This window comes from Gymnodinialimonas sp. (assembly GCF_059726805.1).
On record NZ_AP041059.1, the window covers coordinates 2,863,259 to 3,084,958 of the forward strand.

Here is a 221,700-nt window from a genome sequence, read left to right on the forward strand (position 1 = left end):
CCCTCAACCGCCTGGCGCACGCGGTCGGTGTCGCTGGTGTCGATGGCCCCGCGCAGCTCTTTCATCATGGCGGCCACTTCGATCTGGCTGAGGCGGTCTTCCTCGGCCCGCAGGATCTTTTCGTGCGGGGTGCCGACCATAGAGGCGCTGTCGATCAACAGCTCTTCATAGAGCTTTTCGCCCGGACGAAGCCCGGTGATCTCGATCGCGATGCCTGGCCCGTCGGGGGTTTCCTGCACCGTGGCGCCTGACATCAGGATCATCCGCTTGGCGATATCGACGATGCGCATCGGTTTGCCCATATCCAGCACGAAGACATCGCCGCCGGTCGAATAGGCACCCGCCAGCAGCACAAGGCGCGCGGATTCGGGGATGGTCATGAAGTAGCGCGTCACCTCGCCGTGGGTGACGGTCACGGGGCCACCGGCCTTGATCTGATCCTGGAACAGCGGCAGCACAGAGCCCGAGGACCCCAGCACATTGCCGAAGCGCACCATGGAAAAGCGGGTGTCCGTGGCGCGCGAGGCCATGTCCTGGATCACCAGTTCCGCCATGCGCTTGCTGGCGCCCATGATGTTCGTGGGCCGCACGGCCTTGTCGGTGGAGACCAGAATGAACCGCTCACACCCCGCCGCTTCCGCGGCCGCCGCGACGACCTGGGTGCCGAGCGTATTGTTGCGCGCGCCCTCCAGCTCGTTCTCTTCGACCAGGGGGACGTGCTTGTAGGCGGCCGCGTGCAGCACGATTTCCACCGAGGCCTCGGCCATGACATCCTTGACCCGGCGCGGATCCGTGACAGAGCCCAGGCGCGTGACGACGTCGATGCCCCGCTCAATGGCTTTGGCGCGCAATTCGCGATCAATCTGGTAGAGCGCCAGCTCGGACCGCTCAAAAAACACGATGCGCGCGGGGTTACATTCCAGCAACTGGCGGCAAAGCTCGGACCCGATGGAGCCGCCCGCCCCCGTCACCATGACCGACCGGCCCGCATAGGCCTTGGCGATGTCCGGCACATCGAGGTCGACTTTGTCGCGGCCCAAAAGCGCGTCGGGCGAGACGGTCTTCATCTCGGTGCTTTTGCCCGAGATCAGATCAACGAAGGAGGGCAGCACCTGCACCTCACACGGCAATTCCGTGAGTTCCGCCAGAAGCACGTCCAGCTTCGGTTTCGGCAGCGACGGCATCGCCACAAGGATGCGCGCGACCTGCCCCTGGTCGATCATCTGGCGCAGGCGTCCCGGCCCCACGACCGACAGGCCGGAAATGATCAGACCGTGAAGCGAGGGGTTATCATCCACGAAGGTGACGGGATGCACCTCTTCGCTTTGGCGCAGCGCCGTGGCCAGCTGAATGCCCGCAGCCCCCGCGCCATAGACCGCCACGGGCACGCCGGTGTCCTGGCGCCAAGGGTGTTGCAGCAACAGGTAAACAACGGTGCGGCCCACGACCGAAAGGCCGAAGAACATCGCCGCGAAGATCATTGGCACGGAGCGGGGCGCGCCCAGGCTGAGCAGATAGCTGGTCGCCATCGCGGCGACACCCAGAACCGCCGCCGCCGCCGCGATACGCGACAGCGAGGTGATGTCGAGCGCGGTCAGCTTGATCCAGGGAAGACGGAACGCGAGAATCAGGACCGGTGCGAAGAGTGTCATCACCGCAAAGAGAGGCAGGGACTCCAGCGCCTGGGAAAGCGGTAGCCCGGTCCCGAACCGCAGCGCAAACGCCAAGTAAAGCGCGATCGGCACCAGCCCGCAATCAAAAGCGAGAAACATGAACCGTTTATGGCGGCGGGAGAGGGAGTTAAGGGTCATCAAGACCTCCGAATGGTGTGCGCTTACCGAAAAGGGTCGCGCGCTTGCGTCAAAATGGATCTTTAATATGGCTGTTAACGAACAATTAGCTGGTCCTGACCTAGCGTATTCCGCGTGTCAAATGTGTGAAAAATTGTGCCCTCGCGGGGCTTCGCCCGCCTATTGAGCGGCTTTCTGCCGAAAAACTAGGCGCCGTGCAAGATTGGCGCGCACCATGACGGCGGCCCCTCAAAATGATTGGCCGACCAGTGCACCAATCGCCGTTGTCGCGGCCATCGCCAGCGCCCCCCAGATCATCACGCGCAGCGCCGCCCGTCCGCGCGGGGCGCCTCCGGCTTTTGCGCCCATCGCGCCCAAAGTCCCCAGCCCCGCCAGGGTCGCCACCCCCACCCAGAGCACCACGATGCTGAGCGGCGCGACCCAGGCAACCGCCAGGGGCACGGAGGCGCCGGCCGCAAATGTCAGGGCCGAGACGCCCGCCGCCTGCACCGGGCGCGGCGGCGACAGATCGGTCAGCCCGATCTCGTCGCGCAGATGCGCGGTTAGCGCGTCGGCCTCGGTCAGATCTTCGGCCACCCGCGCCGCAAGGTCCGGTGTCAGGCCACGCTCTTCATAGATCGCCGTCAGCTCGGCCAGTTCAGCCTCGGGGTTGGTGGCCAGTTCGGTGCGCTCCCGCTCCACATCGGCCTTTTCCGCGTCCGCCTGGCTGGAGACCGAGACATATTCGCCCGCCGCCATGCTCAACGCGCCCGCAACAACCCCCGCGATGCCCGCCAGAATAATCGTCGCCCGGTCCCCCGAGCCCGCCGCGACCCCCACGATCAGCGAGGCGGTGGACAGGATCCCGTCGTTGGCCCCCATGACTGCGGCACGCAGCCAGCCCGACCGCCCCGAAAGATGCGGTTCCGCGTGGGCGGAGGGGACACCGGACGCGGTCGGGCGCACCATCAGAGGGTCGTCTCGCCCCGGAAGGGCGGCAGGGCCATTTTGCCGGGGTTAAAGATGTTATCCGGATCGATCCCGCGTTTGATCGCGGCCATCACCGCCATCGCACCGGGGCCCAACTCGCGCTCCAGGTACTTGGCCTTGCCCTGCCCGATGCCATGTTCGCCGGTACAGGTGCCCTCCATCGAGATTGCCACATCGTTGAGCCAACCAACATAGCCCTCGGCCTTGGCGACCTCTTCGGGATTGTCCATATCCACCAGCAAGAGCGTGTGGAAATTGCCATCGCCCACGTGGCCCACGATGGGGGCGGTGAAGCCCAAGTCCTCCAGCTTTGCCTGGGCCGCCGTAACGCAATCGGCAAGGCGGCTGATCGGCACACAGACATCCGTTGAAATGCCGCGCGCGCCGGGGCGCAGTTGCAGCGCCGCCCAATAGGCGTCGTGGCGGGCCTGCCAAAGCGCGCTGCGCTCTTCCTCATGGGTGGTGAACGTATAGCCGCTGCCGCCGTGATCGGCGGCGAGCTCTCCAAAGACGTCCGCCTGTTCGGTGACGCCGGTGTCCGAGCCGTGGAACTCCAGCAACAAAAGCGGCGCCTCGGGCAGGCTCAGCTTGGAGTAGGCGTTGCAGGCTTTGACCTGGAGCGCGTCGAGCAATTCGATCCGCGCCACGGGCAGCCCATAATGGAAAGCGGCGATGACGGCGGTGCAAGCCGCCTCCACCGTCGGGAAGCTGCAGGTGGCCGCCGAGGTCGCCTCGGGAATGCCCTGCAACTTCAGGGTCAGTTCGGTGATCAGACCGAGGGTCCCTTCGCTGCCCACCATGAGGCGCGTCAGGTCGAACCCGGCGCTGGTCTTGCGCGCCCGCGCCGCCGTTTGCACGATCTCGCCCGAGGGCAGCACGGCCTTGAGGGCCAGAACATTGTCCTTCATCGTCCCGTAGCGCACCGCGCAGGTGCCCGAGGCGCTGGTCGCGGCCATACCGCCGAGCGAGGCATCGGCGCCGGGATCGATGGGGAAGAACAACCCCGTGTCGCGCAGATGGGTGTTGAGCGCCTTGCGGGTGACGCCGGGCTGGATCACCACGTCCATATCCTCTGCATGGACCGCGAGGATCTTATCCATCTGACTGAAATCAAGGGAAATGCCACCGGCGGGGGCATTGACATGCCCCTCCAGCGAGGTGCCGGTGCCGAACGGAATGATCGGCACCCTATGGGTGGCGCAGATGCGGGTGATGTCCTGCACTTCTTCCGTACTTTGCGGAAAGATCACCGCATCGGGCGGCTGGTTGCGCAGCCATGTGGTGGTGTGACCGTGCTGTTCGCGCAGCGCCTGGCCCCGCTCCACCCGTGGCCCGTAGGCTTGGGTCAGGATCCCCAATGCTGCCGCGATCCCGTCTTCATTGCGCGGCAGATCAGCCAAAAGCGCCATGTCGCCCCCCTCACACTCACGTCCGCGCAAGCTTATCTGGCGCAGGGGATGGCCTCAACGTGCCTCTTTCATCTTGCCAAAAAAACTCAAACGCCACGGCTTGCCCAGCGCGCTGAGGTCGAAAGTTGGGGCGGCCCCTCCTCGGCTGCCTATTCGGCAGCCTCCTCGCAGGCGCGCGCAGCATCCAGTTCGGCGGCCTTCTTTTCGACCTGCTCCACGATGTGATCGACCATCTGGTCGTTGGACATCTTGTGGCTTTGCTTGCCCGCCAGGTAGACCATGCCAGAGCCCGCACCGCCGCCGGTGAAGCCCACGTCGGTCATCAGCGCCTCGCCCGGCCCGTTGACCACACAGCCGATGATCGAGAGGCTCATGGGCGTCTTGATGTGTTCGAGCCGTTGCTCCAGCGTCTCGACCGTTTTGATCACGTCAAACCCCTGCCGCGCGCAGGACGGGCAGGAGATGATGTTGACGCCCCGGTGGCGCAGGCCCAGGGATTTGAGGATCTCGAACCCGATTTTCACTTCTTCTACCGGATCGGCGCTGAGCGAGACGCGCATCGTGTCGCCGATCCCGGCCCAAAGCAGGTTGCCCAGACCGATGGCGGATTTCACCGTGCCGCCGACAAAGCCGCCGGCCTCGGTGATGCCCATGTGAAACGGCGCATTGGTCTGGTCGGCCAGTTGGTTGTAGGCGGCGGCAGTCATGAAGATGTCGGAAGCCTTCATCGAGATTTTGAACTCATGAAAGTCGTTATCTTCCAAAAGCTTGATATGGTGCATGCCGCTCTCGACCATGGCGTCGGGGCACGGCTCGCCGTATTTTTCCAACAGGTGTTTTTCGAGGCTTCCTGCGTTGACGCCAATGCGGATCGAGCAATTGTTGTCCCGCGCGGCCCGGACGACTTCTTTGACGCGCTCCGCATCGCCGATGTTGCCGGGGTTGATGCGCAGGCAGGCAGCACCCGCCTCGGCCGCCTCGATCCCGCGTTTGTAGTGGAAGTGGATATCCGCCACGATCGGCACCGGGCTTTCGCGGCAGATCTCGTGCATCGCCCGCGCCGAATCCGCGTCGGGGACCGAGACCCGGACGATGTCCGCGCCGGCCTCAGCCGCGGCGATCACCTGTTTGATCGTTGCGCTGGCGTCCGTCGTCAGCGTGTTGGTCATCGTCTGCACAGAAATCGGCGCACCGCCCCCGACGGGCACGTTGCCGACCATGATCTGGCGGGATTTCCGACGCTCGATATTGCGCCAGGGACGGATCGGGTTGTGGGACATCTCAGACCTTTTTGCGCTGCTTGGCCGTAAGATAGACATGTCAGGCGGGCTGGACAACGCGGGCGAGGGCAGATGGGGCAAAAAGACCCTGACGCGGCGCTTTGGGCCTCGGTCGGATTGAGTTGTATTGGGCAAGATGAAGGGGGGAGCGGCGTGCCCAGGTCGGCGGGCGGCGGGCTTTGATCTAGGGGCGCGGGATCGGGCGCAGATCGTCGTCTGTCGGGGTCTGGACCGTGACCGGCAGCGCGTTGCTGGCGATGATCGCGGCGGCGACATCGGCGGGGATCTCGGGGAAGAGCGTCAGGGGTTGGGGCGCGGGATCGGTGGGGTTGTAGGCGGTGACAGGCGCCTGCGGCACGACGGGGGCGATGTCGGGCACGGAGGCGGCGTCAAACATCAGCGAGGCGACCTGGGTGAGGTCGGGGTCGGCCTCCGTATCGGCGATCTCGTAGGTGGCGGTGACGGCATCTGCGGTGAGTTCCACATCGCGCACGATGGTGGCGCCGGGGCCAGCGGGGCCGAGGGCCACGCCGTTGACGGCAAAGTAGAGCGATCCGGCGTTGCCCGAGCGCAAGCGCGGGGCGCTGTCGGTGGCGGGCACCACGTAGCTGTCGCCCGCGTTCAGTGTCGCCTCATAGATCGTGGCGCCATCGGCGGAGGTCACGCGCACCCAGGTGGGGCGCGTGGCGAAAATCATCACCTCATCGGCGCGGCCTGCGGTGACCTGAACGGCGGTGTTGGATGCGGGCGCCGCGGGGGCATTGGCGGCAGGGGCGGCGCTGGCGGTCACGGCGGTGCTTGACCCGGCAAAGGTGCCGACTTCATCGGGGTTCAGGCTGGCCAGGGCACCGTCACGGGGCGTGAGGACCGGTGCCTCCAGCGCTTGCGGCCGGAAGAGCGTGTTGCCTGCCTCGGGGCCGGGCATGGCGATATCGAAGGTCTGGTCTGCGCCAAAGGTGCCGGATCCCGGACCTGCGCCCGTCTCTACGCCAACCAGCGGGTCAAGCTGTGCCAGGGGCACGGCGGGTGCCTCGTCAATCGGGGCGATTTGCAGGCGTTGGATGTCATTCAGGATCGCCCAGGCGCCGTAGCCGATGCCCACGGCCAGCACGAGCAGGACCGCGACGGACCCCAGGGCACCGGGTTCGATCCGCGAAAACAGGCTGTTGGAGGTGGGCGCGTAGGAAATGCGCGAGGAGGCCATGACTTCATTGGGGTCCAACCGGCGGGGCGCGCTGGAGACGGTGCGCTTGACGTCCGAGGCCTGATTGGTGGCGCCGCCGTGGATGCCGCGAAAGCCCGTCTCGTCGCAGAAGCGGCGGAAGGTCCATTCGGGGTCAATGCCGAGATAGCGCGCGTAGGAGCGGACGTAGCCCGCGATGAAGCCCTGGGATTGGAAGGCACCGACATCGCCATTTTCAATGGCAGCGATGTACGTGGCACGGATACGCAGCTCCCGCTCCACATCCAGAAGCGACTTGCCGAGCGTCGCGCGTTCCCCGCGCATCAGATCGCCGAGGGGGACATCAAGAAGGTCGTAGCCGTCGAAAGCGGGAACGGGGGCTTGCGCGGCGGCGGTCGGCAGGACTTGAGAACGGGTTTCAGACGCCTGCGCCTGAGCCCCTGCCTCGTGGTCCCAATACTGACCGTTGTCCTGGCCCATGCGGCCTGCCCCGATTCTATGGTTAGCCCACCATGCCTAGTGGTTGAGCGCCCAAGTGTCCCCAGATGTTACCCCATATGGCATGATTCCCAAAGGATCCTTGCCACATTTCATCTCTGCTATCATGGGACGTTGCACGAATGCACCCCGCAACGGCATGCCAGCGCGCGTTTCGGCGGGTTTGCGCCCATCATTTTCATTTTATTTTAAGGGCCTAGGGGGTCGTCGTGCCAATTTGGCGCAACTGACTGAGCGCGCGGGCAAAGCCCGTCAGCCCGCCAGTTCCTGCCTGTTTAATGCGCAATGCGACCAAAGACCGTCCATCGCGCGCACGAGCCCGTCGATCATACCCATGTCGTGGACCGGCGAGGGCGTGAAGCGCAACCGCTCGGTCCCGCGCGGCACGGTGGGGTAGTTGATGGGCTGCACATAGATCCCGAAATCCGCCAAAAGGGCGTCGGAAATGGCCTTGGTATGCACCGGATTGCCGACCATCACGGGCACGATGTGCGAGCCGTGATCGATGATCGGAAGCCCCAGGCCCTTCAGGCGCAGTTTCAGCGCGGCGGCGCGTTCCTGGTGCAGATCACGCAGAGCCTGATCGGACTTCAGGTGCCGGACCGAGGCCGCAGCCCCCGCCGCCACGGTGGGCGGGATCGAGGTGGTGAAGATGAACCCGGGCGCGTAGCTGCGCACCGCGTCACACATCTTGGCGCTTGCTGCGATGTAGCCACCGTGGACGCCGTAGGCCTTGCCCAGTGTGCCGTTGATGATGTCGACCCGGTCCATCAGCCCGTCGCGCTCGGCCACGCCCGCGCCGCGGGGGCCGTAGAGGCCCACGGCGTGAACCTCATCAAGGTAGGTCAGCGCGCCGAATTCGTCGGCCAGGTCACAGAGCTCCCGGATCGGGCCGAAATCACCGTCCATGGAATAGATCGACTCAAACGCGATCAGCTTGGGGGCGGCGGGGTCGTCGGCTTCTAGCAACTCGCGCAGATGCGCGACGTCGTTGTGGCGGAAGATGCGCTTGGCGCCGCCATTGCGGCGGACGCCTTCGATCATGCTGGCGTGGTTCAGGGCGTCGGAATAGATGATCAGGCCGGGGAACAGCTTGGGCAGCGTCGACAGCGTTGCGTCGTTGGCGATATAGGCCGAGGTGAAGACCAGCGCGGCCTCTTTCTGGTGCAGATCACAGAGCTCCGCCTCCAGCGCCTTGTGATAGACCGTGGTGCCCGAGATGTTGCGCGTCCCGCCCGAGCCTGCGCCGGTGGCTTCCAGGGCCTCGTGCATCGCGTCGAGCACCACCGGATGCTGGCCCATGCCCAGGTAGTCGTTGCCACACCACACCGTGATGTCGGCTTGCGAGCCATCGGGCTTTTTCCAGACCGCGTGGGGGAACTGGCCGCGCTTGCGCTCGATATCGATAAACGTGCGGTAGCGGCCTTCCTCGTGCAGCTTATTCAGGGCTGCGTCGAGCGCGGTATCGTAGTTCACTGGCGGTCTCCCTCACGGGGCGTGGTGCCCCCTCAGATCGATGGCTTTGGCAGGTCGATTCCTGCGTTGGCCACACATATGGCCCAAAAGCCACTCACGCCAAGCTACATTTTGCCGCGAGCAGGGCTTTGATCTGGGTCAATTTTTGCGGTCTAGGCGCGAAAAGAGCCTTGGCGCGCGGCGGACAAGGCCATCGCGCATTCGCGTTGCACCCCCCTGCCCGGCCCGCCAAGATGCGCGCAACCCGTCATCCGAAAAGGAGCTTCCATGCCCTCCGACCCTATTCTTGCCTCTGTCCTCAACCACGTTGACGCCGATCTTGACGCAGCACTTGAGCGTCTGAAGGCGCTGCTGCGCGTGCCCTCGATCTCGACCGACCCGGCCTATGACGCCGATGTGGGCCGCGCCGCGCAGATGTTGGCCGAGGACCTGTCGGCCCTGGGCTTCGACGCGTCGGTTCGCGAGACGACGGGCCATCCAATGGTCGTGGCCCATGGCTCAGATGAGGGCGCCCACGTTCTGTTCTACGGCCACTACGACGTGCAACCCGTTGATCCGTTGGAGCTTTGGCACCGCGACCCGTTTGATCCGGCCATTGAAGAGCAGAACGGCAAGAAGGTGATCCGCGCGCGCGGCGCGGCTGACGACAAGGGCCAGTTGATGACCTTCATCGAGGCCTGCCGCGCCTGGAAAGCGGTGACCGGCAAGCTGCCCGCCCGCGTGACGGTGTTTTTGGAGGGGGAGGAGGAAAGCGGCTCCCCCTCGCTGGTGCCGTTTCTGGAGGCCCATGCCGAGGAGTTGAAAGCCGAGGTGGCCTTCATCTGCGACACGGGGCTGTTTGCCGAGGGCGTGCCCGCCATCGTCACCCAATTGCGCGGCATGTTGCAGGAAGAGATCACGGTGAAGGGCCCGGACATCGACCTGCATTCCGGCATGTTCGGCGGCATCGCAATGAACCCGATCCGGGTGCTGACGCAGGTGCTGGCGAGGCTGCACGGTGACGATGGTGCCGTAACCGTGCCCGGCTTTTACGACGGCGTGCCCGAGATCAGCGATACCCTGCGCGCCAGTTGGGATGCGCTCGGGTTCAACGCCGAGGGCTTCCTGGGCCCCGTCGGGCTAAGCCACCCGGCGGGTGAGACGGGGCGCTCGGGGCTGGAAATGGTCTGGTCGCGCCCCACGGCAGAAGTCAACGGGATCTGGGGCGGCTACACCGGCGCGGGCTTCAAGACCGTGCTGCCGTCCGAGGCCCACGCCAAGATCAGCTTCCGGCTGGTGGCAGGCCAAGACCCCCACCGCCTGCGCGAGAACTTCCGCGATTGGGTCCAGGCGCAGATGCCGCCCGATTGCACCGTCCGCTTCACCGGCCACGGCGCCTCTCCCGCCGGTCAGATGAACACCGACCATCCGATTTTCGAGATGACCCGGGCCGCGTTGAGCGATGAGTGGCCGAGCGAGGCCGCCTACATCGGCTGCGGCGGCTCGATCCCCGTGGCGGGGTATTTCAAGACGATCCTGGGCATGGATTCGGTGCTGGCTGGGTTCGGCAACGATGACGATGCGATCCATTCGCCGAACGAGAAATACGACGTCGAAAGCTTCCACCGCGGCATCCGGTCCTGGGTCCGGGTTCTCGGCGGATTGGCGGAGGGGTGAGAGGACTTGAGACGTAGAAATGGGGGCTCTGCCCCCGACTGCGCCCCAAGGGGCACAGCCTCCCCCGGGATATTTGAAGAACGGGGAAGGAGGCACGTAACGCTATGTTAACCAACGTTGCGTATTGAGAAGCTACGGTACAGGCGGGGACGCCGATGACCGTGAACGGGGAAGGCCCTCGGTGATCCCGGGGGCTGACCTCCGCCATTTCCCCGTTCTTAAAATATCCCCGCCGGAGGCTTCCGTCGTTGGCATACGCGGTGTTGGGGGATGTAGGGCCTTCACGGGCCTCACGCGCCCTGCAAGCGCGCCGCGATGCGCCAGAAGCGGATGACCAGCACGATGCCCGCCACCGCAAGGCCGATGGCGAGGCCCGCCCAGATCCCCTCTCCTTCCCAACCCATCGGAAACCCGAGGATGTAGGCCAAGGGCATGCCGACGAGCCAATAGCTGATACAGGCGTAGACCATCGGAATGCTGGTGTCCTGGACCCCGCGCAGGAGCCCGAGGGCCATGACTTGCGCTGCATCGACCAGTTGGAAGAAGCAGGCCACCACCAGAAGGCTCGCGCCAATGGCGATGATTTGCGGGCGGAGCGGGTCGGAGGGGTCGACGAAGAGGCCCACGAGCGGCTCGGCCAGGGCGAGCAGCAGGATGATCGTGGCCGCAACCATCAGGCCTGACAGAAGCAGCGCCGCGAGGGCGGATTGGCGGAGACCGGGCGCGTCATTCTGGCTCCACCGGCGGCCCACGCGCACGGTCGCCGCCGAACTGAGGCCGATGTGGACCATGAATGTGACCGAGATGATTTGAAGGGCGATGCCGTGGGCGGCGAGTTCCAGCGTGCCGATCCAGCCCATCATGATCATCGTGGCCATGAAGAGGCCTGCCTCCGACAGCAGCGTGATGGCGATGGGCCAGCCGAGGCGGAAAACCTGGACCAGCGCCTCCCAATCCGGGCGCCAGAAGCGGGTGAACAGCGCGAAGTGGCGCAGCCCCTCGGCGCGCGCGGCGTAGAGCGCGAGGATCGCGAAGATCAGCAGGTGGGTGAAGACGGAGGCGGCGGCGGCGCCTGCGATGCCCAGCTCAGGCGCGCCGAGGTTGCCGAAGATCAGCACCCAGTTGACGAAGGCGTTCAGCACGACGCCCCCAAGCCAGGCCCAGAGCACGATATTGGGCCGCTCCAACGCGCTCAGGTGGGAGCGCAGGACCACAAGGAGGACGCCGGGCCAGATCGCCCAGCCGGCGATGCGCAGGTAGGTTTGGGCGTCGGCCGAGACCTGGGGCGTTTGGCCCGCCAGCAGCAAAAGCGCCTCGGAGAACCAGAAGAGCGGCATGACGGCGGCTGCGAAGGCCAGCGAGATCCACAGGCCCATGCGGGTCACCCGGCGCACCTGCGCCTCGTCCTCGCGCGCGGCGGCAGAGGCCACCATGGGCATTACGGCGAGGCCGAAGCCCATGCCGAGGATCAGGATCAGGTGGAAATAATTGGAGCCTAGCGCGACGGCGGCGAGCTCTTCGACCCCGTACCAGCCGGTCATCACCGTGTCGGTCACCCCGATGAAGGTCTGCGCCAACTGCCCGCCGATCAGGGGCAGGCCCAGCTTGAGCGTGGCGCGGATATGATCGGCGAAGGTCATGGATCCGCCTTACGGGCGGCGCGGCGCCGGGGCAAGCGCGGGGCGGGGGATGAGAGGGATTGCGCCGGGTCCCAGACGCCGTTCGGGCGCCTGCGCCCCGTCGCCCAGTTTTTTTTGGGGGGGGGCGGGCGCTCAGATCGCTGCGCGACCTGAGCGCCCGCCTGCTCAGCCTTTACCCTATAGGCCAAACCGCCGCCGCCAGCGCGTACTACTCCGTCGACCCAAAATTCAAACGTCACCGCTAAGGCGCCCGCGCCGTGACGCGGGGCTGCCGCAGGCAGCGCCGCCCACGGCGCGTGGTCCGGCGAGGCAAAGCTGCCGTCAGGCAGCGTCCAAGGCGGAGCCCCTCCCCCCCAGCCCGCGGCACGCGCTAGAGCGCTGCGAGGGCCAATTGCGTCGCGAGCGTGGCGACGAGCGCGCCGACGGCAAGCTCCAGGATCGGCTGCGCGCGCGCCAAGGCCGCGCTCTCCGCCCAACCCGCCAGTGCCGTCCGGCGCAGGCCGACGGCCGCGACCGCCACAACAATCGTCACACTTGCGGTGCCCAGGGCCATCGCAAAGGTGCCCAGGACGCCTGCCCAGAACACGCCCATTTGCGCTGTCAGGATCAGCACGAACAAGGCCCCGGTGCAGGGCCGGATCGCCACGGCGGCAATCAGGGCTGCGATCTCTCGCACGCCGGTTGCGCGGGCGACTTCTTCGGGCGACGGACCATGGGAGTGGCCGCAGGTGCTGCACGCGGCACCGTCGCCTGTATGATCGTGGTCATGATCGTGCGTATGCCCGTGATCGTGGGTCAGCCCCTGCCCCGCCGCGCGGCTGACCCGCCACAGCCCGCGCGCGCCGCGCCAGACGAGCCAGAGACCCACCAGGGCAATCGCCGCGAAGCTGAGCGGCGCGAAGACCTCATCGGCCATCGTCGTCATCCGCTCCCGGCTCCAGCCGATCAGCCAGACGCCCGCGCCCACCAGCGCCACTGCCGTCGCCCCTTGCGCCAGGCTGGAGGCCAGCGCCACCGCCGAGAGCCGCCAGGCGCCCACCTCTCGTGCCGCGCCGTAGCCGCCGATCAACAGCTTGCCGTGGCCCGGACCGGCGGCGTGGAAGAACCCGTAGCCCAGACATACCGCCATTAACGACAGGACCGCCGCCGCCTCCCCGGCCCGCAGGCGGCGCAGGGCGCCGGCCATGGCCCCTTGCGCCTCGCGCTGTCCGTCCAGGGCCCAGGCCGTCACCACGCGGTCCGCGCCTGACAGCCACAAGCCGAGCCCGGCGGCCACCAGCACCACCACAAGGCCCAGCATCACCCAGCGCATTCGAACACCACCCTGTCTGCGAAAAGCGCGCCGACCGCCGGGAAGTTATCCTCGGCCGCGACCGCCCCGCCGATGGCCTCCAACGCTGCCTCCAGCGCATCGTAGGCGGCGTCGAGATCGGCGCGGATCAGCTCGGGCGTGCAGGATGCGCCTTGAACCACCATCTCTCCGATCATCTCAAATGCGATGTAGAATTCCGGGTCGTAGACCTGCGCCACCAAGGCCTCGCCCCCGTTGGGGTCGATGACGGCGCGTCGATGGGTCGTGCGCAGCTGGCCGGGGTCCACCAGCTCCAGGGACACCGCCTCCGGCGCGCCCAGCGTCAGCTCGGTCTGGCCCCGGTGCATCTCCAGCCCGCCTTCAAACCCGTAGGACCAGTTGAGATCGAACCCCAGAGTCTGCGCGACCTCGGCGTCGGTCAGCACCATGTCGAGATCGGGGTCCAGGTCGTAATCCTCAAGCAAGATCAACGTGTAAAGCTCATCGTAAAGCCAGGTGACCTCGACCGCCGTGACCACGCCATCCTCGACCACCAGGGTCAGGCCTGCGTCGACGAAGATGTGCGGATGGGCCGAAGGGGCCGAGGGCCACAGGCCCAAACCCAGGGCCGCAACGGCAGATATTGCGAAACGAGAGGGGGTCCGGGGCACCTTCATGGAGCCCTATATCGTCCCCCGCGCCCGGGCTCGCAAGCGCCCGCGCGCGCCGCCTCGCGGATTGTTGCTCAATTCGAATTGCATTGTTCAGATATCGTTTCGAATTCGCCACAATGTCGCCCCGTTCTGCGCGCAAAACGGACAGACCAAGTTTGAAGGCGTAGTCCAGTGTCCGTTTTTACCCATGTGACCAGATATTTCGCGGAAGACCGCGGCGCGGTGACTGTCGATTGGACAGTCATCTCGTCTGCTGCCGTCGGTCTGGCCGTGGCGACGACTGCGATCATGACCGATGGCCTCGACGTGCTGTCGCTGCGCATGGACGACGAACTTCGCACCCGCCAGCTCAGCGATGACTGGATCCAGTTCTACGCCAGCCATTTCGAGCCGATCCTGGCCACCGGCGCGATCTCGGAAGAACAGGCCGAAACCATCTACGGCATGGCCAACGAGTTGATGAACTACGACATCATCAGCAACCTGACCAACGGCATCGTGGCGCTGGAAGAAGGCACCATCACCTCGGAAGAGATCATTGCGTTGGTCGCCCTGGCCTCGGTCGCCTACCAGCGCAATTTGGTCGATGACGCCATGTTGAACCATTACTTTGGCTTCGACGGCTCGGACCCGTACTATATGACCGTGGCCGCCGCCCCGTCCGAATCCGGTTCGGGCTAACGTCCCTCCCCGGTCGCCTTCCCTAACCCCCTGCGTCGATATCGGTTGATCTGCATCGATCAAGCGGGCTACGCTTCTCCCATGACCTACGCCATTTCCTTTGTAGCGCGCTCTATGCGCAGGCTCCGGTAACGGACCCCCCAGACCCCTGTTCCCCCGCGCCCTCCAACATCTGTTCGGAGGGTTTTTTGTTGCTCAAACTCAACCCTGGCACCCCATGAACACCGCCCCCCGCCCCACGCCGCCGCATCTGGCCACGCTGATCCTTCTGGCGGCGCTGTCGACGCTGACGCTGAACATGATCCTGCCGTCGCTGGCCGCGATTGCCCGCACGTTTGAGGCCGACTACGCGCTGGCGAGCCTGGCCATCGGCGGCTATCTGGCGGTCACGGCATTTGTGCAGCTGATCGTCGGGCCTTTGTCAGACCGGGTCGGGCGGCGGCCCGTGCTTCTCGGCGGGCTCGTGGTGTTCGTCGTGGCCTCCCTCACCTGCATGCTGGCGCAGAATATCTGGGTTTTTCTTGCCGCCCGCATGGCGCAGAGCGCGATGACGATTGGTTACGCGATCTCTCTGGCGGTGGTGCGCGACACGACGGATCCGCGCCGGGCCGCCGCCGTGATCGGGACCATCGGGACGGTCATGGCCCTAGCGCCGATCCTGGGGCCGGGCTTCGGCGGCGTGCTGGACACCTACCTGGGCTGGCGCGCCAGCTTTGCGGTCTATTCCGTGGCCGGGATTGCGATGCTGGCCTGGTGCTGGATCGACCTGGGCGAGACACGGCCCGAGGGCGGCGAGGCGCGCCCCTCCACCCTGTCTGCGGCGCGCATTTTGCTGGCCGCGCCCGCCTTTCGCGCCTACCTCGCCTGTGCAGCACTCTCCACCGGGGGTTTCTACGCCTTCCTCGCCGGGGTGCCCTTCGTGGCCGAGGAAACCTTTGGCATCACCACCGCGCGCCTTGGCCTCTTCATCGGCTCCATCACCGTGGGCTATATGGCGGGCAGCTTCATCTCGTCGCGCGTTGCCTCCCGTGTGGCGCTGTCGACGATGATGCTGGCAGGCCGGATCGTGGCGTGTACCGGCCTGTCGTTGGGGCTTTTTGCCCTTGCCTTAGGCATCGTCACCCCGCTCACCTTCTTCGCCGCCACGATCTGCGTGGGCCTCGGCAATGGCTTGACCCTGCCCTCCAGCAACGCGGGCGCCATGTCCGTCCGCCCGGACCTCGCAGGCAGCGCCGCCGGGTTCTCGGGCGCCGCAACAGTCGCCTGCGGCGCGGTGCTGACGACGCTGGCGGGCATCATCGTGCCGGGCCAGCAAGCGCCCGCCGTTTTGCTTGGCCTGATGCTCGCCGCCTCCGTGGCAGCCCTACTGGCCGCCCTTTCCGCGCGCCGATTTGAGGCCTGAGCCGCCCCTGCCCCCGGCGCAGGGATTTGCAAAAAACGAATACCCGGCGTTAAGCTGCATTTGAATTCTATTTGATAAGGACATTTCCAGATGGCGGAACGTGCAATTCTAATGGTTCCGGGGTTTGACCGCGTTCAACGCGAGCAAATTCGCGACGCGCTGGCGAATTTCATTTTATGCGATGCCCAGGCCTACAAGGTGTCCGAAACCCAGGACCGCCCGAGCGCTGGCAAAAGCTATGTCGGGCTGAACGCGATTTCGCGGGACGACCCGTCAAAAGCGCTCGACCTGCGGGTCTACGAGGTGTTCTGGAGCGATATCATCCCCGATTACTCGGCAGAATCGACCTGGGAGAAGTTCAAACGCGCCACGATGCTGGTCGCCTATTGGGGCCTTTACGCCTTGCGATCAAGCAGGCCGGCCATCCCGTCGTGGTCCCGCGTTTGGCTGATCGGGGCAGGCCTTTTGCTACTGTTGTGGTATCTTCTGGTCACGGTGGCGTTCCTGAACCTAATTGCATCAAACCCCAGCCTCATCCCGGAACCGATCGCTGACGCGCTCTCTAGGCTTCGGATCAATGTCGAAAATATCAGCGACTTTTGGAGCGACGTGCTCGCCTTCTGGCCCGTCGCGTTCATTCTGCTGCTTGTGGGAAATGGGCGGTTGGAAACGGTGGCCAATATCGCGCAATTCGCGAAAGTCTATCTGGGCGACGAAAGATCCGCGCCGATGGAGACAAGCCTGCGCTCCAAACTGCGCAAACGCGCGACGGATCAATTGGATATTATTCTGGGGGACCCTGATGTCGAAGAAGTGTTTGTCGTCGCCCATTCTTTCGGCGGCGCTATTGCGGTTGATGCGCTGGCAGAGTTCGGCAGTGACCTGCCGCGCGTCCATCTGTTCACTTGGGGCACTGTCCTGGGGGTCTTTGCCCACCAGCAGGACTGGATTCGCCGCGACCTGGAACATCTGCAGGACGCAAAGCCGAGCCTGGCCAGTTGGACCGATTACCGCATTCGCCGCGACAGCCTCGCCGTGCCGGTGCCCAAAATTTCGGAAAAGGCCCAAATCACGCACGTGGATCTGCCCGCCATCACCACCCTGCCGCTGCCCTCTCAGCAGGCCCACAACGCCTACTATAGTTCCCAGAAGGCCATCGAAGCCCTTCTGGTCGCGGTTCCGCCCGTCAGTGCGGCGCAGGTGGCAGGCGACTGAAACGGCCCCCTGCCGCCGCGTCACGGGTCCCGCGCGGCCCAGGCGCCCTCCGGCGGCGGCGCGAAACTTCCGCGCGCCCGCTTCCCCCTGCCCCCCAAACCTGCCATTATTGGGAAAACCGCCCACAATATAGAGCAGACCAATGGCTGATGACCTCCTCTCCGGCACGCCCGACGCTCAGGCCTATGACGCCGCCTCCATCGAGGTGCTGGAGGGGCTAGAGCCCGTCCGCAAGCGCCCCGGCATGTACATCGGCGGCACCGATGAGCGTGCGCTGCATCACCTCGTGGCCGAGGTGCTCGACAACTCCATGGACGAGGCCGTCGCGGGCCATGCCACAAGGATCGAGGTGGCGCTGAACGCCGATTACTCCATCACCATCACCGACAACGGGCGCGGCATCCCCGTCGATCCGCATCCGAAATTCCCCGACAAATCCGCCCTTGAAGTGATCCTCTGCACGCTCCACGCGGGCGGCAAATTCTCGGGCAAGGCCTACCAGACCTCGGGCGGTCTGCACGGCGTCGGCATCTCGGTCGTCAACGCGCTGTCCGATCACGTCCGCGTCGAAGTCGCCCGCAACCGCGAGCTCTTCGCCCAGGAATTCTCGCGCGGCATCCCCCAGGGCCCGGTCCAATCCGTGGGTGCCACCGCCAACCGCCGCGGCACCTCCGTCACCTTCCACGCCGACGAGCAGATCTTCGGCTCCCACCGCTTCAAACCGGCGCGCCTGATCAAAACCGTCCGCTCCAAGGCCTACCTGTTCTCGGGCGTCGAGATCCGCTGGAAGACCGCTATCGATGACGGCGAAACGCCCACTGAGGCCACCTTCCACTTCCCCGGCGGCCTCTCCGATTACCTCATGGAAACCCTCGGGAAATCCGTCACTTACACGGAAAAACCCTTCGCTGGCAAAGTCGACTTCGGCCCCCGGTTCAACGTGCCGGGCTCCGTCGAATGGGCAATCTCCTGGACGCCCGCGCGCGACGGTTTCATCCAGTCCTATTGCAACACCGTCCCCACACCCGAGGGCGGCACCCACGAGGCCGGGTTCTGGGCCGCGATCCTCAAGGGCATCCGCGCCTACGGCGACCTTGCGGGCAACAAGAAGGCCGCCAACATCACCCGCGATGACCTGCAAACCGGCGCGGGCGCGCTGGTGTCGTGCTTCATTTCCGAGCCCGAGTTCGTCGGCCAGACCAAGGACCGCCTCGCCACCACCGAGGCCCAGCGCCTGGTCGAACAGGCCGTGCGCGACCACTTCGACAACTGGCTGGGGCAGAACACCAAGGAAGCGGGCGCGATCCTCGATTTCCTGGTGCTGCGCGCCGAGGAACGCCTGCGCCGCAAGCAAGAGAAAGAGACACAGCGCAAGTCCGCCACCAAGAAGCTGCGCCTTCCCGGCAAGCTGGTCGACTGCTCTCAGACCGCGCGCGACGGCACGGAATTGTTCATCGTGGAGGGCGACAGCGCGGGCGGCTCCGCCAAGATGGCGCGCAACCGCAAGAACCAGGCGCTACTGCCGCTCCGCGGGAAAATCCTGAATGTTCTGGGCGCGGCCTCCTCCAAACTGGGTCAAAACGCCGAAATCTCGGACCTCTGCCAGGCCCTCGGCGTGGGCATGGGCACGAAATTCAATCTGGAGGATCTTCGTTACGATAAGATTATCATCATGACGGATGCCGACGTCGACGGCGCCCACATCGCGGCGCTTTTGATGACGTTCTTCTTCTCCCAAATGCGCCCGATGATCGACGGCGGGCACCTGTACCTCGCCTGCCCGCCCCTCTTCCGCCTCACACAAGGCGCGCGCCGCGTCTATTGCCTGGACGAGTTGGAACGGGACGAGATGCTGGAGAAGGGCTTGGGCGGAAAGGGGAAAATCGACGTCTCCCGGTTCAAGGGCCTGGGCGAGATGGACGCCAAGGACCTCAAGGAAACCACGATGGACCCCACTTCGCGCAAACTGATCCGCGTGTCGGTGGATGACGACGTGCCAGGTGAAACGGGCGATCTGGTGGAGCGGCTGATGGGCAAAAAGCCCGAACTGCGGTTCCAATACATCCAGGAAAACGCGCGCTTCGTGGAGGAGCTGGATGTATAAGTTAACGGCGTTAACGATTGTCGCGGCGCTGGTCCTATCAGCCTGCGGCACCACCCCCGAAACCCTGATCATGTCCCGCCGCACGGGCCTGACCGGTTCCGGCGACATCACCTCTGGCGTCCTGCGCAACTCCGGCGAGCTGACGATCGGGACCCGTTTCGAGACCTTCACCGGCCGCTGGGTCGCCGTCCGCGAGGGCGCCAACCAGGGGTTGGAGCTGCTGCAAGCCTACGCAGGCGGCTCCCTCCTACGCGGCACCGCCAACCTGATATCCGAGAGCGAAGCAGGCTACGGCACCGCGATTTTGACCTCCGACGGAGGCCGGTCGATGCGCTGCGAGTTCCGGTACACGGGGGTTCAGATCACGGCGATTGGGGTGTGCGAGACGACGGATGGGGAAGTATTTGATTTTCAGATTGGGTGAGGGGCGCGCCAAATAACTTTTGAAATATTATTGCGGGTGAAGCGAAATGCGAGTCTACAAGTTTTATGGTTCCGGGCGCGCTCTGGAAAACTTGAGGCAAGCCCGACTGAAGATTTCTACGCTCGATGATATGAACGATCCCTTCGAGCTATTGAGTTATCGTTTACCGATGCCTGAACCGCGAAATAGTTGGCTTGCAGCGAGAAAAACCTTTGGTAGTCAGTACGGGGTCATCTGTTTCTGCAAAAGCTGGGGCAACCCTGTCATGTGGAGCCACTATGCCGAGTATCACAGCGGTCTTGCGTTAGGTTTCGACATTGATGACAGATTTTTGAACCGAGTAAAATATATTAAGAATCGTCGGAACTTGCCTATAAGCTCAGACCTATCGGCAAACACACGAGTCATAAGCAATGCGCTGAAGACCAAATTCAAACACTGGGAATACGAGCAAGAATACAGAAGGATTACGGAGCTTGGAGAACCCGACGAGGTGAATGGATTGTACTTCTTACCATTCAAAGGTCATATGATACTTCGTGAAGTGATAATTGGGCCTAAGTCGAAAGTGACATCAGACCAAATCATGGATGCGTATTCAAGTGAGCCAATCTCGGTCATTACTTCTCGAATCGGCTTTAGGGACTTCAAGGTCGTCCAACAAAAGAAGCAGTCACTTTGGAAGTAATGGATCGCACAATCCATTCCAAAAGAATGCTCAGGGCGCAGTACCCCCTGAGTTGCGCACTTTTCATACGCATAAATCTTCCTCAGCGACCTCGCACTCAGTCCAACCGCCGCCTCACTATCACCCCATCAACCACCCCACCCTTGCCGCAAGCCCCTTCCCGCGCGTAGCCTGATCCCCATTCGTTAACCGCCTTAAGGATTTCCCATGCGCGCCCTCCTCCTCGCCCTCACCCTCCTCCTGCCCCTCGCAGCCCAAGCCCAAACCAACGACACCTCCAACCCGATCATCGCCCGCATGGCCGCCCTCGTGGAGGCCTATAACGCCCAGGATCTCGCCGCCATCGGCGCGATCTACAGCGAGGACGCGGCGCTTTTTGCGCCCGGCGAACGCTCGATCCTGGGGCGTGAGGCCATTGTCCAGCACTACGCCGACGCCATCGCGGCGGGCTCTCGCGACGTGCAGTTCATGACCTTCGACATCCGCTCCACCGACACCACCGCCGTGGAGGTCGGCGAGGTCGTCCTGCAGGCCGGAGAGAACCGCATCGTCACCCGCTACATGCATCTGTGGGAGGTCATCGACGGCCAGATCCTGCTGACCCGCGACATGTATCACGTGCTTGCCGTGCAATGACGCCCGCCGACGCCCAGACTGCGCTCGCCGATCACTTCGCGCCCTGGGTTCTCGACCTTGGGTTGGAGGTGCCCGAGATCACCGCGACCCACGCCATCACCCGCATGCCCCTGACCCCGCAATTGGCGCGGGTCGGCGCCATCGTCTGCGGGCAGGCGCTGACGGCGCAGGCCGATACGACGATCATCCTCGCGCTGGCGGGCTACGTCGGGGATTTCGTGCCCGCAGGCACCGTGACGCTTGATACGCAGTTTTTGCGTCCCGGGTCCGGCACGGCGATTTTGTGCCGGGCCCAGATCGTCCGCGCGGGCCGGTCGTTGGCGTTTGCGCGGGCGGATCTGAGCGCCGAGGATACCGGCAAACCGGTGGCCACCGCGACGGCCACCCTCGCCCTGCCCTAGGCGTTTGGGTGTACGGGGTGTGTACGGCCCGGTGTACGGGTTGTGCCTGCTGCGATTTCCCGGCACGATTTGGCCCATGCGGACCGTTATCCTGATCCTGTTAACCCTTTGCCTCGCCGCTTGCGGGCGTCCGTTAACCGATGCAGAGGCCGCTTACATGGCCGAGTTGCAGGGAGATACATTTGACCCTCGGCCCGTGCGGATCGCGCAGAACCCGCTGGTGGGCCTGATCACCCAAACCTATCCGACGCGCCCTCCAACGACCTGTCGCGAAAGGATTTTCCCCCCTCCGACGACGCCAACCGTCTCTGCCCAAACCGGCGGCATTGTGTTCTTCAACACCATGCATCTGCGCGAGGATCTGGTGCTGGACGATTACACCCGGTTTCCCGACGGCACGCGCGGCCTGGTGGCGGCGATGTTCTTCGCCCACGAGATGACCCACGTCTGGCAATGGCAGAACCGGGAGCTGACCGGCTACCACCCGTTCCGCGCCTTCGCCGAGCACGCGACGATCGAGGATCCGTATCTGTTTTCCAACGACGATCCGCGCCCGTTCCTCGACTACGGGTTTGAGCAGCAGGCCTCGCTGGTGGAAGAATATGTCTGTTGCCGCGCCCTGGATCCGCAGGGCCCGCGCACGGCGCGGCTGGAGGCGCTGATCGGCCAGGTCATGCCCGTGACGCCCCTGCGTGAGCGTATGGATAACACGCCGATTTTCCTGCCGTGGGAAGACGCGCCCGTTCGTGGTATTTGTTCCTGATCAAAGGATTAGCCCATGCCGACCCAAGCCCTCATCATGTTTGCCGCAGGCATTGGCATTCCGGTTCTGGCGGCCTTGAACGCACGGTTGGGGGCCAATATCGGCTCTCCTGCGGCGGCCGCAACGGTGCTGTTCATCGTTGCGTTTCTGACCGCGGCGGCGACGATGATCCTGACGGGCGCAGAGGCGTTGCGCGCCATTCCGGCGCAGCCCAGGCACCTGTTTCTGGCGGGCGTTTTGGTGGCGTTCTATGTGCTCAGCATTACCTATGTGGCGCCCACATTCGGGGTTGGGAATGCGGTGTTTTTCGTGATCCTAGGGCAACTCGTCAGTTCCGCCGCAATCGACCATTTCGGCCTCTTCGGCGCGCAGGTTAACGCCGTTAACGGGTTGCGCCTGGCGGGCATCGCGGTGATGGCCCTCGGCGTCGCGATCACGCAACTCAGCCTGTCGCGTTAACCCGCTTTCTCTTCCAGCGTTAACCACTCCATCTCGGCCTCTTCCAGCTTGGCCTGACGCTCGGCCAAGGCGTCCGAGGCCTTCTGCGCCTTCACCGCTTGGGTCGTGTAAATCTCAGGATCCGACAAGAGCTCCGACAGTTTCGCGATCTCGGCCTCCAGCCGCGCGATCACGCCGGGCAATTCCTCCAACCGATGCTTCTCGGTAAACGACAGCGCGGATTTTACCGGCTTTTCAACCACCGCCGCGGCCTTTGCCGCCTTCGTCCGCGCCTTCTCGGAATCCGGGCGCGGCTTGTCGCCGCGCTGCGCCAGCATATCCGTCCAGCCGCCCGCATAGGCCACGGCCCGGCCGCCGCCTTCCAGCGCCACCGTGGCCGTCGCCACCCGGTCCAGAAAATCCCGGTCGTGGGAGACTAGAAGAACCGTGCCCGGATAATCCCCCAGAAGATCTTGCAGAAGATCGAGCGTCTCGACATCCAGGTCGTTCGTGGGCTCGTCGAGGACCAGCAGGTTGCTTTCCTTAGCCATGATCCGCGCCAGCAAGAGACGCGCCTTTTCACCGCCGGACAAGGACCGCACCGGTGCCCGCGCCTGGGCCTCGTCGAAGAGGAAATCCTTCAGGTAGCCGACCACATGACGCGGCGCGCCGCGCACCAGAACCTGGTCCGACCGGCCCGAAACGCCGAGCGTCGGATCATTCGTCAGACTGTCCCACAGCGTCGCGTCGCCATCCAGCGCCGACCGCGTCTGATCAAAGACCGCCATCTCGATGCCCGTGCCAAGCGTCACATCGCCCGTATCGGGCGCGAGCTCTCCGGTCAGCATCTTCAGAAGCGTCGTCTTGCCCGCGCCGTTAGGGCCGACAAAGGCGATCCGGTCGCCGCGGAGGACCCGAATATCAAACGGACGCAGGATGACGCTGTCGCCGTAAGTCTTTGAAATTCCCCGCGCTTCAATGACCCGCTTGCCAGAGGCGCTGCCCGCCTCCAACTGCATCGCCGCCGTCCCCTGACGCCGGATCATGGCCGAGCGTTCAGCCCGCAATTCCCCCAACGCCCGCACCCGGCCCTGGTTGCGCTTGCGCCGGGCGCTGATGCCTTCCACGGCCCAACGCGCCTCGGCCTTGATCTTGCGATCAAGCTTGTGGCGCTGCAAATCTTCCTCGGCCCAGACCGTGTCGCGCCACTCCTCGAACCCGTCAAAGGCGCCGTCGCGCCGCCGCACGACGCCGCGGTCCAGCCACAGCGTGCCGCGCGCCAGCGCCTTCAGAAACGCCCGGTCGTGGCTGATCAGGATGAAGCCCGCGCGGGTCTGCTTCAACTCTGCTTCCAGCCATTCGATGGCGTCGATATCGAGGTGGTTGGTCGGCTCATCCAGAAGCATCAGGTCCGGCGCTTCGGCCAGCAGGCGCGCCAGCGCCGCGCGCCGCCGCTCGCCGCCCGACGCCGCGTCCACGCGGGCATCCAGCCGCAGTTTCAGCCCTTCCGCCGCCGCCTCTACCCGCCAGGCCTCGGACGGCCCAAGGGTCGCGAGGGCGAAATCACCCAGCGTCTCAAACCCGTCAAAATCAGGGTCTTGTTCCAGATACCCCACGCTGGTGCCATCGGGCAGCACGCGCGAGCCCGCATCCGCCTCCACCAGCCCCGCCATCACCTTCATCAGGGTCGATTTGCCCGATCCGTTGCGCCCCACCAGCGCCATCCGGTCGCCCGCCTGCACCACCAGATCGAGCGAGGAAAACACCGGGTCGCCGCCAAAGGTCAGCGCGATATCCGAGAGCTGTAAAAGGGGAGGTCTGGCCATATCCGCGAGCTACGGCACGGCATCTGGAAGATCAACCCCGGAAGGCTGCGAGGACAGCCGAAGGCTGGAGGAGGGGCCGGTTGCACGCCCGAGCAACGTCACACGAAAAACGGGCACACCTTGCGGCGCGCCCGTTCCCAAACTCAGCAGGCCCCAGCCCAGGCCCTATTCGGACGCCTCTTCTTCCGCCTCAGGCTCGGGTGCTACCGGATCGAAATCTAGCACCCGCACCGCCGTCATGCGGTCCGGCTCTCCGGTCACGGCGCCGTTGCGGCCCCGGCCCCGGCGGATCATGTCGACCACATCCATGCCGTCGACGACCTGACCAAAGACCGTGTACTGCCCGTTCAGATGCGGCGCAGGCTCGAACACGATGAAGAACTGGCTATTGGCCGAATTCGGGCTTTGCGAGCGTGCCATGCCAAGGGTCCCGCGATCAAACGGCAGGTCCGAGAATTCGGCCGGCAGATCGTCGTAGGTCGACCCGCCCCGCCCCGCATAGCGCATGTCCTGGCCGAGGTTGCCGAACTCGACATCCCCGGTCTGGGCCATGAACCGGTCAATCACGCGGTGAAAGACGACATCCTCGTATGCGCCCTCTTCGGCCAGCGTCGTGATCCGCTCCACGTGCAGCGGCGCGACATCCTCGAACAGGTCGATGACAATCGTGCCCTCGGCCTCGCCCGTCACATCAATCTCGATCCCCGTCGCTCCAACCGGCGCCCCAATCGGAGCCGCTGCGAGGAGCGTAGCGAGGAGGGGCGCCCAGACCCGAGCAACGCGAGGGGCCTTAGGCATCCGCCGCCACCTTGACCGAAATCATCATATCAGGGTCCGCGGGCGGCTCGCCCTTGGTGATCGCATCGACATGCTCCATGCCCGAGAGCACGCGGCCATAGACGGTGTATTGCCCGTTCAGGAAATCGTTGTCCTTGAAGTTGATGAAGAACTGGCTGTTGGCCGAGTTCGGGTTGGACGACCGCGCCGCGCCCAGTGTCCCGCGCGAGTGGGGCAGTTTGGAGAATTCCGCCGGCAGATCCGGCTTGTCGGACCCGCCCGTGCCCGCGCGGCGCAGATCACCGCCGTCTTTCTTTCCGTGCTGCACGTCGCCGGTCTGCGCCATGAAACCGTCGATCACGCGGTGAAACACCACGCCGTCATAGGCACCGGCGCGCGCCAGCTCTTTCATCCGCGCGGTATGCTGGGGGGCCACGTCAGCCAGCAGCTCGATGGTCACGGTGCCGTCCTTCAGCTCGATCAGAACAGTGTTTTCGGGGTCTTTGATGTCGGCCATGTCGGCACTCCTAGGGATTATCGGGATAAGTTCGGGCGCTAGATGGACCTAGCGCGGGTATTTCTCAAGTAGGGCCGTGTTGACCCGGGGCGTCACGAAGGACGACACGTCGCCGCCCAATCGCGCGATTTCCTTGACCAGTTTGGACGCAATCGCCTGATGCTCGGCTTCGGCCATCAGGAACACGGTAGTGATGCTGTCGTCGAGCTTACGGTTCATGCCAACCATCTGAAACTCATACTCAAAATCGGCCACGGCGCGCAGGCCGCGAATGATCATCTCGGCGCCCACATCGCGGGCACAATCGATCAGCAGGTTCTCGAAGGGGTGGGCCACGATCTCGGTGCCGAACTGCTCGGTCATCTTGGCGCATTCCGCCTCAACCATCGCCACGCGCTCTTCGAGGGTGAAAAGCGGCCCCTTGTCGCGGTTGATCGCCACGCCGATCACCAGCCGGTCGACCAACCGGCAGGCCCGCTTGATGATATCCACATGACCCAGCGTAATCGGGTCGAAGGTTCCCGGATACAATCCCGTGCGCATGCGCACCTCCCTCTCCATTCGGGCCTCTCCATTCGGGGGGACGAAACACGAATGCCCGGGGGGTTGCAACCAAGTCGGCGGGCGGATCGTTTGGGCGTTGCGGCTCAGAAGCCCTTGATCATGCCCTCAAGCGCCTCTTTCTCCATCGCCAGTTCCGCCAGCTGCGCCTTGACCACATCGCCAATGGAGATCAGGCCAACCATCGCCGCTCCCTCCATCACCGGCATGTGGCGAAACCGCCCCTCGGTCATTTTCCCCAGCACGGAATCGATGGTCTCATCGCGGGTGGCCGAGATGATCTCGGAGGTCATCAGGCTTTCCACCGGGTCCGCCAGGCACCCCGGCCCGCCGCTGCCGATGGCGCGCACGATGTCGCGCTCGGACAGGATCCCCGCCATGTCGGTCCCTTTTGAGGACACGACCAGCGCGCCGATGCGCTTGGAAGACAAGACCTTGGCCGCGTCGCCCACGCTAGAGCCGGGCGCGATCGTGACGACCTCCGCCTCCGCTTTGTCCTTCAGGATCTGTTGCACGAGCATGGCGGGCCTCCTTCACATTCACGTTATGCCCGCCAACGTCGTCCCTTGGCGGGCGACCTGTCAAGCGCGACGCACGGCGGCGAGGCCTTCCAGCCGCGCAATCTCGCCGCGCAACCCGTCGCGCAGTAGCCCCGTGATCCGCCCCAACCGCGCATCCCGGGGGCCTGCGTGGGTGGTCAGCCAAAAGGTCCGCGTCAGCGAGACCTCGCCCGGCAGAACCCGCCGCAGTTCCGGCGCCGTGGGCAGCGCGAAGTCGTGGACCACCGCCAACCCGCCGCCCGCCCGCGCCATCTGCAACTGCACCGAGACCGAAGTGGAGGCCAGCGGCACACGGGACACATCCAGCGCCGAGAGGTAATCCAACTCCGCATCGAAGATCATATCGGGGATATAGCCGATCATCCGCATGTCTTTGAGATCCTTCAGGGATTTCGGCGCGCCATGGGCTGTGAGGTACTCCTGCGACGCGGCAAGGGATAGCTTGTAGTCGCTCAGCCTTTCCCCGTGCAGCCGGTCCGTCTTGGGTCTGCTGACGGTGATCGCCACATCCGCCTCGCGCCGCGACAGGTTCACGATGCGCGGCAAGGCCAGGATCTGCAGGTCCAGATCCGGGTGCGCCTCGGCGATGCGCGCGCAGACCTGGGGCAGAAGATACGTGGCACAGCCGTCCGGCGCGCCGATGCGGATGGTGCCCGACAGCTGCTCGGACGAGCCGGTCAGCGCGCCCATGCCGCGCGACAAGGCCGCCTCGGCCTCCTCCGCATGGGACAAAAGGCGCAGGCCCGCTTCCGTCAATTGGTAACCCTGGGGCGATTTCAGGAACAGGGCCGCCCCCGCCGCCGCCTCCAACCGCGCGATCCGCCGCGCGATGGTGGCCGGGTCCAGCCGCAAAGCGCCGCGCGCCGCCGTTAACGTCTCGGATCGAGCGGTGGCCAGGAAGACGCGCAGGTCATCCCAGTTCATTTTTCAGCCAATTCATCCCATACGCTCATTTTTGCAAAATGACCCTGCGAACCTGTCCCTTTTCCCAACACAAATGCAAGGCTATGGTCCGCGCAAACCTGGAACCTTGGGAGAGAGCCACATGCAACAGATCGGTCACTGGATTAACGGCAAACACGTCGCGGGCACGTCGGGCCGCACGCAGGACGTCTGGAACCCCGCCACGGGCGAGGTTCAGGCCAAGGTGGCGCTCGCCTCCACAGCAGAACTCGACGCCGCCGTGGCCGATGCCGCGAAAGCCCAGGTAGCTTGGGCCGCCACCAACCCCCAACGCCGCGCGCGGGTGATGATGGCCTTCGTCAGCCTGCTGCACCGCGATATGGACAAACTGGCCGAGGCGCTCAGCCGCGAGCACGGCAAGACGATCCCCGACGCCAAGGGCGACGTGCAGCGCGGCCTGGAAGTCGTGGAATTCTGCATCGGCGCACCGCATCACCTGAAGGGTGAATTCACCGACGCCGCCGGCCCCGGCATCGACATGTACTCCATGCGCCAGCCCGTGGGCGTGGCCGCTGGCATCACGCCCTTCAACTTTCCGGCAATGATCCCACTGTGGAAGATGGCCCCTGCCCTTGTCTGCGGCAACGCCTTCATCCTGAAACCGTCCGAGCGGGACCCCTCCGTCCCGATGATGCTGGCCGAACTTATGCAAGAAGCGGGCCTGCCCGATGGCGTCTTGCAGGTGATCAACGGCGACAAGGAAAGCGTCGATGCGATCCTGGATAACGAGACGATCGCCGCCGTGGGCTTCGTCGGCTCCACCCCGATCGCCGAATACATCTACGGACGCGGCTGTTCCAACGGCAAGCGCGTACAGTGCTTCGGCGGCGCCAAGAACCACATGATCATCATGCCCGACGCCGATATGGACCAGGCCGCCGACGCTTTGGTCGGTGCCGGTTACGGTGCCGCAGGCGAGCGCTGCATGGCGATCTCCGTCGCCGTGCCGGTGGGCGAGGAAACCGCGGATCGCCTGATCGAGAAGCTGGTGCCGAAGATCGAGGCCCTGAAGGTCGGGCCCTATACGTCCGGCGAGGATGTGGACTACGGCCCCGTCGTCACGCCGATGGCGAAGGAGAACATCCTGCGCCTCGTGCAAACCGGCGTGGACCAAGGGGCGGAGCTGGTCGTGGATGGCCGCGATTTCAGCCTGCAGGGCTATGAGGACGGCTTCTTCGTCGGCCCGCATTTGTTCGACCGCGTGACGCCGGATATGGACATCTACAAGCAAGAAATCTTCGGCCCGGTCCTGTCGACCGTGCGCGCGGGCTCTTACGAGGAAGCGCTGAAACTGGCGATGGACAATGAGTACGGCAACGGCACCGCGATCTTCACCCGCGACGGCGACGCGGCGCGGGATTTCGCCTCCCGCGTGAATGTCGGCATGGTCGGCATCAACGTCCCGATCCCGGTGCCGCTGGCCTACCATACGTTTGGCGGCTGGAAGAAATCGGCCTTCGGGGACCTGAACCAGCACGGGCCGGACGCGTTCCGCTTCTACACGAAGACGAAAACCGTCACCTCGCGCTGGCCCTCGGGCATCAAGGAAGGCGGCGAGTTCACGATCCCCGTCATGGAGTGATCCGAGGCGTCCTCCGCCACTCTATCGCAGCTTGCTCAAGCTTGAGCAGGGAGGTTAACAGATTGTTTTTGCTCCACAAAGGCAATTCTGTTAACCTTCTGTTAACCCCGCGCGGGCTGACGACGCATGGCCCTGATGTCGGCGAGAACGTCCGGGCCCGTCTATCCACGGCCTCCGCCGGGAGCGATGGCAGCTCTGCGGGACTCTGTTGCCGTTCCTGAATTGGCTGTCGGTGTCCGCTTTCAACAACAACTCGGCTATCTACCGATCATGCTTCGTAATACCGCAATTCTTTTTGCGAGTGATGCCTCCGGCCTCCCCAGGAACTTTTCGATGGTGCTATCGTCTAGCGCGCTCAAATTCCGAGTTTCGATTAAGAAGCCAAGTGCAGCAAAGGCAACATTGGCCGACTTATCGAGGAGCGCGCTTCTGACGACTTTTAGGGTATAGGCTTGTAGTTCAATCTTTCGTTCCCGAACCTTGCCTTCTTCTTTCCAGATGTACTTTCCGTAAAGTATAACTCTAGACGCGATCAAACGCCGGTACGAGCACTTTGCTTTTTCTGCGATCTCTGGAAGCAACTCATCGTAGAAGCCGGTTTGGAGGATGATGTGCAAGATTTGGTTGTCAGCGCGATCTGAGTCGCCAAAGACGAGAATTCTGCGTAGCGCGTCCTTCACATTTGGGTACGAGATGAGAGCCTCTACTGTGTTCCTTTCGGGCTGCGCCATTCGACCAAACCTATTTTCGTCAAGTAGCAAACCCATTGAGCCTGCTATCATGTAATGCAGTCCACCATTTGGTCCGCCGTCGTTTTTCATCAGCCTTTCAATGGCTTTGACAGATGCCGCGCGCACTTGAGGCACCCAATCGTTAAGTCGCAATACGATCATCGCCAAGCCGATGGTCGGACCTAAGCCGTGTACATGTGCCAAACCGAGCTCTCGGGCGTAACCAGAGCGAGAGGTAGTAAACGCTAGAGCCGCCATGCTGTCAGCGGCGCATACATGTGCGATTTCTTTGTTGGCGAATCCAAACTCTGTGTGTCTCGCAGTATCGTCGACAACCAAGCCCAACTTTCGATCAAGCGCGGAAACGGTTGCTATACTCTCGTGGCCAAGTGCAATTCCAACGCTATTCCGTTCATCCACCAACCTAAGCTTCGTACGACGAGGAACCGTTGAGAAAACGCTGTCGAACAGCACTCTCCAACGCGGTCTCCGCAGGGCTATGACTGCATTCTGAAACAGCACCTGCAAATGGCTCGCGATAACATCGAGCGGTTTGCGTCCGCGTCCGAAAACAAAAAATGTCGGGCCGCCATACTCGTGATTCAGCATTTGAATTTCTTCTCCAAGCGAGACTAAAAAAAGTTCATCACACACGGAGATGCGCTGCAATACTCGTCGCCAAAGCGGACCTTCGCACAGAGCGCAGCATCAGTCGAAGAGGGCTCAAACCTGACATCCGGCGGCGCGGCGGGAAAAACGACCTCGGATGACGCCTTTGCGGGACATAGCTGCCGTCGCGCGCCGGTCATTCCTTTTGCCGCTCTGCGACGGAGGTGCTAGTTTCCTCCCCCTTCCCGGTCTGAGCGGTGTTGCAAACCAACGCTCAACTTGCGGAGCAAACGCGCCAATTCTGTTGCTTCGTCGCCCTCCAGGATGCCGCCGATCAGGGCTTTGTTGACCTGGACCAGTTGCTCGACGATTTTTTCTACCAACCTGGCGCCTTTGGGTGTCAGGCGCACAAGGCGGCTTCGGCCATCGTCGGGGTTATCGACCCGCTCGATCAGACCCAGGTCCGTCAAGCCGTGCATCATCTTCGTCATCCCGCCGGACGTCACCTGTGCGGCCTGGTACAATTGCGTGGGGGACAGGATGAAGTCCGGCGCGGCGGAGCGGAGGGCGGAGAGCGCCAGGAATTGCGACCAGCTTACGCCGTGGCTTTCGACAATGCGGTGGTCGTTGTCCCAGATGTAGTTTCGGCACCGGAACAGCCCGGGCACGATCCGCGCCTCGGCGGGGCGGTCCTTTGGCCAACTGGGTTCGTTTGGGTCACTCACGCGGCGCTCCGATCTATGGCCCAAAACCTAATGCTTGCGCGGCGGGTTGTCAGGCGGGATTTCTGCAACTATCTTTCTGGAAAGATAGATTCGTTCAAGCAGGAAGACGCGATGTTCAAACCCCTTTCCCTCACTGTCATGGTGTTCATGGCGACTGCCGGCCTGGCCCAGGCCGATGTGGCCGCCAATCGTCAGCTTGTGCTCGATATGCTGGAGTACGTGTTTGCCGCGCGGGATCCTGACGCCGTTCAGACCTATTTCACCGAAGACTATATTCAGCGAAACCCGATGCTTCCGTCCGGCTCGGCGACGATTGAGGCGTTTCTGTCGCGTCCCGTTGACCCCGATGCCCCTGTCCCGCCCCCGACAGAGCTGCATCGGATCTTCGGCGAAGGTGATTTGGTCGCAACCCATTCAACCTATTACAATTTCGGCCCCACGCCGATGGTGGCCTTCGACGTGTTCCGGATCGAAGGCGGCCGGATTGCCGAGCATTGGGACAACCTTACGCCCCTGCGATCCGAGCCCAATCCGGCCGGGCGCACGCAAGTTGACGGCGCGACAGAGGTTACTGATCTGGACCAGACGCAGGCCAACCGAGAGTTGGTACTGGACCTGGTTGAACGGATGTTCATCGGCGGGGAGCGTGTCGACGTCACGCAGTACATCAACCCGACGCTCTATCTGCAACACAACCCCGATGCGGGCGATGGCTTGCAGGGGTTGCAGGACCTGATGGCGCAGAATGCGGCCAGCGGTATGGCGATGCAGTATCGCGACGTTGGCCTTGTGGTGGCGGAAGGGAATTTCGTGCTGACGGGCGCGGAGGGGACCATGGGAGACCAGCCGACGGCGTTCTACGACCTTTGGCGTTTGGACGACGGGTTGATCGTGGAGCATTGGGACGTCATCGCGCCGATCCCCACCGAGAACCTGCCTGAAGGCTATCCCGGAAAATTCTGAGTGTTTTCAACTAGTGCAGCGAGGCTACCTGATGTCTGACGCCCCCTATCCCAAGTGGATTTACTACTACCTTTGGTTCGTGACGTTCGTGTCCGTGGTCTTTGCCGTTGTGATCTACACCAATCCGGCGGCGATGTGGGGGCATTGGGCGGCCTCGGACGCCGAGGGTGCTTTCGATCTGGCGGGGCCTGCGGGATTGTTTTGTGCCCGCAACCTCGGCACCGCCGCGATGGGCGCCTATGCCCTGTTGCACAAGTCGCGCCCGATGATGGAGAGCTTTCTGGTGTTCCGTATTGTCGTCGACTTTCTGGACGGCACCCATGCCGTGATCGGGGGCAATACGCCGATCATCATCATTGGATTTGGAACAGCCGCCCTACAGGCGTACATGCTTGTGAAACTGCGCCAGTATCGAGGGCGGCAACCGAGCTGATCTCCGCCGCAGAGACAGAGTAGCCACGATTTGGCCGGGACGCGAAAAAAAGCCCCTCGGCGGGAGGTCCGAGGGGCAAGTCCAACAGGGAGGGTCGTGGGGGAATGGGGTTAGCGGCTCCAGGGGGTGCCGGAGGGCGCGACGTTCAGCGGCACATCGCCGGGGCTGGTGATGCCGTCGACCTGGGCGGTCAGGTTACTGGCCACGCGCGGCGTGTCGGCGTTGGCGGCGGCGCCGAAAACGAAAGAGGCGAGGACGGCGAGGGTCAGGATGGAGCGGATGAGCATGGCGGTGTTTCCTCTGATGCGTTGATCCAGATGTACCGTCTCGGGCGGGGGGCTGCGATTGCGGGAAACCCTACCCTCGGGGGCTCTTGGGGGCAGGAAAGCCTTACCCTGCTGGATAAGGCCCTCCCTGCCCCGGTGCGTTGATCAGGCCGCGTTGACGGTGACCTCCAGCCCGAAGGACATTCCGGCAGGCGCCGTGTGGGGCCGCACCAGGGCTTGCACCAGGCTGGCGGAAGAGCCGCGCAGGGTGGAGCCGGCGGACAGCGCGGCCATGATCATCGCGGCCACGCCCGCGCCTTGGTACTGGTCACCGCCGATGACGGCGGAGGCATCAGCCTCCAACGCGCCGTCGACGCGGAAGCGGGCATGGGCACCACCCGCCGAGACGCCGTTGAGCGTCCATTCCGTGCGGTGCGTGTCGGTGCCGTTGTAGCCGTTGTAGACAACGCCAAAGCGGTCCCCAGCCGCGGCCCCCATGACGCGGGACACGGCGGCGGGGCCGAATTGAGCGCGCACATCGGGGCCAGTCGTGAAGGCCATGTTGACCAACCCGTTGCCGCCCGCGCCGAAACCGGGAATATCGAGAGTGCCGGAGGAGGTCAGGCCATTGGCCTCAATGAGGGTGGAGCCCGTGGCGCCCGCCAGGGCGGGCAGTGCGGACAGCGAGATCAGCGCCGGGGCGGCGAGAAGCGAGGTGGAGAGAAAGCTGCGACGGTTCATAATGAGTTTCCTTAAATGAGTTCGGTTCAAAAATGTGCCCCGCAACATCGGGGCCGGTGAGGCGAACCTGACATCACCACGCGGCCCGCGCGATTGCGGGAAACCGGACCGACGGAAAACGCGGCGTGCTGCGTGAAGGGGGCGAACCCGGCCAATTCCCTTGCAAAATCCGCCCGCTCCGGCACAGGCTGGGGAACGGGCGGGAGGATTGGATGGCTCAGGCATTCTCGGATCAGCACTTCACCTTGGGGATCGAGGAGGAATACCTTCTTGTCGATCTGGAGACCTTCGACCTGGCCAAGGCGCCCGATGATCTGATGGCGGCCTGCGCGGACAAACTGTCATCCCAGGTCTCGCCGGAATTTCTGCAGTGCCAGATCGAGGTCGGCACCGGCGTCTGCGCCACGATTGCCGACGCGCGCGCCGACCTGAAAAACCTGCGCCGCACGGTGGCGGAATGTGCGGCGGGCTTTGGCCTGTCGCCGATCGCCGTATCTTGCCACCCCTTCGCCGACTGGAAGGACCAGAGCCACACCAACAAGGATCGCTACAACCAATTGGCCCGCGATCTGGGCGGCGTGGTGGAGCGGATGTTGATTTGCGGTGCCCATTGCCATGTCGGCCTGCCGTCGGAGAATGACCGCGTGGATATCATGCGGCAGATGACCTACTTCCTGCCGCATCTGCTGGCGCTTTCGACCTCTTCGCCGTTCTGGCAGGGGCGCGACACGGGGCTGGCGAGCTACCGGCTGACGGTCTTCGACAACCTGCCCCGCACCGGGCTGCCGCCGGAATTCACCTCGTTTGACGAGTTCCGGCGCACGGTCGATCTGCTGGTGGATCTTGGGATGATTGAGGACAGCTCAAAAATCTGGTGGGACCTGCGGCCCTCGGCCAATTTCCCGACGCTGGAGACGCGGATCTGCGATGTCTCGCCCCGGCTGGAGGATCAACTGTCGCTGTCGGCCTTGATCCAATGCCTGACCCGGATGCTGATGCGGCTGCGCGCCACGAACCAGCGCTGGCGGGTCTATGACCGGTTCCTGATCAACGAGAACCGCTGGCGCGCGCAGCGCTACGGTGTGGGCGAAGGGTTGATCGATTATGGGCGCGGCGCGGTGGTGCCTTTGCCGGAGTTGGTGGACGAGTTGATTGAATTGACGGCGGAAGATGCCGAGGCTTTGGGCTGTGTGGAAGAGGTGCAGCGCCTGCGCGGTCTTGCCACCGAGACCAGCGCGGACCGGCAACGCAAGGTCTACGGCGGCACCCGCGCGGCAGGCGGGTCGCACCAGGCGGCCATGCGCGGCGTGGTGGAACATTTGATCGAGGACTTCCATGCTGATCTTTAGCCCCATGTCGCGGGCGTCGTGATGTACCGCGCCGCCGCCCTCATCATTGCCGTTATCGCGGCCCTTCATCTTTATATTGCGTGGTTCGAGATCTTTGCCTGGACGACGCGGGGACCCGTCGTTTTTTCAACCTTCCCCCCGGAATTGTTCGAGCAGACGACCGCGATGGCCGCCAATCAGGGGCTTTACAACGCCTTCCTGTCGGCCGGGCTGATCTGGTCCTTGCTGATCCGCGACGCGCGCTGGCGGATCAATGTGGGGGCCTGCTTCCTGCTTTTCGTGGCGGTTGCCGGGATCTTCGGCGCCTTCACGGTCTCGTCCCGGATCATGGCGGTCCAGACCGGGCCCGCCGTTCTTGGGTTGGTCTTCCTGTTCCTTGCAAAACGCCGGGCGTGAGCTTGCAATAGTCCTGCAACACTCGATAATTAAACGAGCGTTCAATTCTGCACCGGAGGCGACCATGGATTTTCAGCTGAGCGAAGAGGCCACGGCCATCTATGACATGGCGCGCGCCTTTGGCGAGGCCGAGATCGCGCCCCATGCCCAGGCCTGGGAGCGGGAGGGGAGCATCCCGAAAGCGCTTTGGCCGAAGCTGGCGGAATTGGGGTTTGCGGGGCTTTATGTGTCGGAAGAAAACGGCGGCTCGGGCCTCTCGCGGTTGGAGGCGACGCTGGTCTTCGAGGCCCTGTCGGAGGCCTGCGCCTCGGTCGCGGCGTTCCTGTCGATCCACAACATGTGCGCCAAGATGATCGAGAATTTCGGCTCGGACGCGCTGCGCGCGCGCTTCCTGCCGCCTGCGTTGAGCATGGAAACGGTGTTCTCCTACTGCCTGACGGAGCCCGGATCAGGCTCGGACGCGGCGGCGTTGAAGAGCCGGGCAATGCGCAGCAATGAGGGTTATGTGCTGTCGGGCACCAAGGCATTCATCTCGGGCGGCGGCTATTCCGACGCCTATATCGTGATGTGCCGCACCGGGGAGGAGGGCCCGCGCGGGATCTCGGCCATGGTGGTGGAAGACGGCGCGCCAGGCCTGTCGTTTGGCGGGCTGGAGGACAAGATGGGCTGGCGGTCCCAACCCACCCGCGCGGTGCAGATGGACGATTGCGCGGTGCCTGCGGGGAACCTTCTGGGCGAGGAGGGGCGCGGGTTTCGGTATGCCATGGCGGGGCTCGACGGCGGGCGGTTGAACATCGCCGCCTGCTCGCTTGGCGCGGCCTCGGCAGCGCTGCGCGGCACCTTGGCCTACATGGGCGAGCGCAAAGCCTTCGGGCAGTCGATTGATCAATTCCAAGCGCTGCAGTTCCGCTTGGCGGATATGGAGATTGAGCTCGAGGCCGCGCGCGTGTTCCTGCGGCAGGCGGCCTGGAAGCTGGACGAAGGCGCGCCGGATGCCACCAAGGCTTGTGCGATGGCGAAGAAGTTCTGCACCGAAGCGGGATCGCGGATTGCGGACCAATGTTTGCAGCTCCATGGCGGATACGGGTATCTGGCGGATTACGGGGTGGAAAAGATCGTGCGCGATCTGCGGGTGCATCAGATCCTGGAGGGGACCAATGAGATCATGCGGATGATCGTGGCCCGCCAGATGCTGGCGGATCGGGGATAAATTCGACCGCAGGCGCCGGTGGCGCGGGTGGGATTGAGTTGTATTTGGCAAGATGAAGGGGGGAGCCAGCGTGGGCGGTGACATTGATATTCGCGTTGAGGCGCGGGCGGGGCGGATTACGCTGAACCGGCCCCAGACGCTGAATGCGGTGACCTATCAGATGTGTCTGGCGATTGAAGCGGCGCTGGATGATTGGGCCGAGGACGGGGCCGTGGACCTGGTGATGATCGACGCCGTGGGGGAGCGCGCGTTTTGTGCCGGTGGCGACATTCAGGAGATGTATGACACCGGGACGGCGGGCGATTTCGACTATGGGCGCCGGTTTTGGGCCGATGAATATCGGATGAACGCCAAGATGTTTGCCTTCCCCAAGCCCGTGGTGACGTTTCTGCAGGGCTTCACGATGGGCGGCGGTGTGGGCGTGGGCTGCCACGGCTCGCACCGGATCGTGTGCGAAAGCTCTGCCATCGCGATGCCGGAGTGCGGGATCGGGTTGGTGCCCGATGTCGGCGGCTCCTTGCTGCTGGCACGCGCGCCGGGGCGGCTGGGGGAATACCTGGGCATGACCGCCGCGCGGATGGGGCCCGGCGATGCGATCCTGGCGGAATTTGCGGATTACTATGTGCCGGAGGCGCGTTGGGACGCGTTGAAGGCGGAGCTGCTGAGCGGCGATTGGGAGGCCGTGGACCGGGCGGCGGAAGCGCCACCGGAGAGTGCGCTGGCGCAAAAGCGCGCGGCGGTTGATCATCTGTTCGGCGGTGAAGGCCTGCGCGATGTGCTGGTCGACCTGGCCCATGCGCCCGAGGAGATGGCGGATTTCGTGGCCGAGGCGCGCAAGATGATGGGGCGGAACTCACCCCTCGCGATGGCCTGCGCCATCGAGTTGGTCCATCGCGCGCGGGGCCGTGACGATATCGAACATGCGCTGCGCAATGAGTATCGGTTCACGGCGCGGTCGATGGAGCATGGGGATTTCCTGGAGGGGATCCGCGCGGCGATCATCGACAAGGACCGCAAGCCGAAGTGGAAGCACGCGGCCCCCGGGGATGTGACGGCGGTGGAAGTGGCAGGGATGCTGAAGCCCCTGGGCCCGGATGAATGGAGGATGAGTTGATGCGGATTGGATTTATCGGGCTGGGAAACATGGGCGCGCCGATGGCGGCCAATCTGGCGCAAGCGGGCCATGAGGTGGTGGGGTTTGACACGGTCGCGGGCGCGCCGGAGGGTGTGACGCGGATGGGCTCGGCGGCCGAGGCTGCGGCAGGCGCCGATGTGGTGATCACCATGTTGCCCAATGGCGCGATCCTGCGGGCGGTGGCGGCGGAGGTGATCCCGGCGATGGCCCCTGGCGCTGTGCTGGTAGATTGCTCCACCGTCGAGGTGGATGCCGCGCGCGAGGTGGCGGGTTTGGCCGAGGCCGCAGGCCTGGGATGGCTGGACGCGCCTGTTTCGGGCGGCGTTGGTGGCGCGGCGGGCGGCACGCTGACCTTCATGGTGGGCGGCGGCGCGGAGGCGTTTGCGCGGGTGACGCCGCTGTTCGAGATCATGGGGCAGAAGGCGGTGCTGTGTGGGCCTGCGGGCAATGGACAGGCGGCGAAGATCTGCAACAACATGATCCTGGGCGTCACGATGATCGCCACCTGCGAGGCCTTTGCGCTGGCCGACAAACTGGGCCTCGCGCGGCAGAGCATGTTTGACGTGGTCTCCACCTCCTCGGGCTATAGCTGGACGATGAACGCCTATTGCCCGGCGCCGGGGGTGGGGCCGCAAAGCCCGGCGGACAACGATTATCAGCCCGGTTTCGCGGCGGAACTGATGTTGAAGGATCTGGGCCTGGCCCAGGCGGCCGCTGAGGCGGCGGATGCGGACACGCCGATGGGCGCGGCGGCGCTGGCGCTTTACCGGCAGTTCGTGGAGGACGAAGACGGGATGGGCCGGGATTTCTCGGCCATGTTGCCTCGGTTTGAAACGCGCGGGCGCGGCTGAGGCCTTACGCCAGTTGCGGCAGCACCTTGTCGAGGCCGGCGTAAGACATCTCCATCCCGTCGGACATGCCTTGGGACATCACCATCGTGCGCGTCGCGGCATCGGGGTATTCGATGCGGGTGACGACACGGGTGGCAGGGCCTGAGGCATCGGGCACGTCTTCAAACACGACGATGTTGGTCGTGGGCTCGCCCATGGCGACGCCGTGGGTGCCTTGATCGAAGGTTTGCCGGTCCTCCAGCCGCGCGCCGATCTCAACCGCCGTATAGGTGCCGGTGAAGCCGAATTCCTGCCCCAACTCGGCATTGCGCCAGCGCCACCGGTAGCTGCCACCGACCTTCACCTCTACCTCGCAGACATGCATCTCCCACCCCGGGGGGCCGAGCAGCCAGCGCTGCAGGATCGCGGGTTCGGTGAAGGCGCGCCAGACCAGCGCGCGCGGCGCGTCAAAGCTGCGGGTGACGATGACGGCGCAATCGCCGTCGAGGGTGACGTCTGAGGGGTCGGGCATCTTAGGGCTCCTCGTTTGGGGGGGTGGGGGATCTCGGGGACTGCATGTCGGCCAGAACGGCATCCAGTCGTTGATAGTTCCCCTCCACCATTGCTTGCATCTGCGCCAGCCACGCGGCCATTTCTGTCAAGGCATCTGCGCGAAGACGGCGCGGGCGGGTCTGGGCCACCACGCGGGTTTCTACCAGCTCAGCCGCTTCCAAAACCTTAAGATGATGCGAAATCGCGGGTTGGGACATCTCGGCCACCGAGGCCAGCTGCTGCACGGTCGCCTCCCCCTGCCCCAAACGGTGCAGGATCTGGCGGCGCGTGGGATCGGCCAGGGCGGCAAAGCGGCGGTCAAGTGCGGACATGGGGCCTCCTGCCGTTATCATATTAGCAGCTCTTTATATAAGTCAATTTCGATGCAGTTGGAAAATGTAAAAAAGATTCACTTACCCCCTTGCCTGACCCGCGCGCCCTCCCATATGAGTTAATGTGATTAACATTTACATTCACCTGACCCGAAACGAGGAGACACCCCAATGACCGCCACACCCGCCCCCACAATCCCCGCCGAGCACCAAAGCTGGTTCTCCAAGGCCGAAAACTGGCTCGACGCCCGCGGCAAGGGCGCGTGGATCGCTGCCATGGTGCTGGGGTTCATCTTCTTCTGGCCCATCGGCCTCGCCCTTCTGGCCTACATGATATGGAGTAAACGCATGTTCAATGGTTCCTGCAAATCCCGCCGTCGCAGCCACGGCCATAACTTCCGCAGCTCGGGCAACACCGCGTTCGACGCCTACAAGGCCGACACGCTCAAGCGCCTGGAAGACGAGCAGGGCGCGTTCGAGGCCTTCCTGCAGCGCCTGCGCGATGCCAAGGACAAGTCGGAATTCGATGCGTTCATGGATGACCGCGCCAAGGCCGCCGAGGCGGATGACGCCAAAGCCTGACACCACGACTGGACCCGCATAAGCGGGTCCGGCTGCTTTTGCCCTCTGCGGGCTTACCACAACCCATTTCAAGGATCAGCGCCATGCCCCTCGACACCGCCCCGCTCAGCCCTGCCCCGCAAGTCCCCGTGGTCGTACAGGTCCTATCGATCATCTTCTATGCGGGCTTTGCGATCTCCGTGTCGATCGTGGCGATGGCGATGTTCGGCATCGTCGGGATCGGTCTGGCGGTTCTGTTTGCCTGGCAATGGACCCGGATCCCGGCCCTGAACGCGGGCGCGCGCCTGGATGCGGCCATCGCAGAGGTGAGCCCCCGAATGCCCCAGGACGCGCAACCCTCCAGCGGCAATCAAAGCTTCGATGCCTACCGCGACGCGCTGATGGCGCGGTTGGAGAAAGAGCAGACCCAGTTCGACGGGTTCCTGACCCGCCTGCGCGACGCCAAGGACAAGCATGAGTTCGACAAGTTCATGGATGACCGCAGCCGCGCCGCCCAACGTGCCGAGGCCTGACGTCCCCGCCCGGCATAGGCCCCGCCGCCCTCCGTCCCCTCCCCCCAGGGACGTGCGGCGGGGCGATTTTCCCCCTTTTCTAAGGCCCCTGAGATCCCCATGTCTTCCACCATGACCCGTTCCCCGCTGCCCGACCCCACCTATGACGCCGCCTATTACGAAGGCGTTCTGCCCAAGCGCCTGTTTGCCTGGGCGATCGACGCGGGCCTGATCTTCACCGCGATGCTGATCCTCAGCATCCTGACGGCGGGCATCGCGTTCTTTCTATGGGTTCCGGTGCATCTGGCGCTGGCGTTCTTCTACCGCTGGAGCACGATCAAGGCGCAATCGGCAACGCTTGGCATGCGGGTGATGAACATCGAGCTGCGCGGACGGACGGGTGCGCGCCTCAGCAGCCAGGAGGCGGCGCTGCACACCGGCAGCTTCCTCTTTGCGGCGACGTTCTTCGTGATCCAGTTGATCTCCATCGGCCTGATGATCGGGCGTCCCCTGAACCGCGGCCTGCATGATGAGCTGGTGGGCTCTGTCATGATCAACCGCCCGACCTGAGCGCGGCGCCCGAGGCCGCCCCGCGCATTAACCCTGCCTGCGGTGCGACACTTGCAGTGGTAACCATGTCCCAGAAAGCTGTTGCCCGCAGCCTTGGACGTGTGCTCTTTTGCAGAGACCACGATCTGGACCCTATTTCATGCGTCATACGCTTCCCATTGCGCCGCAGTTCTATGTGACGGCTCCGCAGGCCTGCCCTTACCTCGATGGCCGGCGCGAGCGGAAGCTGTTTACCGCGTTGCAGGGGGAACAGGCGGAGGCGTTAAACAATTCGCTCAGCAAGCAAGGCTTCCGGCGGTCGCAGAATGTGCTTTACCGCCCGTCCTGCACCGATTGCGCCGCGTGCCTGTCCGCGCGCATCCGGGTGGCGGATTTTGCCCCCAAACGCGGGCACAAGCGGATCGCGAAACGCAATGAGCATCTGTTGCGCCACCCCCGCTCGGCCTGGGCCACGGAGGAGCAATATGCGCTCTTTCGCACCTATCTGGATACCCGCCACGCCGATGGCGGCATGGCCGATATGGATGTGTTCGAGTTTGCCGCGATGATCGAAGAGACGCCGGTCAAGACCCGCGTGATCGAGTACCGCGACCAGCGCGAGGGCGATGACCTGGCCGCGGTGTGCCTGACCGATATCCTCGATGACGGGCTCAGCCTCGTCTATTCGTTCTTTGCGCCCGAGTTGCAGAAGAACTCGCTCGGGACCTACGTGATCCTTGATCACATCGCCTTGGCCCAGGAGGCCGGGCTGCCCTACGTCTACCTCGGGTACTGGGTGCCCGGGTCTGCGAAGATGGGCTACAAGGCCAACTTCCCGGCCCTGGAGGTCTATGTGAACGGCGCCTGGCAGGACATCGGATCGCCGGAGGACTACGACACCCAGACCCATCCCCTGTCGACCGATCCGATTGCGCAGCAGGTGGCTCAGATCACGCTGCCGGACCTGCGGGCCGACAGCGGTCGCGTGGAAAGCGGATTGCCCCAAAGCGACGAGGCCTGATGCGCCTGGCGCTGGTGACGCTTCTTGTCCCGGACTACGACACAGGAATCGCGTTTTTCGTGGGCGGCCTGGGGTGGTCTTTGGTGAGCGACGAGGACCAGGGCCGCAAACGGTGGGTGACGGTGGCGCCGCCAGCGCCCAACCCCTCCTCGGACCCGCGCTTGTCCCAAGCGCAGATCCTCCTCGCAGTTGCCACGAGTGAGACACAGCGCGCAGCCCTGGGGTCGCAGACCGGCGACCGGGTTGGGTTCTTTCTACAGACAGATGATTTCGCCCGCGACGCGGCCCGGATCACCACCGCAGGCGGCACCTTCATCGAAGAGCCCCGCCATGAGCCCTACGGCACCGTCGCCCAATGGCGCGATCCCTGGGGCAACCTGTGGGACCTGATCCAGCCCACCTGATCGCGCCCGCCTGATATCGCCCGGCCAATCAACGCGCGCCGCTCCCCCCTTCATCTTGCCAAATACAACTCCCCCCGGAGGGTCCTCCCCCCTCCACACGCACCGCCCTACAAGAAAGGGGGACCACCCGGCCCCCCTTCCCCACAATCTCTCTGCCTCGCCGCTCAGTTCGGCAGCAGATCCGGGACGATGGTCACGATGCCCGGGAAGAACCACAGGATCGCCAGGCCCAACACCTGGATGCCCACAAACGGCAGCACCCCGCGGTAGATGTGCCCGGTGGTCACCGATTTCGGCGCCACCCCGCGCAGGTAGAAGAGCGCAAATCCGAACGGTGGCGTCAGGAACGACGTCTGCAGGTTCACCGCGATCATGATCGTCACCCATTTGGGGTCCAGCGTGCCGCCGTAGATCACCGGGCCGACGATGGGGATCACGATGTAGATGATCTCCAGGAAGTCGAGCACGAAGCCCAGGACAAACAAGATCGCCATCACCAGAAGGAACACGACCCATTCCTGATCGAATGCGCGCAGGAACTGCTGGATGTAGTGCTCTCCGCCGAAGGCGATCAGCGTCAGGTTCAAGACCTGCGAGCCGATGAGGATGGTGAAGACCATGCTCGTCACCTTCGCCGTCTCGCGCACCACCGGGCCAAGGACAGAGGTCCGCAAGAGCGTCCAGCAGGCGAACAACAGGCCGAAGAAGGCGAAGTGGTAGGCGCCCTGGGTCACGATGTAGGCGATCCAATCGGCGAGCGTCACGGCCTCGCGGCCCATGCGCAGGTCGAAGTTCACACCGACGATGATCATGATGACGACGGCGAAAGCCGCCCCGATGATGATCTTCGCGCCGCGCCGGTCATCGCCAAACTTGCGGTAGGCCGCCAGCATGATCGCGCCGGCCGCGCCCAGGGCGGCGGCGGGCGTGGGGTTGGTGATGCCGCCCAGGATCGAGCCCAGAACCGCGATGATCAGAACCAGCGGCGGGAAGACCACGCGCAGCAGCTCGTTCTGCGCCAGCCGCCCGACGGCGTAGTAGCACCCGTAAGCGGTCAAGAAGAACGGGATCGCCAGGACCATGAAGGTCGCCCCCGGCCCCATCAGCGGGCTGATGAAGGCGATGTCGGCGATGAACGCCAAGACGATGCCAAGGCCCCCAACCAGAAGCGGCACCGGCGAAGACGAGGGCGAGACGCCGCGCGCCAGAACCAGCACCAGCGCCAAGATGGTGAACAGGGCTGCAACGCCGCCACCAATCGGCGGGGTCGCGGCGAGCGCATCGGCCAGGGCCGCTTCCATCTCTTCGGGGGAGCGTTCGTGGGCCTCCTCGCCCCCGGCGCCCGCGTCAATCGCGGCCTGTTCGGCCACGGCGGCATCCCAGGCCTCTTGACCATGCAACTCGATCATGCCCGCCGCACATTGCTCGGACACATTCGTGCGCAGCGACGAGGTCTCGGCCGCATCGGTCCAATCGTTGACCGAAATGTTCTGACCGCCGATCAACCCGCCCGAGGCGCCAAGGCTGACCGCGACGATGATTGCCGCCGGAGCGCCCAGGAACCAGGTCAGCTTCTCATTGCGCGTCGTGGCCTCTCCGGGCGCGGAGCCCATCTGGACCGCGGGCGCCTTGGAGGGGAAGACCAGCGCAAAGCCGAAGGAGTAGGCGGCATAGAGGAACGCCAGGAAGATCCCGGGCAAGAGCGCCGCCTGGAACAGCGTGCCCACCGACAGAACCGCAGGCTCGCCCAGGAAGGTCAGCGCGTCGCGGCAGCCCGCCGCCACCGCGCGGGCCTCTTGCCCCGTGGCATAAAGATCACCGGCCAGCGTGCCGAGCAAAACGATCACGATGGAGGGCGGAATGATCTGCCCCAAGGTGCCGGATGCCGCGATGACGCCCGTTGCCAGCTCGGGCGAGTAGTTGTTGCGCAACATGGTGGGCAGGGCCAACAGACCCATGGTCACCACGGTGGCCCCGACGATCCCGGTGGAGGCGGCAAGAAACGCCCCCACGATCACGATGGACACGGCCAGTCCGCCGGGCAGCGGGCCAAAGACGCGTGCCATGGTGGTCAGCAGATCGTTGGCAATCTTGGAACGCTCCAGCGTGATGCCCATCATCACGAACATCAGAACCGCCAGCAGGATCTCGATCGATTGGCCAGCAATCACACGCTCGTTCATGCGGTTGACGATGAACGACAGGTTGCGATCAAGGGCCGTTTCCCAGCCACCGGGGAACAGGGCCTCTTCATATCGCGGCAGGTCCGGGTATCGGAAGGTTGATATGGTTTCTCGGGGGACGCCGTCGGCAATCAGGGCCAGATAATCCTCTGACCGCACGTCCACGGCCTGGTGGATCAACAGACCCGAGCTGTCCAAGGCGGCGATGATCGCGAAGGAAATCACCCCCGCGCCGCCAATAGCAAAGGCCACCGGAAAGCCTGTCATGATCCCGCCAAAGAGCGTCAGGAACACGATAATCAGGCCAATTTCGACCCCGTCCAATCCAAAGAGCATCTGTACTTGTCCCTATGCTGCGCCAGTTTCTCGGCGTCTTGTCGTGTGGCTCAGGTCGATCCCGAGTGGACGGCGTGCTCGATCTCTTCGGCGTCATCGCCAAGGTAGTCACGGTCCAGATATTTGCCTTCGCTGGCCTCGCCCTCTTTCCATTCCAGGTACGAGCGCCAGAACATCGACCAGGCTTGCAGGAAGACCAGCACGCAGTAGACGACGATCAGCACCTTGAAGAGGAAGTAGGCGTTGAACCCGTTGGGGCTGAAGCCGATGGTCTCCACGTTCCAGCGCATGGCGCGGGCCTGCATGATCATCCGGTCCAGCTCGCTGGAGGCAGAGGGGTTGGGCACCACCAGGTGGCGCCACATGAAGAACCAGGCGTACATGTAGGTCAGTGTGACGACGGGCAGCATGAAGAACATGGCCCCCAACATGTCGAGCACCTTCTTGGTGCGGAACTTCACGGCGGAATAGACAAGGTCCACGCGGACATGGCCGCCCTGGACGAACGTGTAGGTGACGCACATGGTCACGACGATGGCGTTATAAAGCTTCAGCTCTTCCGCCCACCACGACAGGTCTTGCGTGAACACGGTCCCCAGCGGCCCGAGCGAGATGTCCGGCACGCGGAAAATCCGCTGCAGGAAAACGATCATCACCTGTTGCAGGACCATCAGCAGGCCGACCCAGGCGGCGGTGCGCCCGACGGCGTTGGCGAAGGTCTCTTGCGCGCGGACGCAGGCCCAGAGGAACTCGCGCTTGAAAAAGCCCACGACGGTGATCGCGCCGAAGATGAAGAACAGCGCGAAGAACAATTCAACCGAGGCGCCGTAGTAGATGAAGCGGGCCAGGTTCTCGAAATTCGACCAGTTCAACCACGAACCCGCATTGAAAAGCGCGGTGACGATGTTCACCGGGGCCATCACAAGCTCGGTCAAAGCCCAGAGGATCAGGTCTAGCATATTGAGAAACTCCCGCCGAGGCACGCTCGGGATGTGGTGCCACCCAGTCGCAGGAGGCCCGATAGTATCTTAGGGGATGCCCCCGCCCGCATCTGGGCGGGCGGGGGCGGATGCCTTGGAAGCGACGTTTAGCCTGCGTTCACGCGGTTACGCTGACGCTGGTACTCGCCATCGGCGATCTCGTACCAACCGGCAGATTCTGCCTGCGATGCGAAGTAGCTGTTGGCGATGTTGGCATAGATCTCGTCGCCCATGTTCTCTTCGCGCACCTCTGCGGCGGCGGCACCGAAGGCGTCCCAGACGTCCTCGGGGAACTGACGCACCTGCACACCACCGGCCTGCAGACGGGCCAGAGCGGCACCGTTTTCGGCCAGCGACAGCGCGGTGTTCTGGGCGTGGGCTGCCTGGCAAGCCACGTTGCAGATCTGCTGCTGCTGGGGCGTGAGGGATTCCCAGATTTCCAGGTTGAAGCCCATGCACAGCGCCGAACCCGGCTCGTGGAAACCAGCGGCGTAGTAGGTGTTGGTGACTTCCTGGAAGCCCATGCGCTCGTCTGCGTAGGGACCAATCCACTCCGCACCGTCGATCTGGCCCGAGGACAGCGCCTGGTAGATCTCACCACCGGGGATGTTCTGGACCGATGCGCCGAGGCGACCGAGAACCTGACCACCCTGGCCCGGCATCCGGAAGCGCAGACCCTGCAGGTCTTCAGCCGAGTTGATCTCGGTGTTGAACCAGCCGCCGGGCTGCATCGCGGTCATGCCGCACATGATCGGGTAGAGACCGAACAGCGAGGACAGGTCCTGGTGCAGTTCCGCGCCACCGCGGCGGTAGTACCAGTTCGCCAGTTCCTGGCTGGTCATGCCGAAGGGCACGGAGGTGAAGAACGCGAAGGCGGGGTGCTGGTTGAGGAAGTAGTACTCAGCCGAGTGATAGACGTCCGCCTGGCCCGAGGACACAGCGTCAAACACTTCGAACGCGCCCACAAGCGTGCCTGCGGACATTTTGTTGAAGGTCAGCTGACCGTCCGTCATGGCGGCGACGTAGTCGATGGCGAGCTGTGCCGCGTCATCGAAAATCGCGAAACCGTCAGGCACGGACGTCACAAGCGTCAGCTCACGGTTGCCCTGAGCGTAAAGCGGTGCTGCAAGTGTAGTGGACGCGGCGGCTGCTCCGCCAACAGCGGATGTCCGCAAAAAAGAACGACGATCCATAGGTGTATTCCTCCCCGATTTGGATCTTTCCCCAAGCCCCCCTCCTGGGCGCTCGGTGGATTAGAAGTGTGGGCAACTTAGCGAAGGCTTCTCCGTCCGAAAACAGGTTTTCTTGTCTGAACGGGTGTTTTTTGTAAAATTTTCTTACCAATCCGGCCAGTTTGGCGTCGGCTACATCCTTGGGTTGTGGGCCGTTTGCGCTAACGCCTCTTAGGAAAAAGGAAAAATTGTCGCAGATGCCTTGCAAGGGGGCGTTTGCCGCCTCCTTGGGCATCGGTTGCCGCCGTGGCCGCGGATTGGGCGCGTAGCGACGTGCAAGATCGTTTCACGCGAGAAAGGCGTCGACCGACACAATCAAAAGTTGCGCCACTCCCCTGCCCCGCGACAGGAAACTGCGCGGCTGATCGCCGTAGGCCCGCCCCGGTTGGGCGATGATTCTAACCGTGCCACGCTCCGCATCCGTCACGACAAAGGGGCCACGCGTTGACGTGGCCCCCCCATTCATGTCGCCGTGTCAGCGCCCTAGCCGATGGCCGCGCCGTCCTCGCGCCAGACGGCGATCACCGAAGACCGCGCCACGCTGTCGCCGCCGTCGGGCCAGGTGCCGCCGGGGTGCTGGATGCCCACGAAGGCCACCGTGCGGTCGCTGTTCCAGGTCAACCCGGTCACTTCCGACCCGCTGGGGCCGCTGAGGAACCGCGCGATCTCGCCCGTCTCGGGGTGGCCGATGAGCATCTGGTTGTTGCCCATGCCCGTGAACGCGCCCTCATTGCTGTCGTCGCCATCGGTCTGGATCCAGATCAGACCGGTACTGTCCACCTGCATCCCGTCGGGCGAGTTGAACATGTTGCCCTCGGTCACATTGTCCGAGCCCGCATAGAGGCCCAGGCCCACCACCGGGTTGCCCGCCATCACGTAGAGATCCCAGGTGAAGGTGTCGGCCCCATGGTCGGCCCCGTCGGGGCGCCAGCGGACGATCTGGCCATAGCGGTTTTCAGCCCGCGGGTTTGGGGTGCCCGGGGCGGGTTCCGCCGGATCGCCGCCCGCGTTGGTGAAGCCCGCCGCCCGGCGCGAGTTGTTGGTCAGGCAGCAGTAGGCCTCGGGCAGGGTGGACGAGACGGCGATCCATTCCGGGCGGTCCATCGTCGTGGCCCCCACGCTCGATCCCGCCATGCGGGTGTGGATCGCGATCATGGCGGCGTCCATGCCGGTGGCTTCCGGCGTCAGCGCACGCCATTCGCCGGTGCCGTCGTCGCTGAAGTGGGCCGCGTAAAGCGTGCCGTCGTCCAGCAAGCCCTCGGTCGGCCCGCCGTCCGTATAGGTGCCGTTCGACACGTATTTGTACATGAACTCACCGCGTTCATCATCGCCCATATAGACGACGATCCGCCCATCCTCGGCCCGCGTCATGGCCGCGTTCTCGTGCTTGAAACGGCCCAGGGCGGTGCGCTTGACGGGGGTCGAGGTCGGATCGGCGGGGTCGATCTCGACGATATAACCAAAGCGATGCGCTTCGTTCGGCTCCTGGCTGATGTCATAGCGCGCGTGGTACAGCTCGTAGGCGTAGCGGCTGTCGTGGTTGATGCCGTAACGGTCAAAGCCCTCGGGCAGTTCCAACTCAGGATCGGTCGAGCCGAAGTAGCCGTTAAAGTTCTCTTCGCAGGTCATATAGGTGCCCCACAGCGTCCTGCCGGAGCCACAGTTGTTCATCGTGCCCAACACCTGCGTGCCGGTCGGATCCGCCGAGGTCTGGAGCAGCGGGTGCCCGGCTGCGGGCCCGGCAATCTCCATCGGCGTGTTGTGGTGAATGCGGCGGTTGAACGGGCTGTCGACCACAACCTCGTAGCCGTCGCCCCCCATGGCCACTTCCATCACCGTGACGCCCTGAAGGTTCATCAGCGTCATCACGTCATCCTCGGTCGGCGTTTCGCGGTCCGGGATGTTGATGGCGGGGTTCACGTATTCATGGTTGACGGCGATCACCTCGGCGTCGCCGATGCGGAACAGGTCCATCCCGTCGGTGTTCTCGCCAAAGATCAGGTCAGAGCCCTCGACACCGTGGCCATTGTCAAACGTGGGCGCGCCCGAGAACAGCGGATCGCCCCAGCGCGCAACGGTGCGCCAGGTGTAGCCCTCGGGCACATGGACGGCGTTGTCGGTGAAGGTGGGAATCGGCGTGAAGGGGAAGTCCGTGACGCCGTCGGCGATGGCCGTCGTGCCGCGCAGCAGGGCGGTGCCCATCACCGCCGCGCCCGAGCCCAGTGCCACGAGAGAGCCCAGAACCCCGCGGCGCGTCATCGCCGTTTCGACCACCCGGTCAAAGTCCGTCACCTCCGGGGCGGGGCGCACGCGCTCATCCCAGTCGTCCCAGCTCATGTCGCCGCGATCAATCGTCTTGGTATCGATGTCTTTCATCTCGATTTCCTAGCTTTGCAGATATATGGCAGCCCGCGCATCCCCGCGCGGTCGAGCGAAAGGCTAGGCTCGGCCCAAGACAGTCTCGTGATACTTGTGTGACGGTTCTGTTAAGGCCTGCCACAAACCACCCCCCTAAGCCCATCGCGATATTAGTTGCGCAAAACGCCGCCCAGACGACATTTTATTCACAAACACACCCTTTTGGCTGTTGACGCGCAAAACCCGCCCCCATAACGTCCGCCCACGCGAACTTAGGAGGCTCGGAAATGTCCGGCATTCTCGTACTTGTAGGACAAAGGCGCATGGGTCGGTAACGGCATCCAGAACGGAAACCATGCGCCCTCGGATCACCATCCGGGGGCTTTTTTTTGGACTACTCTCCCACGGATCGCACACGAATGATGAAGCGCGAAAAGAAGGAACAAGCGCCATGTCACAGATGACCGGAGCAAAGATGATCGTCGAAGCCCTGAAGGAACAGGGCGTCGATACGGTATTTGGCTATCCCGGCGGTGCCGTCCTTCCGATTTACGATGAAATCTTCCAGCAAAACGCGATCCGCCACATCCTGGTGCGCCATGAACAGGGCGCGGTGCATGCCGCCGAAGGCTATGCGCGCTCCACCGGCAAGCCGGGGGTTGTTCTGGTGACCTCCGGGCCCGGCGCGACCAACGCGGTGACCGGGCTGACGGACGCGTTGATGGACTCGATCCCGATTGTTTGCCTGACCGGCCAGGTGCCGACCTTCATGATCGGCTCGGACGCGTTCCAAGAGGCCGATACCGTCGGCATCACGCGCCCCTGCACCAAGATGAACTGGCTGGTGAAAGAGACCGACCGTCTGGCCGACACCATCCACCAGGCCTTCCACATCGCCACCGAGGGCCGCCCCGGCCCGGTTCTGGTCGATATCCCCAAGGACGTGCAATTCGCCACCGGCGAATACACGACCAAGCCCAAGGCAAAGATCAGCCACTACCAGCCCCGCGTGAAGGGTGACATCGAGATGATCACCAAGCTGGTGGAAGCGATGGAGACCGCCGAGCGGCCTTTGTTTTACACCGGCGGCGGGGTGATCAACTCCGGCGACAAGGCGTCGACGCTGTTGCGGGAGTTGGTGGAGGCCACGGGCTTTCCGATCACCTCGACCCTGATGGGTCTGGGCGCCTATCCGGCCTCGGGCGAGAAGTGGATCGGCATGTTGGGTATGCACGGCACCTATGAGGCCAACCTGGCGATGCATGGCTGTGATCTGATGATCAACGTGGGCGCGCGCTTTGATGACCGGATCACGGGCCGGATTGCGGATTTCTCGCCGGGCTCCAAGAAGGCGCATATCGATATCGATCCGAGCTCGATCAACAAGGTGATCCACGCCGATTTCCCGATCATCGGCGACGTGGGCCATGTGCTGGAGGACATCTTGCGCGTCTGGAAGGCGCGCGGGCGCAAGGCGGACCGCACCTCTGTGCAGACCTGGTGGACCCAGATCGACGCCTGGAAGGCCGTGCGGTGTCTGGATTACAAGGCGTCCGAGGACACGATCAAACCGCAATACGCGCTGGAACGGCTCGAGGCGCTGACCAAGCACCGCAAGGACCGTTTCATCACCACCGAAGTGGGCCAGCACCAGATGTGGGCGGCGCAATTCCTGGGCTTTGACGACCCCAACCGCTGGATGACCTCCGGGGGCTTGGGCACCATGGGCTACGGCACGCCCGCCTCCGTCGGCGTGCAGGTCGCCCATCCCGAGGGGCTGGTGATCAACGTCGCCGGGGAGGCGTCCTGGCTGATGAACATGCAAGAGATGGGGACAGCGGTGCAGTACCGCCTGCCGGTCAAGCAGTTCATCCTCAACAACGAGCGTCTGGGCATGGTCCGCCAGTGGCAGGAGCTGCTGCACGGGGAGCGCTATTCGGAGTCGTGGTCCGAGGCCCTGCCCGATTTCGTGAAGCTGGCCGAGGCCTTTGGCTGCAAAGGCATCCTCTGCTCGGACCCCAAGGATCTGGACGACGCGATCATGGAGATGCTGGCCTACGACGGCCCGGTGATCTTCGACTGCCTGGTGACCAAGCACGAAAACTGCTTCCCGATGATCCCGTCCGGCAAGGCCCACAACGAGATGCTTCTGGGCGAGGCCGACACGTCGAACGCCATCGGCGACGCGGGTGGGGTGCTGGTGTAATGGGCCGCAAGGGCCTCTCGCCCCTCCTCGGATCTGCGCTGCTTGCAGCGCCGACCCTCCTCGCAGCGGGTCCGGTTGGGGCCCAGGGCGCCGTCGATGCGCTCTTCGACCTGCTTTGCGGGCGGACGGTTCATTTTTACGACACCGGCGGCAATCAGATCGAATACACCTCGGGCGATGGCACGGCCTACCTCTGGTTTCACGGCATCGAAGACGTGATCGTGGGCACCTGGGGTGTCTATAGTGATGCGGAGCTGCGCGAGTTGCAGAACGACGGCTCCGGCGACACGGGCCGGGATGGCGGGCTCGACAGCGGCGATCTGTTTGATCTGCCGACCGCCGGCGCGCAGGTCTGCTACGAATACCCCCCCGGCGGCTTCGGGCCGCTGGACCCCGGCGGGTTCCATTGCTGGGACGAAGTGCGCCTGTTTGAGACCGTGGTCGAGGGCGGCGTCTTCCCGGGCGACCGCTACGGCCTGAGTGACGGCGCGCCGCCGTTCCTGCTGCCCGAGCATCCGTTCCAGACGCTGGAATCCTTCGACGCTGATTTCCCGCAACTCCCGCCCGAACCCGCCTGCGGTGTGCCGATCTCATGATCCGCGCGGCTGCCCTCCTTTGCCTGATGGCCCTGCCCGCCAGCGCCCAGGATTTCCGCGGCCTTCTGCCCGGCATGGCGACGGCAGAGCTCGCGCGGTTGGGCGAATCCGAGGCTATGGGGCAGCTGGACGACGGCACCACGCGGGCCGTCTATCCGCTGCCCTACGGTCAGCGACTTGAGGTCATTCACGCAGGCCCCGACGGTATCCTGGCCCTGGCAACCTCGGGCGATCCGTTCGAGGCCGTGGTCAGCCAACGCGCCACCCTGCCGCCGTTTCAATCCTATGCCACATCCCTGGCGCAGGCCGTTTCGCTTGCCGGATCCGAGGGGCAGGTTTTTGAGGCCCGGGGGCAGTTCATCACCCCCACCAACGACCGCTTCTGGTGGCTCACCTATACGCTGGCCGATCATCCCGACCTGACGTTGGAATTGCGCTTCATCCAAGACAACGCGCCCACCCCGATCGCCGCCCGCGACGACGGGTTCTACGATCTGCCCGGCGACGCGACCCTGACAACCGCGACGCTCTACAGCGCCGCCTATCTGGCGCGGCACCCCGACCGCTTTGGCACCACGCGCCTCGACCGCCCCGGCGCCGCCCCCTTTGCCCTGCCCCTGGCAGAGGCCTTCCCCCTGACAATCCTCCCGCAATAGGAACCCCGCTCCATGGCCCTCAAGATCGAACAAGGCTCCACCAGCCATTCCGCCTATGACCTGCGCTCGCATCTGTCCGATGTGATCGAGACCCACACCCTTGCCATCCTGGTCGAGAACGAGCCCGGCGTGCTCGCCCGCGTGATCGGCCTCTTTGCCGGACGCGGCTACAACATCGAAAGCCTCACCGTGGCCGAGGTCGACCACGAGGGCGCGCGCTCGCGGATTACCATCGTGACCTCCGGCACGCCGCAGATCATCAACCAGATCAAGATGCAGCTGGAGCGCATGGTGCCGGTCCACGAGGTCGCCGATATGACCGTCGAAGGCCCCTTCGTGGCGCGCGAATTGTCCCTGATCAAGGTCATCGCCACGGGCGAAAAGCGGGTCGAAGCGCTGCGCATCGCCGAGATTTTCCGCGCCAATGTGGTCGACAGCACGTTGGAGTCCTTCGTGTTCGAGATGACCGGGATGCCCGACAAGATCGACGCCTTCTGCGACCTGATGCGCCCCCTGGGCGAGGTGAAACTGGCGCGCACAGGCGTCGCGGCCATCGCACGGGGTCTGTAACTTGCGCCTCCTCTGGGCGCTCTGCCTGATCGCGCTCTGCGCCGGGCCCGTCTCGGCCCAGACCGTGCAGGGGATCACCCTGGGCGCGCCCATCCCGGAAGGGCTGCCGCCATCCGATGACACCCAAACCCAGGCGCCGTTCACGCGGACATTCTGGTCGGCCCTGAACGGCCTGCAGGTAACGGCCATTGCCGACAGCGAAACCGGCGGCGTGCATTTCATCGAGCTGCGCCCCGCGACGCGCGAGGGGGGTGAGACCCCGATTGAGGGTATTCGATTCGGAGAGACGACCCAGGCAGACCTGCATCGGCGTTTCGGCTCGGAAGGGATCGTGTTTGCCAACGTCGGCCGCGCGGGCGTGTTCGGGGACGTGGCGGCCTATTTCACAAGCTATGAGCTCACGGACGTGGACGTCGTGGTGTCTTTCACCACGATCGAGCCCCTCGCCGAGGCGGGCGCTGATAGCGCCGCGCAATCTGTTCTGGATAGCGTGGTGGTTGCCGAGGGGCCGTACCTGAACCAGGTCTGGGGCATCAACCGGGGCCGTTTGCCGGGCTACGGGCGGATCGAGGATCCATTCGCAAACTGAGAGTGGCGCGCCAAGAGCCTTGCAAGGCTCTTGCAAGCCTTTTCGAAAAGGCTTGGCGCCCCGCCGTCAGCCGATGATCAAGACGCGGAGGCCGTCTGCCCCGCCCCCGCGTCTGACCCTTGGCCCGCGCGCGGCGGACCAAAGGAGGGGACCACGTCAGCTGGCTGGAATAAGCCCCGCTTCTTGTGCGGCCCCAATTTCATCGCTGCTCAGCAGGCCGTCGGCATCGGCGTCCAGCGCCTGATACTCCTCCTCGCTCAAGGCGGGCATCAGCACCAGCAGCTCTGCGAAGCTGACCATGCCGTCGCCGTCGGCATCGACGGTCTCGGCCTGCCCCATGGCAAGGCTCGCGCCGCCCACAAGGACGGCAAAAGCAGCCGCCACGGTCATCGCCCCAAGGCGGGGTTTGTCAAATTCGGATCGCATGGGAAGTTTCCCTTCAGTTGGTTGCGTATCAGATGCGCGCCGCCGTCATTGGCGGGGCATCTACAAGGGAAGAGCCTGCAAGCGGGTGTTTTCGTCCCCCGCAGCGCGTCGCCTTGTAGATGTCGGCGACACCCTGCCCAACCGGCGCCACCTCAAGCGCGACGTCCCGCCGAGGCCCCTTTGCCTCGGCAAAGGACCGCCCGGGATGGGCGGCAAATGGGGGGATAGACCGCCTTCAAAGCGACCCCGCTTGCGAGGAAGATATGCACGGAGCAGCGTCGAGGGCACTCACGGAACCCCATCGTATTTGAGGCCCCATGCCCCGCCCCTCTCCCCCGCCCGCGCCGCCCCTCCCGCTTGAGGAGGACGCCTCTGGCGCCCTGCCCCACACCCGGATCTTCACCGCCCTGCTGACCGATCTGCGCCGCTCGGCCCGGCGTCTGGCCCGCTCGGGCGAGGATGCCGATGATCTGGTCCAGGACACGCTTTTGCGGGTCTGGTCGCGCATGGCGATGTCGTTCGAGGGCGGCACAGATGCCGCGCCCATCGATGATCTGCGCGCCTATGCCTTTGCCACCCTGCGCCACCGGGCGTTCCGGCGCGGCTCTGTCGCGCCGCCGGTGGATGTGGAGCCCGAGGACATCGTCGCGCCGCGCGGCTCGGACGGGGTGACGCGGCTGGCCTGCGCAGAGGCGCTGGAGGCTCTCGCGGCACTGTCCGAGGACCAGCAGGTGCTGCTGAAAATGCGCGCGATGGACGGGCTGTCCTACGCCGATATCGCCAAGAAGACCGGCCTGCCCCTCGGCACGGTGACCTCGCGCCTCGCGCGCGGGCGCGCGGCGATGCGGGCAGCACTGGACCTGCCCCCCGGCGCGCCGGTGACGGATCTTCTGGGCGGCAGCTAAGGCCGCGGATGTCTTTGGGGGCAACGTTTTTGTCGCTGTGCGAAAAGACTCCCGCGCCGCGCCGCGGCCAAGCTTTCGCCACCCCCAGACAGGAGCCGCGCCCATGCCCGATGATCTGACCCGCCCCCTGGCCGATGTCATGGCACCGATTGACCGGGCCCGGGGCCTGCCCAACGCGCATTACACCGACGCCGCCACCATCGCTGCGGAAAACGCGGCCGTTCTGCACGGCGAGTGGGCCGCGCTGGCCGTGGGCGCCGACGTGCCGGAAGCGGGCGATGCCAAACCGATCGAATTCCTCGGCCAGCCGCTCCTCCTGTTGCGCGACGACGACGGCGCGGTGCGCGTGTTCTTCAACATCTGCCGCCATCGCGGCATGATCCTTGTACAAGAACCCCGCAAGATCGAAGGCGCGATCCGCTGCCCCTACCATTCCTGGTGCTACGCCAAATCCGGCAAGCTGGTCGCCACGCCCCACGTCGGCGGGCCGGGCCAGAACGCGCATCCCGGCATTGACCGCACCACCCTGGGCCTGGCCGAGGTCCGCTCCCACATCTGGCGCGATGTCGTCTTCATCAACCTCTCGGGCGATGCCGCGCCTTTTGAAGAGGTCCACGCCGATCTGCTCCAGCGCTGGTCCGAGTTTGACCAGCCGATGTTCCACGGCGGCGCCGACAGCACCTTCATCCTGGACCTCGCGACCAACTGGAAACTGGCGGTCGAGAACTACTGCGAAAGCTACCACCTGCCCTGGGTGCATCCGGCGCTCAACGTCTATTCCAAGCTGGAAGACCACTATCACATCGAAGCGCCAGACAGGTTTTCGGGCCAGGGCACCTATGTCTACCAGCAACTCAAGGGCGACGACGCCCAGACCTTCCCTGATTTCAAAGGCCTCAGCGATCACTGGGACGCGGGCGCGGAGTATATTTCGGTCTTTCCCAACGTGCTGATGGGCGTCCACCGCGACCACGCCTTCGCCATCGTGCTGGAGCCCGTGGCCCACAACCAGACCCGCGAGCATGTACACCTCTATTATCCCACGCCCGACACCGACGCCGCCCTGCGGGCCAAGAATGCCCGCCAGTGGAAGGATGTCTTCGAGGAAGACATCTTCGTCGTCGAAGGCATGCAGCGCGGACGCGCGGCAGACGGGTTTGACGGCGGGCGGTTCTCTCCGGCGATGGACGGGCCGACGCATCTGTTCCACGCCTGGGTGGCCGCAAGGATCGAGGCGGCCCAGGCGCGCCTTGGCTGAGGACCCGTTTGAAGCCGCCCTGCGCCGCGCCCGCGCAACGGGCGATTGGTCTGCGGTGATCACCATGTATATCGACGCGGCACGCGGCGAGAGTGAGGCCTTCTACCTGACCCACGCCTATGTGCACGCCTTGGAAACCGGCGACACACGCGCCCGTGCGCTGAAGCAGCGGTTGGTGGCCCTCGGGGCCGATCTTGACGACGCCGATAATTAGGCGCGCTTTAGCGTTGCGCCCAAACCTGCTGACGCCCCCGAAAGAGCCGCAGAAAGGAAAGCAGCATCCACCCGGCCCAAAGCGGCCAGAACACCGGTTTGTAATTGATCGGGTGGCACCCACGCGCGGGCTGCCAGGTGATCGCATCGCGGATCACATCGCCAAACCCGTCATTGCGCGGCCCGGGCGCGATGACCCAAGGTCCCTCTTCGGCGCGGATGACCGCCACGGTGCCCCGCGCAGTGATCTGATCCAGGATCAGATCCACGCCCTCGGCCTCCGACCCGCGCGTCTCCAGGGTTTCCGCCAGTTGCGAACAGAGGTTCGTGCCCGAAAAAGAGGTCACGCCCGTAGGCTCCAACCCGTCGCTGTAAGCAGACCATGGCGCGCCCTCCGGCGGGCCGACGTAGGGCACACAAGCGTCCCCGACACAGGGCGTCACCGGGATCGGGTCAAAATCAACGCCGCGCAAACGGTCGGCGACCCAAAACAGGATCAGCGTCGCAAGGCAGCAGAACAGGACGGATTCAAGCAGCCGTAACGCACGGTCGAGCCGCGGCGGCTCGGGATCTGCATCCGGCAGATCAGCTTCGTGTGCCAAGGATCACGCGGACGTAGTGCTGAGTCTCGTCAAAAGGCGGCACGCCGTCATGGCGCTCGACCGCTTCGGGGCCCGCATTGTACGCCGCCAGCGCCAGACGCCAGGTGCCAAAGCGGCGGAACTGCTGCGACAGATAGCGCGCGCCGCCGTCCAGGTTGGCGACGGGGTCGAGGGGATCCACCCCCAGAAGCTCGGCCGTGCCGGGCATCAGCTGCGCCAGGCCCAGGGCACCGGCATGGCTGACCGCTTCGGTGTTCCACCCCGATTCCTGCTGCACAAGGCGCAGAAACAGATCCTCCGGGATGCCATGGCGCCGCGCGGCAGAGCGGGCGACCTCCAGAAACGGGCCGTTATAGCCGCCCTCAAACGCCGGCAACGTGCGCGCCTCCAGTGGCTCAGGGCGCAGGCGGGACGAGAATTCGTATTGCGTGGCCGCGCGCCCATCAAGGACACCCATGGCCCGGTCCAGCCGGTCCAACCCACTTTGAGCATGGAGGGGCAATGCAAGAAGAGTGCCACAAAGGGCGGCGGGAAGCAGACGAAAATACAAGATCAAGCCTCGGGTCGCTTGGGGATAATGGGAAGAATATAGCCTGCGCCGCGCAGCTTATCCAGAGGGCGGTGGTCTGCGCCCGGTTTAAGGGTTTTCTTAACCTTGATCGGATGGTCTAACCTCTCACCAACCGCGCGCCCGGAATCGGGGCTGCGCGCAGTTTAGCAGGGGGATAAACGATGGCCGGGTCCGTCAATAAAGTAATCATCATTGGCAATTTGGGGCGCGACCCCGAGGTGCGCAGCTTCCAGAACGGCGGCAAGGTCTGCAACCTGCGCATCGCGACGTCTGAAAACTGGAAAGACCGCAACACCGGCGAACGGCGCGAGCGGACGGAATGGCATTCCGTCGCAATCTTCAACGAAAACCTGGCCCGTCTGGCCGAGCAATATCTGCGCAAAGGCTCCAAGGTCTACATCGAGGGCAAGCTGGAAACCCGCAAGTGGCAGGATCAAAGCGGCCAGGATCGGTATTCGACCGAGGTGGTTCTGCGCCCCTATGCGGGCGAGCTGACGTTCCTGGACGGTCGCAACGACGGCGGCGGTGGCGGCGGTTATGGCGGCGGCGGTGGCGGCGGTTATGACGATCGCGGCGGCTCGGGCGGCGGGTTTGGCGGCGATGACCGGGGCGGCTCTGGCGGTGGCGGCGGTGGTGGTTTCGGCGGCGGTGGCGGCTCGGATCTGGATGACGAGATCCCGTTCTGATCGCGCGCATGGGCGCCCTGCCTTTTAAGGCCTGCGCGTAACGGCTGAGTGCGGATTGAGTTTTTTTGGCAAGATGAAAGGGAGGCCGTGGTGCGTCTGCCCTTCAGGGAGCGCGCAATGACCCCGGTGAACCCGAACATGGAGGCGACGTTCGCGTCCCCCGTCATGGAAGCGCGGCGCTGGATCGAGGGGAAGGTCTTCCCCGACGCGCGCCCGCTGATGAACCTCAGCCAGGCCGCGCCCGTCGATCCCCCGCCCGAGGCGCTGATGCAGGCTATGGCCGAGGCGATCCTGGGCGATGCGTCTTCGCATCTTTACGGGCCGGTGTTGGGCCGGGACGACTTGCGTGCCGAGTTGGCGGCGCAATGGTCGGCGTCTTACGGCGGCACGATCACGCCGTCCCAGGTCGCGATCACGGCGGGCTGCAACCAGGCCTTCACCGCCGTCATGTCGACACTGGCGAAAGCGCGCGACGAGGTGATCGTGCCCCTGCCCTTCTACTTCAACCATAAGATGTGGCTCGACATGCAGGGCATCCGCGCGGTCTATTTGCCGACAGGCGACGATCTGCTGCCCGACCCCGAGCGCGCTGCGGGTCTGATCACCGATCGCACCCGCGCTATCGTTCTGGTCAGCCCCAACAACCCCGCAGGCGTCGAATATCCCCCGGCGCTTTTGGCGGCCTTCCGCGACCTCGCGCGCGCCCACGGCCTCGCGCTGATCGTCGATGAGACCTACCGCGATTTCCATTCCTCCGATGACGCGCCCCATACGCTGTTCACGGACCCCGACTGGGACGACACCTTCATTCACCTCTATTCGTTTTCAAAGGCTTACCGGCTGACGGGCCACCGCGTGGGCGCGATCATGGCCTCGCCCGCGCGCCTGGCGGAGGTTGAGAAATTCCTCGACACGGTCGCGATCTGCCCGCCGCAAATCGGCCAGATCGGCGCGCTTTGGGGGATGCGGAACCTGGGCGAGTGGCTGGCGGGCGAACGGCTGGAGATCCTGGCGCGGCGCGATGCGATCCGGCAGGGGTTTGCGCAGCTGCCCGCGTGGGATCTTTTGGGCTGCGGCGCCTATTTCGCTTACGTCCGCCACCCCTTTGACGCCCCCTCAGACGCCGTCGCCAAACGCCTGGTTGATGAGGCCCATCTGCTGGTCCTGCCCGGCACGATGTTCGGCCCCACGCGCGCAAACGGCGGCCAGGGCCAGGCCGAGACCACCCTGCGCATCGCCTTCGCCAACGCTGACCGCGCCGGGCTTGGCGAACTTGTGACCCGCCTCAAGGCGCTATCGCCCTGAAAGCCTTGCCCCCCCACGGGCAAATGCGTATCCCAAGGCGACACGAAAAACGACCCACCGAAAAGGCCCGATCCCCATGGCGAAATCCGCTGCGAAAAAAGTCTCGAACGTCTTCGTCTGGATCTTGATGGGCCTTTTGTTCATCGCCCTGGCGGGCTTTGGCATCGGCTCGTTCAACGGTGGCGCCAGCCGCGTCGGCTCCGTCGGCGATGTGGAGATCACGGCAGAGGATTACTTCCGCGCCCTCAATAATGAGATCAACGCCCAGATCGCGCAAACCGGCCAGGCCGTGTCCTTCGCCCAGATCCGCGCCCGCGGCATCGACGCGCAGGTGCTCGCAGGCCTCACCGCGCGCGCGGCCCTCAGCCATGAGGCGTCCGAGATGGGGATTTCCGTGGGCGATGAAGAGGTCGCGCGCCAGATCGCCCAGATCGCCGCGTTCCAGAACACCTCGGGCCAGTTCGACCGCAATTCCTACGAATTTGTGCTGCAACAACAAGGCTCTACCCCGCGCGAGTTTGAAGAGGACACCCGCGAAGACGTCAGCCGCGCGCTGCTGCAGACCGCCGTGATCGGCGGCCTCACCCCCAATGAGGTCTTTGCCGAAACCATCGCCGCCTACCAGGCCGAGACCCGCGATTTCACCCGCCTCGCCGTCACCGAGCGTGATCTGCCCGACGCCATCCCGGACCCCACCGACGCGCAACTCGCGGCCTATTACGACGAATTCCCCGAGCGGTTCACCCGCCCCGAAGCGCGCCGGATCACCTATGCCTGGATCATCCCCTCGGCGATCATGGACGGCGTCAGCGTCGATGACGCCGCCCTGCGCGAGCTTTACGAAGACCGCATCGATGAATACGTCCAGCCCGAGCGTCGCCTGCTGGAACGCCTGGTCTTCGGCTCGGACGAAGAAGTGGAAGCCGCCCTCGCCGCGATCGCGGCCGAGGAAACCGACTTCGACACGCTCGTCGCCGACCGTGACCTGACCCTGGAAGACATCGACCTGGGCGTGATCGCAGCCGATGACCTCTCGGACGCCGCCGCCGCGATCATCTTCGGCGATGATGAGGCAGAGCTTCTGGGTCCCGTCCCCACCGCCCTTGGCCCCGCAATTTTCCGCGTCAACGCCGTCCTGGAAGCCTCCGAGGTGCCGTTTGACGAGGCCCGCGAAGACCTCAGCGCTGAACTGGCCCAGGAAGGCGCGCGCCGTCAGATCGACGACATGCGCGAAGAGATTGACGACCTCCTGGCCGCGGGCGCGACCCTCGAAGAACTGGCTGAGGACACCGCGATGACCCTCGGCACGCTCGACTACACCCCCGCGTCCGAGGACGGCATCGCCGCCTACGACAACTTCCGTGACGCCGCGCGCGATGTGGCGGAAACCGACTTCCCCGAACTGCTGGAGCTGTCGGACGGCGGCCTCTTCGCCCTGCGCCTCGATGAAATCGTCCCCCCCGCCCTGCCGCCACTGGCGGAGATCGAGGGCGACGTCGCCGACGCCTGGCAAGCCACCGCCCTGCGCGATGCGGTCGCGGACCGCGCCGCACAGCTGGTCGCGCAACTGGCCCAGGGCGCCACGCTCGATGAGTTGGGCGACACCGAAGAAGAACGCCAGATCCGCCGTCAGGACCTGCTGCCCGACCTGCCCGCCACCACCGTGGCCCAGGTGTTCCAACTGGACGCCCCCGGCGATGTGGTGATGATCCCCGGCGCCGAGGCCGCCCATATCGTGCGGCTCGACACGATCAACTCCGGCGTGCGCGACGCGCCCGACACCTCGATCATTCTGACGATCATGAACCAGACCATCGCCCAGTCCATGGCCACCGACATCTTCGAGGCCTACGGCCAGGCGCTGCAGGCCGATGCGGGCATCACCACGAACCAGGGCGTGATCAACTCGGTCCATGCCTCGTTTCCCTGATGGCCGCGCTGTCTGATTTCGAAGCCTTCCGCGCGGCGTGGGAGCGGGGCGAAAACCAACTCGTCCACGCCCGTCTGGCGGCGGATCTCGATACGCCCGTCTCGGTGATGCTGAAGCTGACGGACGCGGGCCGCGATGCCTTTATTCTGGAGTCGGTGACCGGCGGCGAGGTCCGGGGCCGCTATTCGATCATCGGCATGAAGCCCGATCTGGTCTGGGAATGCCGGGGCGAGGCGTCCCGCATCAACCGCGCCGCCCGCTATGACCGCGACACGTTCGAGACCTGCGCGGACGCGCCGCTCGATGCCATCCGCGCGCTCCTGGCCGAATCCGCCATCGACATGCCCACGGGCCTGCCCGCCGCCGCCGCAGGCCTCTTCGGCTATCTGGGCTACGACATGATCCGCCTGGTCGAACACCTGCCCGATGTGAATCCCGACCCCCTCGGCCTGCCCGATGCGGTCCTGATCCGCCCCTCCGTCGTCGCCGTGCTCGATGGCGTGAAGGGCGAGGTCACGGTGGTCTCCCCCGCCTGGCAATCCAGCGGGCTCTCGGCCCGCGCCGCCTACGCCCAAGCGGCGGAACGCGTCTCCGACGCCCTGCGCGATCTGGAACGCGCCCCCAGCGTCGCCGCGCGTGAGATGGGCGACGCGCAACCGCTCGGAGAGCCGGTCTCGAACTTCACCCACGCGGGCTACCTCGCCGCCGTGGAAACCGCGAAAGACTACATCCGCAAGGGCGACATCTTCCAGGTCGTCCCCTCGCAACGCTGGACGCTCGATTTCCCCACCCCGCCCTTCGCGCTCTACCGCGCGCTGCGCCGCACAAACCCCTCGCCCTTCATGTTCTACTTCAACTTCGGCGGCTTCCAGGTGGTGGGTGCCAGCCCCGAAATCCTCGTGCGGGTCTTCGACGAAGAAGTCACCATCCGCCCCATCGCAGGCACCCGCGCCCGGGGCGCCACGCCCGAGGAAGACAACGCGCTGGAAGCCGATCTTCTGGCCGACCCCAAGGAATTGGCGGAGCATCTGATGCTGCTCGATCTGGGCCGCAACGACACCGGCAAGGTCTCCAAAATCGGCACCGTGCGCCCGACCGAAGAATTCATCGTCGAACGCTACTCCCACGTCATGCACATCGTCTCCAACGTCGTGGGCGAATTGGCCGAAGGCGAAGACGCGCTCTCGGCCTTCATGGCCGGGATGCCCGCAGGCACCGTCTCGGGCGCCCCCAAAGTGCGCGCGATGGAAATCATTGATGAGTTGGAGCCCGAAAAACGCGGCGTCTACGGCGGCGGCGTCGGCTACTTCAGCGCCGGCGGCGACATGGACATGTGCATCGCGCTCCGCACGGCGGTGATCCAGGACGAGAAACTCTATATCCAGGCCGGCGGCGGCGTCGTCTACGACAGCGACCCCGAAGCCGAGTTCATGGAAACCGTCAACAAATCCCGCGCCATCCGCAAAGCCGCAGAAGACGCCAGCCTCTTCACCCGCGGCAACGCCTAAAGCTACGCCCAAGCCAGCCCCACCAGGCGCACACGCCCCCAATTCCCCGTTCCTAAAATATCCCCCCGCGGGAGCGTCGGGGCGCAGCCCCGAAACCATCCCCCAGAGGCCCCAAACAGAACGCCGAAAGAAAACACGCACCCCCCACCAAAGGCCCGCTCAAAACCTTAAAAAACCCTTAACAAAAATCAGATAACATCACGTTATCAATGTCTTAACCCTAGTGCTCAAGCTTGAGCAAAAGGCCCTACTCCCCTGCCCCCCGCAGCAGTGTCGCCGACAAGGGCGCCAGGGCGACCGCCTCGGAGCGCCCACCCAGGGCCCAGGAAAACAGCGCCGTCACCGTATCGGGGCGGGTCCGGCCGACCACGATGACCGAGCCCTCCTGCGCCGCCGCAAAGGCCGCCCGCGACAGGAACCGCGTGATCACCGTGGCGCGTTGATCCTCATCATCGAGGAACCGAAACACCGTCGCCCCCGGCACGCCCGCCCGCGAGGCTGATTGCTCGGCGGCGTTCAGCCCCCGCGGGAAGGCAACCAACCCGTGACCGCTTTCCGAAAGCGCCGAGACCATCGCGTCCAGCACCGGCCGGTCACCCTGGATCCGTCCCTCGGGCGTATCAAGGACCGCAACCGCCTCCGGCAGGGTGGAGGCCGCGGCCGCAAGGGCCACTTCGGTGTCCGCCGCCGTCGCCCCCTCTGCAATCATCGCCCCCAATATCACCACTTCAAACCCGGCCTCCCGATAGGCCGCCGCCCGGGCCGCGGCCTCGGGGTGGAGCGGATCGACCGCGAAGGCTACGGGGAAGGTGAAGCGGGTCAGGGTCGACAATTCGATCCGACTATCGGGCTCATCGATTAGGACGACGGCCATCAAGGGACGTTCCTCAGCGGTATCAAAAGGCGCCGCGAAGGCCTGGATCGCGGGCAGGTCGTCGGCCAAGGCGGGCGCGGGATCTTCGGCGATTTCCGCGTCCTCGCCCAGTTGCGGCTCGATTTGGGCCGCAACCTGGGGCAACGTGCTGGTCTGCGGGAAAGCAGGCGTGCTTACTGCGGCGGCTTCTTCGGCGGGCGCATCAATCGCCCCGCCCGAGGCCACATCTTCCGGCACTTCCGGCGTGACGGCATCAGGCGTCGCCCCGTCGCCGATGGTCGGGAAGACCGGCGTTAGCAAGGGCACGGGCTCGGGCTCCGTCGCTGCGGCGACTTCCTCTGCCTCAACCCCCGCGTCCTCTGGCGCCTCAGTCACCTGCGGCAACAGCGCCGTGCGGACCTGGGGCGTGGCGCTCGCCTCGGGTTGCGTCAGGGCCGTGGGGCCGCTTGCGATGACCGGCGCCGAGGACGCGGCGGGGCGCGTGGGCGCGGCACTTTCTCCAGCCACGGTAGCGATCTGCGCCGGGGCCTCCGCCGCGACGGAGGGCTGCGCGGCAGGTGCTGTATCAAGGACTGGGGCGATGACATCACCCGCAAGCGCGGGCGCTTGCGGCGCGGCGGCCTGGGGCGCTGCGTCGGGCGCGGGCAAAGCCGCTTCAGGCTCGGGCGGCGGACGGTTGAACTCGGAGCCTGAGGGCAGCGGGATTTCCGTGGCAGGCTCGCTCGCCTCTTCCGCTTCCGCCTCGGGTGCCGCATCCGGGGGCGCGGGCGCAGCCTCGGTCCCGCCCTCGGGCGCCACGCTGACCGCGGCCTCTGCCGCCGCTTCCAGGGCAGCCTCTTCCTCGCCAACCGCTCCTACGGCTCCTACGGCCTCCTCGGCAACAGCCTCCGCGCCGTCGGTGCCTGCCACAGGCACCTCCACCGCCGCTTCGACCGCCTCTGCCCCGCCCCGTGGCGGCAACGGAGAGCTCAGCGACAGCGCCGCCAAGCCCACGGCCGAGACCAAAGTTCCCCAGAATATCCCGATACTCAGACCGCCCATGGTCCCGCTCCTGTCTGCTCTGCGCGAGGGGCCCTCGCGCGGTTGGCCAGGGGAATATCCCCTCAGCGCTCTGATCTGCCCCGATCTTATGTCTGCCGGGGCGTGGCGTCCGCTTGACCCCCGCCCCATGCTTTGAAACATGTATAGCGCGGGCGCGCGGCGCCTTTAACCCTTTTTTGAGACCTTCGCCTGCACCCCACAGGCTCCGCCCAAGCCCAAGGACCCGTAGGATGCTTCTTCTGATCGATAACTACGACAGCTTTACCTACAATCTTGTCCATTATCTGGGCGAATTGGGCGCCGACGTCCGTGTCGTGCGCAATGACAAGATCACCGTGCAGGACGCCATGGCGAGCGGCGCGGAAGGCATCGTGCTAAGCCCCGGCCCCGGCTATCCGGCGGACGCGGGCATCTGCCTGCCCCTGACCAAGGCCTGCGCCGGGGCGGGGATGCCGCTTATGGGGGTCTGCCTGGGCCACCAGACGATTGGCGAGGCCTTTGGCGGCAAGATCGTGCAACATGCTGATATCGTGCATGGAAAACTCGGCACCATCCAGCATTCGGACGCCGGGGTTTTCAAGGGCCTGCCCTCGCCGCTTGCGGGCACGCGCTATCATTCGCTGGTGGTGGACCGCGCCACGCTTCCCGATACGCTGGAGATCACCGCAGAGCTGGATGACGGCACCATCATGGGCCTGCGCCACAAGGAATTCCCCATTGAGGGCGTGCAATTCCACCCCGAAAGCATCCGGTCCGAGCATGGCCACGCAATGCTACAGAACTTCCTGAACACTTTGAAAGAACCCGCATGACCGCCCCTGACGCCCCCGCTTCCGATGCCATGAAACCGATCATTTTCTCGGCCTCCGAGGGCCCGCTCAGCCGGGCCCAGGCGGAAGAAGCGTTCGAGCTGATGTTTGAAGGCGCCGCCTCGCCCGCACAAATGGGCGGGCTGATCATGGCAATGCGCGCCCGCGGCGAGAGCGTGGCGGAATATGCCGCCGCCGCCCAGGTCATGCGCGACAAATGCGTCAAGGTTGCGGCACCTGCGGGCGCGATGGACATCGTGGGCACCGGCGGCGACGGCATGGGGACGCTGAACATCTCGACCGCGACCGCCTTCGTTGTCGCGGGCGCAGGCGTGCCCGTGGCCAAGCACGGCAACCGCAATCTGTCGTCCAAATCCGGCGCGGCGGATGTGCTGACGCAGATGGGCATCAACGTCATGGTCGGCGCGGATGTGGTGGAGGCCTCGCTGAGGGAGGCGGGCATCGGTTTCATGATGGCCCCCATGCACCACCCCGCCGTCAAACACGTGATGCCGATCCGGCAAGAGCTTGGCTGCAAGACGATCTTCAACATTCTGGGTCCCCTGACCAACCCCGCAGGCGCCAAGCGGCAGCTGACCGGCGCCTTTGCCATCGACCTGATCTATCCGATGGCCGAGACCCTGAAGGAACTGGGGTCCGACGCGGCGTGGCTGGTCCATGGCTCGGACGGGACCGATGAGATCTCGATCTCGGGCAAGACCGATGTGGTCGAGCTGAAGGACGGCAAGCTGCGCTCGCGCGTGGTCCATCCCGAGGATGCGGGCCTGCCGGTGCATCCGTTCAAGGACATCCTGGGCGGCAGCCCGGACGAGAACGCGCAGGCGTTTCGCGACCTGCTGGACGGGGCGCAGGGTGCGTATCGCGACGCGGTCCTGATGAACGCAGCCGCCGCGTTGATCGTGGCGGGACGGGTCACGGAACTGCGCGACGGCGTTGAAATCGCAAGAGAATCCATTGACAGCGGCGCGGCGAAACACGCCGTGGAGGCGGTGGCCCGCGTGACGTCGGCGGCGTGAGAAACCGCGGCACACCGCGCGATGCCGGGTGGGGGCTCCTCGCCATGGGTCTGCTGCTGGTCTGCCTGACGGCCTATATGGCCTTCGATCTTGTCCGCGAGCATCGCATCGGGCGCGGGCTGATCTTTGACGGCACGCCTGCGCAGGCCCTTCTTGTCAGCGCCGAACGGATCGAGCGGTCTCAATGCTCCCGCAGCCAGCGCTTCATCTGCACCCAATCCGACAACTACATCGGCATTGTCGTCCATCAGGTCGGCGGCCTGCGCTGGGGCGCGGAATTCCGCCTGACCTTGGATGAATTCACCGCCCATGGGGCCGGCGAGGAGGTCTTTGTCGATCTCATCTACCTGCCCTCGGACCCCATCCGCGTGGAGCGCACGCGCGGCACGCGCCTGGCCGCCGCCGAGCGTGACACGCCTTTTGTGGCAATCCTGGCCGCCTTCGGCCTGATCAGCACCGCGATCGGCGGCTTCATCCTGCGGAGGACGCGCAAACCCGCCGCGCCTCCCTCGACAGACCCGGACGCCTGACCTAAGAACCTCCCCATGAGCACCATTCTCGATAAAATAAAAGCCTATAAGCTTGAAGAAGTGGCCGCCGCCAAGGCCGCCCGCCCTTTGGCAGAAGTTGAGGACGCCGCCCGCACCGCCCCGCCCCTGCGCGGATTTGCCGACGCGTTATGGGCGGCGCAGAAGGACGGCTATGGCCTGATCGCCGAGATCAAAAAGGCCAGCCCCTCCAAGGGCTTGATCCGCCAAGACTTCGACCCGCCCACCCTGGCGAAAGCCTATGAGGCGGGCGGCGCGACCTGCCTGTCGGTGCTGACCGACACGCCGTCCTTCCAGGGCGCGCCCGAATTTCTGGTGTCGGCGCGGGCTGCCGTCACCCTGCCCTGCCTGCGCAAGGATTTCCTCTATGATACCTACCAGGTGGCCGAGGCGCGGGCCTGGGGGGCCGATTGCATCCTGATCATCATGGCCAGCGTCTCGGACGCGCAAGCGGCCGAGTTGGAAGACGCCGCGCGCGCCTGGGGCATGGACGCGTTGATCGAGGTCCACGACGGCGCGGAACTGGACCGCGCGATGGCACTGAAGTCTCCGCTTCTGGGCATCAACAACCGCAACCTGAATACGTTTGAGACTTCTCTGGATACCACACGCACGCTCGCGGCCCGGGTGCCGCCGGACCGCATGGTGATCAGCGAATCCGGCCTTTTCACCCCCGCCGACCTTGCCGATATGGCCGCCCACGGCGCGCGCACCTTCCTGATCGGCGAAAGCCTGATGCGCCAGGCGGATGTCACCGCCGCCACCCGCGCGCTTCTGGCGGATCCAGCCTGATGGACCGCCTCACCCATTTCGACGGCGAAGGCCGCGCCCATATGGTCGATGTCTCGGGCAAGGCTGTCACCGACCGCATCGCGGTGGCGGAGGCCTACGTCAAGATGACGCCTGAGACGTTGGAGTTGGTGGAACAAGGCACGGCCAAGAAAGGCGACGTGTTGGGCGTCGCGCGGCTGGCGGGCATCATGGGCGCCAAACGCTGCGCCGAGTTGATCCCGCTTTGCCACCCGCTGCCGATCACCAAGGTCGCCGTCGATCTGACAACTGACCCGTTGCTGCCCGGCGTCCACATCCGCGCCACGGTCAAAACCTCCGGCCAGACAGGGGTTGAGATGGAGGCGTTGACAGCGGCCTCCACCGCCGCGCTGACCGTCTACGACATGCTGAAAGCGGCAGAGAAAACCATGGAAATCGGGGGCTTGCGAGTTGTTCTTAAAGACGGCGGCAAGTCCGGACGGTTCGAGGCGACGCCGTGACCGGCCGCTCTTTGGAGCTGTACTTTGTGGATGGCAAGCCCGACGGCATGCTGACCGCAGAGGTCTTCAACTGGACGGGCCATGTCCTGAAAATCCCCCGCACCCGCATCGTAGAGGGTCTGAAACGCCCCGAGGCCGCCTATACTGGCGTCTATATTCTTGTGGGCGATGAAGATGGCGCGCCCAAGATCTATGTCGGCGAGGCAGAAACCCTAAGTGAGCGTCTTCGCCAACACCTCAAGAACAAGGACTGGTGGGACGATGTCATCGTCGTCACGACGGCGGGCGACGCGCTGCACAAGGCCCACGTTAAGTACCTTGAGTCGTGCTTGGTAGAGACGGCCCTAAGCGTCGGGAAGGCCCGGGTGGAAAACGGTAATACGCCGACCCGCAGCAGCCTGAACGAAGCAGCAGCGGCGAATATAGAGAGCTTTCTGGCAACACTGATGATGGTGCTGCCCGCAATACGGGTCGACGCTTTTGACGAGAAGCGACGGACGATGGATGTCATGGCGCGATCAACCACAAAGGAAGTTCCAACGACCTTTGTCATGGAAGTCGCCCGGCACGGTGTGAAGGCGAGGTCAATTCTACGAGACGGTGAGATGATCGTCCTGAGCCAGTCTATCGTCCGATCCGAATGGATTGGAGACCGAAGTAACAACACCCACTACTTCAAATTGCATGATGAATTGCGAGCGAACGGAACGATTGTCGAACACGACGGCCAAGGAATTCTAACGCAAGACTTCGCGTTCTCAAGCCCTTCCGCGGCCGCTGCGGTAGTCGCGGGACGCGCTGCAAATGGACGTACCAGTTGGTTAGTCGAGGGAACCCGTCAGACTTATGCTGATTGGGAACTGGCGCAAACGAAGGATCCCAACCCGTGATCTCCGTCGAAGATGCCCTGCGCGCCTGCCTGGACCTCGCCGCACCCATCGGCTCTGAAACCGTGCCGCTGTCCGACGCCGGGGGCCGCGTCCTGACGGAACCGGTCACGGCCACCCGCGACCAGCCGCCTTTCAGCGCCTCGGCGATGGATGGCTACGCGGTGCGCGATGTGGAGGCCATTCCGGGCCGCCGCCTCAAGGTGGTGGGGGAGGCCCCGGCGGGCCATTATTGGCGCGGCACCATTGGGCCTGGGGAGGCGCTGCGGATCTTCACCGGGGCGCCCCTGCCCGAGGGCACGGACCGCGTTGTCATCCAGGAAGATGTGGAGCGGGACGGCGACCGGATCACGCTGGCGCGGTCCCTCGGCTCGGGCCTGAACGTGCGGCCCTCGGGGGCGGATTTTGTGGCCGGTGACGCCATGGCCGCGCCGCGCCGCCTGTCGCCCGCCGACGTGGCGCTGGCGGCTGCGATGAATGCGCCGCGCCTGAGTGTCTCGCGCAAACCCGCCGTGGCGCTGATCGCCACGGGCGACGAGTTGGTCACGCCCGGCGAGGTCCCGCGCCCCGACCAGATCATCGCCTCCAACACCTACGGGTTGAAAGCCCGGATCGAGGCCGAGGGCGCCGAGGCGCGCCTGCTGCCCATCGCGCGCGACAAACGCGAAAGCCTGGAGCAGGTGTTCGACCTGGCCTCCGGCGCCGATCTGATCGTGACCGTGGGCGGCGCGTCGGTGGGGGACCACGACCTGGTGGGCGATGTTGCAGCGGCGCGCGGGTTGGAACGCGCCTTCTACAAGGTCGCCATGCGCCCCGGAAAACCCTTGATGGCCGGGCGGTTAGGCGATGCAGTGTTGTTGGGGCTGCCCGGCAACCCCGTCTCAGCCATGGTTTGTGGCGAGTTGTTCCTGATCCCCATGCTACACGCCATGATGGGGCTGCCTGCGGGCCCCCGGCCCCGGTTGCGCGCGCGCCTTGGGGTGGATCTGGACGCCAACGGCCCACGTGAGCACTACATGCGCGCCGAGGTGACGCCCGGCGATGATTTACCGGTGATCGTGCCCTACAGCCGCCAGGACAGCTCCCTTCTGACGGTGCTTTCAGGGGCCTCGGGCTTGATGGTCCGCCCCGTCGACGCGCCCCGCGCGCGGGTGGGCGACATCATGGAATATGTGCCGCTTTCATCGATGTTTTGATGATTCGTTGACAGGTTGTTGGGAACAGGTGTAGAACATACCCTGAACGGGCACGGAATGTGCCTGTCGCACGAACGGCGGAAACCGCCATGACACACGCGAGGGAGACGGGCATGCTGACGCGGAAACAACGCGACCTTCTGGAGTTCATTAACAAACGGATGCAGCGCGATGGCGTGCCGCCCTCGTTTGACGAGATGAAAGACGCGCTGGATCTGCGCTCGAAGTCGGGAATTCACCGGCTGATCACCGCCCTGGAAGAACGGGGATTTATCCGCAGGCTCGCCCACCGCGCCCGCGCCATTGAGATTGTGAAAATGCCAGATGCGATGAAGGAAGGCGGCTTTGCGCCCCGGGTGATTGAAGGCGACCGGCTTGATCCGCCGCCCGGTGCGATGTCTGTCCAGCCCGCCAATGCGCGCGACGTGCCGGTGATGGGCAAGATCGCCGCCGGTGTGCCGATTGAAGCGATATCCCAAGTCGCCTCCCATGTGGCGGTGCCCGAGCAGATGCTGGGAACCGGGGGCAACCACTATGCCCTTGAGGTAAAAGGCGATTCCATGATCGACGCGGGCATCAACGATGGCGACATCGTGGTGATCGAAGAGGGCTCGACCGCAGACAATGGCGATATTGTCGTGGCGCTGGTGGAAGACCACGAGGCGACCCTGAAGCGCCTGCGGCGCAAGGGTGGCATGATCGCGCTGGAGGCGGCCAATCCGGCCTATGAGACCCGCGTGTTCCGCGACGATCAGGTGAAGGTGCAGGGCAAGCTGGTCGGTCTGATCCGCACCTATTGAATTTGGCTGCCGGGCTTCCGGCTCTGCCTCAATTTCGCATCCAAGGATGCAAAATCTCCGTCAGCCGGCGGTGGCACCCATCCCCTGCAAGCAGGGGGTGGGTGCGGTTGCTTTGGGCGGGCTGCTGTGGGGTTCTTGGGGCTTTGGGCAATTGGGTGTGCGGAGCGCTTGAGATGTGAGGGGTCGCGGCCCTGGCATCGGTTTGGCAGGGATATTTATGGAACGGGGAAATAGGGGGCTGCGTGTCAGAGGCCGAGGTCGAGCTGCGTGTCCGGGGTTTTCTTTCGCGCGCGGCGGGGCGTTGCGCGGTCGTTGACGAAATGGCGTCCCGCGCCGCTGTCCTTGCGGCTGGCGTGTTTGTGGATGATCTGGGCCGCTTCATGGTGGAAACGATCGCCGCGGCGCACGGCAAAGGCGCGGTCGCGGGCGGCGCGGGCGGCCTCGGTCACGTCTACAATCGGCGCGGGGTAGCGGTGGCCGAGTAGGCGCCCTGCCCCCTCCCAAACCCAGGGCGTTTGCAGGCAGGCATCGGGCACATCGCGAAGCTCGGGGCACCAGGTTCGGGTGAAGGCGCCGGTCGGATCCTGGTCCTGACCCTGTTTGACCGGGTTGTAGATGCGGATCGTGTTCATCCCCGTGGTACCCGATTGCATCTGCATCTGGGGCCAGTGGATGCCGGGCTCATAATCGGTGAACATCCGCGCCAGATGCGGCCCCGTCGCGCGCCAATCGAGCCACAGGTGGTAGGACGCCACCGCCACCAGCATCGCGCGCATGCGGAAATTGAGCCAGCCCGTGGCGTTGAGCGAGCGCATGCAGGCGTCCACAAAGGGGATCCCGGTTTCGCCCTTTTCCCAGGCCCTGAGGCGGGGGGCATCGGGCGTGCGCGGGCGCAGATCCTCGTAGGCGGAATGCAGGCAGCGGATCTCGATCGCGGGTTGGGCCTCCAGTTTCTGCATGAAGTGATCGCGCCAGGCGACGCGGGCCTCAAAGCTGCGCAAGGACCCTAGCCAGCCGTCGCGGGTGCCCTTCAGCTCTGTCCGCCGCGCCGACATGCCATGGAGCACTTCGCGCGACGATACAGTGCCCCAGGCCAGATGCGGCGACAGGCGCGAGCAGGCCTCTGCGCCCTCCAGCGGCGAGGACATGGCGCGCCGATAGTGTTGCCCGCGCGCCGTCAGGAAAGAGGCGAAGGTGGCAAGGCCCACGTCGCGCCCGCCGCGCTGGCGGCCCGGACAGGGGTCAAAGCCCAGGGACAGATCGCGGGCGTCGGGGATCTGGCCCGGATCCTCAGGCACGCCGGAAAACCCTTTTGGGACAGGCACTTGAAGCTGGCGCATCACCGTTTGCCGCGTGCACGCCCACCCGTCGCGAGACCGCAGCCGCCGCTGCACGCCCATCTGCGGCAGTTCGGTCCAGACCACGCCAGCGTTCCGCGCCCAAGCGGCCACCTGGCGGTCGCGGGCATAACTCCAGAGGTTGCCGGTCTCCTCCGTGCTGATGATTTCACCCACGTTATGGGCGGCGCAAAGCGCGGCCAGGACCGCCGTCATCTCGCCCCGCCGCACGATCAATGGCGCGCCCAGGCCCGCCAGATCAGCGCGCAATTGCACGAGGCTTTCGCTCAGGAACCGCCACTGCCGGGCCGAGGCGTCGGGTTGCGCCCAGGCCTCAGGCTCAGCCACAAACAGGGGCAACACGGCCCCGCCGCGCTGCGCCGCAAGGGCTAGGGCGGGGTTGTCCTGCACCCGCAGATCGCGCTTGAACAAAACAAGAACATTTTTCATTAAACCACAGGTAGCAGATTCGCGCGCCCATTCAAGCCGCGCCTAGGCAGGCGCGCCATTGCAGCCCCTGCCCCCGCGCCCTACCTTCCCCCAAACCCCGGAGGACCCTTGATGACCGCAGCCGCCCCAGAGCCCACGCGCCTTGCCGATTACACGCCCTACAGCCATGAGATCGACAGCGTCGCCTTATCGTTCACCCTCCACCCCACGGCCACGCGGGTCCGTTCGCGCATTGCGTTCCGGCCAAATCCGGCGGCGCAAGACCCGGCGTTTTTCCTGCACGGCGAAAACCTTAAGCTCATTAACGCTTCCATCGATGGCACGCCTGTCACGCCGACACTCACCGACATGGGCCTCACCTGTCCCACGCCGGACGGTGCGTTCATTTGGGAGGCCGAGGTTGAGATCAATCCGGAGGCCAATACAGCGCTGGAAGGCCTTTACATGTCGAATGGCATGTATTGCACCCAATGCGAGGCGGAGGGGTTTCGCAAGATCACCTATTACCCCGACCGCCCCGATGTCATGGCGCCCTTCACCGTCACCATCGACAGCGACCTGCCAGTCCTGCTGTCCAACGGAAACGAGACAGCGCCGGGCCAATGGCACGATCCCTGGCCCAAACCCGCCTACCTTTTCGCCCTGGTCGCGGGCGATCTGGTGGCGCACCGGGACCATTTCACCACCGCCTCAGGCGCGCCCGTCGACCTCAACATCTGGGTCCGGCCCGGCGATGAGGACAGATGCGCCTACGCCATGGACGCGCTGAAGCGCTCCATGCGCTGGGACGAAACGGAATATGGCCGCGAGTATGACCTTTCGGTCTTCAACATCGTGGCCGTCGACGATTTCAACATGGGCGCGATGGAGAACAAGGGGCTGAATATCTTCAACTCCAAATACGTCCTCGCCTCGCCCGAGACCGCGACGGACCGCGACTATGCCTTCATCGAGGCCATCGTCGCCCATGAGTATTTCCACAATTGGACCGGCAACCGGATCACCTGCCGCGATTGGTTCCAACTGTGCCTGAAAGAGGGGCTGACCGTCTTCCGCGATCAGCAGTTCAGCGGCGACATGCGCAGCGAACCGGTGGAGCGGATCGGCAACGTGCTGCAACTGCGCGCGCGCCAGTTCCGCGAGGATGCGGGGCCGTTGGCCCACAACGTCCGCCCGGAATCCTATATCGAGATCAACAACTTCTACACTGCCACCGTCTACGAGAAGGGCGCCGAGGTCATCGGCATGTTGCGCACCTATCTGGGCGCCGACCTCTACCGTGCGGGGTGTGAGCTGTACTTCAATCGCCACGACGGGCAGGCCTGCACGATCGAGGATTGGCTCGCCTGTTTTGAAGAGGTCGCGGGCACGGACCTCAGCCAATTCAAGCGGTGGTATAACCAGGCCGGCACGCCCAAGGTCGGCGCGAGCTGGCGGCGCGACGGCGACACGCTGCATCTGACGCTGACCCAGGAAGTCCCGCCAACGCCGGGTCAGCCGATGAAGGAGCCCGCGAAAATCCCCGTTGTTCTCGGCCTTCTGGCGGGCGACGGGCGCGAGATTCTGCCCTCGACCCTGGTCGATCTGGACGGCCCCCGCCTGGATCTGACGTTCGATCTGGCAGAACTTGGCGGCGGCGCCACGCCTTCCCATGTCGTCCCGTCGCTCCTGCGCGGCTTTTCGGCGCCGGTGGTGCTGGACGCGGAACTGTCCGCCGCCGACCGCGCCCTGCTGTTGGCCCACGATAGCGATCCGTTCAACCGGTGGGAGGCCGGGCGCAGCCTGCTGCGCGAGATCCTGGTTGATGAGATCACCGGCAGCGGCACGGCGGCAGAGCGGGCGGCGCAGCAAGCAAGCGTCTGGAACGCGCTGCAAGATTTCTGCGCGGATGCAACCCTCGACCCCGCCTTCATTGCGCTGGTCCTGGGCTTCCCGTCGGAAGATGACCTGACCCAAGCCGTCGTGGACGCAGGCATGGTGCCCGATCCGATCCGCATCGCACAGGTGCGCGAGGCGCAGATGACCGCTGTCGGCACCTCTCTAAAGGTGGCACTCAGCGCGTACTATAAGGACCTCGATTCCGGCCCCGAATACACGCCGGACGCCGAGGACGCGGGCAAACGCGCCCTGCGCAATACGGCGCTGATGCTGATGAGCACGCCCCAAGACCTTGGCCTTGCCCGCGCGCAATTTGAGACCGCTACCAACATGACCGACCAACTCGCGGCCCTTTCGGTCCTGATCAAGGGCGGTGACACGCAAGCCGCAGAGGCGTTCGAGGCACAGTGGCGCGATGACCGCCTGGTGATGGACAAGTGGTTCATGATCTCGGTCGCCAGCGCGCCCTGGGGCGACGCGCTCGACCGGGCCGAGGCGCTGAGCCGCCACGCGCTTTTCGACTGGAAAAATCCCAATCGTTTCCGCTCGCTCCTGGGTGGGTTGATCGCCAACCCCGCCGCCTTCCATGCCCCCTCGGGCGCCGGATACGCCTTTGTCGCCGATTGGTTGATCAAGATGGACGGCGTGAACCCGCAGACCGCCGCGCGGATGTCGACGGCGTTCGAGACCTGGCGGCGCTACGATGCGGATCGCCAGGCCCTCATGCTGGAGGCCTTGGAGCGGATCGGCGCAGCGCCGGGTCTGAGCCGCGATCTGGCCGAGATGGTCTCGCGGATGCGGGGCGCCTAGCGCATCAGCTGCGTGGCGCTCCACACCAGGGCGATCAGGATCGGCTGGTGGATCAGGTAGATCAGCAGGGAATGGCGCCCCGGCAGCCCTGCCAAACGGGCGGCCCGCGACGGGGTGGGTGTGGAGAGCCGCGCCCATAGGCCCGCGCGCGACGCCCATTTCGAGGCCGCGAGCCCGGCCAGAAAAGGGGCGAACCAGGGGAAGATCGGCTCATAATCCACGGTGCTTACCCGCACCGTTTGCAGGCCCGTCCACCACCAATAGGGCGCGTTGAACGCGGGCGAGGTCAGAAAATCGGGCGCGAAGAACACCGCCACGGCCAGCCCCAGGATCGCCAGGACCGGCAAGCGCAAAGCCGCAAGGCCAAGCAGGCTGCACAGCGCGATGGAATGGAGGATGCCGAAGAAGACGAAGGCGTGGGGGAAGGCCACGTAAGTCGCCCCGCTCACCAGCACCGCCGCGGCGGCGATCATCGCAAACCGGCGCCAGAACGCGGGCCAGCGGATGCCGCCGCCGTGGGCCAGCCACAGGCCGACGCCCGCCAAAAACAGGAACGAGCCCGCCGTGGCCACGGCCAACGCGCGCCAGATGCCACTGGTCGCGGTGCCTTGGGCGACATGGCCGAACATCTCCAGATCGAAGACGAAATGGAACACGGCCATGGCCACCAACGCGCCGCTGCGCGCGATGTCGAGCGCGGGAATACGCGCGGGCGGGCCAGACAGGTCAGTCATCCAAATCACTCATGGGCTTGGTCTAGCAGCCCTTTTCGGCCTTGCCCATCGGGCAAAAACCGACGGGATCGCCGTCTCAGACTAGCACTTGAGGCCCCAATGCCCCCTAGCACCGACTCGGCGTTCATCGCCCCGTAACCGTAAAATCACACCAAGTGCGCCGCGCACCGGCCCCGCGCGTTCCCTAATCTGAGCACAATTGACCCGTTAACTCAGGCTCATGACCGATACCTTCGAATATGCCACACGTCCCGGCAGCGCCGGCCTCAGCATCCTCAGCTTTGTAGGACTGAGCGCCCTCACCGTCTTTCTTTGGCAAATCTCCCCCGGCTATGTGCTGCTGCTCATGGTCCCTGCGCTTGTGATATGCCTGTGGCAGATCACCCGCGTGCCGACCTACGGCATCCGCATGACCCGCGCGGCCTGGAGCATTCTGGGCGGCACCGATGATCTGGTGATCCCCACCTCTCAGATCGCCTACCTTCGGGTTGTGGATCGCGGTGCCCACCGCCGCATCGGGCTGATGCTGGATGACGGGACCGAGGTGGTCTTGCCGCTGGAATGCCTGCCCGATCCCTACGACCTGATCCGCGAAGCCACGAACCGGGGCATCCCGGTCCGCCAGCAGGCCTGACCCCTCACAGGGTGCGCGGGCGCGGCACCGGGCGCAGCATGGCGCCGGGCGCGGCCGCTTCTTCTGCGGCTTCAACCCGCTCGCCCAATCCAGCCGGACGCATCACCGGGCGCAGTTGCACCGGCGGCGCCTGACAATACTCCTGCTCCCGCACCCAATTGCGCATATCCTCGCGCTTGCGGCGGGAATGGAACGGCCCCCAATCGGCGGCCACACCGCGCATCCCTTCCGAGATGACATTGTCGCGCGGCACCGTGATCCCCATGATCCGGATGCCGCAGCGCAGGTTCGACGCGCCGTTCAACAGCGCCTCCCCCGAGCCGACATCGCAATCGCGCCACCGCGCCGTGCCGGGCGCAATCTGCACCAGGCCAAACCAGCGCCCGCCGCCGCCCACGGCGCGCGGATTGTGGGTGCTTTCGTGCCACGCGAGGGTCGAGACAAGGCCGGTCCAGAACGCCGCGCGCTGCGCCGGGCTGGCCTCCAGATACCCGGGGCACCAGGCATGGATATCGCGCGGCTCCGTTTGCAACAGCGGCGCGCCGGGGCCGCGCAGGGCCGCCAGAACCGCCGCCGTCCATTGCGCCCCGCGCGGGTGGTTATCCCACCGCGCCGTGGGCACCGCCCAGGTGTCCCGCACGACCGGGCGCAGGCTGGCAGCCGGGGCCAAGGCACTGATTTCAGGCAATTCTTCCAGGGGGATCAAGTCTTCAGGCGCGGTGCCCTCGTCTGTCGGCACGTGAAGCAATGCCACCACACCTGGCGCCTCGCCGTCCAGCGCGGTATCGGCGCCGACAACGCCCGAGGTCACCTCCACCACCGGATCGGCCTGGCCATAGGCCACGCCCGGCGCAGACGCCGACACAACCCAAAGGCCACAGAACATGCAGATCAGACGCAGGGCGTCCATAGGCAGCCATCCCCCCAGGTTTGGCACAAGACGTGAGCATGCCCGAAAATTGAGCACTATGGCAAGGGGGCGGATGTCACTCATACCCGAAGTGAAAACAGCATTTGGCTAAGGACGGGTTAATCGGCGCAATAGGGCTGGGTCGAGATCCACTGGCGCATCTCTTCGCGCTTGGGCGCCTGCACGAACGGGCCCCAATCGGCGGCCACACCGCCGCGCCCCGCCGCCACCACGCCGTCACGCGGCACGGTCGTGGCCCAGATGCGCATCGCGCAAGAGATATTGGCATCCCCGTCCAGAAGCGCCTGCCCCGAGCCCGCCTGACACCCATAGTGGCGCGCCGTCGCGGGGCTGATCTGCACCAGCCCAAACCAGCGCCCGCCCCCGCCCACGGCCTGCGGGTTCCAGGTGCTTTCGTGGCGCGCCAGCGCCGACATCAGCCCGGTCCAGAACGCTCGCCGGTTCTCCACCGGCGCATCGGGATAGGCCGGGCACCATTGCTCGATATCCGCAGGCACCAGCGCCGGAAGATCGCTGGCGTGGGTATCGAGCGCGGCGAAGGCCGTGGCCGTCCAGGACGCACTCTCCGGGCGGTGATCCCAGCGCATCACCGGGGCCTCCACCACCTCCGGGCCACTGAGACCAAAAAGCGGGACATTCGACAACGCGTTGCAGGCCGAGAGCGACAGAACCAACGCAAAACCCACGGCAATCCGCGGCGCAACAGACAAAAAAGACATGAACCAATGGCAATCGTTAGGGCAGACGCGCCGCCTTCGCGCAAATCCCCCCGCTTTTGCAAGCCCCCGCCCCCGCTAACGCGCTGAAAACGGCTGTTTTCCGCCGAAACAGCGTTGCCAAGAAAGCGCTTGAAAGGCGGCGCCGTAGCCACGATTGATCGGGGTATTCTTGGTGGGTTAACAGGTCTCGAAGTGTACTGCTCACCTTTGGAAGCAACGCTCGCAATGCTTTGCATTGCAAAACTAATCATGTCACCTTCCGCGCACATCATCGGCCATACAAGCGAGACACCCCCAATGGCACTGCCCAAAAGCCTGATAGACGTTTTAGAAGACAATTCGGCGAATGGCGGTTTGCTTTTTTGTGGCGCTGGCTTCTTGGCCGATTGCCTAAACTTCGATGAGAAAAGCCTTGGAGTTGGTGGCCACCTTTTGCAGGCGTTGAACAAAAGTCTTGGGCGCAATTATAGGGACTTGCAGCTTGCCGCTGATTACTATGCTGAGACTAGAGCGTACGAAGGTTTGCGTAAATTCCTTATCGATCGCTATGATATCCGCCATGAAGACCAGTCCGCCGCTGAAATCGTTGGGTTTCCTTGGGATCGCATTTACACGACCAACTATGATGATCTCATTTCTCAATCGCTGCAACGCACGCACATACGACACGAAGTTTTCGACATTCTGACACCACCTCATGAAGCAATCAGAATGGCGGGCAGTAAGCAGATGGTGGTGCATCTCCATGGCGCGCGCCGCAATTGGGGCACTTTGGATACTTTTGAGAAAACCTGCATCCTGGGCCGGAAGAGCTATGTTCTCTTGAATGATCGGCATCCTTGGTTCGATCAACTACAGCAAGACTTTGACCGAGCAAGGTTTGTCGTGTTCCTTGGGTTTTCAAACAATGACTTGCACTTGACGAAAATGATGCATGCAGTGCAAGGCGCACACCTAAAAACATTCTTCGTCAACCGCGTTGACGACGCCGAGGACTATGAGCTTCTGGACGCACAAAAAGCATATGGCCAATCGATAAATTGCGGGCGCGAAGGGCTTCTGGAAGCCTTGCGCACTTCAGAGGCAACTCGGACGAACAATAGACGTGTTCTTCGGAGCGTCCGAGAAACCGTGCTTCCAGACGTAGCTCCGAACACGCCAACTACACAAGACCAGTATGACTTCATAATCTTTGGAAGGCAAAACCACAGTGCTCTCCTATTTGACATCCGAAATGAGTCCGAGTTTTTTCGCGTGCAAAGGGGCCTCTCACAAAAGATAACTGAATACGTTCTAGAGGAATCACTTCTTGCCGGCAAAGTTGCTATGCTGGAAGGGGGGATTGCCTCTGGGAAATCGTTTATCTTGGCTGAGATCAACCAAAGACTGAAGCTGGCAGGGCGATCAACCTTCATCCTAGATCGCATTTACGACGATGTCTTAAGTGAAGTAGAGCATATTTTGACGTCATACTCAAACCCCGTAATAATTTTGGATGATGCGTTCCGGTTGAAATTCGATGACCTTAGACGCATTTTTGAAATGATCGGGCAGCATGGCGGCATCAGTGTCATGGCAGCTCGCAATCGGTTCCTTGACGATGCACCCGACGTCCCGACGTGGATTGGGGAAAAAGGCGAATATCGGACTTGGAGCTGCGACACGCTATCATCGGAAGAAATGCATGCGTTGGCGAGGTGCTCGGAACGTCAAGGCATTTGGCCAGGGCAAACGAGGTTGTCGGAACATCAAAAAGTAGAGAGCATCCGGAGGGACTACCGCGCTGGATTCGCATCATTCTTGCTCGGTGTTTTTAGATCGAAAGTTGTTCGTGATCGTTTCCGCACTGCCATCGATACCGTAGCTGGGTCTGGAACACAGGCGGAGGGCGGTCTCATTCTAGCCCTCTATCTTAGGCACCTGAATGTTCCAGTATACGACGAAACTTTGAGCCGTATGCTCGGGGTCTCTGCATATGAAGTTTTGAGTGGCCTCGTAAAACGATCCCCATTTCTACAGTATGATGATCACCTAAGGTCCTATGAAACAATCAATGCCGTCAACGCTCGCGATGCATTGAGCCGTTTTTTTCTCATCCACACGGGTTTTGGAGACTGTGCTTGAGGGTTTGGAGAATATTGATGGTGTAAGAGAAGAGCAGCCGTTTCACGAAGTTTGGCGTCAGGCAATGAGGTTTACACAAGTCAGTGGCATGTTTGAGTCAAGCAGTCTCCAGGACGAGTTCTTTTCACGCATGTCGAATCTGGATGGGTGTAAACGACATTCGTTGTTCTGGCTTCACTGGAGCACTGCAATGCGTGAGTCCGAGGATTTGGAAAGGGCGTGGCGCTACCTTAATGAAGGCTACCGCCGCGCAGAGGGGACAACATTCAGAACTCACCACCTTGACGATCAGAAAGCGCGCCTCATCATGTCCGGTGGGTTAGAGGACCTTGCGGCACCGCAAGACTGGAACCGAGTAAAGGAATTGTTTTCGTTGCTGGAACGTGGGATCCGCGCAAAGGACCAATCGCATCACCCATACCAAACGCTCAAGTGGTTACCCGCTTTCTTGGACCAGGCCACGGATCAATTAGGCGTCGAGAAGAACCCGGCCCTCTCGGCAAGCCTTGTAAGACTGGCACGTTTGATCGCGTCGATCTCGTCAGCTGATTCCGATCGATACATGATTAAGTTGAGGGAAGATGCCGTGGAGATGCTCGGAACTATGGCAAGCGCGCTAGGCGACACGTAATGCTTGCCCGTCCACCCCTTGCCCGGCCCGGCACCCCGCCCTAAACCCGTCCTCGACAAACCGGAGGCCACCCCATGCTTGACCTGACCTATGACACCCCGAAACCGCGCGTGATTGCGGGCGCCAAGCAGGATTGGGAGCTGGTGATCGGCATGGAGGTCCACGCCCAGGTCTCCACCAACGCCAAGCTGTTCTCCGGCGCCTCCACCCTCTTCGGGGCCGAGCCCAATTCTAACGTCGCCTTCGTGGACGCGGGCATGCCCGGGATGCTGCCGGTCATCAACGAGGCCTGCGTCGCCCAGGCCGTGCGCACGGGCCTGGGCCTGAAGGCGCAGATCAACCTGGAATCGGCCTTCGACCGCAAGAACTACTTCTACCCCGACCTGCCCCAGGGTTACCAAATCAGCCAGCTCTACCATCCCATCGTGGGCGAAGGCGAAGTGCTGGTGGAACTGGGCGACGGCAAGGCGCGTCTTGTCCGCATCGAGCGCATTCACCTGGAACAGGACGCGGGCAAATCGATCCACGACATGGACCCGGCCCTGTCGTTCGTCGACCTCAACCGCACCGGCGTCGCCTTGATGGAGATCGTCTCCAAACCCGACATCCGCTCCCCCGAGGAAGCCGCGGCCTACGTCGTGAAACTGCGCCAGATCATGCTCTATCTGGGCACCTGTGATGGCAACATGCAAAACGGCAACCTGCGGGCCGACGTCAACGTCTCCGTCTGTGCGCCGGGCCAGTATGAGAAATACCAAGCCACCCAGGATTTCTCCCACCTCGGCACGCGGTGCGAGATCAAGAACATGAACTCCATGCGCTTCATCCAGCAAGCCATCGAGGTCGAGGCCAAACGCCAGATCGCCATCATCGAGGGCGGCGGGACCGTCGACCAGGAAACCCGCCTCTACGACCCCGACAAGGGCGAAACCCGCTCCATGCGCTCCAAGGAAGAGGCCCACGACTACCGCTATTTCCCCGATCCGGACCTCCTGCCCCTGACCTTCGACCAATCCTACGTCGACGAGATCGCCGCCGCCCTGCCGGAACTCCCCGACGCCAAAAAGGCCCGCTTCATCGGCGACTTCGGCCTGTCCGACTACGACGCCAGCGTGCTCACCGCCGACATCGACGCCGCCCAGTATTTCGAGGCTGTGATCGACGCCGGAGGAGATAAAGCAGGCAAGCTGTCCGCCAACTGGGTGATCAACGAGCTCTTCGGCCGCCTCAAAAAAGACGAGCGCCAGATCGAAGACAGCCCCGTCTCGCCTATGCAACTGGCCTCCCTCGTCGGCCTGATCGCCTCCGACACGATCTCCGGCAAAATCGCCAAGGACGTGTTCGAGATCAGCTACACCACCGGCCGCTCGCCCGAGGAAATCGTGGAGACCGAGGGCCTCAAACAGGTCACAGACACCGGCGCCATCGAGGCCGCCGTCGACGAGATCATCGCCGCCAACCCCGACCAGGTCGCCAAAGCGCAACAAAACCCCAAACTCGCCGGCTGGTTCGTGGGCCAGGTGATGAAAGCGACGGGCGGCAAGGCCAACCCCAAAGCGGTCAACCAGATCGTCGCCGCCAAACTGGCGGGGTAACGGGACGGCGGGCGGGGCGTCGCCGGCGCTTTTGCTCTGCAAAAGCCGCAGGCCAGCGTCGCCCCGCCGCCCCTCAATGCCCCCGCTGCATCGCCAGCGCGGCATAGAACCCGGTGACACACTGGTTCACCAACTCCTTATCCGCCCCCATACACAACGCGCCATACGCACAGGCCAACCCCACATAGACCGCCCGGTGGGACCACAGGGCACGCAACATCTTCAAAAAAACTCTAGCATCTTTCATTCCTCTTGATGCTCGAGCACTGGCCAGTCTCGAATTTCGATCCACGCAAACTGTTGAATGCGCTGTCCCTTATTCCCATACTGAGCGGACGGATCGTGAGGCGGACCCGGCGGCGGAAACAGGCGCAAATCTGCGTTCTCAGGCGGAAACAGGCGGAATGACGGAAACCTTCGGGGCGCTCATCGGCGCAACAATTCTTGACCGCCGCGAAGCCGCTGGAATGACCCAGCGGGAGCTGGCCGAGGAATCCTTCCCCGATCCCGACAAGACCGACACCATCGAACGCCGCATCCGCGAACTGGAAAGCGCAACACCCCCCGCCAACCCACGCGCGAAAACCTACCAACCGCTTTGCGACACGCTCAACATCACCCGCGATGCCATCCGCGCCATGAAGGCGCAGGCCGCCAACCGCCAGCAACAGGCTGACACAGAACGAGACGAGTTGCGCGAAGACATTGGCTCTCTAACAGATGCACTCACGGACCCCGCTGGCCTCTCACGCTACCAATTGATCTCGCTCGCGGAACTCTTCGGCGCGGACTCGCCCGAAAGTCAGTCAAGCACCGCCCTCCGCGCCTTCCTGACAGAGAAGGCCGAAGATTACCGCCGCCTCCTGCGCGACATCGACGACCTCAAGAACGCCTCTTCCCGCTTCGACAACATGCGCGCCGCCGCGACCGAGGCCCTCTCTGAACTCGACTTCGACAAAGCCGAAGAGCTGCTGGAAAACGCCCGCGAGATCATCCGCGACCAACTCCGCGAACCGCTGGAACTGAACGCCAAACTCTCGGAACGCCAGGCCGAAATCGCGCTGCTGCGCAACGACCCCACCCAGGCCTTCCACATCCTCTCCGCCGCCGCTGACAGCTTTTCAATCCTCGACCCGCTGGATCCCGCCCGCAAACGAAACCTCTACCTCTCTCTCCTCTACCAACATGGCCTCCGCTACGCAGGCCCCGCCCTCGCCCTCGCGGCAGAAATGACCCGCACCGCCATTGCGTCATGTCCCCGCACCACCGAAGCCCAACTCTGGGCAGGCCTCCAGAACAACCTCGGCAATGCCCTCGCAAACCTCGGCAACCGAACCGGCGACACCGACCTCCTCCACCAAGCCGTCACCGCCTACCGCGCCGCATTAGAGGTCTACACCAAAGACGCCAGTGAGATGGACTGGGCCATGACCCGGAATAACCTCGGCGCGGCCCTCCAAAACCTCGGCACCCGTACCGGAGACACGGACGTCCTCCAACAAGCCGTCACCGCCTACCGCGCCGCTTTGGAGGTCTACACCAAAGACAACAGTGAGATGGACTGGGCCATCACTCAGAATAACCTAGGCAATGCCCTTCAAAACCTCGGCACACGCACCGGCGACACGGACCTCCTCCACCAAGCCGTCACCGCCTACGGCGCCGCATTGGAGGTCCGCACCAGAGACACCAGTGAGATGGACTGGGCCATGACCCAAAACAACCTCGGCATTGCCCTCAGAGGCCTCGGCAACCAAACCGGCGACGCCGACCTCCTCCACCAAGCCGTCACCGCCTACCGCGCCGCATTGGAGGTTCGCACCCGTGACGCCAGTGAGATGGCCTGGGCCATGACTCAAAACAACCTCGGCGTGGCCCTCCAAAACCTCGGCACCCGCACCGGCGACACGGACGTCCTCCACCAAGCCGCCACCGCCTACGGTGCCGCATTGGCGGTCTACACCAGAGACGCTAGTGAGATGGACTGGGCCATCACGCAAAACAACCTCGCACTCGTCTTTTTGCACCTGGCCGAGCACACATCATCAGAGAACGCAAAAGACACCCTGTCCGACGCCCTGCACCACATCAACAATGCGCTGGAGGTCTTCACCCCAGAGGGCGCGGCCCAGTACCACCAAGTGGCCTCGAACAACCGCGCCAAAATCCTCGCCGCCCGAGACGCCCTGCCCTAGCCGCCGCCCCTCCGCGTCCCCGGTGTACAGCCTGTGTACAGCCTGTGTACGGCAATCACACGCTTGCCCCGCCCCCCGTCCGCCACTATCACGCCCCCATGAGAACCGAGTACAAAGTCGTCCCCGCCCCCGAACGCGCGACCAAGCAGCGCGGCCTCAAGGGTGCCGCCCTCTTCGCCCATTCCATGGAAACGCTGATGAACGAGCTGGCCGCCGACGGCTGGCAGTACCTGCGCGCGGATGCCCTGCCGCAGGAGGAGCGTTCGGGCCTCACCAACAAGACCACCACCTACCGAAATTTACTTGTGTTCCAACGGGTTATATCGGATGAGCCCGCAACAACATCCGCCCCCAAAACCACCCCGACACCAGCCGAAACCACCCCATCGGAACCCGAAGACGAGGTGACCAACCTTTGGCATGCGGCACCCGAGGATGACGCCTCCCAAGACGCCCTAGTCGCGGATCGTCAAAGCCAGCGCGTGGATCTCTGACATCAGCTCCGCCCCGATCGCCGCATGCACCGCCCGGTGCTTCGCGATCCGGCTAAGCCCCTGAAACTTCTCGCTTTCCACGATAACGTTGAAGTGGCTCTCGCCCCCTTCCTGGAACCCCGCGTGCCCGCGATGGCTCTCGCTGTCGTCCACAACCTCCAGCACCCTGGGCGCAAAAGCCTGCGCCAAGGCCGCCTCAATTCTCGCCGCTCTGGTTTTTTCTGGCCGCGTCATCATTTCTCCCCTCAAAGACCTTCCCCTCAGCCGCCAAAACTCTAAACTGCTTACTCCGAATAAAACAGGTGCGTTCCCATGGCCGATAAAGATCCTTTCAATTTCGATCTGAGCGTCAAGTCCGACAAGAAGAAGCGGCGCACCGGGCGGCGTGGGATGTCCGGCGCGGTGGAGACGTCGCAACGGGTGTGCGAGGCGCCGGGGTGTGAAGAGCAAGGCCAGTACCGCGCGCCCAAAGGCCCTGATAACCTTGAGGAATTTCACTGGTTCTGCCGGGAGCATGTGCGCGAGTACAACCTGAAATGGAACTTCTTCGAGGGCACGACAGAGGCCGAGATGAACGCCCAGATGGACCGCGACAGGGTCTGGGATCGGCCGACGAAACCGCTGAAACGTTCGGCCGAGGAACGCGCGTGGCAACGGCTTGGCATCGAGGATCCGCATCAGGTTCTGGGCCAGAACGCGACGCAGAACCCCGGGCGCGGCGCGGGCTCGAAGGGCCGTCGCCTGCCGCCGACCGAGCGGCGCGCGGTGGAAATCCTGGAGGTAAAGGACAACGCCACCAAGCCGGAAATTCGCAAAGCTTACAAAGCCTTGATCAAAGTCCTGCACCCCGACATGAACGGTGGCGACCGCTCGGATGAGGATCGCCTGCAAGAGGTTGTCTGGGCCTGGGATCAGTTGAAGGTCAGCCGGAATTTCGCGGATTAAGCAAAAACGCCGCGCAGCGGCGCCCGCGCACGAGGCGAAGCCGAGTGCGCTATGTCTCAGCCCGCGCGAGGCGAAGCCGAGCGCGCGCCGGGCGACGCGCACCCGCGCGGCGCAACCCTGAACGGACGCGACATGGCCCTCCATTTCCAAACCCTGATCCTCGGCGCAGGCGCCGCCGGCCTGATGTGCGCCGCCCATGCGGGCCCCGACACGCTCGTCGTCGACCACGCCAAATCACCCGGAGAGAAGATCCGCATCTCGGGCGGGGGGCGCTGCAACTTCACCAACATGTACGCCGCGCCTGAGAACTTCCTGAGCGAAAACAGGCATTTCGCCAAGTCCGCCCTGTCGCGCTACACCCAGTGGGACTTCATCGACCTCGTCGCGCGGCACGGTATCCCCTACCACGAGAAGACCCTGGGACAGCTGTTTTGCGACCGCTCGGCGAAAGACATCATCGCGATGCTGCTGGCCGAGGCGGAGCCTGCAAAACTGTGGCTCCAGACCGAGATCGGCGACATCGCCCACCGCGACGGTCTTTTCCATGTCGACTTGAGCCGCGAGGGCACGCGCCAACGCGTCACTGCCCGAAACCTGGTGCTCGCCACCGGCGGCAAGTCGATCCCCAAGATGGGCGCCACGGGCCTCGCCTACCGCCTCGCCGCTCAGTTCGGCCACCGGGTGACGGACACCCGCCCGGCCCTTGTGCCCTTGACGTTTGAGGGCGACACCAAGGCCCAGTTCGCCGCCCTTTCCGGCACCTCCGTGCCCGCGCGCGTGGCCTGTAACGGGACCTCCTTTGACGAGGGCATGCTGTTCACGCACCGGGGCCTTTCAGGGCCGTCGATCCTGCAAATCTCCTCCTATTGGACGGCGGGTGATGCGCTCTCGCTGCACCTTTTGCCGGAGACTGATCTGTTTCAGACCCTCCGCGCGCGCCGCACGCAGGTCGGCGGCAAGGCCGTGACCACCGTGCTGGCAGAACTGTTGCCCAAGAAGCTTGTTCGGCATCTGTCTGAAGCTTGGGGCATCACCGGCAATCTGGCGGATCAATCGGACGCCGCGTTGCGCGCGCTTTCCGAGCGGCTGACCGCCTGGCCCGTGACGCCCACATCGTCTGAGGGCTACCGCACAGCGGAGGTTACCCTTGGCGGCATCGCGACCGAGGGGATGTCGTCAAAAACCATGGAAAGCCAACATGTTAAAGGCCTCTACGTTATCGGTGAAGCGGTGGATGTGACCGGTTGGCTTGGGGGCTACAATTTCCAATGGGCGTGGTCCTCGGGCGTTGCCGCCGGGCGCGCCATCACCGAAACCGCGCATTCCTGACCACCCGCGCCCAGTTCCTTGCAAGGAACTGGCAAAACTCTTGCAAGAGTTTTCCACCGCCCCGCAGGGCGCGTCAGGCCCGCCAGAAGGTCGCGGTGAACAGGACCAGCACTGCCATCAACTCCAACCGCCCCACCAGCATGGCCGCCGACAGGATCCACTTGGCCGTATCGTTGAGCGTCGCAAAGGTCCCCTGGGGTCCGATGATATCCCCGAGCCCGGGCCCGATATTGCCCAGAGCCGCCGCCGCGCCCGAGATCGACGTGACCACATCCAACCCCGTCAGGCCCAGCAGCACCGCCGTGATCCCCAGGGTCACAAAAAACAGCACGAAGAAGGCCATGACGGACGAAATCACCTCCTCTGCCACCGGTCGCGCTTCATAGCGCGGCTCGAAGATTCCGTGCGGCGCATAGATGCGGCGCACCTGGGTAGAGATCGCCGCGAACAGCAGTTGGTAGCGGAACACCTTGATCGAGCAGGATGTCGAGCCCGCGCAGCCGCCGATCAACCCGATGAAGAAGAACGCGGGCACCGCCACGGTGCCCCAGGCCTGATACTCGGTGCTGGAGTAGCCTGTGCCCGAGATGATCGAGGTCACGTTGAACAAGGTCTCTCTCAGGCTGGTCTCAAGCCCGGTGCCGTTCACCGCCACACGGTAAAGCGAAAACGCCAGGGTGATGGCGATGATCGTCGCGAAATAGGCGCGAATTTGACTGTCGAGAAGGATCGGCTTCGCGGTACCTGCAACCAGTTGAATGTAGCGCACGAAGGGCAGGCTCGCGAGCAACATGAAGAAGGCGCCAGCATATTCCAAAGGCCCCTGAAAGGCGCCGAAAGAGGCGTCGTTGTTGGAAAACCCCCCGGTAGAGATCGTCGTAAGCGCATGCATGATCGCGTCAAACGGCGCCATCCCCAGGGCCGCGTAAACCAAGGCGCAGATCACCGTCAGCGCCACGTAGATCACCGAGATGCGCGAGGCGATTTCACCGGCGCGGGGCAGGATTTTCTCCATGGTATCAAAGCCTTCACTACGGAAGATCTGCATCCCGCCCACACGTAATTCGGGCAGGAACACCATGGCGACCACGATGATGCCGATCCCGCCAAACCATTGCATCAGGCCGCGCCAGAGGTTCAGCCCGAGGGGCAGCTCGTCCAATTCTGTCAGCACCGTCGCGCCGGTCGTGGTCAGGCCTGACATCGCCTCGAACACGGCGTCCACCAGGCGCGCCTCGGGATCGCCTAAGATGAACGGGAGGGCGCCGAAAAGCGGCAGCACAAGCCAGACGCCGGTGGTCAGGAAGAACGTCTGTTGGATCGACAGGCCCTGGGTGACGCCATTGGCGCAGGCCAGCGTCAGCAGCATGCCGAACACGACCGTCACCGCCGCTGATTCCGCGAAGGCCCCCCAATGGCCGTTGCCCGCCCAAAGATCCGCTCCCAAGGGGATCAGCATGGTCACCCCAAGGGTGAAGACCAACAGGCCAAGAACATACCCCACCGGGCGTAGATCAAACATGGGGCGGAGCGTTGGCGCGCGGGCCCCCGCCTGTCAAGCAGGCGTGCCGGAAGGCGCTCACCGGGATGTGACTAAAGGATTGATTTGATGCATCTCTGCGGCTACCGTTTTGAAATTAGCGGGGGAGAAGCACCGGTCTGCCACGGTCGCCTGCCCCGCATCAAAGACGATGTCGCCCCCGCAGGCGACACCACGTAAGGGGATGGTTAATGTCGAAAGAAGCTCCCAAGGGTGCCACGAAGTCGTTGAGTGATGGCGACATCGCGACATTTGCCCGCCGGGCGGGACCCGCGGCAGGCGCCCCGGGCACAGACTCGGACGCCCACAGCGATTCTGACGCGCCGGTTGTGGCCACCGACAAAGACGCCGCCCCCGCCACCGATAAGGACAGTTAAGCCCCGCCGCGGCGTTGGCCGTGGCCCCATTTCAAACCCAGCCTGATTGCAAGGGAGACCACCCAAATGGACGATAACACCAACGACAAGAAGAAGAAGGCGTCAGCCGGAAAGCCGCTTTCGGAAGACCAGATCCAGTCCAAGCGCATGGACCGCCGCACCGTGCTGCGCAGCGTGGGCCTTGCGGGCCTCGGCGCGGGCGCCATGGGCGTCACGGCCTGTGTGCCGGTTGGCATCACCGACGTGGACAACGGCAACATCACCGATCCCATCGGTGCCGGGCGCGGCGCGCCGCTAAGCTACCGAACCGGGACCACGGACCGCGATTGGGGTGGCAACATCACCGACCGCGTGGGCTATGGCCGCGGGCGTCCGTACTACTAAGCGGCGCCACAGACGTACGAAAAAGCCCCCGGCGCATGCGCGGGGGCTTTTTTGTTTTCAATACGTTACGATGCGACGTTAAAGTATCACTTTAACCTGCATGGATCAGCGATGGGAACAGCTTGGGGTCCAGGCTGACATCGGCAAAGGTCTCTCCCTCCGTCAGCAGGCTGACGGCATCGTGGCTGTGCAAGCTTTCCTGATGGCTGGCCATGACGCGGAAATCACCGACGCCGTCGTGGGCCTGCAACTGTTCGGCAAAAAGCCGCGCCGCGTCTTCCACGAAAATCGGGTTGGCGGCGTTCAACTCTGCAAAGGCCTGCTCATCCTCGCGCTTCACCATCACTTGGGTCTCGGTCGGCACGCCTTTGCGCGCCATCTCGATCAGCTCTTCGAACCAGAGGCCCTCGCCCTGCATCTCAACCGAGATCCGCGCGACGGAGCGTTGCGAATGCGGTGTCGCCAACTGCCCCCGCGTGGCGCGGGCATGCTCGGACAACTCCAGCGAGCACGGGCAGGTCGACGAATAGACGTAATCCAAGTGCACGATGCGCTGACGCACGCCGCCCCGCTCCACCAGTTCCAGCGCGATATCGTAATACTGCCAGCCGGAGAGGCCCGAGCGCAGGCTGTCCACTTTCATCGGATAACTCAGGCGCATCTGGATGCGGGCGTCAAAGCTGCCAAGATCAGCCTTGTAATCATCAAGCGCCGCCTCGATCACGTCGAACCCGAACGCGGCATCCGCGTGCTTGTAGAACGAGCGCATGATGCGGCTCATGTTGATGCCCTTTTGGTCCGCCTCCAGGCTGACCGTGCCGGTCACGGAGGTCTCCAGCATCACCTCGGTGCCATCGCGCACGTCGTAGCGGATCGGCAGGCGGAAGTTGGAAATCCCCACATGCTGGATGCGCCGGTTCGCGCCCTTGATCAGCGAGGCCGGGCCGTTTTGCAGGTCGGGCAACGTGGCGCGGTAGGCTTCGTCGGCCTTGAAATCACTTGGATATGTGGTGCGGAACTCCGGATAAGCCTGCACGCGCACGAGGCGCGCGATGGCGGGATCCAAAGCGTCGATTTGATCGGCAGACGCACCCTCCGCCCAAGCGCTGAGCACGGCAAGCGCGTCCTGGGCCTGGAGGGTGGATGGCTTTTGATCGGCGGTCTTAACATGAACGTTCACGAGCCACCCTTTCTCTGTTGGTTGCCCGTCACGATATGGCGCAAAAGCTTTGAAACCCAAGTCTTGATTTACGCGGGCTTTGACCCAGAAACCCTCGTTTCCGATGAAAAACAGCAGGTTAGCGAAATCGCGTCACGAAATTGTGCAGGATCCGTTCCGGTGCCGTGATCGTCTCGGCCATGACGGCCTCTGTCAAAGTGCCTGCATCCTCGGGCGCGAAGTAGCCCCGGTCGCGGTAGATCGCGATGCGATTGGCAAAGTTTTCGCCCCGCGCCTCGGGGTGGAACTGGGTGGCGTAGACGTTGCGGCCCGCTCGGATCATCTGGAACGGGCAAGGGGCGGAGGCCACGAGGTGGACGGCGCCTTCGGGCAGGTCTTCCACGGCTTCCTTATGACCGACAAGGGCGCGGAACGCGGCGGGCACGCCGCTTAACAGCGGATCTTTCGCGCCGTCTTCCGTCACCGCGCAGGCCACGCCGCCGATCGGCTCGCCGTAGCGGGATTTGCCCACGGGCGCGCCCATCGCCGCGCCGAGAATCCCCATGCCATAGCAGCAGCCCAGGAACGGCATATCGCGCGACAGGATTTCGGGCATCAGGCCCATGATTTCGGCCTCGATGCGGGCCTCAAGCGGGTCTTTGGCCTCCGGCGCATCGCTAACACAGCCCGGGCCGCCGCCGACAATGACGCCGGCGTAATCATCGAGGGACAGGGCCGGGATCGGGCCTTCGTCCAGGCGTATGCGGTGGACTTCGTTTGGGGCAAGGCCGCCGCGTTCGATGAAGGCGGCGAACTCCTCATCCGCTGCCGCGTCTTCGGGGCGGAGTTGCAGGATCAGGAACTTGCCAGCGCCCTCGCTGCGCTCGGGACGCTGGGGGCTCGCGCCCTCGCTTCGCTCGGGACGCTGGCTCATGCCGCGGCGAAACGGCGGAGGAGCCGTTTTTGCATCAGGGCGTTGGGGATTTTCACCCCGTGGCGTTCCACTTCCTGCCGCTTGACGACGCGCCAGCCGTTGCGGCGGAAGAACGGCTCGGCCAGGAGGCTGGCCTCTGTCTCCATCACGACGTGGCCCTTGACCCGCGCCCGGCCCTCGATGACCGCATAAAGCGCCGAGGCGACACCGCGCCCCATCACCTCGGGCGCGACATAGGCGAAGTCGAGGAAGCCGCTGTCGATGTCGAGGGTCATGAACCCCAAAAGCGCGCCGTCCCGCTCGGCGACAATGGTCTCGGCCTCTTCCACCCGCGCGCGCCAGCCTTCGCTGGTGGGCGGCGCGGGCGACCAGGCGGCGCGCTGCGCGGCATCATAACGCCCCGCCGCCCCCTCATTCACCGCGCGGTGGTAAAGCGTTGCGAGCGGGATCGCATCGGCGGGGCGATAGGGCCGGATGATCAAGCCGTTCATGCCTGCTCCAATGCGCTCAGAAGATCCGCGATCAGATCGTCGGTGCCCTCCAAGCCGATCGACAGACGGATCAGGCCCGGGGTGATGCCCATCTGGGCACGCTGTTCATCGGTCAAACGCTGGTGCGTGGTGGTCGTGGGGTGCGTTGCGATGGATTTGGCGTCGCCCAGGTTGTTGGAAATCGTGAAGATATTCAAGGCGTTGAGCACCCGGAACGCCCCGGATTGCCCGCCCTCTGCCTCCAGCGCGATGATCGTGCCGCCCGCGCCCATCTGCGCCTGACACAGCGCGTGTTGCGGGTGCGAAGTGAGGCCCGGGAAGATCACCCGCGCGGCCCCTTTGGCACCCTCCAGCGCCTCTGCAATGGCTTGAGCCGAGGCCGCCTGGGCGCGGACGCGCAGGTCCATCGTCTCCAACCCTTTGAGCATCACCCAGGCGTTAAACGGGCTCATCGCGCCGCCGGTGTGCTTCATGTAGGGCTCAACCGTTTTGCGGATGAATGCTTCGGTCCCCAGGATCACACCGCCCAGGCAACGGCCCTGCCCATCGATGTGTTTGGTCGCAGAATAGACAACCACATCAATGCCTTGCGCGATGGCGTCACTGAACGGCGGCGTCGCAAAAACGTTGTCACAGATGACCGTCGCGCCGACCGCATGCGCGATGTCCGAGACGGCGCGGATGTCGATCATCTCAAGCGTCGGGTTGGAGAGGGACTCGAAGAAGACCGCCTTCGTGTCGTCACGCACGGCGTCGCGCCAAGCCTCCAGATCCGCGCCGTCAACAAACGTCACCTCCACACCGTAGCGGGTCAGGATCTCGTCCAGAACGTAGTGGCACGACCCGAAAAGCGCGCGGGAGGAGACCACGTGGTCGCCTGCCCGCAGCATCGAGGTCAGCGCGCCGGAGACCGCCGCCATGCCAGAGGCGGTCGCAAAAGCCGCTTCCGCGCCTTCCAGGGCCGCGATGCGGTCCTCGAACATGGCGACGGTCGGGTTGCCGTAGCGGCCGTAGATATACTCATCCTCGCCCGATTTGATGAACCGCGCTTCGGCCGCCTCGGGCGTGTCGTAGACAAAGCCCTGGGTCAGGAACATGGCCTCAGAGAGTTCTCCATATTGACTGCGCCGCGCGCCCGCATGCACCGCGCGGGTGCGTTTGGACCAGGTTTTCTCGGAAGTATCTTTCATACCCCATTCTCCATTCATCGGGCCCCGCATCTTGGCGAGCAGCCCATAATTATGGTCGGGGACGGCGCGAATGCTCGCGGCCTCGACCTCTTTAGCGGGTTGTTTTACGTGGCCCGCAATCCGGTTCACAAATCGCCACGGATGTTTGGCTACGCCCCTGCGCCAGATGCGTCAAGGCGCAAAAACGCGCGGATCGGGGACCGCGCGCGCCGCTTTCCCCCTTGCGAAACCGCCCCGCGATGCCGATTTCTTGATCACAACAGCGCCGCAAGGCAGCATTCCGCCGCCGGTCGCTGGTTTTTACAGGAAAACCTGCATATCGTTGCAGGTGACATCGTCTGTCATTCGTGGCAGGCACAACAAAACGGTTAACGGGGCCCAAATGTCATCCAGCTTTCTGCAAGGCGTTTCTTTCTTCGTGCTGGTCCTGGTGATCCTCGGCGCGATCTTCGGCGGATTCGGGGTCCTTTAAGCATGGCGAAACGATTTGGGGGCGAACACAGCCCCACGGGACGAAACGACGGGTCCGAGCGCGAGATGGTGACCCATCAGAAGATGGAAGTGGCACCGTTCAAGGGCCGCAAGCCGATGCGCCACGGGGCCAAGCTGAACATCCTGTTCATCCTGCCGCTGCTGACGATCACCTCGGTGCTGTTCAACTCTGGCGTCACGGAAATGGCCACGGATCTGGCCGGGGGCGCGTTGCTGCTTCTGGCGGCATGGCTGACCCGCGACGGCGTCCGGGCCGAGGACGCATTTAACGAGCGTAAGGTCGCGCGCAAACCCGCCATCCCGCGCAAGATTTTCGGGGCGGTTGGCACCGGCGTCGGTGTCGGGCTGCTTGTTTTTGGCGGCACGTGGAACCCGATTTCAGCCTTCGTCATCGCCAGCATCGCGACAGGTCTGCACCTCTTCTCCTTCGGACTTGATCCGTTGAAAAACAAGGGGATGGAGGGTGTCGACACCTTCACCTCCGAGCGTGTGGCCCGCAAGATCGATGAGGCCGAGGCGCTTTTGGCACAGCAAAAAGACGCCATCGCGCGGGTCCGTGACCCGCAGTTGGAGGCCCGCGTAGACCGCTTCCAGGAGGTGGCGCGCGGCCTCTTCCGTCAGGTCGAAGAAGACCCCCGCGACCTCAACGCCGCGCGACGGTATCTGGGCGTCTATTTGACAGGCGCACGCGACGCGACGGTGCAGTTTGCCAACCTCTACACCCGCAAGACCGACTACAAGGTCCGCAGCGATTACATCGCCTTCCTCGACGATCTCGAACAGAATTTCGCCGCTCGTAAAGAGACGCTTCTGATCGATGATCGCACCAATTTCGACGTGGAGATTGAGGTCCTGCAAGACCGCTTGAACCGCGAAACACAATATCTGGAACGACAGGGATAATCTCATGCAATCTGAAACACATACAAAGGCCCAGGAAGTCGAAACGCTCGTCAACGAGTTGAACGCCGTGGTGCTTCCTGAACCCTCCGCCGATCTGGTCCCCCTGCCCGATGCGGATGAGCCGACGTCCGAGCAGATCCGCTCGCGCATGGCCGAGATCGACATGACCGACACGAATTCCATCGTGTCCTTCGGCTCCTCCGCCCAGGCGGAGTTGCAACAGATTTCCCAGGCGATGCTGGCCGGTGTGAAGAACAAGGACGCGGGTCCCGCGGGCGACAGCCTGCGTGAGATCGTCGGCACGATCCGCGGCTTCTCCGTCGATGAGCTGGACCCGAACCGCAAGCAAAGCTGGTGGGAGCGTCTCTTCGGCAAGGCCAAGCCGATCCATGATTTCATGGCGAAATACGAAGACGTGCAGGAGCAGATCGACAAGATCACCGACAACCTGCTGGAGCACGAGCACATCTTGATGAAGGACATCAAGTCCCTCGACAAACTCTACGAGAAGACGCTCGATTTCTACGACGAGCTGGCGCTTTACATCGCCGCCGGTGAGGAGAAGTTGAAAGACCTCGACGAGAACGTCATCCCCGCGAAAGAGGCCGAAGTTGCCGCCGCGCCCGAGGATGATCAGGTGATCAAGGCCCAGGAACTGCGCGACATGCGCGCCGCCCGGGACGATCTGGAACGCCGCGTCCATGACCTGAAGCTGACCCGCCAGGTGACGATGCAATCCCTGCCCTCGATCCGGTTGGTGCAGGAAAACGACAAGTCGCTGGTCACCAAGATCAACTCGACGCTGGTGAACACGGTGCCCCTGTGGGAGACGCAGCTGGCCCAGGCCGTGACGATCCAACGCTCTACCGAGGCCGCCAAGGCGGTCAAGGAAGCCACGGACCTCACCAATGAGCTGTTGACGCGCAACGCCGAAAACCTGCGTGAAAGCAATCGCTTGGTCCGCCAGGAGATGGAGCGCGGCGTCTTCGACATCGAAGCCGTCAAGCACGCCAACGCCGAACTGGTGGCCACGATCGAGGAAAGCCTGCAGATCGCCGATGAAGGCAAGCGCAAGCGCCGTGAGGCGGAAGCCGAGATGGAGAAGATGGAGCGCGAGCTGCGCGACACGCTGTCCTCTGCCTCGGCCCGCCGTCCGGTGGCCGATGCCGATGTGATCGAGGGCGACGCGACGCCTGCGCAGTCCTGAGCCCCATGCGCGCCCAGGCTTTGACCCTGCTGGCGGCGACGCTGGTCCTTGCGGCCTGCGTCACCCCCGCGCCCGTATCCTCGCCCCGGCCCGAGCCGCGGGTCGAGGAAACGGCCGTGCCGACAACCCCGTCGGACGTCAGCCAAAGCCTGGCGCGCTATTACCGCAGCTCTGAGGCACGGCTTGTGGGCCGCGGCATGTTGCGCACCGATGGGGGCGGGCCGGACACGCCGTTCAGCGCCGATGACTTGGCGGCAAATTTCGAGCGCATCGCGCTCTACGATGAATACCAACTGCAAAACGGCCGCTTCGTGGCGCGGCAAACGCCCTCCACCCTGCGCCGCTGGGGCGCACCGGTGCGCCTTCAGCCCCATTTCGGCGCCTCGGTTGAGGCCGGTCAAATGGCCGAGGACCGCTCGGTCCTGTCCACCTATGCGGCGCGCCTTTCGCGGCTGACGGGCCATCCGATCAGTACGGTGAATTCCGGCGGCAACTACCATGTGCTGTTCATGAACGCCGACGCGCTGGCGACCTCCGCGCCGTTGCTGCGCCAATTGGTGCCGAGCATCAACGACGCCACCATCCGAGAGATCCAGAACATGGGGCGGCTGACCTATTGCTCGATCTTCGCGTTTTCGCTGACCGGGACGTCGGAATACATCGCCGCCATCGCGGTGATCCGCGATGAACACCCGGACCTTTTGCGCCGCTCCTGCATCCACGAGGAAGTGGCCCAAGGCTTGGGCCTGCCCAACGACAGCCGCACGGCGCGGCCCACGATCTTCAACGACGACGAGGAATTCGCGCTGCTGACCCGCCATGACGAGTTGCTGCTGCGGATGCTCTACGATGATCGCCTGGCCATCGGCCTGACCCCGGATCAGGCCCGCCCCCTGGTGCGCCAGATCGCGGGCGAGCTGGTCGGCGGGCCGTCTTGAGCCCCATCCCTCGGCCCCTCCTCGCACCCTTTCGGGCGCTCCTCGCAGCTTAGCCTTTTGGGGTGCCGACGTCTGCCGCGACGCGAGCCTTGAAACATGCAGGCAAACGTGGCGTTGTCGGCGTAACATCCCAACGTTTTTCTTTTAGGACTCCATGACATGCGCCATTTTCTTCTCGCCCTTGGCCTGGCTCTTTTTGCCCCCACTCTCGCCGCTGCCTGCCCGACCATCACCGCAGGCGCCACGCAGCTTACCCTGAGTGAAGCGCAATTGGCCAATCCCTACACCATCAACACCGGCGCCAGCGGCAACATTGACCTGGCGAATTGTGGCCACATCGGCTTCGTCAACGCAGCCCCGCAAGTCTCGATCAACTTCACGGAGACCTACGGGCCGGTACAAGTCTCCACCTACAGCAGCTGTGACACTGTTCTTCTGGTCAACGCGCCCGATGGCAGCTGGTGGTTCAACGATGACAGCGGCGGCAGCACCCTGTCGTGGATGATGGTCGACGTGAACCCCGGCCGCATGGACGTTTGGGTCGGCACCTACAACGGATCCACCTGCGATGCGCAAGTGACGCTGAACTGACCTCCGTCCATCGTCTCAACCGGGCCTCTGCCCGCGCCAGGGGTGAAAACGGCTAAGGTTTTCCCTCCCCCACTTCCCTATGGATTGGGCGCGTGCATCCCTATATCATTCCTGAAAACGACACAGCATTTCAGCGGGAGTTGCTTACGCATGCCGATCATGGATTTTCTCAAGGGTCAATTTATTGACGTCATCGAGTGGACCGACGACAGCCGGGACACGATGGTTTACCGCTTCGAGCGGTATGGCCACGAGATCAAATACGGCGCCAAGCTGACGGTGCGCGAGGGCCAGGTTGCGGTCTTCATCCACGAGGGCCAGCTGGCCGACGTCTTCACCCCCGGTCTCTATATGCTCGAGACCAACAACATGCCGATCATGACGTCGCTGCAGCACTGGGACCACGGCTTCTCCAGCCCGTTCAAGTCCGAGATCTACTTCGTCAACACCTCGCGCTTCACCGACCTCAAGTGGGGCACGAAAAACCCGATCATGATCCGCGACAGCGACTTCGGCCCCACGCGCATCCGCGCGTTCGGCACCTACACCGTGAAGGTGCAGGATGCGGGCCTGTTCATGACCGAGATTGTGGGCACCGACGGGGAGTTCACCACCGATGAGGTCACCCATCAGATCCGCAACATCATCGTGCAGCAGTTCAGCCAGGCCGTCGCGGGTTCCGGCATTCCGGTGCTCGACATGGCGGCGAACACCGGCCAGATGGGCGAGGTCGTGGCTGAGCGGATCTCGGCGACGATCGGCTCTTACGGCCTGACCCTGCCGGAACTCTATATCGAGAACATCTCGCTGCCGCCCGCGGTGGAAGAGGCGCTGGACAAGCGCACGTCGATGGGCGTTGTCGATGATCTGAACAAATACACCCAGTTCCAGACCGCCGAGGCCATGGCGGCTGCGGCCTCCACCCCCGGCTCTGGCATGGGCGAAGGGCTCGGCATGGGCATGGGTATGGCGATGGCCAACCAGATGGCCTCCAACATGCATCAGCCGCAGCAGCAACCCCACCAGGCCGCCGCCATGGCGCCCCCGCCGCCGCCGGTCGAAAGCGTCTGGCACACGGCCGAGAATGGCGCCACAAAAGGCCCGTTCTCCAAGGCGTCGCTGGGTCAGATGGCCAATGACGGCTCGCTCACGCGCGACACGATGGTCTGGACGGCAGGCCAGGACGGTTGGAAAAAAGCAGGCGATGTGACCGAGCTGGCGCAGCTCTTCACCGTGATGCCCCCACCTCCGCCCCCGCCGATGTAAGGCACCAAACCAAAGCCCCGGCGCAAAAATGCGTCGGGGCTTTTGGGTTAAGACATCATGGTACGGACAATAGGGCATTGTGACTGGCGTACTGTCATCAACGCCGTCACCGCTTTGACGTCCACACTGCAGACAAAGCCCCATTTCGATGCGGCTGCGCCAAGGTCTGCTTCTCGCCGACCACTCAACCTTAGCCAGACTTTGCTTGAGCCATCAGTATACTGATTGTGCCACCACGTCGCCGAAAGAACCGGCGACGTGACATCAAATTATGCTCCGTCTAGCGTTGAACCGACAGGAGATTTGCGATGACTGAATTGAGTTTTGTTGAGTTCGGCTCAGGTTTTCCGTTGCTTGTCCTTCACGGCGGCAAGCTGGATCATCGACATATGGTTGATGCGGTCGAACCGAGTTTTGCAGGTTTGGATGGGTGGCGCAGGGTCTATTTGGACCTTCCGGGATGTGGGCAGTCAATCGGGTTTGACGATGTACAATCACAAGATGATGTCGCAAGTTGCGTCCTTGATTTCGCGCGTTCCATGGCCGGTAGCGACGGTATTGCCGTGATTGGTGAATCGCGCGGCAGCTATATCGCCCAGGGCCTGGCTCATTCCAATCCAGAGCTGATTGCAGGCCTGTGTCTCATTGTTCCTGGCGGTTTTCCAACAGACCCGCCGCCGCCAAAACCCGAAGCGCGACCTATTCTTGCGCGACCAGACTTGCTCAAAGGTCAGCCGTCTGCAGTGGCAGGTCGAGCGCAGAGACTGGTGATACAAACTCCTGAAATCATCGAAAAAATCCGCCAAACGAAAGTGCCCGCCGCCGCGCTCCACGATGCCGATCTCGAAGCGCGCGTGACAGACAAGTTCTTGTTCTCATATCACGACGAAATGTTAGCAACGCGGTTCGACAAGCCTTCGTTGATCCTTTCGGGCAGGCAGGACTCGATCTCCGGCTATACTGACACGATGGCGATGCTTGAGTGCTATCCGCGAGCCACCTACGGACTGCTCGACACGGCTGGACACTCCCTGAGTTGGGAACGTCCGGCACTGTTCAAAGCCATGCTGCGGGACTGGCTTAAAAGGCTCGTGCAGGAACACTGACGCCGGATTGGAAAGGCTGCGAAAGCAGGCATTTGCTTGCCCAGCCGCATCGGTTGTTTTGAGCTCAGAACTGCCGCTGCTCGCTTCACCGCCAAATCTGTCGCACTAAACACAGCGCCGATTATGACGATATGCCTTGAAACTCATTGGGAGGGCGCTCCCGGCACCCATAAAGCGCAGGTGAAAAACGGTCTCGCAACCGCACCCAAGCATCGCTCCGCGCGCGAACCCAAAAGGTTAACGACCCACATTATCCCTTAAAAGCAGTGGCTTAGGGTCCTGCTCAAGCTTGAGCAGCCTCACCTTTGCCCCGGCAGCATCCGCTTGATCAGCCCGTCCTTCTTCACCGCCGTGTGCCACATCACCAGCCCGATGTGTCCGACCATGGCGGCCAGAAGTACCCAGCCCGCCACGATATGCACCCATTTGAAGATGTCGCGCATCGTGTCATCGCGCGGCAGGGGGCGGGGCATTTCCCACAGGCCGAACAGGTTCACGCCGTAGTGGCCGTACATCACGTAGAGCCAGCCCGAGATCGGCATGATCAGCATCGAGGCGTAGAAGACCTGCTCGACCCGGTGAATGAACGTGTGCTCGCGCGGCGTTAGCGTGGGGGCCCAGGGGGGCAGCTCTCCCACCCGGCGGTTGATGATGCGGAAGATCGCGACCGCCAGGGCGACAAGCCCGAGGGACTTGTGCCAATTGTAGTACGTGTTGGTCCCAATCCCGGCAAACTCGGCGTTGAAACCGATGGCCACCATGATGTTGCCGCCCACGTATTGGGCGGCGAACAGCAGGACGATCAGCCAGTGAAACAGTTTGGTGAGCGAGCCATAGCCCGCCGCGGAATTGGTCATGCCCACGCGTAAATCTCCTCAGGGCCAACCGCCCCGGGTCTGAGCGTGACGGAAAATCCCGCCACACTCAAGAATTACGCGATCACGCCTGGGTTTGCGCTTTGGTCAGCAGGCCGTAGATCTGATCTTTCAGCTGCATCCGCTCGCGGCGCAATTCCGTCAGATGCGCGTCCGAGGTCGGCTCTACGTCGGTTTCCGCCCGGTGCACCGCACGGTTTGCCACGTGGTAGGCGTCGTAAAGCTTGGCGAAATGGGCGTCCGAGGCGCGGAGTTCATGCATCACCTCGATGTGCTCGGGGAAGTCTTCGGCCAACTCATGAGGGGTGTTGGACATCGGCAATTCCTTTCTGGACCAGTATGGCGTCAGCTTTTGCGGCTGTCGGGGTGGAGCGAAGAGGCAAGGATGTGATCGGCGTTCTGCACCAGATGGGTGGCGTGAAGCACGATCTTGGGGTCCACGGGCGTGGCGACCTCCGGGTCCTTGTCGGGGTAGTCAAGCTGCGACAGGAAATGGCGCATGCAATTGATCCGCGCGCGCTTCTTATCGTTGGACCGGATCACGGTCCAGGGCGCATCGGCGGTGTCGGTGTAGAAAAACATCGCCTCTTTCGCCTCGGTATAATCGTCCCACCGGTCGATGCTGGCGCGGTCAATCGGCGACAGCTTCCAGCGCTTAAGCGGATCGGTCTCGCGCGAGGCAAAACGCGCCCGCTGCTCGTCCTGGGTGACCGAGAACCAATATTTGAACATCCGAATGCCCGAGCGCGCCATCATCCGCTCGAACTCGGGGGTTTGGCGCATGAATTCCAGGTATTCATTGGCCTCGCAAAAGCCCATCACCCGCTCGACGCCCGCGCGGTTGTACCAGGAGCGGTCATAAAGCACGATCTCTCCGGCGGTGGGCAAATGCTTGATGTAGCGTTGGAAATACCATTGCCCGCGCTCCTCGTCCGAGGGCTTGTTGAGCGCCACGACACGCGCGGCGCGCGGGTTGAGATGCTCCGTGAAGCGCTTGATCGTGCCGCCCTTGCCCGCCGCGTCGCGGCCCTCGAACAGCATGACGACCTTCTGGCCGGTTTCCTGGATCCAGTGCTGCGCCTTCAGCAACTCGACCTGCAACGCGGCCTTCTCTGCCTCATAGATGTCGCGTTTGAGCCGCTTGGCATAGGGATATTGCCCCTGCTCGAAACCGATGATTTCGGACGAGCGGTTTTCCGGGGCCGGTTCGGGCTTCATTTGCGTCAGTGTATCCATAGGCAATCCTCCGTTGTTCCCGCAAGGTTGCCACAGGCGCACTATCCGCGTCGTTGACCCATATCAAACCGGCCCCGGGGTCCGCGCGCCGCTCCCCCCTTCATCTTGCTGAATACAACTCCGGGGGGGATGCGGTCCCTCGGGACCGCATGGGGGGCTGGCCCCCCACTTACCCCAGTAACCGCGCCTCGCCTCAGGCCTCTTTCCACTCCAACCGGCGCGCGTGCAGCACCGGCTCCGTGTAGCCCGAGGGCTGTGCCCGGCCCTTCAGCACCAGGTCCAGCGCGGCGGCATAGGCGATCCCGTTGAACCCCGGCGCCATGGGCCGATAGAGCGGATCGTCCGCGTTCTGCTGGTCCACGACGACTGCCATGCGGCGGAAAACCTCGCCCACGTCGGCCTCGGTCACCACATTATGGTGCATCCAATTGGCGATGTGCTGCGCCGAAATCCGGCAGGTCGCGCGGTCCTCCATCAACTCTACGCCGTTGATGTCAGGCACCTTGGAGCATCCAACGCCTTGATCGACCCAACGCACCACGTAGCCGAGGATGCCCTGGGCGTTGTTCTCCACCTCGCGGATCACCTGATCGCGGGTCCAGCGGCGGTAGGCGGCAAGCGGAATATCCAGAAGTGCTGTGACATAGGCGCGCCTGCCGCCCGCCTCCAGCTTTTCCTGCACGGCGGCGACGTTGACCTTGTGGTAGTGCAGCGCGTGCAGCGTCGCGGCGGTGGGCGACGGGACCCAGGCGCAATTGGCGCCCGCGCGGGGGTGTTCGATCTTGGCCTCCAGCATCTCGGCCATGGCGTCGGGCTTGGCCCACATGCCCTTGCCGATCTGCGCATGGCCCCGCAGCCCGCATTCCAGGCCGATGTCCACATTCTGGTTCTCATAGGCCGTGATCCAGCCCTTACGCTTGATGAAATCCTTGCGCGAGAACGGCCCCGCCTCCATCGAGGTGTGGATTTCGTCGCCGGTCCGGTCGAGGAAGCCGGTATTGATGAACGCCACCCGGTGTTTCGCGGCCCGGATGCATTCCTTGAGGTTCACAGACGTGCGCCGCTCTTCATCCATGATGCCAAGCTTGACGGTGTATCGCGGCAGGCCGAGGGCGGCTTCGACGCGGGTGAAGGTTTCATCGGCAAAGGCCACTTCGTCGGGCCCGTGCATCTTCGGCTTCACCACGTAGACGGAGCCAGCGGTGGAATTGCCGTCGGCGCGCGCGAGGTCGTGCTTGGCGATCAGCGTGGTGATCATCGCGTCCATCAGGCCCTCGAAGACCTCGGATCCGTCGCGCAGCAGCACCGCCGGGTTGGTCATCAGGTGGCCGACGTTTCGCACCAGCATCAGGGCGCGGGTCTTCACGGTCTTGTCGCTTCCATCGGGGGCGGTGAAGGTGCGGTCCGGGGCCAGCGCGCGGGTGACCTGCGCTCCGCCCTTCTCGAATGTCTCGGACAGATCACCTTTCATCAGCCCGAGCCAATTGGCATAGGCCAGCACCTTGTCTTCGGCGTCGACGCAGGCGACGGAATCCTCGCAATCCATGATCGCGCTAACCGCGCTTTCCATCCGCACATCCGCCAGGCCCGCCTGATCGCGGGCGCCAATCGGGTGGGCGCGGTCAAAGACCAGTTCCACGTGCAGGCCGTTGTTGACCAGAAGCACCGCGTCAGGCGCTTTGGCGCGGCCCCGATGGCCCGCGAATTGGGACGGGATGACCAGCGGCTTGTCATCGACAAGAAGCGCGCCTTTGTCCACATGGTAGCGGCGCACATCGCCGTGGGAGGCGCCTTCGATTGGAAACGCCTCATCCAGGAACACCCGCGCGCGGGTGACGACCCGCGCGCCCCTGCCCCGGTCATAGCCTTTATGCGTGGGCTTTGCGCCCATGGCATCGGTGCCGTAGAACGCATCGTAAAGGCTGCCCCACCGGGCGTTGGCGGCGTTGAGCGCAAAGCGCGCGTTGGTGATCGGCACGACCAGCTGTGGCCCCGCGACCGTGGCAATCTCGGGGTCAATCTTGGAGGTTTCAATCGAGAAATCTTCGCCCTCGGGCACAAGGTAGCCGATGTCGCTCAGGAAGGCGTGATAGGCGTCGGGGTCATGGGCCTGGTTCCGGCGGGCGATGTGCCACTGGTCGATCTGCGCTTGCAGATCCTCACGGCGGGCCAGAAGCGCGGCGTTTTGCGGCGCGAGATCATGGGCGAGGTCCGAGAACCCTTGCCAGAACGCCTCGGATGTCACGCCACTTCCAGGCAACGCCTGGGTGTCGATGAAGGCCGCCAGCTCTGGCGCGACCTGCAGGCCTGCCTTTTCCACACGATCACCCATTGCCCATCCCTTCGTCATTCTGCCCATGCCGATCTATGCGATGGGCCGGGGGCGGGCAATAGATCAGCGTTTGCGGCGGCATTTGTCCGAGCAGTAGCGGACCTCATGCCAGACCTTCTCCCACTTCTTGCGCCAGGTGAACGGCAGCCCGCAGGCGGCGCAGATCTTGGTGGGGAGGTCGGATTTTTTGCGCATCTTGGCCATGGAGGATGACATAGGCGGGCCGAGGCGTTTGGGGAGAGGGTGGGACGCTCCGCGGGGAGTTTTCCTGGCAAGATGAAAGGGAGGCTAGTCCCGGGACCACAGGCGTTGGCCCTGGTGGGCGCGGGCGGTGTCGAACTGGGGCGTGCCATTGGCGTTTGAGATCGCGATGGCGCCGGTTCTGCGCAGGACACGGGGGGTGAGCAGGAGGCAGGGCGTGGCCGGGGCCGCGCGGGCGGCGCCGGTGGAGGGCGGGGGCGATGTGAGGCGCGCGGTCGTGTCTTGCTCGGCCCGGCGCAGGGTTGGGCTTGGGTCTTCGGGCGCGAGATTTGTGACGACGATGTCATGGGTGGCGCAGGCCTCTTCCACCGCGCGGGAGGCGGCGCGGCCCGTGCCGTGCCAGAGCGATAGGGTGCCGACCGGGATCGTGCGGCCCGGCTCGGCATCCTGCCAGGCGCCCCGGGTGGCGGCATCGGCCTGGGCGACGGGGTCGCCATCATTCTCCAGCCAGATGCCCGCGACGAAGCCATCGCCGCGCGGACGGCTGAGCGCGCGGCCCTCGTCGGTCAGTTGGCCGACCAGACCGCCGGGCTCGGATATCAGCAGCGCCGGGCGGGTGGCCCCTTGCCAGAGCACCAGGCCCAGGGCCATCGGTGCGAGGGCCAGCCAGCGCCCGTGGCCCTTCCAAACGCAGAGCGCGATGCCGCCGACGGCCATGAGCGGTAGGACCACGGCGGGCGGGCTGGCTACCATGCGCACGGCGCCGGGCAGTTCTGCCACGTAGGCCGCCACGCCAAGGATCCATTCCAGCGCCATCTCCATGATCCAGAACGCCGCCCATGACATGCCCATGGGCGCCAGCAGAAGCGCCAGAACGGCGAAGGGGATCACCACGGACCCCATCGCGGGCACCGTCATCAGGTTCGCGGCCAGACCGTAGACCGCCAACCGGTTGAAATGCGCCGCCGCGAAGGGCGCCGTCGCGCCGCCCGCGATGACGGAAGAGACGACCAGCGACCAGACGCCTTTCACCCAGGTGGGCCATTTGCGCATGAATTTCGCACCTTGCAGCCCAGTGAAAGCCGCGACCAGGGCCGTGGTGGCGGCAAAGGACATCTGAAAGCCCGGCGACATCAACGTCTCGGGCCGGTGCAACAGCACGATCATCGCCGCAATGGCGACCGAGCGCAGGGTGATGGCACGCCGGTCCAGGAGGACGGCGGTGAACATGACGGCGATCTGGATGAAGGCGCGTTCGGTGGCGACGTTGCCGCCCGACATCGCGAGGTAAAACGCGCCCGAGACAAGCGCGGCCACGGCCGCCCATTTGCGGATGGGGTAGCGCAGGGCGATGGCGGGGATCAGGGCCAGAAGCGTGCGCAGGGCGGCATAGACGAAGCCCGTAAGAAGCCCCATGTGAAGACCCGAGATCGCCAGCAAATGCGCGATGTTGCTGTCGCGCATGTCCTGGATGGAGGCCTGGGACAGGCCGCTGCGATCCCCGGTCAGCACGGCGGCGGCAAAGGCGCCCGGCTGGCCCGGGATCTGGCGTTGGATGGCGGCCGAGAGACCCATGCGCAGGGTGAACAGCGGCGCCACCCCCGGCTCGGGCGGCTCCAGCAGCAGAACCGGCGCGCGCGTGTAGCCGACGCCGCCGATGGACTGGAACCAGGCGTGGCGCTGGAAATCGAAGCCGCCGGGCTCTGCCGCGCCGCCGGGCGGTGAGAGGTGGCCCGTGGTGAAGATAATCGCGCCCGGTTGCGGCTCCATGAAGTCCTGATCACCGTGGAGTGCGACGCGGACGCGGCGGGGGGTGTTGCGGACATCATCCAGGCGTACCTGATCGAGCGTCAGCCGGACGGCATCCGACGAGGACCGGTCGATCCCCACGACCCGCCCCTCAATCGCGCCGTAGTAGCGAAAATCGATGACCGGGCCCGCCACCGAATGGGCGCGCAGGCCCGCCGCGCAGAACCCCAGTGCCACCATCACGAGCGCGAGGCCCAGGGGGCCCAACACCTCACGCCGCCACCAGCCCAAGAGGGCGGCGGCCAAAGCAAGGGCCAGGGTTGCGCCGTAGGTCAGCGCGCCCGGCTCGGACGACAGGTTGAAATACAATGCCACGCCGCAGCCCATCGCCACGGCGGACCAGGGCATCAACGCGCCCCGCTGGCCCTGCTGGACGGCGTTCACCGCGCGTAGGATCAAATCATCGGCCTTCTCTTGCCCGGATCAGTCACCCGAGATAGCTACGCCTCAACCGTGCCAGATCATGGTTTCCAAAAGGTTAACGCGCCCTCAGGACCCGGGCCGCAGAAGGATCGCAAATGTCAAACGTCGTCACTCGCATCGCCCCCTCGCCCACCGGCACCATGCACATCGGCACGGCGCGCACGGGGCTGTTCAACTGGCTGTTTGCGCGCAAGCACGGCGGCAAGTTCGTGCTTCGGATCGAAGATACGGACCGCGAACGCTCGACCCCGGCGGCGACCCAGGCGATCCTGGACGGGATGGCCTGGCTGGGGCTGGATTACGATGGCGAAGCGATCAGCCAGTTCGCCCGCGCGGATCGTCACCGGGAGGTGGCGGAGGAGATGCTGGCGGCGGGCCATGCCTACAAGTGCTTCTCGACCCAGGAGGAGATTGCGGCCTTCCGCGAGAAGGCGCGCGCGGCGGGCGACAGCACGCTATTCCTCAGCCCCTGGCGGGACGCGACCGAGCATCCCGATGCGCCTTACGTGATCCGCCTGAAGGCGCCGCGCGAAGGCACCACGGTGATCCGCGATCAGGTGCAGGGGGATGTCACGATCCAGAACGCGACGCTTGATGATATGATCCTGCTCCGCTCGGACGGGACGCCGACCTACATGCATGCGGTCGTGGTGGACGACCACGACATGGGCGTGACGCACGTGATCCGGGGGGACGATCACCTCAACAACGCAGCGCGCCAGATCCAGATCTACGCCGCCATGGGCTGGCCCGAGCCGGTCTGGGCCCATATCCCCTTGATCCACGGCGATGACGGCAAGAAGCTGTCCAAGCGCCACGGGGCCACAGGCGTGATGGAATACGCCGAAATGGGCATCCCGGCGGCGGCGATGCGCAACTACCTCACCCGGCTTGGCTGGTCCCATGGCGATGATGAGCTGTTCACGGACGCCGAGGCCCGCGCATGGTTTGACCTGAGCGGCATCGGCAAATCGCCCTCGCGGCTGGATATGAAGAAGCTGGCCAACGTCACGGGCTGGCATATCGCGCGCATGGAAGATGCCGATCTGGTGTCCCAGATCGCGGAATTCCTGAGCCTCACCGGGCAACCGACCCTTTCGCAGGTGCAGCATGACGGGCTGACCCGTGCGATGTATTGCCTCAAGGATCGGGCGAAATCCCTGCCCGATATCCTGGATAAGGCGCGGTTTATCCTAGAGAATCGTCCGTTCGACTATGACGAGAAGGCGCTGACCGCGCTCGATCCGGTATCCCGTGGTATACTGAAAGAATTGACTGCGCAGTTGCAGAATGCTAGCTGGACCCGAGATACGCTGGAGGGTGTCCTGAACACTGCCGCGGACTCCCATGGGTTGAAATTCGGCAAGCTTGCCGGACCGCTTCGCGCGGCCCTCTCTGGGCGGACCGTCTCTCCGAGTGTGTTCGATATGATGCTCGTTTTGGGCCAGGACGAAAGCCTTGCCCGCCTGAACGAGGCCGCCTCCCTCACCCACTGATGGGGGCAGCACCTCGGGAGAGCCCCTCTCCCTGCCCGATTGTCGGAAGCGACCGCTTCCCCAGGGGCCCCATTTCCCGCCGGCATTCCGCCGCGCGCCTACCGAAGGGACGACCATGGCCGAGAACCGCACAGCCACATTGACCATTGATGGCCAAACCTTTGACCTGCCCATCTACTCGCCCACTGCCGGCCCCGACGTGATCGATATCGGTAAACTCTATGGCCAGGCGGGGGTCTTCACCCACGATCCAGGCTTCACCTCGACCTCGGCCTGCGACAGCAAAATCACCTACATCGACGGCAACAAGGGAGAGCTTCTGCACCGGGGCTACCCGATCGACCAACTGGCCGAGCATTCCCATTATCTCGAAGTCTGCTTCCTGCTGCTTTACGGCTACCTGCCCACCGCCGCCGAGTTGGAAAAGTTTGAGTACACGATCACCCGCCACACGATGATCCATGAGCAGATGGCGAACTTCTTCCGCGGTTTCCGCCGGGACGCCCATCCCATGGCCACGATGGTCGGCGTCGTCGGCGCGATGTCGGCGTTCTACCACGACAGCACCGATGTGAACGATCCGCACCAGCGCGAGGTTGCCTCCCACCGCCTGATCGCCAAGATGCCGACGATTGCGGCCTGGGCTTACAAATACTCCATCGGCCAGCCCTTCGTGTACCCGCGCAACGACCTGTCGTATGCGGGCAACTTCCTGCGCATGTGCTTTGCGGTTCCGGCGGAAGAATACGTCGTCGACCCAATCCTGGAACGCGCCATGGACCGGATCTTCACGCTGCACGCCGATCATGAGCAGAACGCGTCGACATCCACGGTGCGCCTCGCATCCTCCTCCGGTGCCAACCCCTTTGCTTGCATCGCCGCCGGGATCGCCTGCCTCTGGGGCCCCGCCCACGGCGGCGCCAACCAGGCGTGTCTGGAGATGCTCAAGGAAATCGGCACCGTCGACCGCATTCCTGAGTTCATCGCCCGCGCCAAGGACAAGAACGACGACTACCGCCTGATGGGCTTCGGCCACCGGGTCTACAAGAACTTCGACCCCCGCGCGACGGTGATGAAAAAATCCGCCGACGAGGTGCTGGAGCTTCTGGGCGTCGAAGACAACCCGCTGCTGCAGGTCGCTATGGAGTTGGAGAAACAGGCGCTGGCCGATCCCTACTTCTCGGAAAAGAAGCTTTTCCCCAACGTCGACTTCTACTCCGGCATCATTCTGGAAGCGATGGGCTTCCCGACCGCGATGTTCACCCCGATCTTCGCGCTGTCGCGCACCGTGGGTTGGATTTCCCAATGGAAAGAACAACTGGCCGACCCGGCCCTGCGCATCGGCCGCCCGCGGCAGCTTTACATGGGTGAGACCACCCGCGACTACGTCGGCATCGAAGACCGGTAACACGTGCTGGCATAACACAGGGCCGCTCTCTTACCGGGGGGCGGCCTTCAAAGGCCTCAGAGACCCGTTACGCCATTTCACGCGCGACGCTCCCCCCTTCATCTTGCCAAATACAACTCACTCCCACGGGCCCGACATGGAGCTCGGACACCGGACGCTTAGGCGCCGTGTTCTGCCGCCAGTTCCCGGATCCGCTCGACCATCGCCCGCACCCCGTTGGAGCGTTGCGAGGACAGATGCTCGTCCAGTCCCAGGCGCGCCAGTTCTGCGGGCGCGTCGACGGCCAGAACTTCTTGCAGGGAAATCCCCCCGTAAAGCGCGCGCAACACGGCCACCAGACCGCGCACGATGATGGCGTCGCTGTCGCCTTGGAAATCAAAGCGCGCACCTTCGATCCGGGGCAAAATCCACACCTGTGACGCGCAACCATCGACCTTCGTGGCGGGCACTTTGACCGCTTCGTCCATCGGCTCCATCGCTTTGCCAAGTTCGATCACATGGCGGTAGCGGTCTTCCCAATCATCCAGAAATTCAAAGGTTTCTGCGATTTCTTCAAAGGCTTCGCTGGCCATCTGACGTCTCCGGGCGGCAAGGGGTGTGACCCCTCAGGTAGGCCGTTCGCACCACGCCGTAAAGGGCTGGCGCACCGCGCGGGGCCACAGGCCGGGTTTCCAACCCGCGCGGGATCGTTTACGCAATGAACCAAGCTAATGTCTGAGGGATCTTCCCATGTTGCGCGCCGCTCTTCTTGTTACTGCCATCCTGTCGCTTGCGGCCTGTGAAAGCCGGATCAATCCGTTCAACTGGTTCGGCGGCGACCGAGAGCAGCGCATTTCCATCGACCCCGAAGCCGTCGAGAGTGCACCGGACCTGGACGGGCGCCTTCTGGCCGCTGAAATCACACAGCTTTCGGTGGAGCAGACAACCACCGGCGCGATTGTCCGTGCCACGGGCGTCACGCCGTCCCAGGGCTATTTCGATGCGGAGCTGGTGCTGGTGGAAGAGACCGAGACGCTTTTGGCCTACGAATTCCGGGTCTCGCCGCCATTGACTGCGGCCACTGCGGGTCTGCAACGGATCTCGGTCGCGACCGAGTTGAGCGTCGGAGAGCTTGCGGGCATCCGCACGATCGCAATGATCGCGCAAAACAACCGCCGCTCGGTCGGTCGACGCTAAGCCCCTGAAATCAGGCGGCTTTAGGCCTCGACGATCTTGACGCGGGAGCCCTTGGCCGACAGCGCAATCTCGCCGTTCAAAAGCCGCTGCGCGTCCTCGCCGAACACCTCTTTGCGCCATCCCGCCGCCCAGACGCCGTCGGTGTAGCCCGAGGCGATATCGTCCAGATCACTGGAGGAGGCGATCAGTTTTGTCGCCACCCCGGCCTCTTCCGCCTTGGCTTTCAGCAGCACCCGAAGCAAATCGGCCAAGGCCGGGTTCAGGTTCGACCGGTCGCGGCCCACCGCGACCTTTGGCATCTCGCTATTCGGCACCGCCATGCCGCGTGCCACCGCTGCCACCAACCCTTCGGCAATCGCGCCCTTGCGCGCGTCGCGCAGAAGCAGCCGCGACTTGCCAAGATCGGCCACGGTCTTGGGCTTCGTGCCTGCCAGTTCCAGCAGCGCGTCGTCCTTCAGCACTCGGTTGCGCGGGATGTTCTTTTCTTGCGCGTACGTCTCGCGGAAGGCGGCAAGCTCTTGCGCGATCGCCACCACGCGCCCGGAGTTTGACCGCAATTTCAGACGCTTCCAGGCGTTTTCGGGATCGACAACGTAGTTGTCGGCGTTGGTCAGCTGCGCCAGTTCTTCTTCCAGCCAATGGGTACGCCCGGTGCTGGCAAGCTCTGCGCTCAGGTACTCATAGATCTGCCGAAGGTGGGTGACATCGGCGAGCGCATAGGTCTTCTGCGCGTCCGACAGGGGCCTGCGCGACCAATCGGTGAAGCGCGAGGATTTGTCCAAGCTGGCCTTGGCGATCTTGCGCACCAGCGTCTCGTACCCGACCTGATCGCCAAAGCCGCAAACCATCGCCGCGACCTGCGTGTCGAACAGGGGCGCGGGCACAAGGCCACCTTCGACAAAGAAAATCTCCAGATCCTGGCGCGCGGCGTGGAAAACCTTGACCACATCGGGGTTGCGGAACAGCTCGTAGAGCGGTTCCAACGACAGGCCCTGGGCCAGCGGATCGATCAAAACCGCGTCGCTGTCGTCGGTGCCCGGCAGCGCCACCTGCACCAGACAAAGCTGCGCAAAGTAGGTGCGTTCGCGCAAAAACTCTGTGTCGACAGTAACATAGGGCTGGGTGGCGGCGCGGGCACAATAGTCGGCCAGGGCCTGGGTCGTGGTGATTGTATGCGGCACAGAGAGCGTTTCTTCGTCAAGAAAATAGGATGCGGGTCGGTGTAGAGGACCCGCGCGCGGAAGGAAAGACGGTCCGTCGAATTGGCGACGTCACGGCAGGGTGACGGGCGTGCGGTCGCCGCGGGCGAAGCGGCGCAAAACGGCCGGGTAAAGCGCGTGCTCTAGGGGCAAGATGCGCGCGGCCAAGTCCTCTGGCGTGTCGCCCGCTTTGATCGGAACCCGGGCCTGGCCCAGGATCGGGCCGTCATCCAGCGCCGCCGTGACCTCGTGGACGGTGCAGCCGGCCTCTGCGTCGCCTGCCTCAATCGCGCGGGCATGGGTGTTGAGGCCTTTGTAGAGCGGCAGCAGGGAGGGGTGAATGTTGAGCATCCGCCCCTCCCACTGCGCGACGAAATCCGGGCTGAGGATGCGCATGAAACCGGCGAGGCAAATGAAGTCTGGGGCGTATTGGGACAGTTGCTCCTGCAGCGCTGCCTCAAAACCCAAGCGGCTGTCAAACGCGCGGTGGTTCACGCAAAGCGTTGGGATGTCGAGGCTTTCTGCCTTTGCCAAGCCACCAGCACCCGGCACATTCGACACCACGAGGCAGGGCCGCGCCGGGTGATCGCCGACCATATCGCGCGCCAGCGCCACCATGTTGGAGCCGCCGCCCGAGATCAGGATCGCGACCCGTTGGCTCACAAAAGCTTGCCTGTATAGCGCACGCCCTCGCTGCCCGTGACGATGCCGATCCTGTGCACGGATTCTCCGGCCTCGGTCAGCGTCGCGGCCAGGCCCTCGGCGGCGTCCGCCGAGACCACCAGCACCATGCCGAGACCTGCGTTGAAGGTCTTGAGCATCTCAGCCTCGGACAGGCCGCCTTCCTGCGCCAACCAGCCGAAAACGGGCGGCAGGGGCCAACTGCCCAGGTCAATATCGACGCCGAGCCCTTCTGGCAGGACCCTCGGGATGTTTTCGGTCAAGCCGCCGCCGGTGATATGGGCCAGGGCATGGACGCCGCCCGCGCGGATCGCGGCGAGCGCGGGCTGCACGTAAAGGCGCGTGGGGGCCAAAAGCGCCTCGCCCAGGCTGGACTGCGCGAAGGGCGCGGGCGCGTCCCAGGCCAGACCCGAGCGTTCGACCACCCGGCGCACCAGCGAGTAGCCGTTGGAATGCACGCCGTCCGAGGACAGGCCAAGCAGGACATCGCCCTCAACCACGCCATCGGGCAGGGTCGCGCCACGTTCCATCGCGCCAACGGAAAAGCCCGCAAGGTCGAAATCGCCGGGCGCATACATGCCGGGCATCTCGGCGGTCTCCCCGCCGATCAGAGCACAGCCGGAGGCTTTGCACCCTGCCGCGATGCCCTCGACAATGCGCGCCGCGTCATCGACATCGAGCTTGCCAGTGGCGAAATAGTCGAGGAAAAACAGGGGCTCAGCGCCCTGACAGACCAGGTCGTTCACACACATGGCCACCAGATCGATGCCAATCGTGTCGAAGACGCCGGTATCAATCGCGATCTTCAGCTTGGTGCCAACGCCGTCGGTGGCGGCCACCAGAACCGGGTCCGTGTAGCCCGCAGCTTTCAGGTCAAACAGCGCGCCAAACCCGCCCAGGCCCGCCATGACACCGGGCCGGTTCGTCGCCTTCGCGGCGGGTTTGATCCGGTCGACCAGCGCATTGCCGGCATCGATATCGACGCCCGCTGCCGCATAGCTCAGCGCGTCTGGCTTGGTATCACTCATGTCAACAGGCCCCCTTGGCAGACGCCGCCCAGTTAGCAGCCCGCCCGCGCGTCGTCCATGCAGATCCGCCACAGCAGGTGGGGGTGGCCCAAAAATCCTCAAATCGCGCCAAATTTTCGTCAAATTTGCTGCCTAGCACCGTGGCCAACAACAAAGATGAGGCAACCATCATGGCGCAGGTCCCCGCAACCGAGGTCTTTTTCATTGTCGACGGCGACCGGCTTGAGGCGCAGGCCTGCCTGCTGGCCCCCACGTTGAAGCGCCATCTGATGGACCATCAGCGCGCCGTGGCCTATGTGCGCGAAGATTACATCGATCAAATGAACGACTTCACGCTGGACGTGCTCGCCGCCTCGGACGTGGAGGTCCGCACGATCCCCGGCACCCGAATGGGCCATGCGCCCTGGACCTCCCCCTACCCCCACGGCAACAAGATCCTCGCCGCCGCCACGCCGCGCGACTGCGAGGTGTCGGTGTTTCTGGACACCGATGTGGTGCTGACGGAACCCGTGGATTTTGCCGGCGCGTTGGGCGACGCGCTGATCGCGGCCTGCGTGTCGGACTATGGCTCTGCCGCTGGAACGGACGCGGATTGGGCGGCGTATTACGGCGCTTTCGACATGGATCTGCCCGAGGATCGCGTGCAGCTGACCGGCGGGCGGCGGCTGGTCTCCTTGCCCTATTTCAACGCGGGCGTCGTGGTCTTCCGCGAACGCAGCAGCGACGGCTGCCCGACAGAGGTCGGTCGCGATTGGCTTGACGCCGCACTTCGGTTCGAGCGTGAGGTGACGCGCGATTACCGGCGTTCCAACATCGACCAATACACGCTGCCGATCCTCGGCTATCTGCGCGGCCAACCGGTTAAGACCTTGGCACAGCATATGAATTTCAACGTTCAGGCCTATGGAAACGGCGAGGGGCAGACTCAAAGCGTTGCCCATTATCACCGCCTGGGCGCGCTCTGGAAACACAACGTGCATGGTCGTCGGACGCTTGAGACCCTGGCCGATGTCGTCGACGCGGAGGCGCCGGAGACGTTCCTCGATGTCTTCATGCTTCACGCCCGGCGCAAGAACATGAAGCACCATTTGCGCGCTATGGCGGAGGCGGCCTGAGCCGCTCCTCACTGAAGCGCGCACGACGGCTTTTGTCAGCCGCGTTTTCCCCTAGCCGCGTGGCGCGCCGATCCGCGAGCCAATCCACAAAAACACGGCGATCATGGCGGCCGTCGCCAGCAGGACCGTAACGGTGGTCTGCAGAAACTCTGGCGTGGCCAGCGCCGCGCGCATTGGCGCAAGGACGATGGCAGGAACGATGATCTGCACCGCCGCAAAAAGCGCGACGCACAAGCCCCAGATCGTGGCCCAGGACGGCAAGGCCAAAGGCGCTGTGGCCGTCGCCTGCGCCTGCCGCGCGACGTCCAGTGCGGGCACGGCCGCAAGGATTACGCCGACCGCAGGAAGGTTCGGCAACCCCAGCCCCTGCACCGCCAAGGTGTAGAGGATGCGCAGGCCGATCAGCCAAAGCAGGTAGCGCAGGGCGAGTTTTCCAAGGTTGGGCATCGGCGGGCCTCCGGACGCAATGAGCGGCTGGGGTAGCGATAGGGCAAGCGGGGGAAGGCCGCAACGCGAATGGCCCCCTTCAAAGTGGCAAAGCGCTCTGCTAACCCTGCGCCCACGACGACCATTGGGGGCCTGTAGCTCAATTGGTTAGAGCAGAGCGCTCATAACGCTTTGGTTGCGGGTTCAAGTCCTGCCGGGCCTACCATTTTTCCTGTTGCGGTGTTGTCAGGCACTTGCGCGACATCTCCTTACCCAAAGCACCACGACCTCACCGAGGCAACGTCAGATCCACGCGCAGACCGCCGAGGGTGACGCTGTCGCTCAAGTTGAGCGATCCGCCGTGGCGGCGGATGATGTCCTGGGTGATCGCCAGGCCCAGACCGACGCCAGATCCCTGGTTCTGGTTGCGCGCGGTATCGAGGCGGATGAACGGACGCAGGGCGTCCTCGCGCCTGTCCGCGGGGATGCCGGGGCCCGCATCTTCGACCGTGATCCGCAACGTCCGGTCCTGCACCGTGACCGATACCGCCGTGGTCCCGCCGTAGCGCAGGGCGTTCGACACCAGGTTCGTCACTGCGCGTTGCACGGCCATGGGGCGCATCATCACCGGCTCGACCGCCTCGGGCAGGTGCAGGGTGATGTCTCCGCCACTGCGCCGGGCGTTCTCGACCACGCGGGTCACCAGCGCCAGGGGATCGACGGGCTCCGGGTCATCGAGCGCATCGCCGCGCACGAAATCGAGGAAGGTGGCGACCAGCGCCTCCATCTCTTCGACGTCCTGGGTCAGCGCGTCGCGGTCCGGCCCCTCCTCCATCATCCCCAGCGCCAGCCGCATCCGCGTGAGCGGCGTGCGCAGGTCGTGGCTGACACCCGACAGCATCAGCGTGCGCTGTTCCAGATAGCCCTCGATCCGGCCCCGCATATCCAGAAACGCGCGTCCCGCCGAGCGGACTTCCGTCGCACCCGAGGGGCGATACTCCGCCCGCCGCCCCTTGCCGAATTCCTCCGCCGCATTGGCCAGCCGCCGGATCGGGCGCAGTTGGTTGCGCAGGAACAGATAGGCCACCAGCGTCATCAGGATGCCGGTGGCCACCATAATCACCAGCAACTGGTGCGGCGCCGCCGCCGAGGCGCGTCGCCGCTGCGTGCTGAGCGCCACTGGCGCGCCCGTCTCTCGCGCCACGACCACGTAGACCTGCCGTTCATCGGTGCGCAGGTCGATGGCGACGATACCCGGCACCCGCTCCCGCAGCACTTCGATCACCACAACGCCGGACAGGTCGTAGAAGTACCACTCATCACCGACAGCCACACGCGGGGTCGAGACCTCGATCTCTAACGCACTCGCAAGCGCCTCGGCCGCGTCAGGGCCCGCCGCGTCCAGCGTGTCCAGCACAAGGTTGAAATCCAGACCTAGCGCGCTGGTCATCTGCTGAGTCACATCCTCGAAATGGCGTTGCAGAAAAACGGAACTGACGACAAGCTGGATCGTGACCACAGGCACGATCAGGATCAGCGCCGCACGCCCGTACAGGCCACGGGGCAGGAAGCGCTTGATCCAGGCCGACAGGTTCATGGGATGTATCTAAGCGGGACGGAGCCGGTCATGCAAAGTCAAAAACCGGGCGAAACACTGGAGCCCGGGTTGCGCCGGGTGACCGCGCCGAACCCCTCGCCGATGACCTTCACTGGCACCCAGACCTATATCCTGGGCGAAGGTGATGTCGTTGTGATCGACCCCGGCCCGTTGAGCCCGCCGCATATGGACGCGATCCTGGCGGCGCTGCACCCGGGCGAGCGGATCACCAAGATCCTCATCACCCATTCACATCTGGACCATTCCCCCCTCGCCCGCCCGCTGGCTGAGGCCACGGGGGCCAAGGTCTATGCCGCAGGCCCCTCGGATTGGGGGCGCAGTGCGGTGATGACAGGTTTGGGCGGGGCGGTCGGAGGCGGCGAAGGCGTTGATACGGACTTCGCGCCTGACGAGCAGATCGCCGAGGGGGACATCATCGACGGGATCGAAGTGCTGGAGACCCCCGGCCACATGGCCAACCACCTCAGCTTTGTGTGGCGCGACGCCTTGTTCTCAGGCGATCTGGTGATGGGTTGGTCGACATCACTGGTCTCGCCGCCCGACGGCGACATGACGGCATTTTTCGCGTCATTGGACAAGCTGCAGACCCGCAGCGACCGCCTCTACTACCCCGGCCACGGAGACCCGGTGGCAGATCCACAGGCCCGCTGCGCCGAGCTCATCGCCCACCGCCGCACCCGCGAGGCGCAGATCCTTGAGGCCTTAAAGACCATCGGCCCGGCCACCGCCGATACCCTGGCGCGCCATATCTACACCGACGTGGCCCCTGCCCTCCTGCCCGCCGCCGCGCGCAACGTGCTGGCCCACCTCATCGACCTGACCACCCGCGCCCGCATCGCCCCCAAAGGCCCCCTCCAGGCCGACACGCTTTTCGAGGCTGATTGAAGTTTTCCGGATTCCCCCACTGGACGCCCCAAAAGACCCTTGCTATATCGCGCCTAGTTCCGGCGTAGCTCAGCGGTAGAGCAGTTGACTGTTAATCAATTTGTCGTAGGTTCGATCCCTACCGCCGGAGCCAGTTTTCCTCATTAGATCAACAGTCTACGCGGTGCGCAGATGGTTTCGGCTCGTGTCTGGCAAGGCTTGCCTTCCTGAAGACGTGTCCAGCTTTCACTTTGTTGGCCCGTTCGCTCCTTGCGATTCCCGATTGTGAAGCGGGGCGTTACGGCAAGGCGGGTTGCAGCCTCCCTGCGCAAGCCCGATCTTCGCGGGTCGCGCGAAACAACCGGCGCTATGCTCCTGCCTTATCTCCGCAAAGGGCGGCGGAGATCCGAGGGGGCGTCAGCCCCGCCAATCGCGTCATGTGCCAGGCCAGAACCAGGTTGCTCGACAGGACCGGAAGGCCCAGTTCGGCCTCAACCGGAGCGATGACATCTAGGGTGCGCAGGTTGGTGCAGGACAGGAAAATCGCGTCGCAGGGGGCCTTGGCCGCCGTCGTTCGTGCCGCGTCGATGATCGACTGGGGGGCGATGCGTACGACCTTTTCCTCTTCCGCCTCGTTGAAACTGGCGAAGGCCGTGATCGTTATGCCAGCCTCTGCCAGGACGTCCATCAACCGGGTCGACACCTCTTCGACATAGGGGCTGACCAGCGCCAGGCGGGACACGCCCAGGTGTTGACAGGCCGCGACCAGGGCCGAGACCGGGTCTGTCACGGCCTTGGTCGCGACGCCCTCGCGGGTCAATTCGGCGATCCGCGCCGCGCCGATCTGGGCCGTGCCGGAGGTGCAGCCAAAACCCACCACCGACAGGTCAGCGCCCCTGGGCAGCAGGCTTGCCGCCACCGTCAGATCCCGCGCCATGGCGCCCAGACTGTCGGCGGAGACGGTCACCGCAGAGGGGATGCGCGTCACCAGAAGCTCCGCCTCTTCGGGCAAAAGACGACGCAGGTCGTGTTCCAATGTCTCGTCCGATTGCAGGACGATCATGCCCAGTTGCGGCGGGCGCGTCTCGGCCAGTGTGTAGGGAAGGCTGGTCATATCACCCGGATCTCCTGCGCCTGCGGTGCCGACAGGAACCGTGCGCCGCCGTGCTCCACCACGATATTCTCCTCATGGACCATGATCTTGCCACCGGGCAACGTCACGCCGGGCTCCAGGGTCAGGACCATGCCGGGTTCCAGCAGCGTCGTGTCGGCTGCGATGATCGAGGGCCATTCCGTCAACTGCATCCCCAGCCCGTGCCCCAGGCGCCCCGCGTCTGAGCCCGTGCCGCCGGGGTTCACGACGTCATTCATCGCATGGAACAGATCGCAGATCTTCGCGCCGGGTATGGCGGCGTGGAACGCGGCTTGCGTCGCCTCGATCAGCCGCGCGTGTGCCTGTGCCACGGACTGAGAGGGCGGCCCGAGGCTGAAATTGCGGTCGAAATCGCAGAAATAGCCATCCCAGACCAGTCCCGTGTCCAACATCAGCACGTCGCCCGGCGCCAAGGGCGCGTCTGTCGCCGGAGAGATCACATCGCCGTAGCCCCCATTCTCTGCCGCGCCTGCGAGGTACGGCACCCAGTCCGCGCCTTCCTCTAGGCACAGCCTTTGAAAATCGCGGAAAACCTGGGACAGCGGCACGCCTGCGCGCGCAATCTCCGCCACCCGGTCAAAGGCCCGGTCGGCGATCTGAGCGGCCTGGGTGATCTTGGCGACCTCGGCAGAGGATTTCAGCAACCGCAAGCGCCGGGTGATCGCGGCATCTCCGGTGATCTGTCGCGCGCCAATGGCGTGGCGCAACCGCTCAAAATCCGCCAGCGGCATCCGGAGAGGGCTTTCCATCTGATCGGCGACGCCGATCTTCGCGTCACTCGGTGTCACTTCCCGCAGGGTCTCGGCCAAAAGGCCAATCCCGTCGTCATCGTAGTCCGGCGCTTGCCAGGTCCGAATGTCGTCGATCCACGTCTGCCCCATCAGATGCGCGCCGATGGAGGGGATCACCGCAATCGGATCGCCCGCCGCCGGGAGCACCACAAACCAAGGTCGCGTGGGGCTTTCCCAGAACCGGGTCAGGAACCCGGTGTAGTATCGCACCTCGGGCTCGGTCGTCAGCAGGAGGGCGCCAAGCCCTACATTCGCCATCAGCCCCTGGGCCCTCGCGACCCGCGCGCGAAACTCCGTATCAGGGAACCCGCGCGGCGGCGTCATTCCGGCCCCTCGCTGAGGATCACCATGACACGCGAGGTCTCATCCAACCCGAAAACGCCGTTCACGGCCGCTGACACACCCGCGAGGCCCGCCGCGCCCGAAGGCGTCGAAGGCAGGCCCAAGCTTTCGGCAAGGCGCGCGCCCTCAAAGCCCTCTTCCTCAGAAATCACCATGAAATCAGAGGCATCACGCGCCAGTCCCTTCAGAGCGATCAACGACGGCTCCTTGCAATCGAGCCGCCCCATCGCGCTTGCGGGGCCCTCGGTCACCACAGCGCGTCCCGCAGCAACCGAGGCGATCAGCGCGGGCGCCGCATCCGGTTCGACCACCACGATCCGGGGCCCCGCGCCCCAAACTTCGCGCGCATAGGCCGCGGCAGAGGCCGCCAAACCGCCCACGCCCGCCTGCAGAAAGATGTGGGTTGGCGGCGCGGGCATCTGTGCCACCGCCTCTTGCATCAAAACCAGATAGCCTTCCATCAACCGCCAGGGACGGTCCGTGTAGCCGGGCCATGAGCTATCCGACAGCAGCACCGCGCCCTCGGCCGCCGCGTCCGCCTGGGCCGCTGCCATGCTGGCCTCATAAACATCGCCGCGCCAGCGCACTTCTGCGCCCATGTCTTCCAGACGGGCGGCAAAAGCAGGCGGCACCGTGGCGGCCAGATAGATCACGGCGCGCGCCCCAAAGGCCTGCGCGCCTGCGGCCACCGACAACCCGTGGTTGCCCGCGCTGGCGGTGTAATAGGCACGGCCCTTCGCGGTCCCGGCCTCTGCGTCGCAAGCAATGACATAGGCCGCTCCGAGGGCCTTGAAGCTGCCCAACCCCATGCGCGCGCGCTCATCTTTCAGGTGCAGCGCGCCGATGCCGAGGTCTGCGGCCAGCGCCTCTGCCGCCACCAACGGCGTCTGCCCGGCGACGGGGCAGCGCTTGAGCAACGCGCTCGGCGTCTGCGCGTTGACGGAGGGCCAGGGAATGTCCGAAAGACCAGTTAGAACGGCATCAACTTGGGCGGGGGTCGGTGTTAGGTGTCGCATCGGCCATGGGTAACACGGGCTAGCGCCGCGCCAAGCCTTTTCATGCGACGTTCCATAGGAAAAGGGCGCCCGAATTGGGCGCCCTTGACCTTGGGGGGAGATGCTTTTTGCGACGGTTTACTCGTCCTCAGCCGATTCAGCGCGAAGGCGAGCGAAGATGTCCTGGGCGTAAGCGGGCGTGCCGGAGACGACCGTGGTGTTGTTCTGGCCGCGCAGGTCACCCGCGCTGTCCTGGCTGCCGTTGAACACGGCGAAAGCGTTGGCTAGCGCCGAACCGCCCTGGGTGGACACGACCGAGGTGTTCGCGCTGCTGGGAGTGCGGATGTCCGAGGAACGCTCAACCGACTGGTTGAAATGCGCGATGGCGAAGGCAGAGGAGGTCGATTGAGCGACGGCCGGTGCGGCGATGGAAGCGGCGAGGGCGGCGATGATTGCGATCTTTTTCATGGGGTTAGTCCTTTGGAATGGGGGGGGGACGGGCCCCCGCATTCGGGGTGCCCTTGGGGATGGGGAAGGGTCAAATCGCCAGGACTTACTCGTCTTCGGCGGATTCAGCGCGGAGGCGGGCGAAGATGTCCTGGGCGTAGGCGGGGGTGCCGGAAACGACCGTGGTGTTGTTCTGGCCGCGCAGATCACCCGCGCTGTCCTGGCTGCCGTTGAACACGGCGAAGGCATTTGCGAGGGCCGAGCCGCCTTGGGTGGACACGACCGAGGTGTTCGCGCTGCTGGGGGTGCGGATGTCAGAGGACCGCTCAACCGACTGGTTGAAGTGCGCGATGGCGAAAGCCGAGGAGGTGGATTGAGCGACGGCCGGTGCGGCGATGGAAGCGGCGAGGGCGGCGATGATTGCAATCTTTTTCATGGTGTTAGTCCTTTTCACTGTCTTGGTTGGGCGGCGTATCTCGCGGCCCGGGGATTGGTTTGTTGGACACGTCCGTGTCCGGGGGGTTGTTGGTGTGGAACGCTGCGTCTTGCTCCGTTCCGATGAGATGAATATGCGCTGAGAGAAGCCGTCATTCCACACACGTAAACGCGAGAATGGGCGGAGGATGGTGCGAATGCGCACACAAACCCCAAGCCCCTGCACCAACCCCACGCCCCCGTGAGCCTCCATCTCGCCCCCGTGAGCACGGCGGCAGAAATTGCAACATTTCGCCCAACTGGCCCCGCCACGCCGACTCGCCTGGCCCGCAAGATGCCCGTTCCCGGAACATCGCCCCGCCAGAGCGCCTAATTTCGCGGCAGCGCGAGTTTCCGCGCTGCAGTGCAGCACTCTGGCCTTCCCGCGCGCGCGTGCATCCGCCACACATAGATCAGTCGCATCGCGCCGGGACGTCTCCTCCCTTTGTTCCCGGTCCGCGCGACACCTTAAAAGCTGGCGATCCGCTTCCTCGTCTCTCTTCCACCGATCCGGATTGCCAGCTTTCCTTTTCCCCTCCCCGCTGTGCCCCTGCTCGCCCTCTGCCCCGCCCTCTGCCCCATTCTCGCCACAATCTCGTCCCGGGAATCGCCTGAATTCTGGCGCAGCGTTTTTGCGATAACGTGCAAAAAAACGGAGCAGTACGATGCCAACGCACAAGCCAAAGCCCGCCAAAGGCCAAGCCCCCGCCAAGGAATTGCCGACACCGGTTCGTTTTTCGGATTGGGCCAGCATCTAGGCGCAAGCTGCGTTTCAGATCCTTGAAGACCTGTTAAAGTGGCGACCTCCAGCTGAGGTTCGCGATGACAGATGACGACGATGCCACCGCCCCCGTGACGGTGATCCGCAATATCGGCCCCGCCCAGGCCGAGGTTCTGGCCAGCGCCGGGATCCACACGGCCGGTGAGTTGCGCGCCCTTGGCGCCCACGCGGCCTACCGCGCCATCCTGCGCACCGGCACCGCCCCCCACTTCATTATGTACTATGTTCTGCACATGGCCCTGCAGGGCCGCCCTTGGAACGATTGCAAGGGCGCCGAGAAAGAGGCGTTGCGCGCGCAGTTCGATGCGCTAAAGGCGGAAGAAGCCGACAAGGGCAATGACCCGGAGTTGGAGCGGTTCCTGAACGCGATTGGCACTGGGTTGCGGCGGTAAAGGACGGCGACCGCCAAGCATCTAGAAAAAAATGCCAATTGATCGCGCGCATAGTTTTCACGAGCCGCCCGAACCGGACTTGGAGAAACGTATCGACAATTGATTTCTCTGACGATTGCCGGAGACCACTGTTGCAATCCGACGGAGCGACGCATTTTATGGCCTCCCTGGACCTCGATTGGCATTTGGAGTGCGGCGGGTGTGTGAATTTGTATTTCAGACGAGGTTCAAGAACGTTGACATTGCAAAGGCATGTCGCGCGCTGAAACAACGTCGCTCTGCACAAAGCGGGTTTTGGACCGGGAGTGTCGGCAGCTTGCCGATGGCTTTGGCCGTGGGGGCTTTGGCGGGGGGCCTCAACGCTTTTTTCGACGGAGGCACCGGCAGGCTGTTGGCCCTTACCGTTTTGATCAGTGGGGTTGGGTGGCTGATCTGGTCCACAAACCAGAAAGCGCGCACCGCAATGATGCAGGCGCCCGTACGCTCAGGTGTGACGCAAATCACGCTCAGCCCGAAGGGTTGTGCTGTCGAGCACCCCGGAGTTAAGGCGCTTTACCTTTGGAGCCATATTCTGGACGTTGTGGTGACCGAGCAGGGTTTGCTTCTCTTGCACAGTGACTACGAATATTACCCGATCGAAGCCGCCGCATTTGAGAACCCCTCCGAAATGGAGACCGTGGCCGCGCAAATCAAAGACTGGATTGCACAGACCAAGAGCGTCTCAAAACAAACCTGAGGCATCTGTTTGTCTCGGAACGCCGCAACATCCAATCATCATGGGCGTTTCGATTTGATCTGCTAACGCAGATTTAATCTGAGACGCTTTGGGCGCCGCGTCCCTCTGTCTTGAAATCGTCCGTTGGCGGCGGAATGGAACGCAATGCAGCTCGCAAAAGACGCGCGGCTGCTGGCCTTGTGCGGCCCAACGCCAGCAAACCACGTCGCCCTACGAAGAGGACCATGCGGTCACCCGCACGGCCCAATGTCTTAACGGCGTTAAGGTTTAGCCGACCAGCTCAAGACCGGAGAAGAAGAAGGCGATCTCTTCTGCTGCCGTTTCAGGCGCGTCAGAGCCGTGGACCGAGTTCTCACCAATCGACAGCGCGAATTCCTTGCGGATCGTGCCCGGCGCGGCGTCGGCGGGGTTCGTGGCCCCCATGACTTCGCGGTTCTTCGCGATGGCGTCTTCGCCTTCCAGCACTTGCACGACAATCGGCTCAGAGATCATGAACTCACACAGCTCGCCGAAGAACGGCCGCTCAGCGTGGACGCCGTAGAACGCCTGCGCCTGGGCGAGCGTCAACTGGATGCGCTTGGAGGCGACGATGCGCAGACCGGCCTCCTCGAACTTGGCGGCGATCTGGCCGGTCAGGTTGCGCTTGGTGGCGTCGGGTTTGATGATCGAAAAGGTGCGCTGGATGGCCATGGGGCTGCTCCGGTTGAACGTGGGTTAAGATTTCGCGCGGCAGCTAGCATGGGCGGGCGGGATTGGAAAGGCCCCGCGCAGCCGGAAGGGATAACGCGCGCCCCCCAAGACAGGCTCTGGCGGCGGCCCCGGACCTCTGCTAGGCCGCGCCCCATGTTGCGCATGTCTGATATCGGATATTCTGTCGCGGGCCGCTCTCTGCTGGAGGGCGCCTCTGTCACCATTCCTGCGGGCCACAAGGTCGGCATCGTGGGGCGGAACGGGACGGGCAAGACCACGCTCTTTCGGATCATCCGGGGCGAGTTGGGCCTGGACACGGGCGAAATCACCCTCCCCCCCGGCACCAAGATCGGCGGCGTGGCCCAGGAAGTCCCCTCGTCCGAGACCTCGCTGATCGACACCGTGCTGGAGGCCGATACCGAGCGCGCGGAACTTCTGGCCGACACCAGCGAAGACCCCACCCGCATCGCCGAGGTTCAGGCGCGGCTCGCTGATATCGACGCCTGGGGCGCTGAGGCGCGCGCGGCCCAAATCCTGCGCGGCCTGGGCTTCAGCCATGCGGACCAGCAACGCCCCTGCTCCGCCTACTCCGGTGGCTGGCGGATGCGCGTGGCCCTGGCCGGTGTGCTGTTCTCGCAGCCTGATATCCTGCTGCTTGATGAGCCCACGAACTATCTCGACCTCGAAGGCGCGCTGTGGCTGGAGGCGTATCTGGCCAAATACCCCCACACGGTCCTGATCATCTCCCACGACCGGGGGCTTCTGAACCGCGCCGTGGGCCATATCCTGCACCTCGCCGACAAAACGCTCACCTATTACACCGGCGGCTACGACACCTTCGCCAAGACCCGGGCCGAGCGCCGCGCGGTCCAGGCCGCCGCCGCCAAGAAGCAAGACCTGCAACGCGCCCACCTGCAATCCTTCGTGGACCGATTCAAAGCGAAAGCCTCCAAGGCCAAGCAAGCGCAGAGCCGCGTGAAGATGCTGGAGCGCATGGAAACCATCCGCGCGCCTGAGGATGCGGCCCGCACCGTCTTTACCTTCCCCGAGCCTGAGGAACTGAGCCCCCCCATCGTGGCGATGGACAACGCCGCCGTCGGCTATTCCGACACGCCGGTTCTCAAACGCCTGAACCTGCGCCTTGATCAAGACGACCGGATCGCCCTTCTGGGCCGCAACGGACAGGGCAAATCCACCCTCTCCAAACTATTGGCAGGCAAACTGGTCACCATGGAAGGCAAGGTCGTCTCATCCTCTAAACTGCGCATCGGCTACTTTGCGCAGCACCAGGTCGATGAGTTGCACCTCGATGAGACCCCGCTCGATCACCTGCGCCGCGAACGCCCCACCGATGCGCCCCCGAAACTGCGCGCGCGCCTTGCGGGCTTCGGCCTCGGCGCCGATCAGGCCGAAACGCTGGTCGCCAAGCTCTCCGGCGGCCAGAAGGCGCGCCTGTCCCTGCTGCTCGCCACCCTGGAAGCCCCGCACCTCCTGATCCTCGACGAGCCGACCAACCACCTCGACATCGAGTCCCGCGAAGCGCTGGTCGAAGCGCTCACCGCCTACACAGGCGCCGTGATCCTGGTGTCCCACGACATGCACCTGCTGAGCCTCGTGGCGGACCGCCTGTGGCTGGTCAACGATGGCCATGTCGCGCCCTACAATGCGGATCTGGAAACCTACCGCCAAAGCCTCCTGGGCAGTGAGCCGAAAGCCCCCAAACCCGCCAAACCAAAACCCAAGCAACTCTCCCACGACCAGATCAAAGAGCTGCGGTCCGAGGTCAAGAAAGCCGAAGCCCGCGTCGAGAAGATCGAAGACATGCGCGAGAAACTGGCCAAGAAACTCGCCGATCCCGCCCTCTATGACGAGGCCCGTGTCGGAGAGCTGACAACCTGGCAAATGAAATACGCCGAAGTGATGGACGGCCTCGCCCGAGCCGAGGATCTTTGGGAAAAAGCCCAGGCCAAACTCGACGCCGCCAAACCCACCTAATTCCCCGTTCTCCAAATATCCCGGGGGTGGTGATCTTTTGCTTTGCAAAAGTCATTTAGGGGGCGGAGCCCCCAAAGGGGGGGGGTGGGCGGGCCCGCCCGCACCCCAACCCAACAACCAAAGCCCAAAGACCGAACAATCCATGGACCTGACCCTCTACATCCCCGCCTTCGTGACGCTCTTCGTCATCATCGACCCCATCGGCCTGGCGCCGCTGTTCGTTGCGATGACCCAGGGCATGACCGCGCGCCAGCGCCGCTCCATCGCGATCCGGTCCTGCCTGGTGGCGGCGGGCCTGCTGACCCTCTTCGGCCTGGCGGGCGAGGCCGTTCTGGGCTTTCTCGGCATCTCCATGGCCGCCTTCCGCATGGCCGGCGGCATCCTCCTGTTCCTGACAGCGCTCGACATGTTGTTCGAGCGGCGCAGCCAGCGCCGCCAGGGCACCGCGGACGCGGAGCCTGAAGGCGAAGACCCGTCCGTCTTCCCCCTCGCCATTCCGCTGATCGCGGGCCCGGGCTCCATCGCCACGATGATCCTGCTGACAGGCCAGGACGACAGCACCGTCAACCTGATCGCGATCCACGCCGTCATGGCCGTCGTCATCGCTTTCGTGTTTGTCCTGTTCCTGCTTGCCGCCCCGCTGGAACGGCTCCTCGGTCCCACGGGCATCAACGTTGTCACCCGCCTTCTGGGCATGCTTCTGGCCGCCCTGTCGGTGCAATTCGTGATCGACGGTCTGCGCGATCTGCAGGTCATCTGACATTTCATTTCCGCGTGGTGTCCCTATATCTAGCGCATGGACAGCCAAGATATCCCCCGCCTGATCTACCTCGTCGTGCTTCTTTGCGCGGTGGCGGGCTATTTCTTTTGGGGCCAGCGGCGCAACCTGGGTCAGATGGGCAAATATCTGGCGGTCTGGGGGTTTGTCTTTCTGGGCCTGCTGGTCGCGGTCGGCCTTTGGAACGACATCTCCCGCTCCATTGCGCCGCAACAATCGGTCATGCAAACCGGCGCCATCGAGGTGCCGCGCGCCTCTGACGGGCATTTTTACCTGACGTTGGACGTCAACGGCGTCCCGATCCGCTTCGTCGTGGACACCGGGGCCAGCGCGATCGTGCTGAGCCAATCCGACGCGAGCCGCGCCGGGATCGCGACCGAGGATCTGATCTTTTCGGGCCGCGCGAACACCGCCAATGGCCGCGTGAACACCGCGCCCACCCGGATCGAAACCCTCTCGCTCAGCGGGATCATGGACGAGAACGTGCGCGCCATCGTGAATGCGGGCGAGATGGAGGGCAGCCTTCTGGGCATGTCCTACCTGAACCGTTTCTCGCGGCTGGAAATTGCCGATGGAACGCTGATCCTGGAGCGTTAGGACGCCTTGCTTTCGGCCTTCATTTCCCACCGCCCCGACGCCTCGGACCAGTATTTCGCCGCCACACCTGCCGCCGTCAGCGCTTTCCACTGCTCGCGTGCTGTTTGCAGCGCGGCCTCGTCATGGCCGTCAAACAACACCATCACCCGGTCCATCGCCGTGACCTCTGCCGCGTCAACGCCCGCACCTTCGACGGACACCAGACAGGTCGAATCATTGCCCGCCGCCCCGGTCGTCAGCAGCACCGGTTGATCCGCGTCATGATCGCCCCCCGCGCGGCCATGGGGCAGAAAACTATCCTCGGGCACCAACCACAGTGCCTCGTCCAAACGCTCCAGCGTAACCTCCGTCCGGCCCCGAACCGCAACCCGCCATCCGGCTTGCAGTGACTTGCCCAGAAGCACCCGTAGGGTCACTTCGAGCGGCGCCTGGGTGAGATGATAAAAATACGCCTCACCCACGGCTTACGCACCGTTCTTCATGTGATACTTTAACTTTCATACCCATCCCGCACCAGCCGATCCAAGGCCATCACACCCCAGCCCGTCGCACCCTTGGGCGCGAGCGCCGTCTCGGATTTCACGCTGGCCACGCCGGCAATGTCGAGGTGGATCCACGGTGTCTCTTCCTTCACGAAGCGCTGCAGAAACTGCGCCGCGGTGATCGATCCTGCCGCCCGCCCGCCGACGTTCTTCATATCCGCAATCCGCGATTTCAGCATGTCGTCGTAGGCCTTGCCCAGGGGCATCCGCCACGCCCCCTCATTCTCGGCACCCGCCGCCTTCAGAAACGCCCCGGACAGCGCGTCGGAATTCGAAAACACGCCCGCGTTCTCATGGCCCAACCCGATGATGATCGCGCCCGTGAGCGTGGCCAGGTCGATCATGCCAACAGGCTCAAACCGCTCCTGCGCGTACCACATGATATCGCACAGGACCAAACGCCCCTCCGCATCGGTGTTGATGATCTCGACTGTGTCCCCCTTCATCGAGCGGACCACATCGCCCGGCCGCGTCGCGCGGCCATCGGGCATGTTCTCGACCAGGCCGACAACACCCACCACGTTCGCTTTCGCCTTGCGCAAGGCCAGTGTCCGCATGACGCCCGAGACGACGCCCGCGCCGCCCATGTCCATCGTCATGTCTTCCATACCGCCCGCAGGTTTCAGGCTGATCCCGCCGGTGTCGAAGACGACGCCCTTGCCGATCAGCGCCAGCGGCTTCTCATCCCCGCCGCCGTTCCACGTCATCACCACGACCTTGGAGGGGCTTTCCGAGCCTTCGCCCACGGACAGAAGCGTGCGCATTCCAAGCTCTGCCAAAGCGGGCTCATCCAGCACTTCGACCTCCAGGCCGATGCTTTTCATCGCCTCCAGGCGGTCCGCAAATTCCTGCGTTGTCAGCACGTTAGCGGGTTCATTGATCAAATCGCGGGTGAAGAACACACCCTCGGCCACGGCCATGGCCGTTGCGGCCTCGGGCTCTACCTCGTCGGGCTTGGCGCAATAGACCATCGCACCCTTGGCGTCTTCCTTCTCACCTGTGCGGTGGGCGTCGAACTCGTAGGCGCGCAGGGCCAGGCCCAAGGCGATCTCTGCGGTGCGGTTGAACGCGCCCGCGCAGAGCGTCAGCGCGTCCTTGCCTTTGAACTTGGCCAAACTCGCACCCGCTTTGCGTGCGTCCACCACCGTCGGGCGTCGGTCCAGTTTCACGATCAACAGCGAAACCGCCGCCAATCCCACCGGGAAACCCATGGTAAAGCCTTCGCCCGGCTTCACTTTTTCCCACCGGTCCGAGTCCACCAGCCGCGCGACCGCCTGCTTTGTCAGCCGGTTCACCCGCCGCCCCGCCGGGTCCAGCTTGCCCTCGGGCGTGACGAGCACCGCCAGCTTGCCCTCAGCGGAGGCGAGCGCATCGAGGTCGGTTTCAGCAAAATCCACGGACATAAGGTCGGTCATCAAGGGCTCCTAAAGGGGGAAAAGCGTGACATTCGCGCCAGACATTAGGGCGCTGATCCGCCCTTGACCAGATCGCCCCTACGCAAGGCTGAAAAACGTTGTTAAAACATAGATGACGCGGTCGGGCTGCCACCCGGATACCGCATGTGGGGGGTACCACGGCCTTGGGTCAGTATGACCGATACATATTGCGACAGCTTGTGATGCTGTTCGGCTTCTTCAGCCTGGTGCTGGTGTCGGTCTATTGGGTCAACCAGGCCGCGCGCCTGTTTGATGCGTTGATCGCCGATGGCCAGAACGTGAGCGTATTCCTCGAATTCTCGGCCCTGACCCTGCCGTGGATCGTGCAGTTGATTCTGCCCGTCTCGGCCTTCGTGGCGACGCTTTACATCTTCAACCGCCTGATCAGCGATTCCGAGCTGGTGGTGCTGCAAACCGCTGGTCTGTCGGCCCTGCGCCTCTTGCGGCCCGTGCTTGTTTTCGGTTGCCTGATGGCGCTTCTGGTGGCGCTTCTCAGCAACCTTTTGGCCCCCACCGCGCGGGCCCAGTTCATCGAGCGGCAGGCCGAGGTGCGCGATGATCTGACGGGCCGCTTCCTGCGCGCCGGAGAGTTCATTCACCCCACCGACGGCATGACGGTTTATATCCGTGAAATCAGCCCGTTAGGCGAGTTTCGCGATCTCTTCCTGCAAGACACTTCCACCCCCGGTGTGGAGCTGACCTATACCGCCACGACCGCCCTTCTCGTCCGCTCAGCCGGCGGGCCCCGGCTGGTGATGTTCGACGGTATCGCCCAGACCCTGGACTTGGAGACCGGGCGGCTCGCGACGATCTCGTTCAGCGATTTCACCTATACCGTCGGCACGCTGATCGACGACGGCGCCCTGCGGCAGTTGGATGTGCGAGAGCTTCCCACGCCACTTCTGCTAAGCGCCGACGCGCAGATGGCCGACGCCCTGAACATCCCGCTCGCCCATATGGTCTTTGAGGGGCATGACCGTCTGGCCCAGTCGCTGTTCGTGATTTTCGTGCCGCTGATCGGGGCGGCGTCACTGATGCTTGGCAGCTTCTCGCGGTTCGGGGTGTGGAAGCAGATCCTGATCGCTGTGGCTCTGGTGCTGCCGATGCAGATCGTGCGCAACGCCGGGGAATCTGCCGTGCGCGCCGACGCGGAGGCCTGGCCGATGGCCTATGCACAGCCCGCGCTGGCCGCCGCCATCGCTGCGGTGATGATTGCGCTGGCCATGCGCCGCTCCACCCAATGGCGGGGCATCCCGGCATGATTCTGCATTTGTATATCGCGCGGCGGTTCCTTTCCGCCTTCGGGATCGTGCTGGCGGTCTTCGTGGCGATTCTGCTGCCCATCGACATGGCGGACCAGCTGCGGCGCATCGGCAGCGAGCAGGGTTTTGGGGCAGTGCTGCAATTGGCGCTGCTCAACATGCCGCGCAGTCTGACGGGCCTTCTGCCGCTGTTTGTGATGCTGGCGACATTGGTGCTGTTCCTGGGCCTCGCTCGTACGTCGGAGTTGGTCGTGGTCCGCGCCGCCGGACGCTCGGCGCTGAAATCGGCGGCCTCGCCGGTGATCGTGGCGCTGTTGATCGGGGTGCTGTCGCTGCTGATCCTCAACCCCCTCGTGGCGGCCACGGCGCGGCAGTATGATCTGACGTTGGCGCGGCTTTCGGGCCTTGAAAGCCGCTCAGTCTCCGTCACCGGCCAGGGCCTCTGGCTGCGCCAGGGCATCGAGAGTGAGCAGACGGTGATCCGCGCCTCGGCCACCAATTCCGACGGCACGCATCTGTTCGATGCGTCGTTCTTCACTTTTGACGCGACGGGTCTGCTGCTGGAGCGGATGGATGCGCGCGAGGCTGTGTTGGACCTGGGCGCCTGGACCCTGACGGACGTGAAGCGCTGGCCCCTTGCGGGGTCCGATAACGCCGAGGCCGATGCCGCCCTATTCCCGACGCTCACCCTGCCCTCCACCCTGACCGCCGAGCAGATCCGCGACAGTTTCGGCAACCCCGAAACCGTGCCGATATTCGAGCTTCCGGGCTTCATTCGCCAGCTCAACGACGCAGGTTTTGCCGCGCTTCAGCACCGCACCTGGTTCCAGATGCAACTGTCCTCGCCCCTGCTTCTGGCCGCCATGGTGCTGATCGGCGCGGGCTTCACCATGCGCCACACAAGGTTTGGCAAGACCGGGGTCATGGTCATGTCCGCCATCCTTCTGGGCTTCGGCGTCGTCTTCATCCGCCGCTTTGCCGAGGTTTTGGGGGAAACGGGCCAGGTTGCCGCACCACTGGTGGCCTGGACCCCGCCAATTGCCGCAATCCTCTTGGCCACGGGCCTATTATTGCATACGGAGGATGGGTGACCCGCTGCATCGGACATATCGCTGCGGTCGTCCTGGCTGCGCTTGTCTGCCTCACCTCACCGGGGGCGGCACAAACGACTGCGCCCGCCACGCTGATAGCGGACAACATCCGCTTCAACGGTGCCAACACGGTCACGGCGCGCGGCGCGGTAGAGGTGTTCTTCCAGGGCTCGCGCCTGCGGGCAGAGTCGATTACTTACGATGGCAGCACCGATAACCTGCGCGTCCAGGGCCCCCTGACCCTGGTGGACGAGACCGGCAATGCCGTCTTCGTCGCCGATTTCGCGGAACTGTCGGCGGATTTGCAGAACGGCGTGTTGCAATCGGCGCGGCTGGTGCTGGATCGTCAGTTACAGATCGCCGCGACGGAAATCGTCCATACCGAAGGCCGCTATACGCAGCTTTACCAGGCCGTGGCGTCGTCCTGCGAGGTCTGCTTCGACCACCCCACCCCGCTGTGGGAGATCCGCGCACGGCGCATCATTCATGATGCCGAGGAACAGCAGCTTTACTTCGACAACGCGCAATTCCGGGTCCTGGGCGTTCCGGTCTTCTTCCTGCCCCGCATGCGGATGCCCGACCCGACACTGGAGCGGGCCACGGGCTTCCTCGCGCCCTCGCTCAGCGTCGATGACCTGACCGGGACGCAATTGCTGGTGCCCTACTTCATCGAGTTGGGGGACCACGCTGACATCACCGTGACGCCCTGGGTCGGCGTCGGCACGCAAACGGTGGAGCTTCGGTACCGCCAAGCCTTCCGCAACGGCGAGTTGGAGGCCGAAGGCGCCGTGTCCTGGGATGATCTGACCGACGATTCCACCCGCGCCTACCTGTTTGCCAATGCGTCCTTCGATTTGCAGCGCGAGTTCACTCTGGATCTTCAGGTCCAAGGGGTCAGCGACCGGGGCTACCTGACGACCTACGGGTTCGATGATCCCGACATTCTGGAAAGCTACGCCCGGATCAGCCGGGTGCGGCGCGATGAATACATTGAGGCCTCGGGCACGTTGTACGAATCCCTGCGGGATGGGGTCGACAACGACACCCTGCCGACCCGCGTGGCCCATGCCGAGATCACGCGCCGGATCACGCCGGATTTGATCGGTGGCACCCTGACGGCCTCGTTGGAGGGCACCGGCTTTTACCGCTTCTCCAGCACCCCGGGCGATGCCGGACGCGATGTCTTCCGCGTCACGGGCGAGTTGGACTGGCGCCGGTCGCAAACCTTCGGCGGCCTTCTGGCGAGCTTTGAGGGCGCGCTTCACGGGGGCGTCTACAACACCCAACAGGACCCGGCGTTTGGCTCCACGGTCTACCGCCTGACGCCCTATTCCTCGGTGGAATTGCGCTACCCGCTGCAGGCCACCTCGCCCAACGGCGTCAGCCATGTGATCGAACCCATTGCGCAGCTGGTCTGGTCTAACACCTTCGGCGACGCCGCCCCGAACGAGGACAGCTTCATCGTGGAATTCGACGAGGCCAATCTGTTCTCGCTCGACCGCCTGCCCGGATCGGACCGGCGCGAGACGGGCGCGCGCGCCAACATCGGGCTTAGCTACAGCCGCATCGCGCCCGGCGGCTGGACCGTGGGCGTGGCCGCAGGCGTCGTGCTCCGCCGCGAGGACGAGGGGCAATTCACCGACGGCTCGGGCCTGAACGGCCTGCAATCGGATTTCCTGATGGCCACCCACGTCAGCTTCTCAGATCAACTGACCCTGGTGAACCGCTCGCTTTTCGACAGCGCGTTGAACTTCACCTCCAGCGAATTGTCGCTCGCCTGGAGCGGGGAGCGGCACGAGATCATCTCTACCTACACCTTCCTGGAGGCTGATCTGGGCGAGTTGCGCGCCGATCCGCTGGCCGAATTGGCCTTTGACGGCGAATATCTCCTCAATAGCAACTGGGACGCGGGTCTGAACTTCCGCTATGACTTCATCGACAACCAGGCGACGCGGGCCGGTCTGACATTGGGCTTCACGAATGAATGTCTGGATATGGAGTTTTCGGTCTCGCGCCGATATACCGCCACCAGCACATTGGCGCCGGCAACCAGCTTTGGCTTGACGGTGTCCCTGGCAGGGTTTGGCGCCGGGCGCGAGGGCCGGTCCACGGCACGCAGTTGCCGCGGATGAGGGCGCGACCGGGCCCGCTTGATAAGGACGCTGCCGCAACTGCGGCGGTGAAAGACGAATGAACAGGGGTTCACGGATGAACGGCATAGTCTTGGCAGCACGGCGCTTGCGGCAGATGACAGGTCTTGGGGCCGCGCTGATGGCGTTGTGGCTTGGGGTTTCGCTTGGCACGCCCGCCCAGGCCCAGAACCCCTTTGCGGCGGCGGTCGAAGTGAATGACGCCATCGTCACCAACTACGAGATCAGCCAGCGGATCCGGTTTCTGCAGGTCCTCAACGCCCAGGGCGACCTGCGCCAGCAGGCGACCGAGGCGCTGATCAACGAACGGCTGCAGGTCGAGGCCGCGCTGGCCGTGGGCGCCGAAGCCTCCCCCGATGCCATCGAGGCTGGTTTGCAGGAATTCGCCGGTCGCGCCAACTTGGGGCCTGAGCAGTTCCTGCGCGAGATGGCCCAGGAAGGCGTTGCACCCGAAACGGTTCGCGATTTTGTCGCCAACGGCATCACCTGGCGCAACGTGGTGCGCGCGCGGTTTGCCCCGCGCATCGAGATCACCGATGAAGATGTGGAGCGGGCGCTGGAACTGGGCACGATCCTGGGCGGCGGCCTGGAGATCTCACTTGCGGAAATCATCATCCCGGTCACGCCCGAGAACCAGGCCAACCTGCAATCGGAACTGGGCCGCCTCGGTCGCGACCTCAATGGTAATGTGGAGCGTTTCTCGGAAGCCGCGCGCCGCTTCTCTGCCGCGCCGACCCGCGATGCAGGCGGCGTCACCGGCTGGCGCCCCTTGGGCGAATTGCCCGAGGGCCTGCGGGAACGCTTCATGCGGATGGGCTACGGACAAGTGACCGAGCCTGTGCCTTTGGGCGGTGGCCAGGCCTATGCCCTGTTCCAATACCGCGGCCAGCGCGAAGTAACCTCGCCCCGCCTGCCCGTCACGACGATTGATTATGTCACCGTCGCCATCCCGGGCGGGCGCACGCCAGAGGCCCTGGCCGAGGCCGCGCGCCTGAACAACGCCGTCGATGTCTGCAACGATTTCAACGGTGTGATCCCCGGAGGGTTTACCTTCCACTCGGTCCCGCCGCGTCAGGTGCCCGATGACATCGCGCTGGCGCTGCGCACGCTCGACAACCATGAAATGTCGACCTCGGTGACGCGCAATAACGGCACCGTCCTTCTGGCTGTGATGCTCTGCGACCGCGTCACCTCCGAGCCCGAGGCGGGCGTTGATGGCATCCGCGAGCAGCTGTTCGGCCAGCAAATGACCCGGCTGGCGGAAAACTACCTGGAACAGCTGCGCGCCGAGGCTCGCATCACCTACGCCAACTGAATGACCATCGCGCCGATTGCCCTCTCGGTGGGCGAACCTGCAGGCATCGGCCCTGAAATCGCCGCCCGCGCCTGGTCCGCGTTGGGGAACGACCTGCCGTTTTTCGTAATCGGCGACCCGGCGCATCTGGCGGGCCACGGCGCGCCGCTTGTCGAGATTGCAGTGGCGTCCGAGGCGTCGGATGCCAGCAGCAAAGCCTTACCAGTTCTGCCCCATGCCTTTGCCGCCGCCGCCGTGCCGGGCCAGCCGGATCCGGCCAACGCCCAAGGCGTGATCGACGTGATCGCGCGCGGTGTGGATCTGGTGGCACGGGGCGAGGCCTCGGCCCTGACCACCGGACCGATCCACAAGAAAGCGCTGAAAGACGGCGCCGGGTTCGCCTTCCCCGGGCACACTGAATACCTGGCGCATCTGGCGGGCGTCGAGCGGGTCGTCATGATGCTCGCCTGCCCCGAATTGCGGGTGGTGCCGGTGACGATCCATATCCCCGTGGCCGACGTCCCGGCGGCGCTGACGGCGGATTTGCTGCGCGACACGATCCGCATCACCGAAGCCGCCCTGCGCCGGGATTTCGGGATCGTGACCCCACGGATCGCTGTCGCAGGCCTCAACCCCCATGCCGGAGAAGGCGGGGCGATGGGCGTTGAAGAAATCGAGCTGATTGGTCCGGTTCTGGATGCCTTGCGCGCCGAGGGGCTGGACATCCGAGGGCCCGCGTCGGCGGACACGATGTTCCACGCGGGCGCACGGGCAGGTTATGACCTGGCGGTGGCGATGTACCATGACCAGGCGCTGATCCCGATCAAGACGGTGGATTTCGCAGGCGGCGTGAACGTGACCCTGGGCCTGCCGTTCATACGCACATCGCCCGACCACGGGACGGCGTTTGATATCGCAGGCAAGGGCGTGGCCGATGCGACCTCCCTCATCGCCGCGCTGAAGATGGCGCGGGACATGGCCGTGGCGCGGGGGGCTTCCACGTGACCGGGTGTTTCGCCGCGTGCTCGTGCCCTGACGGGCCCTTGCGCCCCGCACGCGACGTGGCACGTCGTGCAGCGCGTGCCGCGCCGCAAGACGTGCGGTCGGTGCAACACGGCAGAGCGCACCGATGAGTGGCATCGACACCCTGCCGCCCCTGCGTGAGGTGATCGCAACGCACGGTCTATCGGCCCGCAAGGCCCTGGGTCAGAACTTCCTGCTGGACCTGAACCTGACCGCCAAGATCGCGCGGGTGGCGGGCGACCTGTCGGGGGCGGATGTGCTGGAGGTGGGTCCCGGCCCCGGCGGTCTGACGCGCGGCTTGCTGGCGGAGGGCGCGCGCCGCGTCGTGGCGGTTGAGAAGGATCCCCGCTGCCTGCCGGTACTGGCCGAGATCGAAGGCGTCTATCCCGGCAGGCTGAAGGTGTTGAATGCGGACGCCCTGGATCTGGATTGGGAGGCCGAGCTGGAAGCGCCCCGAAAGATCGTGGCCAATCTGCCCTATAACGTCGGCACCGAGCTGCTGGTGCGCTGGCTGACCCCCGCCACCTGGCCACCGCCGTGGGAGAGCATGACGTTGATGTTCCAACGCGAAGTGGCGGAGCGGATCGTGGCGCAACCGGGCTCCAAGACCTACGGACGCTTGGCGATCCTGTCGCAATGGCGCGCCGACGCGCGGATCGCCATGAGCCTGCCGCCCGAGGCTTTCACGCCGCCGCCCAAGGTCCATTCTGCCGTGGTACATTTCACCGCCCTGCCCGCGCCCCGGTTCGAGGCGGATGCGCGGGTGTTGACGCGTGTTGTCGCCGCCGCCTTCGGGCAACGGCGCAAGATGCTGCGCGCAGCGCTCAAAGGCCTGGCACCCGATATCGAAGATCGCCTGGTCGCCGCCGGCCTGAAGCCCACCGACCGGGCCGAACAAGTGCCGCTGGAGGGGTTCTGCGCCCTGGCGCGCGTCATGGCCGATGTGATCGCCCCCAGGCGCTAGCGCAAAAAAAGGGGCCGTCCGGGGCCCCTTTTCCGCTTATTCTGCGGCTTCTTGCGGCGGCTTGTCGTCGCCGCCACCGCCAGCCTCTGGCGCGTCCTTCGCAGGCGCATCGGCCTTGCGCCGACGGGTGCGGGGCCGCTTGGGCTTGGGCGCGTTTTCCGGCGTCTCGACCAGGCCGCTGTCGGCCTCGGCCGGCTCGATCACCGCATCGAAGGAGCCCTGGGCGTCCACCTCGACCCGGGGCTGCTCGGCTGGCTTTTGCTGATCATTGTTTCCGCCGCCACCGCCGCGATTACGGCGATTACCGCCGCCTTTCTGATCACCCTGGTTGCCCCCTTGCGGGTCGTTGTTCTGCTGACCCTGCTGGCCCTGTCCCCCCTGGTTGCCGCCTTGGCCACCCTGCTGGTTCCCGCCACCCTGCTGGTTCGCCTGATGTTGGGCTTGCCGCGCCTCTTGCTCGCGCAGGGCCTCGGCCAGCATCCGTGTGTAGTGCTCAGCGTGCTGCTGGAAGCTTTCGGCCGCCACACGGTCGTTGGCCAGCTGCGCATCGCGGGTCAGTTGGTTGTACTTGTCGACAATCTGCTGCGGGGTGCCGCGCACTTTGCCCTCGGGTCCCGACGAATCGAAGACACGATTAACGATATTGCCGCCGCCTTGGCCATTGCGGTTGCGGTTCCCTTTGGACCGCGAGCGGTTCTTCGAAGATCTCATGTGTGTACTAATCCAGTTGTCCTGGTTGGTGGCCACATCGCAACTTTGGCGGGGCCCGGAAAGTCTCAGTCTGCGCGTGGTCTGTGCTGTTCCTTGGCACTGCGCGATCTGGCGAGAAAAGCGCGGAGGGCTAACGCAGCCTCGTATCGCGCTTGGCAACGAGTAAGCATGGGAGGCGGAGCGAGTCCAGAGCGTTTTGGCGAAAATGAGTGTTTCCCCGCGGCAACTGAGCCCATTTAGTGCCGGATTCCGCTCACCACACGGGATTTGCCATTCAGATCGGGTAGGACCTGCACATCCCCGAATCCCGCCTGGTTGAACATGGCCGAAACGGCGGGACCCTGGTCAAAGCCGATCTCCACCATCAGGTGCCCGCCCGGGCGCAGATGCGCGGGCGCGCCCCTGGTGATAATCCGGTAAGCGTCGAGCCCATCGCCGCCGGGGGTAAGGGCGACCTCAGGTTCCCACTGCGTGATCTCGGGCGCCAGCCTGGCGTAGGTGGCGGCATCAACGTAGGGCGGGTTGGAGACGATCAGGTCGAAGACACCCTCGATGGCGTCAAACCAATCGCTTTCGATCAACGTGACCCGCGCGGCAACGCCAAGCGCCTCTGCATTGCGGGCAGCCACATCCAGCGCCGCGCGTGAGATGTCGCTGGCCACCCCCTGCGCGCCGGGCAGTTCCGCCAGAAGCGTCAGCGCCAGCGTTCCGGGGCCGGTGCCTAGATCCAGAAAGCTGCGAGGAGAGGCCGCCAAAGCGGCGTCGAGGAGGGTTTCGGTATCCGCGCGCGGCGCTAGAACGTCGGGCGTCACATGGAACAGACGGTCGCGGAACGGAGCGTATCCGAAGATTTGCGACAAGGGCTGGCGCGCAAGGCGCGCGGCGATGATCTCCTCCAGCCTGCTAGCGTTGCCCTCAAACGCCTCCCCCCCGCGCACGCTTTGCTGCGCCCGGTTGAGGCCCGTCAGATGCTCAATCACCAGCGACGCCTCGCGCCCGGCCTCATAGGCACCCGCGAATTCCTTAACGGCGTTAACAAATGCCGTATGGACGTCGCGCAGGGTCTTCGGACTCACCCGTTCATCTCGGCAAGCTTCGCCGCCTGATCCTCAGCCGTCAGCGCATCGACGATCTCATCCAGATCCCCCTGCATCACAGCATCCAGCTTGTAGAGCGTCAGGTTGATGCGATGATCCGTCATCCGGCCCTGGGGGAAATTGTAAGTCCGAATCCGCTCGGACCGGTCGCCGGACCCGATCTGCGCCTTGCGGTCGGCGGCCATGGCATCATCCGCCTTCTGGCGCTGCAAATCGTAAAGCCGCGTGCGCAGGGTTTGCATCGCGATCTCCCGGTTGCGGTGCTGGGATTTCTCGGAACTGACCACCACGATCCCAGACGGCACATGGGTGATGCGCACCGCCGAATCCGTCGTGTTGACGTGCTGCCCCCCTGCGCCGGACGCACGCATCGTGTCGATGCGAATATCCGTGGCGGGGATATCGATGTCGACCTCCTCGGCCTCGGGCAGCACGGCGACGGTCGCTGCAGACGTATGGATGCGCCCGCCGGATTCCGTTTCCGGCACTCGCTGCACCCGGTGGACGCCCGACTCGAACTTCAGCCGGGCAAAGACGTTCTCCCCCTCCACCCGCGCGGTGCATTCCTTGATGCCCCCCAGGTCACTTTCCTGCAGGTCCACGATCTCCAGCGTCCACCCGCGCGCCTCTGCGTAACGGGTGTACATGCGCAGCAAGTCGCCCGCAAAAAGCGCCGCCTCGTCCCCGCCGGTACCGGGACGGATCTCGATCATCGCGGGACGCGCATCGGCGGCGTCCTTGGGCAGAAGTGCGAGTTGCAGCGTCTGCTCGGCGGCGGGAATGGCGGCCTCCAGCCTTGGCAGTTCCTCTTCCGCCAGCTCCTTCATGTCGGGATCGCCCAACATGGCTTGCGCTTCCACCTGATCGGCCAACAGCTGCTCATAGGCCGCGATCTCTTCGACCACCGGCTTCAACTCAGCATATTCGCGGCTGATCTTGGCGATTTCCGATGGATCCGGGCCGCCGTTCAGCTGCGCTTCCAGAAACTCGAAACGATCCGTGATCTGGCGCAGGCGGTCGCGGGGCAGTGCATTGGCCATTACGCGCCGCCTGCCTCATCGCGCGCCGCCGTCAACCAACGCTGCACCCGCGCAGTGTTCACCCCAAGGTCACTTTGCCCAAAGCGCGAGCGGGCAAAGATATGCAGCCGCGTGGTATCCTCTTCGGGCACCAGCCGGATCGTGATGAAATCAGGGAACCCCATCAGGCGTGAGCGGGCGACGTAGGTCACGAAGCCCTCTCCCAAGGATCCCGCAACCACCTGCGCGCCTTCCGCCTCGGCAATTGCCTGCAATCGGCCCGCCACGGCCAAAGCCGGCGCTGGCACAGTCGCCGCGCTTGGGCCGGCCAGCAGCAGGAAGTTCGGCGAAGACGGCGGCCTCACCTCTTCCGGCTCCACATGCCAATCGGCGGCGTTGATCGGGGCCAAACGCACATAGACAGCGGTCGCGACGGTCACCAGGACAAGAGCCAATAGGATATAAAGGAGTATTCTCATGGGTTCTGAGATGCGCCGCCTGCGCGCGCCCGTCAAGGCCCGTCAATGGATGTCGTCGTGTCCTTGCATCTGCGCGCGCGCTCCGGTCTGATACGCAGGACACGACGGAGGGCCCATGGCGCGCAAGATCATCATCGACACTGACCCGGGCCAGGACGACGCCGTCGCCATCCTTCTGGCCCTCGCCTCGCCCGAGGTTGAGGTTTTGGGACTAACCGCCGTGGCAGGCAACGTGCCGCTGGCCCTGACGGCCAAGAATGCGCGCATCGTGTGCGAATTGGCCGGGCGCGCGGATGTGGAGGTATTCGCAGGCTGCGACAGGCCCCTGCGCCATCAACTGGTCACGGCGGAACATGTCCACGGCAAAAGCGGCCTCGACGGCCCAGTGCTGCCCGACCCGACGATGCCGGTGCAGGACGCGCACGCGGTTGATTTCATCATCGAGACTTTGCGCACCGAGCCTGCCGGAACCGTGACGCTCTGCGCCCTGGGTCCCTTGACCAACATCGCAACGGCGTTTGAACGCGCGCCGGACATTGTGGCAAATGTGCAAGAGATCGTGCTGATGGGCGGCGCGTATTTTCAGGTAGGCAACATCACCCCAGCGGCCGAATTCAACATCTATGTGGATCCCGAAGCCGCACAGATCGTCTTCGCATCGGGCCGTCCCATCGTTGTGATGCCCCTGGATGTCACCCACAAGGCGCTTACCACCGCGCCGCGGGTCCAGGCCTTTCGGGATCTCGGCACGCATCCCGGCACGATGGTGGCAGAATGGACTGATTTCTTCGAGAGGTTCGATAAAGAGAAGTACGGCAGCGCCGGTGCCCCCCTCCACGACCCCTGCGTGATCGCCTATCTGATCACGCCCGAGCTGTTCAGCGGGCGTTTTGTGAACGTCGAGATCGAGACAACGTCCGAGCTGACCCGCGGCATGACCGTCGCCGATTGGTGGGGCGTGACGGACCGCGAAAAGAACGCGATGTTCATGGGCGATCTGGACGCCGACGGCTTCTTCGCTCTGCTGACGGAGCGGATCGCGCGGCTATGAGAGCAGCGCTTGCCTGCGCGCTGCTCCTCCCTTCCCTGCCCGCTTGGGCCGATGGTCCCGCCCTCGCGCATCTGACGATGGCAGGCACGACCATCACACTGACCGAGGTTACGCCCCAGGCGACGGACGCCCCCATGACCTTTGCGCAGATGCATCTGGGGTTTCCCCTGCCGCCGGTCCTGCACGTCCTGCTGCACCCGGACGGGGACAGCGTGCAAAGCATCAGCGTGAACGGAGCGGATGGCGTGTCAAACGGCACCGGCACGCCCTTGGGGCCGGACGTGTTCTTCTGGTTTGAGCCTGCCCGCGCGCAGATCATCGGCGAGGCGCCGGAGTGGCAGATCGACGCCCAAGCCCTGTCGCGCACGCCCCTGGGCCAGATCTCCCCCCTGCCCGTCCGGATCGAGATCCAGTTGACCTCGCCCTAGGATCTGCACCCTAGGCATTTCCCGCCCGACGCCCTACATCAGGCCAAACGCCGGAGACCGCCATGCCCGCAGCCTTTCCCTTCGACAATACCTACGCCACCCTGCCCGACCGTTTCTTCACCCGGCAATCGCCGACGCCGGTGGCAGACCCCTCGCTGATTGCGATCAACCGTCCCTTGGCGGAGCGGTTGGGGATCAAACTGGGCGAGGACGACGCGGCCCTGGCGCAGATCTTTGCAGGCAACGTGGTGCCCTTGGGCGCCGCGCCGCTCGCGCAGGTCTACGCGGGTCACCAGTTCGGCGGCTGGTCGCAGCAATTGGGCGATGGGCGCGCGGTGATGCTGGGTGAGGTCGTGGCACCCGATGGCGCCCGGTTTGACATCCAGCTGAAGGGCGCGGGCCGCACGCCCTATTCGCGCATGGGCGACGGGCGCGCCTGGCTCGGCCCGGTGATCCGCGAATACATCATGTCCGAGGCGATGGCCGCCCTGGGCATCCCAACCACCCGGGCGCTCGCCGCCGTGACCACCGGCGAAGTCGTGCTGCGCGAGGGCCGGATGCCCGGCGCCGTCCTGAGCCGCGTCGCCTCTTCGCACATCCGCGTCGGCACCTTCCAGTTCTTCGCCGCCCGCCAGGACACCGAGGCGCTGCAAGCGCTTCTCGACCATACCATCGCGCGCCATTACCCGGAGGCCGAGGGCCCCTCGGGCCTGCTCGACGCCGCGCTTCAGGTGCAGGCAGAGCTTGTCGCCAAATGGATGGGCGTGGGCTTCATCCACGGGGTGATGAATACCGACAATATGACCCTCTCGGGCGAGACCATCGACTACGGCCCCTGCGCCTTCATGGACACCTATGATGCCAACAAGGTGTTTTCGTCCATCGACCAGTTCGGGCGCTATGCCTACGGCCAGCAACCCCAGATCGCAGCCTGGAACCTCGCACAATTGGCCACGGCGCTCTTGCCCCTGATGCCTGACCGCGACGCAGCGATTGAGGAATTTACCGAAGCCGTGAACGGCTTTGCCGCGCGCTTCGATGCGGCATGGCACGGGGTCTTGCGGGCCAAGCTGGGGCTACTCAGCGCCGGTGAGGATGACGCGCGGCTGGCGTTTGACCTGCTCAACCGGATGTCCCAGGGCGAGGCCGATTTCACCCAGACCTTCCGAGCGCTCTCAGGTCCTGATCCGGATCAGGCCGCTGCCGCCGTCAAGGCGCCAGCCGCGCTGATGCCCTGGCTTGAGACCTGGCGCGCCCGGCTTGCGCAGGACGGGCAGTCAGAGGACGCGCGGGTGGCAAATATGCAAGCCGTGAACCCCGCCGTGATCCCGCGCAACCACCGTGTGGAAGAGGCGATTCAGGCTGCTGTAAAGGGCGATTTCGCCCCGTTCGAGCGTTTGAATGCGGTCCTGCAGGATCCTTTCACGGACCGCCCGGGCATTGCAGATCTGCAACGCGCCCCGGACCAGGGCGAGGAAGTCACACAGACGTTCTGCGGTACCTAGCTCCTTGCAGGTCGGTTGATCAGCACAAGCCCCACGCACACAAGCGCCAGGGCGATCAGGATGCCCGGCCCAACTTCCTCTCCCAACACCAGCCAGCCCATGGCGACCCCGAAGACCGGTGTCAGGAACGAAAACGCAGCCACTGAACTGGCCGGATAGATCGACAGCAGCCACAGCCAGAACAGGAACCCCGCAGAGACGATTGCGAGGATCTGAAATCCAAGGCCCGCCCAGTGGATCAACTCCGGGTCGCGCAAGAGAGGGCCGAAGAATAGTGCCGCCAGCAAAAGCAACGGCGCGGAGACGGTCAATTGCCAGAGCAATTGCACCTCGGGCCGCACTTCGCGCAGTGCCGTGGCCCGCGCGCAGAGCGCGATGGCCGCCCAGGCGATGGCGCCCAGAAGCGCCAGAAAATCACCCAGCAAAGAGGTCTCGCCCGCGCCCTCGCCGCGCATCGTCAGCGCGATGACGACGCCCGCGAAGGCCAGTAACAGCCCGACGGATTTCACCGGCGTCAGGCGATCTCCGGGGATCAGGAAATGCGCGGCGAGCGCCAGCCACATCGGCATCGTGTAGAAGATCACCGAAGTGCGGGTGACGCTGGTCAGATCCAGCGCCCAGAACAGGCAAATGAACTCGAACGCGAAGACGGCGCCGATCATCAGGCCCGCCGGGATCGTGCCCGGTTTGATCGCCAGCGACAGGCCGCGAAACTTCATCCAGGCAAAGATCACCAGCGCCCCGCCCACGGACCGCAGGCCCGCAAAGAACACCGGCTGCAGCCCGTCGTTCACGAACTTGATGACCACCTGGTTGAACGCCAGCAGGAGCGCGAAGCCCGTCAGGGAGATCGCGCCAAAGGCGTCGATCCGGGGTTTTTGGGCCATGCCGGGTGCTCCTGCGTCGTGCCCCTCAGGCAGTGCCGAGGACGCACATCGGTGTCAAGACGGCGGTATCAACGCGGTCCGAACCGAGGTGCCTCGCGGCGCAAGGTGTCAGGGGAGACGTGGCCAGTTGCATTGCCCGCCGCGCCCCACCGAAGTATCGCATTTCCTTGGGTTTTGGGTGTCATGGGACCGCTTGGACGGTGCGCCGAATTCGGCCGATGACACCCTCTTGAGATCCATGCCGCATGTTGCTGGCATCAAAGAATCGTGCCAGAAGACGCTCGAAAATAGAGCGCGTGTTCAACGATCGCTAATCCAGGAAACAGGGAAAACCGACGAGATGAGCATCGTTTCAAAAGCCGCTCGCAAGATGCGCCGCGAGATTTCTGGGTTTCGCCGGTTGCGGGCCCTCACAAAGGCTGGATTTCAGACCGCAGAGCCCAACTATCTGTTCTTGGCCCCCAAGTCTGATCGTCCCGCGGTCATCGATATCGGCTGTGGGTTCGAGGCGGAGTTTGCCGTCAAATGGATCAAGGACTTCAACGCGAAAGCATTGATCGTTGATCCCACCTTGAAGCACGAGCCCCATCTGCAGCGCTTGGTCGACGCCCATAAGCCGAACCTGACCCACCTGCGCCAGGCCGTGTCCAAGGAAGAGACCGAGATCACGTTCCATGAGAGCATAGAGAATGAAAGCGGCAGCCTGCACAGTGATCACATCAACGTCGAGGCCCAAACGACCAATTCCTATACCGTGCGCTCCACCACTATCCCAGCGCTGATCGCGCAACTGGGTAGCGACGCGGTGGAGATGTTGAAAGTCGACATCGAGGGCGCCGAGTTTGATCTTTTCGACGGCTTTGACTTCTCTGCGCTTGCCAATGTGCGTCAGTTGTTTGTCGAGTTTCACCATGCCCAGATCTCCAGTCGCGACGTATCGGACACGGAAAGGCTGGTGGCACAATTTGAGGCGAACGGCTTTGACGCGGCCACATACGACGACACGAACTACCTCTTCATCAACAAGCGTCTTGCATAGGGTGTGTCGGCCCCAGACCTGACCCAGGCGGCATTGGCCGCGCGGTAGGGGCATCTGTTGCGGCATGACCTGTTCGCTCAGGCGAGCGCGCCATCGCCCCCTGGCGCCCCGGAATTGGAGACCGACCCATGACCGACACCATCGAGGATCGCTGCGCCGCGAAGGGGCTGCGGATGACCGAGCAGCGCCGGGTGATTGCGCGTGTTTTGGAGGCATCGGACGATCATCCGGATGTGGAAGAGCTCTATGCGCGGGCGGTGGCGGTGGATCCGAAGATCTCGATCGCGACGGTCTATCGGACCGTGAAATTGTTTGAGGAAGCGGGGATCCTTGACAAGCTGGAGTTTGGCGACGGGCGGGCGCGGTATGAGGATGCGGAGCGGGATCATCATGATCATCTGATCGACATGAACTCGGGCGAGGTGATCGAATTTGTGGACCCCGAAATTGAGGCTTTGCAGGAGAAGATTGCCGAGAAGCTGGGGTATCGGCTGAAGGGGCATCGGTTGGAATTATACGGCGTGCCCCTGAAGAAGGTCTGAGGGTCTATTTGGGGGTGTGCTCAAGCTTGAGCACATAGTCTAAACTACTGCTTTTGTTGTGTTTTTGATTTTTAATTAACCTTTTGTTAAGGGTACAGACCGCCCCTCTTCCCTCGCGCTCCTTTGGAGCGCACGGTCCTCGCAGCGGTCTTTTGCGGGCTGTCGCCCGGTTGGGGCTTCGCCCCTTGCCCCCAGGATATTTTTGGAACGGGGAATTGGGGTGTCGCTCGTGCGCGGTCCGGCGTAGGGATGCCACCGAGCGATGGAGGTGCGGGCATGGATAACCTCAAGGGCATGGGCTGGATGACCCTGGCGATGTTGGGGTTCGCGCTGGCGGATACCTTCATCAAGCTGACGTTGGGCGCGTTGCCGGTGGGCCAGGTCATTGCGATTTTTGGCTTTGGGGGCGCGCTGATTTTTGGCGGATGGGCGGCGGCCAAGGGGGAGCGGGTTGTGGACCCGGCGCTTTTTACCGGGCCGTTCGTGTTTCGGCTGGTCTCGGAAGTTGTGGGGACGATGTGTTTCATCATCGCCCTGGCCTCGATTGATCTTTCGCTTCTTTCGGCGATCATTCAGGCGAACCCGCTGCTCGTCACCCTGGGGGCGGCGCTGTTCTTGGGCGCCAGCGTCGGCTGGCGGCGGTGGTTGGCGATTTTGATCGGGCTTTTTGGCGTGTTGGTCATCGTGCGTCCGGGCCTGGAGGGGTTTGACGCCAACAGCCTTTGGGCGTTGGGTGCGGCGGTGGGTCTGACGGGGCGTGATCTGGCGACGCGGGCGATTTCGCGCGATGTCTCGACCCTGTTGCTGGCGGGATGGGGTTTTGCCGCCGCCGGGGTGGCCGGCGTGCTGTTGCTGGCTTTCACCGGCGGCGCCGCCGTGCCCGATGGTCTTTTGGCCCTGCAGCTGACCGGCGCGCTGATTTTTGCGCTGATCGCTTATTACGCCGTGACCGCCGCGATGCGGATCGGCGATATCCCCGTCGTCACCCCGTTTCGCTACACGCGCCTGGTCTTCGCGCTGATCCTGGCCTTCTTCGTCTTTGGCGAGCGGCCTGACATCTGGACCCTGATCGGGGCGGGTATTGTCATTGCCACCGGCCTCTACACCCTGTGGCGCGAACAGAGGACTGCTGCGTGATTGCGGCATGTTACCGCTAACATAGCCGTTTGCGCGCGCGGCAGGCTCTGTTATAGCGCCCCCAACCCATCCCTTAGGAGTCCATCCCATGAGCGTTATCATCGACATCCATGCCCGCGAGATCCTCGACAGCCGGGGCAACCCGACGGTGGAGGTTGATGTGACGCTGGAAGACGGCACCATGGGCCGCGCCGCCGTGCCCTCGGGTGCCTCGACCGGGGCTTACGAGGCGGTGGAAAAGCGCGACGGCGACAAGACGCGCTACAAGGGCAAAGGCGTGCTGGCCGCCGTGGAAGCGGTGAACGGAGAGATTGCCGACACGCTGGTGGGGTTTGACGCGACCGAGCAGGTGGCGATTGACCAGACGATGTGTGAGCTGGACGGGACGGACAACAAGGGGCGTTTGGGCGCGAATGCCATTCTGGGTGTGTCCTTGGCGACGGCCAAGGCGGCGGCGGATTTCACCGCGCAGCCCTTGTATCGCTACGTGGGCGGCACGATGGCCCATGTGCTGCCGGTGCCGATGATGAACATCATCAACGGCGGCGAGCATGCCGATAACCCGATTGATATTCAGGAATTCATGATCATGCCGGTGGCCGCAACGTCCATCGCGGAAGCGGTGCGCATGGGGTCCGAGGTGTTCCACACCCTGAAGGGAGAGCTGTCGGCGGCGGGCATGTCCACGGGCCTTGGCGATGAAGGCGGCTTTGCGCCGGAGTTGGGCGGCACCCGCGAGGCACTGGATTTCGTTTTGGCCTCCATCGAGAAGGCCGGATACACGCCCGGCGATGACATGGTGCTGGCGCTCGATTGCGCAGCGACGGAGTATTATAAAGACGGCAAGTATGAGATGGCCGGCGAGGGTAAGTCCCTGACATCTGAGGAAAACGTCGCCTACCTCGCCGCGCTGGTGGCTGATTATCCGATCTTTTCCATCGAGGATGGCATGGGCGAGGATGATTGGGACGGCTGGATTGCCCTGACCGAAGCTTTGGGGGACAAGGTACAGCTGGTGGGCGACGATTTGTTCGTGACCAACCCCACGCGATTGAAAGATGGGATTGCGCGCAAGGCCGCGAACTCGCTTCTGGTGAAGGTGAACCAGATTGGTACGCTGACCGAGACCTTGGCCGCGGTGAACATGGCGCACCGGGCGCAGTTCACCTCGGTGATGTCGCACCGCTCCGGTGAAACGGAGGACGCGACGATTGCGGATCTGGCGGTGGCGACGAATTGCGGGCAGATCAAGACCGGGTCGCTGGCGCGCTCGGACCGGCTGGCGAAGTATAACCAGTTGATCCGCATCGAGGAGCAGCTGGAAGAGACGGCGGTTTATGCAGGACGCTCGATCCTGCGGGGATAAGAAGGGTGTGTGATCCCGGGCATCTGCGGTAAACCTGCAGAAAACCTGACGAAAAGCACAGGCTGACAGGGGTTCCTGGCTTTGGGTATGGTGGCGAAAACATACCCAAAGGCAGCTACGACCGATGGCTTCAGCAAGCCCACAGGACATGATTTCAGACTTTCGATCGCCCGACTCGCACTTCGATCAGTTGTGGGAGACGGAGTTTGGCGACCGTCAGGAGTTCGTGATCCGCTGCTTCGGGATTGCTGCCGGGGGCACGGCGCTGTGGATCTACAATGGATCGCTGCTGGGACCGCTGTGGATCCTGTGCTATTTCGTGGCGGTCGCGGCGAACTACGTGTTGTTGCGGCCCCGGCAGGGGGGCAAGGCGCGGTCGCTTCTGGCCAATTACGCGATCTTCCTGGTCAGCCTGTGCACCTATCTGTCGTTGCCGATCTACACGATGCTGACGGGCGATGCGGTAATGGTGTTCTGCGCCGCGATGGCGTTGATCGCCTACACGATCTTCACGCTCTACCGCCCGGCCCCGCCGGGCCTGTTGGGGCATTTGGACATCGTGGTCGCCTGGGTCTTGGCGGGCGTCGCCGCCGTGGCCTTCATGCCGCTCGCCACGTCGTGGTTTCCGCAAGCTCTGATGGTGTTTCTTTGCGGGGTTTTCGCGATTTATTACTCGATGTCGGTGCGCCAAACCCGGGCCGCGCGGGCAGAGTTCCGGCAGGCGGCTCAGCGCAGTCTTGAGGCCCAGAAGATGGAGGCGATTGGGCGCCTTTCGGGCGGGATTGCCCATGATTTCAACAACATATTGACGGTGCTGCAAGGCAATCTGGAGCTCTACCACGAGGTGCCGGAGGGGCCGGAGCGCGATGCGCTCGTCGATGAGGCGCGGGTGGCGGGCAGCCGGGCGACGGCGCTGGTGGCCCAGCTTCTGGCGTTTGCGCGCCGCGCGCCGCTGGAGGCCCGCGCCCATGACGCCAACAAGGTGGTGGATGAGCTGTGTACCCTGGCGCGGCGGCTGCTGCCCGTCAGCATCGAGTTGAACCATCGGATGACCGAGACGCCGACCTATGTGCTGGCCGATGCCAACGGGCTGCATTCGGCGCTTTTGAACCTGATCCTGAACGCCAATGATGCGATGGACGGGCGCGGGGCGATCACGGTCGCGGTGGATGTGGTGCAGGGGCCCGCCAATGAGGCGGGGAACAGACCGGCTGCCACGACGCGCAATGCGCACCTGTGTTTCAGCGTGGCCGATGACGGCCCTGGCATGTCGGAAGAGGTGGAAAGCCGCGCCGTTGAGCCGTTTTTCACCACCAAGCCGGTCGGGAAGGGCTCGGGCCTGGGGTTGCCGATGGCGATGGGATTTGCCGAGCAATCGGGCGGCGCGATGCGGATACGGACCTCCCCCGATGGCACGACCGTCGCGTTGCATCTGCCGATGTGCGAGGAGCCGGACGGCGACGGCCCGGGCGCCTGAGACCCAGGGCGCACAACTACGGGAATCACGCCGTTGCCAAGGGGCCCGTTTGGCGCAATTCTGGGACGACGAGGGGCCCTCTTGCGGCCACCCTCCCCTTGTAACGACCCCGTGAAGCCCTACATGATGTATACACCCGTATACAATTGAGACCGCAACCGATGCTCGACACACTCCTGTCAGGGCCATTCGTGCCCTTTACCCTGTCCCTTGCCCTGCTGTTCGGCCTTTTGGCCCTGGAGCTGGTGGTACTGTTGTTGGGCGGGTCGCTGATGGGGGACAGTGCCGAGGTCGAGGGACCCGAGCTGGATAGCGGCCTGGAAGCGGGCCTGGACGGAGAGTTGGAGTTTGAGCTGGATGTCGCGCTGGAGGCGGTCGATCTGGATGGCTTTGACGTCGAGGCCATAGATGTCGAGGGCCTGGGCATCGATGCCAGTGAGGTTGAGCTTGCGCCCGAGGTGGCCGCCGCCCCCGGCACCTCGCCGCTCAGCTGGCTGGGGATCGGTATGATGCCCACGCTGATCTGGCTCGCCTGTCTGTTCATGGCCTTCGGCGTCGCCGGTGTTGCGATCCAGGGCAGCGCCACCGCGCTCCTCGGCGGGCCTTTACCGGCCCTTCTCGCAGCGGTCCCGAGTGCATTGGCCGCGTTCTGGTTCACGGGCCGGTTCGGCGCGCTTTTCGCGCGGCTGATCCCCCGGACCGAGAGCCAGAGCGTCTCGAAACGGCAACTGGGCCGTCGCAAGGGCACCGTCACCCAGGGCACCGCCGCGCGCGGGATCCCGGCCGAGGTGCGCGTCACGGACCGTTACGGCAACACCCACTACCTGAGGGCCGAGCCCCTCAAGGACGAAGACACCATCCCCCAAGGCGCAGAGGTTCTGGTTCTGCGCCACCGCCCCACGGGCGGGTTTCGTTTGATCGCGCTTTAAGGCTGCTCCTTCGCCTATGCGCCCTTTTTGAAAGGTATCTGACATGGAATTCATTCTTATTATCGTCGTGGCCGTCGTTGGCTTTCTGGTCTTTGCGGGCCTGATCATTGGACGGCTCTACAAACGCACAACGCGCGAGCTGTCGTTGGTGAAGACCGGCGCGGGCGGCAAGAAGGTGATCATGGATGGCGGTACGCTGGTGATCCCGCTGCTGCATGAGGTCAGCCCTGTCAACATGAAGACCCTGCGCCTGGAAGTGCGCCGCACCGGCGAAGGCGCGTTGATCACCCAGGACCGGATGCGCGTGGATGTGGGTGTGGAATTCTACGTCAGCGTGATGCCGAACGAGGAGGGCATCGCACGGGCCGCCCAGACGTTGGGCGACCGGACGTTCTACGTGGATCAGCTGCGCGAGATGATCGAGGGCAAGCTGATTGACGGCCTGCGCGCGGTGGCCGCAAAAATGACGATGGATGATCTGCATGAGAACCGCTCGGACTTCGTGCAGCAGGTGCAGAACGCGATTTCCGAGGACCTGTTGAAGAACGGCCTGTCGCTGGAGTCGGTCTCGCTGACCGCGCTGGACCAGACGCCGTTTGAGAGCCTTGATGAGAACAACGCGTTTAACGCGGTGGGCATGCGGAAGCTGGCCGAGGTGATTGCCAAATCCAAAAAGGAACGCGCCGAGATCGACGCGGAGGCCGACGTGGCCGTGCGCCGGGCCGCGATGGAGGCGGAGCGCCAGAAGCTGACCATTCAGCAGGACGAAGAGCAGGCGGCGATTGCGCAGGTCCAGGAGATCGAGACGATGAAGGCCGCGCAGGAGGCCGAGATTGCGCTGCGGCGCGAAGATTCGATGCGCGAGAGTGAGCGGGCGCGGATTGCCCGGGAAGAGCAGGTGCGCTCGGCCGAGATTGCGCGCGAGCGCAACATTCGCGACGCCGAGATCACCAAGGAACGCGAGCTGGAGGTGGCGGAGCAGGAACGCCAGATCATCATTCAGCAGAAGTCCGAGGAAGAAAGCCGCGCGCGGGCGTCGGCGGACCTGGCCCGGGCCGAAGCGACCAAGGCGACCGAGGCCGTGGCCACGGCCCGCGAGGTGGCAGAAGCCGAGCGTGTGAAGCAGATTGCGCTGATTGAAGCCGCGCGGGAAGCCGAGCGCGAGGCCACGAAGATCCGCCTCGCTGCCGCTGCCGAGAAAGACGCCGCCCAAGACCGCGCCGATGCGCGGCGCGAGGAAGCCCAGGCCGAGGCCGACGCGATTTCCATCCGGGCGGACGCCAAGAAGAAGGACATGCTGGCCGAAGCGGAAGGCACCCGCGCCATCACCGAGGCCGAGAACGCGCTGTCCGAGCAGATCGTCGGCATGAAGGTCGACATGGCGCGGATCGATGCGCTGCCCGGCATCATGGAGCAGATGGTCAAGCCGGTGGAAAAGATCGATTCGATCAAGATCCATCAGGTGGGCGGACTTGGCGGTGGCCAAGGTGCTGGCGGCGGCGGTGCTGGCGCAGGCGACGGCGACAAGCCGGTGGTCAACCAGGCGCTCGATTCGATCATGGGCATGGCGGTGCAGATGCCCGCGCTGCGCAAGTTGGGCGATGAGTTGGGCCTGAGCCTGGAAAACGGTGTCGAAGGTCTGGCCGACAGTGCGATGAACGGACGGCCGAAAGCGAAGGGGCCGCAGGCGCCTGAAGCGATTGCGCCGCCGCCCGCAAATGGCGCGGCGGAATGACCGCAGACGAGATCATTGAAACGCTCGGACTGGCCCCCCACCCGGAGGGGGGCCATTACCGTCAGACCTGGGTCGCCGAGAACGCGGGGCGGCCTGTTGGCACCTGCATCTACTTCCTGCTGAAAGATGGCGAGGCAAGCCATTGGCACAGGGTCGATGCAACGGAGATCTGGCTTTTTCACGCGGGCGCGCCGCTGGTCTTGTCGATGGCCGAAGGCGACGCGGGCCCAGCGGTGGATCATCTGCTGACCCCGGATCTGGCGCAGGGCGCGCCGCAGCTGATCGTGCCCGAGGGCCATTGGCAGGCGGCCCGGACGACCGGGGATTACACGCTGGTCAGCTGCACCGTCTCGCCCGGCTTTCAGTTCGAGGGGTTCACCCTGGCGCCTGAGGGCTTCGACATTCCCCGCGCCTGACCCGCTGGGTCACAGGATCGCGCTGATCCCCGGACGCGACCGCCGCCCGCCGCCCACGGGCGCGGCCACGCCTGTGGTGCCCGGCGCAGAGGTCGGCAAGCCGCGGGCCACGCGCACGGCGAGGTAGGCGAAGGCCTGCGCCTCCAGCGCGTCGCCGTTGAGCCCCACGTCTTCGACCGGTGCAATCGCACAGCCCGTGGCGTCTTCGAGCATCGCCATGAGGGTCGCATTCCTGCGGCCCCCGCCCGCCACGAGGATCTTCTCGGGCCGGGACGGCAGACTGGGCAAGCCCCGCGCCACGGCGCCTGCGGCGACAGCCGTGAGGGTCGCGGCGGCTTCTGCGTCGGGCAGGCCCGCGACGGCGGCCAGCAGGCCGGAGAAGGCGTCACGGTCGAGCGATTTGGGCGGGGGAAGGTCGAAGAACGGGCCTTGCAGGGCGGTTTCTAGGATCGTCAGGTCGATCTCACCCCTGGCCGCGAGGGTGCCGTCGGCGTCATAGGCGCCGAGGGTCCGGGTGGTCATCAGATCATCGATGGGGGCATTGGCGGGCCCGGTGTCAAAGGCGATGCACGCGCCGGGCAGGTCGGGGCTGGTGATTGCGGGATCGACCCAGGTGATGTTGCCGACGCCGCCGAGATTGAGGAAGGCGACCGGACCCGACGCCCCGATCCAACGCGCGCAGGCCCAATGGAAGAACGGCGTCAGGGGCGCGCCCTGCCCGCCCATCCCGATGTCATTGCTGCGAAAATCCCAGATCACTTCAACGTCCAGTGCCGTGGCGAGGGTCGCGCCATCGCCAGCCTGGTGGGTGCGCCCGCCGTCGGGGTCATGGGCAAGCGTCTGGCCGTGGAAGCCCAGGACATCCACCGGCGTCAGGTCCACCATGGCGGCGATATGGGCGGCCTCAACGACACGCGCGGCGGCCTCGGCCCGCGCCTCGCCGGGCCAGGCGCCCAGGGCGGTACGCAGGACGTCGCGATCAGCCTCGGCATAGGCGAGCGTGCGCGCCTCGCCGAAATCCGCGATCTCCACGCCATCGGTGCGCACCAGGGCCACGTCGACACCGTCAAACGACGTGCCCGACATCGCACCCGCTGCCCAAACTGCGCCCTGATCCCCTCTGGGCCTCTTTTCCTTATCCGCCATTCCCGCTAGACCCTCCGAGCCTCCTTCTTGTTGGGGCCTACAATTGCGCGGACATCCCATGACCTACCAGCCCAAATCCGACTTCCTCCGTATCATTGTCGAGCGCGGGTTTCTTGCCGACTGCACGGATCTGCAAGGCCTTGATGAGCGGCTTCTGGACGGGCCGATCACGGGCTACATCGGGTTTGACCTGACCGCCACCAGCCTGCACATCGGCAACCTCGTGCAGATCATGCTGCTGCGTTGGCTGCAAAAAACCGGCAACCGCCCCATCACGCTGATGGGCGGCGGGACGACCAAGGTGGGTGATCCCAGCGGCAAGGACGAGATGCGCAAAATCATCTCGGTCGAGCAGATCAACGCCAACGCGGACGGCATCCGCACGGTGTTTGCCAACTACATCTCTTACGGCGAGGGCGCGACGGACAGCCCGCTGGTCAACAACGCCGAATGGCTGGATAAACTGGGCTATATCGACTTCCTGCGCGATATCGGAAAACACTTCACGATCAACCGCTTGCTCGCGTTCGACAGCGTGAAATCCAGGCTGGACCGCGAGCAGGCGCTCAGCTTCATCGAGTTCAACTACATGCTGCTGCAGGCCTACGATTACCTGGAGCTCTACCGCCGCCACGGCTGCGTGTTGCAGATGGGCGGCTCGGACCAATGGGGTAACATCGTCTCGGGCGCGGACCTGATCCGGCGCGTGGATGCGGGCGAGGCGTTTGGCCTGACCACGCCGCTGGTGACGCGCGCGGACGGCAAGAAGATGGGCAAGTCTGCAGACGGTGCCGTCTGGCTGAACGAGGACCGGATGTCGTCCTATGAGTTCTGGCAATGGTGGCGCAACGTGGACGACGCGGATGTGGCCAAGTTCCTGAAATTGTTCACCGAATTGGACGTGGAAGAATGTGACCGACTGGGCGCTTTGGAAGGGTCCGAGATCAACTCTGCCAAGATCATCCTGGCCCGCGAGGTCACGACGCTGTGCCACGGGGCCGAGGCTGCGGCAGCGGCAGAAGCCACCGCGCGCGAGGTCTTCGAGAAGGGCGGCACGGGCGATGATCTGCCGACGCTGACCTTGAGCGCAGAGGATCTGGGCGATGGGATTTCCATTGTGCAGCTGATCACCCGATCTGGCCTCGCAAAGTCCGGCAAGGACGCCAAGCGGCTGATCGCGGAGGGCGGCGCGCGCCTGAATGATGCTCCGGTAAGCGACGCGGGTTTGATGATCCGGGGCGGCGATCTGGGGGATCCGATCAAGCTGAGCGCCGGTAAAAAGCGCCATGCGCTGGTGGTGCTGCAGGGCTGAGGGCCTTTGAGGCGGGGATTTGACGACCTGAGGGCCGGTTAACGTTTGATTCAGAGAATCAGCGTCATGTTCTCTTTATGTTCGATATCACGCCAGAGTGTTCCCGGCCCCGCCCTCCGCGCCTCCCCATGGCCCATGCGGCAGGTCCACTGCCGTTGCAGCAAACGGCCCTGTGGCTCTCGGCGACCCGTCTTTTGGGCAGTGATGCGGCGATGGTGGACCTTGGGGCGCGGCGGGCGCTAGTGCTGCGGCGCAAGTTACGCGTCGTGGGCGATATGGCATTGCTGTCGCGGGCCGAGTTGAAAGTCTCCCAGGATGAGGCGGCAGAGCTGCGCCATCACCTTGGGGCAAGCCATCTGGTTGTGAATGCCGAAACCGATGAAGACGCGCGGGCTCTGGCGGCGGCGGGATTTCACCGGATCTTTGCGCCGCGCGTCTTGGCCGAGCTTCCGCTTGATCCGTCCGCCGATGTGATGGCCGCGCGATTGTCGCAGAAGTGGCGCAACAGGCTGCGCCACGGCCAATCCCAGGGCCTGGTGATCCGCCGCCGCCCGATGCCGCCGGACAAACGATACTGGTTGTTCAAGGCCGAGGCGCTGCAATCGATCCGCAAGTGGTATCAACCCCTCCCGCCCGAGATGATCGCCGCGATGGCGGCGTGCAAACCCGGCGCCGTGCAGGTCTTTACCGCTTACCATCTGGGCCGCCGGGTGGCGGCGATGCTGTTCCTGCGCCACGGCAAGGAGGCCACCTATCAGATCGGGTGGAGCACGCCGGAGGGGCGCAAGCTATCGGCAGGCCCCGCGTGCATGTGGCGCGCGATGTTGGAATTGCAGGCCATGGGGACCGAAAGGATCGACCTGGGGGCCGCTGACAAGAGCCTGGCCCCCGGATTGGCGCATTTCAAACGCGGCACGGGGGCCGATCTGCGGACCCTCGGCGGGACCTGGATCGACACGACATGGACCCGGCGGAAGGCCCGACGGCACGCGGTCGGGGCGGCGTGACAGGTATTCGGGCCGGACAAGGAGGCCGGGGCGCGGGGCGTGGTGGGGCGTCGGCTGACGTGTCTTCGAGGTCGGAATGCCGCTGCATTCCTTGCCCGGCGCGTGGGGTCCTCAGCTTCCGAAGTCTTGCACTAGACGCAGGCCGGTCTCGGCGGTCAGGACCTCGATGAAAGCCTCCACCTGCGGATTGCGCGTGTCGCCCACGACGGCCATCACATCGTCCTTGCGGCCTTCACGGCCCGCTTGGACCATGTCCAAGAAGCTCATCCCGCCCATGTTTTGCTTGGGGGTGCCACTGACGTAGATCGTCTTGGCGGGATCGGGATGGCGCAACAAGACGACCTCTATCTCGGCGCCGCCGCCGTCGCCGTCCCGCGATGACACCCAATAGAAGCTTTGATGCACGTCGGTATATTCCGTGATCGGCGCGGTCCAGGTCGTGGTTTGATCGCCTGCCGTATCGGTGACCTCGACCCGGTCGCCGTGGATCCGCGCCGCCCGTCGCCATTGCAAGGTGCCGCTTTTGGCCCGCAGAAGCGCCGGGCCCGCAATGAAGGCGGCGATGAACAACGGCAGGCCAATCCCCATGCCGGAGTTCAGGTTCACTTCACCCGCACGCAAAACATTCACGCCCACGATCAGCGACACCAGGACAAGACCCGCCCCGATGATCAGCGGCACCATGGCCCCGGTTATCCGCCCCGAGCCCGGATTGCCAACGCCGTAGCGCGCCACGATGGGACGGGCACTGGCCGAGGGCAGCAGCGTTCCGCCCACCAGATCCGGCGCGGCGTGCTTGCTTAACAGTTCGGCAACGGGGTTGGAGGTATCGGACATGGGGATGCTCCTGAGAACGCGGGGTTCCTTTGCATATAAGGCAGCGCGCCTGCCCTGCCCAATACGGAAATCCCGACCCTGCGTGCCCTACCCCGCGACGCTGCGCAGCAGCCGCGCGCGGGTGGGCGGGACGGCGCGGATCTCCAGCCCGGTGAAGACATGCAGCGTGCCCATCTGGTCGTCGATCACCGCGTGATCGCTCACCCACCCGCCCATCAACAGATAGGTGCGCAAAAGCGAGGGCATGGAGGCTTGGGCGGCCTTGAGGTCCGGCGGTTGGCGCAGCTCGGCGGCGTAGCGGAAGACCGAGGGCGCCTTGATCCGCGGGCGCCAGTGCTCGGGCGCCAGATGGCGGTCCCGCAAAAGCGCGAAGGCATCGTGGTAAAGGCGCGTGTCCGTGCCGGGAAACGAGGCGCATCCAAACAGCATTTCGACGCCGTGGGCATCGACATAGCCCGTTAGCGCGCCCCAGGCGACGCGCAGAATGTCGGCATCGGTGCGGGCGGGGTGAATGCAAAAACGGCCCATCTCCAGCATCGGGCCGCTGAAATCCAGCAGCGCGCGGAGGTCATAGAACTGGGCAGAGTAGCTTTCGGCGATCTGGGCACCGCTGCCCAGGGGCAGCAGGCGGCAACAGCACACAAGGGTGCCATCGTGTTCATCCTCGACCAGAACATGGGTGCAGGCGGCATCATGGGGATCGTCATCAATGCCGACGGAGGCGCGAAATGCCAGGGCCCGCAGGCGCTGCGCGGCCACTCGATCCGCGTCGCTTGTGGCGATCCGGGCCAGATAACGGCCCTTGCGCAGGCTCAACATCGGCTCACTCACGGCATCCATCCCGTTAACCTGGGACTCCTATAGATGGACGCAGGGGCGCGGGGCTACAAGATGGATCAGGAACCGCCCGCATCGCCCAGGTTGATCTGGCCAAAGTTCGACAGGATCGACCGGAAGAACCCAAGATCACGCACCGAGCTTTCGGTGACGCGGCGCGACAGCTGCACGAATTGGCCGTCCTCCAGGCCGAACCGCTCGATATTCGTCACCCGGCCCGCCGTGCTGAACGAGATCGCGACGATGTCACGCTCGATCACTTCCGGAGCGTTGTAGGTGAAATTGCGCACACGGTACTGGGTGTAGAACCACGCCTCGTCCCGCATCACGCCGCCGGTGCCCGGCGCGCCGGCAATCTCGGCCACTTGTTCGCGCGAGGACCCGATGCCGATTTCCGACAGCAATTCGGGCGGTGGCACATAGCCGTGGTTGGTGTAGGTCGCCGCGCAGGCGGTCAAACCGACCGCGAGGGTCAAGCCAAGTCCAACACGCCCCAAGGCGTGGCGGATCACGGAGAAGAAAGACTGACGCATCACGAATGGTCCTGCCTGAACATGCTCTGGTGGCCCCGTTTGAGGCTCTCTTTTTGCCCAGAAAGCCCATGGCGATCCAAGCGGCAGCACCGTACACGACTTGCGAACGCACACGAAGCTGAATATCGGCTTAACGCAGGGGCGCGCTTGGGGCAAGCAAAGCGCCCTCACGATCTGTCATGGTGCCCCAGATTTATGCCCGTGTTACCGAAGGTGGAGGCCCGATGACCCCTCATGTTTTTCCCCTGGCGCGTTTGGGCCGTGCCAAAGACACCGAGTTCGTCCTGGAACCGGATGCCGAGGCGCGCAAGACCATTGCCGACGCGCTGGCGCTGCGCGGGCTGAAGAAACTGCGCTTCACCGGGCGTCTGAGCGCGGTCGGCAAATACGACTGGCAGTTGGACGCGCGCCTGGGTGCGACGGCGGTGCAGGAATGTGTGGTGACCCTGGAGCCGGTGACGACACGCGTCGACGTCGATGTCGCGCGCAGTTACCTGGCCGACATGCCCGAGCCCACGGTCGAGGATTTCGAGATCCCCGAAGATGACACGATGGAGCCCCTGCCCCAGGCGCTTGACCTGATGGACGTCGTGACCGAGGCCCTTGCCCTGGCCCTGCCCGATTACCCCCGCGCCGAGGGGGTCGAGTTGGGAGAGGCCGTGTTCGCCGCCCCCGGCGTGAAACCGATGACCGATGAAGATGCCAAGCCGCTTGCCGGGCTTGGGGCGTTGCGCGATAAGTTGAGCGGCGGTCAGAATGACCCTGAAAATGACGCCTAAAGCCCGCTCACCCATTGCCCCCGAGGGCCGCAGGGAATAGGGCTTGCATGGCTGCGGAATCGGAGTATGTTCCCGGCCTCATTCGCACCCCGGTATTGATGTCGCCTGGGCCTTGCCGCGAAACGCCGCGCAAGACTGAAAAGGCACTGGATGCAGGGCAATGTGAGACGATTTTTGATACGTGACGCAACGCCCAATCCGGGCCGCGCGGACATAACCCGAGGTTGAGACATGGCTGTCCCCAAGAGTAAAATTACGCGGTCCCGCCGTGGTCAACGCCGCTCGCACGATGCGCTGGTTGCGGCAAACCCCAACGAGTGCCCGTCCTGCGGCGAGCTGAAGCGCCCGCACCACGTTTGCCCCTCGTGCGGCTACTACAACGAGCGTGAAGTGATCGCACAGGCCGACGAAGTCGATCTCGACGAAGACGCGGCATAACGGCCGCCTGACCTAAGGCGGGCCGGAATACATGAGCGACGGAGCAGCGTTGACGGAAGATGCGGTGGGTGACACCGTCTTGTCCATCGACGCGATGGGGGGCGATCTGGGCCCGACATCCGTTGTGTCCGGCCTGTCCAAAGCCGCCGCCAAGAACCCGAACCTGCGGTTTATCGTGCATGGCAACAAGGCCGAGCTTGAGCCGTTGATTGCCAAAAAGCGCGGCCTGCCCGAGATTTGCGAGATCCGCCACGCCACCGGTGTGGTGACGATGGACGCCAAGCCGTCCCACGTCATGCGCAATGGCAAAGATACCTCCATGTGGTCGACGATCGAGGCGGTGCGCGCGGGCGAGGCCTCGGTCGCCGTGTCCTGCGGCAACACCGGCGCGCTGATGGCGATTTCGATGATCCGCCTGCGCAAGCTGGAGGGCGTGAACCGCCCGGCGATTGCCTGCCTGTGGCCGTCGCGCAACCCCTCGGGCTTCAATGTGATGCTGGATGTGGGCGCGGATATCCGTGCCGATGCCGAGGATTTGCTGCAATATGCGCTGATGGGTGCCAGTTATGCGCGCAACGGGTTGGACCTGCCGCGCCCGCGCATCGGCCTGCTGAACGTAGGCACCGAAGAGCATAAGGGCAAGGCGGAGCTGAAGGTCGCGTCCGAGTTGATCGCCCGCGCCGCCCCTGCCGCTGATTTTGAATTCGTGGGCTTCGTGGAGGGCGGCGACCTGCCGTCGGACCGCGTCGACGTCATCGTGACCGACGGGTTCACCGGCAATGTCGCGTTGAAAACCGGCGAAGGCACCGCGCGGCTGATCCGCGAGTTGTTGAGCGAGGCGTTCAAGAAAACCCCGTTTTCGCGTATCGCGGCGCTGTTGGCCTATACCTCCTTGCGCCGCCTGATCAAACGCATCGACCCGCGCCGGGTGAACGGCGGCGTGTTTCTGGGCCTGAACGGCACGGTGGTGAAATCCCACGGCTCGGCGGATTCCACGGGGGTCGCGGCGGCGATCAAACTGGCCGCGCAGCTGTCGGCTACGGGCTTCCACAAGCGCCTGGCCGCGCGGATCGCGCAATCCGAGGCGGCGGCAAGCCTTGCCATACAAAAAGAGGGATCCTCTGAATGACAATCCGAGCGGTTCCCGTCGGCATCGGCCACTACCTGCCCAAGCGCGTTGTCCCCAACGCCGAGTTTGAGGCGATGGAGGGCCTGGAGACCTCGGACGAATGGATCCGCGCCCGCTCGGGCATTGAGCGGCGCCACTTCGCCGCCGAGGGCGAGACGACGAGCCAGATGGCGGTTGATGCTGCGAATAACGCGCTAGCCCATGCCGGGCTGGAAGCGTCGGACATCGACGCGGTGATCGTCGCGACATCGACGCCCGATCTGACGTTTCCTTCGGTCGCCACGATGGTTCAGGCGGGCCTCGGCATGCTGGGGGGATTCGCCTTTGACGTGCAAGCGGTCTGCGCGGGATTCGTTTATGCGCTATCCAATGCCAACGCGCTGATCGTGTCGGGCCAGGCGGCCCGCGTGCTGGTGATCGGGGCCGAAACCTTCAGCCGGATCATGGATTGGACGGACCGGACGACCTGCGTCTTGTTCGGCGACGGCGCGGGCGCGCTGATCCTGGAGGCGCGCGAAGGGGCCGGCACCAGCGCGGATCACGGCATCCTGTCCACTGACCTGCATTCCGACGGCACCCACCGCGATCTGCTTTATGTGGACGGCGGCGTGTCGAGCACCGGGACAACCGGCGTGCTGAAGATGCAGGGCAAGGAGGTCTTCCGCCATGCCGTTGAAAAACTTACCAAAACCGCCGATACGGCGTTGGCGAAAGCGGGCGTCGGCGTGGCGGATGTGGATTGGGTCGTGCCCCATCAGGCCAACATTCGCATCATCACCGGCACGGTGAAAAAGTTCGGCCTGCCGATGGATAAGGTGATCGTCACGGTCCAGGATCACGGCAACACCTCTGCCGCCTCGATCCCGCTGGCAATGTCCGTGGGCGTGGGCGACGGGCGCATCAAGTCCGGCGATCTGCTGGTGACCGAGGCCATCGGCGGCGGCCTTGCCTGGGGTGCGGTGGTGATGCGCTGGTAGGCGTTCAAGTGCCAGTCAAACGTCGCCACGCAACGCACTGGATTGACTAAAGAAACCGCATAATTCATCCTGACCCATAAATATGGGGGACGAAATATATGTCGGCTAAGACTTTGACGCGTATGGACCTGAGCGAAGCGGTGTTCCGCGAAGTGGGCCTGTCGCGGAATGAGAGCTCGCAATTGGTGGAGCGGGTGTTGGAAATGATGTCGGACGCGCTCGTGGACGGCGAGCAGGTGAAGATTTCGTCCTTCGGGACGTTTTCGGTCCGCTCCAAGACAGCGCGCGTGGGCCGCAACCCCAAGACCGGCGAAGAAGTGCCGATCAGCCCGCGCCGCGTGCTGACGTTCCGGCCTTCGCACCTGATGAAAGATCGTGTTGCCGCAGGCAACCGCAGCTAAGGCCGTGCGGCGGTCAACCGCAGCTAAGGCGACGCAGAAAACGACATGAGCCGCCCCGCAAGAGGGCGGCCATGACCAGGTTGGGGCCTGAAATAATCGGTGCATGTGGCCTCACGCAGCGCGACGCGCGGCAGGCCCGAAAGCACCTGAGCAGAGGACATGACCCATGCCCAAATCCGCGCAAGCCTTTCGCACGATCCGTGAGGTCGCTGACTGGCTGGATGTGGCCGCGCATGTCCTGCGGTTCTGGGAATCGAAATTCAACCAGATCAAGCCCGTCAAACGCGCTGGCGGGCGGCGGTACTACCGCCCCGCCGACATGAAATTGGTGGGCGGTATCAAGGTGTTGCTCCATGATCGAGGCCTGACGATCCGGGGCGTGCAGAAGATGATCGCAGACGAAGGGGTGGAGGCCGTGACGTCGCTTTCTCCGCCCATTGACGAGTTGATCGGCGGCGGTGATGTGGTCGAGATGGAGGCCACGGACGCCTGGGCCGAGGATGCCGCCGCCGAGACCCGGGAGCCGGAGGAACCGGCGGAGGTTGAGGCCGAAACAGCGGAGCCCGCAGACCCCACGCCCCCTGAAGTGGAAGAGACAGCACCCCCAGAACCCGCGATGGAAACGCTCCCGGAACCAGAACCTGACCCCACCCCGAAGGAGATCCCGCCTACCGAAGCGCCGGAGCCAGAACCAGAGCCCGAAGTCGCCGCATCAGAGCCTATCGCAGCACTTACCCAAGCACCGGCCCCCGCGCCAACACCGCCCCTGCCCTCCGCCGATCCCGCCGAAGGCGCCCTCGGCGCGCTGGCGGCCTTGGCGCAGCTTCCCGCCCCCCAACGCGCCGCGCTGGGGCCACAGATTGCAGCGCTCAAACAACTTCGCGACCGCATGGGCGCGCCCGCAAAGATCGAATGAGCGCAAAGCGAACAGCCCCTTGCGCAGGCCTCAGAAATCCTTAGAAGGGCCGTCAGTCGGGCTATGGCGCAGCCTGGTAGCGCGTCCGTCTGGGGGACGGAAGGTCGCAGGTTCGAGTCCTGCTAGCCCGACCATTTCTTCGCTCTACCACCTAGCCACCTCTTGGAATTGTTGAACCGGCGCGGCCCGTGTATCAGCGGTAGCACGATGAATGATTCCCTGCCCCCCACCGCCGCACAAGGCGTCCTGCCCGATCACGCGATCTCTGCGATGATCGAGAGCGGCGCGATCACCGCGACGCCTGCCGTGCCCGAGGGCCAGATCCAACCCGCCAGCCTTGATCTGCGCTTGGGCACCCGCGCCTACCGCGTCCGCGCGTCGTTCCTGACAGGCGCAGGCCGCACCGTGGCCGAGCGTCTGCCCGAATTCACCATGCACGAGATGGATCTTTCGCCGGGCGCGGTGCTGGAAAAAGGCTGCGTCTACGTGGTGCCTCTGATGGAGGGCCTGGCGCTCCCCTCTGATATCACCGCCGTGTGCAACGCCAAATCCTCCACCGGTCGCGTCGATTGCCTGACCCGCGTAATCGCCGACGGCGGCGCGGAGTTTGACCGGATCCCGGCGGGCTACCAAGGCCCCCTCTACGCCGAAATCTGCCCCCGCTCGTTCTCGGTCAAGATCGAGCCGGGCCTGCGCCTGAATCAGATCCGCTTTCGGCGCGGGCAGGCCGTCCTAAGCGACGACGCCCTCAAAGCCCGCCACGCCGCCACCCCCCTCGTCGACCAAAAACCGCTTATCGACGACGGCCTGGGCTTCTCCGTCGACCTATCCCCCAAGGGCACCACGCTGGTCGGCTACCGCGCCAAGCCGCATACCGGCGTCATCGACCTCACCCAGATCGGCGCCCATAAGACGTCCGACTTCTGGGAACAGATCCACAGCGACAACGGCCAGATCATCCTCGACCCCGGCGCCTTCTACATCCTTGTCAGCCGCGAAGCCGTCACGATCCCGCCGGATTGCGCCGCCGAAATGGCCCCCTACCTGGCCATGGTCGGCGAGTTCCGCGTCCATTACGCGGGCTTCTTCGACCCGGGCTTCGGCCACGGCGTGCCCGCCCGCGGCGTCCTCGAAGTCCGCTGCCACGAGGCACCTTTCGTACTGGAACACGGCCAAACCGTAGGCCGCCTGGTCTATGAGACGATGGCCGAAGCCCCCTCCCAACTCTACGGCGCCGACATCGCGTCCAACTACCAGGGCCAGGGCCTGAAACTCTCCAAACACTTCCGCGACTGACCCCCAACTTCCCCGTTCTATAAATATCCTGGGGGGATGTGCCGCCAAAGCGGCGCCGGGGGGCAACGCCCCCCCCTTTTCTTAAACAAAAGGAATGCGGCGCAGCCGCGCCGTTACGTCAGATCACCAAGACCCGCCCGCTGTGCGGCGGTCAAATCCTGCACCCGGACGATGTAATTGTGGATCGAGAACACCACCGCCCGCGTGTTCTCCAGCCGCAACAACACCTGCTTTTCTGATCGCAGATACTGGCCGCCCCCGTGGTCATCCCTCGGGTCATCCTCGGTCCGGGGGTGAAACAGCGCCGGGTCCACGTAAAGCATCGCGTTTTGCCGCCAGAGCGGCGTATCGGGGCGCAGGTTGTCGAACAGGCGCTGCACGCGCCGCGCCATGTCGCCGTCGTAGCGCGCCACCGGCGTGTGGATCGCGCCAAGTGGCCGCCCGATCTTCTCGGCCAGGGTCCAGGAGGCCGGGAAGCACAACACGGCGGCCGTCAACACATGCTCCGCCGCGCCGTCTGGCTTCTCCATCACGCAGAGATCCTGCTGCACCAGCCGCGCCAACGTCCCCAGTTTGTCCCCCTCATCCAGCGGCACCCGCACGCCGTCCGGGCGCGTAGAGGCCGCCGCCTCAAACCGGTATCCCCCCTGCTCCGCCACAGCACGCAGCACCGCGTCGTATAACTCCGCCACCGCCGCCTCCGCCCCCGGGCAAGCGGCAATCACATCGCCCCGCCGCGTCGCCACCAACCGGTCGCGCAGCGCCATTTGCCCTGCGAACGCCTCATCGCGCGCCAGCCACTCCGCCCTAGACCCAAGCGGCTGCACCCCCGGCAATCGCCGTGTCGCCTCGGCCATCCACGGGGCCGTGGGCAGGTGATCTTGTAGAACATAGCGTCCAAAATCGTCCATTTCCGACCCTTTCACGCCGCGATCTGACAGGCGAAGGCGATTTGGGCGCGCAACGCTCTGCTTAAGGGAGAGTGACCATGAACCAAGCCTATCGCCGCGATGTCCGCAAGATCGACCCTACGAAAGGCGTCATGCTGCCCGACGGTACGCTGAACGACAATGACCGGATCGAGATTGGGCCGACGGCGCTGGCCTACGCGGAGTGGGAGGCGGCGGGCCTGACCCTGCCCAACCTGCAGAACATGCGCGCGTATCGCCTGTCGCGGCTGGTGGCGCAATTGCACGAACGCGACCTCGCGGGCGTGTTGATGACCGACCCGCTCAACATCCGCTACGCCACCGACGCCACCAACATGCAGCTGTGGAACACCCACAACCCGTTCCGCGCCTGCCTCGTCTGCGCCGACGGCCACATGGTGCTCTGGGAATACAAGAACGCGCCGTTCCTGGCCGATCACAATCCGCTGGTGCGCGAGGTCCGCTCCGGCGCGTCGATGTTCTACTTCTCCACCGGGGACCGCGGCGAGGAAGTGGCCGAGACCTTCTCGGGCGAAGTGGCCGAGTTGCTGCGCGACCACGCGGGCGACAACACGCGCCTTGCGGTCGACAAGATCATGCTCCACGGCGCCCGCGCGTTGGAGGCGCGGGGGCTGGAAGTGAGCGACGGGGAACTCGTCACCGAGCACGCGCGCAAGATCAAATGCGCCGACGAGATCCTCGCCATGCGCTGCGCCGTGGATGCCTGCCAGAAGTCGTTGAAGGCGATGGAAGACGCCATCGCGCCGGGCAAATCCGAGGATGAGGTCTGGGCCGTGCTCCATGCGGAAAACATCAAACGCGGCGGCGAATGGATCGAGACGCGGCTGTTTTCCAGCGGCCCGCGCACCAACCCCTGGTTCCAGGAATGCGGGCCCCGCACGCTTCTACCCAATGAGATTTCAGCTTTGGACACCGATCTGATCGGCTGCTACGGGCTCTGCGTCGATATTTCCCGCACCTGGTGGACCGGCCCAGACAAACCCCGCCCCGACATGATCGAGGCGATGCAGCACGCCCACGAGCATATCATGGTGAATATGGAACGCCTGAAACCGGGCCGTTCGATCAATGATCTCGTCCACAACGGCCACAAGCTGGCCGATAAATACTGGGCCCGGAAATACTCCTGCCAGATGCACGGCGTGGGACTCTGCGATGAATGGCCCCACGTGGGCTACCCCGACCACCACCACGACAGTGCGTTCGATTATGAGCTGGAGCCCGGCATGATGCTCTGCGTGGAGGCTTTGGTCGGCGAGGAAGGCGGCGACTTCTGCATCAAGCTTGAAGATCAGGTCATGATCACCGAGGACGGGTACGAGAACTTGACGACCTACCCGTTTGATGCGGCGCTGATGGGCGAGACCTAGGGCGCGATCTCGAACAATCCCACGACCCCCATGTGATCCGACCCGAGGCGCGGACGGACAGAGTGTAGCCCGCCTTGTCCCGGCAGCAGCACATGGTCGATGGGCGGTGCGAACCAGCCGTCGAAGAGCCGGATCGTGCCGCTGATCGGACGGGCCACACGCGATCCGCTGGCCCTCTCGAACGCACGCATCACCCAGGTGCCGGGCACCATGTTGAAGTCTCCGCCAATCAGCACCGGGCCATCGAGCCCTGCGATCAGGGGTGTCAACTCTTCCACCTGGGGGCGTTGGTCGAAGGGATAGGGCCAGTGCAGGTGGACCGAGATCACCCAGAGCGGGCCTTGCGGGGTGATCACCTGGAAGCCCGCCATGCCCCGCCCCTCGATACAGAAGGCACTGCCCTCGACCACGTCAAACCGCGAAAGCACCGCAACGCCGCCGACGGAGGCGAAGGGGCAATAATGCCGGGCGTAGTCCTGTGGCAGCGCGTGGAGAACCTGCGCTCGGTTGTTCTCGTTCAGCTCTTGCAGGGTGATGTGATCAGGACCGATCTCGGCAATGTCGGCCAGGATCGCTTCGGCATCCGGCAGCGCGAAAAGCAGGTTCTTTTGATAAATCGTCTGGGGCTGGATAAATCCGCTGGCCTGCACCGCGCCAAACGACAGGGGCATCGTCGTGGCCAGTGCGGCGGCAGCACTCGCGGACACCAATAGGCCCACCCCGCGCGGGCTCTGCAGCACCATCAGCAGCGCGAAGGGTAGAAGCAGCCCGGCGATCCAGATGCGAAAGACGGCGAGGGAATCGCCCAAAGGGTGTAAGGCGCCCAGGTAACTCGCCAATAGCGTCATAGCGCCCAAAGCTACGCATAGGCGCACCAAACCTCTGAAAAAGCGCACGCTAACCCCTTCATTCGTTCACACATCCAGCACATGGGTGCACGGGGGCGTGAGGACAATGACACATGGGTTGCGGCAAGCGGGCCTCCGCCCACATGGTCGCTGCAACAAAGGGACAAAGACCATGCCAACCGAACGTTTCACCTTTCCCGGCCATGCCGGAGACCTTCTGGCCGCGCGCCTGGACCTGCCCGACGGGCCGCATTTGGCGACCGCGCTGCTGGCCCATTGCTTCACCTGCGGTAAGGATATCGCCGCCTCGCGCCGGATTGCGGCGCGGCTCAACGCCCATGGCATTGCGGTGCTGCGGTTCGACTTCACCGGGTTGGGGCATTCGGGCGGCGAGTTCGAGAATACGTCGTTCACCTCCAACGTGGCCGATCTGGTGGCGGCCGCCGATACGCTGGATGAACGCGGCATGGCGCCGTCGCTGATCATCGGGCATTCGCTTGGCGGCGCGGCGGTGCTGCGGGCTTCGGCGCAAATCCCGTCGACCAAGGCGGTGGTCACCATCGGCGCGCCGTTTGATCCCGAGCATGTCGTGCACAATTTCGGCGACGCGCTGGATACCATCGCCCGCGACGGCGTGGGGGAAGTGCAGCTTGGCGGGCGGCCCGTGCGCATTGGCAAAGGGTTTGTGGAAGACGTGAAGGCCGAGAAACTCGCCTCGGATATCGCCGGGCTTGGCAAGGCTTTGCTGGTCCTCCACGCCCCGCTCGACAACATCGTAGGCGTTGAAAACGCGACACAAATCTTCGTTGCGGCCAAGCACCCCAAAAGCTTTGTCACCCTCGATGACGCGGATCATCTGGTCACGCGCCCGGCCGATGCGGATTATGCGGCGGACGTGATCGCGTCGTGGGCGGGCAAGTACCTGGACCTCAAGCACCCGGCCCCGCCCATCGGCGCGCCAGAAGGCGTCACCCGCACGTCCGAGGCTGATCCGGGCGGCTTCCTGCAGGACATCCACGCGGGTCCCAAGCACCATGTCCGCGCCGATGAGCCGGAAAGTTATGGCGGCACGGACCGGGGGCTGACGCCTTATCAGTTCCTGGCCGCGGGCCTTGGGGCCTGCACGTCGATGACGATCCGCATGTATGCGCGGCGCAAGAAATGGCCGCTGGAGCATGTGGCGGTCGACGTGACTCACAACCGGGTCCACGCCCAGGACGCGGGCGTCGAGATCGGGCCGCTGGACCAATTCACCCGGGCGATCACGCTGACCGGCGCGCTGGACGACACCCAACGGGCGCGTCTGTTGGAGATTGCCGACAAATGCCCCGTTCACCGATCCTTGGAGGCCGGGGCCACCATCAAGACGGAACTGAAGCCAACGGCAGCAATGGCGTTGACTTGATTTCCTCCATGCTCAGAAGCGCGGTGACATTGTAGATCCGCACTTCTGAGATCAGGGCCTGGTAGAATTCATCATAGGCCCGCGCGTTGGCGACGCGCACTTTTAAGATGTAATCGATGTCGCCCGCCAGGCGGTGCGCCTCCATCACTTCGGCGCGTTCCTTAAGCGTCTTAAGGAATTTGTTCTGCCATTCCGCCTCATGCTCGGAGGTGCGGATAAGAACGAAAAAACAAGCCTCTAGCCCCAAAGCTTCCGCATCCAGCAGCACGGTCTGTTGGCCGATGATGCCGGCCTCGCGCATCTTGCGAATCCGCGACCACACTGGCGTCTTGGACGACCCCACATGTTTGGCAATTTCCTCCAGGGACCGGCTCGCATCCTCTTGCAGGGCGATGAGGATTTTCCGGTCAAGGGCGTCGATCTGGACAGACATTCGGGCGACCTTTGGTTTTACGGACAGGGGTTCTGACGTCTCCCCGATACAGAACATACGTCCCTTTCAGCAAGCAGGATCTGCCGTTTGGCAGGAAAATATTCTATGTTGTTAGAGTATTCAGCCAGTGAGGTTCTACCCCATGCGCCATTTTCCAATCTTCCTCGACCTGCGCGGTCGTCGTGTTGTGCTGGCAGGCGGCGGCGATGCCGCGCTGGCCAAACTGCGCCTGATCCTGAAATCCGAGGCCCGCGTGACCGTCTTCGCGGAAGACCCCGCGCCGGAGATTGTGGCCTGGGACGCCGACGGCAAGCTGCGCCTGGTAAAGCGCGCGTTTGGGCCGGGTGACGCGCTTTGCGCCTCATTGGCCTATGCGGCAAGCGAGGACGACGCGGAAGATGCGCGCGTTGCCGCGCTGGCCCGTGCCGATGGCGCCTTGGTTAACGTCGTGGACAATCTGGAAGGCTCTGCCTTCATCACCCCCGCAATCGTCGACCGCGATCCGGTCACTGTTGCTATCGGCACCGAAGGTGCTGCCCCGGTTCTGGCGCGCAAGATCAAGGCTGATCTGGAGGCGCAACTGCCCGCGTCCCTCGGCCTTCTGGCGCGCATCGGCCAAGGTTTCCGCGCGGCGGCCAACGCGCTGCCCATGGGGCGCAAGCGGCGCGCTTTTTGGTCAGACTACTACTTTAACAAAGGCCCCGAAGCCCTTGCGAAGGAGGGGAAAACCGGCGTTGAGCTGGCGCTTGGCGATCTGCTGGTGGATCATCTGCACGGCGACGCAACGCCCGGGCGGGTGGACCTTGTGGGCGCGGGCCCCGGTGACCCGGATCTTCTGACGCTCAAGGCGCGCAGGCTGCTCGACCAGGCCGATGTAGTGATTTACGACCGCCTCGTCTCGCCCGAGATCCTGGAGCTTGCTCGCCGCGAGGCCACAATGGTTAACGTCGGTAAGAAAGGTTTCGGCCCCTCGACCAAACAGGAAGACATCGCCGCTGCGATGATCGAACACGCTAGCCAGGGCGCCCATGTAGTGCGGCTGAAATCCGGCGACCCCGGCGTCTACGGGCGCCTGGACGAAGAGATCGACGCGCTGGATGCGGCGGGCATTGACTGGGCGATCGTGCCGGGCATCACGGCGGCCAATGCCGCCAGCGCCCAGATCGGCCAAAGCCTCACCAAACGCGGGCGCAACGGCGCGATGCGGTTCCTCACTGGCCACGACGTGAAGGGCTTCGCGGAGCAGGATTGGCGCACGCTTAGCAAGCCCGGCCAGGTCGCCGCGATCTACATGGGTGCCAAGGGCGCGCGTTTTCTGCAAGGGCGCCTGATGATGCATGGTGCGGCCGCTGACACGCCGGTGACAGCGGTGGAAAACGCCTCCCGCACCGATGCGCAAGTCATCGCCTCGACCCTCGCCACCCTGCCCCAGGATCTGCAAGACGCCGCGCCCGAGGGGCCCGTGATCCTGATGCTGGGGCTCGCGCCCCGCGACGCCAGCTTTGCGCGCCTCAAGCGTGACGCCAGCCTTGCGCACCCACGGAGCGACACCGCTCAACTCCCTTCCCTGCAAGAGGAATTTGCCTAATGGCCCGGTCCTTCACCCCGAAAGTCGTCACCGCAAACGCGCTTCTGGAAGGCGATGTGGTCTACCTCACCAAGCAAGGCCATTGGACCCGCGAGCACGCGGAGGCCGACCTGATCGAGGACGCCGCAACCGCCGAAATCCGTCTGCTGGAGGCCCAAGCGCTCGCCCATGAGGTCGTCGGGCCGTACCTGGCCGATGCCACAAAAGGCACGAACGGCCCCGAACCCGTCCACTTCCGCGAAGCGTTCCGCACGCGCGGCCCATCGAACTACGCCCACGGCAAGCAGGAGGCCTAACCCATGTACGCCTACACCGATTTCGACCGTGATTTTCTGGCAGAGCGCAACGCACAGTTCCGCGCCCAGGTGGAACGCCGCATCGATGGCTCGCTGACCGAGGATGAGTTCAAGCCCCTGCGCCTGATGAACGGCCTCTACCTGCAACTCCACGCCTATATGCTGCGCGTGGCGATCCCCTATGGTACTCTGAACGCTGCACAAATGCGGCAGTTGGCCATGATCGCGGACCGGTGGGACAAGGGCTATGGCCACTTCACCACGCGCCAGAACATTCAGTATAACTGGCCCGCCCTGCGCGATGTGCCGGACATGCTGGACGCTTTGGGAGAGGTCGGGATGCACGCCATCCAGACCTCGGGCAACACGATCCGCAACGTCACCGCCGACCACTTCGCCGGTGCCGCCGCCGAGGAAATCGCAGACCCCCGCCCGGTGGCCGAGTTGATCCGCCAATGGTCCACCGACCACCCGGAATTCCAGTTCCTGCCGCGCAAATTCAAGGTCGCGGTGACGGGCAGCGCGCTCGACCGCGCGGTCACGGCGGCTCACGACATCGGCCTGCGGCTGGTGGAACGCGATGGCGAGATCGGCGCGACCGTTCTGGTCGGCGGCGGGCTCGGCCGCACACCGATGATCGGCAAGGTCCTGGCGGACTTCGTGGCGTTCGACGATCTGCTGCCCTACCTGGAGGCCGTCGTCGCGGTCTATAACCTGTTGGGACGGCGCGATAATAAGTACAAGGCGCGGATCAAGATCACGGTCCATGAGAACGGCATTGATGAGATCCGGCGCTTGGTGAACGACGAATTCGGCCCCCGCAAAGCCGCCTTCAACGGCGCGGATATGGCGCTTTTGGACAAGATCAAAGCGGATTTCGCGGCGCCTGATTTCGTATCAGGTGCCGGTGATTTCGACGCGCAATATGCCGACGATCCCCTGTTCCGCAGCTTCGTGGACACCAACGCCGTGGCCCACAAGCACCCCGATTACACCATTCTGACCGTTTCGCTGAAAGCCCACGGGGCCACCCCCGGCGACGCGACGAGCGACCAGATGCGGGTGTTGGCTGACCTGGCCGAGACCTACGCCCATGACGAGCTGCGCATCAGCCATGAGCAGAACGTGATCCTGCCGCATCTGCCCAAACGGCATCTGCGCACTGTCTTCGACGCCTTGAGCGAGGCGGGTCTTGGCACCGCGAACATCGGCCTCGCCTCTGACATCATTGCCTGCCCTGGCATGGATTACTGCGCGCTGGCAACGGCCCGCTCCATCCCCGTGGCACAGGAAATTGCCACGCGATTCGAAGAGCTTAAGCTGGAACACGAAGTGGGCCCGCTGAAGATCAAGATCTCGGGCTGCATCAACGCCTGTGGGCATCACCATGTCGGGCACATCGGGATCCTGGGCCTCGACCGAGCGGGGGTGGAGAACTATCAGATCACTCTTGGCGGCGACGGCGGGCCTGACGCGGTCATCGGCGAACGCGCCGGACCGGGCTTCGCCTATGACGAGGTGGTGGATGCGATCGAGCGGCTCGTCCGGGCGTATCTAGCCGTGCGCGAAAGCGCCGACGAGACGTTCCTGGATACGTACAAGCGCCTGGGTGCCGCGCCCTTCAAGGCGGCCCTTTATCCGGAGGCCCGCGCCAATGCCGCTTAAGGAACTCGCCGAACGCCGGGTGCTTTTGCACCGCAAAAGCGACGCGAAAACCGTCCTGGCCCACGCCCTGGACGACCTGGCCATCGGCCCGCTCGCCATGGTCAGCTCCTTCGGGGCCGACAGCGTGGTCTTGTTGCACATGCTCAGCGAGATTGCGCCCGCAACGCCTGTGCTGTTTGTCGACAGCGAAATGCTGTTCGACGCGACGCTGACCTATCAGCGCGAGGTGGCGGCGCATTTGGGCCTGAGCGACGTGCGCGTCATCAAGCCCGCCCGCGAGGCCTTGCTGGAGCGGGACGTGGACGGCATCTTGCATCATTTTGATCCCGACGCCTGCTGCGCCCTGCGCAAGACCGAGCCGTTGGAACGCGCGCTGGAAGGCTTTGGCGGCTGGGTCACCGGGCGCAAACGCACCCACGGCGGCGCGCGCAAGTCTTTGCCGTTGTTCGAGAAAAGCGGACAGCGGATCAAGATCAACCCGCTGGCGGCTTGGACGCCTTCGATGGTGTCAGATTACATCACGCAACACGATTTGCCGCGCCACCCGATGGTGGCCCAGGGCTTCCCGTCGATCGGTTGCCAGCCCTGCACCACGCCGGCAAAAGCCGATGAAGAGCCCCGCGCCGGGCGCTGGCGGGGAATGGCGAAATCGGAATGCGGTATTCATTTCCAGGACGGCGTCGCCCATCGGCGCGCGTCCTGACAGCCCCTAGGAAAGGACCTTCCATGGCCCATACGATTGTAACGGATGCTGGCTTTGCGGCTGATGACTGGACCGTGCACGCCGTGCTTTTGGCCGATGGTCTGCCCGCAAACGCCACCGCTGTCGACGTCGCCCCTGCCGATGATGTCGCGACCCTCGCGGATGAGTTAACGCGGTTAACCTTTGTGCGCATCGCCTTCCCCTCCTCCGCCGACGGGCGCGGGTTTACGCTGGCCAAACGGCTGCGCGCGATGGGCTACACGGGGCGTTTGCGCGCCGCAGGTCACGTGCTTGCCGACCAATACGCCATGGCCCGGCGGGCAGGTTTTGACGAAGTCGAAATCGATGAAAGCCTCGCCGCACGCCAGTCCGAAGACCAATGGCTGGCCCGCGCCAATTGGCGCGCCCATGACTACCAGGCGCGGCTGCGCAACGCCGCCGCGTAACTGGCCTTTCCCTGATCCAGATCAACGACTACTCTCAAGGAGCAGGCGCAAAATGCGCCTGAACAAGATGACCGAGCAGAGACCCGTGACCCACACAGATGCCGCGCCTGTAAAGGCTGTCCCCACCCTTCCCGATGCGCAAACCGTGACGGAGGTGAAGCATTACACCGACCGCCTGTTCAGCTTCCGCTGCACGCGGCCCGCGTCCTTACGGTTCCGCTCGGGCGAGTTCGTGATGATCGGCCTGATGGGCGAGCCGCACCCCGAAACCGGCAAGCAAAAGCCGCTTTTGCGGGCCTATTCCATCGCTTCGCCGTCCTGGGATGAAGAGTTGGAGTTCTACTCCATCAAGGTGCCCGACGGGCCCCTGACCTCACGCCTGCAACACATCCAGCCGGGCGAGCAGATCATTCTGCGCCCCAAACCCGTCGGCACGCTGGTCCATGACGCGCTGATCCCGGGCAAACGGATTTGGTTCTTCGCAACCGGCACCGGATTTGCGCCCTTCGCGAGTCTCCTCCGGGAGCCGCAGACCTATGAGGATTACGACGAGATCATCATTACCCACACCTGCCGTGAGGTCGGCGAGCTGACCTATGGCCGCGACCTGATCGAGGCGTTGCAGCACGATGAATTGCTGAATGAAGTGATCGGCGAAGGGTTTTGGAAGAAGATCAAATACTACCCCACCACGACCCGCGAAGAGAGCCCGAAGATGGGCCGCATCACCGACCTGATGCGCAGCGGAGAGGCCTTTGCGGACCTTGGCGTGCCGCCGCTCAACCCGGAAACGGACCGCGCGATGATCTGCGGCAACCTGGCCTTCAACCTGGAGCTGAAAGACATGTTCGAGGAATATGGTCTGGAGGAAGGGGCGAATTCCAAGCCCGCCCACTACGTCGTCGAAAAGGCGTTCCTGGATTAAAGAATCACTTTAACGTCGCCCTTCAGGGTACTGCCACACAAAGAAAAACCCCCGCTGCATCAGCGGGGGTTTCTTCGTTTCAACCGGTGGCGTTTGGCTTATTCGAGGCCAAGCGCCGCGCGGGCCGCTTCCAGGGCGGAGCCCAGAAGCTCGGGGTTTTCACGGGCACCCTCAAGCGCCGAGGTCACGGCCAGCCGGACCGGTGCCGAGATGTCGGCAGCCTCAACCGCTTCCAGGGCGGCGTCCATGTCGAACCCTTCGGTGGAGAAGATGTCAGACAGGCTCGGGGCCTCTGCCGCGACTTCCTCGGTGCCTTCGACGGCGGCCTCTGCGGCCTCTTCGACGGCTTCCTCGGTCGCCTCACCGGCGGCCTCAGTGGCTTCGCCCGCGGCTTCTACGGCTTCCTCAGCGGTGGCTTCAACGGCTTCGGCTGCCTCTTCCACGGCGGCTTCGGCTTCCGCGGCGGCCTCGGCGGCTTCTGCTTCAAGGGCAGCGGCGGCTTCGGCGGCCTCTGCTTCGGCGGCTGCAGCAGCTTCCGCGGCTTCGGCTTCCGCAGCGGCAGCGGCTTCCGCGGCTGCGGCCTCGGCGGCGGCAGCTTCGGCTTCGGCAGCAGCGGCCGCTTCTTCAGCAGCGGCAGCAGCCTCGGCGGCCTCAGCCTCGGCTGCGGCAGCGGCCTCCTCAGCGGCTTCCTCGGCAGCGCCAGTCACTTCCTCAACGGCCTCTTCAACCGCTTCGGCAGCACCTTCGACAGCATCGCCCGCCGCCTCAACCGCATCATCGGCGGCTTCGCCAACGGCCTCGACCGCTTCTTCAACCGACGGCGCGCCGCCTTGGGTCAGAAAGTAGCCGCCCACACCGAGGGCTGCGAGAATCACGATAATAATAAGAGCACGGCTCATGTCAGTTCCCCACTGGGTCATTCATAAATAACGCCCCGCGCATACCGCGCACGCCCGCTTCGCGCAATGGCACAGTTGCCGGTTCATTCCCCCTAAACCCGGTTTGGGCCGTTATCCGCCTTGAAGAAGGCGCCTGCGAAGGATACCTTTGCGCATCGACTTGAAGGCTACAAAAGGACCAACGCCATAGCCCGCAGACCCCATAACGCGCCGCCGCAACGAGATACCGGCCCTCGCGTGAACGACCAAATCCGCTCTGACACTGTTCGCCTGATTGGCGCCGAAGGTGAAAACCTTGGCGTGGTGACACCGGACCGCGCCATGGATCTGGCCGCCGACGCCGATCTGGATCTTGTGGAGATTTCTCCGAACGCCGATCCGCCCGTGTGCAAGATCATGGATTTCGGCAAGTACAAATACGAGACCCAGAAGCGCGAGGCCGAGGCCCGCAAGAAGCAAAAGACCATCGAGATCAAGGAAGTGAAGATGCGTCCGGGCACGGACGACCACGACTTCAATCGCAAGGTCACGGACGCCAAGAAATTCCTGGAAAACGGCGACAAGGTCAAAGTGACCCTGCGGTTCCGGGGCCGTGAAATGGCGCACCAGAACCTGGGCCGTGAGATGCTGGAAAAGGTCGTCGATGAGATCGAGGGCATTGGCAAGATCGAGTCCATGCCCCGCATGGAAGGCCGCCAGATGGTCATGATGATCAACCCGGTCAGCAAGTAAACCTGCTTGGGCCTGCGCCGGATGCGGCGCGGGTCCATCGCTCCAACGGAAGGAAGGGCGCCATGATGAAGACTGTAATCACTGCCCTGACCCTGTCGCTTCTCGCCACGCCGGTCGTCGCCATCGATTTGGAGTTCACCGGCGACATCAGCATGGGCCTCGTCGGCACGTCTTCGGGCGGCGAAAGCGGGGTCTCGCCTTTTGTCGGTGTCGACGCCGAGGCGACGATTTCGTTCGAGCTTGGCGACGCTTTGACCGTCGGGATCGTTCTGCCCCTCGACGGCGAAATCGTGGACGATGGCGTTCTGCCGGGGCACCGTTAGGGTTCAAGTTCCCGCGCCGGGTTGCCAACGACCCGCGCCCCCGCCGCCACATCCCGCGTCACCACCGCCCCCGCGCCGATGATCGCGGCGTCGCCCACCGTGACGCCCGGCAGCAAGATCGCCCCGCCCCCGATCCAGACATCGTCGCCCAAGCTCACAGGCAAGGCGCGCTCGATCCCTTCCCGACGCAACGCCACGTCGCGGTGATGGTCCGCGCAATAGATCTGCACCCCGGGCCCGATCATGCAGCGGTCGCCGATCCGAACCGGGGCTGAGTCGAGGATGACGCAGCCCGTGTTGAGGTAGACGTGATCCCCCAGGTGGATGTTGATCCCGTAAGAGCAGTGAAACGGCGCTTCGATCAACGCGCCCTCCCCCACGGTCCCAAAGAGGCATGCCAGCGCCGGTGAGATTGCCGCAAGATCTTGCGGTGGCGCGGTGCGATGCTGGTAGCAGGCTGCGCGCGCGGCATTGCGCAGCGCCCCAAGTTCTGGGTCGAGGCAGGAATACCACTCCCCCGCATCCATTTTCTCGCGCTCTGACATCTCATATCCCCATGAAAAAGGCCGCCAAGACCCATGCCCTGGCGACCTGGTAACGCTGTTAACCGTTTCAGGCGGCAGCGGCCACCGCGCGGCCAGTCAGGACCTTGGCCAGATGGGCGCGATACTCGGCCGAGCCGTGCAGATCGGCGATCATGTCGCCCGCCGGCACCGCAAGGCCCGCCACTGCATCGGCGGAGAAATCCGCGCTCAACGCAGCCTCTGCCTCGGCCCAGCGGAACACACCATCGGACGACGCGCCCGTGACCGCCACGCGCACCCCGTCGGCGAACTTGGCGACAAACACGCCGACCAGCGCGAAGCGGGACGCGGGCTGCACAAACTTCTGGTAGTTCGACACCTCCGGCACCGGGAAGCGCACCTCGGTGATGATCTCTCCGTCCTCCAGTGCCGTGGTGAACATGCCCTGGAAGTAGTCATCCGCCGCAATCTCGCGCGTGTTGGTCACGATGGTCGCGTTCGACGCCAGCGCCGCCGCCGGATAACAGGCCGAGGGGTCGTTGTTGGCAAGCGAGCCGCCGATTGTACCGCGCGTGCGCACCGCCGGATCGCCGATCCGGTTGGCCAGTGCCGCAAGGCCCGGGTAGCGCCCGTCTGCGGCAACCGCCGCGTGGGGTGTCGCCCCGCCAACGCAGACGCGCCCGTCATCATCGCTGCAGATCCCGACCATCTCGGCAATGCCATTGAGGCTGACCAGCGTCTCCGCCTGGGACAGCCGCTGCTTCATGGTGGGGAGCAGAGTTTGCCCCCCACCCAGCGCTTGCGCCTCCTCCTGCGCGAGCGCTGATACCGCATCGGCAATGCTGCCGGGTTTCACAAATTCGAAATTATACATTCCGTCTCCTTCCGAAGCGCTTTCGCGCTCCTTCATCTTGCCAAATACAACTCAATCCTGGCGTCTGCACCGCGCGCAAACGCCGGATCATCCTATCCCTGCATCGCCTGCCACACGCGCGAGGGCGTCAGCGGCATGTCAATATGGGTCACGCCCGTATGGCCCGCCCGTTGCATCGCATCGATCACCGCGTTGACCACCGCCGGCGGTGAGCCAATCGCGCCTGCCTCGCCGCAGCCCTTCACCCCCAGGGGGTTATGGGTACACGGCGTCGCACAGGAATGATCCACCGCGATCATCGGCACATCATCGGCGCGCGGCATCGCGTATTCCATGTAGGAGCCGCTCAGCAGCTGACCGTCGGCGTCATAGGACGTCTGTTCGATCATCGCCTGCCCGATGCCTTGCACCACGCCGCCGTGGACCTGGCCTTCAACCACCATCGGGTTCATCACATTGCCGAAGTCATCGGCGCAGGTGAAGTTGAGGATGTCGACGACCCCGGTCTCGGGGTCCACCTCCACCTCACACAGATAAGCGCCTGCGGGATAGGTGAAGTTGTTGGGGTCATAAAACGCCGTCTCCTCCAGGCCCGGCTCCAGCGTTTCCAGCGGGTAGTTGTGGGGCACATAGGCCGAGAACGCGACCTCGCCGAAGGATTTCGCCTTGTCGGTGCCCGCCACGGTGAAACTGCCATCCTCGAACGTGATGTCGCCCTCGGCGGCCTCCAGCATATGGGCGGCGATCTTTTTGCCCTTGGCGATCACCTTATCCAAAGCGATATCCATGGCTGAGCCGCAGACAGCCAGCGACCGAGAGCCATAAGATCCCATCCCGAACGGGATTTTCGACGTGTCGCCGTGGACAATGTCCACGCTTTCTTCCGGCACGCCCAGCTTTTCGGCGACCACCTGGGCAAAAACCGTCTCATGCCCCTGCCCGTGGGAATGCGCGCCGACCATGACGCTGATCGTGCCCGTGGCACTCACCCGCACAGTAGCGGCGTCATAAAGACCCACGCGCGCGCCGAGTTGTCCCACCAGATGCGACGGTGCGATGCCGCAGGCCTCGATCCAGGTGCTGAGGCCCATGCCGCGCAACTTGCCGCGCGCGGCACTTTCAGCCACCCGCGCCTCGAACCCGGCGTAATCGGCCATATCAAGGGATTTATCCAACGTGGCCAGATAGTTACCCGTATCGTACTGCAAGGCCACGGGCGTGGTGTAGGGGAACATATCCTGCGTGATCAGGTTCTTGCGCCGCACCTCAACGGGGTCGAGGTTCAACTCGCGCGCCATCATGTCGACAGCCCGTTCGATGGAATATGTCGCCTCGGGCCGTCCCGCGCCGCGATAGGCATCGACGGGGGCCGTGTTGGTGAAGACCGCCTTCAGGTTCACATAGACATGGGGCACCTTGTAGGGCCCGGCCATCAGCGTGCCATGGAGGAACGTGGGCGTCGCGGTCGAGAAGTTCGACAGATACGCGCCGACATTGGCCATGGTATTGGTGCGAATGGCGAGGATTTCGCCCTCCAGCGTCGCGCCCACTTCGATGGTCGTAACGTGATCACGGCCATGGGCGTCGGACAGGAAGCTTTCCGAGCGTTCCGCCGTCCAGCGCACCGGGCGGCGCAGCTTTTTGGCGGCGGCCAGAACCAGCGCCTCTTCGCCGTAGTGGTAGATCTTGGAGCCGAAGCCGCCGCCCACATCAGGTGCAACGACCGTCAACTTGTGCTCGGGGATGCCCATCACGAAGGCGCAGACCAGCAATTTGGTCAGATGCGGGTTCTGGCTGGTGGTGGTCAGCTTGTACTCATCACCCGCCGGGAAATACTCACCGATGGAGGCCCGAGGTTCCATCGCGTTCGGGACCAGACGGTTGTTGACCAGCTCCAGCGTCGTCACATGCGGCGCGGCTTTCATCGCGGCGTCCACCGCCTCGCGATTGTCCTCGATCCAGCCCCAATCAAAACACTCGTTATCGGGGATCTCGTCATGGACCCGGTTGTCGGAATTGGCGAGCGCGTCGGCCATATCGATGATGGCGGGCAGCTCTTCAATCTCGGTCGCGGCGGCCACCGCCTCGGCTGCGTCTTTCGCCTGACCATAGGTCTCTGCGATCACGGCGGCATAGGCGTCGCCCACATGGCGCACCTTGCCGTGGGCCAACACGGGGCGCTTGGGCTCGCGCATCGGCTCGCCATTGCGCGAGTTGATCAGCCAGCCCGCCGGGTTGCCGCCTACTTCGGCGAAGTCTTCGCCGGTGAACACGGCCAGAACGCCGGGCATCTTCATCACGGCGCTGGTGTCAATCGATACGATCCGGCCGTGGGCCACGGTCGAGCGGACCATGACGGCATGGGCCTGGCCCTGCATCGCCAAATCGTCGGTGTATTGCCCTGCGCCGGTCAGAAACCGCACATCCTCACGCCGTTTGCTGCTGGCGCCTATCCCTGAATCTTTGGGCATATCGTCCTCCCTTTTCGTCCCCCGCCGCTCACCACCATAGGGAGCTGGTCCGGGTCGATGCGGCGCCTCCCGCCCCATCTTTGTCCTTCAAATCTGCACATCCCGCGCCTGCCTTCCCGGGCAGACGCCGGACATCACTCTGCCGCCATCGGCGCCACGTCCTGGCCAGAGGCCGCCATGATCGCCTTGACGATGTTGTGGTAGCCGGTGCAGCGGCAGATATTGCCTTCCAGGTACTCGCGCACCTCAGCCTCCGTGGGCTTTGGGTTGTCCTTCAAAAGGGCCGCCGCCGACATCACCATGCCTGGCGTGCAGAACCCGCATTGAAGCCCGTGGTGGTCCTGGAACGCCTGTTGGATCACACCCAGCGAGCCGTCCGCGTTGGCCATGCCCTCGATCGTCTTGACCTCGGCACCTTCCAGATCCAGCGCAAGCGCGGTGCAGCTTTTCACCGCTTCGCCGTTCACATGCACCACGCAGGCGCCGCATTGGCTGGTGTCGCACCCGATATGCGTGCCTGTCAGTCGCTGGCCTTCCCGCAAGAAATCGCTCAGCAACGTGCGCCCTTCAACGTCCCCGGAAACGGATTTTCCGTTCACCGTCATCGTTACCTGGGTCATGAATTCCTCCCTTGGTGATTTTCTCCATCCAAGCACGGATCGCGGGATTCACAAACCCCAAGATTGCGTGAAAACGCCGCAATCGGCATTGTCTCGCATGCTGCACGCGCAGCATTTTATGCCACCTTTCCAAAGGCCTGCCCTGCCCGGCCCGGGCGCGCCGCTACCCTTCGCGCGGGCGCGGACGGCTTGGGATCTCTTTCAATAAGCCCCCCACCCCCATGGCCGGAATATCGATATCTTCCGGCGCGATGCCGCAGATCACCCGCTCCAGCACCCAATCGGCCCCGTTCAGCGCGGGCGAGCGGGCGCAGCCCGGCAGACCGATCACCACCTTGTCCCCTAACCGCCCGGTGAAAAGCAGGTTTCCCGGATCGACCGGCATGCCGTAGTGCAGAACCTGCCCGCCGGATACCCGCACGGCCTCGGGCGCCGTGTCGGCCAGATCCGAGGTGGCCGAGCCTGTTAGGATCAACACCAGATCGCCCGGCGCCGCGCAGATAGCGTCGGCCAGCGCGTCCACCTCGTGGGGGACGATCACCCGTTCGCTCAAGGAAACGCCGAGCCGATCAAGCCGCCCCTTGACCGAGGCCCTTCCCTTCTCAGACGCCACCTTGCCCTCCCCAACATGACTTTCGATCAAAGTGGCGGAGCGGGTCTTGGCGCCAAGCAACCGCACCGCCCCCTTGCCCAGTGCACAGGCCCGCGCCACGTCGTCTTCGCGCGCGGCAAAGGGAATGATCTTCACCGTCACCGCAAGGCCGCGCGCCTCCAGCCGCGCCCATTCCGCGACGGTTGCCACGGTGATCGCGGGGTTAACGCGGTTAACCTTTTCGATGGCCTGGGCGTCCACTTCCACGATCCCGGGCGCGGCGGCCCGCAGATTGACCCGGCCCGTCGCGGCGGCATCGGCCAGCAGGCCTGGCCCCAGCAGCGCCTCTGCGATCCGCGCCGCCGCCGCATCCTCATGGACGTCGCCGGGTTCCAGCCGAGCCACCACGACCTCCGTGGCGCCCGCATCGATCAGATCCGCAATATGCGCCGCACCAAGCTGGGTTCCCTTCGGGATCCGCCCACCCGCGATGCGCGCCGAGTGTCCCAGGATCGCGCCCTTGGCCTCAGACACTGGAACCAGTCCGAATTTCATCCCTGCCTCAGGACCTGCGTGACCTGAGCCATGATCGAGACGGCAATTTCGCCCGGGCCCCGGGACCCGATGTTCAACCCGACCGGCCCGTGAATGCGCCCGATCTCGGCCTCATCAAACCCCGCCTCCTGTAACCGTACCACGCGTTTGCCGTGTGTTCGCTTGGATCCCAGACACCCAAGATAGAACACGTCCGAGCGCAGGGCCCGTTCAATCGCCGGGTCGTCCAGCTTGGGATCATGGGTCAGGGTCACAACGCAGGTCCGCGAATCCAGCCCGAGCGCATCCAGCGCCTCATCCGGCCAATCCTCGACAATGCGTTCGCCCGGAAACCGGGCCGCCGCCGCGAATGCGGGCCTAGGGTCCACGATCACCGGGTCATATCCCGCCATCCGCGCCATCGGCACCAGCGCTTGCGCCACATGCACCGCGCCCACGACGATCATCCGAAGGGGCGGGTTGTGGATGTGTACGAAGACATCGCCCTCCATCCCCGATTGATCCGCCCGAAACCGCGCGCCGTACTCTCCGGGGCGCGAGATCACCCGCTCTCCGGTTTCCACATTCACACAATAAGCCACGGGCTCGCGCGCCGCCCGCGCGGACACGACCTCGTCCAACAGTTCACCCATCGCAGCGACCGGCTCGACCCACACACGGATGCGCCCGCCGCACGCCAGCCCGACGGCAAAGGCTTCGTCGTCGGAAACGCCAAACTCCAGCATCCGGCCCGTGTCGTCGTCGCCCATCTCCATCGCTTCAAGAACCACCGCGCCCTCGACACACCCGCCGGAAACGGAGCCTGCCATCTCGCCATCGCCTGCCACCACCAGCTGCGCGCCGACACCCCTCGGGGCCGAGCCCCAGGTCTCTACCACCGTCGCCAGAACCGCGCCGCGCCCGCCCCTTGCAAGACTAGCCCGGTGCCACGCCAACGCCCGTTCCGGCATCTGCTCCAGATCATCCATGACAACGCCTCCCACCACACAGCCTAGCGCCCCGCCCGAGACGCGCAACCGCTCGTTCCCCGTTCTAAAAATATCCCGGGGAAGCGATCTTTTTCCTTGGAAAAAGACGCAGGGGCAGAGCCCCTTCAACGCTCACCCCTCGCGCAACGCCGCCATCAATCGCGCCTTTTCACCCGGGTCATCGGGCCGCGCCACGGCCTCGGCCAAGCCCGCCAGAGCCGCAATGTTGTGCCCTGCCCTAAATGAGCTGACGTAGGGCAACATCGCGCGAATGCCCGCCGCTTTGGGCGCAAAGCCGTCCCATCGCAGCAGCGGATTGACCCAGATGACCCGGCGCGAGGACAGTGCCAGCCGCTCCATCGCCGCCGCCAGCCGTTCCGGCTCGTCCCGGTCCAGGCCGTCGGTGATCAATAGCACCACCGCGCCCCGCCCCAGTACGCGGCGGCTCCACGCGCGGTTGAACTCTTCCAAGCAAACCCCGATGCGCGTGCCGCCTTCCCAATCCTGCGCTTCTGCGCCCGCCGCCGCCAGGGCCGCGTCGACATCGCGCGCGCCCATGTGGCGGGTGATGTTCGTCAGCCGGGTGCCGAAGGTGAAGGCATGAACCTCGGCCCACCCCGCGCCCTTCTGGTTGCTGACCGCGTGCAGGAAATGCAGCACCGCGCGGGAATAGCTGCTCATCGAGCCCGAGATATCGCACAGCGCCACCAGGGACGGCCACCGGGTGCGCCGATCCTTCCGCTCGAAAGAAACCACATCGCCGCCACGCCGCATGGCCACCCGCATCGTGCGTCGCCAATCGGCCTGGGTACCCCGGGCTGCGGCCATCGTGCGCCGGGTCATCAACGGCGGCACGGACAGCGTCATCTGGGCAATCAACCGCTTGGCCTCGGCCATCTCGGCCACGGACATCTGTTCAAAATCGAGCGTCTTCAATCGCTCTTCGCGCGACATGGTGAGGCTGGCGTCGATGTCGATCTCGGAGCCTTCCTGCTCAGATACCTCCGGCAGATCCCTCTCTACCCCGTGCAGCAGCGCCTCGGCGGCGCGTTTCTCGCCTGCCGTGGCGCGCCGTTCCTCCGCCGCACCTTGGATCGCGGGAAGCAGCATCGACATCATATGTTCCAGAAACTGCGGATCGCGCCAGTAGAGCCGGAAGACCTGATCGTAAATCGCCCGGTGCTCGGGCCGCGAGGTGAAGCAGGCGCGCAGGGTAAAATAGAACTCGGCCCGCTCGGTGAAGCCCACGGCGGCCACGGCGGCAATTGCATCGGCCACTCTGCCCGGCCCCGCGGGCAGGCCCGCCACCCGCAGGGCGCGGGCAAAATGGGTGATGTTGCGGGCAAGCTGCGGCTTATCGGGCAGCTCCAGGGGGGCGTATTCCATGCCTCAGACAGAAAACGCCCCCGGCCTTGGCGTCAAGACCGGGGGCACCCGCGCTCAAGTAGCGAAGCGGTAGCGCATAAAGAATCCCCCGCGCTCAAGTAGCGAAGCGGTAGCGCGTGAAAGACCCCCGCGCTCAAGTAGCGAAGCGGTAGCGCATAGAAACTACCCTATTCGTAGATCCACAACTCCGCCGGGTTGTTGGACGAGTTGTTGTAGGCGCCCGCCCAGATATCATACTGGCCCTGCAGCACGGGTGAGAACGTCAGGGTGGAGTTGAACGTCCCGTTGCTGTCGTCGTTGAAGAACCACTGACCGTCGGGCGTGTTGATCAACAACACGGTGTCGACCCGGTTCGAGGTCAACTGGAACGTCAACCGGTTGGTGCTCGACACGCCCTGATAGAAGAAGCGGAAGTCGGGCCGGGTGATCGTGAAGCCGCGCCAGCCGGTGCCGGGGAAGCAGTTGGTCAGCGGATAACGTCCGCCGGCCGTGATGCGTGGCACCCGGTAGCTGCCTTGGCCCGCAAACATCGTCGCCTGGCCGAAGGCCGTGCGCCCGATGGTGTAGTTGGGGCAGCCCGAGTAGCCACCGCCGCCGCCGTGCACAAAGGCGCCGGGGCTGACAGCCGTCAACCCGCCGCCGGGCACAGGTTGCGGGATGGGTTGAGGAACGGGTGTGGGCGTGGGCGTCGGTGTGGCCCCGCCCGCGTAGATCCCGGCGAAGTATCCCGCGCCAGAGCCATAGTTGGAGTTGGGGTTGGAGCAATCGTTCGCGTCGGTGCCCCAGGAGCACAGGTTCAACCCGTTGGGCTCGTCACAGTCGCCATCGTTGGCGTAGCGGCAAGAGTTTGCGGCGGGCGTCGGGGTTGGCACCGGAACCGGGACGGGCGCAGGGGCCGCATAGACCCCGGCAGAAAAGCCGGGCCCGCTGCCATAGTTGGAATTGGGGTTCGAGCAATCGACAGGGTCAGTGTTCCAGGCGCAGAGGTTCAGGCCATTGGGCTCGTCGCAATCACCGTCCCCGGCCCAGGCCGCCGGGCATGGGTTTTGAAGCCCCTGTGCAGCAGCCCCCCCGGTCCACCCGGCGACCGACAGCAAAGAGGCTACGACGGCAAGTTTTACAAATGTCACACGCATATTTCTTGTCCCTCAATCAATAGTTGTCCCAAGGATTAAGAATGCATCGCCTGCGTGTGTCAAAGAAAACGTGCGCTTCGGGCACCCGGTTCAGGCCGCGGCCAGCCCTGCTTCGATCTCTAGCAGACGGGCAATCAGGGCGGCCTCCCGCCCCGGTCCGCAGAACCCCACCAGCGCGTTGGCGCGCACGCGAATGCCCCAGACATAAACGTCATTCTGGATCTCATCGGGCTCCACCACCCGCTCAGGTCCCAGGTCAAAGCTAGGGCGCAGGGTGATCAGAATGCCGGGGTTGTCCGTCGTCTCGATGGTGAAGCCGTTATCGTGCTCCCAATCGCCGTCGAGGTGGGCCGCATACCACGCCAGCAGCGGCTCGATCATGCGCCGACTTCCGCGCGCACCTCGTCCAGAATGCGTTTCGCCTCCGACCCCTGCACCTTCTGGATGTCGTCCTGGTACTTCAAAATCGCGCCGAGCGTGTCGGCGATCACCTCGGGGCTCAGCTCGATCACATCCAGCGCCAACAGGCATTTCGCCCAATCAAGCGTTTCCGCCACGCCGGGGCGTTTGAACAGATCCTCGCCGCGCAGGCGCTGGACGAAGGCCACGACCTCGCGGCTGAGCGTTTGCGCGGCCTCGGGCACGCGGGCCGACAGGATCTCCATCTCCCGGTCGATGTCGGGGTAGTCGACCCAGTGATAGAGGCAGCGCCGCTTGAGCGCATCATGGACCTCTCGCGTGCGGTTCGAAGTCAGGATCACGACGGGCGGCACGGGCGCTTTGAACGGGCCAAGTTCAGGGATCGTGACCTGAAAGTCTGATAGCGCCTCCAGAAGGAACGCCTCAAACGGCTCATCGGTGCGGTCGATTTCGTCGATCAGCAGAACCGGCGCGCCCGCCGGCTCGGGGCGCATGGCCTGCAACAGGGGCCGCTCGATCAGGTAATCAGCCGAGAACAGCTCGGCCTGCAACTGGTCCTTGTCCGCGCCGCCGCCCGCCTCCGCCGTGCGGATCGCCACCATCTGCGCCGCGAAATTCCATTCGTAGACCGCGCTGGAAACATCCAGCCCTTCATAGCATTGCAACCGGATCAGCCGTCGGCCCAGGGCTGCGGAAATCGCCTTGGCGATCTCGGTCTTGCCGGTACCCGCCTCGCCTTCCAGAAACAGAGGCCGCCCAAGGCTCAGGGCCAGAAACACGACCGTGGCCAGGGCCCGCCCGCAGACGTAACCCTCCGCCGCCAAAGCTTTTTGCACATCATCGATGGACCCAAACGCCGCCATGTCACCTCCGCCCTTTCGCCCATCAAGGCCCTGCGGGGCGCCGGGGTCAAGCGGCAGCCGCGCCAAGTCGCCGCTCGCGGAACAATCTGTTAACCAATCGTTCATAATTGCCCACCGAAAAGCCCGGCGCGTTGCGCATCCCTGCCACAGTCTTCCCCGATACCCCCCGCCGTGGCACACTCGCCACGTGCTCCATTTGCTTTAGTTCCCGAGTTTGCTGCCATGCCTGATACCCTTACGCCCACTGATCCCCGCCACGCCTGGCTGCGCCAATTGGGCCGCATCGGCGCGGATCACGGGTTTTTCGACCGCCTCTCTGCCCGCCACATGGCGCTGTTTGTGGATGAGGGCGATACGCTGGTGCTCAGCTTTGATCGCGCGGATCGGACCTGGGACCAGGGCGACGCGGGCCTGCCCCTGGGCTTTGATTGCGTGCGGGCGCTGGAGTATTCGCTTCTGTCGATCCTGTCTTTGGGCCGGACCTGGTTTCGCGATGCCGGGGTCGAGGATCTGCTGAAGGGCCTGGCCCACGACGGGTTCTTCGAAAGCTATTCGCAGGTCTTGATCCTGGCCACCGGCCCCGATTGTGGCCACGCCGCCGCCCGCGCCAGCGCCCATGTGCCCGGTGCCCGCGTCCTGCTGGCACGCCCCGTGGCCGCCATCAGCGCCACCCACGCCCCGTTCGAGCGGCGATTCGCGCAAGATCGCCGGGCGGACCCCGACACACCGCCGCCCCTTGGCCCCGAGGCACTGCAGCAAGCCGCCTCGACAACCATCCTCTTTGATCCCACCCGCACGTCCGAGGCAGCCCAGGCCGCGCTCTTCCGTGCGCCGGGCACAACACGCATCGCCCTGCCCCATACCGGCCCCGCCCTGGACCGCGCGGTCGCGCGGGGCGAGGCACTGGTGCCAATGATGCGCAACCTGGCTGCTGGCAGCCTGACAGAACAAAACACCCGCGAGATATTGCGCCCGATCCTGCGCCGCGACCCCGGCTACCTGGCCCGGCTATCGCAGGCCGCCACAGACAGCGGCCACCCCGGGCGCGCGGCAAAGGTAACAGGCTAAAGCCCGCCCGCTTCTTCGATGAACCGCACCACGTCCGCCACGCCACGCGCCTCGCGCAGGCTTGCCATCACGTAAGGACGCGCGCCGCGGGCAACCTGCGTATCAGCCTCCAACTGCGCCAGATCCACCCCGACATGGGGCGCGAGATCGACCTTGTTGACGATCAACATGTCCGACCGCGTCAGCCCCGGCCCCTTCTTGCGCGGAATATCCTGGCCCGCCGCCGTGTCGATCACATAAATCGTCAGATCGGCCAACTCGGGCGAGAAGGTCGCCGCCAGATTGTCGCCGCCGCTTTCGATGAAAATCACATCCAGATTCGGCAGGCGCTCGCGAAACGCCGCCACCGCAGCCAGATTGATCGAGGCATCCTCGCGGATCGCCGTGTGCGGGCACCCCCCCGTCTCCACGCCCTTGATCCGCTCGGCGGGCAGGACCTGGGCGCGCAACAGAAACTCCGCGTCTTCCGAGGTGTAGATGTCGTTGGTGATCACCGCGACCGAGTAGCGTTCCGCCATCGCCCGCGCCAATTCCGCCGTCAGCGTCGTCTTGCCCGCACCCACCGGCCCGCCGATCCCGACCCTCAATGGCCCATTCACTGATCCCATAATCGCTCCGATTCACCTAAAATTGCGCGCGCTCGCGACGATGCGCGCGGCGCTCCCCCCTTCATCTTGCCCAATACAACTCAATCCCCCCTCGCCACCGGCACCTCACGTCCGAAAAATCCGCACCTCCAGCCCCTCATGCTCCATGGCGGCCAGATCGGCGCCAAATGCCGCCTGCCCGATATCGTCCAAACCGCAGGCCGCCACCTCAGGCGCGACCTCGGCCACGACCGGCTGCAACCCCGCCAGAATGCGCTGGCCTTCGGCCTGACCCAGCGGAACGAAGCGCACCGCAACTGAGACCAGGTTCCCCGCAAACCCCTGCAAATAAAGCGCCGCGACCGTCTCTGGCGCGACGCCCAAGTGTGCTGCTGCCGCGCCGAAGGCCACCGGATAGGGCCGCGCCACGCCGTCTCCCTCGCCCATGGCCCCCAACGTCGCCGCTAGGGCCGCGCCCTGATCGCGGGTCTCTTCCCAGCGCTCGCGCGACCCGGCCAAGGCGCGGGCCAAATCGCAAAGGGCCTCCAAGTCCGCGTCAGCCGCCATTGCCGCGCGCATCAAGATCGCATCCGTGCGTCCCGCGCCGCGCCTCAGTACCCCGGCGATCCAGGCGGACACCGCCTTGCCGTCCGCGACCCGTCCTGCGGTGATCTCGGCTTCCAGCCCATGGGAATAGGCGTAGGCTGATACGGGAAACGCCGGTGACAGCCATTGGCTCAGGCGCAGCAGCCCCCCTGCGTCAGCCGTCTCACTCAATGCTTGTCTCCATGGTCATGCCCGTGATTATGCCCGTGGGCATGGTCCCCCGGCCCATGGGAATGACCATGCGTGCGCCCATGCCCATACGCCCCACCCTCGGGGCGGAACGGCGCCTCTGCCGCCTCCACCTGCGCGCCAAGTTGTACCAACATATCGGCCAGAACGTGGTCTTGCCGGATCACAATATGATCGCCCGCCACCTCACAGGGCGTGTGTCGATTGCCGATGTGCCAGGCCAGCCGTACCAGATCCCCCTTGATCCGCAGGACGGGCTCGGCGGCGGCTGCCACCTCGATCAGACCGCCCTCGGCGGCCAACGCGTCGCCCGGCTCGAGCGAGACTGTCTGCGCCAGATCAACCAACACAGACCCCCCCTCCTGGGTCACCAGCCGCTTCCGACGCAGGAAGCGCCCCTCGTAATCCAACACCAGCTGCGCCACCGGCGCGCCGTTCCACTCGCCTGCGCGCAGAACCTGTCCCGCTGTTCCGTAATCCACTCTGCCCTCTCCCCCCTAACCTGTCGCTCACCTGACCTCAGACGCCGCGGCGCTTCAATCCCCGCCCCACGAAAAAGCCCCGCCAGACCACTCGGTCGGACGGGGCTTTTGCCTTGCGCAGCAGCAGGTGCCTTAAAGATAGGCACGGGCCGCATGGCGCACGAGGGTTTGGCGGGTCAACCCGCGCGCGGCCAATTGCGCATCGCTCAGATCCGAGAGATGTTCGATTTCCTGCGCGCAGGTCCGTGCCGTGGCGACGGCCTTAAAAAACGCATCGAAACGGGCCATCAGGCTTGGGCGCGGCGAGTGCGCGGCACGGGAGATATTGGTGGTGACGGCGGCCATGGTCAGATTTCCTTCAGCATGTTTTCCTGTTCACGTGCCAAACATAGGTCATAAAAGCAGACCTACCTCTGAAACCTCAACAACCCCGCCTTGCAGCGCACGCAAGGGCCAAAACCCCTGCGTTTCCAGACCCTTGCGCCAAAACGGCCGTCAGCTCGCCTCGGCGCGCACCGAGGTGTAAGTGTAGGCCGTTTCCCCTCCACTATCCGTTACGCCGACCAGAACCGCCGTGCCCAGATCCGGCACGAACATCATCGTCTCGGTGTAGGCGACCCCGCCGGTGTCCGAGACGACGACTGTCACCGGAAGCGCGGTTAACGTGCAATCACCCAGCACCCAAGGGGTCGGCTCTGCAACGCTCATCGCGCCGGTTTCCTCGATAGTCCCCGTCGCATCGGTGAACGCGTAAGACCCCTCCCACGTCAGACCCGGCGCTGGCACCGGCAGGTCCGAAAGCTTGCCCGCACGCGCCGCCGTGGCGCCCGAGTCCGGGACAACCGCCCCCGCGCCATCGATGTCCCCGTACCAGAGCAAATGGACGCCATGGGCCAATACCGACCGGCTCAACGTGCCGCCATCGACCACATAGTCGATCTCGATCCGCTCTGCATCCAGGCGGCGGTGGACCTCATCCGCGCCATCGGACCCGACAAAGCGGACACCCGCCCCGTTCAGATCCGAGGCGGTGGGACAGGCCAGCGCCGCGCTGGCGCTCAGTACATAAAGTAGCGCTGCGCCAGGGGCAGTTCTTGTGCAGGTTCGCATGTCAGGACTTCTCCGTTTGCTCTTACTTCGTAGGTTTCGGGATGGACGTGAACCTCGGGCGTGGCGTTGTTGTGGATCATGTCCGATTTCTTGACGTCGCGGGTGCCTTTGACGGCCAGCGTGTCTTTGGCCAGGCCCAGCTGAGCGCCCAGCCCCGCCGCTTGCGCCGCCTCGCTGACAAACAGCACGGCAGAGCGTTCAACAGACCGCCCGAAGGACCCGAACATGGGCCGCGAATAAACCGGCTGCGGCGTGGGGATCGAGGCATTCGGATCGCCCATCTGCGCCATGACAATCGTGCCGCCGATCAGCGACATCTCGGGCTTTACCCCAAAGAACGCAGGCGACCAGAGGCAGAGGTCGGCGCGCTTGCCCTCTTCAATGCTGCCAATCTCGCGAGACATCCCGTGCACGAGGGCCGGGTTGATCGTGTACTTCGCGATGTAGCGTTTGACGCGGACATTGTCGTTGTCGCCCGTCTCTTCGGCCAGCCGCCCGCGCTGCTTGCGCATCTTGTCGGCGGTCTGCCAGGTGCGGATGATGACCTCCCCCACGCGCCCCATGGCCTGGCTGTCGGACGCCATAACGGAGAATGCGCCCATATCGTGCAGGATATCCTCGGCCGCGATGGTCTCCTTGCGGATGCGGGATTCTGCGAACGCCACATCCTCGGGGATCGACTTATCGAGGTGGTGGCACACCATGAGCATATCCAGATGCTCCTCCAGCGTGTTCACCGTGTAGGGCATCGTGGGGTTGGTGGAGGATGGCAGGATGTTCTCATACCCGACCACCTTCATGATGTCGGGCGCATGGCCCCCGCCCGCGCCTTCGGTATGGAAGGCATGGATCGTGCGGTCGCCGATGGCATTGAGGGTGTTTTCGACGAAGCCGGATTCGTTGAGGGTGTCGGTGTGGATCATCACCTGGACGTCCAGGTCGTCGGCCACCGACAGGCAGCAATCAATCGCGCCCGGCGTCGTCCCCCAATCCTCATGCAGTTTCATCGCGCAGGCGCCCGCATTGATCATCTCGACCAGCGCCTCGGGCTGGCTGGCGTTGCCCTTGCACGAGAGCCCGAAGTTCATCGGAAACGCATCGAGGCTCTGCAGCATCCGCCCGATGTGCCACGGCCCCGGCGTACAGGTGGTCGCCAGCGTCCCATGGGCAGGCCCCGTGCCGCCGCCAAGCTGCGTGGTGATACCAGAATGCAGCGCATCCTCAATCTGCTGCGGGCAGATGAAGTGGATGTGCGCGTCAAAGCCCCCCGCGGTCAGGATCCGCCCTTCGCCCGCAATCGCCTCCGTCCCCGGCCCGATGATGATATCGACCCCGTCCTGCGTATCGGGGTTGCCCGCCTTGCCGATCTTGTGAATGCGCCCGTCCTTGAGGCCGACGTCCGCCTTGTAGATGCCGCTATGGTCCACAATCAGCGCGTTGGTGATGACGGTATCCACCGCCCCTTGCGCGCGGGTGACCTGGGATTGCCCCATCCCGTCCCGGATCACCTTGCCGCCGCCGAACTTGACCTCCTCGCCGTAAGTGGTGAGATCGCGTTCTACTTCGATGATGAGGTCCGTATCAGCGAGCCGCACGCGGTCGCCGGTGGTGGGGCCGTACATGGCGGCGTAGTCATTGCGGGGGATTTGGGTGGGCATCCGAAGCTCCTCAATCGATAGAAAAATAAGATATTGCGTTGTTTTACCGCCACGTCACGGAATGCTGACAACTATATCTTGACGTGCTGTCTCTCGCTTGCGCTACATTTAGATTCGGTAGCTGTGTTTTGTGCTTTTCCAACTTACCCACAGGTTATCCAGATTGACGGCCCTGCAGGCGCATCAGGTAATGTGTTCTTAGTTTGTTTCCCGCGATCCGAGATCGCTTCAAAATCTAAGGCAGTAACAGCATGACAGGCACCGCATTCTGGCTCCAAGCCATCGGCTACACGATTTTCCTGCTGGTCATTCTCGGCCAATACCGTGGCTGGTGGTGATGCGCTCAAACCACGCGCCACCGACGGGCCGCGGTGCGTCGAGCCAACGGAAGTTCCAACTCGATTTATGCCCGCCAAGGCAGCGCGCCGACCGAGCGGAGCGCCAAGCTCAGCCAAATCGACGTGCCGGGGGGCGGCCCGTCGATGGCGCGGCGGCTGCGCCTTGATTCCGCGCCGGATGCGTCGCACAGACCTCACGCCTCAAACACCTCATCCACCGGCACCTGCAGCGCCGTCACGATTCCATTCGTCTGCATCGCCATGCCGATCACGGCCAGCAGCTCTCCGTACATCTCATCGGTCATGCCCTTGGCCTTCGCCCCCGCCGTGTGGGAGTGCACGCAATACGAGCAGCCATTGGCCGTCGAGACCGCCACATAGAGCATCTCTTTCACCAAAGGGTCCAAGGCGCCGGGCGCCATGACGACCTTCAGCCGGTCCCACGTCGCCTTCAACAAAGCCGGGTCGTGCGCCAACGCGCGCCAGAAGTTGTTGACGTAGTCCGTTCCCCGCACCGCGCGGATGTCGTTGAAGACGGCCAGCGCCTCGGCGCTGACCTCTTCGTCGCTCAGAAGGGCAACCGTCCCCATCAGACCATCGCGAAGATGCGGGCGGGGCCGCCGGTGCCCTTGCCGGTCTTCGGCGCGCCCACCACAAGCGTGGCACCCGCCGCCGGAAGACCCGCCAAACCGGCAATGTTCTCAATGCCATAGCGGTTCTGGGGCAACCAGGCGTAATGCGTGGCGAAATCCGCGGACTGGCCGTAATCCAGCGACAGCGTGTCGACCGCGATGGAGGCCGCGCCGGTCTCCAACAGCATCTGCGTCGCCTCGATATGGAAGCCGGGGAAATGCAGCCCGCCGTCGCCATCGGCATTGCGGAAGCCGTCGGTGCGCACCTTCTCGCCCCAGCCGGAATACATCGCGACGCAGGCGCCATCGGGGATCTCTCCGTTGGCATCGATCCAGGCTTGCAGATCGTCAGGTGTCAGCTGGGTGTCGGCATCCTCCGCCGCCCGCGCGGCGATGTCGATCTTGACGAGCGGGCATACCAGGCTGGAGACCGGGATCTCGCTCACGTCCTGGCCATCTGCGCTGAAGTGCAAAGGCGCGTCGATGTGGGTGCCGACGTGCTCCATGTAGGTGATGTTGTAGAGGTTGAAGCCCGATTCCGCGAAATCGAAGGTCTTCTCATAGGTCACGCCGGGGGTGCCGAAGAACGTCGGGAAGGTCTCATCGACCATATGCGACAGGTCAGCGACGCTGCCGTGTCCGTCGGCCAGCGACGGCGTGGCCGTCAAACCGCCAACGGCGGCCGCACCGGCCGCTGCCATCCCGCCCTTGAACAAGGACCGCCGCGACAGCATCCGCTCTTTCACCGAATTCATTACGCAAATGTCACACATCTCAATCTCCCTTTGGTTGTCCCGCTCGACGGGTTCTCAATGGCGCGGCCTCAATTCTGCAAATACGTCTCCAGATCGCGCGCGCGGCGCTCGGTCAGGCGTGCGTGGCAGTCCAGCCCGATCATCGGCGCGATGGAGCCGCCCTCAAACCGCGCGGCCTCCATATCACAGGTCAGATCACGGAAGGTGATCCAGGCCCGCTGCGCGGCCCGCAGGTTTTCCTCCTGCGGTGCATCCAGTGTCGCGATCACCTGCTGGTAGGCGTTATTCAGCAAGCCGTCCCAGAAGGAGAGGTCGCGCGAGGCGCATTCGGTCAAGGCGATCTGCGGCAGAGCCGAGCGATCCGAGCAATCCACCTCTTGCGCCGCCACGGGGGCCGACCAAAGAAGGGCTATCGCAGCGACCAGCCTCATAACGGGCCCATGACCTCTTGGTTAAAGCCGAATACCTTTCGCGCGCCGCCGTAGGGCACCAGGCGCACCTCTCGGGTCTGGCCCGGTTCGAACCGCACGGCGGTCCCCGCCGCGATGTCAAGCCGCATGCCGCGCGCCGCGTCCCGGTCAAAGGACAAAGCGCTGTTGGCCTCGCCGAAATGGTAGTGGCTGCCGACCTGCACCGGCCTGTCGCCGGTGTTCGAGACCTCAAGCGTGACCACCTCAGCCCCCGCGTTAACCTCGATCGCGCCATCCGCGACCATCACTTCTCCGGGTATCATTCCGCGTCCTTCCCCTGCGCCAGCGCAAGCAATCGTTTTCCAAATACACCCAAAAGGGCGCCGGCCAGCAGCGCCAGCGAGGAACCGCCGCCCGTCACCACCGCTGCGGCCAGCAGCAGCAAAACCAGGGTCAGCAAATCAAACTCGCTCTCCGAGATCGGGATCTTCGCCAGCGCCACTTGTTCCATCGCCCGGCGCACATGGGGTTCCAGATACGGCGTCGCGAACCCGGCCAAGGCCCCAAGAATAAACGTGAAAATCATAGGCTCCTCATCTGATCGGATGGTGTACCGTCACCAGTTTCGTGCCGTCGGGAAACGTCGCCTCGACCTGCACATCGTGGATCATCTCGGCAATTCCGTCCATGCATTGATCGGCGGTGATCACATGGGCGCCCGCCTCCATCAGATCCGCGACCGAGCGTCCGTCCCGCGCGCCCTCAACGACATAGTCAGTGATCAGCGCAATCGCTTCGGGGTGGTTCAACTTGCACCCCCGCGCCAACCGGCCCCGCGCGACCATGGCGGCAAGGCTGATCAGCAGCTTGTCTTTTTCTCGTGGCGTTAAGTTCATGGGTCTTCCTTAGATTTGCCAAACGCGCGGCAATGCCCCGCGTGTCACTTGCTCTACCGCGCGCGCCACCGCGCGCCTCAGGGGGTAGGCCTCGGGCGCCATGAAGCGCGCGGTCAACCGCCCGTCCCAGGCGCTTGCCGCTGCCCGGACGTCGCTTGGCAGGGCGGCGCGCAGGGCGTTCAGCCGATCCTCCGCGTCGCGCGCCATCAGGGTCAGCGAGGCCACGGCAATCGCGCCGTCCAACCCCGCCGGGCCGCCGTCAACCAGGTCACTCGCCCCGAGTGTTATCGCCTCCACCATCGCCAAGCGCCCGCCGCGCGTGACCTGACGCCGTTCGCGCAGGCGCACATCGCACAGCACTTCACCCATCGCGGCGCGGCCCAGAACCAGCGTCTCCAGGATGACAAGTTCCGCATCATACGCCATGTCGACGTCCAGCCGCCGTTCCAGGGCCGCGCCTTCGAACAGGATCAACTCCTGCGGCACCCAATGGAGCGTTGCGCCCGCCCCCACGCTCAGCCGTGTCTGCACCCGCCCCGGGGCACCAATCGCGCGGTAGGCGCGCTCCGCTGTCTGGGTTGTACCAACGCAGGTGCCGTTCTCGACCGCCAGATGGTAGTCCAAAAAATCGCCACCGGTGATCCCGCCCGCGGTGTTGAGAAACACGACCTCGGGCGCGCGGCCAAAGACCCGCGGCAACAGGACCTTGGCCGAGCCGCTTTGGTGCAGATCGCGCAAGCGCCCGCCGTCGAGCCTTGCCAAAGCCCGCCCCCGGACCCGCTGATGTATTGGCGCCGCCGCATCTAACATGGAAAAAGCCTAGGCGGGGCAGGCGCATGCAGGCAAGCCTTCGCGCCCCGCGCGTGCCCGCAAACGGGCAGTTTGCCTAATTCGCAGGCAGATGGCCCTCCTGCCCCTCGCGCGCGGCGAAGCTCGCCCAATCCAGACGCGGGGACGGGCCGCGCCGGGAATAGTGGCGGAAGATGAGCAGACCAACGCCGCCTCCGACCCCGCCGATCCAGGCCGCGACCAGAACGCCCACGACGGCCTCTGACGCCAGAAAAACCACCGCCGCGATCGCCAGAGCCACCCCCGTGACGCCCAACCCGATCGACCGCGCCGCCGCCTGCTGCTGCGCATCCGGCCCGTCGCGCAGGTCCAGATCAGGCCGCTTGCGCGCCGCCATCTGCGCCAAAGCCACCAGCATCTCGCGCCAGGCAGCCCTTTGGTGCCAGGCGCCGGTCCACTGCAGAATACGCTTGGTGCCGTCCTCGAACGTCAACGCCAGTTCCTCGTTGGCCCCCTGCCGCGTCTGATACCGCACGAAGCCCACGTCACGCAGATCAGCCCAAGGGTAAACCCTCTCCCCGATCCAGATCCCCTGGGGCGACAGACGCACGGATTGCCTGCCCTGCGCCAGAGATACCCGCCATTGGTACTGCTGCAATTGGGGCTCTCCTTCCTGTCGCCATCTTGTCGGACGCGCGGCAAAGGTGTAGCGCGGGGCCCATGACCACAAGTATGACAATCCTCCGTCCCGATGACTGGCACCTGCACCTGCGCGACGGCGCAATGATGCGCGCCGTCCTGCCCGAGACGACCCGCCATTTCGCCCGCGCGATCATCATGCCGAACCTTGTGCCGCCTGTGGTCACAGGTCAGGACGCCCGCTCCTACCGCGACCGCATCCTTGCCGCGCGCCCCGAGGGCAGCGATTTCACCCCCCTCATGACCCTCTACCTGACCGAGCAGACGGACCCCGACGATGTCGCCGCCGCCCAGGCCGACGGCCTCATTCACGCGGTCAAACTCTACCCGGCAGGCGCCACGACGAACTCGGCGCTCGGCGTGAAAACCCTACGCAACGTCTACCCGGTGCTGGAGCGGATGTCCCAGATCGGCCTGCCGCTTTGCATCCACGGCGAGGTCACGGACCATAGCGTCGACATCTTCGACCGAGAGCAGGCCTTCCTCGACCGCGTGCTCACGCCCCTGCGCGCCGACATGCCTGGCCTGAAGATAACGCTGGAGCATATCACCACCGCCCAAGGCATCGACTACGTGGCCGAGGCGCCCGGTGACATCGCCGGCACGATCACCACCCACCACCTGATGATCAACCGCAACCACATGCTCGTGGGCGGCATCCGACCGCATTACTACTGTCTGCCCATCGTCAAACGCGCCTCCCACCAGCAGGCGCTGCGCCGGGCGGCCACCTCCGGCAACCCGCGCTTCTTCCTCGGCACGGATTCCGCACCGCACCTTGACGGCGCCAAGGAAACCGCCTGCGGCTGCGCGGGCGTCTTCTCGGCCACCAATACGATGTCCTGCCTCGCCCATGTCTTTGAAGAAGAAGGCGCGCTCGACCAGCTGGAAGCCTTCACGTCCCTGAACGGCCCCGCCCGTTACGGCCTCGCCCCCAACACAGCCACGATCACGCTGGAAAAACGCGACACGCCCACCGCCTACCCGACCAAATTCGACACCGACGACGGCCCCCTCACCCTCTTCGACCCCGCCACACCGCTCCACTGGCATGTGAAGGACTGACCCCCTCCTTCCCCGTTCTCTAAGTATCCCCGCCGGAGGCTCCGACCTCTCCGCCCGCACCACCGCCAAAGGTACCGCCATGATCCCCGCCAGCTACCCCACTAACGAAACCATGGCCGCCCTGACCGCCCGCATGTTGCTCGACATCCGCGCGGTCCACTTCAACACGGAAGAGCCGTTCACCCACGCCTCGGGCCTGCAAGCCCCCACCTACATCGACTGCCGCAAGTTGATCTCCTACCCGCGCATCCGCTCCACCGCGATGGATTTCCTGACCTGCAAGGTGATGCGCGACGCGGGCCTTGAAGCCTTCGACAACGTCGCGGGCGGCGAGACGGCGGGCATCCCCTTTGCGGCGTTTGTGGCCGAGCGCATGGCGCTGCCGATGTCCTATGTGCGCAAAAAGCCCAAGGGCTACGGCAAGACCGCCCAGATCGAGGGCGAGATGCCGGAAGGATCGCGCGTCCTCCTGGTCGAGGACCTCACAACCGACGGCGGCTCCAAACTGAAATTCGTCGATGCGATCCGCAAAGCAGGCGCCACCTGCGCTCATACCGCTGTCATCTTTTCCTACGGCAATCTGCCCGATACCGAGGCCAACCTGGCCGCCCATGGCCTGACGCTGCACAGCCTCACCACCTGGGCCGATGTGATCGCCGAGGCGCGGCTCGGTGGCGACTTCGATGACGCCACCCTGGTGGAGGTAGAGCGATTCTTGGCCGATCCCGATGGCTGGCGCGCGGATCGCGGAGTGACGTAGCGTCCACCGATTGCGGAATTAACTTAAGGCGTGGCGCAACCGCCACGTCAGGCGCGCCTGACAGCCACATCTTGACGCGACGGCCCCCGCTCCCACATGATGTGGGCCTCACGACCCAAGCCCCCGCGACCCAGACTTACCCACAGCTTATCCAGATTGACGGCGCTGCAGGGCCACCCGCTATACCCATCCTCAACGGCGCTCCGGACCTGCCAGTCTGTCGAAGCGCCGCCGACAAACCGCATCCGGGGGGAGCACATGAACGAAATCGCAGCCCTTAATCCGACGCTACCGGCCGATCCTTCTGCCGTCCCGGACAGCGCCGATCAGCCCCCGGTCCTGCCCCATAACATCGAGGCCGAGCAGCAGCTTTTGGGCGCGATCCTCACTTCCAACGACGTGCTCGACCGCGTCGATGATCTGGTCAAGCCCGACCATTTCCACGATCCCGTCCACGCCGAGATCTTCACCATGGCCGCCTCGCGCATCGCCAAGGGTCTGCAAACCGATGCCACGACGCTGAAAACCTTCGCCTCCGACATCCCCGGTCTGAAAGAGCTTGGCGGGCCGGAGTACCTCGTCAAACTGCAGCTGTCGGCCATCGCAACCTCGGCCGCGCGCGATTACGCGCAGCTGATCCACGACCTCGCCGTGCGCCGCGAGTTGATCGAGCTTGGCAACCGCGTCACCGACCGCGCCCGCGCCATGCGCGATGACGTGGCCCCCGACGACCAGATTGTCGAGGCCGAGAGCGAATTGTTCGCCCTGGCCTCCACCGGGTCGACCAACAAGGGCTTCCAGTCGTTCCTCCACGCGCTCCACGACGCGGTTCACATGGCCAACGAGGCCCATGGCCGCAAAGGCGGCCTTGCGGGCGTCTCCACCGGCCTTACGGATCTCGACCGGATGCTCGGCGGCTTGCACAAATCGGACCTTTTGATCCTTGCGGGCCGCCCCTCCATGGGCAAGACGTCGCTTGCCACCAACGTGGCCTTCAACGTCGCCAAGGCCTACCGCGAAGGGATCCGGGAAGACGGCTCCGAGGGCACGGTAGACGGCGGCGTCGTGGGCTTTTTCAGCCTGGAGATGTCTTCCGCCCAGCTCGCCCAACGGATCCTGTCCGAGGCCGCCGAAGTCCCGTCCGAGTTGATCCGCAAAGGCGACCTCAGCGAACAGGAATTCCAACGTTACTTGAAGGCGGCGGGCGATCTGGAACGCTGCCCGCTCTATATCGACGACACGCCCGCCCTGCCCATCGCGCAGGTCGCCGCCCGCGCACGGCGCTTGAAGCGGTCCCCCAAGGGCCTCGATCTGCTGATCATCGACTACCTCCAGCTTCTCAAAGGCTCGGGCCGCTCCGACAACCGCGTCAACGAGGTCTCCGAGATCACCCAAGGCCTCAAAGCCATCGCCAAGGAGTTGGACATTCCCGTCATTGCCCTGTCGCAGCTGTCGCGCCAGGTGGAGTCCCGGGAAGACAAGCGCCCGCAGCTCTCGGACCTGCGCGAGTCCGGCTCGATCGAGCAGGACGCGGACGTCGTGATGTTCGTCTACCGCGGCGAATACTACAAAGAACGCGAGAAGCCGGGGGAGGAAAACCTGGAAGCCATGACCAAGTGGCAACAGGACATGGAGCACCTTCACGGCAAGGCCGAGGTCATTATCGGCAAGCAGCGCCACGGCCCCGTGGGCTCGGTCGAACTGAGCTTCGAGGGCCAGTTCACCCGCTTCGGCAACCTCGCCCAGGCCCGGCACGGCGCGCCCGACGGCTACTGAACTGCGCCCAAGGCAGGTTCTCCTTACTAGCCCACCACCGCGCAACGTGATCCGGTCAGTTCATTGAGGCAGCGGACGCCCGGCGTCCGCCCTGCTAGCACCCCTTTTGCAATGAGGCTTTCCATGCGCCCCTTCACGATTTTCATCGTCGCCGTCGTCGGCATCATCATCTATGCCGCCATTCCCAAGACCTCCGAGACACAGACATTGACCGTGGCCTGTGATGTCCCCGACGCCCTCGCCGGGACCGAGACCGGCCCGCTGGCCGAGGTTGCAGGCATCGGCTGCGAGCTTGCCGATACGACCGTCGTCGCCACCTCGCAGTTCTTCGGCGCCAGCACGCGGTCTTCCACCGAAGCCTCCACAGCGCGCGGCAGCGTGGCGCAACTCACCGGCCTGATCGAGGAGCGCGGCGCGCCCCTCACCCCGGCGCAATTGGCGGCCTGCCTGCAGCTTATCACAGATGAAATCGCCACGACGACCGCCGCCTCCGCCGCGTCGAGCCCCGAGGGCAGCGCACATTTCCGCGTGTCCTGCGCCATCGGCGAAGATGGAACCCCCGCGTCCACTTAATGCCGCTTCCAAGAGGCGGGGCACGCCCATCTTGACGCGCCCCGTCGAAACCCGCACCTACACCCTATGGCGACTGGCACCCTCACCATCGACCTTGGCGCGCTGACCGCCAACTACCGCGCGCTGTCCTCCATGACAGCGGGCGCGACGGCGGCCGTGGTCAAGGCCGATGGCTACGGCCTCGGCGCGGATCTGGTGGCGCAAACCCTGGCCAAGGCGGGCGCGCAACGGTTCTTCGTCGCCACCGCCGAGGAAGGCGCAGCCCTGCGCCAAGCCCTTGGCACCGCTGCGGAAATCAACGTCTTCGCCGGCCACATGGCGGGCGACACAGCCCTGATCCGCGACGCCAACCTGACCCCGATGCTGAACTCCCCCGAACAGATCCAGCGCCACGCCGCTCTGCCCGGCCACCCCTACGGCCTGCAACTCGACAGCGGCATGCACCGCCTCGGCGTCCAGCCCGCCGACTGGCCCGCGGCAAAGGACGCGGCGCGCAACGCCACCCTGGTCATGTCGCACCTCGCCTGCGCCGACGAACCGGACCATCCGCAAAACGCCGCGCAATTGGCGCAGTTCCATAGCCTCACGGAAGGCCTTGAGACGCCCAAATCCCTCGCGGCAACCGGCGGCACGCTCATGGGCCAGGATTACCACTTCGACCTGATCCGCCCCGGCATCGGCCTCTACGGCGGCCTGCCGTTCGCGCAGGCGCAAAACGTTGTCCGCCTGTCGCTTCCCGTGATCCAGATCCGCACTGCCGCCCCCGGTGCTACCGTCGGCTACGCGGCCTCCTACACCGCCCCCAGCCCGCGCCAAATCGCAACCCTTTCAAGCGGTTACGCAGACGGCCTGATCCGCGCCATGTCCTCTCGCGCCACCCTCTGGCACGGCGACACGCCCTGCCCCCTCGTGGGCCGCGTGTCCATGGACCTGCTCACCGTCGATGTTACCGATTGCGCCGAGCCGCCCACGGCGCTCGACATCCTCGGGCCCCATCAAACCGTGGACACCCTCGCCGACGCCGCAGGCACCATCGGCTACGAGATTCTCACGTCGCTCGGCCCCCGCTACCGCCGCGTGGTCCTGCCATGATCCTTACCGCCCCCCTCGGCGCGCTCGGCCGCACCCTTCTCACTGCCCTGACCGCCATCGGCCAAACAGCGCTCTTCGCGCTTCAGGCCCTGCGCCACCTCGCTACGCCGCCGTTCTACGCCCGCGAAATCGCCCGCCAGTTCCTCACCATCGGCTGGCTCTCGCTTCCCGTCGTCGGCCTCACGGCGCTTTTCACCGGCGGCGCGCTGGCACTCCAGATCTACGCCGGCGGCGCGCGCTTCAACGCAGAGGCCGTCGTGCCCCAGATCGTCGCCATCGGCATCGCGCGCGAGCTTGGGCCCGTGCTTGGCGGCCTCATGGTCGCAGGCCGCGTCGCCTCCGCCATCGCCGCCGAGATCGCCACAATGAAAGTGACCGAGCAGATCGACGCCCTGCGCACGCTCTCCACCAACCCGATGAAATACCTCACCGCCCCGCGCCTGATCGCCGCCACGCTGTCCCTGCCCATTCTCGTGGCCGTCGGGGATTCCATCGGCATCTTCGGCGGCTACCTCGTCGCCACCTCGCGCCTGGGCTTCAATGAGGCCGCCTATCTGGCCAACACCACCGATTTCCTCACCACCTGGGACGTCACATCCGGCCTCATCAAAGGCGCCGTCTTCGGGTTCATCGTGGCGTTGATGGGCTGCTACCACGGCATGAACTCGGGCCGCGGCGCCCGCGGCGTGGGCCGCGCCACGACCCAAGCGGTCGTTTCCGCCTCGATCCTGATCCTCGCCGCCAACTACCTGCTGACGGAGGCCTTCTTCTCCGCATGAAACCGCACAGAAATCCCCCCAAGCTTCCCCGTTCCAAAAATATCCCGGGGATGCGATCTTTTTCTGCAGAAAAAGACGCAGGGGCAGCGCCCCAATCGCGCCGAAGGCGCACACAAAGACTCTCGCTCCCATGAGCCCCAAAATCTCCCTCAAGGGTCTGAGCAAATCCTTCGGCCCCAAACATGTCCTGCAAGGCATCACGCTCGACGTCGCCCAGGGCGAAAGCCTCGTGGTCATCGGCGGCTCGGGCACCGGCAAATCGGTTCTGCTAAAATGCATCCTCGGCCTGATCACCCCGGACGCAGGCACGATCGAAGTCGACGGCGCCGCAAGTACCACCGCCCTGCTCGACAAATTCGGCATGCTGTTCCAGGGCGCGGCGCTGTTTGATTCCATGCCGGTCTGGCAGAACGTCGCCTTCCGCCTGCTGCAAACCAACATGCCCCGCAAGGACGCACGCGACCTTGCTATCGAGAAGCTCCGCCGCGTGGGCCTCACCCCCGACACCGCCGATCTCTTCCCCTCCGAGCTGTCGGGCGGCATGCAAAAACGCGCAGGCCTCGCCCGCGCCATCGCCGCCGAGCCCGAGATCATCTTCTTCGACGAGCCCACCACCGGGCTCGACCCGATCATGTCCGGCGTCATCAACGACCTGATCCAGGAAATCACGTCCGAGATGGGCGCCACCACCATCACGATCACCCACGACATGTCCTCGGTCCGCGCCATCGCGAGCACGGTCGCGATGCTGCATGATGGCAAGATCCGCTGGCACGGCCCGGCGTCCAGCATCGATGCCACCGACGATCCCTACCTGCGCCAATTCATCTCCGGCAGCGCCACCGGCCCGATCGAAACCCTGCGCTGAAGCGCCCGAAGGCCCCCACCATGGACCCCGAGATCCTTTCCCTCTCCGATGATTTTGACAGCACCTTTTCCCAAGGCGCGATGCTGCTGATCGTCGCGGGCGCGCTTCTGCTGCGCATCCTGCCCGTCCTCATCGCTACGGGCGCCATCATCAAACTCCGCTGTTTCCCGCACCTGCGCCCCCTGCACGCGATCCTGCTAATCTCCACCCTCCTCCTGGCCATGCTCGCCCTGATCGAGACCTTCGCCCCCGCCATCGTGCCCGACCCCCTGCTCACCTCGGGCTTCTGGGTCTTCCTCTGGATCTTCGCCATCGCCTGGACAGGCGTCAGCTGGATCCGCTCCGCGATCAAAACCCGCCTGCGCCCCCGAGCACTCGACCTCACCACACTCGCCATCGTCGCCACCGCTATCCTGGCTCTGGCCCTTCCCATGGCAAGGCTGGTCTAGATGCCCATGATCCCCGCCCCCATCAAAACCGGCGCGCTCGCCAGACCCGCCCGCTCCCTTCCCGCGATGAACACCCGATGACCCCCATTGCCCTCATCGAAGCCGCCGCGACGCTGCTCTGGACCTATACCGCCCTCACCTTCGGCACCTGGCTCACCCACCTGCGCCGTCTCCCCCAAGGCGCCCATATCGCCGCCGTGACCGAGCTTCTTTCCCACCTCGTGCCCGCCATGATCCTCCTTGTCCTCCTCGTCCTCTTCGGCGCGCTCATCGGCCTGCCCAGCGTCGTGGCCTTCATCGCCATCCTCTTCCCGGCGGGCACCGCCTATGGCACCCACACCGCCCTGATCGAGCTTCGCGACACGCCCCAAGGCCGCCAGGACCTGCCCCGCTTCATCGCCACCCTGCTGATCGGCACTAGCCTCATCGCCTACCGACACCTCGCCTAAGCCCCCCCATTTCCCCGTTCCAAAAATATCCCCCCCGGAGGGTCTTGGCGGTCCTTCAGGACCGCCCGGAGGCGCAGCCTCCCAAAAAGGAATGCTGCTCTTGCAGCTCCATTCTTAAAAGCACCCGCCCCTTGAACGCCCGCGCCAGATCGTACACCTCAGACGAGAGCCACCGCGAAAGACCTGCCCATGCCCAAAGCCCTCATCGCCGCCAATCTGTGCCTGCTGATCGCCTTCCCGGTCTCCTGGATGGCGCCGCTGATGCGGGCGGGGCTGCTGCCGCTCTTTGGGCTGTCGGAAATCTCGATCCTGTCGGGGCTGGGCGCCCTTTGGGGGGACGCTGAATATGCCCTTGCGGCCCTCGTGGCTCTTTTCGCGCTGGTCTCGCCGATGATCAAAACCATCGTCCTCACGCTCATCCACCTGTCCAGGGCGCCCGCGCGCCTGCTGCCTGCGTTGGAAATCGCGGGCAAGCTGGCGATGGCCGATGTGTTTCTGATCGCCGTCTATATCACGCTGGCCAAGGGGCTTTCCGTGGGGCGGGTCGAGACGGCCTGGGGGCTGTGGCTGTTCACGGGCTGTGTTCTGGTGTCCCTGGCAGTATCGATTCTGACGAAAAGATATGCCGTTCCAAGGGCTGCTCAAGCTTGAGCAGACACTTAAACATCTGATCTTTAGATACAAAAAGGTTAACACCCCACACCGCCCCCCTTTCACCCGGCCCCAGCACCACGCCGCCCTATTCCCCTTCGCGCGCGCCTCCGCTAAAGGCTTCCCATGGCCAAACCCGTCACCCAATTCACCTGTTCCAACTGCGGCGCCGTCCACAAGAAGTGGTCCGGGCGCTGTGATGATTGTGGCGAATGGAACACCATTCGCGAGGAAACGCCCCTTGGCACCGGGCCGGGCAAGGGCGCGTTGGGCTCGGCCAAGGGGCGCAAGATGATCCTGAAGGATCTGCGCACCAAGGAGACGCCGCCGCCGCGTCAATCGGCGGGCGTGGCCGAACTGGACCGCGTGCTTGGTGGCGGCCTTGTGCCGGCCTCTGCCACGCTGGTGGGCGGTGATCCGGGAATCGGGAAATCGACGCTGCTGTTGCAGGCCGCCGCCGCCTTTGCACGGCAAGGTCTCAAGGTCGTTTACGTTTCCGGCGAGGAGGCCACGGCGCAGGTGCGTATGCGCGCCGACCGCCTGGGCCTGGCCGACAGCGCCGTGATGCTCGCGTCCGAGACCAACCTGCGCGATATTCTGACGACGTTGGAGGCCGAACAGCCCGACCTTGCCATCATCGACTCGATCCAGACGATGTGGCTCGACACGGTGGACAGCGCCCCCGGCTCTGTCAGCCAGGTGCGCGCCTCGTCGCACGAGCTGACGACCTTTGCCAAACGGCGCGGCACCTCTGTGATGTTGGTGGGCCATGTCACCAAGGAGGGGCAGATCGCGGGCCCCCGGGTGGTGGAGCATATGGTCGATACGGTGCTCTACTTTGAGGGCGAGCGCGGGCATCAGTTCCGCATCCTGCGCAGCGTCAAAAACCGCTTTGGCCCGGCGGACGAGATTGGCGTGTTCGAGATGACGGGCCGGGGTCTGGCCGAGGTCTCCAACCCCTCTGCCCTGTTCCTGAGCGACCGCGAGCAGCCCGCGCCCGGCAGCGTGGTCTTTGCGGGCATCGAGGGCACGCGGCCGGTGTTGGTCGAGTTTCAGGCGCTGGTGGCGCCCTCGAACCTGAGCCAACCGCGCCGGGCCGTGGTGGGCTGGGACGGATCGCGCCTGTCGATGATCCTGGCGGTACTGGAGGCGCGCGCGGGCATCTCGTTCCAGGGGCTCGACGTTTACCTTAATATCGCAGGCGGGATGCGCATTTCCGAGCCTGCTGCGGATCTTGCCGTGGCCTCTGCCCTGCTGTCGGCCCGCGAGGACAGTGCGCTGCCGCGCGAAACCGTGGTTTTTGGGGAACTCTCGCTGTCCGGGGCGTTGCGCCCGGTGTCGCAGGCGGAAAATCGGTTGAAAGAAGCGGTGAAACTTGGTTTTTCCACTGCAATCGCGCCCACGGGCTGCCGGATCGCGGACAACGCAGGTGTCACAGTCAAAACCTTCTCGGATCTACCCACTTTCGTGGGCGACATTTTCGGGGCAGGTTAGGGCGCATAAAAAGAGCCCCACCAAAGGGGCAAGTTGAGATAAGAGGGCAGTCATGGACGGATTTACCATTTTTGACGGGGTTGTGGGCGGCGTGATCGTGATCTCGGCCATTCTCGCCTATGCGCGCGGGTTCGTGCGCGAGGTCATGTCGATCCTGGGCTGGGTCGCCGCCGCTTTCGTCGCCTTCATCTTCGCCCCCAACGCCCTGCCCCTGATTTCCGAGATCCCCTATCTGGGCGATTTCATTGGCGAGAGCCGGGAGTTGGGGATTTTGGCGAGCTTTGCCATCGTCTTCGTCGTGGCGCTGGTGGTGGTGTCGATCTTCACGCCGTTGTTCTCTTCCGTCGTCCAACGCTCGGCCCTGGGCGGCATCGATGCGGGGCTTGGGTTCCTGTTCGGCGTGGCGCGCGGGGTGCTTTTGGTGGTCGTGGCGCTGATCGCTTACGAGCGGATTGTGGGCGACGAGCCGATTGCGGCGATATCGGATTCCCGCTCGGCGGCGGTGTTTGCCAACATGCAGGACACGATCGAGGCGCAGATCCCCACGGACGTGCCGGGCTGGATCCTGGAGCGGTATGAGGTGCTGATCGACGGGGCGGAGGCGCCGGCGGAGTAAGACCTGGCCGCGCCGGGTTAGCGCGCGAGGAACGCGTCGGCGGCGTCCAGCATGATCTCGAACGCAGGATCTGACGGCGCCACCACGTGGTTGGCGGTGGGCAGGGACTGAAACTCGGCATTCGGCAAGTGCCGCGCCAGCACGCGGCTTTGATCGCTGGGGTGGATCGCGTCGCCTTCCGACGACAGGACAAGGACCGGGGCCGTGACCTGTTCCAGCACATCGGTGACGTCGAACGCGCCGATGGCCTCGCGCAGGATCGCCGCGCCCTCGGCGCTGGCCGAGAGGCCCTGCATCTCCACAAGTCCGGCCACTTCTTCCGCCGTGCCCTGGGGCAGGAACAGGGTCGCGAAGGCCTTCACGAAGGGGCTTCCCGGCACGCCCCAACCGGCACGGATCATCGACAACAGCGCCTGGGTGCCCGCCACATCGCCGCGCGCGAGGCTGCCCTGGGCGAAGCCGTTGACCAGGACGATCCGGCGGATCGTTTCGGGATACCGTGCGGCATGGGCCAGGGCAACGGGGGCGGATTGAGAGACGGCGATGATGTCGACGGGGTCCTGCGCCGTGGCCTGCAACACCGCATGGAGATCGGCCACAGAGGCCTCTAGCCCCATGGCCGCGGGGGCGCGGTCCGACAGGCCCGAGCCGCGGGGGTCGAACCTGATCAGCCGCCGTCCTGCGTTCAGGCGCGCCAGCAGCGGCTGCCAGACCGGGTTCTGCCAGTCATGTTCCAGGTGCGAGATCCAATGCCCGCCGCGCACCAGCAGCGGACCGTCTTCGCCAGAGACCGCATAGGCGATGGAGGTGCCATCTTGGGAGGTGGCGAAGCGGATCACCTGCCGGGGGATTTGGCTCGCCTCGGGCGCGGGCGTGTCTTGAGGTTGGGTGACGGGCACCGCCATCTGGATGCCCCGGCGCGGCACCGTTCGGATGACCGCCTGGGCCTTGCCGGTGTCGCCGAGCGCCGTGCGCGCGGCGCTGATCCGGGCGCTGAGCGTGGCGTCCGAGACGATCCGCCCGCCCCAGATCTCGGCGATCATGGCGTCATAGCTCAGCAGGTTGGGCGCGTCGCGGGCCAGGGCGGCGATGAGGTCGAAGACCTGCGGCTCCACATGCACGGGCGTGCCTCCGCGGGTCAGCCGGTGGCGCGCCACGTCGAGTTCCACATCTGCAAACCGATAGATCATGGACAGACCTGACGCGAAAACGGGCCGGGTCTCAAGGCGTTTGGGAGATCTCAGGGATTTCTCATGGATCCCTCAAGGGCTTCTCAAGGCGCTCTTCAAGCGCGCCTTGCGGGGGTGTGGGAGGGTCTGGTCACAGCCCCAGAAAGGACAGACCCATGACCGATCCCATCAAGACCAACCGCGACGGCTCCATCGATACAAAGCATTACATCGCCATCGGGCGGCAGATGCGCAGCGAGGCGGCGCGCGATATGTTCATGCGGCCGGCGCGGCCGACGCGGTCTCGGGGTGTATCGCCTTTGCTTGCCTTGGTCTTGGTCACGCTCGTGGTGGCACTGCCGGGCTTGATCTGAGGTGGGTTAGCGTCGCCCGAAGGTGACGCTCATGCCCGCCAGAAGCAGCACCGCCGCGCCGCCGAGGTACATCCAGAGGCCCGCGCGTATGAAATCGCCCATCAGCTCGTAGACCTGGCCAAGGTCCTGGAAATTCACGGAAAACGGCAGGCCGAAATCGGCGCGCACATCCTCGGCCCGCAGGTAGTAGTGGACGCCCAGAACGAAGGGCGACGCGCCTGCCAGAAGCGCAAAGAGGCCCGCCGCGCGGCCCAGAAGCGCAATGAGCGCGCTGAAGCCCGCGAGCGCAAAGCCGCCCAGAAACACCCAGGCCTGCCAGGGGCCATTGCTGATCATATCCTGCAAACGGTCACCGATCAGCACCGAGGGCGAGATCTCTTGCCCCGCGAAGGGCGGCTCGACCCAGGTCACCACAAAGCTTGCCGCCATTGCCGCCCCGGCCAGAAAAATCAAGAAACGCATAGACCTGCTCCGCCTGTTTTTGCTTATCTTTGCGGCGCATCTTATCGCAAAATCCGGCCCCGGTCCAATTCAAGTATGATCGTTTCGTGACACAGCCGCGCGGGCGTCCTATGTGTCCCCTGACGCCAAGGACCAAGGATTCGCTCGATGGACGAGACAGCCTTCCCCGCCCCTGAAATCCCATGGCATCCGTTCGATGCGCGAGGCGACGACAAGCTGCGCGAGGAATGCGGGGTTTTTGGCGTGATCGGCGTCACCGACGCGGCCAATTTCGTGGCCCTGGGCCTGCACGCCTTGCAGCATCGCGGCCAGGAAGCGGGCGGGATTGTCACCTTTGATCCCGACGCTGGCTTCTCGGAAGCGCGCCGTTTCGGCTACGTGCGCGATACCTTTACCAGCCAAAAGGTGATGGAGACGCTGCCCGGGTCCATCGGCATCGGCCATGTGCGCTATTCCACCGCCGGATCCAAAGGGGCCACGCAGATCCGCGACGTGCAGCCGTTCTTTGGCCAGTTCTCCATGGGCGGCGCGGCGATTGCGCACAACGGCAATATCGTCAACGCCGATGAGTTGCGCCGCGAGTTGATCGAGCGCGGCTCGATCTTTCAAAGCTCAAGCGACAGTGAATGCATCATCCACCTGATGGCGCGCTCGCTTCAGCGCAACATCCCGGAGCGGATGAAAGACGGCCTCCGCCGTGTGGAAGGCGCGTTTTCCGTGGTCGCGATGACCCGCACCAAGTTGATCGGCTGCCGCGACGCACTTGGCGTGCGTCCGCTGGTGATCGGCAAGTTGGGCGACGGCTATGTGTTGTCGTCCGAGACCTGCGCGCTCGACATCATCGGGGCGGATTTGATCCGCGAGGTCGCCCCCGGCGAGATGGTGGTGATCACTGCCCAGGGCATCGAATCGTCCTATCCGTTCGAGAAGAAACGCGCGCGGTTCTGCATCTTTGAGCATGTCTATTTCTCACGCCCCGACAGCATCATCGGCGGGCAATCGGTCTATGAGACCCGCCGCCAGATCGGGGTGGAATTGGCCCGCGAAGCGCCGGTGGAGGCGGATCTTGTCTGTCCCGTTCCTGATTCCGGCACGCCCGCGGCCATCGGTTTCAGCCAGGAAAGCGGCATCCCCTACGCGATGGGGATTATCCGCAACCAATACATGGGCCGCACGTTCATCGAGCCGTCTGAGCAGATCCGCAACATGGGCGTGCGCCTGAAGCTGAACGTCAACCGCGCGTTGATCAAAGGCAAGCGGGTGATCCTGGTCGATGACAGCGTGGTGCGCGGCACAACGTCCCGCAAAATCAAGGAGATGATCCTGGATGCGGGTGCGGCGGAAGTGCATTTCCGCATCGCCTCACCCCCCACATCCTGGCCGTGTTTTTACGGCGTCGACACGCCGGAGCGCAGCAAGCTTCTGGCCGCCACGATGAGTGCCGATGAGATGCGCGACTACCTGGCTGTCGATAGCCTCAAGTTCATCTCGCTCGATGGTCTTTACCGCGCCGTGGGCGAGGCCGAGGGGCGCGACCCCGCGCAACCGGCCTATTGCGACGCCTGTTTTTCGGGTGAGTATCCCGTCACCCCCACAGATCAGATTGCGAAAGGGTTCGAGCTGGTGGAGGCCGCGGAATGATCCGCCTGTTCCGCCGCAACAAATCCGCGCCAGAACTGCCGGAGGCCGAGCTGGCCCGGCGATTGGTGGACCCCGACAACACGGTTGAAAGGAACGGCGCGCTGGTCCCTGTCGCCAAGGCGATGCGGCCCGAGGCGCCGTTCAGTTGGAAAAACCCGCCCGAGCCCGCCGAGGATGCGGCTTTTGAGGCCGGCGGGATGGAGCTGTTCACCGAGAATTACGCGCGGCGCGATGGCGACAATTTCCTGCGCGCCTACCTGCCTATTCCGGTCAAAGGCACCGAGGGCACGGTGTTTCTGGGTGTCTGGTGCTCGCTCAAGGCGGGCAACCATGCGCGGTTTCGCTCGGCCCAGGCGCGGGGCGATGCGGACAAACTGGGCGAGATGCATTCGTGGCTTTATACCCAGCTGCCGCGCCTGACCGGGCCGCTGTTGACCGAGGGCGTGGTCGTGCCTTACTCGGACGGTCGCACGCCGCTTTACTGGATCACGACGCCCAAGCATCCGTTTCACGGGGCCCAGCAAGAGGGCATGACGGCGGGACAAGTGCTTGAGATCTATGAAAGCTTTGGCTGCGATGACGTGATCCGGCAGCTCAAGGGGTGACACGAAAAACGCCGCCCCCGAAGGGACGGCGCTTTTGTCAGTGCAGCGGTGATGCGGTCAGCGGCGCGCGAGGGCGGCCCATGCGCCGGTCACGACGAGGGCGGCCAGAACCGCCTTCACGGCGTCGCCGATCAGGAAGCTGGAGATGAAGTAGGTCCAGTAGTAGCCGAAGCCCTGGCCGATCCACCCGGCCTCAATCCCGCTGAGGTTGGCAAGCAGCATGGGCCAGGCGATACCCGGCACGTAGAGCAGCGCCGAGATCACGATGCCCGCCAGCGCCGTGCCGACAAATCCGCGCGCCAGGCCGCGTTCCACGGCGAAGCCTGCGGCCCAGGCCATGGCGACAAAGCCCAGAAGGAAACCCGCCGTGGGGCCTGCGAAGGCCAGCGGGCCCAGCGCCGTGGTGGGCGTGAAGACGGGAAGGCCCGCAAAGCCCTGGGCCAGGTAAGCCAGCACCGTGATGGCGCCGAGGCGCGAGCCGAACGAGAAGCCCACCGTCAGGATCGCCAGCGTTTGCAGCGACATCGGCACCGGGAACATCGGCACAGAGGTGCGCGCGGCCAGCGCGATCAGGATCGTGCCGCCGAGGACCAGCAGAACCTTGCGGGCCAGGCCCTCTTGCCCAAGCGTTGCGGAAAGAAGTGTTGCGTTGCTACCCATAATGAAGGTCCCTTGTCCCATGTCTGTGCCGGGCGCCTACGCCCGTTGGCCGATAGGTATACCCCTTGCGCTTGGGCGCGCAAGCAGGCAACACGCGCGCCATGACGGAAAAACCACTCTCAGGAAAGATCGCGCTGGTCACCGGCGCGTCCCGGGGCCTCGGGGCTGCCTCTGCGTTCTGGCTGGCCGCCCAGGGCGCCCATGTGGTGGCCGTGGCGCGCACGATTGGCGGGTTGGAGGACCTGGACGATCGGATCAAGGCGGCGGGCGGGCAAGCGACGCTGGCGCCGATGGATCTGACGGATGATGGCGCGATTGCGCATCTGTGCCGGTCGCTGTACGACCGTTGGGGTCGCGCGGATATCTGGGTGCATACCGCCGTTCACGTCAGCGCCCTGACGCCCGCGCCCCATGTGCAGGTGAAGGATCTGGACAAGGTGATTGCGTTGAACATCCGCGGCGTGTCGCGCCTGATCGCCAATATCGAGCCGCTGATCGCCCCGTCAGAGGCCCCCACCGCCGTCTTCTTCGATGACGATTGGGATGAGAAATACGCAGGCCCCTATGCGATGTCCAAGGCCGCGCAGCGGGCGTTGGTGCAAAGCTGGCAGGCGGAGACGGCCAAGATGCCCACGTCGGTGCATCTCGTGCGCCCCAAGCCCATGCCCACCGCCCTGCGCGCGCGGTTCTACCCCGGCGAGGACCGCACGCCCCTGGCTGACCCGGCGGAGGAAGCCGCCCGGCTTCTCGGCCCGCTTTTCAGCTAGAGCGCAATTCACCTAGACTGCACCACGGCACATCGCAGAACGCTTCGAAAGCTTCGATTTCAGGCAGCGTTAAGTGAGTGAGGCTGATGAATTTCTGCTTGCACGCAGCCGTTCGGCACGGCGGGGCCTGCGCGCACGCGCAGGGGCGCCCGCGTGAGCGGGCGCGCGGGCGACGCCGTCAGGCGGCGCAATCAGGTTTGAGAGGGCGTCTCTGCCGCAGCCTCCATCGCTTCGGCCATGGCCTCGGCCCGGGCCGTCAGCTCGGCAAATCCGGCGCTCAGCTCTTCCGGCACAGCCGCCACCGGGCCCTCCCCGCCGCCGCTTTCCTGCAACTCGGTGATCTTGCGCCCCCGGTCCGCCAACCGCTCTTCCGCCGAGCGCAGGGCCCGGTCCTGGGTCGCGATCTTGTCCTGCAATTCGCGCAGATCATCTTCCAGCGCCGCCGTCTTGTCGGCCAACATCAGGCCCGCCATCAGCAGCATCCGCTCGGGCGGCATCCGCCCGATCTGGCCCAGCACCACCGCCGCTTCGGTGTCCAGCATCTTCGCGGCAGAACGCAGGAACGGCTCTTCCCCGTCCTGGCAGGCGACGCTGAAGACGCGGGTTCCGATCTCGATTTCAACCTCAGGCATCTCGGCCTCCCTCTGCCATGTCCAATCCGGCCTGCATGTCGGCGACGATCCGGTCCAGCTCTGCCGCGTCGGTCTCGCGCAATTGGCGCAGGGTCTCGACCTCGGCCAGCAGGCCCTGATCCAGAACCGATGCGTCGACCCCTGCCCCGCTTTGCAACAGCGAGACCTGGGCTGCCAGGTCTTCCGCCCGGCCCCGCATCAGGCGCAGCTGGCCGCGCAGGACCAGAATACGCTCATCGACGCTGACGCCGGTGGCTTCCTTGATCTCATCGAGCGCGTCGGTGGCTGCATCGCAGGCCTCGCGCGCCTGGTCGCGCTCGGCGCGCGCACGCTCCACCCGGCGGCCCATCACGGCCAGGGCCTTTTCCATATCCTCGGTCTCGGCCTCCGGCTCGGCCTCTGCCACGGCCTTGACCTCGGCCTGGGCCGCCTCCAGCGCCGCCTGCATTTCGGACAGGGCCGCGTCCTTTTCGGCCAGCTCTTCGGTGCGGGCGGCCAGGTCCGTCTGGGCCATCCCGTGGGAGGCCTCAGCGGCGGCCAGCCGCTGTTCCAGCGCCGCGAGGGTTGCGGCGTCCGTGCCCGGTGTCTGGGCGGCGTGGACCCGCGCCGTTTCCGCCTCCGAGCGGGCGGCTTCCGCCTCGGCGCGCGCCGAGGCGACGTCGGCCAGGGCCTCGCTCAAAGCGTCCTGGGTTTCTGCCAGCCGCGCTTCCAGCGCGGTCACGCGCTCGGCTGCTTCTGCCGCGCGGGCTTCGGCATCTTCGACCTCGGCCTGGGCCGCCACGGCGCCAGAGCCGGATGCAACGCCCGATGCAACGCCCGCCGCGATCCGGTCCAAGGCCTGTGACAAACGCCGTTCCAGCGCGCTGAGTTGTTCAAAATCGGCCAAGTCGCCCATGACAGCCGGTGCCCCCTCGTGGTCCACGCAAACGCGCGGTGTTTAGATTTCCTGACATCCGCCTTTGACCCATTCGGCCCGACACGCTTGGATCGCGCGTTTCGTCGCAGATGTCGTGTTTCCTGCCTCTAACGTACCCCTATTTGGGGGTCAAATGGCATCCCAATGCAAGGTTTTCCACGCCTCCCTTGCGGATTTTGGCCAGATTTAGCCCGTCTTGGCCCCTCAATCCCCCTCAAACGCCGTTCATCGCCTTGCACTTCATCTGGCCTTTGATATCACGCCTGCAAACGTTGCACCCAACGATGCCCATGCCGCCAAAAAGGATCCCTCGATGGATATCAAAGCCCTCGCCAGCGCCAATCCCGACCATTGGGCGCGCGCCGCCTGCATTCGCACCCTGACGCTGGACGCTGTGGCGGCTGCCAATTCCGGCCACTCCGGCATGCCGATGGGCATGGCGGATGTGGCCACGGTGTTGTTCGACAAGCACCTGTCGTTCGACGCCTCCACCCCCGATTGGCCGAACCGTGACCGGTTCATTCTGAGCGCGGGCCATGGATCGATGCTGATCTACAGCCTGTTGCACCTGACAGGCTACGCCGACATGACGTTGGAGCAGATCAAGAACTTCCGCCAGTTGGGCGCGATCACCGCGGGCCACCCGGAGTACGGCCATGTGACGGGGGTGGAGACGACGACCGGCCCGCTGGGACAAGGCATCGCCAATGCCGTGGGTTTCGCCATGGCCGAAGAGCATCTGCGCGCCACCTGGGGCAAGAAGATCATCGACCACTATACCTATTGCATCGCGGGCGACGGTTGCCTGATGGAGGGTGTCAGCCAGGAGGCGCTGGCGCTGGCCGGGCGCCAACAGCTGTCGCGCCTGATCGTGATGTGGGACGACAACGGCATCACTATCGACGGCAATGTCGGGCTGTCGGACGTCACCGACCAGAAGGCCCGTTTTGCGGCAAGCGGCTGGGACGTGTTCAGCTGTGATGGCCATGATCCGGCGGACATCGACCGCGCGTTGACCGAGGCCAAGGCCTCGGCCCGTCCGGCGATGATCGCCTGCAAGACCCACATCGCGCTCGGCTCCAGCGCGCAGGACACGGGCAAGGGCCATGGGGCGTTGACGGATGCCACGCTGATCGCGGACACCAAGGCCGCCTACGGCTGGCCCCACGCCGCCTTCGAGATCCCGGCAGAGTTGAAAGCCTGGTGGGAAGCCGTCGGCGCGCGCGGACAGGCGGCGCGGTCTGAGTGGGAGGGGCGCTTTGCGGCGCTTTCCGCCAACAAGCAGGCCGAGTTCACCCGCGCCTTCGCCGGTGAGATGCCCAAGAAGCTGTCCGCCGCCATCAAGGCGTTCAAGAAGCAATTGTCCGAGGATCAGCCCAAGGTCGCGACGCGCAAGGCGTCGCAGATGGCGCTAGAGGTGATCAACGGTATCGTGCCCGAGACCCTGGGCGGCTCTGCCGATCTGACCGGGTCGAACCTGACCAACACCACAGACATCGGCACCTTCTCGCCCGAGGACCGCAAGGGCCGTCACATCCACTATGGCATCCGCGAACACGCGATGGCGGCGGCGATGAACGGCATGGCACTGCACGGGGGCGTAAAGCCCTACGGCGGCACGTTCTTTACGTTTACCGATTACGCGCGCCCGTCGATGCGCCTGGCCTCGCTGATGAAGATCGCGCCGGTCTATGTGATGACCCACGACAGCATCGGCGTGGGCGAAGATGGCCCGACGCACCAACCGGTGGAGCACCTCGCCATGTTGCGCGCCACGCCCAACATGAACGTGTTCCGCCCCGCAGATGCGGTGGAAACGGCGGAAGCCTGGGAGTTGGCCTTGAGCACCACAACGACACCCTCGACCCTGGCCCTGTCGCGCCAAGGGCTGCCGACGGTGCGCAAGGAGCACAAGACCAAGAACCTGGTCGCGCAGGGTGCTTACGTTTTGGCCGATGCCGACGGCAAGCGTCAGGCGATCCTGATGGCGACCGGCTCCGAGGTGTCCATCGCCATGGCCGCGCGCGATCTGTTGCAGGCCGAGGGGATTGGCACCCGCGTCGTCTCCATGCCCTGCTGGGAGCTGTTTGAAGAGCAGGACGAAAGCTACCGTAAGCGCGTCCTGCCCGGGGGTCCGGTGCGCGTGGCCGTTGAGGCCGCGATCCGCTTTGGCTGGGACCGCTGGCTTTATGGCGAGCGCGGCAAGCGCGAGAAAGGCGGCTTCGTGGGGATGCACGATTTCGGGGCGTCGGCCCCGGCGGAGGATCTTTACGCGCACTTCGGGATTACTGCCGAGGACATTGCGGCCAAGGTGAAATCGCTGCTCTGACGCGGGCCGTGCCTTATTGAGCCTCGTGCGCGCCGAGGGGTGCGGGCGGGGCTTTTTTTGTGCGCCAACATCTGGCGTCTGCGCCAAAAGTCAGCCCCCGGCAGGGTCCAGACCGCCGAGGGCTTCCTTGATACGGGGCCAAGAGCGCAAAGCGCTTCGATCCCTAACGTAAGGTAAACATATCTTCCTAAACAAACGGTTAACCCCGTTGTTTTCCTGGGCCTGGGCGGCGCGGGTCACCGTTCGGTCATGGGGCGTTCAGAGGGCCTTAATGGGCCGCGTCCCCGCCCAAACCCACCGCGCGCATCGCGGGTGTGATCACCCGGGCCACCACGGGGATCAGCGCCATTCCCAAGATGATGCCCAGAATGCCGTCGATGACAGCCTTCACCAGCCAGACGATCAGGCCACTCTCTCCACCCACGGAATGAGCGACGGCGTCGATCCAATCCTCTGGCCCGTGCCAGCCCATCTCGGCCACCGCATGGACGATGATCGAGCCGCCGACCCAGAGCATCGCGGCGGTGCCCACGATCGTCAGCCACTTGAGGAAACCGGGCATGCCGCGCACGATCAGCTCCCCCGTCTTGCGCGTGGCGCCTGTGCGCCCGGCGGAGGCCATGTGCAGGCCGACGTCATCGGCCTTCACGATCAGCGCCACGGCGCCGTAGACCAGAACGGTGATCCCCACCGCCACGACGGCCAAAGCGGCGCCCCGGAACCAGACGTTGTCGACCTCCAGGGCCGCCAGCGCGATGGTCATGATCTCAGCCGACAGGATGAAATCGGTCTTGATCGCGCCTTTGACCTTCTCTTCTTCCAGATGCGCGCTGTCTTCGGCCGACATCTTCTTGGCGAAGGCCTCTTCCACGTCGTGGTGGGCGGGCGAGAGCCAATGGTGGATCTTTTCGGCCCCCTCGAAACACAAGTAAGCCCCGCCCAGCATCAGAAGCGGCGGGATCATCCACGGGGCAAAGGACGACAGCAGCAGTGCGACGGGCAACAGGATGACAAGCTTGTTGAAAATCGACGCGCGCGCGATTTTCCACACGATGGGCAGCTCGCGCTTGGCCTCGAACCCATGGACGTATTTGGGCGTCACGGCGGCATCATCGATCACCGCCCCCGCTGCCTTCGCGCCCGCCTTGGCCGCCTGCCCGATGACGTCATCCACAGACGCCGCCGCGACCTTCGCGATTGCCGCCACATCATCCAGTAGGGCCAGAAGTCCGCTCATGTCAGTTCCTCAAAATCCGCGCTTGCCGGGCAACATACGTCAATGCGCGCCCGGGTAAAGCCGGGAGCGTCACAGAGGTGTTAGCGCAATCACCCGATGTTTGCGCCACCGTTTCCGCTAACATACCGATTTCAGGGCGCTTTTGGGTTCACAGGCGCGGGCGCGCGCCCTATCCAAA

General features: G+C 64.5%; 228 protein-coding genes, 3 tRNA genes and 1 riboswitch (1 of these 232 running past the window's edge). Of the genes, 128 read left to right on the top strand and 103 right to left on the bottom strand.

Annotation, left to right across the window (positions count from 1 at the left end):
* From AC6I9R_RS13885 to hemA, 6 genes are all read right to left on the bottom strand, one after another.
* Positions 1-1,811, bottom strand: partial view of a polysaccharide biosynthesis protein gene (locus AC6I9R_RS13885; RefSeq protein ID WP_461426158.1) — the 5' portion only. Its footprint begins 55 nt before the window's first position; only the first 1,811 of its 1,866 coding nucleotides appear in the window; the start codon lies at positions 1,809-1,811; the stop codon falls past the left edge of the window.
* Between the two features lie 228 nt (positions 1,812-2,039).
* A complete protein-coding gene (locus AC6I9R_RS13890; protein ID WP_461426159.1) occupies positions 2,040-2,759 on the bottom strand; it encodes a VIT1/CCC1 transporter family protein in 720 nt (239 codons plus the stop codon).
* Positions 2,759-4,189 carry an FAD-linked oxidase C-terminal domain-containing protein gene (locus tag AC6I9R_RS13895; RefSeq protein WP_461426160.1) on the bottom strand — a complete coding sequence of 477 codons (1,431 nt, stop codon included), beginning with the start codon at positions 4,187-4,189 and terminating at the stop codon, positions 2,759-2,761. Before AC6I9R_RS13895 ends, AC6I9R_RS13890 begins: the two co-directional genes overlap by 1 nt.
* 149 nt (positions 4,190-4,338) lie before the next feature.
* Positions 4,339-5,469 (bottom strand): flavodoxin-dependent (E)-4-hydroxy-3-methylbut-2-enyl-diphosphate synthase, encoded by a 1,131-nt coding sequence (ispG, locus tag AC6I9R_RS13900; protein ID WP_461426161.1) that lies wholly within the window; start codon positions 5,467-5,469, stop codon positions 4,339-4,341.
* Positions 5,470-5,653: 184 nt separating this feature from the next.
* A complete protein-coding gene (locus tag AC6I9R_RS13905; RefSeq protein WP_461426162.1) occupies positions 5,654-7,132 on the bottom strand; it encodes a helix-turn-helix domain-containing protein in 1,479 nt (492 codons plus the stop codon).
* A 270-nt stretch (positions 7,133-7,402) separates the two neighbouring features.
* Entirely contained in the window at positions 7,403-8,626 is a 1,224-nt protein-coding gene (gene hemA, locus AC6I9R_RS13910; RefSeq protein ID WP_461426163.1) for a 5-aminolevulinate synthase, read from the bottom strand.
* Positions 8,627-8,893: 267 nt separating this feature from the next.
* Between hemA and AC6I9R_RS13915 the strand changes: the two genes are divergently transcribed.
* Positions 8,894-10,282 carry a M20/M25/M40 family metallo-hydrolase gene (locus tag AC6I9R_RS13915; RefSeq protein ID WP_461426164.1) on the top strand — a complete coding sequence of 463 codons (1,389 nt, stop codon included), beginning with the start codon at positions 8,894-8,896 and terminating at the stop codon, positions 10,280-10,282.
* A 290-nt stretch (positions 10,283-10,572) separates the two neighbouring features.
* On the opposite strand, the gene AC6I9R_RS13920 is transcribed toward AC6I9R_RS13915, so the two are convergent.
* From AC6I9R_RS13920 to AC6I9R_RS13930, 3 genes are all read right to left on the bottom strand, one after another.
* On the bottom strand, positions 10,573-11,922 hold the full coding sequence (locus AC6I9R_RS13920) for an MATE family efflux transporter (RefSeq protein ID WP_461426165.1): 1,350 nt from the start codon (positions 11,920-11,922) through the stop codon (positions 10,573-10,575).
* A 370-nt stretch (positions 11,923-12,292) separates the two neighbouring features.
* On the bottom strand, positions 12,293-13,234 hold the full coding sequence (locus AC6I9R_RS13925) for a nickel/cobalt transporter (RefSeq protein WP_461426166.1): 942 nt from the start codon (positions 13,232-13,234) through the stop codon (positions 12,293-12,295).
* On the bottom strand, positions 13,222-13,890 hold the full coding sequence (locus tag AC6I9R_RS13930; RefSeq protein WP_461426167.1) for a DUF1007 family protein: 669 nt from the start codon (positions 13,888-13,890) through the stop codon (positions 13,222-13,224). The genes AC6I9R_RS13925 and AC6I9R_RS13930 overlap by 13 nt, the downstream gene beginning before the upstream one ends.
* A gap of 186 nt (positions 13,891-14,076) precedes the next feature.
* On the opposite strand from AC6I9R_RS13930, the gene AC6I9R_RS13935 reads away from it, so the two are divergent.
* From AC6I9R_RS13935 to AC6I9R_RS13980, 10 genes are all read left to right on the top strand, one after another.
* A complete protein-coding gene (locus tag AC6I9R_RS13935) occupies positions 14,077-14,568 on the top strand; it encodes a hypothetical protein (RefSeq protein ID WP_497862957.1) in 492 nt (163 codons plus the stop codon).
* 217 nt (positions 14,569-14,785) lie between these two features.
* Entirely contained in the window at positions 14,786-15,970 is a 1,185-nt protein-coding gene (locus AC6I9R_RS13940) for an MFS transporter (protein ID WP_461426169.1), read from the top strand.
* 90 nt (positions 15,971-16,060) lie between these two features.
* Positions 16,061-17,185 (top strand): hypothetical protein, encoded by a 1,125-nt coding sequence (locus AC6I9R_RS13945; RefSeq protein ID WP_461426170.1) that lies wholly within the window; start codon positions 16,061-16,063, stop codon positions 17,183-17,185.
* Between the two features lie 142 nt (positions 17,186-17,327).
* Positions 17,328-19,289 (top strand): DNA topoisomerase IV subunit B, encoded by a 1,962-nt coding sequence (gene parE / locus AC6I9R_RS13950; RefSeq protein WP_461426171.1) that lies wholly within the window; start codon positions 17,328-17,330, stop codon positions 19,287-19,289.
* Positions 19,282-19,713, top strand: a complete 432-nt coding sequence (locus AC6I9R_RS13955; protein ID WP_461426172.1) for a hypothetical protein — start codon at positions 19,282-19,284, stop codon at positions 19,711-19,713. Before parE ends, AC6I9R_RS13955 begins: the two co-directional genes overlap by 8 nt.
* Before the next feature lie 130 nt (positions 19,714-19,843).
* Positions 19,844-20,401, top strand: a complete 558-nt coding sequence (locus AC6I9R_RS13960) for a DUF2971 domain-containing protein (RefSeq protein ID WP_461426173.1) — start codon at positions 19,844-19,846, stop codon at positions 20,399-20,401.
* A 207-nt stretch (positions 20,402-20,608) separates the two neighbouring features.
* A complete protein-coding gene (locus AC6I9R_RS13965) occupies positions 20,609-21,037 on the top strand; it encodes a YybH family protein (RefSeq protein ID WP_461426174.1) in 429 nt (142 codons plus the stop codon).
* Complete coding sequence (locus tag AC6I9R_RS13970) at positions 21,034-21,438, top strand: PaaI family thioesterase (RefSeq protein ID WP_461426175.1); 405 nt, start codon at positions 21,034-21,036, stop codon at positions 21,436-21,438. The genes AC6I9R_RS13965 and AC6I9R_RS13970 overlap by 4 nt, the downstream gene beginning before the upstream one ends.
* A 76-nt stretch (positions 21,439-21,514) precedes the next feature.
* Positions 21,515-22,201 (top strand): hypothetical protein, encoded by a 687-nt coding sequence (locus AC6I9R_RS13975; protein WP_461426176.1) that lies wholly within the window; start codon positions 21,515-21,517, stop codon positions 22,199-22,201.
* 15 nt (positions 22,202-22,216) lie between these two features.
* The gene (locus AC6I9R_RS13980; RefSeq protein WP_461426177.1) at positions 22,217-22,660 is read left to right on the top strand and encodes a DMT family transporter; all 444 of its coding nucleotides are present in this window, start codon (positions 22,217-22,219) and stop codon (positions 22,658-22,660) included.
* Here the strand turns inward: AC6I9R_RS13980 and AC6I9R_RS13985 are convergent.
* The 6 genes from AC6I9R_RS13985 to AC6I9R_RS14010 form a co-directional block, all read right to left on the bottom strand.
* Positions 22,657-24,465, bottom strand: coding sequence for an ABC-F family ATP-binding cassette domain-containing protein (locus AC6I9R_RS13985; RefSeq protein ID WP_461426178.1), 1,809 nt, complete (start codon positions 24,463-24,465; stop codon positions 22,657-22,659). The genes AC6I9R_RS13980 and AC6I9R_RS13985 overlap by 4 nt on opposite strands.
* A gap of 165 nt (positions 24,466-24,630) precedes the next feature.
* A complete protein-coding gene (locus AC6I9R_RS13990) occupies positions 24,631-25,263 on the bottom strand; it encodes a peptidylprolyl isomerase (RefSeq protein WP_461426179.1) in 633 nt (210 codons plus the stop codon).
* Complete coding sequence (locus AC6I9R_RS13995) at positions 25,256-25,759, bottom strand: peptidylprolyl isomerase (RefSeq protein WP_461426180.1); 504 nt, start codon at positions 25,757-25,759, stop codon at positions 25,256-25,258. The genes AC6I9R_RS13990 and AC6I9R_RS13995 overlap by 8 nt, the downstream gene beginning before the upstream one ends.
* Positions 25,760-25,807: 48 nt before the next feature.
* Positions 25,808-26,302, bottom strand: coding sequence for a pantetheine-phosphate adenylyltransferase (gene coaD, locus AC6I9R_RS14000; protein WP_461426181.1), 495 nt, complete (start codon positions 26,300-26,302; stop codon positions 25,808-25,810).
* A 104-nt stretch (positions 26,303-26,406) separates the two neighbouring features.
* Positions 26,407-26,841, bottom strand: a complete 435-nt coding sequence (locus AC6I9R_RS14005; protein ID WP_461426182.1) for a CBS domain-containing protein — start codon at positions 26,839-26,841, stop codon at positions 26,407-26,409.
* A 60-nt stretch (positions 26,842-26,901) separates the two neighbouring features.
* Positions 26,902-27,804 (bottom strand): LysR family transcriptional regulator, encoded by a 903-nt coding sequence (locus AC6I9R_RS14010; RefSeq protein ID WP_461426183.1) that lies wholly within the window; start codon positions 27,802-27,804, stop codon positions 26,902-26,904.
* Positions 27,805-27,925: 121 nt separating this feature from the next.
* Between AC6I9R_RS14010 and AC6I9R_RS14015 the strand changes: the two genes are divergently transcribed.
* A complete protein-coding gene (locus AC6I9R_RS14015) occupies positions 27,926-29,425 on the top strand; it encodes a CoA-acylating methylmalonate-semialdehyde dehydrogenase (protein ID WP_461426184.1) in 1,500 nt (499 codons plus the stop codon).
* Between the two features lie 257 nt (positions 29,426-29,682).
* On the opposite strand, the gene AC6I9R_RS14020 is transcribed toward AC6I9R_RS14015, so the two are convergent.
* Both AC6I9R_RS14020 and AC6I9R_RS14025 read right to left on the bottom strand, forming a co-directional pair.
* On the bottom strand, positions 29,683-30,810 hold the full coding sequence (locus AC6I9R_RS14020; RefSeq protein ID WP_461426185.1) for a hypothetical protein: 1,128 nt from the start codon (positions 30,808-30,810) through the stop codon (positions 29,683-29,685).
* 182 nt (positions 30,811-30,992) lie between these two features.
* Positions 30,993-31,490, bottom strand: a complete 498-nt coding sequence (locus AC6I9R_RS14025; RefSeq protein WP_461426186.1) for a MarR family winged helix-turn-helix transcriptional regulator — start codon at positions 31,488-31,490, stop codon at positions 30,993-30,995.
* A gap of 111 nt (positions 31,491-31,601) precedes the next feature.
* Between AC6I9R_RS14025 and AC6I9R_RS14030 the strand changes: the two genes are divergently transcribed.
* Together AC6I9R_RS14030 and AC6I9R_RS14035 are read left to right on the top strand one after the other, a co-directional pair.
* Positions 31,602-32,453: a nuclear transport factor 2 family protein gene (locus AC6I9R_RS14030; protein ID WP_461426187.1), complete on the top strand. Its 852-nt coding sequence runs from the start codon at positions 31,602-31,604 to the stop codon at positions 32,451-32,453.
* Positions 32,454-32,484: 31 nt separating this feature from the next.
* Entirely contained in the window at positions 32,485-32,886 is a 402-nt protein-coding gene (locus AC6I9R_RS14035) for a hypothetical protein (protein WP_461426188.1), read from the top strand.
* A gap of 110 nt (positions 32,887-32,996) precedes the next feature.
* Here the strand turns inward: AC6I9R_RS14035 and AC6I9R_RS14040 are convergent, their stop codons facing one another.
* Positions 32,997-33,173, bottom strand: a complete 177-nt coding sequence (locus AC6I9R_RS14040; RefSeq protein ID WP_461426189.1) for a hypothetical protein — start codon at positions 33,171-33,173, stop codon at positions 32,997-32,999.
* A gap of 144 nt (positions 33,174-33,317) precedes the next feature.
* A complete protein-coding gene (locus AC6I9R_RS14045; RefSeq protein WP_461426190.1) occupies positions 33,318-33,893 on the bottom strand; it encodes a hypothetical protein in 576 nt (191 codons plus the stop codon).
* 212 nt (positions 33,894-34,105) lie between these two features.
* Here AC6I9R_RS14045 and AC6I9R_RS14050 point away from each other — a divergent pair, with 212 nt between their 5' ends.
* The 5 genes from AC6I9R_RS14050 to mmsB all read left to right on the top strand — a co-directional run bounded on the left by AC6I9R_RS14050 (position 34,106) and on the right by mmsB (position 38,834).
* Positions 34,106-35,242: a carboxylate-amine ligase gene (locus tag AC6I9R_RS14050; RefSeq protein ID WP_461426191.1), complete on the top strand. Its 1,137-nt coding sequence runs from the start codon at positions 34,106-34,108 to the stop codon at positions 35,240-35,242.
* Between the two features lie 21 nt (positions 35,243-35,263).
* Positions 35,264-35,638, top strand: a complete 375-nt coding sequence (locus AC6I9R_RS14055; protein WP_461426192.1) for a DUF1304 domain-containing protein — start codon at positions 35,264-35,266, stop codon at positions 35,636-35,638.
* Between the two features lie 64 nt (positions 35,639-35,702).
* Positions 35,703-36,848 carry an acyl-CoA dehydrogenase family protein gene (locus AC6I9R_RS14060; protein WP_461426193.1) on the top strand — a complete coding sequence of 382 codons (1,146 nt, stop codon included), beginning with the start codon at positions 35,703-35,705 and terminating at the stop codon, positions 36,846-36,848.
* 70 nt (positions 36,849-36,918) lie between these two features.
* Positions 36,919-37,962 (top strand): enoyl-CoA hydratase/isomerase family protein, encoded by a 1,044-nt coding sequence (locus AC6I9R_RS14065; RefSeq protein ID WP_461426194.1) that lies wholly within the window; start codon positions 36,919-36,921, stop codon positions 37,960-37,962.
* A complete protein-coding gene (gene mmsB / locus AC6I9R_RS14070; protein ID WP_461426195.1) occupies positions 37,962-38,834 on the top strand; it encodes a 3-hydroxyisobutyrate dehydrogenase in 873 nt (290 codons plus the stop codon). Before AC6I9R_RS14065 ends, mmsB begins: the two co-directional genes overlap by 1 nt.
* A gap of 4 nt (positions 38,835-38,838) precedes the next feature.
* Here mmsB and AC6I9R_RS14075 read toward each other — a convergent pair whose 3' ends face one another.
* Together AC6I9R_RS14075 and AC6I9R_RS14080 are read right to left on the bottom strand one after the other, a co-directional pair.
* Positions 38,839-39,345 carry an SRPBCC domain-containing protein gene (locus AC6I9R_RS14075; protein WP_461426196.1) on the bottom strand — a complete coding sequence of 169 codons (507 nt, stop codon included), beginning with the start codon at positions 39,343-39,345 and terminating at the stop codon, positions 38,839-38,841.
* Between the two features lies 1 nt (position 39,346).
* Positions 39,347-39,697: an ArsR/SmtB family transcription factor gene (locus tag AC6I9R_RS14080; RefSeq protein WP_461426197.1), complete on the bottom strand. Its 351-nt coding sequence runs from the start codon at positions 39,695-39,697 to the stop codon at positions 39,347-39,349.
* A 171-nt stretch (positions 39,698-39,868) separates the two neighbouring features.
* Between AC6I9R_RS14080 and AC6I9R_RS14085 the strand changes: the two genes are divergently transcribed.
* The 5 genes from AC6I9R_RS14085 to AC6I9R_RS14105 all read left to right on the top strand — a co-directional run bounded on the left by AC6I9R_RS14085 (position 39,869) and on the right by AC6I9R_RS14105 (position 42,744).
* Positions 39,869-40,279 carry a DUF2852 domain-containing protein gene (locus AC6I9R_RS14085; protein WP_461426198.1) on the top strand — a complete coding sequence of 137 codons (411 nt, stop codon included), beginning with the start codon at positions 39,869-39,871 and terminating at the stop codon, positions 40,277-40,279.
* Between the two features lie 83 nt (positions 40,280-40,362).
* Entirely contained in the window at positions 40,363-40,791 is a 429-nt protein-coding gene (locus AC6I9R_RS14090) for a DUF2852 domain-containing protein (RefSeq protein ID WP_461426199.1), read from the top strand.
* 111 nt (positions 40,792-40,902) lie between these two features.
* Complete coding sequence (locus AC6I9R_RS14095; protein WP_461426200.1) at positions 40,903-41,340, top strand: RDD family protein; 438 nt, start codon at positions 40,903-40,905, stop codon at positions 41,338-41,340.
* A 139-nt stretch (positions 41,341-41,479) separates the two neighbouring features.
* Positions 41,480-42,340 (top strand): arginyltransferase, encoded by an 861-nt coding sequence (locus AC6I9R_RS14100; RefSeq protein ID WP_461426201.1) that lies wholly within the window; start codon positions 41,480-41,482, stop codon positions 42,338-42,340.
* On the top strand, positions 42,340-42,744 hold the full coding sequence (locus AC6I9R_RS14105) for a VOC family protein (RefSeq protein ID WP_461426202.1): 405 nt from the start codon (positions 42,340-42,342) through the stop codon (positions 42,742-42,744). The genes AC6I9R_RS14100 and AC6I9R_RS14105 overlap by 1 nt, the downstream gene beginning before the upstream one ends.
* 164 nt (positions 42,745-42,908) lie before the next feature.
* Here AC6I9R_RS14105 and AC6I9R_RS14110 read toward each other — a convergent pair whose 3' ends face one another.
* The 4 genes from AC6I9R_RS14110 to AC6I9R_RS14125 all read right to left on the bottom strand — a co-directional run bounded on the left by AC6I9R_RS14110 (position 42,909) and on the right by AC6I9R_RS14125 (position 49,851).
* Positions 42,909-45,263, bottom strand: coding sequence for a TRAP transporter large permease (locus tag AC6I9R_RS14110; protein ID WP_461426203.1), 2,355 nt, complete (start codon positions 45,261-45,263; stop codon positions 42,909-42,911).
* A gap of 50 nt (positions 45,264-45,313) precedes the next feature.
* Positions 45,314-46,222, bottom strand: a complete 909-nt coding sequence (locus AC6I9R_RS14115; RefSeq protein WP_461426204.1) for a TRAP transporter small permease subunit — start codon at positions 46,220-46,222, stop codon at positions 45,314-45,316.
* Positions 46,223-46,350: 128 nt separating this feature from the next.
* The gene (locus AC6I9R_RS14120; RefSeq protein WP_461426205.1) at positions 46,351-47,436 is read right to left on the bottom strand and encodes a TRAP transporter substrate-binding protein; all 1,086 of its coding nucleotides are present in this window, start codon (positions 47,434-47,436) and stop codon (positions 46,351-46,353) included.
* Positions 47,437-47,958: 522 nt separating this feature from the next.
* Positions 47,959-49,851 carry a PhoX family protein gene (locus AC6I9R_RS14125; RefSeq protein ID WP_461426206.1) on the bottom strand — a complete coding sequence of 631 codons (1,893 nt, stop codon included), beginning with the start codon at positions 49,849-49,851 and terminating at the stop codon, positions 47,959-47,961.
* 433 nt (positions 49,852-50,284) lie between these two features.
* On the opposite strand from AC6I9R_RS14125, the gene AC6I9R_RS14130 reads away from it, so the two are divergent.
* Genes AC6I9R_RS14130 through AC6I9R_RS14150 form a run of 5 tightly spaced genes read left to right on the top strand, consistent with a single transcriptional unit; the run spans position 50,285 to position 54,450 of the window.
* Positions 50,285-52,039: an acetolactate synthase 3 large subunit gene (locus AC6I9R_RS14130; RefSeq protein WP_461426207.1), complete on the top strand. Its 1,755-nt coding sequence runs from the start codon at positions 50,285-50,287 to the stop codon at positions 52,037-52,039.
* Entirely contained in the window at positions 52,039-52,635 is a 597-nt protein-coding gene (locus AC6I9R_RS14135) for a hypothetical protein (RefSeq protein ID WP_461426208.1), read from the top strand. The genes AC6I9R_RS14130 and AC6I9R_RS14135 overlap by 1 nt, the downstream gene beginning before the upstream one ends.
* A complete protein-coding gene (locus AC6I9R_RS14140; RefSeq protein ID WP_497862958.1) occupies positions 52,632-53,291 on the top strand; it encodes a hypothetical protein in 660 nt (219 codons plus the stop codon). Before AC6I9R_RS14135 ends, AC6I9R_RS14140 begins: the two co-directional genes overlap by 4 nt.
* A gap of 12 nt (positions 53,292-53,303) precedes the next feature.
* Positions 53,304-53,861: an acetolactate synthase small subunit gene (gene ilvN, locus AC6I9R_RS14145; RefSeq protein ID WP_461426210.1), complete on the top strand. Its 558-nt coding sequence runs from the start codon at positions 53,304-53,306 to the stop codon at positions 53,859-53,861.
* A gap of 1 nt (position 53,862) precedes the next feature.
* A complete protein-coding gene (locus tag AC6I9R_RS14150; protein WP_461426211.1) occupies positions 53,863-54,450 on the top strand; it encodes a hypothetical protein in 588 nt (195 codons plus the stop codon).
* Between the two features lie 156 nt (positions 54,451-54,606).
* Here the strand turns inward: AC6I9R_RS14150 and AC6I9R_RS14155 are convergent, their stop codons facing one another.
* Positions 54,607-54,876, bottom strand: a complete 270-nt coding sequence (locus AC6I9R_RS14155; RefSeq protein WP_461426212.1) for a hypothetical protein — start codon at positions 54,874-54,876, stop codon at positions 54,607-54,609.
* 317 nt (positions 54,877-55,193) lie between these two features.
* On the opposite strand from AC6I9R_RS14155, the gene AC6I9R_RS14160 reads away from it, so the two are divergent.
* The 3 genes from AC6I9R_RS14160 (at position 55,194) to AC6I9R_RS14170 (ending at position 57,253) form a co-directional block, all read left to right on the top strand.
* Entirely contained in the window at positions 55,194-55,781 is a 588-nt protein-coding gene (locus AC6I9R_RS14160) for an RNA polymerase sigma factor (protein WP_461426213.1), read from the top strand.
* Between the two features lie 103 nt (positions 55,782-55,884).
* The gene (locus AC6I9R_RS14165; protein ID WP_461426214.1) at positions 55,885-57,039 is read left to right on the top strand and encodes an aromatic ring-hydroxylating oxygenase subunit alpha; all 1,155 of its coding nucleotides are present in this window, start codon (positions 55,885-55,887) and stop codon (positions 57,037-57,039) included.
* On the top strand, positions 57,032-57,253 hold the full coding sequence (locus tag AC6I9R_RS14170; RefSeq protein ID WP_461426215.1) for a hypothetical protein: 222 nt from the start codon (positions 57,032-57,034) through the stop codon (positions 57,251-57,253). Before AC6I9R_RS14165 ends, AC6I9R_RS14170 begins: the two co-directional genes overlap by 8 nt.
* 7 nt (positions 57,254-57,260) lie before the next feature.
* Here the strand turns inward: AC6I9R_RS14170 and AC6I9R_RS14175 are convergent, their stop codons facing one another.
* Together AC6I9R_RS14175 and AC6I9R_RS14180 are read right to left on the bottom strand one after the other, a co-directional pair.
* Positions 57,261-57,854 (bottom strand): hypothetical protein, encoded by a 594-nt coding sequence (locus tag AC6I9R_RS14175; RefSeq protein ID WP_461426216.1) that lies wholly within the window; start codon positions 57,852-57,854, stop codon positions 57,261-57,263.
* Positions 57,838-58,311: a lytic transglycosylase domain-containing protein gene (locus tag AC6I9R_RS14180; protein ID WP_461426217.1), complete on the bottom strand. Its 474-nt coding sequence runs from the start codon at positions 58,309-58,311 to the stop codon at positions 57,838-57,840. Before AC6I9R_RS14180 ends, AC6I9R_RS14175 begins: the two co-directional genes overlap by 17 nt.
* A gap of 275 nt (positions 58,312-58,586) precedes the next feature.
* Between AC6I9R_RS14180 and ssb the strand changes: the two genes are divergently transcribed.
* The 4 genes from ssb to trpE all read left to right on the top strand — a co-directional run bounded on the left by ssb (position 58,587) and on the right by trpE (position 63,854).
* Positions 58,587-59,111, top strand: a complete 525-nt coding sequence (ssb, locus tag AC6I9R_RS14185) for a single-stranded DNA-binding protein (RefSeq protein WP_461426218.1) — start codon at positions 58,587-58,589, stop codon at positions 59,109-59,111.
* A gap of 117 nt (positions 59,112-59,228) precedes the next feature.
* Positions 59,229-60,416 carry an aminotransferase gene (locus tag AC6I9R_RS14190; protein ID WP_461426219.1) on the top strand — a complete coding sequence of 396 codons (1,188 nt, stop codon included), beginning with the start codon at positions 59,229-59,231 and terminating at the stop codon, positions 60,414-60,416.
* 76 nt (positions 60,417-60,492) lie between these two features.
* Positions 60,493-62,346, top strand: coding sequence for a peptidylprolyl isomerase (locus AC6I9R_RS14195; protein ID WP_461426220.1), 1,854 nt, complete (start codon positions 60,493-60,495; stop codon positions 62,344-62,346).
* Positions 62,346-63,854, top strand: a complete 1,509-nt coding sequence (gene trpE, locus AC6I9R_RS14200) for an anthranilate synthase component I (protein ID WP_461426221.1) — start codon at positions 62,346-62,348, stop codon at positions 63,852-63,854. Before AC6I9R_RS14195 ends, trpE begins: the two co-directional genes overlap by 1 nt.
* A gap of 247 nt (positions 63,855-64,101) precedes the next feature.
* Here trpE and AC6I9R_RS14205 read toward each other — a convergent pair whose 3' ends face one another.
* On the bottom strand, positions 64,102-65,769 hold the full coding sequence (locus tag AC6I9R_RS14205) for a divergent polysaccharide deacetylase family protein (protein ID WP_461426222.1): 1,668 nt from the start codon (positions 65,767-65,769) through the stop codon (positions 64,102-64,104).
* A 230-nt stretch (positions 65,770-65,999) separates the two neighbouring features.
* On the opposite strand from AC6I9R_RS14205, the gene AC6I9R_RS14210 reads away from it, so the two are divergent.
* The 8 genes from AC6I9R_RS14210 (at position 66,000) to lexA (ending at position 72,317) form a co-directional block, all read left to right on the top strand.
* Positions 66,000-66,581 carry an anthranilate synthase component II gene (locus AC6I9R_RS14210; protein WP_461426223.1) on the top strand — a complete coding sequence of 194 codons (582 nt, stop codon included), beginning with the start codon at positions 66,000-66,002 and terminating at the stop codon, positions 66,579-66,581.
* Positions 66,578-67,615, top strand: a complete 1,038-nt coding sequence (gene trpD, locus AC6I9R_RS14215) for an anthranilate phosphoribosyltransferase (protein ID WP_461426224.1) — start codon at positions 66,578-66,580, stop codon at positions 67,613-67,615. Before AC6I9R_RS14210 ends, trpD begins: the two co-directional genes overlap by 4 nt.
* Positions 67,616-67,659: 44 nt before the next feature.
* Positions 67,660-68,145 carry a hypothetical protein gene (locus AC6I9R_RS14220; RefSeq protein WP_461426225.1) on the top strand — a complete coding sequence of 162 codons (486 nt, stop codon included), beginning with the start codon at positions 67,660-67,662 and terminating at the stop codon, positions 68,143-68,145.
* A gap of 15 nt (positions 68,146-68,160) precedes the next feature.
* Positions 68,161-68,955 (top strand): indole-3-glycerol phosphate synthase TrpC, encoded by a 795-nt coding sequence (gene trpC / locus AC6I9R_RS14225; RefSeq protein ID WP_461426226.1) that lies wholly within the window; start codon positions 68,161-68,163, stop codon positions 68,953-68,955.
* Positions 68,955-69,434: a cyclic pyranopterin monophosphate synthase MoaC gene (gene moaC, locus AC6I9R_RS14230; RefSeq protein WP_461426227.1), complete on the top strand. Its 480-nt coding sequence runs from the start codon at positions 68,955-68,957 to the stop codon at positions 69,432-69,434. The genes trpC and moaC overlap by 1 nt, the downstream gene beginning before the upstream one ends.
* On the top strand, positions 69,431-70,324 hold the full coding sequence (locus tag AC6I9R_RS14235) for a GIY-YIG nuclease family protein (protein WP_461426228.1): 894 nt from the start codon (positions 69,431-69,433) through the stop codon (positions 70,322-70,324). The genes moaC and AC6I9R_RS14235 overlap by 4 nt, the downstream gene beginning before the upstream one ends.
* On the top strand, positions 70,321-71,517 hold the full coding sequence (locus tag AC6I9R_RS14240; protein ID WP_461426229.1) for a molybdopterin molybdotransferase MoeA: 1,197 nt from the start codon (positions 70,321-70,323) through the stop codon (positions 71,515-71,517). Before AC6I9R_RS14235 ends, AC6I9R_RS14240 begins: the two co-directional genes overlap by 4 nt.
* Positions 71,518-71,630: 113 nt before the next feature.
* The gene (gene lexA / locus AC6I9R_RS14245) at positions 71,631-72,317 is read left to right on the top strand and encodes a transcriptional repressor LexA (protein WP_461426230.1); all 687 of its coding nucleotides are present in this window, start codon (positions 71,631-71,633) and stop codon (positions 72,315-72,317) included.
* 245 nt (positions 72,318-72,562) lie between these two features.
* Here lexA and AC6I9R_RS14250 read toward each other — a convergent pair whose 3' ends face one another.
* On the bottom strand, positions 72,563-74,104 hold the full coding sequence (locus tag AC6I9R_RS14250) for an FAD-binding domain-containing protein (protein WP_461426231.1): 1,542 nt from the start codon (positions 74,102-74,104) through the stop codon (positions 72,563-72,565).
* 111 nt (positions 74,105-74,215) lie between these two features.
* On the opposite strand from AC6I9R_RS14250, the gene pepN reads away from it, so the two are divergent.
* Complete coding sequence (gene pepN / locus AC6I9R_RS14255) at positions 74,216-76,792, top strand: aminopeptidase N (protein ID WP_461426232.1); 2,577 nt, start codon at positions 74,216-74,218, stop codon at positions 76,790-76,792.
* Here the strand turns inward: pepN and AC6I9R_RS14260 are convergent.
* Entirely contained in the window at positions 76,789-77,526 is a 738-nt protein-coding gene (locus AC6I9R_RS14260; RefSeq protein ID WP_461426233.1) for a heparan-alpha-glucosaminide N-acetyltransferase, read from the bottom strand. The genes pepN and AC6I9R_RS14260 overlap by 4 nt on opposite strands.
* 220 nt (positions 77,527-77,746) lie before the next feature.
* Between AC6I9R_RS14260 and AC6I9R_RS14265 the strand changes: the two genes are divergently transcribed.
* The gene (locus tag AC6I9R_RS14265) at positions 77,747-78,160 is read left to right on the top strand and encodes a hypothetical protein (protein WP_461426234.1); all 414 of its coding nucleotides are present in this window, start codon (positions 77,747-77,749) and stop codon (positions 78,158-78,160) included.
* Between the two features lie 4 nt (positions 78,161-78,164).
* On the opposite strand, the gene AC6I9R_RS14270 is transcribed toward AC6I9R_RS14265, so the two are convergent.
* Both AC6I9R_RS14270 and AC6I9R_RS14275 read right to left on the bottom strand, forming a co-directional pair.
* Positions 78,165-79,070, bottom strand: a complete 906-nt coding sequence (locus AC6I9R_RS14270; protein WP_461426235.1) for a lytic transglycosylase domain-containing protein — start codon at positions 79,068-79,070, stop codon at positions 78,165-78,167.
* 119 nt (positions 79,071-79,189) lie between these two features.
* Positions 79,190-79,810, bottom strand: a complete 621-nt coding sequence (locus AC6I9R_RS14275) for a transglycosylase SLT domain-containing protein (protein ID WP_461426236.1) — start codon at positions 79,808-79,810, stop codon at positions 79,190-79,192.
* Positions 79,811-80,107: 297 nt separating this feature from the next.
* Here AC6I9R_RS14275 and AC6I9R_RS14280 point away from each other — a divergent pair, with 297 nt between their 5' ends.
* The 3 genes from AC6I9R_RS14280 to gatB all read left to right on the top strand — a co-directional run bounded on the left by AC6I9R_RS14280 (position 80,108) and on the right by gatB (position 84,160).
* Positions 80,108-81,934, top strand: a complete 1,827-nt coding sequence (locus tag AC6I9R_RS14280) for an SIR2 family protein (RefSeq protein WP_461426237.1) — start codon at positions 80,108-80,110, stop codon at positions 81,932-81,934.
* Between the two features lie 190 nt (positions 81,935-82,124).
* Positions 82,125-82,565 carry a hypothetical protein gene (locus tag AC6I9R_RS14285; protein WP_461426238.1) on the top strand — a complete coding sequence of 147 codons (441 nt, stop codon included), beginning with the start codon at positions 82,125-82,127 and terminating at the stop codon, positions 82,563-82,565.
* Positions 82,566-82,639: 74 nt separating this feature from the next.
* Positions 82,640-84,160 carry an Asp-tRNA(Asn)/Glu-tRNA(Gln) amidotransferase subunit GatB gene (gatB, locus tag AC6I9R_RS14290; RefSeq protein WP_461426239.1) on the top strand — a complete coding sequence of 507 codons (1,521 nt, stop codon included), beginning with the start codon at positions 82,640-82,642 and terminating at the stop codon, positions 84,158-84,160.
* A 73-nt stretch (positions 84,161-84,233) separates the two neighbouring features.
* Here the strand turns inward: gatB and AC6I9R_RS14295 are convergent, their stop codons facing one another.
* A complete protein-coding gene (locus AC6I9R_RS14295) occupies positions 84,234-84,380 on the bottom strand; it encodes a hypothetical protein (protein ID WP_461426240.1) in 147 nt (48 codons plus the stop codon).
* Positions 84,381-84,564: 184 nt separating this feature from the next.
* Here AC6I9R_RS14295 and AC6I9R_RS14300 point away from each other — a divergent pair, with 184 nt between their 5' ends.
* Complete coding sequence (locus tag AC6I9R_RS14300) at positions 84,565-86,355, top strand: tetratricopeptide repeat protein (protein WP_461426241.1); 1,791 nt, start codon at positions 84,565-84,567, stop codon at positions 86,353-86,355.
* A 98-nt stretch (positions 86,356-86,453) separates the two neighbouring features.
* Entirely contained in the window at positions 86,454-86,849 is a 396-nt protein-coding gene (locus tag AC6I9R_RS14305; RefSeq protein WP_461426242.1) for a DUF4177 domain-containing protein, read from the top strand.
* Here the strand turns inward: AC6I9R_RS14305 and AC6I9R_RS14310 are convergent.
* Entirely contained in the window at positions 86,811-87,083 is a 273-nt protein-coding gene (locus AC6I9R_RS14310) for a BolA family protein (RefSeq protein ID WP_461426243.1), read from the bottom strand. The genes AC6I9R_RS14305 and AC6I9R_RS14310 overlap by 39 nt on opposite strands.
* Before the next feature lie 78 nt (positions 87,084-87,161).
* Here AC6I9R_RS14310 and AC6I9R_RS14315 point away from each other — a divergent pair, with 78 nt between their 5' ends.
* Together AC6I9R_RS14315 and AC6I9R_RS14320 are read left to right on the top strand one after the other, a co-directional pair.
* Positions 87,162-87,794, top strand: coding sequence for a J domain-containing protein (locus AC6I9R_RS14315; RefSeq protein ID WP_461426244.1), 633 nt, complete (start codon positions 87,162-87,164; stop codon positions 87,792-87,794).
* Positions 87,795-87,926: 132 nt separating this feature from the next.
* Positions 87,927-89,123 carry a BaiN/RdsA family NAD(P)/FAD-dependent oxidoreductase gene (locus tag AC6I9R_RS14320; RefSeq protein ID WP_461426623.1) on the top strand — a complete coding sequence of 399 codons (1,197 nt, stop codon included), beginning with the start codon at positions 87,927-87,929 and terminating at the stop codon, positions 89,121-89,123.
* A gap of 73 nt (positions 89,124-89,196) precedes the next feature.
* On the opposite strand, the gene AC6I9R_RS14325 is transcribed toward AC6I9R_RS14320, so the two are convergent.
* Entirely contained in the window at positions 89,197-90,645 is a 1,449-nt protein-coding gene (locus AC6I9R_RS14325) for a TrkH family potassium uptake protein (RefSeq protein WP_461426245.1), read from the bottom strand.
* A gap of 209 nt (positions 90,646-90,854) precedes the next feature.
* On the opposite strand from AC6I9R_RS14325, the gene AC6I9R_RS14330 reads away from it, so the two are divergent.
* The gene (locus AC6I9R_RS14330; protein WP_461426246.1) at positions 90,855-91,040 is read left to right on the top strand and encodes a hypothetical protein; all 186 of its coding nucleotides are present in this window, start codon (positions 90,855-90,857) and stop codon (positions 91,038-91,040) included.
* Between the two features lie 66 nt (positions 91,041-91,106).
* Positions 91,107-91,424, top strand: coding sequence for a hypothetical protein (locus tag AC6I9R_RS14335; RefSeq protein WP_461426247.1), 318 nt, complete (start codon positions 91,107-91,109; stop codon positions 91,422-91,424).
* Between the two features lie 91 nt (positions 91,425-91,515).
* Here AC6I9R_RS14335 and folE2 read toward each other — a convergent pair whose 3' ends face one another.
* The 4 genes from folE2 to metZ form a co-directional block, all read right to left on the bottom strand.
* On the bottom strand, positions 91,516-92,604 hold the full coding sequence (folE2, locus tag AC6I9R_RS14340) for a GTP cyclohydrolase FolE2 (RefSeq protein WP_461426248.1): 1,089 nt from the start codon (positions 92,602-92,604) through the stop codon (positions 91,516-91,518).
* A 118-nt stretch (positions 92,605-92,722) separates the two neighbouring features.
* Positions 92,723-93,517, bottom strand: coding sequence for a glutamine amidotransferase (locus tag AC6I9R_RS14345; protein WP_461426249.1), 795 nt, complete (start codon positions 93,515-93,517; stop codon positions 92,723-92,725).
* Positions 93,514-94,008, bottom strand: a complete 495-nt coding sequence (locus AC6I9R_RS14350) for a GNAT family N-acetyltransferase (RefSeq protein ID WP_461426250.1) — start codon at positions 94,006-94,008, stop codon at positions 93,514-93,516. The genes AC6I9R_RS14345 and AC6I9R_RS14350 overlap by 4 nt, the downstream gene beginning before the upstream one ends.
* Positions 94,005-95,198, bottom strand: coding sequence for an O-succinylhomoserine sulfhydrylase (metZ, locus tag AC6I9R_RS14355; RefSeq protein ID WP_461426251.1), 1,194 nt, complete (start codon positions 95,196-95,198; stop codon positions 94,005-94,007). Before metZ ends, AC6I9R_RS14350 begins: the two co-directional genes overlap by 4 nt.
* A 70-nt stretch (positions 95,199-95,268) precedes the next feature.
* Positions 95,269-95,347, bottom strand: a riboswitch (SAM riboswitch).
* A gap of 325 nt (positions 95,348-95,672) precedes the next feature.
* Between metZ and AC6I9R_RS14360 the strand changes: the two genes are divergently transcribed.
* The 6 genes from AC6I9R_RS14360 (at position 95,673) to AC6I9R_RS14385 (ending at position 101,701) form a co-directional block, all read left to right on the top strand.
* Positions 95,673-96,593 carry a 5-bromo-4-chloroindolyl phosphate hydrolysis family protein gene (locus tag AC6I9R_RS14360; protein WP_461426252.1) on the top strand — a complete coding sequence of 307 codons (921 nt, stop codon included), beginning with the start codon at positions 95,673-95,675 and terminating at the stop codon, positions 96,591-96,593.
* Between the two features lie 4 nt (positions 96,594-96,597).
* Entirely contained in the window at positions 96,598-97,800 is a 1,203-nt protein-coding gene (locus AC6I9R_RS14365) for a toxic anion resistance protein (protein WP_461426253.1), read from the top strand.
* A 5-nt stretch (positions 97,801-97,805) separates the two neighbouring features.
* Positions 97,806-98,738, top strand: a complete 933-nt coding sequence (locus AC6I9R_RS14370) for a DUF2927 domain-containing protein (protein WP_461426254.1) — start codon at positions 97,806-97,808, stop codon at positions 98,736-98,738.
* Positions 98,739-98,897: 159 nt separating this feature from the next.
* The gene (locus AC6I9R_RS14375; RefSeq protein WP_461426255.1) at positions 98,898-99,329 is read left to right on the top strand and encodes a hypothetical protein; all 432 of its coding nucleotides are present in this window, start codon (positions 98,898-98,900) and stop codon (positions 99,327-99,329) included.
* Positions 99,330-99,479: 150 nt separating this feature from the next.
* Positions 99,480-100,595 carry an SPFH domain-containing protein gene (locus AC6I9R_RS14380; protein WP_461426256.1) on the top strand — a complete coding sequence of 372 codons (1,116 nt, stop codon included), beginning with the start codon at positions 99,480-99,482 and terminating at the stop codon, positions 100,593-100,595.
* Positions 100,596-100,903: 308 nt separating this feature from the next.
* Complete coding sequence (locus tag AC6I9R_RS14385) at positions 100,904-101,701, top strand: alpha/beta fold hydrolase (protein WP_461426257.1); 798 nt, start codon at positions 100,904-100,906, stop codon at positions 101,699-101,701.
* Between the two features lie 299 nt (positions 101,702-102,000).
* On the opposite strand, the gene AC6I9R_RS14390 is transcribed toward AC6I9R_RS14385, so the two are convergent.
* The 6 genes from AC6I9R_RS14390 to AC6I9R_RS14415 all read right to left on the bottom strand — a co-directional run bounded on the left by AC6I9R_RS14390 (position 102,001) and on the right by AC6I9R_RS14415 (position 108,553).
* Positions 102,001-102,558 (bottom strand): cytochrome b, encoded by a 558-nt coding sequence (locus tag AC6I9R_RS14390; protein ID WP_461426258.1) that lies wholly within the window; start codon positions 102,556-102,558, stop codon positions 102,001-102,003.
* A gap of 82 nt (positions 102,559-102,640) precedes the next feature.
* On the bottom strand, positions 102,641-102,892 hold the full coding sequence (locus AC6I9R_RS14395; protein ID WP_461426259.1) for an HP1242/YdcH family protein: 252 nt from the start codon (positions 102,890-102,892) through the stop codon (positions 102,641-102,643).
* A 29-nt stretch (positions 102,893-102,921) separates the two neighbouring features.
* Entirely contained in the window at positions 102,922-103,794 is an 873-nt protein-coding gene (gene ppk2, locus AC6I9R_RS14400) for a polyphosphate kinase 2 (RefSeq protein ID WP_461426624.1), read from the bottom strand.
* 211 nt (positions 103,795-104,005) lie between these two features.
* Positions 104,006-106,144 carry a malate synthase G gene (locus AC6I9R_RS14405; RefSeq protein WP_461426260.1) on the bottom strand — a complete coding sequence of 713 codons (2,139 nt, stop codon included), beginning with the start codon at positions 106,142-106,144 and terminating at the stop codon, positions 104,006-104,008.
* A gap of 63 nt (positions 106,145-106,207) precedes the next feature.
* Positions 106,208-106,348 carry a DUF2256 domain-containing protein gene (locus tag AC6I9R_RS14410; protein ID WP_461426261.1) on the bottom strand — a complete coding sequence of 47 codons (141 nt, stop codon included), beginning with the start codon at positions 106,346-106,348 and terminating at the stop codon, positions 106,208-106,210.
* Between the two features lie 84 nt (positions 106,349-106,432).
* A complete protein-coding gene (locus tag AC6I9R_RS14415) occupies positions 106,433-108,553 on the bottom strand; it encodes a ComEC/Rec2 family competence protein (protein WP_461426262.1) in 2,121 nt (706 codons plus the stop codon).
* Positions 108,554-108,672: 119 nt separating this feature from the next.
* Here AC6I9R_RS14415 and gltX point away from each other — a divergent pair, with 119 nt between their 5' ends.
* The gene (gene gltX / locus AC6I9R_RS14420) at positions 108,673-110,073 is read left to right on the top strand and encodes a glutamate--tRNA ligase (protein WP_461426263.1); all 1,401 of its coding nucleotides are present in this window, start codon (positions 108,673-108,675) and stop codon (positions 110,071-110,073) included.
* Between the two features lie 115 nt (positions 110,074-110,188).
* A complete protein-coding gene (gene gltA, locus AC6I9R_RS14425; protein WP_461426264.1) occupies positions 110,189-111,481 on the top strand; it encodes a citrate synthase in 1,293 nt (430 codons plus the stop codon).
* 158 nt (positions 111,482-111,639) lie between these two features.
* On the opposite strand, the gene AC6I9R_RS14430 is transcribed toward gltA, so the two are convergent.
* On the bottom strand, positions 111,640-112,053 hold the full coding sequence (locus AC6I9R_RS14430) for a SufE family protein (protein ID WP_461426265.1): 414 nt from the start codon (positions 112,051-112,053) through the stop codon (positions 111,640-111,642).
* A 157-nt stretch (positions 112,054-112,210) separates the two neighbouring features.
* Here AC6I9R_RS14430 and AC6I9R_RS14435 point away from each other — a divergent pair, with 157 nt between their 5' ends.
* Complete coding sequence (locus AC6I9R_RS14435) at positions 112,211-112,657, top strand: hypothetical protein (protein ID WP_461426266.1); 447 nt, start codon at positions 112,211-112,213, stop codon at positions 112,655-112,657.
* Positions 112,658-112,677: 20 nt separating this feature from the next.
* Here the strand turns inward: AC6I9R_RS14435 and rnd are convergent, their stop codons facing one another.
* The 3 genes from rnd to purM all read right to left on the bottom strand — a co-directional run bounded on the left by rnd (position 112,678) and on the right by purM (position 115,565).
* Positions 112,678-113,838 carry a ribonuclease D gene (rnd, locus tag AC6I9R_RS14440; RefSeq protein WP_461426267.1) on the bottom strand — a complete coding sequence of 387 codons (1,161 nt, stop codon included), beginning with the start codon at positions 113,836-113,838 and terminating at the stop codon, positions 112,678-112,680.
* A 90-nt stretch (positions 113,839-113,928) separates the two neighbouring features.
* The gene (gene purN / locus AC6I9R_RS14445) at positions 113,929-114,519 is read right to left on the bottom strand and encodes a phosphoribosylglycinamide formyltransferase (RefSeq protein ID WP_461426268.1); all 591 of its coding nucleotides are present in this window, start codon (positions 114,517-114,519) and stop codon (positions 113,929-113,931) included.
* Positions 114,516-115,565, bottom strand: a complete 1,050-nt coding sequence (purM, locus tag AC6I9R_RS14450; protein ID WP_461426269.1) for a phosphoribosylformylglycinamidine cyclo-ligase — start codon at positions 115,563-115,565, stop codon at positions 114,516-114,518. Before purM ends, purN begins: the two co-directional genes overlap by 4 nt.
* 140 nt (positions 115,566-115,705) lie before the next feature.
* Between purM and AC6I9R_RS14455 the strand changes: the two genes are divergently transcribed.
* Positions 115,706-116,680: a GT-B fold glycosyltransferase domain-containing protein gene (locus AC6I9R_RS14455; RefSeq protein ID WP_461426270.1), complete on the top strand. Its 975-nt coding sequence runs from the start codon at positions 115,706-115,708 to the stop codon at positions 116,678-116,680.
* A 51-nt stretch (positions 116,681-116,731) separates the two neighbouring features.
* On the opposite strand, the gene AC6I9R_RS14460 is transcribed toward AC6I9R_RS14455, so the two are convergent.
* Positions 116,732-117,127 (bottom strand): hypothetical protein, encoded by a 396-nt coding sequence (locus tag AC6I9R_RS14460; protein ID WP_461426271.1) that lies wholly within the window; start codon positions 117,125-117,127, stop codon positions 116,732-116,734.
* Positions 117,128-117,255: 128 nt separating this feature from the next.
* On the opposite strand from AC6I9R_RS14460, the gene AC6I9R_RS14465 reads away from it, so the two are divergent.
* Positions 117,256-117,332: transfer RNA gene (locus AC6I9R_RS14465), tRNA-Ile, on the top strand.
* Positions 117,333-117,395: 63 nt separating this feature from the next.
* Here AC6I9R_RS14465 and AC6I9R_RS14470 read toward each other — a convergent pair.
* Positions 117,396-118,697 (bottom strand): ATP-binding protein, encoded by a 1,302-nt coding sequence (locus AC6I9R_RS14470; protein WP_461426625.1) that lies wholly within the window; start codon positions 118,695-118,697, stop codon positions 117,396-117,398.
* A gap of 36 nt (positions 118,698-118,733) precedes the next feature.
* Here AC6I9R_RS14470 and AC6I9R_RS14475 point away from each other — a divergent pair, with 36 nt between their 5' ends.
* The gene (locus AC6I9R_RS14475; RefSeq protein WP_461426272.1) at positions 118,734-119,609 is read left to right on the top strand and encodes an MBL fold metallo-hydrolase; all 876 of its coding nucleotides are present in this window, start codon (positions 118,734-118,736) and stop codon (positions 119,607-119,609) included.
* Positions 119,610-119,667: 58 nt separating this feature from the next.
* A tRNA-Asn gene (locus AC6I9R_RS14480) sits at positions 119,668-119,742 on the top strand.
* A 213-nt stretch (positions 119,743-119,955) separates the two neighbouring features.
* Here AC6I9R_RS14480 and AC6I9R_RS14485 read toward each other — a convergent pair.
* From AC6I9R_RS14485 to AC6I9R_RS14505, 5 genes are all read right to left on the bottom strand, one after another.
* A complete protein-coding gene (locus AC6I9R_RS14485) occupies positions 119,956-120,702 on the bottom strand; it encodes a maleate cis-trans isomerase family protein (protein WP_461426273.1) in 747 nt (248 codons plus the stop codon).
* Positions 120,699-121,856, bottom strand: coding sequence for a M24 family metallopeptidase (locus AC6I9R_RS14490; protein WP_461426274.1), 1,158 nt, complete (start codon positions 121,854-121,856; stop codon positions 120,699-120,701). Before AC6I9R_RS14490 ends, AC6I9R_RS14485 begins: the two co-directional genes overlap by 4 nt.
* Positions 121,853-122,890 carry a pyridoxal-phosphate dependent enzyme gene (locus tag AC6I9R_RS14495; RefSeq protein ID WP_461426275.1) on the bottom strand — a complete coding sequence of 346 codons (1,038 nt, stop codon included), beginning with the start codon at positions 122,888-122,890 and terminating at the stop codon, positions 121,853-121,855. Before AC6I9R_RS14495 ends, AC6I9R_RS14490 begins: the two co-directional genes overlap by 4 nt.
* Positions 122,891-123,007: 117 nt before the next feature.
* Positions 123,008-123,337 (bottom strand): hypothetical protein, encoded by a 330-nt coding sequence (locus tag AC6I9R_RS14500; RefSeq protein ID WP_461426276.1) that lies wholly within the window; start codon positions 123,335-123,337, stop codon positions 123,008-123,010.
* Between the two features lie 85 nt (positions 123,338-123,422).
* Positions 123,423-123,752, bottom strand: coding sequence for a hypothetical protein (locus tag AC6I9R_RS14505; RefSeq protein WP_461426276.1), 330 nt, complete (start codon positions 123,750-123,752; stop codon positions 123,423-123,425).
* A gap of 860 nt (positions 123,753-124,612) precedes the next feature.
* Between AC6I9R_RS14505 and AC6I9R_RS14510 the strand changes: the two genes are divergently transcribed.
* Positions 124,613-124,963 (top strand): TfoX/Sxy family protein, encoded by a 351-nt coding sequence (locus AC6I9R_RS14510; RefSeq protein WP_461426277.1) that lies wholly within the window; start codon positions 124,613-124,615, stop codon positions 124,961-124,963.
* A 199-nt stretch (positions 124,964-125,162) separates the two neighbouring features.
* Complete coding sequence (locus AC6I9R_RS14515) at positions 125,163-125,699, top strand: YcxB family protein (protein ID WP_461426278.1); 537 nt, start codon at positions 125,163-125,165, stop codon at positions 125,697-125,699.
* Positions 125,700-125,966: 267 nt separating this feature from the next.
* On the opposite strand, the gene ndk is transcribed toward AC6I9R_RS14515, so the two are convergent.
* Positions 125,967-126,389, bottom strand: a complete 423-nt coding sequence (gene ndk / locus AC6I9R_RS14520; protein ID WP_461426279.1) for a nucleoside-diphosphate kinase — start codon at positions 126,387-126,389, stop codon at positions 125,967-125,969.
* Between the two features lie 153 nt (positions 126,390-126,542).
* Here ndk and AC6I9R_RS14525 point away from each other — a divergent pair, with 153 nt between their 5' ends.
* The 3 genes from AC6I9R_RS14525 to AC6I9R_RS14535 all read left to right on the top strand — a co-directional run bounded on the left by AC6I9R_RS14525 (position 126,543) and on the right by AC6I9R_RS14535 (position 129,759).
* On the top strand, positions 126,543-128,384 hold the full coding sequence (locus AC6I9R_RS14525; RefSeq protein WP_461426280.1) for an ABC-F family ATP-binding cassette domain-containing protein: 1,842 nt from the start codon (positions 126,543-126,545) through the stop codon (positions 128,382-128,384).
* Positions 128,385-128,526: 142 nt separating this feature from the next.
* A complete protein-coding gene (locus tag AC6I9R_RS14530; RefSeq protein ID WP_461426281.1) occupies positions 128,527-129,144 on the top strand; it encodes a MarC family protein in 618 nt (205 codons plus the stop codon).
* Between the two features lie 36 nt (positions 129,145-129,180).
* Entirely contained in the window at positions 129,181-129,759 is a 579-nt protein-coding gene (locus AC6I9R_RS14535) for a retropepsin-like aspartic protease family protein (RefSeq protein ID WP_461426282.1), read from the top strand.
* Here AC6I9R_RS14535 and AC6I9R_RS14540 read toward each other — a convergent pair.
* Positions 129,756-130,220, bottom strand: coding sequence for a DNA polymerase III subunit chi (locus AC6I9R_RS14540; protein WP_461426283.1), 465 nt, complete (start codon positions 130,218-130,220; stop codon positions 129,756-129,758). The genes AC6I9R_RS14535 and AC6I9R_RS14540 overlap by 4 nt on opposite strands.
* 29 nt (positions 130,221-130,249) lie before the next feature.
* A complete protein-coding gene (locus AC6I9R_RS14545) occupies positions 130,250-131,716 on the bottom strand; it encodes a leucyl aminopeptidase (protein WP_461426284.1) in 1,467 nt (488 codons plus the stop codon).
* A gap of 146 nt (positions 131,717-131,862) precedes the next feature.
* On the opposite strand from AC6I9R_RS14545, the gene lptF reads away from it, so the two are divergent.
* The 6 genes from lptF to rsmA all read left to right on the top strand — a co-directional run bounded on the left by lptF (position 131,863) and on the right by rsmA (position 139,521).
* Positions 131,863-132,999 carry an LPS export ABC transporter permease LptF gene (gene lptF / locus AC6I9R_RS14550; RefSeq protein WP_461426285.1) on the top strand — a complete coding sequence of 379 codons (1,137 nt, stop codon included), beginning with the start codon at positions 131,863-131,865 and terminating at the stop codon, positions 132,997-132,999.
* Positions 132,996-134,090, top strand: coding sequence for an LPS export ABC transporter permease LptG (gene lptG, locus AC6I9R_RS14555; RefSeq protein ID WP_461426286.1), 1,095 nt, complete (start codon positions 132,996-132,998; stop codon positions 134,088-134,090). Before lptF ends, lptG begins: the two co-directional genes overlap by 4 nt.
* Positions 134,087-136,222 (top strand): LPS-assembly protein LptD, encoded by a 2,136-nt coding sequence (locus AC6I9R_RS14560; RefSeq protein ID WP_461426287.1) that lies wholly within the window; start codon positions 134,087-134,089, stop codon positions 136,220-136,222. The genes lptG and AC6I9R_RS14560 overlap by 4 nt, the downstream gene beginning before the upstream one ends.
* A 76-nt stretch (positions 136,223-136,298) precedes the next feature.
* Positions 136,299-137,555, top strand: a complete 1,257-nt coding sequence (locus AC6I9R_RS14565; protein ID WP_461426288.1) for a peptidylprolyl isomerase — start codon at positions 136,299-136,301, stop codon at positions 137,553-137,555.
* Positions 137,556-138,539, top strand: coding sequence for a 4-hydroxythreonine-4-phosphate dehydrogenase PdxA (gene pdxA / locus AC6I9R_RS14570; RefSeq protein ID WP_461426289.1), 984 nt, complete (start codon positions 137,556-137,558; stop codon positions 138,537-138,539).
* Between the two features lie 124 nt (positions 138,540-138,663).
* Entirely contained in the window at positions 138,664-139,521 is an 858-nt protein-coding gene (gene rsmA, locus AC6I9R_RS14575; protein WP_461426290.1) for a 16S rRNA (adenine(1518)-N(6)/adenine(1519)-N(6))-dimethyltransferase RsmA, read from the top strand.
* 36 nt (positions 139,522-139,557) lie between these two features.
* On the opposite strand, the gene AC6I9R_RS14580 is transcribed toward rsmA, so the two are convergent.
* The 4 genes from AC6I9R_RS14580 to AC6I9R_RS14595 form a co-directional block, all read right to left on the bottom strand.
* On the bottom strand, positions 139,558-140,232 hold the full coding sequence (locus AC6I9R_RS14580) for a DUF4167 domain-containing protein (RefSeq protein WP_461426291.1): 675 nt from the start codon (positions 140,230-140,232) through the stop codon (positions 139,558-139,560).
* A gap of 236 nt (positions 140,233-140,468) precedes the next feature.
* Positions 140,469-141,308, bottom strand: coding sequence for a peptide chain release factor N(5)-glutamine methyltransferase (gene prmC / locus AC6I9R_RS14585; protein WP_461426292.1), 840 nt, complete (start codon positions 141,306-141,308; stop codon positions 140,469-140,471).
* Positions 141,305-142,369, bottom strand: a complete 1,065-nt coding sequence (gene prfA, locus AC6I9R_RS14590; protein WP_461426293.1) for a peptide chain release factor 1 — start codon at positions 142,367-142,369, stop codon at positions 141,305-141,307. The genes prmC and prfA overlap by 4 nt, the downstream gene beginning before the upstream one ends.
* Positions 142,369-142,827: a DUF1499 domain-containing protein gene (locus AC6I9R_RS14595; RefSeq protein ID WP_461426294.1), complete on the bottom strand. Its 459-nt coding sequence runs from the start codon at positions 142,825-142,827 to the stop codon at positions 142,369-142,371. The genes prfA and AC6I9R_RS14595 overlap by 1 nt, the downstream gene beginning before the upstream one ends.
* Positions 142,828-142,942: 115 nt before the next feature.
* Here AC6I9R_RS14595 and AC6I9R_RS14600 point away from each other — a divergent pair, with 115 nt between their 5' ends.
* The 3 genes from AC6I9R_RS14600 to AC6I9R_RS14610 all read left to right on the top strand — a co-directional run bounded on the left by AC6I9R_RS14600 (position 142,943) and on the right by AC6I9R_RS14610 (position 145,811).
* Entirely contained in the window at positions 142,943-143,878 is a 936-nt protein-coding gene (locus tag AC6I9R_RS14600) for a nucleoside hydrolase (protein ID WP_461426295.1), read from the top strand.
* Complete coding sequence (locus tag AC6I9R_RS14605; RefSeq protein ID WP_461426296.1) at positions 143,875-144,306, top strand: hypothetical protein; 432 nt, start codon at positions 143,875-143,877, stop codon at positions 144,304-144,306. The genes AC6I9R_RS14600 and AC6I9R_RS14605 overlap by 4 nt, the downstream gene beginning before the upstream one ends.
* Before the next feature lie 62 nt (positions 144,307-144,368).
* The gene (locus tag AC6I9R_RS14610; RefSeq protein ID WP_461426297.1) at positions 144,369-145,811 is read left to right on the top strand and encodes a protein adenylyltransferase SelO; all 1,443 of its coding nucleotides are present in this window, start codon (positions 144,369-144,371) and stop codon (positions 145,809-145,811) included.
* Here AC6I9R_RS14610 and AC6I9R_RS14615 read toward each other — a convergent pair.
* A complete protein-coding gene (locus AC6I9R_RS14615) occupies positions 145,808-146,698 on the bottom strand; it encodes a DMT family transporter (protein ID WP_461426298.1) in 891 nt (296 codons plus the stop codon). The genes AC6I9R_RS14610 and AC6I9R_RS14615 overlap by 4 nt on opposite strands.
* A gap of 238 nt (positions 146,699-146,936) precedes the next feature.
* Between AC6I9R_RS14615 and AC6I9R_RS14620 the strand changes: the two genes are divergently transcribed.
* The 8 genes from AC6I9R_RS14620 (at position 146,937) to AC6I9R_RS14655 (ending at position 155,339) form a co-directional block, all read left to right on the top strand.
* Positions 146,937-147,737, top strand: coding sequence for an FkbM family methyltransferase (locus tag AC6I9R_RS14620; protein ID WP_461426299.1), 801 nt, complete (start codon positions 146,937-146,939; stop codon positions 147,735-147,737).
* Positions 147,738-147,865: 128 nt separating this feature from the next.
* Positions 147,866-148,279 carry a Fur family transcriptional regulator gene (locus AC6I9R_RS14625; RefSeq protein WP_461426300.1) on the top strand — a complete coding sequence of 138 codons (414 nt, stop codon included), beginning with the start codon at positions 147,866-147,868 and terminating at the stop codon, positions 148,277-148,279.
* 276 nt (positions 148,280-148,555) lie between these two features.
* Positions 148,556-149,416 (top strand): DMT family transporter, encoded by an 861-nt coding sequence (locus tag AC6I9R_RS14630; RefSeq protein WP_461426301.1) that lies wholly within the window; start codon positions 148,556-148,558, stop codon positions 149,414-149,416.
* An 88-nt stretch (positions 149,417-149,504) separates the two neighbouring features.
* A complete protein-coding gene (eno, locus tag AC6I9R_RS14635) occupies positions 149,505-150,782 on the top strand; it encodes a phosphopyruvate hydratase (protein WP_461426302.1) in 1,278 nt (425 codons plus the stop codon).
* Positions 150,783-150,930: 148 nt separating this feature from the next.
* Complete coding sequence (locus tag AC6I9R_RS14640) at positions 150,931-152,259, top strand: sensor histidine kinase (protein ID WP_461426303.1); 1,329 nt, start codon at positions 150,931-150,933, stop codon at positions 152,257-152,259.
* Positions 152,260-152,420: 161 nt separating this feature from the next.
* Positions 152,421-153,188: an OB-fold-containig protein gene (locus tag AC6I9R_RS14645; protein WP_461426304.1), complete on the top strand. Its 768-nt coding sequence runs from the start codon at positions 152,421-152,423 to the stop codon at positions 153,186-153,188.
* Positions 153,189-153,231: 43 nt separating this feature from the next.
* Positions 153,232-154,923: a flotillin family protein gene (locus AC6I9R_RS14650; RefSeq protein ID WP_461426305.1), complete on the top strand. Its 1,692-nt coding sequence runs from the start codon at positions 153,232-153,234 to the stop codon at positions 154,921-154,923.
* On the top strand, positions 154,920-155,339 hold the full coding sequence (locus AC6I9R_RS14655; RefSeq protein WP_461426306.1) for a cupin domain-containing protein: 420 nt from the start codon (positions 154,920-154,922) through the stop codon (positions 155,337-155,339). The genes AC6I9R_RS14650 and AC6I9R_RS14655 overlap by 4 nt, the downstream gene beginning before the upstream one ends.
* Before the next feature lie 9 nt (positions 155,340-155,348).
* On the opposite strand, the gene AC6I9R_RS14660 is transcribed toward AC6I9R_RS14655, so the two are convergent.
* Entirely contained in the window at positions 155,349-156,425 is a 1,077-nt protein-coding gene (locus AC6I9R_RS14660) for an anhydro-N-acetylmuramic acid kinase (RefSeq protein ID WP_461426307.1), read from the bottom strand.
* Positions 156,426-156,543: 118 nt separating this feature from the next.
* Here AC6I9R_RS14660 and tyrS point away from each other — a divergent pair, with 118 nt between their 5' ends.
* Both tyrS and AC6I9R_RS14670 read left to right on the top strand, forming a co-directional pair.
* A complete protein-coding gene (gene tyrS, locus AC6I9R_RS14665; protein WP_461426308.1) occupies positions 156,544-157,797 on the top strand; it encodes a tyrosine--tRNA ligase in 1,254 nt (417 codons plus the stop codon).
* Positions 157,798-157,925: 128 nt separating this feature from the next.
* Positions 157,926-158,804 (top strand): GNAT family N-acetyltransferase, encoded by an 879-nt coding sequence (locus AC6I9R_RS14670; RefSeq protein WP_461426309.1) that lies wholly within the window; start codon positions 157,926-157,928, stop codon positions 158,802-158,804.
* A gap of 111 nt (positions 158,805-158,915) precedes the next feature.
* On the opposite strand, the gene AC6I9R_RS14675 is transcribed toward AC6I9R_RS14670, so the two are convergent.
* From AC6I9R_RS14675 to AC6I9R_RS14685, 3 genes are all read right to left on the bottom strand, one after another.
* Entirely contained in the window at positions 158,916-159,641 is a 726-nt protein-coding gene (locus AC6I9R_RS14675; RefSeq protein ID WP_461426310.1) for a hypothetical protein, read from the bottom strand.
* An 87-nt stretch (positions 159,642-159,728) separates the two neighbouring features.
* Positions 159,729-160,481 carry a GNAT family N-acetyltransferase gene (locus tag AC6I9R_RS14680; RefSeq protein ID WP_461426311.1) on the bottom strand — a complete coding sequence of 251 codons (753 nt, stop codon included), beginning with the start codon at positions 160,479-160,481 and terminating at the stop codon, positions 159,729-159,731.
* Between the two features lie 56 nt (positions 160,482-160,537).
* Positions 160,538-161,011 (bottom strand): outer membrane protein assembly factor BamE, encoded by a 474-nt coding sequence (locus tag AC6I9R_RS14685; protein WP_461426312.1) that lies wholly within the window; start codon positions 161,009-161,011, stop codon positions 160,538-160,540.
* 224 nt (positions 161,012-161,235) lie between these two features.
* Here AC6I9R_RS14685 and AC6I9R_RS14690 point away from each other — a divergent pair, with 224 nt between their 5' ends.
* From AC6I9R_RS14690 to AC6I9R_RS14725, 8 genes are all read left to right on the top strand, one after another.
* Positions 161,236-161,790, top strand: a complete 555-nt coding sequence (locus tag AC6I9R_RS14690) for a YceD family protein (protein ID WP_461426313.1) — start codon at positions 161,236-161,238, stop codon at positions 161,788-161,790.
* Between the two features lie 231 nt (positions 161,791-162,021).
* Entirely contained in the window at positions 162,022-162,228 is a 207-nt protein-coding gene (gene rpmF, locus AC6I9R_RS14695) for a 50S ribosomal protein L32 (RefSeq protein ID WP_461426314.1), read from the top strand.
* Between the two features lie 31 nt (positions 162,229-162,259).
* Complete coding sequence (gene plsX / locus AC6I9R_RS14700; protein WP_461426315.1) at positions 162,260-163,357, top strand: phosphate acyltransferase PlsX; 1,098 nt, start codon at positions 162,260-162,262, stop codon at positions 163,355-163,357.
* Positions 163,354-164,334, top strand: coding sequence for a beta-ketoacyl-ACP synthase III (locus AC6I9R_RS14705; protein ID WP_461426316.1), 981 nt, complete (start codon positions 163,354-163,356; stop codon positions 164,332-164,334). The genes plsX and AC6I9R_RS14705 overlap by 4 nt, the downstream gene beginning before the upstream one ends.
* A gap of 98 nt (positions 164,335-164,432) precedes the next feature.
* A complete protein-coding gene (gene ihfA / locus AC6I9R_RS14710; protein WP_068353431.1) occupies positions 164,433-164,735 on the top strand; it encodes an integration host factor subunit alpha in 303 nt (100 codons plus the stop codon).
* A 166-nt stretch (positions 164,736-164,901) separates the two neighbouring features.
* Positions 164,902-165,651 carry a MerR family transcriptional regulator gene (locus tag AC6I9R_RS14715; protein WP_461426317.1) on the top strand — a complete coding sequence of 250 codons (750 nt, stop codon included), beginning with the start codon at positions 164,902-164,904 and terminating at the stop codon, positions 165,649-165,651.
* A gap of 57 nt (positions 165,652-165,708) precedes the next feature.
* A tRNA-Pro gene (locus AC6I9R_RS14720) sits at positions 165,709-165,785 on the top strand.
* A 73-nt stretch (positions 165,786-165,858) separates the two neighbouring features.
* Complete coding sequence (locus AC6I9R_RS14725) at positions 165,859-166,947, top strand: 2'-deoxycytidine 5'-triphosphate deaminase (RefSeq protein WP_461426318.1); 1,089 nt, start codon at positions 165,859-165,861, stop codon at positions 166,945-166,947.
* A 113-nt stretch (positions 166,948-167,060) separates the two neighbouring features.
* On the opposite strand, the gene AC6I9R_RS14730 is transcribed toward AC6I9R_RS14725, so the two are convergent.
* The gene (locus AC6I9R_RS14730; RefSeq protein WP_461426319.1) at positions 167,061-167,858 is read right to left on the bottom strand and encodes a heme-dependent oxidative N-demethylase family protein; all 798 of its coding nucleotides are present in this window, start codon (positions 167,856-167,858) and stop codon (positions 167,061-167,063) included.
* 77 nt (positions 167,859-167,935) lie between these two features.
* Here AC6I9R_RS14730 and dddP point away from each other — a divergent pair, with 77 nt between their 5' ends.
* Positions 167,936-169,267 carry a dimethylsulfonioproprionate lyase DddP gene (gene dddP / locus AC6I9R_RS14735; protein ID WP_461426320.1) on the top strand — a complete coding sequence of 444 codons (1,332 nt, stop codon included), beginning with the start codon at positions 167,936-167,938 and terminating at the stop codon, positions 169,265-169,267.
* On the opposite strand, the gene AC6I9R_RS14740 is transcribed toward dddP, so the two are convergent.
* Positions 169,264-170,115 (bottom strand): endonuclease/exonuclease/phosphatase family protein, encoded by an 852-nt coding sequence (locus AC6I9R_RS14740; protein WP_461426321.1) that lies wholly within the window; start codon positions 170,113-170,115, stop codon positions 169,264-169,266. The genes dddP and AC6I9R_RS14740 overlap by 4 nt on opposite strands.
* Positions 170,116-170,287: 172 nt before the next feature.
* Here AC6I9R_RS14740 and AC6I9R_RS14745 point away from each other — a divergent pair, with 172 nt between their 5' ends.
* Complete coding sequence (locus AC6I9R_RS14745) at positions 170,288-171,520, top strand: bifunctional alpha/beta hydrolase/OsmC family protein (RefSeq protein WP_461426322.1); 1,233 nt, start codon at positions 170,288-170,290, stop codon at positions 171,518-171,520.
* On the opposite strand, the gene AC6I9R_RS14750 is transcribed toward AC6I9R_RS14745, so the two are convergent.
* The gene (locus AC6I9R_RS14750; RefSeq protein ID WP_461426323.1) at positions 171,477-171,953 is read right to left on the bottom strand and encodes an Lrp/AsnC family transcriptional regulator; all 477 of its coding nucleotides are present in this window, start codon (positions 171,951-171,953) and stop codon (positions 171,477-171,479) included. The two genes, AC6I9R_RS14745 and AC6I9R_RS14750, sit on opposite strands and share 44 nt — an antisense overlap.
* A gap of 142 nt (positions 171,954-172,095) precedes the next feature.
* Here AC6I9R_RS14750 and cysG point away from each other — a divergent pair, with 142 nt between their 5' ends.
* From cysG to AC6I9R_RS14780, 6 genes are all read left to right on the top strand, one after another.
* The gene (gene cysG / locus AC6I9R_RS14755) at positions 172,096-173,541 is read left to right on the top strand and encodes a siroheme synthase CysG (RefSeq protein ID WP_461426324.1); all 1,446 of its coding nucleotides are present in this window, start codon (positions 172,096-172,098) and stop codon (positions 173,539-173,541) included.
* Positions 173,541-173,837, top strand: a complete 297-nt coding sequence (locus AC6I9R_RS14760) for a DUF2849 domain-containing protein (protein WP_461426325.1) — start codon at positions 173,541-173,543, stop codon at positions 173,835-173,837. The genes cysG and AC6I9R_RS14760 overlap by 1 nt, the downstream gene beginning before the upstream one ends.
* A gap of 3 nt (positions 173,838-173,840) precedes the next feature.
* Complete coding sequence (locus AC6I9R_RS14765) at positions 173,841-175,502, top strand: nitrite/sulfite reductase (protein ID WP_461426326.1); 1,662 nt, start codon at positions 173,841-173,843, stop codon at positions 175,500-175,502.
* A complete protein-coding gene (locus tag AC6I9R_RS14770; RefSeq protein ID WP_461426327.1) occupies positions 175,492-176,205 on the top strand; it encodes a phosphoadenylyl-sulfate reductase in 714 nt (237 codons plus the stop codon). The genes AC6I9R_RS14765 and AC6I9R_RS14770 overlap by 11 nt, the downstream gene beginning before the upstream one ends.
* Positions 176,206-176,228: 23 nt before the next feature.
* On the top strand, positions 176,229-176,651 hold the full coding sequence (locus AC6I9R_RS14775) for a DUF934 domain-containing protein (protein WP_461426328.1): 423 nt from the start codon (positions 176,229-176,231) through the stop codon (positions 176,649-176,651).
* A 67-nt stretch (positions 176,652-176,718) separates the two neighbouring features.
* Positions 176,719-177,576 (top strand): ferredoxin--NADP reductase, encoded by an 858-nt coding sequence (locus AC6I9R_RS14780; RefSeq protein WP_461426626.1) that lies wholly within the window; start codon positions 176,719-176,721, stop codon positions 177,574-177,576.
* 98 nt (positions 177,577-177,674) lie between these two features.
* Here the strand turns inward: AC6I9R_RS14780 and AC6I9R_RS14785 are convergent, their stop codons facing one another.
* Complete coding sequence (locus AC6I9R_RS14785) at positions 177,675-178,475, bottom strand: translation initiation factor 3 (protein WP_461426329.1); 801 nt, start codon at positions 178,473-178,475, stop codon at positions 177,675-177,677.
* Positions 178,476-178,712: 237 nt separating this feature from the next.
* Between AC6I9R_RS14785 and infC the strand changes: the two genes are divergently transcribed.
* Together infC and AC6I9R_RS14795 are read left to right on the top strand one after the other, a co-directional pair.
* Positions 178,713-179,207: a translation initiation factor IF-3 gene (infC, locus tag AC6I9R_RS14790; RefSeq protein ID WP_461426330.1), complete on the top strand. Its 495-nt coding sequence runs from the start codon at positions 178,713-178,715 to the stop codon at positions 179,205-179,207.
* A gap of 62 nt (positions 179,208-179,269) precedes the next feature.
* Positions 179,270-179,530, top strand: a complete 261-nt coding sequence (locus AC6I9R_RS14795; protein WP_461426331.1) for a hypothetical protein — start codon at positions 179,270-179,272, stop codon at positions 179,528-179,530.
* On the opposite strand, the gene AC6I9R_RS14800 is transcribed toward AC6I9R_RS14795, so the two are convergent.
* The 10 genes from AC6I9R_RS14800 to AC6I9R_RS14845 form a co-directional block, all read right to left on the bottom strand.
* Positions 179,527-180,075 carry a sugar O-acetyltransferase gene (locus AC6I9R_RS14800; RefSeq protein WP_461426332.1) on the bottom strand — a complete coding sequence of 183 codons (549 nt, stop codon included), beginning with the start codon at positions 180,073-180,075 and terminating at the stop codon, positions 179,527-179,529. The genes AC6I9R_RS14795 and AC6I9R_RS14800 overlap by 4 nt on opposite strands.
* A 67-nt stretch (positions 180,076-180,142) precedes the next feature.
* Positions 180,143-180,928 (bottom strand): FAD binding domain-containing protein, encoded by a 786-nt coding sequence (locus AC6I9R_RS14805; RefSeq protein ID WP_461426333.1) that lies wholly within the window; start codon positions 180,926-180,928, stop codon positions 180,143-180,145.
* Positions 180,929-181,020: 92 nt separating this feature from the next.
* Positions 181,021-183,399 (bottom strand): xanthine dehydrogenase family protein molybdopterin-binding subunit, encoded by a 2,379-nt coding sequence (locus AC6I9R_RS14810; protein WP_461426334.1) that lies wholly within the window; start codon positions 183,397-183,399, stop codon positions 181,021-181,023.
* A 134-nt stretch (positions 183,400-183,533) separates the two neighbouring features.
* The gene (locus tag AC6I9R_RS14815) at positions 183,534-184,019 is read right to left on the bottom strand and encodes a (2Fe-2S)-binding protein (RefSeq protein ID WP_461426335.1); all 486 of its coding nucleotides are present in this window, start codon (positions 184,017-184,019) and stop codon (positions 183,534-183,536) included.
* Between the two features lie 163 nt (positions 184,020-184,182).
* On the bottom strand, positions 184,183-185,166 hold the full coding sequence (locus AC6I9R_RS14820) for a molybdopterin-binding protein (protein WP_461426336.1): 984 nt from the start codon (positions 185,164-185,166) through the stop codon (positions 184,183-184,185).
* Positions 185,163-186,134 (bottom strand): XdhC family protein, encoded by a 972-nt coding sequence (locus tag AC6I9R_RS14825; protein ID WP_461426337.1) that lies wholly within the window; start codon positions 186,132-186,134, stop codon positions 185,163-185,165. The genes AC6I9R_RS14820 and AC6I9R_RS14825 overlap by 4 nt, the downstream gene beginning before the upstream one ends.
* Before the next feature lie 132 nt (positions 186,135-186,266).
* Positions 186,267-187,520: a vWA domain-containing protein gene (locus AC6I9R_RS14830; RefSeq protein WP_461426338.1), complete on the bottom strand. Its 1,254-nt coding sequence runs from the start codon at positions 187,518-187,520 to the stop codon at positions 186,267-186,269.
* A 167-nt stretch (positions 187,521-187,687) separates the two neighbouring features.
* Complete coding sequence (locus tag AC6I9R_RS14835; protein WP_461426339.1) at positions 187,688-188,656, bottom strand: hypothetical protein; 969 nt, start codon at positions 188,654-188,656, stop codon at positions 187,688-187,690.
* A gap of 90 nt (positions 188,657-188,746) precedes the next feature.
* A complete protein-coding gene (locus AC6I9R_RS14840) occupies positions 188,747-189,037 on the bottom strand; it encodes an Imm53 family immunity protein (RefSeq protein WP_461426340.1) in 291 nt (96 codons plus the stop codon).
* The gene (locus AC6I9R_RS14845) at positions 189,034-189,939 is read right to left on the bottom strand and encodes an AAA family ATPase (protein WP_461426627.1); all 906 of its coding nucleotides are present in this window, start codon (positions 189,937-189,939) and stop codon (positions 189,034-189,036) included. The genes AC6I9R_RS14840 and AC6I9R_RS14845 overlap by 4 nt, the downstream gene beginning before the upstream one ends.
* Before the next feature lie 222 nt (positions 189,940-190,161).
* Between AC6I9R_RS14845 and AC6I9R_RS14850 the strand changes: the two genes are divergently transcribed.
* Positions 190,162-191,007 (top strand): hypothetical protein, encoded by an 846-nt coding sequence (locus AC6I9R_RS14850; protein WP_461426341.1) that lies wholly within the window; start codon positions 190,162-190,164, stop codon positions 191,005-191,007.
* Here the strand turns inward: AC6I9R_RS14850 and ureG are convergent.
* The 14 genes from ureG to AC6I9R_RS14920 form a co-directional block, all read right to left on the bottom strand.
* Entirely contained in the window at positions 191,004-191,615 is a 612-nt protein-coding gene (ureG, locus tag AC6I9R_RS14855; protein WP_461426342.1) for an urease accessory protein UreG, read from the bottom strand. The two genes, AC6I9R_RS14850 and ureG, sit on opposite strands and share 4 nt — an antisense overlap.
* Positions 191,616-191,720: 105 nt before the next feature.
* Positions 191,721-192,371, bottom strand: a complete 651-nt coding sequence (locus tag AC6I9R_RS14860; RefSeq protein ID WP_461426343.1) for an urease accessory protein UreF — start codon at positions 192,369-192,371, stop codon at positions 191,721-191,723.
* Positions 192,368-192,871 (bottom strand): urease accessory protein UreE, encoded by a 504-nt coding sequence (locus AC6I9R_RS14865; protein ID WP_461426344.1) that lies wholly within the window; start codon positions 192,869-192,871, stop codon positions 192,368-192,370. The genes AC6I9R_RS14860 and AC6I9R_RS14865 overlap by 4 nt, the downstream gene beginning before the upstream one ends.
* A gap of 132 nt (positions 192,872-193,003) precedes the next feature.
* A complete protein-coding gene (locus AC6I9R_RS14870) occupies positions 193,004-193,216 on the bottom strand; it encodes a hypothetical protein (protein ID WP_461426345.1) in 213 nt (70 codons plus the stop codon).
* A gap of 150 nt (positions 193,217-193,366) precedes the next feature.
* Complete coding sequence (locus AC6I9R_RS14875) at positions 193,367-193,981, bottom strand: hypothetical protein (RefSeq protein WP_461426346.1); 615 nt, start codon at positions 193,979-193,981, stop codon at positions 193,367-193,369.
* Entirely contained in the window at positions 193,930-195,639 is a 1,710-nt protein-coding gene (ureC, locus tag AC6I9R_RS14880) for an urease subunit alpha (RefSeq protein ID WP_461426347.1), read from the bottom strand. The genes AC6I9R_RS14875 and ureC overlap by 52 nt, the downstream gene beginning before the upstream one ends.
* A gap of 532 nt (positions 195,640-196,171) precedes the next feature.
* A complete protein-coding gene (locus tag AC6I9R_RS14885) occupies positions 196,172-196,567 on the bottom strand; it encodes a carboxymuconolactone decarboxylase family protein (protein ID WP_461426348.1) in 396 nt (131 codons plus the stop codon).
* Positions 196,567-197,382, bottom strand: a complete 816-nt coding sequence (locus AC6I9R_RS14890; RefSeq protein WP_461426349.1) for a cyclase family protein — start codon at positions 197,380-197,382, stop codon at positions 196,567-196,569. The genes AC6I9R_RS14885 and AC6I9R_RS14890 overlap by 1 nt, the downstream gene beginning before the upstream one ends.
* A gap of 50 nt (positions 197,383-197,432) precedes the next feature.
* Entirely contained in the window at positions 197,433-197,795 is a 363-nt protein-coding gene (locus AC6I9R_RS14895) for a lysozyme inhibitor LprI family protein (RefSeq protein ID WP_461426350.1), read from the bottom strand.
* On the bottom strand, positions 197,792-198,097 hold the full coding sequence (locus AC6I9R_RS14900; RefSeq protein ID WP_461426351.1) for an urease subunit beta: 306 nt from the start codon (positions 198,095-198,097) through the stop codon (positions 197,792-197,794). The genes AC6I9R_RS14895 and AC6I9R_RS14900 overlap by 4 nt, the downstream gene beginning before the upstream one ends.
* A complete protein-coding gene (locus AC6I9R_RS14905; RefSeq protein WP_461426352.1) occupies positions 198,094-198,360 on the bottom strand; it encodes a hypothetical protein in 267 nt (88 codons plus the stop codon). Before AC6I9R_RS14905 ends, AC6I9R_RS14900 begins: the two co-directional genes overlap by 4 nt.
* 7 nt (positions 198,361-198,367) lie before the next feature.
* Positions 198,368-198,670: an urease subunit gamma gene (locus AC6I9R_RS14910; RefSeq protein ID WP_461426353.1), complete on the bottom strand. Its 303-nt coding sequence runs from the start codon at positions 198,668-198,670 to the stop codon at positions 198,368-198,370.
* Positions 198,671-198,679: 9 nt separating this feature from the next.
* Positions 198,680-199,480 carry an urease accessory protein UreD gene (locus AC6I9R_RS14915; RefSeq protein WP_461426354.1) on the bottom strand — a complete coding sequence of 267 codons (801 nt, stop codon included), beginning with the start codon at positions 199,478-199,480 and terminating at the stop codon, positions 198,680-198,682.
* Between the two features lie 76 nt (positions 199,481-199,556).
* A complete protein-coding gene (locus tag AC6I9R_RS14920; RefSeq protein WP_461426355.1) occupies positions 199,557-200,117 on the bottom strand; it encodes a hypothetical protein in 561 nt (186 codons plus the stop codon).
* Positions 200,118-200,179: 62 nt separating this feature from the next.
* On the opposite strand from AC6I9R_RS14920, the gene pyrC reads away from it, so the two are divergent.
* From pyrC to AC6I9R_RS14980, 12 genes are all read left to right on the top strand, one after another.
* On the top strand, positions 200,180-201,223 hold the full coding sequence (pyrC, locus tag AC6I9R_RS14925; RefSeq protein WP_461426356.1) for a dihydroorotase: 1,044 nt from the start codon (positions 200,180-200,182) through the stop codon (positions 201,221-201,223).
* Positions 201,224-201,302: 79 nt separating this feature from the next.
* The gene (locus AC6I9R_RS14930; protein ID WP_461426357.1) at positions 201,303-201,983 is read left to right on the top strand and encodes an orotate phosphoribosyltransferase; all 681 of its coding nucleotides are present in this window, start codon (positions 201,303-201,305) and stop codon (positions 201,981-201,983) included.
* A gap of 258 nt (positions 201,984-202,241) precedes the next feature.
* The gene (locus AC6I9R_RS14935) at positions 202,242-203,759 is read left to right on the top strand and encodes a replicative DNA helicase (protein WP_461426358.1); all 1,518 of its coding nucleotides are present in this window, start codon (positions 202,242-202,244) and stop codon (positions 203,757-203,759) included.
* A 123-nt stretch (positions 203,760-203,882) separates the two neighbouring features.
* A complete protein-coding gene (locus AC6I9R_RS14940; RefSeq protein WP_461426359.1) occupies positions 203,883-204,332 on the top strand; it encodes a hypothetical protein in 450 nt (149 codons plus the stop codon).
* A 66-nt stretch (positions 204,333-204,398) separates the two neighbouring features.
* Positions 204,399-205,424, top strand: a complete 1,026-nt coding sequence (alr, locus tag AC6I9R_RS14945; RefSeq protein ID WP_461426360.1) for an alanine racemase — start codon at positions 204,399-204,401, stop codon at positions 205,422-205,424.
* Positions 205,421-206,203 carry an MlaE family ABC transporter permease gene (locus tag AC6I9R_RS14950; protein ID WP_461426361.1) on the top strand — a complete coding sequence of 261 codons (783 nt, stop codon included), beginning with the start codon at positions 205,421-205,423 and terminating at the stop codon, positions 206,201-206,203. Before alr ends, AC6I9R_RS14950 begins: the two co-directional genes overlap by 4 nt.
* Positions 206,204-206,333: 130 nt before the next feature.
* Complete coding sequence (locus tag AC6I9R_RS14955) at positions 206,334-207,071, top strand: ABC transporter ATP-binding protein (RefSeq protein ID WP_461426362.1); 738 nt, start codon at positions 206,334-206,336, stop codon at positions 207,069-207,071.
* Positions 207,072-207,091: 20 nt separating this feature from the next.
* Entirely contained in the window at positions 207,092-207,520 is a 429-nt protein-coding gene (locus AC6I9R_RS14960; protein WP_461426363.1) for a hypothetical protein, read from the top strand.
* A gap of 77 nt (positions 207,521-207,597) precedes the next feature.
* Positions 207,598-207,969, top strand: coding sequence for a hypothetical protein (locus tag AC6I9R_RS14965; RefSeq protein ID WP_461426364.1), 372 nt, complete (start codon positions 207,598-207,600; stop codon positions 207,967-207,969).
* Between the two features lie 189 nt (positions 207,970-208,158).
* Positions 208,159-208,620 carry a paraquat-inducible protein A gene (locus AC6I9R_RS14970; RefSeq protein ID WP_461426365.1) on the top strand — a complete coding sequence of 154 codons (462 nt, stop codon included), beginning with the start codon at positions 208,159-208,161 and terminating at the stop codon, positions 208,618-208,620.
* Positions 208,621-208,746: 126 nt separating this feature from the next.
* Positions 208,747-210,114, top strand: a complete 1,368-nt coding sequence (gene radA, locus AC6I9R_RS14975) for a DNA repair protein RadA (protein WP_461426366.1) — start codon at positions 208,747-208,749, stop codon at positions 210,112-210,114.
* Between the two features lie 52 nt (positions 210,115-210,166).
* Positions 210,167-210,730 carry a CvpA family protein gene (locus AC6I9R_RS14980; RefSeq protein ID WP_461426367.1) on the top strand — a complete coding sequence of 188 codons (564 nt, stop codon included), beginning with the start codon at positions 210,167-210,169 and terminating at the stop codon, positions 210,728-210,730.
* A 17-nt stretch (positions 210,731-210,747) separates the two neighbouring features.
* On the opposite strand, the gene AC6I9R_RS14985 is transcribed toward AC6I9R_RS14980, so the two are convergent.
* Positions 210,748-211,920 carry an alpha/beta hydrolase gene (locus AC6I9R_RS14985; protein WP_461426368.1) on the bottom strand — a complete coding sequence of 391 codons (1,173 nt, stop codon included), beginning with the start codon at positions 211,918-211,920 and terminating at the stop codon, positions 210,748-210,750.
* A gap of 155 nt (positions 211,921-212,075) precedes the next feature.
* On the opposite strand from AC6I9R_RS14985, the gene AC6I9R_RS14990 reads away from it, so the two are divergent.
* A complete protein-coding gene (locus AC6I9R_RS14990; RefSeq protein WP_461426369.1) occupies positions 212,076-212,273 on the top strand; it encodes a hypothetical protein in 198 nt (65 codons plus the stop codon).
* A 6-nt stretch (positions 212,274-212,279) separates the two neighbouring features.
* Here AC6I9R_RS14990 and AC6I9R_RS14995 read toward each other — a convergent pair whose 3' ends face one another.
* Positions 212,280-212,735 (bottom strand): hypothetical protein, encoded by a 456-nt coding sequence (locus AC6I9R_RS14995; protein ID WP_461426370.1) that lies wholly within the window; start codon positions 212,733-212,735, stop codon positions 212,280-212,282.
* Between the two features lie 147 nt (positions 212,736-212,882).
* Between AC6I9R_RS14995 and purF the strand changes: the two genes are divergently transcribed.
* Entirely contained in the window at positions 212,883-214,376 is a 1,494-nt protein-coding gene (purF, locus tag AC6I9R_RS15000) for an amidophosphoribosyltransferase (protein WP_461426371.1), read from the top strand.
* The gene (locus tag AC6I9R_RS15005) at positions 214,373-214,981 is read left to right on the top strand and encodes a DUF2199 domain-containing protein (RefSeq protein WP_461426372.1); all 609 of its coding nucleotides are present in this window, start codon (positions 214,373-214,375) and stop codon (positions 214,979-214,981) included. Before purF ends, AC6I9R_RS15005 begins: the two co-directional genes overlap by 4 nt.
* 57 nt (positions 214,982-215,038) lie before the next feature.
* Here the strand turns inward: AC6I9R_RS15005 and AC6I9R_RS15010 are convergent, their stop codons facing one another.
* Positions 215,039-215,641 carry a biotin transporter BioY gene (locus AC6I9R_RS15010; protein ID WP_461426373.1) on the bottom strand — a complete coding sequence of 201 codons (603 nt, stop codon included), beginning with the start codon at positions 215,639-215,641 and terminating at the stop codon, positions 215,039-215,041.
* Between the two features lie 101 nt (positions 215,642-215,742).
* Here AC6I9R_RS15010 and AC6I9R_RS15015 point away from each other — a divergent pair, with 101 nt between their 5' ends.
* Positions 215,743-216,408: an SDR family NAD(P)-dependent oxidoreductase gene (locus AC6I9R_RS15015; protein WP_461426374.1), complete on the top strand. Its 666-nt coding sequence runs from the start codon at positions 215,743-215,745 to the stop codon at positions 216,406-216,408.
* A 191-nt stretch (positions 216,409-216,599) separates the two neighbouring features.
* Here the strand turns inward: AC6I9R_RS15015 and AC6I9R_RS15020 are convergent, their stop codons facing one another.
* Positions 216,600-217,040: a cell division protein ZapA gene (locus AC6I9R_RS15020; RefSeq protein WP_461426375.1), complete on the bottom strand. Its 441-nt coding sequence runs from the start codon at positions 217,038-217,040 to the stop codon at positions 216,600-216,602.
* A complete protein-coding gene (locus AC6I9R_RS15025; RefSeq protein WP_461426376.1) occupies positions 217,033-217,926 on the bottom strand; it encodes a hypothetical protein in 894 nt (297 codons plus the stop codon). Before AC6I9R_RS15025 ends, AC6I9R_RS15020 begins: the two co-directional genes overlap by 8 nt.
* Positions 217,927-218,269: 343 nt before the next feature.
* Here AC6I9R_RS15025 and tkt point away from each other — a divergent pair, with 343 nt between their 5' ends.
* A complete protein-coding gene (gene tkt / locus AC6I9R_RS15030; protein ID WP_461426377.1) occupies positions 218,270-220,285 on the top strand; it encodes a transketolase in 2,016 nt (671 codons plus the stop codon).
* A gap of 268 nt (positions 220,286-220,553) precedes the next feature.
* Here tkt and AC6I9R_RS15035 read toward each other — a convergent pair whose 3' ends face one another.
* Complete coding sequence (locus tag AC6I9R_RS15035) at positions 220,554-221,522, bottom strand: DUF808 domain-containing protein (RefSeq protein ID WP_461426378.1); 969 nt, start codon at positions 221,520-221,522, stop codon at positions 220,554-220,556.
* Positions 221,523-221,700 lie beyond the last annotated feature (178 nt).

What these genes read in the sequence shown, in the direction of transcription:
- AC6I9R_RS14930 (WP_461426357.1), top strand. Translation starts at nt 201,303, where the DNA reads ATGATCCCCGCCAGCTACCCCACTAACGAAACCATGGCCGCCCTGACC.
- AC6I9R_RS14680 (WP_461426311.1), bottom strand. Translation starts at nt 160,481, where the DNA reads ATGGATGCCGTGAGTGAGCCGATGTTGAGCCTGCGCAAGGGCCGTTAT.
- moaC (WP_461426227.1), top strand. Translation starts at nt 68,955, where the DNA reads ATGGACCGCCTCACCCATTTCGACGGCGAAGGCCGCGCCCATATGGTC.
- AC6I9R_RS14685 (WP_461426312.1), bottom strand. Translation starts at nt 161,011, where the DNA reads ATGCGTCAGTCTTTCTTCTCCGTGATCCGCCACGCCTTGGGGCGTGTT.
- AC6I9R_RS13915 (WP_461426164.1), top strand. Translation starts at nt 8,894, where the DNA reads ATGCCCTCCGACCCTATTCTTGCCTCTGTCCTCAACCACGTTGACGCC.
- AC6I9R_RS14460 (WP_461426271.1), bottom strand. Translation starts at nt 117,127, where the DNA reads ATGCCCAACCTTGGAAAACTCGCCCTGCGCTACCTGCTTTGGCTGATC.
- AC6I9R_RS13965 (WP_461426174.1), top strand. Translation starts at nt 20,609, where the DNA reads ATGCGCGCCCTCCTCCTCGCCCTCACCCTCCTCCTGCCCCTCGCAGCC.
- AC6I9R_RS14615 (WP_461426298.1), bottom strand. Translation starts at nt 146,698, where the DNA reads ATGGCCCAAAAACCCCGGATCGACGCCTTTGGCGCGATCTCCCTGACG.
- AC6I9R_RS14260 (WP_461426233.1), bottom strand. Translation starts at nt 77,526, where the DNA reads ATGACTGACCTGTCTGGCCCGCCCGCGCGTATTCCCGCGCTCGACATC.
- AC6I9R_RS14380 (WP_461426256.1), top strand. Translation starts at nt 99,480, where the DNA reads ATGCCGATCATGGATTTTCTCAAGGGTCAATTTATTGACGTCATCGAG.
- AC6I9R_RS14940 (WP_461426359.1), top strand. Translation starts at nt 203,883, where the DNA reads ATGCGCCCCTTCACGATTTTCATCGTCGCCGTCGTCGGCATCATCATC.
- AC6I9R_RS14055 (WP_461426192.1), top strand. Translation starts at nt 35,264, where the DNA reads ATGTACCGCGCCGCCGCCCTCATCATTGCCGTTATCGCGGCCCTTCAT.
- AC6I9R_RS15005 (WP_461426372.1), top strand. Translation starts at nt 214,373, where the DNA reads ATGATCCGCCTGTTCCGCCGCAACAAATCCGCGCCAGAACTGCCGGAG.
- AC6I9R_RS14485 (WP_461426273.1), bottom strand. Translation starts at nt 120,702, where the DNA reads ATGACCAGCCTTCCCTACACACTGGCCGAGACGCGCCCGCCGCAACTG.
- parE (WP_461426171.1), top strand. Translation starts at nt 17,328, where the DNA reads ATGGCTGATGACCTCCTCTCCGGCACGCCCGACGCTCAGGCCTATGAC.
- AC6I9R_RS14990 (WP_461426369.1), top strand. Translation starts at nt 212,076, where the DNA reads ATGACCGATCCCATCAAGACCAACCGCGACGGCTCCATCGATACAAAG.
- AC6I9R_RS14690 (WP_461426313.1), top strand. Translation starts at nt 161,236, where the DNA reads ATGACCCCTCATGTTTTTCCCCTGGCGCGTTTGGGCCGTGCCAAAGAC.
- AC6I9R_RS14040 (WP_461426189.1), bottom strand. Translation starts at nt 33,173, where the DNA reads ATGCTCATCCGCTCCATCCTGACCCTCGCCGTCCTCGCCTCTTTCGTT.
- AC6I9R_RS14435 (WP_461426266.1), top strand. Translation starts at nt 112,211, where the DNA reads ATGTTGCGCGCCGCTCTTCTTGTTACTGCCATCCTGTCGCTTGCGGCC.
- AC6I9R_RS13955 (WP_461426172.1), top strand. Translation starts at nt 19,282, where the DNA reads ATGTATAAGTTAACGGCGTTAACGATTGTCGCGGCGCTGGTCCTATCA.
- gltA (WP_461426264.1), top strand. Translation starts at nt 110,189, where the DNA reads ATGGCCGAGAACCGCACAGCCACATTGACCATTGATGGCCAAACCTTT.
- AC6I9R_RS13960 (WP_461426173.1), top strand. Translation starts at nt 19,844, where the DNA reads ATGAACGATCCCTTCGAGCTATTGAGTTATCGTTTACCGATGCCTGAA.
- AC6I9R_RS14510 (WP_461426277.1), top strand. Translation starts at nt 124,613, where the DNA reads ATGACAGATGACGACGATGCCACCGCCCCCGTGACGGTGATCCGCAAT.
- AC6I9R_RS13980 (WP_461426177.1), top strand. Translation starts at nt 22,217, where the DNA reads ATGCCGACCCAAGCCCTCATCATGTTTGCCGCAGGCATTGGCATTCCG.
- AC6I9R_RS14125 (WP_461426206.1), bottom strand. Translation starts at nt 49,851, where the DNA reads ATGAAAGACATCGATACCAAGACGATTGATCGCGGCGACATGAGCTGG.
- AC6I9R_RS14815 (WP_461426335.1), bottom strand. Translation starts at nt 184,019, where the DNA reads ATGACCCAGGTAACGATGACGGTGAACGGAAAATCCGTTTCCGGGGAC.
- AC6I9R_RS14405 (WP_461426260.1), bottom strand. Translation starts at nt 106,144, where the DNA reads ATGGGTGATCGTGTGGAAAAGGCAGGCCTGCAGGTCGCGCCAGAGCTG.
- AC6I9R_RS14760 (WP_461426325.1), top strand. Translation starts at nt 173,541, where the DNA reads ATGGCCCGGTCCTTCACCCCGAAAGTCGTCACCGCAAACGCGCTTCTG.
- AC6I9R_RS14745 (WP_461426322.1), top strand. Translation starts at nt 170,288, where the DNA reads ATGCCAACCGAACGTTTCACCTTTCCCGGCCATGCCGGAGACCTTCTG.
- dddP (WP_461426320.1), top strand. Translation starts at nt 167,936, where the DNA reads ATGAACCAAGCCTATCGCCGCGATGTCCGCAAGATCGACCCTACGAAA.
- AC6I9R_RS14905 (WP_461426352.1), bottom strand. Translation starts at nt 198,360, where the DNA reads ATGATTTTCACGTTTATTCTTGGGGCCTTGGCCGGGTTCGCGACGCCG.
- trpD (WP_461426224.1), top strand. Translation starts at nt 66,578, where the DNA reads ATGACCGCCCCTGACGCCCCCGCTTCCGATGCCATGAAACCGATCATT.
- AC6I9R_RS14195 (WP_461426220.1), top strand. Translation starts at nt 60,493, where the DNA reads ATGGCGAAATCCGCTGCGAAAAAAGTCTCGAACGTCTTCGTCTGGATC.
- AC6I9R_RS14980 (WP_461426367.1), top strand. Translation starts at nt 210,167, where the DNA reads ATGGACGGATTTACCATTTTTGACGGGGTTGTGGGCGGCGTGATCGTG.
- AC6I9R_RS14625 (WP_461426300.1), top strand. Translation starts at nt 147,866, where the DNA reads ATGACCGACACCATCGAGGATCGCTGCGCCGCGAAGGGGCTGCGGATG.
- AC6I9R_RS14250 (WP_461426231.1), bottom strand. Translation starts at nt 74,104, where the DNA reads ATGAAAAATGTTCTTGTTTTGTTCAAGCGCGATCTGCGGGTGCAGGAC.
- AC6I9R_RS14375 (WP_461426255.1), top strand. Translation starts at nt 98,898, where the DNA reads ATGCGCCATTTTCTTCTCGCCCTTGGCCTGGCTCTTTTTGCCCCCACT.
- AC6I9R_RS14330 (WP_461426246.1), top strand. Translation starts at nt 90,855, where the DNA reads ATGTCGAAAGAAGCTCCCAAGGGTGCCACGAAGTCGTTGAGTGATGGC.
- purM (WP_461426269.1), bottom strand. Translation starts at nt 115,565, where the DNA reads ATGAGTGATACCAAGCCAGACGCGCTGAGCTATGCGGCAGCGGGCGTC.
- lexA (WP_461426230.1), top strand. Translation starts at nt 71,631, where the DNA reads ATGCTGACGCGGAAACAACGCGACCTTCTGGAGTTCATTAACAAACGG.
- AC6I9R_RS14360 (WP_461426252.1), top strand. Translation starts at nt 95,673, where the DNA reads ATGGCGAAACGATTTGGGGGCGAACACAGCCCCACGGGACGAAACGAC.
- AC6I9R_RS14900 (WP_461426351.1), bottom strand. Translation starts at nt 198,097, where the DNA reads ATGATACCCGGAGAAGTGATGGTCGCGGATGGCGCGATCGAGGTTAAC.
- AC6I9R_RS14660 (WP_461426307.1), bottom strand. Translation starts at nt 156,425, where the DNA reads ATGTCGGGCACGTCGTTTGACGGTGTCGACGTGGCCCTGGTGCGCACC.
- AC6I9R_RS14820 (WP_461426336.1), bottom strand. Translation starts at nt 185,166, where the DNA reads ATGAAATTCGGACTGGTTCCAGTGTCTGAGGCCAAGGGCGCGATCCTG.
- AC6I9R_RS14140 (WP_497862958.1), top strand. Translation starts at nt 52,632, where the DNA reads ATGATCCGCGCGGCTGCCCTCCTTTGCCTGATGGCCCTGCCCGCCAGC.
- AC6I9R_RS13990 (WP_461426179.1), bottom strand. Translation starts at nt 25,263, where the DNA reads ATGCCTAAGGCCCCTCGCGTTGCTCGGGTCTGGGCGCCCCTCCTCGCT.
- AC6I9R_RS15020 (WP_461426375.1), bottom strand. Translation starts at nt 217,040, where the DNA reads ATGCCTGAGGTTGAAATCGAGATCGGAACCCGCGTCTTCAGCGTCGCC.
- AC6I9R_RS14910 (WP_461426353.1), bottom strand. Translation starts at nt 198,670, where the DNA reads ATGAACTTAACGCCACGAGAAAAAGACAAGCTGCTGATCAGCCTTGCC.
- pdxA (WP_461426289.1), top strand. Translation starts at nt 137,556, where the DNA reads ATGACCATCGCGCCGATTGCCCTCTCGGTGGGCGAACCTGCAGGCATC.
- AC6I9R_RS14295 (WP_461426240.1), bottom strand. Translation starts at nt 84,380, where the DNA reads ATGTTGCGTGCCCTGTGGTCCCACCGGGCGGTCTATGTGGGGTTGGCC.
- AC6I9R_RS14300 (WP_461426241.1), top strand. Translation starts at nt 84,565, where the DNA reads ATGACGGAAACCTTCGGGGCGCTCATCGGCGCAACAATTCTTGACCGC.
- coaD (WP_461426181.1), bottom strand. Translation starts at nt 26,302, where the DNA reads ATGCGCACGGGATTGTATCCGGGAACCTTCGACCCGATTACGCTGGGT.
- AC6I9R_RS14180 (WP_461426217.1), bottom strand. Translation starts at nt 58,311, where the DNA reads ATGGGTGTCCTTGATGGGCGCGCGGCCACGCAATACGAATTCTCGTCC.
- AC6I9R_RS13940 (WP_461426169.1), top strand. Translation starts at nt 14,786, where the DNA reads ATGAACACCGCCCCCCGCCCCACGCCGCCGCATCTGGCCACGCTGATC.
- AC6I9R_RS14005 (WP_461426182.1), bottom strand. Translation starts at nt 26,841, where the DNA reads ATGCTCGTGCAACAGATCCTGAAGGACAAAGCGGAGGCGGAGGTCGTC.
- AC6I9R_RS13920 (WP_461426165.1), bottom strand. Translation starts at nt 11,922, where the DNA reads ATGACCTTCGCCGATCATATCCGCGCCACGCTCAAGCTGGGCCTGCCC.
- AC6I9R_RS14985 (WP_461426368.1), bottom strand. Translation starts at nt 211,920, where the DNA reads ATGATCTATCGGTTTGCAGATGTGGAACTCGACGTGGCGCGCCACCGG.
- AC6I9R_RS14765 (WP_461426326.1), top strand. Translation starts at nt 173,841, where the DNA reads ATGTACGCCTACACCGATTTCGACCGTGATTTTCTGGCAGAGCGCAAC.
- AC6I9R_RS14155 (WP_461426212.1), bottom strand. Translation starts at nt 54,876, where the DNA reads ATGCGATCCGAATTTGACAAACCCCGCCTTGGGGCGATGACCGTGGCG.
- AC6I9R_RS14780 (WP_461426626.1), top strand. Translation starts at nt 176,719, where the DNA reads ATGACCGAGCAGAGACCCGTGACCCACACAGATGCCGCGCCTGTAAAG.
- AC6I9R_RS13895 (WP_461426160.1), bottom strand. Translation starts at nt 4,189, where the DNA reads ATGGCGCTTTTGGCTGATCTGCCGCGCAATGAAGACGGGATCGCGGCA.
- AC6I9R_RS14015 (WP_461426184.1), top strand. Translation starts at nt 27,926, where the DNA reads ATGCAACAGATCGGTCACTGGATTAACGGCAAACACGTCGCGGGCACG.
- AC6I9R_RS14545 (WP_461426284.1), bottom strand. Translation starts at nt 131,716, where the DNA reads ATGACCGACCTTATGTCCGTGGATTTTGCTGAAACCGACCTCGATGCG.
- AC6I9R_RS14825 (WP_461426337.1), bottom strand. Translation starts at nt 186,134, where the DNA reads ATGGATGATCTGGAGCAGATGCCGGAACGGGCGTTGGCGTGGCACCGG.
- gltX (WP_461426263.1), top strand. Translation starts at nt 108,673, where the DNA reads ATGTCAAACGTCGTCACTCGCATCGCCCCCTCGCCCACCGGCACCATG.
- AC6I9R_RS14030 (WP_461426187.1), top strand. Translation starts at nt 31,602, where the DNA reads ATGTTCAAACCCCTTTCCCTCACTGTCATGGTGTTCATGGCGACTGCC.
- AC6I9R_RS14835 (WP_461426339.1), bottom strand. Translation starts at nt 188,656, where the DNA reads ATGCGTGTGACATTTGTAAAACTTGCCGTCGTAGCCTCTTTGCTGTCG.
- cysG (WP_461426324.1), top strand. Translation starts at nt 172,096, where the DNA reads ATGCGCCATTTTCCAATCTTCCTCGACCTGCGCGGTCGTCGTGTTGTG.
- AC6I9R_RS14390 (WP_461426258.1), bottom strand. Translation starts at nt 102,558, where the DNA reads ATGACCAATTCCGCGGCGGGCTATGGCTCGCTCACCAAACTGTTTCAC.
- AC6I9R_RS13930 (WP_461426167.1), bottom strand. Translation starts at nt 13,890, where the DNA reads ATGAAGGTGCCCCGGACCCCCTCTCGTTTCGCAATATCTGCCGTTGCG.
- AC6I9R_RS14115 (WP_461426204.1), bottom strand. Translation starts at nt 46,222, where the DNA reads ATGCTAGACCTGATCCTCTGGGCTTTGACCGAGCTTGTGATGGCCCCG.
- AC6I9R_RS14095 (WP_461426200.1), top strand. Translation starts at nt 40,903, where the DNA reads ATGACCCGTTCCCCGCTGCCCGACCCCACCTATGACGCCGCCTATTAC.
- AC6I9R_RS14605 (WP_461426296.1), top strand. Translation starts at nt 143,875, where the DNA reads ATGAGAGCAGCGCTTGCCTGCGCGCTGCTCCTCCCTTCCCTGCCCGCT.
- ndk (WP_461426279.1), bottom strand. Translation starts at nt 126,389, where the DNA reads ATGGCCATCCAGCGCACCTTTTCGATCATCAAACCCGACGCCACCAAG.
- AC6I9R_RS14010 (WP_461426183.1), bottom strand. Translation starts at nt 27,804, where the DNA reads ATGAACTGGGATGACCTGCGCGTCTTCCTGGCCACCGCTCGATCCGAG.
- AC6I9R_RS14840 (WP_461426340.1), bottom strand. Translation starts at nt 189,037, where the DNA reads ATGATCGAGCCGCTGCTGGCGTGGTATGCGGCCCACCTCGACGGCGAT.
- AC6I9R_RS14850 (WP_461426341.1), top strand. Translation starts at nt 190,162, where the DNA reads ATGCCTGATACCCTTACGCCCACTGATCCCCGCCACGCCTGGCTGCGC.
- ispG (WP_461426161.1), bottom strand. Translation starts at nt 5,469, where the DNA reads ATGTCCCACAACCCGATCCGTCCCTGGCGCAATATCGAGCGTCGGAAA.
- AC6I9R_RS14775 (WP_461426328.1), top strand. Translation starts at nt 176,229, where the DNA reads ATGGCCCATACGATTGTAACGGATGCTGGCTTTGCGGCTGATGACTGG.
- AC6I9R_RS14315 (WP_461426244.1), top strand. Translation starts at nt 87,162, where the DNA reads ATGGCCGATAAAGATCCTTTCAATTTCGATCTGAGCGTCAAGTCCGAC.
- AC6I9R_RS14130 (WP_461426207.1), top strand. Translation starts at nt 50,285, where the DNA reads ATGTCACAGATGACCGGAGCAAAGATGATCGTCGAAGCCCTGAAGGAA.
- AC6I9R_RS14080 (WP_461426197.1), bottom strand. Translation starts at nt 39,697, where the DNA reads ATGTCCGCACTTGACCGCCGCTTTGCCGCCCTGGCCGATCCCACGCGC.
- AC6I9R_RS14105 (WP_461426202.1), top strand. Translation starts at nt 42,340, where the DNA reads ATGCGCCTGGCGCTGGTGACGCTTCTTGTCCCGGACTACGACACAGGA.
- AC6I9R_RS14120 (WP_461426205.1), bottom strand. Translation starts at nt 47,436, where the DNA reads ATGGATCGTCGTTCTTTTTTGCGGACATCCGCTGTTGGCGGAGCAGCC.
- AC6I9R_RS14310 (WP_461426243.1), bottom strand. Translation starts at nt 87,083, where the DNA reads ATGACGCGGCCAGAAAAAACCAGAGCGGCGAGAATTGAGGCGGCCTTG.
- mmsB (WP_461426195.1), top strand. Translation starts at nt 37,962, where the DNA reads ATGCGGATTGGATTTATCGGGCTGGGAAACATGGGCGCGCCGATGGCG.
- AC6I9R_RS14650 (WP_461426305.1), top strand. Translation starts at nt 153,232, where the DNA reads ATGGAATTCATTCTTATTATCGTCGTGGCCGTCGTTGGCTTTCTGGTC.
- AC6I9R_RS14280 (WP_461426237.1), top strand. Translation starts at nt 80,108, where the DNA reads ATGGCACTGCCCAAAAGCCTGATAGACGTTTTAGAAGACAATTCGGCG.
- AC6I9R_RS15010 (WP_461426373.1), bottom strand. Translation starts at nt 215,641, where the DNA reads ATGGGTAGCAACGCAACACTTCTTTCCGCAACGCTTGGGCAAGAGGGC.
- ureC (WP_461426347.1), bottom strand. Translation starts at nt 195,639, where the DNA reads ATGCCCACCCAAATCCCCCGCAATGACTACGCCGCCATGTACGGCCCC.
- AC6I9R_RS14530 (WP_461426281.1), top strand. Translation starts at nt 128,527, where the DNA reads ATGGACCTGACCCTCTACATCCCCGCCTTCGTGACGCTCTTCGTCATC.
- AC6I9R_RS14995 (WP_461426370.1), bottom strand. Translation starts at nt 212,735, where the DNA reads ATGCGTTTCTTGATTTTTCTGGCCGGGGCGGCAATGGCGGCAAGCTTT.
- AC6I9R_RS14265 (WP_461426234.1), top strand. Translation starts at nt 77,747, where the DNA reads ATGACCGATACCTTCGAATATGCCACACGTCCCGGCAGCGCCGGCCTC.
- AC6I9R_RS14035 (WP_461426188.1), top strand. Translation starts at nt 32,485, where the DNA reads ATGTCTGACGCCCCCTATCCCAAGTGGATTTACTACTACCTTTGGTTC.
- lptG (WP_461426286.1), top strand. Translation starts at nt 132,996, where the DNA reads ATGATTCTGCATTTGTATATCGCGCGGCGGTTCCTTTCCGCCTTCGGG.
- AC6I9R_RS14505 (WP_461426276.1), bottom strand. Translation starts at nt 123,752, where the DNA reads ATGAAAAAGATTGCAATCATCGCCGCCCTCGCCGCTTCCATCGCCGCA.
- ilvN (WP_461426210.1), top strand. Translation starts at nt 53,304, where the DNA reads ATGGCCCTCAAGATCGAACAAGGCTCCACCAGCCATTCCGCCTATGAC.
- AC6I9R_RS14970 (WP_461426365.1), top strand. Translation starts at nt 208,159, where the DNA reads ATGCCCAAAGCCCTCATCGCCGCCAATCTGTGCCTGCTGATCGCCTTC.
- trpE (WP_461426221.1), top strand. Translation starts at nt 62,346, where the DNA reads ATGGCCGCGCTGTCTGATTTCGAAGCCTTCCGCGCGGCGTGGGAGCGG.
- AC6I9R_RS14885 (WP_461426348.1), bottom strand. Translation starts at nt 196,567, where the DNA reads ATGGGGACGGTTGCCCTTCTGAGCGACGAAGAGGTCAGCGCCGAGGCG.
- AC6I9R_RS13890 (WP_461426159.1), bottom strand. Translation starts at nt 2,759, where the DNA reads ATGGTGCGCCCGACCGCGTCCGGTGTCCCCTCCGCCCACGCGGAACCG.
- AC6I9R_RS13970 (WP_461426175.1), top strand. Translation starts at nt 21,034, where the DNA reads ATGACGCCCGCCGACGCCCAGACTGCGCTCGCCGATCACTTCGCGCCC.
- AC6I9R_RS14750 (WP_461426323.1), bottom strand. Translation starts at nt 171,953, where the DNA reads ATGTCTGTCCAGATCGACGCCCTTGACCGGAAAATCCTCATCGCCCTG.
- AC6I9R_RS14090 (WP_461426199.1), top strand. Translation starts at nt 40,363, where the DNA reads ATGCCCCTCGACACCGCCCCGCTCAGCCCTGCCCCGCAAGTCCCCGTG.
- AC6I9R_RS14045 (WP_461426190.1), bottom strand. Translation starts at nt 33,893, where the DNA reads ATGAACCGTCGCAGCTTTCTCTCCACCTCGCTTCTCGCCGCCCCGGCG.
- AC6I9R_RS14630 (WP_461426301.1), top strand. Translation starts at nt 148,556, where the DNA reads ATGGATAACCTCAAGGGCATGGGCTGGATGACCCTGGCGATGTTGGGG.
- AC6I9R_RS14385 (WP_461426257.1), top strand. Translation starts at nt 100,904, where the DNA reads ATGACTGAATTGAGTTTTGTTGAGTTCGGCTCAGGTTTTCCGTTGCTT.
- AC6I9R_RS14620 (WP_461426299.1), top strand. Translation starts at nt 146,937, where the DNA reads ATGCCGCATGTTGCTGGCATCAAAGAATCGTGCCAGAAGACGCTCGAA.
- AC6I9R_RS14160 (WP_461426213.1), top strand. Translation starts at nt 55,194, where the DNA reads ATGCCCCGCCCCTCTCCCCCGCCCGCGCCGCCCCTCCCGCTTGAGGAG.
- AC6I9R_RS14670 (WP_461426309.1), top strand. Translation starts at nt 157,926, where the DNA reads ATGGCCCATGCGGCAGGTCCACTGCCGTTGCAGCAAACGGCCCTGTGG.
- AC6I9R_RS14210 (WP_461426223.1), top strand. Translation starts at nt 66,000, where the DNA reads ATGCTTCTTCTGATCGATAACTACGACAGCTTTACCTACAATCTTGTC.
- AC6I9R_RS14725 (WP_461426318.1), top strand. Translation starts at nt 165,859, where the DNA reads ATGAATGATTCCCTGCCCCCCACCGCCGCACAAGGCGTCCTGCCCGAT.
- AC6I9R_RS14715 (WP_461426317.1), top strand. Translation starts at nt 164,902, where the DNA reads ATGCCCAAATCCGCGCAAGCCTTTCGCACGATCCGTGAGGTCGCTGAC.
- AC6I9R_RS14610 (WP_461426297.1), top strand. Translation starts at nt 144,369, where the DNA reads ATGCCCGCAGCCTTTCCCTTCGACAATACCTACGCCACCCTGCCCGAC.
- pyrC (WP_461426356.1), top strand. Translation starts at nt 200,180, where the DNA reads ATGACCACAAGTATGACAATCCTCCGTCCCGATGACTGGCACCTGCAC.
- AC6I9R_RS14525 (WP_461426280.1), top strand. Translation starts at nt 126,543, where the DNA reads ATGTTGCGCATGTCTGATATCGGATATTCTGTCGCGGGCCGCTCTCTG.
- AC6I9R_RS14770 (WP_461426327.1), top strand. Translation starts at nt 175,492, where the DNA reads ATGCCGCTTAAGGAACTCGCCGAACGCCGGGTGCTTTTGCACCGCAAA.
- AC6I9R_RS14800 (WP_461426332.1), bottom strand. Translation starts at nt 180,075, where the DNA reads ATGTCAGAGCGCGAGAAAATGGATGCGGGGGAGTGGTATTCCTGCCTC.
- AC6I9R_RS13985 (WP_461426178.1), bottom strand. Translation starts at nt 24,465, where the DNA reads ATGGCCAGACCTCCCCTTTTACAGCTCTCGGATATCGCGCTGACCTTT.
- ureG (WP_461426342.1), bottom strand. Translation starts at nt 191,615, where the DNA reads ATGGGATCAGTGAATGGGCCATTGAGGGTCGGGATCGGCGGGCCGGTG.
- AC6I9R_RS14500 (WP_461426276.1), bottom strand. Translation starts at nt 123,337, where the DNA reads ATGAAAAAGATCGCAATCATCGCCGCCCTCGCCGCTTCCATCGCCGCA.
- AC6I9R_RS14805 (WP_461426333.1), bottom strand. Translation starts at nt 180,928, where the DNA reads ATGTATAATTTCGAATTTGTGAAACCCGGCAGCATTGCCGATGCGGTA.
- AC6I9R_RS14675 (WP_461426310.1), bottom strand. Translation starts at nt 159,641, where the DNA reads ATGTCCGATACCTCCAACCCCGTTGCCGAACTGTTAAGCAAGCACGCC.
- prfA (WP_461426293.1), bottom strand. Translation starts at nt 142,369, where the DNA reads ATGGCCAATGCACTGCCCCGCGACCGCCTGCGCCAGATCACGGATCGT.
- AC6I9R_RS14085 (WP_461426198.1), top strand. Translation starts at nt 39,869, where the DNA reads ATGACCGCCACACCCGCCCCCACAATCCCCGCCGAGCACCAAAGCTGG.
- gatB (WP_461426239.1), top strand. Translation starts at nt 82,640, where the DNA reads ATGCTTGACCTGACCTATGACACCCCGAAACCGCGCGTGATTGCGGGC.
- AC6I9R_RS14915 (WP_461426354.1), bottom strand. Translation starts at nt 199,480, where the DNA reads ATGTTAGATGCGGCGGCGCCAATACATCAGCGGGTCCGGGGGCGGGCT.
- pepN (WP_461426232.1), top strand. Translation starts at nt 74,216, where the DNA reads ATGACCGCAGCCGCCCCAGAGCCCACGCGCCTTGCCGATTACACGCCC.
- AC6I9R_RS14305 (WP_461426242.1), top strand. Translation starts at nt 86,454, where the DNA reads ATGAGAACCGAGTACAAAGTCGTCCCCGCCCCCGAACGCGCGACCAAG.
- AC6I9R_RS14495 (WP_461426275.1), bottom strand. Translation starts at nt 122,890, where the DNA reads ATGCGACACCTAACACCGACCCCCGCCCAAGTTGATGCCGTTCTAACT.
- AC6I9R_RS14895 (WP_461426350.1), bottom strand. Translation starts at nt 197,795, where the DNA reads ATGAGGCTGGTCGCTGCGATAGCCCTTCTTTGGTCGGCCCCCGTGGCG.
- AC6I9R_RS15035 (WP_461426378.1), bottom strand. Translation starts at nt 221,522, where the DNA reads ATGAGCGGACTTCTGGCCCTACTGGATGATGTGGCGGCAATCGCGAAG.
- AC6I9R_RS14810 (WP_461426334.1), bottom strand. Translation starts at nt 183,399, where the DNA reads ATGCCCAAAGATTCAGGGATAGGCGCCAGCAGCAAACGGCGTGAGGAT.
- AC6I9R_RS14060 (WP_461426193.1), top strand. Translation starts at nt 35,703, where the DNA reads ATGGATTTTCAGCTGAGCGAAGAGGCCACGGCCATCTATGACATGGCG.
- AC6I9R_RS14795 (WP_461426331.1), top strand. Translation starts at nt 179,270, where the DNA reads ATGATGAAGACTGTAATCACTGCCCTGACCCTGTCGCTTCTCGCCACG.
- plsX (WP_461426315.1), top strand. Translation starts at nt 162,260, where the DNA reads ATGAGCGACGGAGCAGCGTTGACGGAAGATGCGGTGGGTGACACCGTC.
- AC6I9R_RS14335 (WP_461426247.1), top strand. Translation starts at nt 91,107, where the DNA reads ATGGACGATAACACCAACGACAAGAAGAAGAAGGCGTCAGCCGGAAAG.
- AC6I9R_RS14270 (WP_461426235.1), bottom strand. Translation starts at nt 79,070, where the DNA reads ATGGACGCCCTGCGTCTGATCTGCATGTTCTGTGGCCTTTGGGTTGTG.
- AC6I9R_RS14350 (WP_461426250.1), bottom strand. Translation starts at nt 94,008, where the DNA reads ATGAACGGCTTGATCATCCGGCCCTATCGCCCCGCCGATGCGATCCCG.
- AC6I9R_RS14655 (WP_461426306.1), top strand. Translation starts at nt 154,920, where the DNA reads ATGACCGCAGACGAGATCATTGAAACGCTCGGACTGGCCCCCCACCCG.
- ssb (WP_461426218.1), top strand. Translation starts at nt 58,587, where the DNA reads ATGGCCGGGTCCGTCAATAAAGTAATCATCATTGGCAATTTGGGGCGC.
- AC6I9R_RS13995 (WP_461426180.1), bottom strand. Translation starts at nt 25,759, where the DNA reads ATGGCCGACATCAAAGACCCCGAAAACACTGTTCTGATCGAGCTGAAG.
- AC6I9R_RS13975 (WP_461426176.1), top strand. Translation starts at nt 21,515, where the DNA reads ATGCGGACCGTTATCCTGATCCTGTTAACCCTTTGCCTCGCCGCTTGC.
- AC6I9R_RS14165 (WP_461426214.1), top strand. Translation starts at nt 55,885, where the DNA reads ATGCCCGATGATCTGACCCGCCCCCTGGCCGATGTCATGGCACCGATT.
- AC6I9R_RS14410 (WP_461426261.1), bottom strand. Translation starts at nt 106,348, where the DNA reads ATGGCCAAGATGCGCAAAAAATCCGACCTCCCCACCAAGATCTGCGCC.
- tyrS (WP_461426308.1), top strand. Translation starts at nt 156,544, where the DNA reads ATGACCTACCAGCCCAAATCCGACTTCCTCCGTATCATTGTCGAGCGC.
- purF (WP_461426371.1), top strand. Translation starts at nt 212,883, where the DNA reads ATGGACGAGACAGCCTTCCCCGCCCCTGAAATCCCATGGCATCCGTTC.
- AC6I9R_RS14475 (WP_461426272.1), top strand. Translation starts at nt 118,734, where the DNA reads ATGCAAAGTCAAAAACCGGGCGAAACACTGGAGCCCGGGTTGCGCCGG.
- AC6I9R_RS14050 (WP_461426191.1), top strand. Translation starts at nt 34,106, where the DNA reads ATGGCTCAGGCATTCTCGGATCAGCACTTCACCTTGGGGATCGAGGAG.
- AC6I9R_RS14645 (WP_461426304.1), top strand. Translation starts at nt 152,421, where the DNA reads ATGCTCGACACACTCCTGTCAGGGCCATTCGTGCCCTTTACCCTGTCC.
- AC6I9R_RS14595 (WP_461426294.1), bottom strand. Translation starts at nt 142,827, where the DNA reads ATGAGAATACTCCTTTATATCCTATTGGCTCTTGTCCTGGTGACCGTC.
- rpmF (WP_461426314.1), top strand. Translation starts at nt 162,022, where the DNA reads ATGGCTGTCCCCAAGAGTAAAATTACGCGGTCCCGCCGTGGTCAACGC.
- AC6I9R_RS14285 (WP_461426238.1), top strand. Translation starts at nt 82,125, where the DNA reads ATGCGTGAGTCCGAGGATTTGGAAAGGGCGTGGCGCTACCTTAATGAA.
- AC6I9R_RS14640 (WP_461426303.1), top strand. Translation starts at nt 150,931, where the DNA reads ATGATTTCAGACTTTCGATCGCCCGACTCGCACTTCGATCAGTTGTGG.
- AC6I9R_RS14365 (WP_461426253.1), top strand. Translation starts at nt 96,598, where the DNA reads ATGCAATCTGAAACACATACAAAGGCCCAGGAAGTCGAAACGCTCGTC.
- AC6I9R_RS14740 (WP_461426321.1), bottom strand. Translation starts at nt 170,115, where the DNA reads ATGACGCTATTGGCGAGTTACCTGGGCGCCTTACACCCTTTGGGCGAT.
- AC6I9R_RS14345 (WP_461426249.1), bottom strand. Translation starts at nt 93,517, where the DNA reads ATGAGCCAGCGTCCCGAGCGAAGCGAGGGCGCGAGCCCCCAGCGTCCC.
- AC6I9R_RS14110 (WP_461426203.1), bottom strand. Translation starts at nt 45,263, where the DNA reads ATGCTCTTTGGATTGGACGGGGTCGAAATTGGCCTGATTATCGTGTTC.
- AC6I9R_RS14395 (WP_461426259.1), bottom strand. Translation starts at nt 102,892, where the DNA reads ATGTCCAACACCCCTCATGAGTTGGCCGAAGACTTCCCCGAGCACATC.
- AC6I9R_RS14565 (WP_461426288.1), top strand. Translation starts at nt 136,299, where the DNA reads ATGAACGGCATAGTCTTGGCAGCACGGCGCTTGCGGCAGATGACAGGT.
- AC6I9R_RS14075 (WP_461426196.1), bottom strand. Translation starts at nt 39,345, where the DNA reads ATGCCCGACCCCTCAGACGTCACCCTCGACGGCGATTGCGCCGTCATC.
- AC6I9R_RS14205 (WP_461426222.1), bottom strand. Translation starts at nt 65,769, where the DNA reads ATGGGCGGTCTGAGTATCGGGATATTCTGGGGAACTTTGGTCTCGGCC.
- AC6I9R_RS14950 (WP_461426361.1), top strand. Translation starts at nt 205,421, where the DNA reads ATGATCCTTACCGCCCCCCTCGGCGCGCTCGGCCGCACCCTTCTCACT.
- metZ (WP_461426251.1), bottom strand. Translation starts at nt 95,198, where the DNA reads ATGAAAGATACTTCCGAGAAAACCTGGTCCAAACGCACCCGCGCGGTG.
- AC6I9R_RS13945 (WP_461426170.1), top strand. Translation starts at nt 16,061, where the DNA reads ATGGCGGAACGTGCAATTCTAATGGTTCCGGGGTTTGACCGCGTTCAA.
- rsmA (WP_461426290.1), top strand. Translation starts at nt 138,664, where the DNA reads ATGAGTGGCATCGACACCCTGCCGCCCCTGCGTGAGGTGATCGCAACG.
- AC6I9R_RS14890 (WP_461426349.1), bottom strand. Translation starts at nt 197,382, where the DNA reads ATGTGTGACATTTGCGTAATGAATTCGGTGAAAGAGCGGATGCTGTCG.
- AC6I9R_RS14370 (WP_461426254.1), top strand. Translation starts at nt 97,806, where the DNA reads ATGCGCGCCCAGGCTTTGACCCTGCTGGCGGCGACGCTGGTCCTTGCG.
- AC6I9R_RS14870 (WP_461426345.1), bottom strand. Translation starts at nt 193,216, where the DNA reads ATGGCCGCCGTCACCACCAATATCTCCCGTGCCGCGCACTCGCCGCGC.
- AC6I9R_RS14535 (WP_461426282.1), top strand. Translation starts at nt 129,181, where the DNA reads ATGGACAGCCAAGATATCCCCCGCCTGATCTACCTCGTCGTGCTTCTT.
- AC6I9R_RS14490 (WP_461426274.1), bottom strand. Translation starts at nt 121,856, where the DNA reads ATGACGCCGCCGCGCGGGTTCCCTGATACGGAGTTTCGCGCGCGGGTC.
- radA (WP_461426366.1), top strand. Translation starts at nt 208,747, where the DNA reads ATGGCCAAACCCGTCACCCAATTCACCTGTTCCAACTGCGGCGCCGTC.
- AC6I9R_RS14325 (WP_461426245.1), bottom strand. Translation starts at nt 90,645, where the DNA reads ATGTTTGATCTACGCCCGGTGGGGTATGTTCTTGGCCTGTTGGTCTTC.
- AC6I9R_RS14100 (WP_461426201.1), top strand. Translation starts at nt 41,480, where the DNA reads ATGCGTCATACGCTTCCCATTGCGCCGCAGTTCTATGTGACGGCTCCG.
- ppk2 (WP_461426624.1), bottom strand. Translation starts at nt 103,794, where the DNA reads ATGAAGCCCGAACCGGCCCCGGAAAACCGCTCGTCCGAAATCATCGGT.
- AC6I9R_RS14935 (WP_461426358.1), top strand. Translation starts at nt 202,242, where the DNA reads ATGAACGAAATCGCAGCCCTTAATCCGACGCTACCGGCCGATCCTTCT.
- eno (WP_461426302.1), top strand. Translation starts at nt 149,505, where the DNA reads ATGAGCGTTATCATCGACATCCATGCCCGCGAGATCCTCGACAGCCGG.
- AC6I9R_RS14785 (WP_461426329.1), bottom strand. Translation starts at nt 178,475, where the DNA reads ATGAGCCGTGCTCTTATTATTATCGTGATTCTCGCAGCCCTCGGTGTG.
- alr (WP_461426360.1), top strand. Translation starts at nt 204,399, where the DNA reads ATGGCGACTGGCACCCTCACCATCGACCTTGGCGCGCTGACCGCCAAC.
- trpC (WP_461426226.1), top strand. Translation starts at nt 68,161, where the DNA reads ATGAGCACCATTCTCGATAAAATAAAAGCCTATAAGCTTGAAGAAGTG.
- AC6I9R_RS14190 (WP_461426219.1), top strand. Translation starts at nt 59,229, where the DNA reads ATGACCCCGGTGAACCCGAACATGGAGGCGACGTTCGCGTCCCCCGTC.
- AC6I9R_RS14600 (WP_461426295.1), top strand. Translation starts at nt 142,943, where the DNA reads ATGGCGCGCAAGATCATCATCGACACTGACCCGGGCCAGGACGACGCC.
- AC6I9R_RS14430 (WP_461426265.1), bottom strand. Translation starts at nt 112,053, where the DNA reads ATGGCCAGCGAAGCCTTTGAAGAAATCGCAGAAACCTTTGAATTTCTG.
- AC6I9R_RS15015 (WP_461426374.1), top strand. Translation starts at nt 215,743, where the DNA reads ATGACGGAAAAACCACTCTCAGGAAAGATCGCGCTGGTCACCGGCGCG.
- AC6I9R_RS14320 (WP_461426623.1), top strand. Translation starts at nt 87,927, where the DNA reads ATGGCCCTCCATTTCCAAACCCTGATCCTCGGCGCAGGCGCCGCCGGC.
- AC6I9R_RS14135 (WP_461426208.1), top strand. Translation starts at nt 52,039, where the DNA reads ATGGGCCGCAAGGGCCTCTCGCCCCTCCTCGGATCTGCGCTGCTTGCA.
- AC6I9R_RS13905 (WP_461426162.1), bottom strand. Translation starts at nt 7,132, where the DNA reads ATGGGCCAGGACAACGGTCAGTATTGGGACCACGAGGCAGGGGCTCAG.
- AC6I9R_RS14730 (WP_461426319.1), bottom strand. Translation starts at nt 167,858, where the DNA reads ATGGACGATTTTGGACGCTATGTTCTACAAGATCACCTGCCCACGGCC.
- AC6I9R_RS14220 (WP_461426225.1), top strand. Translation starts at nt 67,660, where the DNA reads ATGGGTCTGCTGCTGGTCTGCCTGACGGCCTATATGGCCTTCGATCTT.
- ihfA (WP_068353431.1), top strand. Translation starts at nt 164,433, where the DNA reads ATGTCGGCTAAGACTTTGACGCGTATGGACCTGAGCGAAGCGGTGTTC.
- AC6I9R_RS14705 (WP_461426316.1), top strand. Translation starts at nt 163,354, where the DNA reads ATGACAATCCGAGCGGTTCCCGTCGGCATCGGCCACTACCTGCCCAAG.
- AC6I9R_RS14580 (WP_461426291.1), bottom strand. Translation starts at nt 140,232, where the DNA reads ATGAGATCTTCGAAGAACCGCTCGCGGTCCAAAGGGAACCGCAACCGC.
- AC6I9R_RS14955 (WP_461426362.1), top strand. Translation starts at nt 206,334, where the DNA reads ATGAGCCCCAAAATCTCCCTCAAGGGTCTGAGCAAATCCTTCGGCCCC.
- AC6I9R_RS14845 (WP_461426627.1), bottom strand. Translation starts at nt 189,939, where the DNA reads ATGGCGGCGTTTGGGTCCATCGATGATGTGCAAAAAGCTTTGGCGGCG.
- AC6I9R_RS14960 (WP_461426363.1), top strand. Translation starts at nt 207,092, where the DNA reads ATGGACCCCGAGATCCTTTCCCTCTCCGATGATTTTGACAGCACCTTT.
- AC6I9R_RS14275 (WP_461426236.1), bottom strand. Translation starts at nt 79,810, where the DNA reads ATGTCTTTTTTGTCTGTTGCGCCGCGGATTGCCGTGGGTTTTGCGTTG.
- AC6I9R_RS14830 (WP_461426338.1), bottom strand. Translation starts at nt 187,520, where the DNA reads ATGGAATACGCCCCCCTGGAGCTGCCCGATAAGCCGCAGCTTGCCCGC.
- AC6I9R_RS14965 (WP_461426364.1), top strand. Translation starts at nt 207,598, where the DNA reads ATGACCCCCATTGCCCTCATCGAAGCCGCCGCGACGCTGCTCTGGACC.
- tkt (WP_461426377.1), top strand. Translation starts at nt 218,270, where the DNA reads ATGGATATCAAAGCCCTCGCCAGCGCCAATCCCGACCATTGGGCGCGC.
- AC6I9R_RS14875 (WP_461426346.1), bottom strand. Translation starts at nt 193,981, where the DNA reads ATGCGAACCTGCACAAGAACTGCCCCTGGCGCAGCGCTACTTTATGTA.
- AC6I9R_RS13925 (WP_461426166.1), bottom strand. Translation starts at nt 13,234, where the DNA reads ATGCGCTGGGTGATGCTGGGCCTTGTGGTGGTGCTGGTGGCCGCCGGG.